Below are 229,275 nucleotides of genomic sequence, written 5' to 3' on the forward strand. Positions count from 1 at the left end.
AGGCACAGCGGAATTTCCCGCAGACCATGGAAGCGCTTTCGGCCTATGACGCGGTCGTGCTCTCCGATCTTGGAGCCAACACGCTGCTGCTTCACCCCGATACCTGGATCCACTCCAAACCGACGCCGAACCGGCTGCGCCTGTTGCGCGACTATGTCGGCAATGGCGGCGGCCTGCTGATGTTCGGCGGGTATTACAGCTTCCAGGGCATCAATGGTGGCGCGCGCTATCACAAGACGCCGGTTGAGGACGTTTTGCCGGTCATCTGCCTGCCGGTGGACGACCGTGTCGAGGTTCCAGAAGGCTATGCGCCGGTCGTCGTCGGCCCGCAGACCCATCCGATCCTCAAGGGCCTCGGCAAGGATTGGCCAATCCTGCTTGGCTTCAACGAGGTCACGGTCAAGGACGGCGCGGAAGTTCTCGCCACCGTCTCTTCCGACTACCGTTCGCTGCCGCTGCTGGCGACCGGCAAATATGGCCAAGGCCGCACCGTCGCCTGGACGTCGGATGTAGGGCCGCATTGGCTGCCGCCGGGCTTCATCGCCTGGAATGGCTACAAGACGTTGTTCGAACAGATGCTAGGCTGGGCAACGGCCAGGGATTAGCCATGCGCGTCCATGTCGTCGGCAATGTTTGCGTCGATACAACGTTTCGGTTGGACCGGTTTCCGGCGGCAGGCGAGACGCTGAACGCATCGGAACATGCTGACGGACTTGGCGGCAAGGGTGCGAACCAGGCGCTGGCCGCGGCGCGCACCGGAGCCGATGTTCGCTTCCGTGCCGCGATCGGCAACGATCCCGCCGGAGCCTGGATCGCAGAGCAGTTGAGCCGCGATCTCGATGCCAGCCATCTGGCGGTACTGGCACTGCCCAGCGATCGGTCGACGATCATGGTCGATGCGCGCGGCGAAAACCTCATCGTCACCGGAGCCAGTTGCGCCGCCGCGTACAATCCTATGGCCGACAGCGGTTTTACCCGATCGATCGCACGCGGCGATATCGTAGTATTTCAGGGCAATCTGGGTCCGGATATCACGGCCACTTGCCTGAAGGTGGCGCGGGGCGCGGGAGCGATGACGATCTTCAATCCGAGCCCGCTTGCGGCCGACCACACACCGGGCTTGAGCGACGTCAGCGTCGTCATCGCCAACGCGGGCGAAGCGGCGCAACTGACCGGGGCTGGCGACCCTGCCATGGCGGCCCGCGACTTGATCCGTCAGGGCGCCGGCGCTGCCATCGTGACGCTTGGCGCACTCGGCTGCCTGGTCGATAACCAAGGACGGATCGACCGGATCGCGGCGCCCAGGGTGGCCGTGCTAGACACCAGCGGCGCGGGCGACGTCTTTTGCGGTTGCCTCGCTGGTTGCCTTGCGGCCGGCATGGAGCTCCCCGCGGCAGCGCGGATTGCGGTCCGCGCGGCCGCTGTCTCGGTCGGACGCGCCGGCACGCTTGAGTCCTGCCCCGGCAGGCGGGAGATGAAACTGCTCATGGAAACAACAGAAGCGGAAACCGCATGACACAATCCCCCAAACCCGTCGGCCAGGTGACGAATGATGCGCTGCAGTCGATCTTCGGCAGAAGCAAGGTGGTGATCGGCGTGGTTCATCTCGCCCCCCTGCCGGGGGCGCCGCGCTACCATGGCGAGGCGATCGAGGCCATCTATCAACGCGGCCTCGACGACGCCAAAGCCTATTTGCAGGGAGGGTGTGACGGCGTGATCGCCGAAAACCATGGTGACGTGCCGTTTTCCAAGCCGGATGATATCGGGCCGGAAACCTCCGCCTACATGTCTGTCGTCTCAGACCGGATCCGCAGAGAACTCGGCCGGCCGATCGGCATCAATGTGCTTGCCAATGCCTCCATTCCCGCGCTTTCGATCGCCAGTGCCTCCGGTGCTTCCTTCGTGCGCGTCAATCAATGGGCCAACGCCTATGTCGCCAACGAGGGCTTTATCGAAGGCGAAGCGGCGCGCGCCATGCGTTTCCGCGCTAGGCTTCGAGCCAACGGTATCCGCATCTTCGCCGACGCGCATGTCAAGCATGGCGCCCACGCGATCGTCGGCGACCGGCCGATCGAGGAGCAGGTCAAGGACCTCGTGTTCTTCGATGCCGACGCGGTGATCGCCACCGGCCAGCGCACTGGCCACGCCGCCGACCTCAGCTACATCAGGATGATCAAGGACGCCGCCGGACTGCCGATGCTTGTCGGCAGCGGGGTGACACCCGACAACGCCAACGATATCTTGGACATCGTCGACGGCGTCATTGTCGCCAGCTCGCTGAAACATGATGGAGTGTGGTGGAATCAGGTCGATCCGCAACGGGTGAAGGCCTTCATCCGCGGCCTCAAGCGGTGACTTTAGTGCCGGAGATCGACGGCGAGCGGCTGCTGGGCCGGCTCGATGCCTTCGCCCGGATCGGCGCGACGCCAGCCGGTGGCGTAAACCGACAGGCGTTCAGCATCGAGGATCGCGGCGCCCGGCGCCTGTTGGCGGAATTGGCGCTCGCGCGCGGCTTCGCGGTTTTCCAGGACGCCATGGCAAACCTTTTCATCCGCCGCGAGGGCACGGATGCCACCCTGCCGCCGCTGCTTATCGGCAGCCACCTCGACAGCCAGCCGACCGGCGGGCGCTTCGATGGAGCGCTCGGTACGCTTTCCGCCTTCGAGGCGCTCGAAGCGCTGGAGGACGCGAGGGCCGAGACTCGGATGCCGATCGAGGTCGTCGCCTGGGCCAATGAAGAGGGCAGCCGGTTTACGCCGGGTGTCATGGGCTCCATGGCCTTCACCGGAGCCGACATTTGCGCATGGCGGTCCATAGTCGGCAGCGACGGTGCGTCCCTCGCAGAGGAGGTCGGGGCAACGATCTCCGCCTTGCCAGAGGCAACCCTTCGCCCCCTCGGCATGCCGATATCCGGCTACATCGAGCTGCATATCGAACAGGGACCATCGCTGGAAAAGGAGCGGTTGCCGATCGGTATCGTCACAGCCGTGCAAGGTACGCGCTGGCTGGAGGTCTGCATTGAGGGCGCCGCCGGTCACGCCGGCACAACCGGCCTCCCCTACCGTAGGGATCCGATGGTCGCGGCCGTTGCCGCGATTCACAGGCTCCAGACGACGATCATGCCGTTCGACAGCAGGGCAAGGCTGACGGTGGGCCGGGTGACCGCCCAGCCGGGATCGATCAACGCCATACCGCAGTCTGTGGTCTTCGCCGTCGATATCAGGCATCCGCGGGTAGAGCGGCTCGATGCCATCGAAGCAGAACTGCGCCAGGTGTGCGCGGCGGAGGCAGAAGCTCAGCATTGCACGGTAACGATCAGTCGGTCGTTCGACATGCCGGGGGCGGCATTCTCTCCCGATATGGTCAAAACCGTCGAGGAGGCCGCCAATAGCCTAAAGCTGCCGCACAAACAGATGATCTCGGGTGCATTCCATGACGCGCTGTTCCTCGCCCGGGTGGCGCCTGCCGTGATGATCTTTGTGCCGTGCCGTGACGGGCTGAGCCACAACGAGGCGGAATATGTGGAGCCTGCCCACGCGGTTACCGGCGCGCGGGTTCTGCTTCAAGCGGCCACCGTCGCCGCCTCTTAGGCAGCGACGGTGGCACAGGCGTGCTGGCGTGAAGAGGCAACCCGTGGGACTTCCTGGTGCCCGTCCGTCATTTCGTGACGTCGGCGAGCTGCAACGGGTGGTCAAGGCCGCCGAGCTGCGGCGGATTGATCGCGGACTTACGATCGGCCCACATTCAACACCTGACCCAGCAGAAAAGCCCACCAGATTCCTGGGCCGTCATTGACGCCGTGGGTGATATAGGCGGTGACGAATCTGCTAGGCTATCGCCTCGGCCACCGGCAGGAAATCCCCACGCCCGCCATAGAGCTTGCCCGTGTCGATCGCGAGCAACTGGCGCCGTCCAGCCGTCCAGCGCTGCTGGACGTTGTCGCACTCGAGGCGTCCACAAGGATGCGTGTGTCCCAACTGTCGCTGCGGCTAATCCTAAAGCCAATGTCGCGCACCATGGAAAGAGACAATCCCGATTGGGCACCCAGAAACTGGTGATGCCGCCGGCAAGGGAAGCCGCTTCGTAGTATTGCGCGACGGCGACGCCAGGCATCATGGCAACGAACCTTATTGCCCAAAGGCATCGGCGCTTTCAAAAATGTCGATAGATGACTGCGAGCCGTTTTGATCCTTCCCGGCCATCGCCAGATGGACGTTGCTACCGCACATTAGCAGAACCGGATTTTTCTCGCCAAAGGCGAAAAATCGAAACGTCGTTCCTTATCTCTATAGATTTTGTCGAATATCGTCTGCCCCGGTTTGGAAATGACCGATGCGCATGCAGGGTCTGGGAGATTGATGAGTTGGCAAGGCTATCGGTTCTTGGAATATCCGGCGGCGTAAGCACGCCATCGCGCACAACCGCGGTGGTGAACGCGCTGGTCAAGGACGTGGCGCTGCGCGTCCCGGCAGACACGGGCCTGATCGAAATCACCGAGGCGGCGCCTTCGCTTTTTGTCGGACTGTCCCGTGGCGCCCTCGGCGCGTCCGGCGAAGCGATTATCCAGCGTGTCGAGAAGGCCGATCTGCTCGTGGTCGGAACGCCTGTCTATCGGGCTTCCTACACCGGCGCCCTCAAGCACCTGTTCGACCTCGTCGACTATCGCGCGCTCGCCGGCAAGACCGTGCTTCTCGCGGCGACAGGCGGAAGTCCATACCATGGCCTGGTTCTCGAACATCAGTTGCGGCCATTATTCGGCTTTTTGAGCGCCGTCACCGTACCGACCGGCGTCTATGGGGCGCCCGACGATTTCATCGGCGCCGAAATCGTCGGCGAGGCGATACGCGAACGCATTTCACGGGCCGCATCCGAAGCGGTTTCACTGCTCAATTCCAACCATACAAATGCCGCCGCCGCAGCGCGCGTCGGCTGAGCCAACCAAAAGGGAACAACGACATGACGTCTCATTCCGACGGCCTGAAATTCGCCTACTGGGTTCCGAACGTCTCCGGCGGCCTGGTCATCTCCAACATCGAGCAGCGGACCGGTTGGGACATCGACTATAACCGCAAGCTCGCCCAGATCGCAGAGGCCAACGGCTTCGACTACGCACTGAGCCAGATCCGCTTCACCGCCGGCTACGGCGCCGACAACCAGCACGAATCCGTGTCGTTCAGCCACGCACTGCTGGCCGCCACCACGACGCTGAAAGTGATTGCCGCCGTCTTGCCCGGTCCATGGAACCCGGCGCTGGCGGCCAAGCAGATCGCCACCATCAACCACCTGACCAATGGCCGCGTGGCCGTCAATGTTGTCAGCGGCTGGTTCCGTGGCGAGTTCGCCGCCATCGGCGAGCTGTGGCTCGACCACGACGAGCGCTACCGCCGCTCGGAGGAGTTCATCCGCGCGTTGCGCGGCATCTGGACCGAGGACAATTTCACGCTGAAGGGCGACTTCTATCGCTTCACCAACTACTCGATGAAGCCGAAGCCGATCGATCCGCAGCCCGAGATCTTCCAGGGCGGCTCGTCGCGCGCCGCGCGTGACATGGCTTCGCGGGTGTCCGACTGGTATTTCACCAACGGCAACACGCCCGAAGAGATCAGGAAGCAGGTCGACGATATCAAGGCCAAGGCGAAGGCGAATGGCCACAAGGTGAAGATCGGCGTCAACGCCTTTGCCATTGCTCGCGAAACCGAGGCGGAAGCACGCGCCGTGCTGGACGAGATCGTCGCCAAGGCCAATCCCGAAGCGGTGCAGGGCTTTGCCGACCAGGTCAAGAATGCCGGCAAGGCCTCGCCGGAAGGCGAGGGCAACTGGGCGAAGTCGTCCCTCGAGGATCTCGTGCAGTACAATGACGGCTTCCGCAGCAATCTCATCGGCACGCCGGAACAGATCGCCGAACGCATCCTCAAGCTGAAGGATGCCGGCGCCGATCTGATCCTGCTCGGCTTCCTGCATTTCCAGGAAGAGGTCGAGTTCTTCGGCAAGCGCATCATCCCGCTGGTGCGCGAACTGGAAGCGGCGCGTGACAGGGAGCTTGTCGCCGCCGAATAGGCCAGGGCGCGGCCTGCGGGCCGCGCACTCCTTGAAAATCAGGAACGTGTCATGATTGGTGCTTCGCTGGGAGCCGCCGCATACGAGCGTGCGCCCGAAATCCCCGGCATTCTTGCTGGCGCTGGTCCACTCACGGACACGCGCCCGGCGCGCCTGTCGGCAAAGGTCGATGCGATCCTGACTCTGAGCGGGATTGGCATTTCGTTCGGCGGCGTCACGGCGCTGAGCGATGTCGATCTCGAGGTCAAGAGCGGCGAAATCCGCGCCGTGATCGGCCCCAACGGCGCAGGCAAATCCTCGCTGATCAACATCATCAGCGGCCTCTATCACGCCGACCACGGCAAGATCGCGATCGCCGGCCAGTCATTCTCCCGTGTGCCCGCGAACCGTCTGGCACGTCTGGGCGTCGCGCGCACCTTCCAGAACCTGGCGCTCTTTCCCGGGCTTTCCGTGCACGACAACATCGCGTCGGGCCGCGTCCACACCAGGCGCGCCAGTTTTGTCGAACATATTGCCGGCCTGCCACGCGCCAGGCGCGAAGACGCTGCGATTGCCGCAAAGGTCGACCAGACAATCGCCTTCCTGCATCTGGAAACGGTCGCCGATCAGCTGGTCGCGACGCTGCCCTACGGCTTGCAGAAGCGGGTCGAACTGGCGCGAGCGCTGGTTGCCGAGCCGAAGATCCTGCTGCTCGACGAACCGATGGCGGGCATGACGGCGACCGAGAAAGCCGAGATGGCCGGGTTCGTGCGCGCCGCGCGCGACCGGCATGGCGTCACCATCATCCTGATCGAGCACGACATCGGGGTCGTCATGGGCCTATCCGACCGCGTCGCCGTGCTCGATTACGGCCGCAAGATCGCCGACGGCACGCCGGCCGAAGTGCGCGCCGATCCGGACGTGATCCGGGCCTATCTCGGCACCGCCGAGGGCGAGGATGGCGAGGGCATCTGATGAGCTACTATGATTTTCTCTTCGTTGTCGAAGTGCTGGTCGGCGGCCTGTTGTCGGGAGTCATGTATTCGCTCGTCGCCATCGGCTTCGTGCTGATCTACAAGACGTCGGGTGTGCTGAACTTCGCGCAAGGGTCGATGGTGCTGTTTGCGGCACTCACCTTTGTCAGCCTGGTCGAACGCGGCATCCCGTTTGCGCTTGCGCTGCTGATCACCTTCGCAGTCATGGTCGCGCTGGGTTTCACCATCGAGCGTACCGTGCTCAGGCCGCTGGTCAACCGCTCGCCGATGACGCTGTTCATGGCCACGCTTGGCCTGTCCTACATCATCGAGGGTGCAGCCCAGCTGATCTGGGGAACGCAGGTGCACGGGCTTGATCTCGGCATCGACGACACGCCCTTCGAGGTCGGCGGCATCCTGATCTCGTCGTTCGACCTTCTGGCAGCTGGCATCGCCGCAGCGATGGTGGCGGGCTTGAGCGCCTTCTTCTATTGGACCCGGATCGGGCTGGCGTTTCGCGCCGTCGCCGACGACCAGTTCGCGGCCCTTGCCGTCGGACTGCGGCTGCCGCGGATCTGGGGAACGGTGTGGACGGCCGCGGGCTTCGTGGCGCTGGTCGCGGGACTGCTGTGGGGTGCCCGCCTCGGCGTCCAGTTCTCGCTGTCACTGATCGTGTTGAAGGCGCTGCCGGTGCTGGTGCTTGGCGGCTTCGATTCCATCCTTGGCGCCATCGTCGGCGGCCTGATCATCGGCGCCAGCGAAAAGCTCGCCGAGGTCTATCTCGGCCCCTTCGTCGGCGGCGGCATCGAAGGCTGGTTCGCCTATGCGCTGGCGCTGGTCGTGCTGCTGGTGCGTCCCTCCGGCCTGTTTGGCCAGAAAACCGTCGAAAGGGTCTGACCGATGGCCGTGCAAGCGCTCGACGCCGCCAGGCTTCCAATCGACTGGCAGAAGTTCGCCCGGAAATTCGCTTTGCCGGCCGTGCTGATCGTCGTCGCCTACGGCCTGATCCCGGCCTATGCCTCGAGCTATCTGGTTGAGGCGATCCTGCTGCCGTTCCTGGCGCTCAGCCTGGCGGCAGTCGGCCTCAACCTCTTGACCGGCTATTGCGGCCAGCTTTCGCTTGGCTCCTCCGCTTTCATGGCGGTAGGCGCCTTCGCCGCATACAATTTCAACCTGCGGGTGGAAGGACTGCCGCTGGCGGCGACCATGATCCTGGCGGGAATTTCGGCCGCCGGCATCGGCGTCATCTTCGGATTGCCGAGCCTGCGCCTGCGCGGCTTCTATCTCGCTGTCTCGACGCTGGCCGCCCAGTTTTTCGTGCAGTGGGCGCTGACCAAGTTCGGCTGGTTCTCCAACGACAATCCGTCCGGGGTGATTTCCGCGCCGCACCTTGCCGTCGCCGGGTTTTCGCTCGACGGTGCCGCCGGACGCTATTTACTTTCCGTCACCACCGTCGCCTTGCTGACGGCACTGGTCTGGCGGCTGGTCAACAGCGCCACCGGCCGCAATTTCATCGCCGTGCGCGACAATGAAACCGCCGCGCGCATCATTGGCGTGCCGGTGCTGCGGACCAAGCTGCTGGCGTTCGCCATTTCGTCCTTCATCATCGGCGTCGCCGGCGTGCTGTGGGCCTTCACCTATCTGCGCACGGTCGAGCCGGCCGGCTTCAATCTCGACCGCTCGTTCCAGATCCTGTTCATCATCATCATCGGCGGGCTGGCTTCGATACGCGGTGCGTTTCTGGGCGCCGCATTCATCGTCGTCTTCCCGCTCGTTCTGTCTCGGCTCGGCGCCTTCGTGTTCGGCGGCCTGTTCGATTCTGGTGTGCTCGACATGAGCCAGCGCATCGTGCTTGGCGCGCTCATCATCATTTTCCTCATCGCGGAACCGAACGGGCTGTCGGCCCTCTTCGACCGCCTGAAACGACGGATCGGCTCAAGGTCCAGCTGAGCGCCGCTCGACATTCTCTCACGGACCCACCTCAGGAGACGCAACTCATGACCTTCTTCAATCACCTCAAGAAAGCGGCGATCGCCACCGCTTTCGTGCTCGGCGCGACAGCCGTCCATGCCGACGAACAATATTTCCCGCTGCAGAGCTACCGCGTCGGCCCCTATGCCGCGGGCGGCACCGGCTTCTTCGGCGGCTTCATCGACTATCTCAACCTGATCAACATCCGCGACGGCGGCGTCAATGGCGTCAAGCTGACCTGGAGCGAGGGCGAAACCCAGTATGAGGTCGAGAGGGGCGTCGAGGTCTACGAACGGTTGAAGAGCAATCCCGGCATCGCCGCCTGGAACCCGCTCTCGGTCGGCATCGCCTACGCCATGATCGACCGCATCACCGACGACAAGGTGCCGCTTATCACCATCAATCACGGCCGCACCGACACCACCGACGGCCGGGTATTCCCTTACGTCTTCCCGCTGCTGCTCAACCCCTACAGCGAAACATCGGGCATCGTGAACTACATCGCCTCCAAGGAAGGCGGCCTCGACAAGCTCAAGGGCAAGAAGATCGTCGTGCTCTATCACGGCTCGCCCTACGGCAAGGAGACGATCCCGATCTATGAGCTGCTGTCGCAGAAATACGGCTTCGAGCTGTCGCAGATTGAAGTTCCGCACCCCGGCAACGAGCAGCAGGCGCAGTGGCTAACCATCCGTCGCGAGCACCCCGACTATGTCGTGCTGCGCGGCTGGGGCGTGATGAACCCGGTTGCGCTCAAGACCGCGCAGAAGACCGGCTTCCCGGCCGATCACATCGTCGGCAATGTCTGGTCCAACTCTGAAGAGGACGTCATCCCCGCCGGCGACTCCGCCAAGGGCTACACCGCCATCACCACCCAGGCGTCTGGCGCCGACTATCCGGTCGTCAAGGAGATCGTCAAGACGGTCTACGACGCCGGCAAGGGCAATCTCGAGGATAAGAGCCGCGTCGGCTCGGTCTACCACAATCTCGGCATCGTCAACGGCATCCTCAATGTCGAAGCCATCCGCATCGCGCAGGCCAAATTCGGCAATCGCACGCTGACCGGCGATGAGGTCCGTTGGGGCTTCGAACACCTCAAGCTCGACCCGGCGCGCGTCGAGGCGCTCGGTGCCAAGGACCTGTTCCACTCGATCAACGTCTCCTGGGACAATCACGAAGGTGACGGCTACGTGACCTTCCAGCAGTGGGACGGCAAGAAGTGGAACGTCGTGTCCGACTGGATCGCGCCCGACTGGAAGCTGCTGCGCCCGATCATCGAGAAGTCGTCCGAGGCCTATGCCAAGGAAAAGGGCCTCAAGATCCGCACGGCCGAAGACGCCGATGCGGTGATCAGCAACTGAGTTTGAAGAGCTCACGGCCGGCCCGCGGGCCGGCCGTGCCATCCATCTTCGCAGCGGAGTTATCGATGTCCAGCCCGGAAAATCCGATCCTGTCGGTCAGCCGCGTCGAGGCCGTCTACAATGGCGCCATCGCCGCTTTGCATGGCGTTGACCTCTCGGTCGGCAAGGGCGAGATCGTTGCGCTGCTCGGCTCAAATGGCGCCGGCAAGACGACGTTGTTGCGAGCCGCATCCAATCTTCTGCCGGCAGAGCGCGGCGCCGTTGCCGCCGGCCGGATCATTTTCGATGGCGAGGATGTTTCAAGGGCAAGCCCCTCGCACCTTGTCCGCAAGGGCCTGGTCCAGGTTCTCGAGGGCCGGCACTGTTTCCGCTCGCTGACTGTCGAGGAGAACCTTCTGACCGGTGCGCTCGGGCGCTCGTCCTCGCGCCTTGGCGTGAAGGCCGACCTTGAGCGTGTCTACGCGCTGTTTCCGAGGCTTCTCGAGAAACGGCGCACGCGGTCCGGCCTCACCTCCGGCGGCGAGCAGCAGATGACGGCGATCGGTCGCGGGCTGATGTCGCGGCCGAAACTCTTCGTGCTCGACGAGCCCTCGATGGGGCTCGCGCCGCTGATCGTCGACGAAATTTTCAGCGCTTTGAAGCGGCTCAATCGGGACGAGGGTCTTTCGATCCTTGTCGCCGAGCAGAATTCGGCGGTGGCGCTGAAATATGCCGACCGCGCCACCGTGCTCGAAAACGGTAAAAGCGTGCTGGAAGGGTCGGCTGCCGACCTGCGCCAGCGCGACGACATCAAGATCTACTATCTCGGCGGCGCGCCGCTTCCATCGCAACACTTTCCCCAGGAGACTGCAGCATGACCATCCAATCCAAGCAGCCGTCCGACGCGCGCGTCGCCGTGCCTCCGGTCGAGCGCCCGTCGGCCAAGGCGCATATCATCAAGACCGATGCTGAGGCGATCGCCATCGCCGAAAAACTTGCCATTGAATTCGCCAGGGAAGCGTCGAAGCGGGATCGCGAGCGCATCTGGCCGAAGGAAGAGCTGGATGCGTTTTCGCAGAGCGGCCTGTGGTCGATCAATGTGCCGAAGGCCTATGGCGGGCCGGAGGTTTCCTATGTGACGCTCTCGAAGGTGATCACCATCATCTCGGCGGCTGATCCCTCGCTTGGCCAGATTCCGCAGAACCATCTCGGCGTGGTCGCCGCCATCCGCACGGTTTCGGACGAGGCGCAGAAAAAGCTGCTCTTCGCCGAGGCACTGTCCGGCACGCGCTTCGGCAACGCGTTTTCCGAGTTCGGCTCCAAGCGTGCCGCAGACTTCGAGACCAAGTTTGTCGATGCCGGTGACCATGTCGTGGTCAACGGCCAGAAATTCTATTCAAGCGGCGCCCTGCTCGCCCATCTGGTGCCGATTGTGGCGCTCGATGACGAGGGGCGCGCCTGGTATGCCATCGCCGATCGCGGGGCGTCCGGACTGACCGTCATCGACGACTGGTCGAGCTTCGGCCAGAAGACGACGCTCTCCGGCACGGTCCTGCTCGACAATGTGAAGGTGCCGAAGACGCATCTCGTCCCCGGCTACAAGGGTTATGACAAGCCGACAGTCGACGGACCCATCTTCCAGATCATCCAGGCGGCGGTCGATCTCGGCATCGCCAAGGCGGCAATCGACGAGACGGTCAGTTTCGTGCGCACCAAGTCGCGCGCGTGGATCGACAGCGGCGTCGAGCATGCCTGGCAGGATCCCTATACCATCCAGGCAATCGGCGACCTTCGCCTGCGCGCTAACGCGGCCGAGGCTATTCTCGAAAAGGCCGGCCTTGCGGTCGATCGCGCCGTGGCCGATCCGAACGAGAAGGCCGTCGCGCAAGCGCAGATCGCAGTTGCCGAATCCAAGATCCTCACCACGGAGATCGCGATCAATGCCACCAACAAACTGTTCGAACTCGCCGGCACGCGATCCACGCTGGCCGAGCACAATCTCGACCGCCACTGGCGCAATGCCCGCACCCACACGCTGCACGATCCGGTGCGCTGGAAATACGCGATCCTCGGCAATTATTACCTGAACGAGGTCAACCCGCCGCTCCACGCCTGGAGCTGAGACTCTGGCGGCCATCTGATGGCGTTTTCTGCGCTTCCGGTGCTCACGGACCCAACGTCCGCTGCGCGCCGGTTCTCGAAACCACCACCATATGACTCGCCAGAGCGAGTTTCGAAACAGTCTCTGAGCGTCGGCTAAACATACAAAGGACTATTCATGAGCACTGCCGCCCCCGACAGGATCAAGGCCCTGTGGTTCTTGCCCACCCATGGCGACAGCCGCTATCTCGGCACCTCCGAGGGCGGCAGGGCGGTCGACCTGCCCTATCTCACCCAGGTCGCCAAGGCGGCCGACGCCATCGGCTATTATGGCGCGCTGCTGCCGACCGGGCGCAGTTGCGAAGACAGCTGGGTGGTGGCGTCGGCGTTGGCGCCGCTGACGCAACGACTTCGCTTTCTCGTTGCGGTCCGTCCAGGGCTGCAGTCGCCGACGCTCGCCGCGCGCATGACCTCGACGCTCGACCGCATTTCGGGCGGGCGCTTGCTGATCAACGTGGTCACGGGCGGCGATCCGGTCGAGAACAAGGGCGATGGCATATTCCTCAGCCATGACGAGCGTTATGAGGTGACGCGGGAATTTCTCGACATCTACAAGGCCGTGCTCAGCGGCGAAACCGTAGCCTTCGAAGGCAAGCATTTCCACATCGAAGATGGCAGGTTGCTGTTCCCGCCGGTGCAGACGCCGCACCCGCCGCTCTATTTCGGCGGCTCGTCGGACGCGGCCAATGCGGTCGCCGCCGAGCAGATCGACAAATACCTCACCTGGGGCGAGCCGCCGGCGGACGTCGCCGCCAAGGTCGAGCATGTGCGCAGCCTTGCCGAAAAGGCCGGCCGCGAAGTGAGCTTTGGCATCCGATTGCATGTCATCGTTCGCGAGACCAATGACGGGGCCTGGGCCGATGCCGATCGGCTGATCAGCCGCCTCGACGACAAGACGATCGCCGAGGCACAGAAGGTTTTCGCCCGCATGGATTCGGTTGGCCAGTCGCGCATGAGCCGGTTGCATGGCGGCAGCCGCGACAAGCTCGAAATCAGCCCGAACCTTTGGGCCGGCGTTGGCCTCGTGCGCGGCGGCGCCGGCACCGCCTTGGTCGGTGACGCGGCGACCGTGGCAGAACGGATCGACGAATACCGAAGGATTGGCATCGATACCTTCATCCTGTCCGGCTATCCGCATCTGGAGGAAGCCTATCGCTTCGGCGAACTGGTGCTGCCGCTGCTGCCGCTCGATCACGAAATCTCGACCCGGCCGACGACGGTGAACATGGGACCGTTCGGCGAAACGGTGGCCGGAGATCATCGACCATCGGCGCTGCGCGCGAGCCAGTCTTGAGCGCTTCCCGCAGGGCTGGGAAACTGACGGTCGCCATCATTGGCGGCGGCTTTTCCGGCGCCGCAACCGCGTTTCACCTGGCGCGGCTGCTGCCCGCCGATGCAGCCGATATCGTGGTCGTCGAACCGCGCGAGGCGCTCGGCTATGGTCTGGCCTATTCGACGGCCGATCCCTCGCACCGCATCAACGTGCGGGCGTCCAGGATGACGCTGATCTCAGGTGAGGAGGGCCATTTTTCCGACTGGCTGGAGCAGACCGGCGCTATTCTGGACGATACGCAGGCCATCGCCGCTGGCGGCGCGATTTACCCGCAGCGTCGGGTCTTCGGCCGCTATGTCGAATCCCACCTGCAGCCCTTCCTGCAAAGCAAGGCGATCCGCCATGTCAGGGCCGAAGTTGCTTGGGTCGAGCGCAGTGGCGAGGGCTACCGGCTTGTCCTGTCCGATGGCGCAACGCTTTCCGCCGATGCTGTGGTGATCGCCGCGACGCATCCATTGCCGGCCCTCCCGGCGCCGCTGCGCAGCGTGGCCTCAGTCGCCGGATTGGTGGCCAATCCCTACGATCTCGAACGGCTGCAGGCGATCGGCCGCGACGACCGTGTTCTCATTGTTGGCGCCGGTCTGACCTCGGCCGACGTCATTGCAGCCCTCGACCGTAGAGGTCATCGCGGCCGCATCACGGCACTGTCGCGCCATGGCTATCGCTCGCATGTGCAGGCCACCATGCAGGGCGACCCGATAGGCGACTTCACCAGCCTGCCTTTACGCAGCGCCACGGTGCTGCTCAGGCGCATCCGGGCCACGATCGCGGCAGCGACGCGACAGGGCGAAGACTGGTATCCGGTCCTCGACGCTGTCCGGCGTCAGGGGCAGTTGATCTGGCAGGCCTTGCCGCTCGCCGAGCAGCGCCGCGTGGTGCGCCATCTTCGCGCGCTCTGGGACGTGCATCGTTTCCGCATCGCGCCACAGGTAGCAGTCGTGCTGGATCGCCGCCTTGACGAGGGGACGCTCGCTTATCGCGCCGGATCGATTGTCGAGGCCGAAGAGGCCGACGGACGTATCCGCGTCACGCAGCGGTCAAGGCGCCGACACGACCTCATCGTTGAGACGTTCGACAGCGTGATCGTGACGACCGGGCCGGCGCATGCGGACATTCTTCGCACCAACACGGCGATTGCCGCCCTTGGACATCTGGGCCTGGTCCGTCTTGACCCAACCGGCCTTGGTCTCGGCACCGACAGCCACGGCCGCGCGGTCGGTAAGTCAGGTCACCCGGCCGACAATATTTTCATCAGCGGACCGCTGGCGCGCGGCAGCGTCGGCGAGCTGATGGGCATCCCTGAAGTCACCGCCCATGCCGAGAGCATCGCCACCGAAATTCACCAATGGTTGGGTTACCAGACGGCGTTGCGTCGCAGGGCGTCGTGAAGGTGCAAACACGATGAGGCTATCCAGATGACACTAACCGAACGCATTCTGCCGGATGAAACCCGGATCTCCCTAAAATTTGCGATGCGACACCTGGCCGGAGCCGTGTCCGTGGTCACCGCAGGCATCGGCGACGAGCGGACGGGCGCAACAATTACCACAGCCCATTCCTTGTCGGTCGAACCGGAGGTGATGGTCGTCAGCATCAACCTGAGCTCGTCGACATGGGCAGCCATCAGCCGGCATCGGCACTTCTGCGTGAATGTGCTACGCGCCGACCAGATCGCGATCGCCGACCGTTTTGCTGGTCGAGGCGGCCTCAAGGCGCAGGCTCGCTACGAGGGTGCACGCTGGTCCACCCTTGCAAGCGGCGCATTGGCACTCGAAGGTGCGCTTGCCGCGGTCGATTGCACCGTCGAGGATACCATAGTTCGCCACAGCCATGCGCTAATCCTCGGCAGCGTCCGGCATGTGGTGAGCGGGGAGCCCGGTCCGGCACTGATCTATCATCACGGCGCATATGGATCATCTTGAGCGGGTTGGTACGTGTCGTTTTCTGACAGCCATGAAACCCTCTGTCTCATTCAAGGCGGCGAAGGAACGAAAGACGAATTCTCCATAGCCCTTCGCCGAGACGCGCCGCACACACCCAAGATGCGAAAACGCGACCGAGATGGCGCAGGAGCACTATGTGCGATTGTTTGGATGTGAGCCAATACGGGCTTTGCGCGTTGTTGTTGAACTTGCGGAAGCCCTTTTCCAGCCAAGAGGCTTGAGAGGAACAATTCTTCCGTGGCGCGTAGCGGCCAGGCACTGCCGTTGGGCAGCCGATTGCGATTGCTAGGGCAACGAAGAAGTCATGCCCGCGCCCATGCCGTGCTTGCCGTTGAAGGCCACGACCGATCTGCCACTGGCGCCCGGCGCCGTCGGCCGCTGCGGTCCCAGAGTTGCCGACCAGTAAGGACAAGGCAAAATCCGGTGTTCTCGCGAAAAATGGCGACAAGGCGCGGGTCGCAGGACATCACGCCGAAGCCGAAGAAACGCTAGATCCGCGCCGGCAGCCCTAACTAGCGCTGGCGAGACTGGCATGTCCCGCAGCGGCTTCTTGCGCTTCGGCGGCACATAGGCATCGCTCCGATCTTCTGCTCGAGTGGCTTAAACTAGGATTTGCAGTCGCCGTGTTTCTACGTTGTGGTTTCGGCGACATCTGTCGTTCGCAACATCAGTAAGTAAACCAGCTAAACGAAATCAATGAGAAAGATCAGGAAATTGCCCGGTCATTCAATCAGGAATCGTTCGCGTTGTCCTTTGCAGAAGGCCAGCGGATACGCCTATGGCTAGCGAAGGTCGTGCGCCTGTAGGGCGCTGTGGGGCGGCATTGTAGGCATTCAAGCATGAGCGGAACCTAATTTGCAGCCGCAAATTAATGTCCAATGAATGAACTCCCAAACCGGAAAAAACTCGTGCCTGACCCTCAACCTCGGCGGGGCTCCAACAAAGGTGTGTTGCTAGCGGCTGCAGCGCTGCTGTTTGCCTTTCTCGCTCTTATTCTGTTTGGGTTTTTTCAGTAAGTGCGCGCGGCGCCGGCTTCCTAGAGAGGGCAGAGCACCTGCCGACGTGATCTTCGATCCGCTCGCGTCCTTGCGGCGGGGCGACTATCCAAGCCGGCTCGGTTCGTCGCTCCTGACGGGTTGAGCGGTCCCACCAGAGCAGGATGATCATTCGGCAATTTCTTGGCAGCGCCGGTATTCAACTCACGCCCAAAGCGATTAAACTGAAGCTGGCCGTCGATGTCGTGACTGACGCAGCATGAGCCGAACAGGCGAGGCAAGCGCAAGCCTTGGGGCCCAACCTCAGACAGACGAAGCACGCTCGTGCAGTCTGGAGACAGCGCAACGACTTATTCAGTCGGGCGCCTTCGCATCACCAGCGGAACGAAAGAGTTAATTGGCGGTTTACTAGGGAAGGATTGCAGGACGAAAAACATTGAGGATTTCTGCCATGACAATGTTGTTCGAACCACTCGACTCTGAAGGTTACAAGCGCAGCGTGGTCTACCATGCCGCACGCTTGTCCATGCTCCACAACCGAATGCTGAAGCGTTTCGACAAGGTCGATAAAGCGGCTGAAAAGGTTGAAGCCGAGGTGGAGCTGTTTGATGAAGCTGTTCGCACTCTCTACGAATGAGCGGCATGTTGACCGCCGACGTTCCTCCTAGCGCGTATACGGGCGCGAGTTTCACCGTTGCCCACCAGGCGATGTCGCGCCGCGGATTTGGGCTTGATAAGCACGATCTAATGTATACGATTCACCCAGCCGGCCTGGCTCCCCCGCCATCGGGCCGGTCAGGCCCGACGGTTCAACGCACCACCCCAAACGACTGTCGGGCCGCTAGGACTCTCACCGGGCAGCCGGGTTCATGCTTTGCCTTTTTTTCTCGAAAAGCGCGAGCTTGGTCATATAACCAATTCTGATTTTTGCATGGCATTGGGTGCAGTTGAAGTTGGATATCACCTTCAACCACGATCCCTTTTTTATGATGACATGAGAACAGTTTGGACATTCCAGTTCCAGGTACTCGTCCCCCATATCGTTTGAAATCGGCACTACGACACTCCCCAACAGTTGCCCGTGAAACTTGCGCTTCGAGACCGGCCGGCACCTCCGTGCTCAAACCCGAACGTGGGTCCTTGGCAGATGTTCCGCAATCCGACCTCTGGCGACCGGGATCGGACCTAAGTCCAAATCGCCGCCAACAGGCCGAGAAGTGGAACCCCGGCGGATGCTTTTTGAACGCTGAATTTCCGTCCTCGACGGTCGTAGTTCGCCGTCCTCCTGGCCAAAGCTCCAATGTTGCCTTGTGTGAACTGACCTCGCCCGGCCTATCAGGTCGCTAGGGCGCAACTCCGGTAATAATACGGTCGGAGCGAATGTCAGCGCGAAGCTGTGCGCAGGGACGCCAACTCGCTGACAGCAGCAAGGATGACAGCATCGGTTGCCGGCTTCGGCAGGAATCTGCAGTCGCGGAAAGCCGCGGGAACGTCGGCGGGGCCAAATCCCGACAAGAAAGCAAAGGGGATGCCTCGCGCCTGCAATATCCTCGCCACGGGCAGACCCGTTTCACCGTTCAGCTGGATGTCTAGCAACGCCACGTCAATCTTGTCCGATTCGATAAGACGCAGAGCGGCGGATACCGACGGCACAGGTCCGACCACCTGATAACCGGCGCGACGCAGCCGCGCGGCAGTGTCCTGCGCGACTAGCCATTGATCCTCAACAATCAGAACACTCACGCTTTCGCTCACGGCCCCTCTCTGCGATTGACCGGAAATGAGATGTCGATCCGAGACCTTCGGACAGTTGTTTCGACATGTCCGCAAACCTATAGGTAACCTCTCCATGCAGCAAGGTGAGGCTGATGCTGGAGCGCAGGCGCTTCCACCGACCACTTGCTGAATTACCGGAGCCGAAGATTAGCGCGTCAATGGAGCTGCGGTCCGCCTCCGCTCCATCGAGAGTTGGATAGGCGTTTACCCCTCTCCACGATCCGCAAAATCTAAAAGCCTCCGTACCACGCCATTGGCTCTTCAAGCATGAGTAGCACCTCTCTCTCTCTCCATCTTGGGCGACCTGAGATTGCGGTCGGTCAATGAGCGTCAGAAGTGCGATGCACCGAGTTTGGGCCGGCGGTTTCTCGGAGGAAAGGCTTGAGAATTCATGATTTCGGAGCAGGTTTGGCTGGCGCATGAGCGCCGCAGATCTATACTGGGGAAATCAAGCGATGGGGTCGGCCATGAGCAAAGAGTTCAGTGTAGCTGATGCCTATGGCGCCGGCCGCGCCATCTTCATGGGACTTGAACTGCTGGTTTCGCCCGGTGCGCTCGTCCCCAGACCTGAGACCGAGTTGCTCGGCAAGACCGCGCTTGGTGTGTTGCATCAGATGAACCTGCCGGCTCCGCGCATAGTTGATATGTGCTGCGGCACTGGGAATCTGGCGTGCGCGATCGCCTACTATGTGCCCAGCGCCCTTGTCTGGGCAAGCGATCTCACCGATGAATGCGTCGAAACGGCACGCCGTAACACCTCATATCACGGCATGGCTGAGCGTCTTTCGGTGCTTCAGGGCGACTTGTTCGACGCTCTCGTCGGCCTGGGGCTAGACGGAACTATTGACGTAATCGTCTGCAATCCGCCTTACATTTCTGAAAAGCGGCTCGAGGGCGACCGCGCCCATCTGATCGAGCTTGAGCCGCGCGAGGCGTTCGCAGCCGGCCCTTACGGCCTGAGCATTCATATGCGCGTACTGAAAGACGCACCGCGATACCTGCGGCGTGGCGGCATCCTGCTCTTCGAGGTCGGGCTTGGCCAAGACCGACAGGTAGCGGGTCTGCTGGAACGCAGCAAGGCATTCGAGAACATCCGTTCGGTCTCGAACGAAGCGGGCGAGGGCCGGGTGGTTCTGGGGCAAGTCAAGTCGCAGGCATGAATCCTGCGACAGTCAGACCAAATACGGGCTGCTCTGGGCGTAACGCTTACCCATCAGTTCATTTTGCGGATGATGTATTGCTCGATCCCTTGGATGGAATCAAGGTTTTCAGGCAGAAGTTCGCTATCCTCGACGGTAATGCCAAAGGTCTCCTCGATGAACCCGATAATCTCAAGCACACCCGTCGAGTCGACAATGCCTTGATCGAGCAAGGATGCGTCATCCAGCAATGCCTTGACGTCGCTGACGTAGAAATTTGAAACCAAGAAACTACGAATCTGCTCGCTGTAGATTCCGGTGCGTTCCTTGATGGTCAACATGAATTCGTCCTCCGTGGCGTCACCATTAATCAGCGACTTGGTTCTGGCCCCGCATCATGACAGCGCCGTTTTCTTGAGTTTTCCCGTGTCCGTCATCGGCAGGTTCGCCACAACGACGATGGATTTCGGGACCATGAAGTTTTCCAGACGCTTCTGGCACTCCTTCTGCAGTTCCCTTTCGCCAATGGCTCTTCCATGCTCCATCACCACAAAGGCTTTCACCGCTTGCCCGAGGAGCTCGTCCGGAACACCGATGACGGCCGCTTCTCTGACTCCTGGAATGTCCATGAGTACGTTTTCCACTTCCCTTGGCGCCACCTTCTCGCCTCGCGACTTTATGATCTCATCCCCACGGCCAACGAAGTAGAGGTAACCCTCCGTATCCATCCGGCAGTAGTCGCCGGTGTATAGGACTTGCTCGCCTGGCAGCGGGCCGGGTTTGAGTTTCCTGGCCGTTGCCTCGGGCTTGCCCCAATACCCCTTCATCACCGTTGCGCCGCGAATGACGAGTTGGCCGACAACGCCGGGGCCTATCCGCCTGTCATGCTCGTCAACGATCCACATCTCCGTATTCGGGATTGCGATCCCTACGCTCAATGGCTTTCGCTCGAGGTCCTCTGGCGGCAAATAGGTGCAACGTTTGCATTCGGTGAGACCGTACATCGAATAGATGCGTGCACCCGAAAACAGCTCGCGAAGCATGAAAATATGCTTGAGGGGTAGGGCTGCCGCAGTGTTTGTGACGTAGCGGATGCTCGAGAAATCCTGGTCTTTGAGGGACCTGAGTTCGGAGAGCGCGGCAAAGATTGTGGGCACGCCAGGAAAGCCCGTAACCCCCTCCTGCCTGATCAACCCGAGGATCTGTGCCGGGAAAGCGAACGAGCGTTCGAGCACCAGCCGGGCGCCGGTACGAAAAGCCATGATCATCTGGTACAGTCCATAATCGAAGGCGAGGGGTAGGACATTGAGGATCACCTCGTCCTCGGCAATCGCCAGGTAGGAAGCGACAGACGCGCACGCGGCCATCATGTTTCTGTGCGTCAGCATCACGCCCTTGGGTTCGCCCGTCGACCCGGACGTGTAGATGATGGCTGCCAGATCAACATCGATGCACTGCCGTGCCGGCGGCGTATCCGCGCCATTGGCGAGGGCGGCGTCCCAGCGCACGGCAAACGGCAGCTGGGCGAGTTCGACGTCGTCGATCGGTCCCGATACGATCACCCGCAGAAGTGACGGGCAGCCGCGCGCCGGCTCGCGGAAGATCGCGTGCAGATGGCCGTCCGTGATGAGCGCCGTCGGCCGGCAGTCGTTGAGCAGATAATCGAGCTTGTCGCTCTTGGTGAGCGGGTTGACGATGCACACCACCGCATTCGCCTTTAGCACCGCCCAGAAGCTAACCACCGTCTCGACGGTGTTGTCGGCGAAGATCATCACGCGATCACCGCGAACGACTCCGGATGCGGCCAGGTCCCGGGCGATCGCGTTGGCTCGCGTTTCGAGTTCGAGGTAGGTGACACGCTGCCTGTTGCACACCAGCGCCACCTTACTTCCGTGTCGGACGGCTGAATGGGCGAGGTAGTCATGCAGCAATGGTACGGCATCATGCAACATGCAGGCGCTCTTCCCGATGTTCGCAGTCGACGTCGACGCTGAGTGTGCATTCGAACGTTGCACTGGGACAACCCGCGACGAACTGCTGATGAAGAAGTTGGGTCGACAACACGCCGACCAGCGCCATGTTGTCGGCATTGGACAGGTCGCCATCGCCAGTTCTGGCCTGGCATTTGGCAAGCAGGTGCGTGACCGCCTTTGGATCGAAGACATTCGCCTCGCGCAGGGCCGCCTGCGAAACCGCCTCGCGTGCGTAATCCGGAGCGTCTGCGCCGACGAAGCAAAGCGCGTTGGGCGCACGGAAGGGCTGCTTCTTGCGGGCTATGATCTCGGAGGGCAGGATGGGTGCCGCCATGCGCTTCAGCACGTGCTTCTCGTCGAGGCCGCGGAGTTTGAAGGAGGGTGGCAGCGAATTCGCGAGCCTCACAAGTTCATCGTCCAGGAACGGGAAGCGCCCCTCGACGGAGTGAGCCATCAGCATCCTGTCGCCTTGCGAGGAGAGCAGATAGCCCGACATCAGTGTTTGCACCTCGAGATACTGGTCCTGCGCAAGAGGGCTCCAACGGGCAAACTGCGCGGGCAGACGGGCGAGCAACTCGGACACGGCGTCGCGGCCCTGCGTTCGAGCCCGCATATCGGCCGTAAACAAGCGCTTGATGGCACTGGTGGTTCGCCAGCGTGTTTCATGGGCAAAGCCCGGCGCGTCGTAAGCGTGAATATTTCGCCCGAAGAACTGACGCGCCATCGCCTGCTGTTGCACCGGCGAGCGGGTGAGATAGGGGTAAAGGCGTTCCAGGAGCCGAGAGCGTCGTGTCGAAGTCGGGTGGCGCCCCCAGAAGCGGCGGACCTTGCCTTCGCGGAACAGGTCGTAGCCGGCGAACATTTCGTCAGCGCCTTCGCCGGTCAGCACGACCTTGATGCCACGCTCGCGCACCAGGTGCGAGAGCAGGAAGAGTGGCGCCGGGGCAGTCCTCAGGATCGGGCGTTCGGTGTGTTGGATTACCTCCGGAAAGATTCCGGCTATATCTCTGCGCGAAACGACCACTTCATGGTGCTCACTGCCGATCGTCTCGGCAACCATTCGCTGGAAGCGGGTCTCGTCATATTCGGCGTCGGCAAAACGCAAGGAGAAGGTTTGGAAGCGATCGCCCGCGAAGCGCCTTGCGAGCGCGGCCACAAGCGAACTGTCCAGCCCTCCGGAGAGGTAGCACCCGACAGGCACGTCGGCGCGCACCATTCTGAGCGCCGTCGCGGACTCAAGAGCGCTAGACACGCGGTCCACCGCGTCGTTGGAGGACCCGGGGAACTCGCCCTGCCGCGATCCGAAATCGTCGGGATAGGAAGGCTGCCAAAAAATCCGCTCACGAACGGTGCCATCCTGATAGATGCGGACACGACCCGGCTCGAGTTCGTTGATTCCGTGGAAAACTCCTTGCGGCGGAACGACCGTCCAGAGCGTGAACGTCTGATCGATGCCGGCGGGATCAAAGGCGCGAGGGATGGTTCGATCGGCCGCGAAAATGGCTTTCACTTCGCTGGCGAAATAAAGCCGGTGCGCATGCTCGCTGAAATACAGCGGGCAAATGCCGAAGCGGTCGCGCGACAATACGAGACGATTGGCCACTGAATCCCAGATTGCAATTGCCCATTGGCCGTTCATCCGCTCGAAGGCCGTTTCTCCCCACTCACGATAGGCGTGCAGCGCGACCTCCGTGTCGCTGCGGGTTCGGAAGCGGTGGCCGAGCGCCGTGAGTTTTTCACGCAATTCGACGTAGTTGAAGATCTCGCCGTTGAACACGATCCACGTCGTATCGCCTGTATCCGCCATCGGCTGCTGGCCACTGGAGAGATCGACGATGGACAGGCGCACATGCGCCAGCCCCGCGCGTCTGTCCCGGTAGAGACCGCGCCCGTCGGGCCCGCGATGCGCCAGCGCGCCCATCATCTGCATCAGCGCCTGCCGCGAAGGAGAAGCCGCTGTGGCATTCAGCGCCACGATTCCAGCGATGCCGCACATGCTCGGTCAATCTCCGCCTTCGGCGGACAGCAAAGGCCGCGCGTGGAGATAGTGGGCCGCCCTTCGTTTCGCTTCGATGTCCTTGAACACTTTCTGAAGCTGGGGCTCGGTGAGGCCAGCAACCGCCGCGAGCTCATTGCTGGCGACCCCGTGGTTCAGGCCGTAGAGGCATAGATCCATCAGGTGATAGGGCAGCGCGAAATAGAATTCTTCCTGGCTTTGGGCCATGGAAAAAGTGTCGGTGGTCGGTGGCCGCCGCCGGATTTCATCATCCACCTCGAGATATTCCGCGAGTTGATAAACCTGGGTTTTGTAAAGGTGAACGATCGGCATCACGTCGGCGGCTCCGTCGCCCTGCTTGACAAAAAAGCCCTGGTCGTACTCGAGGCGATTTGGAGTGCCGACAACCGCGTATTTGAGGCGGTCGGCGTGATAGTATTCCGTCATTTTGCGCAGGCGCTGCTTGTAGTTTGTCGCAGCAACGATCTGCAGATAGGCAGCTGGCGGCAGACGCACGGTATCTACTTTACCCTGCGGATCCTGGACCGTGAGGCGGGTTATATTGAGCCCGCTGCTCTCCAGAACCGACGCGATCACCAGCTTGCATTTCCACCCTTCCCCATAGTCGGGAACGACGGTCTGGATCGCATCGATCTGCCGGCGGTAGGCGCCGATGGCCTCCAGTGCCGGTGCTATGTCCTCAAGGACGCTTTCAATGCCAAGCTGTGCCGCGACGCGGCGGCCAAGTCTCAGGGAGTCGCCGGAAGAATCCCGCTCCGGCATGAACAGTCCCAGGACCTTGTCTTTCCCGAACGCGCGCATGCACAAGGTCGCGACGACGGAGCTGTCGATACCGCCGGAAAGACCGACAACCACGCCGCGACGATGCAGGGTGCCGAGAACCTGAGTGCGCAAGGTGTCAACGATGCGATCGACCTCCGCGCCGGCATCGAGCGCCAGCATGTCCTTGCTGAATTCCGGAATTATGTCGATGACAAGTCCTCCCTTTTGCGAGATTCGGCGGGGGAATAGGTCTGCACGATGGCCGTCTCGATAAGCGGACGGTTGGTGGCAAGGTTTGGTTCGACGACAAGGTCGATGTGGCTGCCCTTGATCGAAATGACGTCCAGGTGTGCCAAGACGCTGTCCCAGCCCAAGGCCCGCGGCATTCCCTCCCTGCGACATCGGAACAAGGTACCGGAGAGGGGCAGAGCCGGTTTCGGTGCCTCAAGCCACTGGAAGAATGACTTCGCCCTTAAAACCTCCTGCAGTTCCAGTTTGGTCCTGAAGATCGTCGGGTTGAACTCTCCATTGGCAAATCTGTCTAGAATCCTGGCCAGACGCGCTTCGCCGCCCACGGCGACGGTGATCTTCGCAAGGGCTCTGCAAGCCATCCGGTGCGCGGATATGCGGTTGGTGCGAATACGATAGAACGTACGGGTAAGTGTCTCCCAGTGGTTGCTCGGCTCGTGCAGGAGGCTCGTGTCGAGGATGCCCAGGAACCGCACCGTTCGCCCGGCCTTCATGAGCCGTGCGGCAACCTCGAATGCAACCGCGCCACCCAGAGAATGGCCGAGAAGTCGCACGGGGCCCGCAGGTTGGATGCGGCTTATCTGCTCGAGTGCGGCGCCAGCCATGGCGCTTAGGCTGTTGTGTCCGTCCAGTATCGCCGCAAGGCTCGGATATCGGATCGGGTTTACACGGGCGACTTTCGCCATGGCGGCTGCGAACGCAGCCAGGCTCGGACCATAGCCAACGGACCCTGGAAACAGGAAAAGAACCGGGGGGTGGTGCTTCTTGTCGCGCCCTTCGCCCAACCGTGCAGAGACGACCGCCTCAACCATCTCGTCCAAGCTCATGCCCACGGTGAATGCCTCGAGGCCCAGCTCTTGCCCGATGGCGTTTTCGATCGCCATGACGCAGTGCAGCAGCTGCAGCGAATCTCCTCCAGCATCATCCCAGTTTCCCGTGGCAGTGCCTGTGTTGAGAACCTGCGTCCACGCGTGCTGCACTATTTGACGCGTGTCCTTTGCTCCTCCGGCGGGCCGAGCATCGAGAGTGGACGACCGGGCGGCTCGCGCCCTCCTTCCGTGCGAACGATCTATCTCGGCCAGTGTTGCCAAATCGACCTTACCTCCCGACAGGCGTGGGATTGCGTCAACGGTGTGCAATCGCAAGGGACGCAATGGTGCCGGCAAGGTCATTCTGAGGAGCTGGCGAAGGTCGTCTGCAAAAGCGCCGCCTGCGAAGCGCTGGGGAACCGCGAAGGCGATGAGTTCCTGCGCGGCCGTTACCATCACCACGGCATCCGCCACCGAAGGCGCGCAACGCAAGACCCGTTCGAGTTCGGCGGGCTCGATGCGTCGACCATTGATCTTGATCTGGCGCCCTTTGCGGCCGACGATCCTCAAGATGCCATCATCGTCGAGCCGAACGAGGTCCCCGGTGGAAAAAAGCCGAGCCTCGGGATCGTCGGGGTCCGGCTGCGCGGGAACGACCACACCGTTCTCCCAATGACCGAGCAGGACATAGCGGCTTTTGATCAGAAGCTCTCCACTTTCGCCTGGCCCTACATTGCGCTCCGCTTCGTCGACGATAGCGAATGCCATACCAGGGAGCAGCCTGCCGACGGGAACCGACGCGTCTTGCTCGGGCCAGTCAGGCGGCAAGAACCATTGCGAACCGATGGTTTCAGTCGATGAGTAGCCGATCTGGATCAGGCACTGGTCCGAAACGGCTTTGCGCAGCAAAGCGATGTCCGTCCATGACACTTTCTCCCCACCGATCCGGGCCACTCTGAGCGGCCAGGAAGCGTCGGCGGGCGCCTCAGCCAGGAGGGCTCGAAGCAGTGCCGGCACAAGATAGGCGATCGTCACACCTTCGGACTGCAATCGAGCGCGCGTAGCGCGCAGGCCGACAGCCTCCACCTCGAGAAGATGCAAAGTGGCGCCCGTCAGCAGCGCCGCAAAGATCTCCCGGCAACCGGCGATCGTGGCTGGCCCGGTCAGCGGCAGGAAAACGTCATCCGCGCTGATATGGCACGCATCGACATATTGCCGGACCCGCCATAGCAGGCTTCGTTGGCTGTTGACGATTCCCTTGGGGCGCCCGGTGCTACCTGAAGTGTAAAGCACCAATGCAGGCGCATCGACCGAAACGATAGGGTGCTTATGCTGCTGTTCCGGGTGTTGATCGTTGGGCGCCACGGCGGCGGCAATATCGATCCAGACGATCTCCTGGGCCAATTCGACCGGGCGAACATTTTCGGCGCCTATAATTGCGCCGAGCCGCGCGGCACTGACTATATCGAAAATGCGAGAGGCGGGATCTCTTGTGTTGAGCGGAACCGAAGGCCGTCCCGCCGTCATGGTCGCCAAGATCGCCACAGGATACCAAGCGGAGTTTGCTTGCAGGATGCCGATGGCCTGCCCTTCGGGGACGACGGCACCGATATGAGTTGCCAGCGTCTCGACCGCCCGGAAAAGCTCAGAAAAAGTCAGGCGGTTGGCGCCGTCGCTGATTGCGAGCTTGTCAGGATACCGCCTGGCGACATCTCCAAGGTGATCGAAGATTGGAATGTCCGCAAATTTGGCACCCATCTGTCGGTAACGGCGCCAGACTGGCCCCCCTTGGTCAAGCTCATATTCGGGAACGACTGACCACCTTCGGGTGGGTCGCAGATCCACCTGTAGGTTTTGATTTGCCACTTCCGAATGCAAACACACTGAGGACATTCAGGGCCCCGCCAAGCTGACGGTCGAACATCGCTCGCCGCGGAGATCTTTTCATCAATCATTCGGATGATGCCTCGATCTTGCCTAGCCAGCGCTTCCCGAGCGTCCTTCAGATGTTTTGCCATTTGTGTCCAGCACCGGTCGTTTTTCCTTGCAAGCTCCGTGGAGCGCAAGACGGCTTGCCCAGGCGAACGGATGCGATCGGCATCTCCGCTAGAATCCGGGCTCGGTGCCCAGATTCACTGATTGGAACAATCATTCAAATGAACGTTGGTGTGATCTGAAATCCGGCTAAGCTTGATCGGTAGGGGAATGACTGCTCGTTCGGAGACGAGAGCATATGATCATCGAGTTGTTTGGGCCGCCTGGCGCGGGTAAAACCACGCTGCTTCGCGGCCTCTGCCACGGGCTGGCGAGACACGGCATCAATGTGAAGACAGTAAATGGGTATCGCCTGATTGAACCTGGATCGGCTCAGGATGACGCTCCGGAAATCCGCCACGGCATAGGGCGAATTGGCAAGAAGATTGCCACATCCGGTCCTATCTTGCTGTCGACCTTGCCGAAGGACAGTGTCGCGGCCCGGCTTCTGGCATCGATCCCTCTTCGAAGCCGCGTGTGGTCATGGCGCATGAAGGTCGACATCGCCCAACTGTGCCAGTCCTGGCGCCAAGCGCGGGAGTCGCCCGGTTGCTTCATCTTCGAAGAGGGCATGATTCAGGCTTTGTGTGCGCTGGGTGTGCTGGCTAGAACTCCAAGCCTCGACGCGGTCCGCAAGTGCCTGGCGTTCCTGCCGCGGCCGGATCTCGTTGTGCAACTCGACGCGCCGCAGGAAACGCTACGCCGCCGTCTTGTGGATAGGCATGCGCAGCAACCGCTCCTCGAGGTTATGCTGTTCGAACTTGGCGTGGACAAAGGATTAAGGCAGGCCGAAATCTCAAGAGAGGTCGGCGAGTGCCTGCGCCAGGACCGATGGCCGTTGATACAAGTCAATGGTGCTGAACCTCACGACGTGGACGGGGTCGTCGCGCGCGTTCTGGGCGAGCATGTTGGTCATGCTGTCTAGGCTGGCCCATGACCTATGATCCATGACACATTTTATGCATTTGGCGCCAAGCCGGGCAGCATCTGCCGCCAAGCGCGCAATCATGTCGAATCGTGCTGATCGAGCACTTCGAGCATGGTCGTCAACATGCTTCCGACTTCCTCAGAAATTTCCTCGGGGCGGATTCCCGCTCTGATGGCATCCGCCGTTGCTTGGTCCGCAAGTTTCGCCGCAAGAGCCGGATCGGCCTTGGTGTAGAGCGGGATCTTATCCTCTATCCATTTCTGCAGGAATTCGATGCCGCGCGCGCTCATACCAACTACAAGCTCGGCGGGGCTTGTTGGTTCCGTCAGCCATATTCAAGAACGTCAGACCATCTTGCTCAGGCTGACGTTCCCGCGGTCACGTCACGATGAACGAGGACGCCGTCAGAGCCAAGTGTGGCGATAGAGTGGCAAATTGGATCTGATGTGCGCCGCCGGAGCCGTCGCTGTCAAAGGAAAGCGCGCCGGTCGTGCTGTTATAGACGATGTGATCGCCGCTGTCGTGCGCGGCCCTGCCGGCGTAGAACGCCGAAGAGGGGAGGGCGCCGGTATGCAGGCCGGCAAACACAGTGTGGTCGAGTTGGATCTTGTCGTGGCCCACTTTGAAATCGGTGACCTTGTCGATATTGCCGACCTTGAGAGCCGAATCGAAGACAAAGACGTCGTTGCCGCCATGTCCCGTCAGAACGTCTCTCCCGCCACCGCCGTTGATAGTGTTGCTCCCGGAATTGCCATCAATGGTTTGGGCGAATTCGTTTCCCGTGAGCTTGATGGCGGCAGTTCCCAATTTGCTGGTGGTCGCAAGATGCTCGACCTGCGAACCGGCCGACAGCGCGTAGCTGACCGATGCCAGCACGCTATCGTTGCCGCTGTGCCGCAGTTCCACCACCTTGTCGCCGGCGTTGTTGACATAGTAGGTGTCGTTGTAGCCGCGGCCCATCATCGTGTCCGCGCCAGCGGTGCCGCGAAGCACATCCGCGCTACCCGTGCCGTAGAAAATGTGATCGCCGGTGCTGGTCGGAGGGACACTTGTGGGCGGAGGCACTGTGCTGGTAGGCGGCGGCGTCGGTTCGCTGGCCGAAGGACCGCTTGCGGTGCTCTGGTTGTGTTGAAGGAACAGAGCCTGCAGCGTCGGCGAGCTCTCAAGCGCCGTGTCGCCCTGTTGAGAACCCCAAGCATAGGCATAGTCGAAGGCGGGCGAAGGCGCTACCTTGGCCCAGTGGTCCAACATAGTCTTTTCCTGAGCAACGCTGGGCAGGACATAGCGACCGCCCGTGTCGGTCGTCCAGTCGCCGCCGCCGAAGGTCTGATACACGGGAACGACCTGACTGAGCGGGATGCCCGAGGCGACGGCCGCCGCCACAGTCCTGTCGATCATGTTGTAGTCAATCGTGCTTGTTCCGGTCCGTACCGGGTAGGGATCCAAGCCGTAATAGTCGATATGCGTGTTGGCAGGATTGAATGTGTTTGAAAAGTCGGGGTTAGCGGAAGACCCCATGTTCATCATGGTTATGAAGGTCTTGGCGCCGGGCAGGTGGCTGTGGATCCAGTCTGACTCCGCCTTCAGATCAGCGGCGGTGGCATAAGTTCCCCATTTGCCGGTCGGGTCCGGCTCGTCGACGAGGAAGAAGCCAAACACTTTCGGATTGCCGATGAAGGGCGTGACCTTCTGGATAAAGGAGGAGGTTGCACCATCAGCTTCATTGAGCCACACTAGGCCTTTCTGGCCGGCCGGCAAGGCGTTGAGCTGGTCCAAGGAAGATACATCAACAAGATTGAATCCGGCTTTCGCGACCTCGGAGGCCGACCCGCCCGAGGCGTAATGGAGTGTTGTCATTGACATACCCTTCGTCCGATTCGGTAGGCGCCCCACACCTGCCTAGGGAAAGGATCCATTAGCGACAAATCAAATACCGGCGCCCCTTGATAGAATCTTTGATCAGCGTCCGAAAAACACAACAGCCTCGATGCTACGCTTGCCTCAGAGGTATGTAGATGATCCAAGTATGGGGTGCTCAAGCCTGCAACGAAAGCATTGCAGCGAAGTCTGCCGGAGCGCCTTGTGCGTTTGCAGTGGCGGCAATCGGCCAATGAACGTTCGGTTGAGCCACCGCCAAATGCGCGCTTCCGCAGGATTTCTTCGAGCTCAGACCGCAAAGGAATCGCGTCCTGACGAAGCCCTCCCATTGCAGCCGCTCAATGCTCCTCGTGAAAAGCCTCGGCGCCAAAATGAGCAAGGCAGTACTCCAACAAAAGGTCATGCGAGACGCGCGCCGCTGGCAATTGCGGAGAGGCACTGAACTGGATCCCACCGGGTTCAACGGAAAGCGGGCGTGCCGGTCCGAATGACGGCGAGCATGGCAACGCGGTCGCCCATCCGCGGGAAGAGGCGGCTGGTGGTCCGACCATATCCAGAGACCGGGTGAAAGCCTGTTCCAGACGAAGCGGTCGGGAGAACTGGCGGTGCGAGTCATCACACCGCCTGGTCGCGATGTTGATCCGGCGAGAGAAGGCGGGCGGAAGTTGCTTTGAACGCGGCGCGCGGACCTTTCGAACACAGCCCTTTTTTATATCCGGCCCGCCGTGTCGTACGCGAAGATGTCGTCCTTGCACCGTCAGACCGGATGAATCCAACTCACTGACCGAGGCGACAGCGGTTGTGGCTGGATTGCCGCATCGTTGATCAGCTTGCTTCATGCAAACAGACGAGGACAGCACGAAAGCGTGCTCCTAGCGTGGGACTGGCTGTTGTGTGTTCAGGGGCGATGAAACCGGCCATGGAAACCGCGGATAGGATCAGCTGTTTTACGCGATTGGTATCGCATCCAGGAGCGACAGGATGAGTCCGCATCTGGTTTGCGTTGGAGGCGAGGATCATAGACTAAGAATCCCGTTTCTTTTGGCGCTTCGCGAAAGGGGTTTTCAAGTCACTGCCGTTTCGAGTGATCTCGGAGCCGCCTTTTCACCCCATGGCATTGCCCATCGCCGATTCGGGTTCGACCGCTTTGGCAGCGGCAGTGCAGAATGGGGTGCTGTCAGCGCGATCCGTGACCTGATGTCCGAACTGCGTCCGGACATCATTCAAAGTTTCGACACCAAGCCCAATCTCCTAACTCCACTGGCGGTGCGCGGGCACGTTCCCGTCGTTCGCACCATCAACGGGCTTGGTTGGACATTCTCGTCGCGGGAGCCGCGGGCCCTGGCATTGCGTCCTTTCTTTTGCGGCCTTCAGGGGGTGGCGTCTCGTTGGACAGCCATGACCGTCTTCCAGAATAGTGATGATCAGGCCTTCTTCGAGCGCTACCGGCTGGTGGCTCGCGGCAAAGGGCGACTGATCCGGAGTTCTGGCATCGACCCCGATGCATTCTCGATGGCAAGGTATCGTGGTCCTTCGGCTGCCACGATGCGCGAGGAACTTGGCCTTCAATCGGCCCAGGTCATAATATTTGTCGGCCGGCTCACGCGGCAGAAGGGGATTCCAACCCTCATCCAGGCGGTTCCTCGCGTTATCCGCGAGAGGCCCAACGCGCGTTTCGTACTTGTCGGCCCGCAAGACTCCGAAGGTCCGTTTGCCGTCAGCAGAGCCGATATCGAGCGCCATGTTCCCCACGTTGTCGCATTGGGGCCAAGGCGCGACATTCCAGCCCTCCTTGGGATGGCGGATCTGTTTGCATTTCCGACGCAATATCGCGAGGGAATTCCGCGTGTCCTGCTGGAGGCGGGATTGTCCGGATTACCGATCGTCGCCTCCAACATGCCGGGCTGCAACGATGTGGTTGAGGATGGCTGGAACGGCTATCTCGTGGCGCCGCGCGATGCGGATGGCTTGGCCTCCCGGATAGTCGATCTTCTTTCCGACCCCGCCCGTGGCAAGACCATGGGCAGCCGTTCCGTCGGATTCGTGCGGGAGCGGTTCTCGCTGTCGTGGGTCATCGACCAGTATTGCGACCTGTACAAGACAATCCTGGGTGGCAGATATCGCAGCAGGCTTGTTCAAGCGGCGCAGGCGAATCCGAGGGAAGAGGCGATGCCGAGCCCCCATCGACTGGGTGAGGCGCGACAATGATGCGTGATGCGCTTCTGGCCTTCGGCGTCGCGATGTCCTACGCGGCGCAACTCAGCATCCCAGGGCTGCCCTTCGGCTACAGCGAACTATGCCTCACGCTCTGGATAATGCTGTCGATGACGCGAATCCTTGCTGGCGGCCAACTGGAGGTTACGCCGGCCCTGGCCAAGCTTGGGCTTTTCTGGCTGATCCTGGCGCTTGCCATGGGCGTGGGTTACATCATCGGTTTTCTGACAACCACGTTGTTCCTGGATCCGTTGTTGCACGACACGCTGGCCTATGTGCTGTTGGCGTGCGTCACCTGTCTGGCCGCTGCGGAGCCCAACGCGTCTTTCCGTTTGCGTCGTATCGCCTGGTGGATGGTTGCTATCGCGAATGCGGGCTTCATCATTCAGGTAGGGCTTGGCTTCGGCTGGCTCCATCAGGCTGGGGTCGAACCCTGGTACTGGGACCGCTTCTGCGGATGGTCCGACAATCCGAACCAGCTTGCGCTCTACTGCGCCCTGCTCGGTCCACTGGCCTTGCATCTTGCCACAACCACCAGCAATAAATGGGGAAGATGCCTTGCCCTATGCAGCCTCATATTCACCGTTTACGTCGGAAGGCTGACAAAAAGCGATACCTACCTTTATACCACGGTCCTGGCTTGTCTGATCCTTCTCGGGCTGCGGGTCCGGGCCTGGCTGACGAGCGACGGCAATAAGGCGAGCCTTTCAAGGCAGCTTGCCGTCCTGATGGCCGTTGGCTTCCTGCCGCTGGCCCTGTCTATAGCGCCCTATGCCCTCAGCGAGGCCTCCAGCGCCGAAGACTTCGCCAAGAGCCTGACCAAAGACAAGGGCGGGGAAGCGACTGCCCAAACCGCGGCGCTTCGCCTCTACCTCTGGAATGCAGCCTTGGAGAAGGGGGCACGATCGGGATCGCTTGGACTGGGTCCGGGCCCGCACCTAGATAGTCCGCCCGTGGTCAATCAACAATTTTTGCCGCGGCCCTTCGAGGCGCACAGCACCATCCTGGATCTCTACACTCAGGGCGGCCTGATTTCGGTTCTAGCCCTGATGTGGATCTTCGGCTCGGCTGCGTTGTCCGCCTGGCGGGCGAAGCTGGACGCTCTGGTGGCGCTCGTGGCATCGATCGCCGTTTTCAGTGCTCCGCATTTGGTCATCCGCCATCCGATCGTGTGGTTCTGTCTGACCCTCTGCCTTGCCGCTGGGACGCCGGAAGCGATCCCCGCGATTGTTCGCCAGAGGAGATGCTAGAATGTGCGGGATCGCCGGAATTTTGTTGGCGCCCGATGCACCCAACGCAAGTGCGCTCAGGGCCATCGGACCGATGGCGACGGCGCTTCGTCATCGCGGACCTGACGGTGAGGCCTTCTGGGTGAGCCGTGAAGGGGGGGTAGCCTTCGGCCACCGGCGACTGGCCATCGTCGACCTGTCCGAAGCGGGTCGCCAGCCAATGCTCTCCGCGAGCGGTCGGTATGTCATCACCTTCAATGGCGAGATATACAATTTTCGCGATCTGCGCCGTGAACTGGAAGGGGCGGGCCATCATTTCCGCGGCGCCAGCGACACGGAGGTCATGCTGTGCGCGATCGAAAGCTGGGGCCTTGATGCAGCCCTCGCGCGCTTCGCTGGCATGTTTGCTTTTGGGCTGTGGGACCTGAAGAACCGAACGCTTCAGCTTGCCCGCGATCGAATGGGGAAGAAGCCACTCTATGTCGCCTTGACACGTGATGCGCTCGTCTTCGCCTCGGAGTTGAAGGCGATCACTTGCTTCCCAGGCTTCACCCCGGAACTCGATGTCGATGCGGCGACGACAATGGTTTCCAAAGGCTGGGTGCCGGATGACCGTTGCATTTGGCAGGGCGTGTTCAAGCTGCCACCTGGATCAGTCCTGTCGGTCACTGCGGCGCAATTCGCCAACGCCCGAGGCACCGGTTCGCTTGCGCATCGCATTCACCCTTGGTGGTCGCTGGCCGATGTCGCCTGCAAGGGACAGCGCGATCCGATAGCTGCCAGCGACGAGGACCTTGCAACCGAGCTCGACAGCCTGCTCCGCCTGGCCGTCAAGGAACGAATGATTGCGGATGTGCCGCTGGGCGCCTTTCTGTCGGGCGGAATCGACAGCTCGACTGTCGTCGCGCTGATGCAGGCACAGTCCCGAAACCCCGTTCGGACGTTCACCATAGCGTTCGGCGAAGGTGGGTTTGATGAAGCTCCCCATGCGGCCGCGGTTGCTCGGCATCTGGGCACCGATCATACGGAACTTCATCTCTCGCCGGCCGCCGCGCTTGAGGTCGTTCCGGAGCTGCCCCGGATTTGGGACGAGCCGTTTGCCGATGAATCGCAGATACCGACGCTGCTGGTGTCGCGCCTCGCGCGGCAACACGTAACCGTGGCGCTTTCAGGCGATGGTGGCGACGAGTGCTTCGCAGGCTATTCTCGACACTTCCTGGCAACCCGCCTCACAAAGCAGCATGAGCTGCCATTGTCATTTCGCCGGCTGTTGGCATCGGGGGCTGGGTTGCTGGCCCAAGCCTCTCAGAAAGATATCTTCGGCAATCTGCCGCTTTCATCGAATATGCGGCATGGCTTGCGCGGTGACCGCCTGGCTCGCCTTGCCCGCCTGCTCGCGGCGCGAGATGAGGACGAACTCCTTCTGCAACTGACCAAATCTTCAGCCAACGACCTTGTTCATCGCAAGCCGTCGACGGCACCTACCGACACGACAAAGCTCGACGGCCTGCTCTCGCGTCTCCTATTCGCCGACATGACAGGCTACCTACCGGGCGACATTTTGGTGAAGCTCGATCGAGCCACTATGGCCAACAGCCTCGAGGGGCGATGCCCGATCCTGGACCATCGCGTCGTTGAATTCGCCTGGCGCTTGCCAGCCCGTGCCAAAGTCCGAAACGGGAAGGGCAAATGGTTGCTTCGCCGACTGCTTGATCGTTATGTACCACGCCGACTGGTCGACCGGCCCAAGCAAGGTTTCGACGTTCCGGTCGGGACTTGGTTGAAAGGGCCCTTGCGCGGCTGGGCAACCGATATCATTGCCACGATCGGCCGCTCCGGGGACGGGGTCATCGACCGTGAGAAGGTCGACGCATGCTGGCGCAATCATCTGCATGGAAGCCAAGATAATTTCCGCGACCTGTGGCCGGTGCTCATGTTTCAGGCGTGGCGCAACGAAGCCATGCGGCCATCGACGGTCGCCACGCACCCTTCTTACCATATCGAACTGACAGGGGATTGAGATGGAAGGTTCCATAGCCAACCGCGCCCGGCGTCCGCGCGCCAAGCAGATGGAAGCTGGGACACTTGAAACCAATCTGCGCTTGATGCGGCCGCCACGCGAGCCAACGCAATCGTCACCCTTCCACCAGCTCGTCATCATCCTGACGACGCGAAAATGGTTCTTGCTTGCCATGGCCCTTCTGGGCGGCATCCTGGCCGGACTGGCAGGCTTCACCCGCCCGGTGCTGTTCGAGGCAACGACGCAGGTCATTATCGACGCCCCGAGCAGCAGTGCTTCGGGTGGCGTGGCATCCGCCCAGGACTCGCTGGAATCGAACATCGATGATCATCTGACGATGCTCTCCTCGCAAGGCCACCTGCGTCGGGTCCTGGCAGCACTGCGCAAAGCCCAACCAGTCGACGGTAACGGAAAGAGCGTCGTCAATGCCGTCCCGCCCGCGGCTGGCTCGTTCCTCATCGACCTCCTGAACAGGGCCTGGAGACAGGATAAGACAGTGGCGGAAAATCCGGACGCAGCGGACGCGCCCGAGCTGAAGGCGCTACGCAAGGGAATGAGGGTCGGACAAGAGCTGCGATCGCGCGTCATCACCATCGGGTTCACCGATCCAAGTCCGGCGCGTGCGGCACTTGTCGCGAACACGTTCGCCCAAGTCTACATTCAAGATCTGGTACAAAAAAGCCGAGCATCGGATCAAGTTCATCTGGATTCGATAGTCGCCAGCCTTCCGCAAGTACAAAGGGATCTTGTCGAAGCGACAGATCGGCTCGAGACATACCGGCTCACGCATGGCGCCGTCGATCAGACTGCGGCCAACAACGCAGCCAGTGAGACAGCGGAACTCGGCCGGCAGATATTCCTATCGAAAGCCAGTCTTTCCGCGTCGGAAGCGCGCCTTCGCCGTATTGAGGACCTGCGCAAGGCGGGCGCCCCGGTCACGGCCATCGCTGAAGAAATCGGGTCGCCCGTGTTGACGGACCTGGTGACACGCCAGTCGGGTGCCGCCGCCGACGGCGATCTGCGCAACGCGATCGCCCGCGAAATGGAGCAAAGCGTTGCCCGAATCGCTGCCGAGGCAAATGTCTACCGGTCCCAGGCTACGGCTCTTGAAAGTCGCAAAGCGATGCTCGACGCGGCCGTGGCCGACACGGCGAGCCAACTTTCGGGGCTGCGTTCCCTTGAGCCTCGGGTAGCCATCGTGACGCAGCATTACAACGAACTCCTGAGCCGGCAGCAGGACTTGACACGTCGCATCGCCGCTCCTTCCCCAGGCGTAGCGGTCCTTTCGACTGCCTGGCCGCCGTCGACCCCCATGACATTGTCGCCAATTTTCCTGATTCCCCCCGGCATGGTCGTCTTTGGTCTCATGGGGGCGGTCATTGTCCTGGTCCGCAACGGTTTCAACCAAACCTTGCGCAGTGAAGCCGAAGCCGAAGCCGAGCTTGGGGTCCCGTGCGTAGGACTGCTTCCCAGGGTTGCGGGACTTAACGCCAGAAAGCTACGGCATCTGGTTCTGAGCCAGCAGAACTTGCCGTTCAGCCGCGCCGTGACTTCGCTGCTCGTCACTGCGGCGCCAACTCAGGGGAAGGGGCAGCCGCCGCATATCATTCTCGTGACGTCCAGCATCCAGGACGATGCCAAGACCGAGTTGGCATGGAGCCTGGCGCTGGCGGCAACGCGGCTGGGAGGAAGAGTGCTTTTCCTCGATCTCGATCGCAAGGATGTACGGCTCACGAACGGGTTTCGTGGTGAATTCAGCACCGACAAGGCCCGGAACTCCTTCGGCGACTATGTGAATGAACGTTGCGTGCTGAAGGATGCAATCACGAGGATGCCGGAAATCGGTATCGACCTCATGGCCGCTCCAGCACCTTCCGATGATCTCCTGACGCTTCTGTCCACCGTCGACAAATGCCAGTTCACCGAGGAGCTGCGTTCGGCCTACGACGTGGTCATCATGAACGGTCCCCTGGGCCTCGGGGGGCCTGAAACCAGGCTGCTTAAGCGCTGGGCCGATTCGGTGCTTTTTGCCGTTCGCTGGGCAAGGACGAGGCGCAGCATTGCCCGTGGTGCTCTGGATGCAATAGGGGCCGGCGGATCCGCCACCGTTCCAGTAGGGAGTGTGCTCACCCGGGTGAACCTGAAGAGGCTAGCCGGCTCCAGGCTCGGAGACAACGCCGATCTTCTGTTGGAGAGGGTTTGAAGATGCGTCTGCGATCTTCAACAGAATCTCCAGGGAGCGATCGCGCCCCTAAATCGAGCCAGCTACACGATGATCATTGAATTTTTCGGACCTCCAGGATCCGGCAAAACAACCTTCGCACATGCGCTTGCGCAGCAGCTGCGCGGGAAAGGCTATCACGCCAAGGTCGCCCTCAGCTACAAGCCAAGCACCAGGGCCGCCAAATATGATCTCGGAATCTTTCTGTTCATATCACGGATCGTATCGGCGATATTTTCAACAGCCAGAATATTGCTTTTTTCGGCAGGGCGAGCCGATGATATTTCCAATTCCTTTGCAATGGTGAGGATGATACCGCCAAAAAACCGAATATGGCGTGCGCGAATCTGGCGATACATCCTGCACCTTTCGCGTTGCTGGAAGTCTGCGGAGCAATCGCCCGAAATTACGATTTTCGATCAAGGATATGTTCAAGCGATTGGTTCGCTTGCGATGTTCAATGGGAGCACCAACCCCAGAACGCTGGAAAAGGCGCTCAGCCTCGCACCGGCGGCCGATCTCACCGTCAGGCTCTTGGTGCCAGCTGCGGTCGTGGAAAGTCGCCTTCGTAGGCGGATGGAGCTTGAGCCGCCGGCGGAACGGATTTTCGAGGCCGACTTGAACATGAACATGCGCTCGTTCGCCGTTTTTGAAGCGATGCATGACCTCCTGACAACATCTGGCCGGGAAATCATCTCCGTCGAATACACCGATGGTCCATCGACCTTTAAAAGTATTTGTCGGATTGAGAGACAAATACTTTCTGCATTGTCGCGCTTCGATAGGGCGGTCGGCGAAAAGCAAATTGAGTTGCCATCTCATCGCGCAGACGTAACAACTGGTTCAGCAACCACACCGCCGCGCAACAAGGACATGGGATCGCGGCTCGCTTGGGCAAGCATCTTCGCCTTGTTGATCTATATTGGTGGCGCTGGTTTGACCAGTCTTGCCCAGTTGGCAATTGCACGCCTTATCGGACCTCACAACTACGGCATCTATTCCTACGTTCAGGCTTGGACGTCAGTGCTCGCCTATCTGGCAACGCTTGGCTTTAATGTATCATTGTTGCGTTTCCTCCCGGCCTATAGGGCCAGTGGCAGGCTTGATCTGGCCCGCGGGGTGATAAGATTTGCGCTGCAGAGATCGCTGATAGCGGCAACCTTGTTCGGGATGATCGGCGCTGCGTCAGTCCTGTTCCTTTCAGATCCAACGGAAAGAGGGCTTGAGACAAGCATCGTGCTCGGCATGATGGCTGTGCCCTTGGTTACCGCCTATGCTCTCGGAGCCACGCTTGTGCGTGCTTTCGGCGGCGTTGTCTCGGCGTTGTTGCCGGAGCGCATCATGCGAGACGGGCTCCTGCTCGTGTTGGTAGCCCTCCTGGCATTGTCGGGATTTCGAACAGTGGATGCGCCCTCGGTGACGCTGGCGGTGCTTGTGAGTTCCGCTTTCACAGCGGCCCTGGTGTTCATCATCGCGAGGAGGTTTGAACCACCCGGCCTGGGACACGCCAAGCCAAGTTATGCATCGAGGGAATGGTGGCTTGCCGTCCCCCCGCTCATGCTCATCACCGGGCTCGATGTTTTCGTCAGTCGGGCAGGAGTCCTGGTTTTGGGCTGGACAAGCCATATTGCTGAAGCGGGTATTTTCGCGCTGGCCTTGAATGTCGCGATGCTCGTGGGCCTGTCCCGTATCGCCGTGGCAACCATGTTTTCGCCAACAGCAGCCGATCTCTACGTCAGAGGCGATCGCAGAGGCCTACAACAGCTGTTCGCGCGCGCAACCCTGCTTTCTGCTGGCGGTGCCATCCTGGTGGCCGTCCCGATGATGGTGATCGTCGAGCCGTTCTTGAGCTATTTCGGTGAGGGTTATAGCGCGGGAGCGCCGATCGCACGGGTTCTGATTTTGGGATATGTCTTTGTCGCGCTGTGCGGGCCCCAACAGAATCTCCTGACCATGACTGGAAATGAATGGGCTGCGGCAACGACGATGATAGCGGGTGCTGTGGCCAATATCATTGCCTGTGCAGCCGGAGTTGCGGTGTACGGCCTGCTTGGCGCTGCGGTGGGTGTCGCACTTGCACTGAGCATCTGGAGCATTGCCATGGCCGTCTATATCCGCAAGCGACTGAAAATCATGCCAGGCTTGGTTTTTGCCTTGCTGTCGATCAGGCCGAGCGCGGTCGATGCCCGTCAATGGCATTGGTTCTTGAGGGCGAGCAAATGAGAGCACTGTTTTGGCTACGGTGATTGCCGTCGTTCGGGCAGGAAGTCACGAAGCCCGGATCGCACAAAGGCCATAGGGCTGCACAGACGCTTCGGCGTATCTCTGTTCCGGACACCCGCGCGGGCAGCCGATACTTCGCGGGCTGTGTCCGTCATTTGAAGGATGCATCAGTTTCGGAGGCGCCCCAGGGTGTGCTCACAATCTGCGGAGCATCCATGGAACAAGCCCGAATGGCGAGCGCCTCGGCGCCTGCAGTGCGCCGTCGCTCGGAGAGATCGACGCCTGTCGAGCGCAGCCAACGCGAAACCCTCACCCAAGTTCAGGTCCTGCGCGCCCTCGCGGCTAGTTCGGTCGCGCTGCGACACGCCCAGCATGATGCGGCCACCCTGGAATTACAGGCCGGCCGCACCTTTCAGAGCTGGAATCCGATACCATGGAGCGCTGGAGTCGATATTTTCTTCGTGATTTCCGGCCTTATAATGGTGCATACGTCGCGACAGCTGTTCGCAAAGCCCGGGGGCGCGCGTCTCTTCATTTCCCGCCGGATCGCGCGAATTGTCCCGCTATATTGGGCGCTCACCTCGCTCTACATTGCGGTAGCGGTGGCCGCCCCAAATTTTCTCAACCAGAGCTACGTCGATTTCAGGTTTGTAGTCGAATCCTATTTATTCGTTCCGGCCAGTCGCCCTGACGGCGTCGTTCAGCCGGTCTACGAGTTGGGTTGGACGCTCAATTATGAGATGCTGTTTTACGTGTTGTTCACGGCGACGATCGTGCTGCCCATGCGGTGGGCAGTTACGGTCCTGCTCACGATCCTGGTTGGGATGGTGCTCTCGGGCGCTCTTGCGGCTCCTTTGCCAGAGCCCTGGGGTTTCTGGACCAATCCGATCATCCTCGAATTTGCTTTCGGCGCGATGATCGGGGTCATTTGCGCCTCGGGCCTGCGGCCTTCCGGCCCAATCAGGGCCTGTGTCGCCGCAACGGGACTGGGTGCCCTGATGCTTGCGGCGGCGTTTCCCGATATCTCGGCCGGCCTTGGTCGCCCTGTCGTGTATGGCATTCCGGCGTCTCTAATAGTTTGGAGTGCTGCCCTGGCACCGCCGGGTAAACTGAGGCATGACAGCCTGGCGGCGAGGTGGGCCGCTGGCGTTGGCGATGCGTCATACGCTCTTTACCTCATGCATCCATTCGTGATCCGCGCCATTCGCATAATTTTCTGGCGTACAGGCTTGATCTTTGTGCTCGGCCCGTGGGCTTTCATCGGTTCGGCCTTGGCGATAACCCTGGGCGTGGCATTTATCACCCACCGTCTGTTCGAGAAGCCGCTCACCCGCTATGCGCGGCGCCTTTTGGGGGTCGGGCACGGCACAGGACGGCAGCTTGGGTCCCTTCCAGTGCCGGCGTATCCCAAGACAGATTGAAGGCGAGCCGCGACCCTGCCACACCTGGGAAACGGCGGCGTTGTGCTCACTATGCCGTTGCCGGAAGGCCAGCTGGTCGCACCTGTCCGACAGGGCGTGCATGGAATTCCCTATACCATTCCACGAAACGTTGCACGCCGTCCTCCAGTGTTGTCGCCGGTGCGAAGCCAACGGCGCGGCGCAGGTCCCTGACATCGGCGCGGGTTTCCAGGACGTCACCTGGCGGTAAAGGTACGTTGACGCGAACGGCGCGGCGACCAAGGGCCGTCTCGATGAGCGCGATCAGATGGTTGATTTCTTCCGGCCGATCATTGCCGATATTGTAGAGCCTATATGGCGCCGAACTGGTGGCAGGATCGGCAGCGCGACCGTCCCAACCGGGATCCTGACACGGTGGTTTGGCGAGCACGCGAACAACCCCCTCTACGATGTCGTCGATATAGGTGAAATCCCGCCATACGCGCCCGGCATTGGCGATTTCGATCGTTCGGCCCTCGGCGATGGCATGGGTGAACGTGTATACTGCCATGTCGGGCCTGCCCCAGGGACCATAGACGGTGAAGAAGCGCAATCCGGTTACGGGCAAGCCGAACAGATGGCTGTAGGAATGCGCCATGCATTCGTTGGCGGCCTTGGTGGCGGCGTAGAAGCTCACCGGATGATTGGCACCATGATGTTCGGAGAAGGGTATGCGTCGATTGGCGCCGTATACGGAGCTCGACGAGGCATAAACGAGATGGCTGACGCCGGCGTGTCGGCAGCCCTCCAGAACGTTGAGAAATGCGACAATGTTTGACTCCACATAGGCATGCGGGTCGACGAGCGAATGACGCACCCCGGCCTGGGCGGCCAGATGCACAAAGTGCGATGGCTGGAATTCGCAGAACAGCGCTTTCACCAGCGACCGGTCCGCCAGGTCGAAGCGCATCGGCGTGAACCTCGGCTCGGCGCAGAGCCGTGTAAATCGCGCCTCCTTCAGCTTCAGGTCGTAGTAAGGCGTGAAGTTGTCGACGCCGATGACCTCGGCGCCGAGCCGCAAAAGGCGTGACGCAACATGAAATCCGATGAACCCAGCGGCGCCCGTGACGATGATCGGCCCCGTGTGCGTAAGGTTCGACGCAGCACCATCCTGCAGCGCGTGAACGATATCCGCCAGCTTGTTGACCTTCGAATCTGCTTCGGCCATGGCAAGTCACTCCCGTTTCCAGGTTCCGCGTTCTGCGCTATCTCGGCAGCGCCTTGAACGATCGGAAATGGCGCCGCCGGCCTTGTGATCTACGCGACAGCGCGCTCAATGCGGGCCGCCGCTGTCTGAATCAAAGCGGATGCAGACAGCAGTCGATTTCTCATGGCAAAACCGAAATGCGCCCCAAAAGAGCCACTAGTTCCGCCTGACGCCTCGTGTCGGTCTTGGCGAACAGTGAGGCAAGCTGAGAGCGGATAGTCGTGCGACTGAGATGCCAACTGCGGGCGATCTCCAGGGGCGCGTCGCCATGGGCGAGGCGTAGCGCCAACTGCGTTTCCGCGCTGGTCAAACCGAACATCCTTTGCAACGTGCGAGGGTTGGCCGCCGATTTGTTATCCCGGTCCAGCAATGCGACGACGGTTGTCCCGTCCGGTGTAACGACGCCCGTCTCGTTCATGGTCACCGGCCTGTCGCCTCTGCTGTGGATCACTACCCATGAGAGTGAGCCCGGCTGGAGGTGGACCGGAACATTCGCGACCAGCCGCCTCAACCCGGCGGCAAGCTCGACGGCTGTATCAGTTGCTTCGCCCTGGCGTGCGAGGGTGTCCCGAGCGGCAGCGTTCCATTCTATTACTTTCTTGTCTCGGTCCAGGACGAGATAGCCGCAACCCATACGATCAAGCATGCCGGTGATGGATTCCAGGCTGCGTCGTCGAGATCCGCCGACCCTTGCGTCCGGTCGGTCCACAAGGCTTATCGGCCGTTCGTGGCGGGTATCGTTCAACACAATGTATTGCCTGCCTGCGAGCGTATCGTTTCGCGTTTCAATCAGTGTCATCGCTTCCACCCAACCCATTGCTACTGACGCAAATCAAATCGGTTGAAGTTGCTGCTTCAACTTGAATTTCCACATACTGCGAGAAATCTGCGAATGGTTTTTCCGCAGCGTCTCTTGGATATACCTTTCTGAAGAGCGCTCCTGACACATGATTTTATTCGCCGGCAAAGTCATGGCAATCGGGCATTGGGATTAGGTGCCACCCCTTCGGCCTAGTCTCGACGGACTAGACCGAAAGTTGTAGTCTTTGCGTATGGGTTCGGACCTGCGCTGGCTCAAATCGAATGTGTCGAGCACTACGTTGGCTCATCTAGCTTCGCTGTTGGTGTTTGCAGCATCGATAGCATTCGAGGCGATAAGTACGGTATATGGCGGCCAGCCGTTGCCGCTTGTTGCGTTTATCCCCATAACCGTTGTCATCGTGTATCTTGAGGGCCGTTTTGTTGCCATCGCAGCAACGCTTCTGATGGCGGTCGCCGGCTTGTGGATGCGACACCTGCTGGACGGTCACCTCACTGGTGGAGACTGGACCGGGGCCGTCTTCCTCCTGGGTTCGGGTAGCCTGATCGCAGCTGTGTTCCACCGCCTGCGACAAGATCTGCACGGTGCGCTCAGGGTGGCAGAAGCGAGGCTCGCTGCCATCGACGCTGCCGCCTTGGGCTTTGCTAATACCAATCGCCATGGCGAACTGCTGCAGTCGAACAGACGGCTTTTGGAGATGACCGGCTACGCGCACAAGGAACTTGCCCAACTCGAGTTGCAGGAACTCATTGTCCCCGACGATCGAGGTACTGTGCGGAAACTTTTGGAAGATTTGGGCAATGGGACCGCGTCTGCGACGGATATCCGCGTTTTGCGCAAGGATGGCACGGCATTCTGGGCTCACCTGGCCCTGTCTTCGTCGCGGCCGGACGAGGCGCCAAATGAGAGCGTATTCGTGGTGGTTGACGATATTTCCGAGCGACAAGCGGCACGCGAGGCCCTTCGGGCTCAGAAGGAATGGCTTGATCTCGCCGTGTCTGCCGGGCGCCTGGGAACATGGCAAATAAACATTGACGATGGGACAGTCGCCGGCTCGAGCAAGTTCTGGGACATTCTTGGTCTGCCTCCGGCCCCAGTCCGCCGCTTGGAAGAACTCTCGGCTGTAATCCATCCCGTCGACTGGCCGAAGCTGTCCGCCTCGGCAAAGCCTTCATCGGCATTGAACTATGACGTCGAGATCCGTGTCCGGCAAGTGGATGGTCACACACGCTGGATTGCTTTGCGTGGACGGCAGGAAGAGCACGGCGACCGCAAAATGCGCATCGGGGTGGCGGCGGATCTGACCGAACGTCGACAAACAACTTTGCTTCGCGCCGCCGTAAAGAGACGCGAGCGCATAATGCGCGAAGAGCGCCATCGGTTCAGCAATGTGTTTCCAGTGATCAGAGCTCTGGTCAACATGATCGATATTCCCGACAATGACGTTGCCAAATACAAGGAGATGTTGATCGATTGGATTCGAACGCTGGAGGCGACCCATCGCATCCTTTCTCGTCACGCCAACCTGTCAGGGATGCTCCATGAGCTCGTGGACCGGGAATTGCAGCCCTTCAAGGAGACACGCGACATAACGATCAGTGGCCCTTCCCTCACTGTGCCAAGCGGCGCCGCCGAGGGCTTGGCGATGATCCTTCACGAGTTGACGACAAACTCGGTGAAACATGGTGCGCTGGGTGACCCGAATGGCAAGGTCGAAGTTAAGTGGCGATTTGCATCCGAGGACGAAGGTGACGACCTCGTGTTCGATTGGGTGGAATCGGGCCGACGGAAGAGTTCAAAAGTCGTACGCCGCGGGTTCGGGTCACTGATAATCGGTGTGGACAGCACGCCGCTTGTCGGTCATTCCCCGAATATGGAAATAACCGAAGATGGCCTTCGATATTCGCTGCGTGTATCGCGCAAAGAAATTGAGGAATTTGGATTGCAATAGAGCCCCTCCAAGTCGAAGCCGAATTGGCCAATTAACGGATGGTGTGGGCCCTTTGCTGCGATTTCCTGCAAGCAAACTCGGGCCGGTTCGAGGGGCATACGTCAACTCGCCTGTCTTGTAAGCCAGCTTTGGAGCAACACAGCTGCTTCGGTACGGTTTCTAACCCCAAGCTCACGCAGCACGGCTGCGGCATGGATTTTCGTTGTCGCCTCGGCAATGTCCAGATTGCGGGCAATCTCCTTATTCGAGTACCCCTCTGCCATCAGCTTGAGGACGTCCTTCTGTCTAGATGTCAGCCTAGCGACGTCGCCCGAGCCCTCGTGCCGTCGGCTGGCATTTTGTACCGGAGGTGGGGGGGCATGCGATCTCTGGTCGGCAGACGTTCGAGATAGGAGAGATGGCACATAGATCCGGCCAGCGAGGATTTCGTTTACAGCCAGCACGACTTCTTCGTCGCTCTGCGATTTGACGATATACCCGTGAAGTCCGATCGAAAGCGCGGTCAGTATCTCCGAGCGGGAATCATCCCCGGAAACGATCGCAAAGCGAGTGTCAGGATAGGCAGCCATAAAGTCGCTGAGCACTTCCTGATGGAACAGCCCAGGCATGTTCAGATCGAGGATCGCAAGATCGATGGACGCCTGCTCCTCTAGAAGATTGACCGCGGCATCGAAACACGAAGCTTCGAATATTTCGGCGCTTGGAATTCCAGCCATGAGTGCCAGCCGGAGACCACGCCGATATAAGCCGTGATCGTCGGCAATGACGATCCGAGCCATGCAACTACCCCAACGCGTTACTCGGTTCCCGACGAGAAAACCCGCTGGAACCTCCCATTCGCCTATGATCGACAATCCGTGGTGGTCCTAAAATGGCGGCCATCCACTGGTCAACGCATCACAGTGATGTCCGCAGCGTCCCATCCACGCACATCCAGAACGTCTAATATAATACTAAATTGCGAAGCTCATCCATAGATTTTTAACCCGGGCGTGCGGTGCCTGTCCGCAAAACGATGCCGGTTCCCCATTTGTGGGTCCAAAGCCAGCTGTTCAGGACCATTTCTGTTATGTCGCCACCCGCTGTCGCTGGACCTGTAGCCCGGCCCGGCCCGGGCGGATCGCAGCTTTTTTGAAAGCAACTGCTTTCGTTTTATCGCCGTCATGATCAGTGCCCAATCGCGCTTCTATCGGCTGTTGATCTCGTGGCCATCTAATACCTTGAACGTTTTGAATCCCTACCATTCGAATGCACGACGACAGCCGCCCCGGCTGTCACATACCTTTTCACATATGATGTTCGGATTGCCGCCGAGGTTTGGCCGGATTTGAGGGTATGCCCTGGCCGGACAATGGAACACCGATCCCGAACAAAGCCAACTGCAGATCAGGAGGATCGAATGAAAGCGGTGATTCAATGTGGTGGGATGGGTACGCGCCTTCGACCGTTTACATCGGTCCTGCCGAAACCATTAATGCCGATAGGGGCCCGGCCTGTTCTTGAGTTGCTTTTGAAGTGGCTGCGGCGCAACGGCATTGAAGACGTGTATATTACGACAGGGTATCTAGGGCATTTGATCCGTAGCGTCTGCGGCGACGGATCGCAATGGAACTTGAAGATCAAATATACCCAGGAAATGGAGCCACTCGGCACCGTCGGACCTCTCTCTCTGATTAGGGATGAACTGAACGAAACATTTGTCGTTCTGAACGGCGATGTCCTCACAGATCTAAGCCTGAGCCGGTTTGTAACCGCGCACCGCTTGCATAGGGATCCCGTTACGATTGCCACGGCGTGCCGTCATATCAAGATGGACTTCGGGGTCATCGACGAGATCGACAATACCGTCCAGCTCTTCCGGGAAAAGCCGACGCTTTCCCATCTCGTCAGCATGGGGATTTACTGCATGAACCCAGATGTCCTGCGGTTCATTCCGTCCGGGATCCCATTTGGGTTCGATGACCTGATGCTGCAGATGATGCAGGGCGGCACGACCGTGCATGTTTACAAGCATGACGGTCTTTGGCTCGACATCGGTCGTGTCGATGACTTCCAGAATGCACAGGCAATTGCCTGGGAAGATCAGTCGTCCTCAATCGAGGTCGCGGCTGCCGCCGCAGCCGCATGAAAGTCTGATGCAGAGGTCTAGCCACTAACAAGGCTTTCAGGAGGTCAAGATGCTCTTGGTGAGCGCCCCGATCCTAGGCGTGCCAGAGAAGGCAGCCCTGTCGCAGGTGATTGATAGCGGCTGGCTTACGATGGGGGACAGGGTACGAGAGTTCGAACAGGCCTTTGCCGGCATGCATGGCGCGCGAGATTGCGTTGCGGTTGGTTCCTGCACCGCAGCGCTCCATCTTCTCCTCCATGCTTTGGGCATCGGCCCTGGCGACGAAGTACTGGTTCCTTCGCTGACGTTCGTGGCGACGGCGAATGCGGTGCTGTATGTAGGGGCGACGCCGGTCTTCGTCGATATCGAGTCCGTCGACGTGCCGTTGATCTCGGTTGCGGAAGCCGAAGCGCGGTGCACGACGCGCACGAAAGCGGTCATTCTCGTTCACTTCGCCGGGTATCTCCCCGATCGGGAACAATGGCAGCGGTTCGCCCGGCTTCGCGGGCTGCATATCATCGAGGACGCTGCGCACGCGCCCGGGCTTAGGGAAGTCGGGACATTCGGCGCCGCGGCCGCGTTCAGCTTCTATGGCAACAAGAACATGACAACGGCCGAAGGGGGCGCCGTGATTGCACGTGACCCCGATCTGCTCGACAGGGTTCGCCTGGCCCGCGGGCACGGAATGACAACGGGGACGCATCAGCGGCTGAACAGTCGTACGCCGCAATATGATGTCACGATGCTCGGGTTCAACTACCGAATGGACGAGATGCGAGCGGCAATAGGGCTGGTTCAGTTGCAGAACCTGCAAGAGTGGAACGAAATCAGGCGAATCATAGCTGTCTTGTACCGACGCCTGATCGCGGACCGTTGCCCAGCCATTGTCATTCCATTTAGCGAACCCCGGACGTCGGCTTACCACATCATGCCGATCGTCCTGCCGCGCTACGCGAGCCGGCAGGATGTCATCGACGAGCTGCGGACACAGGGCATACAGACCACCATCCACTACCCGCCGGTGCACCAAATGACGTTCTACCGCGAGCGCTTTCCCGGCGTGAGTTTGCCCCGAACAGAGGATTTCGCTGAGCGAGAGCTCACAATTCCGCTGCACCCCCAGATCACTTCCGCCGCCGCCGAATCAGTCGTGGCTGCCCTGGCAGCCGCGCTCAAAACAGGCGCGCTCAAAGCAGGCGCCCAAAGAGGAACTGCTGCATGAATGCGTTAGACCCTGCCTTTCACCGGATGTTCGTTCCAAATCCTGATCACGGCTTTGCGAGACGCGCAATCGATCTTGCGGTGGCGGGCATCGCTACCGTCGCATTGGCGCCATTGATGCTGCTGATCGCCGGAGCGCTTCTGCTCGAGGGCGGTGGCTCGATCTTGTTCGCTCAGACCCGCATCGGGGCCGGCGGCCGAACCTTCCGCATGTACAAATTTCGCAAATTCGGTGTGAACTGCGGCTCTCAAGGCCTTGCGCTGACGGTCGTGGGCGATACACGCATGACCACCGTTGGCCGCTTTCTCGCAGCGACGAAGCTGGACGAACTACCGCAGCTGTGGAATGTCCTCAAAGGCGAAATGGCGATCGTCGGCCCACGGCCCGAGAGCCTGGCTTTCGCCGATTGTTTCCGGGGCGAGCTTAGGGCCGTGCTGCAATACAAGCCAGGCCTGCTGGGACCAGCCCAGGTCGTTTTTCGGCACGAAGCGCATTACTTCCCCCAATCCGTAGATCCGATCGTGTTCTACCGGGAGGTCATGTTCCCCGCCAAGGCAACACTGGACCTCTCATATTATCCGCGACGCACCATCGTCTCCGACCTCGCGTGGATGGTGCGGGGAGTGCTGGCAGTGGTCGGTTGGGTTCCGGTACCGCCGATCGACGTTTGAATATCCAAGGGAAGCGTTCCAAACAGCCAAGGGAATGCGCAGTGATGAGCTACAATGGAAAGAAAGTCCTGGTGACCGGCGCGGACGGATTCATCGGTTCGCATGTCACGGAGGCGCTTGTTCGCAACGGGGCAGATGTCACAGCCCTTGCCCTTTACAATTCCTTCGACAGCCATGGATGGCTAGACGATCTGCCGGACACCATCCGCAGCCAGTTGAGGCTCGTCCGTGGTGACGTCCGCGACAGTGCGTTCCTTAACCGGATCATGCGCGGCCAAGTCGCGGTTTTTCATCTGGCGGCGCTTATTGCGATTCCATATTCCTACGCCGCTGCCCAGTCCTATGTGGAAACCAACATCCTAGGCACGGTGAACGTCCTCGAAGCGGCGCGCCTATGGGAGACGGAGCGGGTGATCCATACCTCCACGAGCGAGGTCTACGGAACTGCCCAAACCATGCCGATCGGCGAAACACACCCCCTGCAGGGACAGTCACCATATTCGGCATCCAAAATCGGCGCCGACATGATGGCGGAGTCTTACGCCAGGTCGTTCGATGTCCCTGTGGTGATCATGCGACCCTTCAACACTTACGGCCCGCGCCAGAGTGAACGCGCCATCGTGCCGACCATTATCCGGCAGGTCCTCGACCCGAAATGTCCTGCAATCATGGTCGGGGATACCAGCCCGATCCGCGACCTGACCTATGTCGAAGACACCGCGACAGCGTTCCTGACCGCAGGTCTCGCCCAGCTCGAGTTCGGCCACGCCTACAACGCTGGCAGCCAACGCGCTGCGACCGTCTCGGACGTATTGGCCATTGTTCTTGAGCTGACCGATTGCAAAAAGCCGGTCCGTCGTGATGAAAGCCGCCTGAGGCCGCAAAATTCCGAAGTTCGCGCCTTGCTCGCCGACTCCTCGCGCTTTGAACGTGAGACTGGATGGCGGACACAGACCAGCCTGCGCGATGGGCTGGAGCGAACAATCACGTGGTGGCGCGAGCGCCTTAGTGAAGGCCGGGTACGGCGCGAAGTGGGTTACATGACATGACCCTGGGCGGCCGTCATGCGTTGGCGCTGTTGCTGGCTGCCGGTGCCATATCTCCCAACATCTACGTTGCCGGCGGCCGTCAAAGCAAGGCAGCGGAGGTGGCGGCCACAGCGGTCGTGAACAACCTGCCGGGCTATGTGCGCCAAACAAGGGATCCTTGGTCTGGCATGGTTTTCGCACGGATCACCAGACCGGGCGTTCTCGGCCGGGCGGGTGTATGCGGGAAGAAGTACTGCACCCACCGTTACTCAAGCGCACAGGCTTGGAATGCCGACCAGAGCCTGCTCCTGATCGCCAATGGCTGCGGTGGCCTGTGCTTTCTCGACGGACAAACCTACTTGCCTTTGTTCCACCGCAACCGCGCGACCGAATGCGAATGGCATCCCACTGATCCCGAGTTGATGATCTGCGTCGGGGGCCGGCAGATTGCGACATGGGCCCCACGTACCGATCATGAGGACGTCGTGTTCGCCTCCGGAGCGTACTCCAACCTCAAATTTGGACCCAACAAAGGCAATCCGAGCCGCGACGGCAGCCGGATTGCGGTGCGTGCAACGAACAATGACGGCCGAGCGGTGGTTTTTGGCTACGATCTCAAGCAACGGCGGAAATTCCCGGATATCGATCTTGCCGAATTCCCGGGAACGACCGGCTCCTGCTCGATCTCACCACTCGGAATCAACATAGTGTGTTCCCAGCAATTACCGGACGGAATCGAAGCGAGTTTCGTCTTCTCCATGGACGGCATATTGCGCCAGAAGTGGATGGAGCACCATCGACCGGGCCATGGCGACATGACGGTCGATTCCGACGGAAGCGAAATCTATGTCGGGATCAGCAAATCGGATCCTGACAAATATCAGGTGATCAAGCGCCGCTTGGCTGATGGCAAGGCTACCTCGCTGATGAAATATGGCGAGGCCATGCATGCGTCACTCAGGTCGCTCGGCAGGCCCGGCTGGGTGTTTCTGAGTTATGGCGGCACGCCAGCCGAACTATCGCAGCACCCGGATTGGGCGCCTTACGCTCAGCAAGTCATTGCGCTGCGTCTAGACGGCAGTGGAGAGGTCCGCCGTGTCGCAGACACGCACAACGCGCCCTTCGACTACTGGAGCGAGACGCATGCCTCTCCCTCTCCGGACGGCTCCCAGGTGGTCTGGTCCAGCAACTGGGGCGTGCCCGGTGGCCCGGTATACGATTTCGTTAGTCGTGTTGAATGGCCTTTGAAGCCGGTGTTTGACCGGAAGGAGATTGTCGCAAATGACCTTCAGTAGACGATACGTTCTTGGCGCAGTCGTGATGATGTCGCTAACCTCGATGGCTTGCGCAGGCGAGGTCGAGCCCTATCAACTCTCACCTGGCGATACGGTCGAGATAGGAATAGCGCCGATCCCTGATCGGACGCAGCGCGCCGTAGTCCAGATGGATGGCAATATCGCCCTTCCGGAGGCTGGAATGATCATGGTCGCAGGCCTGACGGCGTCCCAACTGCAAAGGCGCATGCAAGAGGTCTTGCCAAGCAAGATTTTTCACGTGCGTCTGACTGATGGGCGGGAGCAGACAGTTACTGTCGAGCCCGACGATGTCACAGCGATCATAGCGGACTATCGCCCGATCTATGTAACGGGCGATGTGCTCACCCCGGGACAACAGGCCTACCGTCCGCTCATGACTGTACGGCAGGCGCTGGCCGTTTCCGGCGGCTTCAGTTTTTTGCGATCACGGGCGGGCCAGGCCGGGCCTGATCCGGTCGATCTCAAGCGCGATTACGAAATGCTCTGGGGAGATTACACGAAAGAATACCTTCACGCTGCCCGCATTCGCGCCGAGCTTCAGGGCCAGGCGGATTTCGACAAGAAGACACCACAGGGATCACCTCTTTCGCCGAGCGTTGTAGCCGCGATGGCACAGGCTGAAGCAGAGGCGCTGAAGGTTGCGCTGAGTGATTTCCGGCAAGAGCAGGATTTTCTGGAGAAGGGCCGGACGGACGCTGCCGAGCAAATTGGCGTTTTGCAGAAACGCGAACGAGTCGAGGGCGAGAGCGTGAAGGCGGATGAGCAAGATTTGGCGCGAGTGACGAAGGCATTCGATGCAGGCAATCTGACCAACACCCGGCTCGCGGATGTCAGGCGCGCGTTGCTTTTATCTTCAAGCGGCGCGCTTCAAACCTCGGTCGAACTGATGAGGGCGCGGCGCCAGCAGGAGGACTTTGTCAGACAGCACGAACGCAACGACAATCAAAGGAGGATTGGCCTGCTGACGGATCTGAAGGACACCAACGCCCGGCTGGCGGATGTCACCGCCAGGCTCCATGCCGCCAGCGAGAAGCTGCAGCCGACCGGAGCATCCACACAGCCATTGCCGATTGCCGGCGAAACGGTACGGGCCCAGGTGACCATCGTACGCAAGATCGGCAATGAATGGCGCAAGCTGTTGGTTGACGAAGATGCGATTGTGCTGCCGGGGGATACTGTCGAAGCCAGATTCAGCAGTGAACTGCAAAGTGTGGCAGTCCAATAGGGCGTCAGCCGCAGTCCGTGCGGAGCTTACTGTTCTATCGGGGGGGCGAACCCAACTGAACGGAGATCCAAGGTGAGGCGCATTTTCAACCAGGGAGCGACCCTGACACCCTCAACGAACGCGGATCAGGTGACGCAGTCGTCAAGTTATGCTTTCCATATGCCGTCAGCGCGAATTGTGCGGTCCAGGTCGCGCGCCGGTGAGTCCGGAAATTGGCAGGAATTTACGTCTAGCAAGGAGAGCAATGCGCAGGGCGGCTTCGTGTCGGACGGCTACAGGACCAGCCATTGCGCGCCCGGCTACGGCCTACATTACAACAAAACGCACAGTTCCGGCTATTATGGGGCGCTTTGGGAGAACATCGAAAAGCCCCTGATCCTCGACGTTCTTCGCCCCTTGAGCGGAGCGAGCCGAAACTGCCTTGATTTCGCATGCGGAACAGGCCGCATCGCCGAGGTAGCCGCCGGCCTCTTCAGCGAGGTGGTTGGCGCCGACGTTTCCAGAACGATGCTCGACAGCGCGCAAGTACCGCCCAATGTGAGTTTGCGTCACGTCGACGTGACAAGGGAGCAGTTGGGTATGACGTTCGATGTGGTAACCGCATTTCGTTTTTTCCTGAACGCAGAGGATGAACTGAAATGGCATGCACTGAAAGCGATCAATGAGCACCTTAAAGATGGCGGGCGGCTTGTGTGCAACGTTCACATGAATGCGACGTCGCCCGTCGGCCTGGCGTGCCGGCTGCTCAATCGAGTGTCTCGACGCACCATTCGCAACACGCTGAGCGCAGCGAGGTTCAAGGCCCTCCTGACTGCCTCGGGATTCACCGTCGAGCAGACGATACCGTACGGTTACCTGCCTCGGCCGGGAAACCTGTTGCCAGGGTTCTGTGAAATGATGATGCAGCCTGTCGAGAAGGCCTGCAGAAGGCTTCGCGTTCCTGGCCAGCTGGCGCAACACTTCCTGGTTGTTGCGAGGAAGCGCTAAATCCCGAGAAAGCCCCGAAAACGGCAGGCAGCGGTTTTCTTGGGGTGGCTCGCCCGGCATGAAGCCTGTCTAAATACGGTGGAACGGCAGTTTTCCCCCGATTTAATATGTGGGTTCCGGGTTTCTCGGGTCAGCGCCACGATTTTGCTACATTTTGACTAAAGTCCAATCATGTTAGTGGGGCGTAATATTAGAAGGCTAAGGGGATACGCTCCTGAACAGCAAGAGATTGTCCGTGCCCAGTGGGGCCAGTGAGCTTGCGCAACGATCTCTCACGGGAGGTCGAAACCCATGAACCCTGGTGGAAGGAGTTCGTCGGATCTGCGAGGCGCAATGCTTGGGACCGTGCCTGGCCTGGTAGGCGTCGGCGTCTTCTCGGCAGTCATAAACCTTCTCGCCCTGACCGGCTCGGTCTATATGCTGCAAATTTACGATCGCGTTTTACCTTCGCAGAGCGTTCCGACGCTTGTCGGGTTCACGATCGGAATGCTGGGTCTTTACGCTGTCTACGGGCTGCTGGATTTCGTGCGGCTGCGCCTGCTGGTTCGAGTGGGCAATCGTGTCCATAGGAATTTGAAGCAGAGGGTGTTCGGCCTCTCACTGTCCTTGCCGCTCATTGGCGGGCAGGATGCGAACCGGATACAGCCCCTCCGTGATCTCGATCAGTTACGCGGCTTCCTTTCCGGAATGGGGCCGACTGTCATCTTCGACGCTCCGTGGATTCCATTTTACCTGCTGATCATCTATTTCCTGCATCCTGCGCTCGGTCTGTTGTCCACAAGCGGTGCGATCATTGTCGTGCTGCTCACGGTCATGGCGGAAGTTCTTGGCCGCACATCGGTGACACGCGCGTCCGAGACGCTGGTGTCGCAACGCAATCTCGCCGAATCCGGACGCCGCAACGCGGAAGTCGTACGCGCGATGGGCCTTTCCGCACGGCTTGCCCACCGCTGGGGCGAGATCAATAACGCATATCTGCGGCACCAAGAGAGGCTTTCCGACGTCGTCGGCGCCACCGGGGCACTCTCTAGGGCACTGCGTTTGGCCTTGCAGTCCTGCGTTCTTGGACTGGGTGCCTACCTGGTGATAGGAGGCGAAGCCTCGCCAGGCGTGATCATCGCATCCTCCATCTTGCTGGGCCGCTCATTGGCTCCTGTTGACGCCGCTATCGCGAACTGGCGAGGCTTCGCCGCGTTCCGGCAAAGCTATTCGCAACTGGCAACGGCCCTGGCCGCTTTTCCTGACCGGGACGAACATATGGAACTTCCGCGCCCCCAAGCGGAGCTTGCGGTCGAGGACCTGACTATAGCGCCACCGGGCCAGCAAAAACCGACGGTAGCCAATGTCAGCTTCCGCCTGGCTGCAGGGACGGGAATGGCCGTTGTCGGCCCGAGCGGTTCTGGCAAAAGCACGCTTGTGCGCGCGCTGGTGGGCGTCTGGCAGCCACTTCGCGGCACGGTGAGGCTGGACGACGCCTCGCTTGACCAATGGGACCAAGAACACCTTGGCGCACATATTGGCTACCTGCCCCAGGACGTCGAACTGTTTGATGGAACGGTTGCCGATAACATTTCGCGATTTGGCGGGAAGGGCGACGCCAAGGGCGTGCTTGCAGCTGCCAAGGCAGCGGGCGTCGACAAAATGATCCTGCGATTGCCGAACGGTTTTCAAACACGCATGGGCGAGGGAGGAACAGCCTTGTCGGCTGGACAGCGGCAACTCGTCGGGCTTGCCAGGGCACTTTACGGCGATCCGTTTCTCGTCGTTCTGGACGAGCCGAATTCAAATCTGGACGTCGATGGCGATACCGCCTTGGCCGGCGCGATCCTGGCAGTGCGCAGACGTGGAGGCATCGTCATCGTAGTTGCGCACCGTCCTTCTGCCCTTACCAACATCGACAGGGTACTCGTAATGTCCAATGGGATGCTTCACGCCTTCGGCTCACGCGAGGAGGTCCTGGCCAACGTCATCCGCCCCTTTGCTGCGCCTGTTGAACGCCCGGCAGCGGCCGTCGCGATGCACAAAGGGGTGAGCGGTCACGCATGAGGAATATTTTTTTGTCTGAGGCGACGATGGCTCCATCGGCCCCGATCGGCAATGGGAGCCGGCGCAACGCGATGATTTCGGGCACGCGCGATGGAATCGGGGCTAACCTGATCCTGGGTGCGGCGGTCACGGTTATGTTGCTTGCCGGCGGCGGGCTCTGGCTCGGACTGACCAAGATTGCTGGCGCGGTAATTGCGCCGGCGACCGTGGTGATCGAGAGCAACATAAAGAAGGTCCAGCATCTGACGGGCGGCACGATAGGGGGCATCTTCGCGCAAGATGGGGATCATGTACGGGCCGGCGATGTGATGGCACGATTGGACGACACGCTGACACGGGCCAATCTGCAGATAATTAGCAAGGATCTTGATCGGGCAACGGTTCGGCTTGTGCGGCTGGAGGCAGAGCGGCAAGGCCTGTCGGAGATGCAGCTTCCGTTCAGCCTTCAAGCGCGAATGGGCGAGCCGGAGCTGGCTGCGCTGGTGAACGGTGAGCGCACGCTGTTCGACAGCCGCGCTACGGCCCTCAAGGGGCAGAAGGCACAGTTGCAAAGCCGCTCAAAGCAACTCGAACGCCAAGTTGAGGGCCTCAAGGCGCAACAGACCGCGGAAGAACAATCCGTGGTCCTGCTGGATGGCGATCTTGTCGATGTACAGGCGCTTTTTACAAAGAAACTGGTGTCCAAAGAGCGACTTAGCAACATCAGACTGGATGCCACCCGGGCGCACGGAGAATCAGGGCGCCTCGCGGCGGCAGTTGCCGAGGCGCAGGCCCGGATCAGCGAGACCGAATTGCAGATTCTTCAGCTCGATGAACAAAGGCGTAGTGACGTGACGAGCGAACTTCGTGAAACGGAAGCCAAGCAAACCGAACTCAGCGAGCGCAAGGTTGTGGCACAGGACGAACTGGCCAAAACCACCATCCGCGCTCCGCAATCGGGAACGGTACAGGAATCTTCCATTCACACGATCGGCGGCGTGATTGCCGCGGGCGAGGTTCTCATGATGATTGTCCCTGACACCGGCAACCTTGTCGTCGACGCGCTGATTGCGCCGTCGCGCATAGATGACGTTCGTCCAGGTCAGCGGGTCTCGATCCGGTTTCCGGCTTTCGACGCCGGCACTACGCCTGCCTGCCAAGGGTCTGTCAAGCGCATCTCGGCGGACCTGATAAAAGATCAACAGCGCCAGCTTTCTTATTTCTCGGCGCGCATCAATGTCGAAGACAAGTCCACCTGTCTGACCGATGCCAAAGTGCTCAAACCCGGTATGCCAGCGGAGGTTCACATAAGTACGGACGAACACAGCGTCTGGTCTTATCTGCTGAAGCCGCTTACCGACCAGATGTCGAGGGCTTTCCGGGAATGACATGGCGGCTGTGAGCGGTCGACCGCGGGAACACGGCAGGCGTGCTTGCTGACATATTAGGGTAGGCGACGTGATGCCACAGGGGTGACGCCTGCGGCCGACGCGCGAGGCTCGTCTGGGACATTGTCCCGGCTACAAGGATGCCCCAACAGGATTTTCCTGGCCGCCTCACCAAGTCCTGCCCCGACAACAGCGTTAGTGTCCTGTCATCTTTTGCGCAACAAACAGCGCATACCGTTCCACGATCATCGACATGGGCAATTGCCTCACGAGGAGAGGTTCTTTGCTCCTACGACGCGGCGAGGGCCCTGCGGCGGACACGGCGTGCGGCATGCACCGTTCGGTCTGCAGTCACCGCTACATTTGCCACGTCAGATGTATGCGGCAAGGCGTTCGCGCTTCCATGCGACCTCTTGTAGGGCAGCAATTCCCTGACCCGAGCATTGACCGAGGCAATCTCGACCCGCAAGTCCTCGCATTCCTGCCGTCTCACATCGAGTTCAATCTGATCGGACGCCTGCTGCATGGACAGCTGTGCAAAATCTGCGGCGATCTTCGAAAGGTTCACCTTGTTGGTTTCGGCCTCCTCGGTGAGTGCGGCCAACCTTTCGTCGGTCACCTGTTTTTCGGCCAGGGCGTCGCTCCATTGTAGCTGGAGCCTGGCGATCTCGGCCGCGGCCTCGTTGTTTGCGTTTGAGGCGAGTTCGAAGCGCGATTGGAGACTTTGAATTTCTGAGCGCAATCCTCGGTTCTCAGCCTGGCAGCGTTTAAGCTCGCCATCCATGTCCGCCTGCATAATCCTGGCTGCTTCGGTCACCTCCCATAGCTTCGCCTGCGCAACCTCGAGTGAGGTGTGCAATTTGATTGCCTCTTTTTCGCTCTTGCCGAGCGCACTCAGCATTTCGGAATTTCGCGCAGCTTCGTTGGCATGGATCGTGGAGAAGGCATCCAGCCTATGCCGTGCCTCTTCCTCCCGCTTCATGGCCTTTTCCAGGTCAATAGACAGGCTCACATTCTTTTCACGCAGCTGTTTGTTCTCTCGGGAGCGCCTGTCGGCCTCGACATTTGCGGCGGCAAGCATGTTCGTGAGGTCGCCAAATTCCGCTTCGTTCTTTGTGGTGGTGTTCGCCGCTTCGACCAGCTCCAGCCTTGCCGCGGCCAACGCGCCACGGAGCACTTCACACTCCTGAACAAGGCTTGCCTGGCGCTGCTGCAATGTCTCGACGGTGCCTTGACGCTCACAGTACCGTCTGTTCAGGTCATTGAGTGTTTCCGACAAGTTCCTTTGATCTGCGATCAGATTTTGATTCGCCAACTCCAGTTCGTTGGCACGGAGAATGTCCGCGTGAAGGATGTGAAAAAACTCGAACGTCAGTTGACATGTGCTTGTAATTTCGGAGATTTTTGCGTTGATCTCCTCGAAATGGAGCTTGGCATCGTGGAACAAGCCGTTAAACGAGCTCACGGCAGCAATTCGGCTCTGCGTATGTGAGGTCATCCGATGCGCTGGTATCGGCGAGCTATCATCGTCGTCGCCGGCACCGTCCTCGCTTGGTACGCTGTCATCCTGTTCGTTGTTGTCGCCTGCCATGTTTGGCACGTCGGCGACATCCTCCAAATCGAGGCACTGGTCGACAGCGTTAGCCAAGTCAGCTTCGAGATCGTCGAACGACCTCTCCACATTGTCCTCGGCGCGTCTGATCAAATCCCTGAACTTCATGACTTCATCCCCTGCAGCCGCATGCCCGGAACCATTGAGGCACGAGGACTGAGATGCTTTTGTATCGAGAGCTCAACTCAGCGTCTTCGTTCAATCAAACGATGCCAGGGCGCCGGCGCCGCGAGGAGCCGAGAGCTGCGATTGGAAGGCCCTACATCGGTCTAGGTGCCTGCTGACTTATTCTTGAGGACTGCGCGACTCCCCTTCTTGCCATCGTCTTGGCGTCGATGGTGTGTTGCCTGGGCACATTAACGCTCAGGTGCAGAAGCCCCGACGAACGGCCCGGCACAGCCTCTTGTGGGGCGCATCAGGCGGCCGGGCCTAACCGGCGGTTGAGTGTTTTGGTTTGCCGGCTGACTCACCATGCGACCTTGGCGAGGCAAGCGCATCATTCGAACGAATTGGGGACCGGCCGCCTGGCCGCCCAATCACACTAAGCTTCCGTTGCCGGAGCTGGCGACGAGGTGCTTTGCCTTGAGCCTTGGTATCTACATACGAAGCGGCAATACGCGCCGGTGGAGCAGTGGTCCGACCCGTCAAACTATCGCTGCAAAATGCGCGGCGGAAGGCATCCGAGGATATTCTCAGTGCAGCGGTAGGAGATCGAACGCGGGCGATCTTGCTGAATTCCCCAAACAATCCCGGCGGATATGAGTTCGGCAGGGACGATCTGGAAACAATTGCCACATTTGCCGAGCGGCACAATCTATGGATCATCAGCGATGAGGTTTACCGCAGCACAGTGTTCGACGGCGAGTTCCCTCAATAGCATCCATTCCCGGAATGAGAGAGCGGACGATAATTGTGAACAGCCTGTCGAAGTCTCATGCAATGACCGGCTGGAGGCTAGGGTGGACGCTTGGGCCGGTCTCGGCATCAGGTCATTTAGAAAATCTTGCGCAATGCATGCTCTTCGGATCGCCGACCTTTATTCAAGATGCCGCAGCGGTGACTCTCGATGAGGCGGTGACGCAGAGATGCGTTTCTTTTCGGACGCCCTTCTGCCGTTGATGTTGACCATTGCTGTGCGGATGTTCGCCGGGATATGCGTGAACCTTATCGTCCGCTGCGGCGCTCAATTTGCTTGGGGTTCTTGGAACCGTTCCGAACTTTCTCCTTGCGCCTCCGATCGAGTTGCGCGTGCTCATGCGGGGCGCTGAGGTGTCTCGATCCGCAGTGGCGCGGCCATTATGGGACGAAGCCTATCAGCTTAGTTGAAATTTGTCCCCAGCGGACGGGAACGACGCTTGGCCATGTTAGTTGATGTGAATGGAGCAGCTAAGAAAAGATCTGGCATTGCTTACGCGACCCGGCTTCTGGATAGCTTTCGGCATTTTGTTGCTGCTTTACGGGATTCAGGTCTTTTTTCTAATTCGGGCATGCCAATGCCTTTAGCCTGGAACATCGATCCCCCTAGCTGGAACGCGGTCTGTCCATCTCCCGGCGGCTGCGGCGATAGCGTTGATCAACGATATATTCATTTATAAGCCTGCTATTCCCGGGGATGCCGAGGTTGGCAGCGCCTGCATCGTTGATTACGCACGTGGCGCTCCCCTCAAAATAGGTGGTTACCATTCTCGCGCTGCCGGTGAGCATTGGAGTCCGCACTGTGTTGGACGTGCGCTCATGCGTCGGGAAATTTCTTATAGACAGGGGAGGGTCTGTCAGGCTGGAAAATCACAAGCTGCCCCGCGAATGAGGAAGCAAAAAAGGTGCAAGACCAGATCGATTTCTTCCGGGCAACTCGGTCCTCGCATCATCGCCGATCAGCGGCCGTACCGTCGAGAACCAAAATGCGCACGATCTCAGCCGGTCGGCTTCGACCAAAACATGCGGACTACCGGACGGGGACAGTCGGTGCCGCGTCCCGTCCTGTGGCCGGCGCTATGCTGACGCTCCTACGGTATCCCGTTCACCGCCCGCGGCAGGAGGGCGAATTTCCTCCGTCCTGCGCGGGACAACCGTCCACTGTTGCGGCCGCACGCAGGACTGCGGCTTATACGCCGTTCTTCCTTTGAGCGGCGTCCAGTTCGCAGGGCTAAATCACCATTGGTATGCAGACGAGCCTCTCGGCGTCTGGACAGAGATCAATTGCGCTTTGCACCAGGGTTCCTGGATCGTAAGCTCCAAACACGCTGCAGTCGCCTGATATGGTCCACTACGTTGGCCGGCTCATACGGCTTCGCAAGGTGCGGGCCTTCCTGACAAAGGTCGCCCGCCGCGATCGCAGTTCGTTCTACTGCGGCAGAAAGCACTATTTTGACCTCGGGCTTGTTCTCGCGAACCCACTTCGACAATTGGAACCCGTTCATGTTGCCCGGCAGGTCAACGTCACACAAGACGGTGTCGACACCGAACTCCGCATAGTTCAACGCTTGTTGCGCCTCACGTGCGAAATGGGCCTCAATCACCCTGTAGCCACAGTGGCGGAGATAGTCCGCGATGACGCATCGGGCGATGACGTCGCCGTCAACCACGAGGATCGTTTGGCTCTGTTGGTTCGGGGCTTCCATTGACGGAGAACGGTCAGCAACCGGCAGGGTTCCACGCATCATGACCTGCGCGGGGATGCCGACCGAAGATCGCGGCGAGATCCTGCACGAAATGATCCCTGCCGGCGGGCGCATTCAATTCAGCGGAGCGATGCCGCACTGGTGACGCCGTTTGCCACCTGGTCGACGAGACGGGCTAGAAGGCATGGTCTCGAAGCTCAAGGGCAGTCATATCGCAGCGGCAAACGAGCGCTTGGCGCAAGATCAAGTGCTTTGAGGAAAAGGAAATGCAAATCATCGGTGCACAGCGCGAGCGCGGCAAAGCTACCCAGGTGATCATGGCTGAAAAGGGCCTCTACAAAGGCGGCGCACTCGTCAACTTCAATGCCGATGAGCGGCAAGCGCTTTGGGATCGCGTCCAGGGCAAGGTTGGCCGCCCGGTCCCGAAGGGGCATAAAAAGGACAAGGCCGAGTGGCTGAAGCCCGGACTGGTTGGCTGGGTCAAGACCCTCAAAGGCGAAGAGAAGCTGCGGCACGCAAGGCTGCTGGATTTCCGGGAGGATGATGCAAATGGCCATGCCTAAGAAAGATCAGGAGCGCGCCACCTACGCTTGGATGTACGGCGCCCAAGCGCGCAAGGATGGCAAGGAGCGTGAGGTGCCATTACTGGCAGGAACATGCCGACGGGTGGCTGCAGGGTTTTGACGGTGTGGCGATGGACGGTTTTGGCAAGACCAAAACCGTCAACGACGAGATGGAAGCCGAGGTCGACGAAGCCGCCGTCGAGCGCCCCGACGAATAGCCATTTGGCGTATGAATCTGTACGGTCGTTTTTGATTGGAGAAGGCTTTCGTTGGGCCTATAAAGATTGCGTTTACCATTGCCTTTTTAGGGAGAATGCGATGGTTGCAACGCCCATAGAAACCGCTCAAGCGGCCACTGCGACTACGGCCACCTTGCTGAAGTGGCAGAAGTCCATGGAGGAACGCGCCACGTTTCGCCAGAACATGGATCAATCGCGCAGGGCGATCCAAGCCTCACGCGATCTGCTGAAGCGCCTTCGCCAACGTCATCGCGACGAGATGTCGGAAAGTTCGGAAAATGCCGACCCGTCTACTGCGCCGATATCGCAACGCGCCGGCAGCTAGCGGAGGCGACCAGAGCCGATGTGATGGGTAAAGTTTCACTGGCCGTTCCTTGGGTGGGCAGGCAAGTTAAACTTTGTCAACGAGCGGCCTTTTTCGCGCTCGCGGAAGCGCCACGTGGCTTTCGACCAGGCGCACGTGCTCGGCGTCGACAGTCACCAATGGCCGGAGGCTGACGGTTACCTTGTCCCCCGTCGATGCGTGTGACAGGGCCGATCAATTCCATATGCTGGCCAATTACAGCCTTCGAAGTCGAATCGACAACAGAATGCGGGAAGTCGTAGGAGGGGATCGTCACGCTTATGCGATCGGGCGTCACCCGGCCGCGCACAATCGCCGTGACTGCGACCTCGTCGCCAACTTTGATACTTCCCCGAGCCATGCCCAAGACTTTGGAGCAGCCGGCACCGGCGTCAAGATGAGGGGGAGCTAATAAAACCCCTCCGCGCCGCGATTGTGACGCGGGGCGATCCGATCGCCGCCAGCGACTTAGCAGACCAATTGACGACGGCGGCCGAGAAGCCTGGCATCCCTGCCGACCAAATCAACGGCGAAATCGAAAGCGTCTTCGAACTGCTCTTAGAGGTGATGCGGCGCGAGAGTTGCGCGAGGAGAACCAGCCCGGAGGCTTCTCCGGGGCTGTGCCGGTCCTGTCCCGTTCCAGCGGATGAACTGCGCCTTCTGGCCGGTGACCGTCTCAATCGACTTCAACAGGGGTCCATGGGCCTCAGGTAGAGCTTGGCAGTGCTCCCTGTGGTACGCCAGGAGCGGCCCGACGATGCTCTTGTGCAGCGCTTCGGCTGCCGCCAGGAAGCGCTCGATTTCAGCCCGGGAAAGCTGTTCGGAAGGTTTGTTGAAGGTTTGTTTTGGCCATTGGCGCTCTCCATTGAGGGCGTCGCCGCAACGAGGCCCATAATCCTACATGCCAGGCCGTCTGACAAGCGCCTCGCCGGCCTAACCCGAAGGAAGACGCAGGGCCACGGCGCCAAGCGGAGCCATCAGGAGCAACCCGCAAAGATGAGCAACGGCAGGCCCGGCGACCTCCTTTGGCACATGGGACAAACAAGAAGGGCGCCGAGCCTTACCGGCGCTGCTTTGTGAGGGAGACGACGCCGGATGATGAGAGTATGCGATAATGCTAATGTCTGCGAACCATGCGAATGAAGGAAAGCCGCGTGGCAGTGCCAATCAACGACATTGAGACCAAGGTCGGCGGGTGCGATCAGGTTCGGACCATGATGACGGGCTGGTGGGCCTGCACATGGTGGTGGCTACCGCGCTACCGCCTTGCTTTGCGCCAGCCGGCGGCCCATGCCTCTGCCTCGCTGCACAGCCAGCGCTCGCTGTACTGAAACTGATCGTCGTCTGGCAGTAATGCTCCTGCCCTGGAACGTGATAAATCGCTCGTCGGTACTGGTGGAAATGTTGCCCTTGATATCGCAGCTCCCCGCGCCGGCCGTGCGGGTGCCACTCAGCCAGCCAGCTGGGATGAGCCCGACGAGCTTGTCGAGAGCTTGGGTTCACTTTGAAAACCGGTCAGGGAACCATCACCAGCGCCGGCAGATATTGCCGTCGCCACATCCACCGCCCCTTTGCGTTCTTGCGCCAGCGGTCGGCCTGATCCGCACCTTGATGACGCTGGACTTTGCCCACGCCCTCTCCCCCGAGTGCAGAATGCTTCCAAAGCGGTAGCGAGTCCAGACCGAAACATTAGCGCCGACTAACGGTTATTTCGGCAGTGTTCCGAACCGTGATTGGTAGAGCGTTGGTGGCGCCCTCCTAAAATATGTGGTCGGACGTGCTTTAGAAAGCTTCGCCCCAGCAGGGGCGTGCTTGACGATTTCGGCGAACAAAAAAAGTCGCCGGCTCCGCCCGACCAGGCCGGGAGGCGGTCTTCATGGCCAAGCCTAAGGCCATGCGCGAAATGATCTTGCGCGAATGCAATGACGCGGCAATGAGCAAGCCCTACGCCGAGTTCTGCGCCGACGTGAATTCCCTCCGCGGAATGCAGTAGGTCATTCACGGCGCCGCGCAGTTTGACGACGATGGTGGGCAAATTGCCCTCATCACAATGACTGTCAGCTTCCGCAGGCAACAGCGTAGCCAGCGGTGACCGACGCCGGCCCAGAGACTCCCCAGGCCGCTCCTCGCCAGCCTACAGGCGAGCAGGCCGGCATCGGTCAGTAAGGTCCCGTAGGTGTGCAATATATCGTTCACGCCACGAATTGCGGACGTTCGAAACCGGTGATTGGCCATTTCGTGTGACCAAATTCCGCGACTGTTTACTTGCGATCACAAGGCCCCGCAACCTGGAGGTTCCGAAGCGCCATACTGGAGTACCATTGGCGTGGTCACGCGATTTGAACCCGACAACGGTGCTTGAACCAGACCAGGTTAAACGTCCGTTATCGTTTTTGCGCCAGAAGCGGCCAGTCAGCTTCCGGCCAAATGCGGCAGCGCTCATATTACCATGGTCAAATACAGCTCGCATGAAACTAGTTGTCTTCTTGGTCCTTTGGTTCGCCAGACCATACGAGAGAATACGAGAGAAACGGCTTGGCGAACTATGAAATCCAACGGATCTACGCTCCCCGTCATTTCCTTCGCGAGCGTCAGACGCTCCTCCAGGCGCTGCTCACGCTCCTCGTTCGTGCACTTGAGGCGCTCATGCGCATCCGCGAAAAAGCACTCTACCGTCAAAGCCTTTCCCCACCTCTCGATAATTTCGCAAGCTGCTGCTGGCTATCGGCGGTTCGTTGATGCGCAAACTGTGACGGCGGTCGTTACCGTGGCTCGAGTGTCAGCAGATGTGGTAAGGTTGATTGTCGGCGAGTAGCAGAGGGGTCCAGCAACAATGACTTTGAGACGAACCAGAGCTTACGGCGGATCCGGCTTGGTTCTGGCGGTTTGCACTGTATTTGCTTGGCAAAACGCCACCGCCGCTCAGGATTGCTACGCAGCCGCGACGCCTGGCGTCAATTGGCAGGAGTGTGACAAAAAGCTTCTCATCCTGGAAGGACAGGACCTGAGCGGGGCAAACCTGTTCGGTGTTGATTTCACTTCGACCGACCTCAGGAACAGCAATCTCCTTGCGGCAAATTTTGAGAAGGCAACGCTTGTGCGCGCTTCCCTGGCCGGCTCGACCGCCAAAGGCGCCCGGTTCGACAAAATCGAGGCGTACAGGACCGACTTCAGCCAGATGGACGCGCAGGGCGCTGTGTTTACGGGCGCGGAAGTGCAGCGCTCGAATTTCCAGAACGCCAATCTGGTCAATGTTGATTTCACAAAGGCGGAATTGGGGCGTGCACAGTTCCATGACGCCGATATCAGCGGCAGCCACTTTTCGTTTGCCAATCTCGCGCGGGCGGATTTCCGAGGAGCGAAGTTCACCGCACCGATAGACTTTGACGGCGCTTTTTTCTTTCTGACCCGTATCGAGGGCCTCGATCTATCCAATTCGGCGGGTCTGTCCCAGTGGCAGCTCAACATGGCTTGTGGAGACGCCCGGACCGAGTTGCCTTCTGGCATGACGAGGCCAGAAGATTGGCCCTGTCAATTCCAGCAGGAATAGCCCGCCCGTCCGCTTCCCGCCCAAAGGCTGCCGGGCGGCAAAGCGCCTCAATTCAGTCCTCGGCCGCGGGTCAAAGCACGACACTGCGGGACATTTCCGGCAATCTCATTTACCGGCGAACGACAACGACCAAATGGAGGACGGATGCCCAAGGTCAAAGGTGATACCGCTCTGGACAAGGAGCGCGCCAAAACAGAGAAGCTCCTCAAAAAGGTTGGATACACAGCCTTGAAGGAGGCCGGTGTGGTATCCAAGCGACCCGACCTCCCAAATCTAAAGATTGAAAAGCGAGGGAAGTAGCGCGGACACTCCCATGCTGACCTGACCGAAGGCACGCCCAAAATGTAGACGTCTGCTTTGCCTTCTCAAGCTAGGAGTGTGCAGGCGGCGCTTGCGAGAACCACAAGGCGGACTGCTGGGGCCGGAAGAAGCTGTCGTATTTCCGCCCCGGTGCGATCCGATACTTCACAACTTTTTCACTTTCAATTGGGGGGCCATATCATATGAACGAAGAGACTGGCGTTCAGAAGTTGGTGCGCACGCTGCGTGCTCGAGCACCTGATGACGCAGCTGAATTGCTCGCTAGAGAGTCTCCCGAGTTCATCCGCGACACACTAAAGCTGTTGCCTGACGGGCACGCCCGTAAGGTGGCCGAGCATTTGCCAGTGCATATGCGGCCCATCAGCTCTCATGACGGTGAGATGGGTTTCGCGATCCCCGAGTCGCTCGTCGAGGTGATGGACCCGATCCCCGCCAGCGTTCCTGTCGGGACGACGGTTGCTGCCGCGGTGGAAGCCGTCAGAGGCGCCCAAGTGCCGACCGAGCTCACTTATCTCTACGTCACGGACGAGGGTAATAAACTGGTTGGCCTGGCGGTCCTGCGCGATCTGATGCTGAGCGAACCGGACGCGGTTGTCGATCACATCATGCTGCCCAGGCCGTTCGCTCTTGATGTCGGTCTCTCTTTGAGTAACGCATGCAAGGCGGCGGTACGGCGTCACTATCCTGTCTATCCGGTGGTGGATGCGGAGAACCGGCTGCTCGGGCAGGTTCGCGGCTGGCGCTTGTTCGAGCAGCAAATCATCGAGATTTCCGCCCAGTCTGGCCAGATGGTAGGCGTCCAGAAGGAGGAGCGCTCTTTTACGCCGCTGTTTTCAGCCTTCTTGAAGCGTCATCCTTGGCTGCAGTTGAATCTCCTGACGGCCTTCATGGCCGCATTCGTGGTCAGTTCGTTCACAGGCACGATCGAGAAGATCGTCGCCCTGGCGGCGTTCCTCCCGGTCTTGGCCGGGCAGAGCGGAAACACCGGCTGCCAGGCACTGGCTATGACGCTGCGTGGCCTTGCCCTGGGGGATGTGGACAAACGACCGAAGCTGCACTTGGTGATGAGAGAAGGCGCGCTCGCGGCCGCCAACGGCGCGCTCGTCGGCGTTGTTGCGGCTGCGGCGATGTGGTTCTATGCCTCGAGGCAACCGGCGTCGGCGGCGCAGGCGCCGATGCTGGCACTTGTGATCCTGCTTGCCATGTCCGGATCGTGCCTCATGTCCGGCATCTCCGGCGTGCTGATCCCGTTGGGCCTGCGCCGGGTAGGCGCCGATCCGGCGGTCGCCTCGGCGATCTTCCTCACCACCGTGACCGATATTGTAGGCATGGGCCTGATGCTGGGGCTGGCAACCATGCTCGTGCTCTAGACTAGCAAGCTGCGTGCGGTGACGCGTCCCTGGGCGTTGAGGCAATGAGCTGACCTCGCGTTCAAAGAAATTGCAAGACCCGGGCCGAATCGCACACGCCTCGTGAGAAGCACCTTCCGGCAGCTCTCCGGCCTCTTGCGAAACGCGACGGAAGGCCTTTGGAGAAGCCGTGGGTGACCTTGAAGCCTGGTGACCAGATACGCAGAATCGCCCACCCAATATTAATCTTGTCGGCTGTGCGATCCACTACTGATGAGATTTGAGTTTGTTAAGCCTTGGGCCAAATACTTCAATCACGTGCAGCAATGTCGAGAAGAGTTTTTGACAATCAGCGCATCCGAAATAGGAATAAACCCGATATCTTGTTGCGCAGCTGCAACAGCTGCTGAGGACTCGCATAAGTCCGGCGACCGTTCAGTCGCCTTTTTCTTGCAGTCGTGCTAAATCTCTCGCACTAGTCGGGTTTGGGGTGGGTTCTCGGCATGCAATCTTCGTTTCGAACGATCTTCGGCTTCGCCGCAGCGCTGCTTTGTGCCGGCGTGTTGCCGGCCGGCGCACAAGGTCTTTTTGGGGCCTATGACGATGCGTTTGCGGCCCGCATCGCCAGTCCGGCCGACAACGGAACGCTCGCCCAATTCGTCACGGTTGCGGTCAATGCTGGGCAATACGATCAGGCGATCTCCTCGATCGAGCAGTATTTGATCCAATACCCGCGCGATGCGCGCGCCCGGCTTGCGGCCAGCCGGTTGTATTATCATGTAGGGTCCTATGAATTGGCCCGGCGGCAGGTGCAGTACGGCATCGAAGTCGGAGGTCTGACCGCAAGTGAGCAACAGGAAGCTGTTCGCCTGCTCGCCCGCATCGAGCGCGCGTTGCGTGGCGTCACCTGGGAACTCGCCCTGACCGGCGGCGTATTCAGCGCATTCACCGATTTTGAGCCAGGCGGGGCGCAGGACGACGACAGCTTCGTCTCGCCTTACGGGCAGGCGGAAGGTTTTGTGCGGTGGGACCTCGGCACGCCAAGTGCCGACGCGCTCGTTCTTTCGGGGTCGTTGGCCGCGACTGAGCGTCTTTTCACGGAAGACCTGTCGGTTCCGGGTGGCGAGAAGACTTTTATCCACGGCAACGCAGCGATAACCTGGGACAAGGGACTGCCCAACAGCGGGATCGATTCGCTGCGCCTGCTGCTTTCCGCGTTCACCGTTACGGATCGTTTCGACAGCGACATTTACGAAACCGGTATCGGCCTCAGTGGACGTTTCGTCGTTCGCCCGACGGTCGAGACGACGCTCTTCGCCGGTGGCGGCTACATCGATCTAAGCGCCTCGCAAGGCATTTTCGCGGATAGCAGGGTCTTCTATGAGGCAGGCGGCAGCTACCGCTTCCGCAATGGCCAGGCGCTCGGCTTGCGCTTTGTCGGCTCGAATGACTTCGCTTCCGGATCGGGCGAAATCAGCCGCAGCTATACGGGCGAGGTCCGCTATGGCGGCCTGTTGATGAACGTACCGGATTTTTTCGCATGGTCGCACCAGATCGCCTTATCGGCCGGCCACAGCGACACTCCCGATCTGTCCGTCGGCATCGGCACAAATATCAAGAGCGACTTCTGGCGCATTGCCTCGGAAAGCGATTTTCAGCTGACGGAAGCGCAGAAGATCAGCGTCGATCTCGCCTACCGCAAAACCAACTTCGCCCTCGCCAACCGCGACCGAAAATCGTTCGAAATGCTCATGAGCTATACGTTGACGCTCAATTGAAAGAGGCCGCGATGAGGTATCATCAGATCGTCGTTTTTATCGCCTGCCTCGCCTTCGCGGCACCATCCGCTGCTGAGACGGTCGGGTCGATGACAGCCTATCAGACCATCATCGTCCGCAATAACGGCGGGACGATGAACGTTGGCGCCGGCGTCGAACTCGGCGACCGGTTGCGCAGCAATCCCACCGGTCTCGGAATGCTGGTGTTCCGGGATGAATCGAGCGCCAAGATTGGTCCAAACACCAGCCTGACGATCGATGAGTTCGTCTACAATCCGGGCTCCGGGTCGGGAAAGATCGACATCGGGATGAACAGCGGCCTGGCCCGTTTTTATGGCGGCCAGGTTTCGAAAGGGGGCGTCATGCAGGTTGCGACGCCGCACATGGTGCTCGGAGCGAGAGGCGGCATCATCGAAGTGCTGGTGGCAGCCGGCCAGACCGTCGGCATATTGCGCGCCGGCCGCATGACCTGCACGATCAATGGCAAACGGCTGGTCATCACGAACCCGGGCTACGCCTGCACGTCGGACGATGGCAAGCTTCTGGCCGGCTACGGCGGCATCGACGCCTTCCCGATCTTGGACAGTATCGACCGGATAGCGGGAACCGGCCTGCCGGGCGCACCGGGTCCTGGGTTGGACGTAAGCGCAATTTGTGCGTCGGCTCTAGGCTCCTCGCTCAAAGTCTGCGGGTCCAGGGACGGCGCACTGCCAGGAGTGGTCATGGAATTCCCTGACAGCCCAACGCCACCTGCGGGCAGCGGGGGGCGGCGGGGCGAGTGTGAGGGTGAGGGTTGCTGCTACTACTACAACTGCGATTAGGCCTGGCTGCACGAGATGAGCCACTCGGTCGGTAGGCGCTGGGCTGATTGGCGGCAAGCCGGCAGGCGCAAAATATCCGGCCTTGTGGTCGTGCTCCTGCTGCTCGCTTGCCATTTGGCTTTTGACGGGCCGTTGTCGCGCCTGCGTGAGCGGACGTACGACTTCTATCAGTTTCTCGCCCCACGCCAGGCGACGAGCAATCCTGTCGTGATCGTCTCGATAGACGACGCCAGCCTCAAGGCACATGGGCGATGGCCCTGGAACCGTGGCCTCTTGGCCGATCTGGTCGATGGCATCACGCAATCCGGCGCGGCGGTGGTCGGGCTTGCGCTGGTACTCCCCGAGGCTGACACCTCGCCTGAGGGCATCGCCGGAGACAAGCGCCTGGCAGCGGCGCTGTCCAAAAATCGAACGGCGCTTGCCGTCAGCCTGGGCAATGAAGTGACGGTTTCAGAAGCAGAACCCAAAGCCGGCTGGTCGATCGTCGGGCAAGTACCCGATACACTTCCCGGCTTCACCGGTCTTACCGGCTCGCTTGCCGAATTCTCGAACGCCGCCGCAGGCCTTGGCGTGATTCGCACCTTGCCCGATCCCGACGGCGTACTGCGCCATGTGCCGCTGCTCTGGCTTCGCAACACCCCTCAACGCGCGCAGCTGTGGCCGTCTTTCGCACTCGAGCTCCTGCGCCTTTACGCTGGACAGGACGGTTACACAGCCCGGATGAATGCAGCCGGGTTCGACGCACTCAGGATGGCAGGCGCCATTGTGCCGCTCGAGCCGGAGGGGAGCATCCGCCTCTGGGAAACCGCCACGGACACGCCTCGCCTGTCTGCCAGCACTATCCTTTCGGGCCATCGCGATCCGCGGCTGCGGGACGCCATCGCCATTGTCGACCTGTCGGCTGTGGGCCTGACGCAGTACCTGCCCACGCCGACGAGTCCAGCGCGACCAGGAGCGGAGATCCACGCCGATGCGATCGGCCAGATGCTTGCCGGGCGATTCCTGGCAGAGCCAGCGCACGCGCGTATGCTCGAGCGGCTCTGGTTTCTCCTCAGTGCCGTCGTTTTCATCGGGCTTTCTGGAGTGCTCGCCGGGCGTGTCGTGCTTGGCGCCGTCTCCCTGGCGCTGCTGGCCGTCACGCCGTTCGTGTTCGGCGCTCTTGAGTACAGCCTGCAGGGTGCACTCTATGACCCGCTGCAGCCGGCGCTTGCAACCATCATGGTTGCGGGCTTCGAAGGCTATGTCCTCTACAGGCGCAGCGAGCAGCGCCGGTCCACCCTGACGCGACAGTTCTCCCAATATCTGTCGCCCTCCGTGGTGCAGCGCCTCGCAAGCTCGGACACCGAGGCAATCCTGTCCGGCGAGAAGCGCGAGATCACAATTTTGATCAGCGACATACGTGGCTTCACGACCATGAGCGAACAGCTCGACACCCAAGAGATCGCCAAGGTGGTCAACCATTTCCTCGGCATTGCGACCGATGAGATCCTCAAGCGCGACGGCACCATCGACAAGTTCATGGGCGATGCGGTGCTGGCCTTCTGGAACGCACCGCTAGATCAACCCGATCATCGTGAGCGTGCGCTCGACGCGGGCCTTGCCCTTATCGAGCGGGTAAGGCGCGAAGACTCCGCCTTCACCGCGGATGGCCATCGCTCCATCGAAATCGGCGTCGCCATCGAGACCGGCATCTGCTCGGTAGGCAATTTCGGCTCCGAACGGCGCTTCGATTACACCGCGATCGGCTCCCCCGTGAACCGCGCGGCACGGCTCGAATCGACGACCAAGAAGCTGGGCATCCCCCTGGTGCTTGGACCCGGCTTTGCGGCAGCAGCATCGATGCCGGTCGTCCAGGCGGGCGCCTTTGAGCTCCAGGGTTTCAAGGGCGAGGTGCCGGTTTTCACCGTTCCGGAGATGCAAGCTGCTCAACAAGGTATGAGCCGCGAAGTAGAGAGCCAACGTGGTGAGCAATCTGGCGCCCCCGCCATGGTGGTTGGTTCGCTGCCATCCGTGCAAATGGCGCCGCTTGATGTTGCACCCCGAACCCGAAGCACGCGCTGATCGGCCAACGGGTCGCAGGATGCGATTGTCACGGGCACAGACGGACATCTTGTTTCGGCGACCATCGAGGGATGCGACGGCTTGCGTCACTCGTCCTTGAAAGTCACCTTCATATGTTTTTGGACCATCGAGGCGAGGTCCTCGGCATCCCAGTTCGTGAGCCTGATGCAGCCGTGAGAGAAGGTCTTCCCGATCTTGCCGGGTTCGGGCGTGCCGTGAATGCCGTAGCTTTCGATGGAGAGGTCGATCCAGATTGATCCCACGGGATTGTTAGGGCCGGCAGCAATGGTGAAGGGCCGCTTGGTTTTGACTCCCTTGAATGCAAAATCGGGATCGTAGTGATAGGTCGGGTTGTGCACCACCCTTTGGATCTCTGCCTGCCCACTTGGTGCCGGCTTCTCGTCGCTCCCGATCGACGCAGGGTAGACGGCAAGCGCTTTATTGGAGGGGTCGAGCACGCGCACCTGATGAGCGCCTTTGTCGACTTCGACGCCGGCAATGGTGGCGGGAGGTTCACCCCGGCCAACATCTGGTACCAGCAGCGTGGTTCCAGCTTTCCTGAATCCGGTGCCTGGGTTTAGCCTCCTGAGCAATGGTTCGCTCACATGGAAGCGCTCCGCCAGCTTCTCGATCGAGTCGTGATAGCCAAGCCTTCTCAGGCGAGCCATCCTCTCCATGCGCCCCGGAATGCGTTTGGTGAAGGGGCCGCGTACATCTTTGCGGGTCAGTTCATAGGTGATCAGAGCTGGGCTGGTGGAGGTTGCCATCAGCTTGTCCCAGGTCGCCTGGGTGAGCTTGCCATCTGGGGCCAGTCCGTTCGACGCCTGGAAGGCCTTGACCGCCTTGGCGAAGTTCTCTCCAAGGCGGCCGTCGATGAGCCCCGGTGAGAAGCGCGCACGATCCAAAAAAATTTGCGCCTTCAGCACGGCAGGATCGAGCCCTTTCGGATCGCCGGCGGAGAATTGCGCCTGATTTACCGCGGCTAGGTCCAGCTTGGCCGCCTCCGTCCCGCCGCATGCGAAGGCGAGTGCAATGGCGAGGAGGAGAAGGAGCCTGATCATCGATGTCACTCCTTGCGTTAAATCGCACCTGATCTGCTTCTATGACGCGCTGTGGCAGATCTGGTTCCATTCGCCGGTAGGAGGATCCTAGGCAACCTGCCTTACGCTGCCGACCGGTCCGAGACGTTCGATGCCCGTGACTTGCCCCTCACGAGAGGCGTTGCTGGCCGCGCAGATTGGCAGTGTAAAAATGGTCTGGCCATGTTGACGTGAGCTTCTACCTTCAAACTGCCCACTACCTGGACCGGCAGTCAAATGGTCTCAGGGCAGCAAGTGAGGAGATGCGCTGGGAACCGGCTCGTCGGGCGGGTATTCTATTGATCTTCGGTATCGATAGATCCATGTTCCGTCGTCACTGTGATCGCGTTGTCGCCCGCGATTGCTCTAGCGTATTCGAAGCGCTCCAACTTCTGTTCTGCCGATAGGCCTTTGAACATCGCGGTGGCCGAGTTCGTGATTTTGAAGTCGCCGCAACTCGGACAGCGAAACTCCCGGATGTCACCAACTGTCTCCGAATTAACGAGCGCCTGCTCATCTGTAATCGGGCAAATTGCGGCCATCCAAGCCATCGTGGTCCTCCGTCCTAAGGCCGTCCTCGATTACCCAAAAGGCATCGTCGAGTGCAAAATCCATTTCTGCCGACGCTCACCCCACCTGGAGTACTCCACCGAGTAGATTGCGCTCTCCACTCTCCAACCCGGAATGTGGATTAAAGCCAGTTCCTCGGCGAGCGATTTGCTGGTCAGCGGTAGGCGCTCTCGCTCTGGAGCCTCTCCCAAGCGATCGGAGATGTTCATGTAGCGTCGGGCAGGACCGAAGGGCCGGAACGTGGCGTTTTCATCTCTTCGGCAATCACCAGTAGCGCCTCCAGAGCGACGGCGATCCCCGACATCAGCGTACTTATGTCTGCGTTGCCGCCGAGCGTCGAAAGTTCGGCCGCTCGCGTTTGCATGCTTTGGCTCAGCTCTTGTAACTTCAGGCGCAGCTCGTCATCCATGTATGTTCTCCAAGCTTGACGCTGGAGGAACGCGCCTGCTTACAACCCGTTCCGCCGGTGGCCGCAGAGAACCAGAGACACCGCAGATGCTACAACTTGCGCTGTGGCGGCGCTTAGGATGGGCGGTGGATTGAGCCTCAGCGACTGACCGTCGGCAAATAGCGGATGCTTCAGTCTCGAAAAGGTGCTGGACGGCTCGATATGCACCGCCCCTTGGCCCTGGGTGCTGGTCCCATGCACAGTAAGGCCGTGCAAGTGCGCGCGGCCTCTGGGCTCAACATTCCAGTCGTCATGGTCCAAAGTTGTCCCAAGGTGGGTTCTCACCGAAGTGGGCGGCGAGAAGCGTCACGAAGCTTTGAACTTTGGCGGAAAGATGCCTTCTTGACGGGTACATCGCGTAGATCGACCGGCTTACCGGCTTGAACTGGGGCATCACTGTCTCCAGTTGGCCCGAACGAATGGCTTCTCCAACAAGGAAAGTGGGGCAAAGTACTATGCCTGCTCCACCCAGCGCCGCATCGCGCAGGAGCTGCCCGTTCGTTGCCGTCATCCGTGCAGTGATTTTTACCGCCACTTCCCCCTTTGGTCCGTCGAACCGCCATTTTCCGCGGCTGGCGCGCAACGCGTAGTCCAGACAATCATGGTCGTGGAGATCCGACGGCTTTGTGGGACGCCCGCGTCTGTCCAGATAGTCGCGCGAAGCGCAGACCACCTCGCGTGAGGGCGCGATTCGGCGAGCAACCAGATTGGAAACCGTGAGTGGAGCGATGCGTACCGCGACATCCAAGCCCTCTTCCACGATATCAACCACACGGTCGTCCAACACCAACTCAACCGACACCTCCGGATAGACCGCGAGATATTCTGCAACGACTCTCCCAAGGTGCATCGCGCCGAAGGAGATCGGCGCGCTGACACGCAGTGAGCCGGTCGGACGTGTCTTGCTCTCGGCCGCGCTCGTACGAACTTCCTCGACATCCTCGATTATGCGCAGACTGCGCTCGTAGACGGAGGCGCCGACCTCTGTCAGGCTGATGCGCCGGGTCGTCCGGTTGAGAAGGCGTGCGCCAAGCCACTCTTCCAGCATTTGGACATGCTTGCTCACGGCCGCTGGCGATAGTCGCATCCGCTTGGCCGCTCCAGCGAAGCTGCCTTCACCGACGACGTTGGCAAACACGGTCATGCTGGTCAGCCGGTCCAACTGCAATCACCTCTTTCATTCACGTTTCGTGAGTTCACCATCCATATTTCCCTCGATTATCAATCCACAGTGGACAGATTATCTGAAGCCAGGCCGGGATCAATTGCCCGATCCGTCTCTCTAACATTTGCCCGAAACGTCGGCGTCGAGTGCCTTCTCGCGGGCTGGAGGTGATCATGTCTCTGACCAAAGCAGCCCTTCAGGAGAAACAGGGAGCCACTGTTCGCATGTGGCTCTCCGTGCTCACCGTATCGCTGGGTATTTTTTCGATGATCACTGCGGAGCAACTCCCTGTGGGGCTGATTCCGGCAATTTCTTCCGAGTTGAATGTCTCTATTGGGAGTGGCGGTCTCACGGTGACGATACCCGGCGTAATTGCGGCGTTCGCTTCTATCGGTTTGCCGTTGGCAGTGGGGAGGCTCGACCGGCGTATTCTGATGGCGGGCCTGCTCGCGGTAATGGCTGCGGCGAGCGTGATTTCAGCGCTCGCAACGAACTTTCCCGTTCTGCTTGCGTCCAGGCTGCTCGTCGGGATCACCATCGGTGGCTTTTGGGCGATAGCCGGGAGCATCGCAGTACGCCTTGTTCCTGGACCCTCCGTGCCGCGCGCCATGACTATTGTCTTCGGCGGTGTAAGTGCCGCTGCGGTGCTGGGCGTGCCGGCCGGCACGATCATCGGTGATCTAGTCGGCTGGCGCGGCGCGTTCTGGTCTCTCGCCGGCCTGAGCTTTGCCATACTGCTCGCCGCCCTGCTTGTGCTTCCGAAGCTGGAGGCGGCGCAGCCTGTGGAGGTGAAAGCCCTGCGTGCGCAATTGCGCAATCCCGCCCTCCTGTCGGGCGTGGTTGCGACCGCACTGCTGGTGGCTGCCCACTACGGTGCCTACACTTTCGTGAGCCCGGTGTTGCTGGAGGTCTCGGGCGTCACTGCAGGGAGCATAGGTTGGTTACTGTTGGGGTATGGCATTCTCGGAATGATTGGCAACGCCGTCGCAGGCGTCTGGGCCGCCAAATCCGTCGGTCGCACATTGGCCTGCATCGTCATTGGGCTCGGCGCCACGCTGGCTCTCTTCCCGTTGCTCGGGGTCACGCCGCTCACAGGAACCATCCTGCTGCTGGTGTGGGGCTTCGCGTATGGCGCGGCGCCCATCACGCTGCAGACGTGGGTGCTGAGTGCAGCACCAGAAAGCGCGGAGACCGCGACGGCCATCTACTGCTTCACTTTCAATCTTGCCATCTCCGTGGGTACCCTAGCGACCAGTCAGATCGTCGACACGATGGGCGTGAACAGGGTCCTCTGGGTCGACTCCGCCATCATCCTGCTGGTGCTGCTGCCGGTGTGCCGCGCACCCATGCTTAACCGGAACATCGGAAACTCGTAGACAGCAAGCCATCCTGTGCCGCCCATCCGACAATGATGTGATAGGTTGAAGTAGATCTTCGTTTCCTCTGTCTTGAAAGTCACGCGCGTCACATCAAACGCGGGTTCCGCCGCACCGTGCGGGTGCCGATGCTTTGCGCCCCCGGAGGACAACTGGCTACTTGAAAAAGGACTTGATCCCCTCGTCGATATGTGTGCTGATATGAGATCGATCTCATGCCGCGCTCTCAATTGCTATTTCTCTACGGGAGCGCGCTCTGGGAAGCATGTCTGAATAACGATGAAGAGGGAGGTTCAAGTGAGGAAATTGATCGCGTGGCTGGCCTTGGCCACTACCACGCTCGCGTTCGCGTCTGCGGCGTCGGCGGGTGAAACCATCGACCGGGTTACCTCGAAGAAGGCAATGGTGGTCGCCACAAACAGCGGTTGGCCGCCGCAGAGTTTCCTCGACGACAGCAATCAGTTGGTCGGCTTCGACATCGACGTCTCGAAAGAGATCGCAAGGCGCCTCGGTGTCGAGGTCAGTTTCGACACGCCGGACTGGGCGACGATGACGGGCGGCCATTGGCAGGGACGCTACGATCTGGGTGTCGGCTCGGTGACGCCGACCAAAGCGCGGGCCAAGGTGATCGATTTCGAAGGTATCTATTATTATAGCCCCTACGTTTACGTGGTTCACAAGGACAGCCCGGCCAAATCGGTCGCCGACCTGAACGGTAAGATCATCGGCGTCGAGACCGCCACCACGTCGGAGGATTTCATCCGCAGACAACTCGAGATCGATGCTCCCGGCCTGCCGCCCATCGAATACAAGCTGGAGCCCGGTGAGATAAGGACTTTCGCCGACTCAATGCTGCCGTTCGACGATTTGAGGCTCGGCGACGGCGTGCGCCTCAACGCGGTCATCGCACCAGAACAGACGGCTCAGAACGCGATAAAGAACGGCTACCCGTTGCGTGTCCTGGAAGGCGGCTATGCCTTCCGTGAGCCGCTGGTGGTGATCGCGGAAAAAGGTGATGCCGAGTGGAATGCCAAGATCGGCGGCATTCTCGACGAGATGAAGAAGGACGGTACCCTCGCGAAACTGACCACCAAGTGGTACGGCAAGGATTACAGCGCCGACTGAGGAGCGTCGTGGATAAAGCGTGAGCGGGATGCATTCAATTGAACATCCCGCTCCATCTGTTTTTGTTTCAGCCGCATTTCCACGACACCGGGCGGCTCCGCCTGCCTGCAAAATGCTCTAGTGCCGCCACCTCATCGTATTGATCATGACATGTCCTGACACCTATTACCGACGCACGCTTGCTGACAACACCATCAGACCGCCGCTGAGCGGCGTTTCCGAGTGCGAGACAGTCGTTGTCGGCGGCGGACTGGCCGGCCTGACGACGGCGTTGCAGCTGGCTCGCGCCGGCCAGCAGGTCGTCGTGCTTGAGGCGCAGCGGATAGGCTTCGGCGCTTCCGGTCGCAATGGCGGCTTCGTCAATCCCGGTTTCGCCACCGGCACCGACCACATCGCCGCGATGGCCGGCGTCGACGCGGCACAAAAACTGCACCGCCTGTCCATCGAAGGCGTCGACTTCGTGCGGCAGACGATCCGCGATCTCGACATCAAGGCGGCAGAGCCGCGCTCCGGTATATTGAGCGTGCTTCGCCACGATGGCGGCGCCGCGCTCAAGGCATATGCAGAGCAACTGGCGCGGGATTTCGACTATCGGCTCGACTATCTCGATCGCGACCGGGTGCGAGCGGTGCTGCATTCCGATCGCTACCACCAAGGATTGCGCGATCCCAGCGCCTTCCACATGCATCCGCTTAACTATCTGCGCGCCGTTGCTGGCGAGATCGAGCGGCTGGGCGGCAGGATATACGAGAGAACGGCTGCCGTTGAAGCCAACCTTGACGGCGCCGAAAAGATCTTGCGTACCGACGGCGGCGAAGTGCGCGCCCGCCAGGCCGTGGTTGCCACCGGCGGATATACGGGGCCACTGGTCGGCCGGCTGCAGCGGGCATTCCTGCCTATCGCCACTTACGTTATGGTGAGCGAGGAGGCGCCTGACCTCATCGCCAAGGCGATTACGACGACCGACGCCGTCGGCGATAACCGTCGCGCAGGCGATTATTACCGCGTTGTCGAAGACGGCAGGCGGCTGCTCTGGGGAGGGCGCATCACCACCCGGGCAGCCTCATCGGGCGTGTTGGCGAGGCAATTGCGCCGTGAGATGGTCACCACTTATCCGCAGCTCGAACACCTCAAGACCGAACTCGCCTGGTCCGGGCTCATGTCTTATGCCCGACACATGATGCCCCAGATAGGCCCGTTGCAGCCGGGCGTCTGGTACCTCACGGCTTTTGGTGGCCATGGCATCAACACCACGGCGATCGCCGGCAAGTTGATCGCCGAAGCCATACTGGGACAATCGGACCACTACCGGCTGTTCGCACCATTCGGCCTTGCCTGGGCGGGCGGCCCGGCTGGACTTGCGGTTGCGCAACTCACCTACTGGAAGCTGCAGGCGCAGGATTGGTGGCGCGAGCGGGCCCGCTGACCGCAGGGAGATCGAAGACGTGATCGGCCGACTATTGCTCAACCACCCGGACGCGGCGCGCCGCGTTGGCGTGTTCTTCGTGCTCGCCGCCATCGCCGCCGGCCTGTATGGGCTCGGCATCAAAGCCAGTTGGCTCGGCAAGCTCGTTCCGTGGTCCGTCGAGTGGCTCGCCGCCAACCCGGACGTCGGGCGGGCGGTCTCGGCGGTGCTGATCGCATTGATCTTGGTGGCGAACTGGAACGCGCTGCGGTATCTCAGCCGCAAACAGCAGATTGTGGCAGTCTGGATAGAGCTGTTCGTGTTGCTAATGTTGTTTTTCTATTCCTTCGACTTGTCCTTCGCGTTCATCGCCAAGAAGATCGGCTTCCTCGTCTCGAAGGGTGTGGTGACGACCCTCTACATTTCGGCCGTTTCGATCGCCATTGCCACCCTCATCGCCTTCGTTGGCGCCATCGCCAAACTTTCCCGCAATGGCGTGGTCTATGGCTTGGCGACCTTCTATACCTCTCTGTTTCGTGGCTTGCCGTTGCTGATGCAGATCTACATCATCTATCTCGGCCTGCCGCAGATTGGCTACGTGATCGGCGCCGTGCCGGCCGGTATCATGGCGCTGTCGCTCTGCTACGGCGCGTACATGACCGAGATCTTCCGGGCCGGCATCGAAAGCATCTCGCGCGGCCAGACCGAGGGTGCTACGGCACTCGGCCTTAGCGCTAACCAGACGATGTTCCTGGTCATCCTGCCGCAGGCGATGCGGGTCATCGTGCCGCCGACCGGCAACCAGTTCATCGCGATGCTGAAGGATTCTTCGCTGGTCTCGGTGGTCGGGGTCTGGGAGATCATGTATCTCGCACGCACGCAGGGCCAGACCGAGTTCCGCCACATCGAGATGCTCATCACCGCCTCGATGATCTATTGGCTGCTCTCGATGGGGCTCGAGTTCCTGCAGTCGCGGATCGAAGACCGGTTCGGGCGCTCACTCAAGCGCTGATCGTCATCCGTGATTTTCGCCAAAGCGAGTTGCACAGCACCGCAACAGCCAGCTTCGGAGAGCAGCTGCAGATTGTACGCCACAGCACGCCGTTCGGCGACGCCGTCAAGGGTGAATCAACCCGGTATTTCATCGGCTTAGCCTGATCGGAGGGCAGAATAGAGCAAGTGCTGGACGAGCATGTTCGTTGGCCGACTGCCCGGCAACTTCGACCGATTGCTGGATTTCACCCGCGCCAACAAATCGATAAAATCAAGGACTTTAACATATCCTCCGGGCCAACCATTATCGCTATGTATCGATGGTAGCCGAGTTCGCCACGTGGTTCGCCAATACGTTTGCCAGGCAGTGGTTTGCGCGTTACCAGCCGCACGACTGGGTCCCTGCCCTGCACAGCCAAACGCACCGGCGTCGCTTCCCGGGAATAAAGCTCGGCATGGTGTTTCGTTCCCTTGAAGTGGGCGTGTTTGGGGGAAGACCGTAGTCGGCGCGTTCGCGCCCGATGGAATTTTCGAAGAGTTGTTTCCAACGGCGGGAACGAACCAAACTTCCATGCATTTAGCTCTGGCTTCGTTCATTCACTCTTTCTTCTGGGAGCTGGACCATTGTCATCCGGAGGCTATCTCTTGGCCGACCAACAAACCAATGACGTTTCCATCGTTGATCTGATACCTGCCCTGCGGGCTTTCGCGCGCACCTTCTGCCGCGTTCCAGACGATGCCGACGATCTGGTGCAGGAAACGTTGACCAAAGGGCTCGCCAACATCGACAAGTTCGAACCCGGTACACGCATGAAGTCGTGGCTCTTCACCATCATGCGCAACACCTACTACACCCGGATCAAGATCGCTGCACGGGAAGCGCCAGGCCTTCTCGACTGCGCGTCTTCAAGACCGATTTCGGAAGCTACCCAGGAATGGACCGTTCAGAGCAAGGAAGTTCACGGCGCCATCCAAAAGCTGCCCGAACATCAGCGCGAGGTGCTGATGCTGATTGGCGTCTTAGGAGTGGGCTACGAGGAAACGGCCGAAATCTGCGGCTGCGCGGTAGGGACGGTCAAGAGCCGGCTGAACCGTGCCCGCGCCAACATCCTTGAGCTACTCGGGGAGAGCTCGTTGCAGACATTGATAGAAAGGCGAAATCAGCTGTCGGATGGTCAGCTCGATATAGAGGTCGACAGCCGCAGATAATCAGCTCTTCACGTCTCGCCGACGCTTCTCGACGAGAGCATTTTGCAATTCGATCGCCAGCTTGGATAGGCGGTCTGGTATCTCTTCCTGCTCTATGGCGGCCAGCAGGGAAGCAATCTCCCGATCCACTGCCATCTCGACAAGCAGATCCGTGGTATCGTCGCTCGAAGAGACATCACGTTCTCTTGATAGCATCCCTAGATCCAAGTCTGGTGATGAGCGCTCGACACTACAAGGCGTTGTCGACCGCCGAGAGGCTCACCGGCGGCCCTTGCACAGTTTTTCCTCCGTGCCGCGGCAAGACGCGGCGCGGTGGCGTCAGTCCTTCAGCAACCGGTTTGCGGCGTGATCCTGAAATTGATCGGACTTGATTCGATTGCCGTCCAGCCCGCGCTCTCGGCCATGTTGCTTCGTGTCGCGGTTGGACAAAACCGCGTTTTCCTCGATCTTGTCCTTGTCCAAGGTGGTCATTGCGCCGGCGCCGGCACCTTTGCCTTGGCTGCCTTGGCCGAAATGCTTTTTGCCGCCGGATGCCATGATCTCCTCCTTCGAATCCAGGACACCGATCGGTGCCGACGCCCGAACCGGCATCGCGCTGTAATGTTCCGTCTCACCCAGCAAGCAAGAAGGCGTCGCCATCCCATGACCGAAACGGCTTCTCGCCGTCGATGACGACCCGCAATTGGTGAGCTTGCGCAAGACGGCCGATGTCGGCCCGGTCCAAAGAAAGCGATCCGCGATAAGAATAGTTCAGCAATGCGAGCCGGCCCGGCCGTTTGAGAACGCGCGCAATTTCATCGAAAAGCCGCTCAGCCATGCCGGCTAAAACCAGGTAGGGAAAGCTGTCGACCGCCAACACGCAATCGAAACTGTCGTCGTCGAAGTCGGCCAGATCGAGACCGGAGGTTTGGCGCAGTTCGACATTGCTGAGCGCTGCGCATTGCTCGGAGGCGATAGAGATCATCCGCGATGATATGTCGATGCCGACCATCCGCTTGAAGGAATTGGACAGCGCGCGCTCGAAACGTCCGATGCCGCAACCGATGTCGAGAATGTCCCGTTGAATTCCGGTGAATTCTCGCGCCTCGAGCCATTCAACGATTTCGTCGGTCATGGCTGTCAGCCGCTCGTCATCGCCAAGGGATCCTAACTGGACACTTGCCGCGGTCGAAATTGCTGCCGCGGCATCAAAACTCGAGGCCAGCCTCCTGACCACGGCGATATCCGTCTCGCCGTTACCGCGTTCATGCCGAACGGCGCCGCCTGTCGCTCGCAAAGTGGCAAGGACGCCCGGTTTGTGGCGCAGCAGTCCAGCGACCTTTCGCAGTCTTTCAGCATCGCCGGTATCCGCCGGACGGACTTTCAGCACGACCTCCGCCAATTCCGCCGCTTCAATTGTGGGCGGCAGGTGAAGCGCCAGCCTGACGAGAACAGCTTCGGCGCAGGCACCATCGGCCACACAACCTTCGATCGCCCGTCTGACCGATGTCCGGCGCTGCGCGTGCACACTCATGACATCAACTCCGCGTCCAGATCCTCCGCATCGTCCACCTGTCGACGGCGCCCCAGCCATATTTGTAGGCTTCCTGGCCGCGCAGGAAGTCGAACTCGCGCGCATCCTCGCGGATCGACTCCGCGATCGCGTGGCCGATCAGGATCGCACCTGGGCTCTCCTCGGCATAAGCAGGATCGAGGCCGCCGAGATAGGCATAGGCGCGGCCGCGGTGGTGAAATCCGTAATAGGCGGCGACAGTCGTGCCATCGATCGCGAGCAACCAGCAGCGGACCAGACCGTGAGCATCGAGCAAGGGAAGTGAAAGCCCATGGAACTGCTGCACGGCGGGGTCGGCCAAGACACCACCTCCATGTCCAACCCAGCGCGCATGGTGCAGACGGATCAATTGGTTCAGGAAGTTCTGATCACCCCGGGCTGACGCCAACACGAGCCGGCCGCGTCTGGACGCCGCTTGGCGCGCCCGGCGCAACTGGCGCCTGCGCCGAGCGGGAACGCAGCCGGCCAACGTTTCGTCGCCGGCAACAGCAAGCACGGGGCAGGCTGCATGAATTACCGGCCTCTCGACCGTTAAACCGGGATGCGCGATCGTAAGACCGGTACTGTTTTGCGGCAGATCAGACAAGATCCATTGTGACCACCCGACCGAGCAGATCGTTTCGGCAATGGTGGCGACAACCGCCGCCTCGATATCCCGGACAGCCAGGATGTCCAGATAATCGCTGAGCGAAATACCGACCGGAAGCAGCTTCGAACCGGCCGTTCCATGATCGAGATAGAGTGGCGCCAGCCCGACCAGATCGCCGCCACGCCAGACCGCGACTGTCGCCAGTTCACCGGGTGCGAATGCGCGCCACCATGGCACCAGCCAAGCGGGGGATTGGAACGGCGTCGCAGAGGAGCTCTGCTCCCATAGTTTCCACCAGTGCGGCGTCAAGGCATCGAATTTTACGGGGTCATCGATGATTTCGCTGCGCAACACTGCTTTTCTCACGGTGCCGCTGCGAAGCGCCGGCAATCTGTGCCAAGTTGTGCCAGCGCCTGATAGGCAGCCATATACGACGAGATCATCCGTTCCAGCGAAAACCGCCGTCGCGCTTCAACCCGGCACGCCTCGGCGTCCAGGCTGGGCGCCGCAAGAATGGCTTGGGCCATCTCGTCGACTGTGTTGACGAGAAAGCCCGTCCTGCCGTGCTCGATGACATCCGCAAGCGCACCATTCGGGAATGCGACCACCGGGGTACCGCAGGCGAGGGCCTCCATGGCGACAAGCGAGCTTGTCTCGGCGGCGAGGCTTGGAATGACCAGACAGCGGGCTGCGTTGAGAAAGCGCCTCTTGGCGTTAAAACCGAGCGGGCCCAGGAAGCGGCGGCGAGCATCAAGACGGGATTGGACCTCGTCGCGAAAGTAGCGCGTATGTGTTTCGTAGGGATAGACCTTGCCGCCGATGACCAGGGGCACGCCCGCCTGTTTGGCCGCGTCCAGGGCCAGGTGAATGCCCTTTTCCGGGCAGACCCGGCTGAGAACCAGGGCAAAGTCTCGCTTCGGCTGCACCAGGCTCAGTGCTTCGATGTCAACGCCGTTGGGAATCGGCGCCACCAGTCTGGCCCCTGGTGGCGCCGTTTGCTGCTGGGTGGGCGAGACCGCATGGAGCCACAGGTCGTCGCGCGTCGGTCGCAGAGCCTCGGCCGGATACCAGTCCAAGGGCAGGTGGAGGCTCACCAGGGTCGGACCATCGTCGGGCAAATAGGCATGAAAATCGATGCCGTGCAGATGAACCACATCGATCGGCCATCGGGCGCGGGCAGCGGCGATCGCTTTGCGATGAGCCTGCTGCGCGCGGCTCTTCGCCGCCTCGTCGAGCACGCCGTTTTCAGCCGGTATTTCCACAAGGGTACCGCTCGCGCTGGAGCCGCGGCAGCCAATGACGATAGAGCGGTGGCCGGCGCGAACCAGCTCCCGATCGAGCATCGACAGAACCTGTTCGGCACCGCCGACAGCATCGGGTCCGACGGGTGCGAGAGGGTAGGCGACATTGAGGACAGTGAGCGCCGCGGCTGGTTGCGCCTCGGTCCCGTATGCCGCACCACCTGTCGATGATGCCGCTAATTCGTCCAATGTGTCAGGCGTCTGATGCATTGGCAGCATGACACTTTCACGCTGCCGAGGCCCGCCGCGTCGGGAGCGAAGCGGACGTCATGCCGGGCGCATAGCGGCGGATCATGGTTGCGCAGAATTCCGCGAACTCCTCCGGCACCAGAGGTGGGCTGGTGTGGTGGGGCATCATTCCGCGATGCTGCGGTGTAAAGCAAAAGGTGACCGTCACGTCGAAATCGGCGAGTGCCTCCATCTGCCGGTCAAACCAGTCCAGCGCGTTCGGCCGGAAGCTGTCTGCCCAGGAAAGCCCCGTGCGCATATTGGTGACGCCCAGCCGCTTCATCCAGGCGACGGCATCGTCCAGCCGGGGGTCCTCGAAATGAAACCACTGCACCAGCCCCATTGCGGGCGTGTAGCGCAGGAACTCCTCCAGCGCAGGTTTTGGCGTACCGTCCTGGCGCAGCAGCCCCATGTGGAAATGTCGATAGTAAGAAGAGCCCTCCGCCTCGCGATGCCGCGTCGTTGCTTCCCATTCGCGCGGAAGGTCGTAGAGGCTGTACCACTGGATGCGTGGTGCGTTGCCAATCAGCAACTCAGCGGTGCGCTTGAGCCCCCAAACCTGGATTTCTTCCGCGCCGAAGGTTGATACGCCGACTTCGCTGACCCAGATGGGTAGGTTGGTGACGGTCGCGATCTCGCCGATCTTCTGTGGCCATTCGTGGATCTGCCACAGGTTCCAGTCGAGCGGAAAGCCGTGCACGGCGACGGCATCGACATGGTCCAGCACGCCGAATTCCTTCATGCGGGTGATAAAGCCCGGATCTATCGGCGAGATGCCACCGAGTACTTTCGTCAAAGACGGGTTCTCTGACGCGATTGCGTCAGCCGACAAGATCGCCATCCTGGCAAAGCGGCTCCAATCGGGATCGAGCTCTGGGTCCCAATGCGATTTGTTGTTGGGCTCGTTCCAGATCATGGCGGCTTCAATCATGGAGCTGTCCTTTCGAGGGGTAGATGGCGCCGCCGCCGGCCGGGTCCCTGGCTGCGCGGCAGAAATAGACCTCCTGCTCGGGGTGCAGAACGATCTCGAAACCGGCGCTGCGCAGCATCGCTTCGGTGCAGGCGCGGTTTGGAATCCACCAGTTGGTGGGATCGTCGGCATAGCGGTGCTCGATAAAATGCAGCTTGGGAAACTGCGGCTGGTCGAACAGGTCATGCGTCCAGAAATGATAGTTTTCTTCCAACTCGGGCAGATCCGCGCTGCCGCGCTGCATGGACTGGAAGATCATCAGGTCACGGGCGACATGTTCGCGGATCAGGTCGAGCGCGAGCAAGGGGTGGCGCAAATGGTAAAGCACCCCCATGAACAGCACGACATCGAACGTCTCGCGCAGCGAGCCGACGTCGTAGACCGAAAGCTTCTGGAATTCGATCTCGCAATCGGCAACCTCGGCGGCAAAGCGAGCCTGCGCCAGGTAGGCGTCGTCGAAATCGATGCCGAGGACACGGTCAGCACCTCGCCGTTTCATCTCGATGGAGTAAAATCCTGCATTGCAGCCGATATCGAGTACCGCCTTGCCCGTCAGATCAGTGGGAATGGCATTGGCAAATTTGCGCCATTTGATCAGCGGGTAGTTGCCCAGAAAATGGTTGGGAGCGGTTTCGACGCCGGCAAGTTCCATGTTGTGGAACCATGGGCCGAGCGCATCGATGCGGCGGCGGATTTCGGCATGGGAATGCAGCATGGCTCAGGCTCCTTCGCCAGGAACGACGGGTACATGCGACTGCGCGCCGGGCATGATCATGGTGGGCCGGCGGTGCGCGGATGGGGCGTCGTTTTCAAGCAACCGCAGAGCTGTGCGATAGCCGTTGAAAGTGCCTACATCGACATAGTCCGACCCAGCCCTGACACCAAAAGCTGTACCGCCGGCCGCGATATAGGCGTTGACCAAAGTGCCGATATATTCGTCACTGCGCTCGCGCTCACGCCAGAGTGCCGCAAGCTGATGCAGGATATGGCCCGGCATCTTGAACGCACCCCAAACCCAGTTCGTGGCGGCATCCTGTCGCTTGACCTGGATTTCGATCACGCGCTCGTGGACGTCGATGACGACGGCGTCGAAGAATTCCGGCTGATCCACCGGGAAAAGCAGAAATGAGAGCTGATCGTCGGGCAAATGGCGGAAACCGTCCTCGGGAAACCAGATCGTATCAGGAAGGCCGACCAGGACGACCTCGTCGGGCGCGACGAGGGGCGCCGCCCGGAAGATCGCATCGCACAGACCGACGGGGTTCGGCTGCACCACGAAGAGAGCCGCCGCGTCACCGTAGCCGGCGGCGTAGTATTCAAGGATGTCGGATTTGCCCGATCCGATGATGAAGCAAATCTTGTCGACGCCGGCCTGCACCATGCGCCGCACCAGATACTCGCTCACTGCGCAGGGACGCTCGGTCTGTCCATCGATCCGGCTACCGACCGGCAGCAGCTCTTTCGAGAAGCCGAGCGGCTGAATGCGGCTGCCGCGCCCGGCAGCGGGTACGATGCCCAACATCAGACCGCTTCCCTCATCGGTTCGCCGGGAGATCTTTGAAAGGCATCATTCAGGATGCGATCCAGTTCCGCCGCGCGCCGTGCGGAAGTGTGTTCGCCCAAGACCCGGTCGCGGGCACGCATTCGAATGCCGTCGAGCTCGCGCTCCGGCAATCGCAATGCGGCGACCACATCATCGGTGTCATGCGCCAACAAGATTTCGCGGCCGGGTTCGAAAAATTCGGCCAGGCCCGGCCATGCATCGGTGACGATGGCAGCCCCACACGCGGCCGCTTCGAAGAGCCGTCCCGACGGGCACCAGCCCTTTTGCGCCATCGCCTCCCGGGTGACGTTCAGTGTCAGGCGAGATGATGAGAAGAAAGCCGGATGGTCGGCTGGCGGAAGATGCCTGACAAAGAAGATGTTGTCGCTCCATGGGAATTCCTGCGGATATTGCGCGCCGCCAATGATGAAACGGTGGTCGGGCAGGCGCGCGGCCGGGCGGACCAGCAGCTTTTCGACGCCGGCCTGGCGATCCGCCGCGTAAGTTCCGAGATAGGACAGATCACCGGCGAATTCGGCCCGCTTCTCTGCCGGCCGGTGTTGGTCGGGATCGACATGCCCATAGAGAGGCACCACGTGACGCGCGCCCAAAACCGACTTAAGCGCCTCGATCGCAGAGCCGCCGGTGTAACTCAAAACGAGGTCGAAATCGGCAAGACCCTCAGGTCCGAAATAGGGCGGACGCTCGCCTTGCTCGATGCGGGCAAGCGTGACCGGAGTGTCGAGATCGTAGAAGACACGCAATCCGCGACCTGTCTGCTGCGCCAGCCGCGAGGCCTCCACGGCGTCGGCACAGTAGGAGGTAACGACGACGACATCCGCTTGCTTCATTGCCCGCTCCGCAACGCGACGGATGTCTTCCCAGTCCGGATAAATGACGACGTTGCCGCCATCGAGCCGATCGAGATCACGCGTCCCGGCATAGTAGGGGGTATCGCGTTCGAAGAAGGTGATGGACCATCCCAGCCGACCCAGGGCGCGGATCAGTCCCCGCCAGAGCGTGGCATGGCCGTTGCCCCATGATGATGTAACGGTGAGACCGAAAATGACCATCTGCATCCGGAAAGTCCTCGTCAGGCAGCTTCGTTCATTCGCAGGAGCTTGGAGCCCCAGTCACCCGACACGATGGTCGTGATCGAGGCTGGATCGATGTCGAAGCGGAAGCAGTCGCCGACCGGCAAGCCAAGCACCTTGCAGACGGCGGCCTTGATGACGTCGGCGTGGCTGACCAGGGCGACACACTGGTTCGGATGCCGCTCGCGCACTGCGTTCATCAGTGCGACGATCCGCTCCTGGACATCCAGCATGGTCTCGCCGCTCGGTGTCCTGGCCTCCTGCCGCTGGTCGTTCCACGCCCGCCAGCCGGCGTCGCCGTTCAACTCGTCGAAGGTCTTTCCCGACCAATCGCCGAAATCGATCTCGTCGAGTTCGGCGCAGATCGCGATTTCACCGACGCCGCAGGCAAGCGCGATCGGCACGGCCGTCTCTTGCGTACGCTCACGCGGGCTGCACAAGATGGCTTCAATCGGCTCCCGGGCCATGCGGCCACCAAGATGCGCGGCCTGCGCCTTCCCAGCCTCGCCAAGGCAAACGCCGTCCATTCGTCCTGCAAGATAGGAGCCGACATTGTCGTGCGCTGCATGACGGATCAAAAAGAACGTTGTCGTCATTCCGCGGCATCCAGCAAAGGCTCGTCCTTGCCGGCGATGAAAGCGAGCGTGCGCTGCCGCGCTTCGGCGTCGGTGAACTGTTCGGGAGGCGACTTCATGAAATAGCTGCAGGGGCCGGTCAGTGCTCCCGCTATGCCGCGATCGAGCGCAAGCTTGGCGCAGCGTATCGCATCGATCACCACGCCGGCTGAATTTGGAGAATCCCAGACTTCCAGCTTGAGCTCGGCGTTGAGCGGCACGCCGCCGAAGGTCGTCCCTTCCACTCGGATATAGGCCCATTTGCGATCAGTCAGCCACGGTACGTGGTCGCTGGGTCCGACATGAATATTGCCCGGCTCCAGGGGAACATCGAACTGGCTGGCCACGGACTGGGTCTTGGAAATTTTCTTTGATTCCAGCCGCTCGCGTTCCAGCATGTTGAGGAAGTCGGTGTTGCCGCCGAAATTCAGCTGATAAGTGCGATCGATGCGCACGCCGCGCTCGCGGAAGAGATTGGCCAGCAGGCGGTGAACGATGGTCGCCCCGACCTGGCTCTTGATATCATCGCCGACCAGCGGCAGCCCTCGCTGCTCGAAGCGCCGGCGCCATTCCGGACGTGAGGCGATGAAAACGGGTATGCAGTTGACGAAGGCGCAGCCGGCCTCAAGCGCGCATTCGGCGTAGAAGCGCGTCGCCTCCTCGGAGCCCACCGGCAGGTAAGAGACCAGCACGTCGGCGCCGCTGTTGCGCAGGATTTCGCTGACGTCGGCAACCGGCTCCGGCGCCTCCTCGATTTCGTCGCGCAAGTATTTTCCGATGCCGTCAAATGTCGGTCCGCGCTCGACGCGAACGCCGTTTGCCGCCGCATCGGCAAAGCGGAACGTGTTGTTCGGGGCGGCGTAGATTGCTTCAGCGACGTCGAGGCCAACCTTGCTCCTGGCGACGTCGAATGCGCAGACAATCTCGATGTCGTCGACATGGTAACCGCCGAGGTCGGCATGCATCAGCCCTGGGATTGGTTCGTTGCTTTTTGCGTGACGATAATAGGAGAGGCCCTGCACCAGGGAGGATGCGCAATTGCCGACCCCGACGATACCGACACGAACCTTTTTCGATCCCACGAAACTGCCGCCCTATGCTGTTCAAAGGTAAGTTCCTGCCGCCGAACCACCAGCGTGCCGGAATGTTCCTTGGCCTGCCGAAAAATTGCGCAAGACAGCATGGATCGAAGCAGCGCTCGCTGCGTTGCCGCAAGGCAAAGCATTGGAAAACCGATCGATGATCGTTTACGGCGACCAGAAGCGGAGGCAGAGCGCAGAACGGCTTCGCGATGCTGCGAGCGAAATTGCTCAAAGTCTGGACCGCATGGCTCATGGCGTCCGACGCCATGCCGCGTTGGTCGGCCTATTCATCAGCGTATCGGAACTGGTTCGCGCGCTTGCCGATGTCGATTTCGAGAACAGGGGCATCGACATCTTTTCGCCGCGGCAACAGCAAGGCGCCAGATTGCTGGTTGGTCTTGCGGCAGAGGTGGCGAAGTCGTGGCGAAGCGGTTTCGCCGTGGGCGGTGGCATCGAGCCGGGACTTCTCCAACTGCTGGACGGGTTCGATTGCGAGGCTGAGGTTCTGACCGGTTCTGCCGAGGGTTACGCGCATTACGCGCTTTATCCCGAAAGCTATTTGGGAGCGGCGCAGGAGTCAGGTCTCGATGCGAACACATGCGTGATCGGCATCCGCAGCATCGGCCTGGGGCTTGCCGCCATAGTGGCTGCCGCGATTGGCGCGCCGGCGCCGTTCAGCGTTCGTCCGGTCGGCCATCCTTTCCGCAGGCAGATCAATGCCGATCCGCGCTCGATCGCTTCCTGGAAGAACAATCCATCGGCACGCTTCGCCGTTGTAGACGAAGGTCCCGGTCTGTCCGGCAGTTCGATGCACGCCGTCGTCGCGTGGCTGCGGGAACTGGGTATTGGTATGGACCGCATTCACCTGTTTCCCAGCCATCCTGGCAACCCGGGCATCGAAGCGTCACGGGAGGCCAGGGAGACATGGTCGCGCTGTCCGAAACATGTGGCGACGGCGCTCGAATGCACCTTCCCCGAAAGCTCGAACATTCCCACGCTTAGCGAATGGGTGGCCGAGGCGGTCGGCAGCCCCGAATTACGCCTGACCGAACTGTCTGGTGGCGAATGGAGGAGCGTCCACTACGTCGACGAAAAGCATTGGCCGCCGAGCCCGCGCGGCATCGAGCGGCGTAAATTCCTGGCGTCCGCGGGGTGTGGTCGCTGGCTCGTCAAATTCGCCGGCCTCGGCGAAACCGGACGGCGTAAGAGACGAGCCGCGGAAATGTTGGGGAAAGCCGGGTTCGGATCGCAAGTGGTCGGGCTTTGCCACGGCTTTCTGGTCGAACGGTGGATTGACGGCACCACGATGGACCAGGCGCCGCTGCCAAGAGGAAGGCTGGTCGCGGAGTTGGCGCGCTATCTAACCTGGCGGGCGCTCAATCTCCGAACCTGCGAACCGGGTGCATCATTGCTCGCACTCGCGGAAATGGCTGTTTCCAACACATCTGAAGCCCTGGGCGAGAACCGAGCGGCGACGTTGCGCGGCTGGCTCTCGAAAAAAATCCCTGCGCATATTCTGCAGCCGGTGGAAATCGACGGAAAGCTTCACGCGTGGGAGTTTCTCGTTTGTGCCGACGGCTCGGTGGTCAAGACAGATGCCGTCGACCATTGCCGGGCACACGATTTGATTGGCTGCCAGCCGATAGAGTGGGACATTGCCGGCGCCCGTGTCGAATATGGACTGTCCGACAGCGATGTGACGACATTGGTCGAGGGGATGGGGCTCGATATTGACAATGGCCACATCGATTTTTTCGAACCCTGCTATTTGGCGTTCCAAATCGGGCTCTGGAGCACGGCTGCGCAATCCGAAAATGGCCAGGAAAAAGCAAGGCTGGCCGCGACCGCAGACCGATACAGGGCGGGGCTGATACGGTTCCTGGACGAATCTCAGGTGTAACGTTTCGATCAATCCAGCCTTCGCAGCATGTCTGCTTCCTGCTCGAGAATAGCGGCCACTTCCTCGCGCTGCAGATGCGTCATCATCAGGCTGACGCAGCACTCGAGATAGGTGATCGAGGAGCGCCGCAGATAGGCAGCCGCCTCGCGTTCGGCAATCTTGTCGACATCCTTCGCGGGTCGCTTGGGTTGCATGAGGATGATCCTCCGTATCGGGTCCCTCCCGCCAAACTACAAGGTTGGATGGATGTTCCGCACGATCTCCGGGCAGGTCCGGCCGCGGCCCGCGTCATGCAGGAAGGTTCTGCAGCCCGCCTGCGGGTCTCCTTTTGGCAAGGCCTGTCATCTGATCGCCGATGCCGGTGCCTTCGAGCGCCGCGAAATAATCGATCGTCAGCTTGAGCCCTTCGTTGAGCGGCACTCTCGGCGACCAGCCGAGCAGCGTTTTCGCACGCGAAATATCAGGCTGCCTGCGCCGAGGATCGTCTTGCGGCAGGGGCAGAAATTTCAGATCCGACTTGGTGCCGGTCATCGCCTTCACCAATGCCGCCAGTCGCACGATGGTGAATTCTCCGGGATTGCCCAGATTGACCGGCTTGCCCGGATTGGGGTCGATGTTCATCAGGCGCATCAATCCATCAATCAAGTCGGAGACATAGCAGAAGGATCGCGTCTGCTGGCCGTCGCCGAATATCGTCAGCGGACGCTTCTCGAGCGCCTGCATGATCAAATTCGAGACGATGCGACCGTCGGCCGGATCCATTCTCGGACCGTAGGTGTTGAAGATGCGCGCGACGCGGACGTCGGCCTTGCCGGCCCTTAGATAGTCGAAGCAAAGCGTTTCGGCGGTGCGCTTGCCCTCGTCGTAGCAGGCGCGTGGGCCGGTGCAGTTCACATGACCGACGTAATCCTCCCTTTGCGGGTGTTGTTCCGGATCGCCATATACTTCGCTCGTCGAGGCCTGCAGCAGTCGCGCGTCATTGCGGACAGCGAGTTCGAGCAGGTTGAGGGTTCCGATCACGCAGGTACGCGTGGTGTGTATCGGGTCGGCCTGATAACGCGGCGGTGAGGCGGCGCAGGCCAGGTTGAAGATGTGATCCACGGGCTCGCCGAGATCCAGTGGCCGGCAGATGTCCTGCTCGATCGACCGGAAACCCGGCCGGTCCATGATCGAGATGATGTTTTCCATGCGCCCGGTCAGAAAATTGTCGACGCAGATCACGCGCCAGCCATTGCGGAGCAATACTTCGCAAAGATGCGAACCGAGGAAACCCGCGCCGCCGGCAACAAGCACCGTCTTTGCCCTGTGCGCCTTTCTTGTCTGTCGCATCGCTGTTTTCTCCTGTCTGCCGTTCATGCTGCACTTCCAATGTCGAGATCGAGGGCCGTCGCCCTTGGTTGGGTCAGCGCCGCCACGAATTCGCGAGCCCTGGCCCCACCGGTGTGGGAAGCGAGGACGAGTTTGCGAGCCCGGCCGGCCATGGCCAGGCGTGCGCGCTCGGACTCGCCAACGAGGATATCGATGACTTCGTCCGTCTCCGCGGCGGTGTGGATCGCCGATGCGGGAAAGAAGCTGTCGAGCCCTGGCCAGTGGTCGCTGACGATGGGCGTGCCGCAAGCCGCCGCTTCGAACAGGCGCACGCTGGGCGACCATCCTGCGGTGATCATGGAACTGCGTGTGACATTCAGCGTGTAGCGCTGACGGCTATAGAACGCGGCGTGATCGGCTGGCGGCAAATGTTCGATGCGTTCGACATTGTCCGGCCAGATGATGTCGGATGGATATTGGGAGCCGGCCACGACGAAACGGAGGTTCGGCATATGCCGTGCGGGCTCGAGCAGCAGAGCGTTCAGCGTTGTCTGCCGGTCCATGCTGTAGGTGCCGAGATAGCCGAGATCCCAGCGGATCGGATCTCCTGTCGGGTGATGCCGTTCTGGATCGACCGAACAATAGAGAGGTTCGGCATGGCGTGCGCCGAAGTCTTGCGCCAGATGGTTGAGCGTTGGTCCGCCAGCGAAGGAGAAATAGACATCGAAGTACGGAATTTGCCGCGAACTCAGATAATCGCAATCGTCGGCTGAAAGCTTGGCCAGGGTCACCGGGGTGTCGATGTCGTAAAAGCAGAGCTGCCCCTTGCAAAGCGAGGCGACGATGTCGATGACCTGGCGTCCTTCTGGAACAAAGGATCCGATGACGATGATGTCGGCCTGCTCCAGGCACTGTGCGTAGTCGCGTTGCAGCTCCGCAGTGGTTTCGTAGTAGCGCAAGGCGCAGAACTCCGGATCGCGCAGATCGCGGTGATTGGCGTACCACGGCACGTTGCGCTCCAGAAAAGTCACCCGGTGACCGAGTCCGTGCAAGCCTTTCAGCAGGCCCCGGAAAGTCGTGGCGTGGCCGTTTCCCCAGGATGAGGACAGCGACAGGCCGAGAAAGACGATGTCCAGTTTCTTGGTCATTCCGCTGCCTCCACGGCCCCGTGCTCGAAATGTCGTTTGAAGACGGCATCCGCCACATCCGCCCGAAGCGCGTAGGTATGGTCCGCCAGCACGCGGTGAAGTGCGGCTTGGCCGATTGCCTTGGCCCGCCCGGGGGTCAGCGAGCGCATTATCTCCGCGACATCGCCGCCGTCACGCGCGACCAGGATCTCCTCGCCTGGTTTCAGGAACAGTTCCACGCCCAGCCATGCATCCGTGATGAGACAGGCGCCCGCGCCGGCCGCCTCGAACACTCGCGTGGCCGGTGAAAAACCGTTGGCGGCCATGCTGTCGCGGCTGATGTTCAACACGGCTTTTGGGGTGACATTGAAGGCGTTGTGATCGCGGGTGCCGACATGGCCGAGCCAGCCTACATTGGTGGGGAGCGGCTTGTCGCCCCAACCCGAGCCTCCGAGCAGGAAACGCTGTTTCGGCAGCTGGCTGGCGGGATCGAGGAAAAACGATTCGACACGCGCTTCACGGTCCGGCAGCCGGTTTCCGAGGAACGCCAGGTCGCAGGCAAAACGCGCTTTGCTGACGACCGGATGGTGCGTTTCGGGATCGAGCGCATTGTAGATGGGCACGCACTCCTTGGCGCCCATGGCACGATAGGCCCAGACAACGGGATCGCCGCCACCATAGGTCAGCACGAGGTCGATCTCCTGCAGTGCACGATGGAGCGGGTGGTCCGGCTCGTCGCGCAACTGGGCAAGCGTGGCTGGCGCATCCACGTCCCAGAATACGACAAGCGCGTCGCTGCGGGCGTGGTCGAGAACGGCGCGAAGCAGCGCCTCGTCTTCGAAACCGACGCCACTCGCCTTGACGACGATGTCGGCGCCGGCGGCACGTGCCGCGATCTGCATCAGCGCATGCTGGGTCGCTTCATAAACGACGACAGTGCACCAGTCGGGAGCTTCGATGTCGCGGTTCTTCTGCCGGTCGTAGACATCGGGTTCGTAGAACGTGATCTCGTAACCCAATTGCGAAAGTGCCTTGAGCAAACCGCGATAGTACGTCGCGGCACCGTTCCAGTAGGACGACAAAAGGCTCGATCCATAGAATGCGATTTTCATGCGACGGCTTCCTTTGCGGCTGTCGGGACGGCGGTGTGTCGGTTCGCGCATTGCGTGAGCACGCCGAGCAACTCGTCGACGCGGTGGCGGCAGGTGTGCCGCGAGCGGATGGTCTCGAGACCCGAGGTCACCAGGGAGGCCGCAAAGTCCTCGTCGGACAACACCGTCCGAAGCTGTTGCCGCATTTGCGAGCCATTCTCGGCAAACAGGAAGTCGACACCGGGCCTGAAAAGCTGCTCGACATCGGACCATGGCGCTGAAATCAGCGGAATGCCGCAGGCGAGTGCCTCGAACATGCGGATCGTCGGGATTCCGGGCAACCTCTCGCGATAGGGGCGCCGTGGAACGTGAACGGTGACACGATGCGCGGCGAAGGCCTTCGGCACGTCGGCATTGGCGATCCACCCCTCATAGCGCAGTCCTGCGGTGGCCAGATCCGCAAGTGCGGTCTTGGGGTAGCGTACGCCGTGAACAGCGGCATCAAGGCCGAGATCGTGCACCGGCTCGATCAGAAACTCCTTGAGTTCGGCGGTCCGCTCATCATCGCCCCAGTTGCCGATCCAGACCAGATCGGAGGTGGGGTGGATCTCCGGGTGCGGCTTGAACAGGCGATCGTCCGCCGCTTCATGCCAAGTGAAGACGCGCTTGCCCCAGCCGGCGCGCAGATAGCTCTCGCGCAAGGTTTCGCCAAAGGCGAGAACGCCGTCATAGTGCTCCAGCCGGAGCGCCGAGAGTGCCTCGGTCGCAGACACGGCCCGGTGGTGGGTGTCGTGAAAAAGAAGGATGAAGTTGCCGCCGGCGGCCCGGGCACGGCCAATACGTGCGACAAGCTCCGGATCCGTCCACTCATGAACGATCACAACGTCGGCCTCGGCAATCCAGGCTTCGTGATCAAATCCGGCGTCGTAGGTCACCGGCATCAGTTCGGGAAAATCCTTGCGGAAGCGTTCGATGGCGAACGACCCCTTCTCAGCCAGCAGATTCGACCGGCTCCAGCCATTCGCCGGCTCCAGCGCAATAGTCTGATGCCGGCGCTGGACCAGCTCTCGCATGACGCCGCGCAGGAAATGGGCATTGCCATGGTTCCAGTCGGAAACGACCGAGTGGGTGTAAAACACAAAGCGCATGATCAGCGCTCCGCCATCGCTAAGGCCGCTTTGTCGTAGACGCCGCGCATAGCCGCTGTCTGCTTTGTCAGCCTAAACCTGCGGCTGCGTCGGATGGCTGCCTGGCCAAGCTCTCGCCGGAGCTCGGCATCGCTGGAGAGACGGTTGAGGCAGGCAGCGAGATCGTGCGGATCGCGCGCGTCAAAGAATATCGCGGCCCCGTCCCATAGTTCGCGATAGGTGGCGATATCGGAAAGCACCAGAGGCGTAGCCGACATGGCGGCTTCCAGCGCGGCCAGGCCGAATGGCTCGTAGAGCGATGGCGATACGAAAATACCCGCGCGAGCCATCAACGAACGCACCTCATCGGACGGCACTGCTCCCAGAGGAACAGCATGGCTGAAGCTGACATGCTCGCCGTTTGGGCCGTTCGTCGAACCGGCGGCAAACAGAGGCCATCGCGTCAGGGACGCCGCCTGATCGACCACCGCCGCATTTTTGCCCTCGTCCCACCAGCGGGCAGCGGCGAAGACGAGCGGTTGATGCTTTTCGGCCTTCGGCAGAGGACGGGCACCATTTGTGACCACACTCAAGCGCGCGATCGGGCCGTAGCAGGTCTCTAGCATGTCGGCATGGCTGCGGCTCGGCGCGATGACCGCGTCGGCCCGATCCATGCCGCGTCTGTTGCGCTCCTTCTGCCAGGCCCATGCCCCATCCGCCGCCTGTCCTCTGACCGCATGGAACCAGGTCGTCACGCAGGAATGGGAGACCACCACGACCGGGCATGGCGCGTCGAATCCCGCCGCCTGCGAAGGCGCGTTGAAATGGACAAGGTCGATGGCGTGGTCGCGCATGGGCGCATGCAACTCCCGCGGCAGCGCGTCGAGATCACCGCCGTTGCGGGTCATCCAATCCGGCGGCGTGTTCAGCCAGATCAGCTTCGCGAAAGCCTCCGCCTCGTCGGCCTGCTGCCTGGACGGTGGCGGACCGAGGCCGGCAAGCACCACGCTATCGCCGCCGTTGACAAGTTCCCTGGCCAGGTCGAGCGCATAGCGCCACACGCCGCCCACGGCGTCGACCGTCATCAGGATGCGCCGCGAGCGCGGCGTCAGTGTCCGCAACATGTCGCCTCCAGTTCCGCCAGCGGACGCGGGCGCCTTTCCTGGATGTCGCTGAACTTCTGGAATGATGCGAGATAGTGATCATGGGCGCGCTCCCAGGCGAGGTCGTCGGGTTCGCCCCAAAGCTCGCGATAGCTTGGCGAACTCGGATATGGATAAAGCGGTACGGGTTCATTGGCCCACACGCCGTTGTCGATCAGGTGCGTTCGCCAGTAGTCCACAAGGGCAGGGTCATCCTCGACGACGCCGATCAGATTGGCCTGTACGAACGGAACGTGACGCCTGGCATTGACGAGCAGCGCGGCAAGTTCCTCGGTACCCAGCCGGCAGCGTTTCGCCAGCATCGCACGACCTTCCACGGTCAGGCTTTCGAGGCCGGCCTCGATGGAGACACAGCCAGCCGCACCGAGCAGTTCCAGCAGCTCGGGCTTCCAAAGGTCGATGCGGGTCTGCACACCGAACTTCACGTCGCGATGGATCAACGCTTCCAGCAGCGCTTTTTGCGGCAGGAAGATTTCATCGATGAAATAAATGTAGCCGACCCCCTGGGCAATCAGCCCATCGATTTCCGCTATGACAGCCTCGTGGTTTCGGCGGCGATAGGCATCGCGGAAATCGATCTTGGCGCAGAAGCTGCAATTGTAGGGGCAGCCGCGCGATGCTTCGACCTCCGCGCCGAACCCAACCTGCTTGTCATCGAACCTGTGATGGTGATGCGAATGGGCTGCGATCCAGTCTGATGGCCATTGGAGTGGCGGATGATCGACAAACGAGCTGGCGTGGACGCCGCCGTTCAAAACCACCTTGGCGTCGCGCAGGTAAGCGGTCGAGGGGACCGCGCTCCAGTCGTCGCGCCGGGCAAGTTCCGCGACGATTTCCTCGCATTCGCCGCGCACAACAATGTCGACGCCAAGCTTGCGCAAGGTTGGCGCGGGCGTAGCCGAGCCATGCGGCCCGACCGCGACTGTGCGTCCACCGCGCCCGGCGAGACGGTTGAGGAAATCGGCCGGCACGCGCAACTCGGGTGGTGCGCAGCGCCAGAACAGATAAGTCGGGGCGGTACTGACGACCGTCATTGCAGGCGCGAAATCAGCCACACGCTCGGAGAGGTCCGAGTTGTCGAGCTTCTGCAATTGCCCATCCAGCATCAACACCTCATGGCCGGCTGTTTCGAGGAGGGATTTCGAATAGCCGAGTTCCAGCGGGAGATGTGGTTGGCGGCAGCCGAAATAGATGCTGTCGTCATAGGTCCAGAACGGGTTTACCAGGGCGATTTTCATGCGACGTACCTCACGACTTCGGGGCGAGGCTGGAGCCGGTGTTGTTGCAGCCAGTCTGCGAGATCGCGAATGCCTTCGCGCCATGAAACACGAGCTTTCCAGCCAAGCATCGCTTTGATCTTGCGGGTGTCGGCGACGAAGAAGGGCTGATCGCCGGTGCGTTCGTCATCATGGCGGATCGAAAGCTCATGGCCGGTCAAGCTACGGATCTCGCTCAACAGCATGCGCAGGCTGATCGCATTATCGGGGCCGCCGCCAAGATTGAATGCCTGGCCTTTGGTCGTCTCGATACGATCGAGCGTGGCCCTGTAGGCGGCGACCGCATCGGAGACATGCAGTATATCGCGCACTTGTCTGCCGTCGCCGTAAATGGTGATTGGACGTCCCGTCAGCGCACTCAGCAGGAAGTGCGCGACCCAGCCTTGATCCTCGGTTCCGAACTGGCGCGGCCCGTAGATGCAGCTCATCCGCAGCACCGCCGTGGGCATGCCGTAGGATTTGGCATAGTCGAGCACATATTGGTCCGCCGCGCCTTTGGAGCAGCCATAGGGCGTGCAGAAATCCAGGCCGTGGGTCTCGTCGATGCCATTCGCTTGGATGATGCCGTCGCAAGGCAGGTAACGATCGCCGTCCTCGCGCACCGCGACGTCGGGCAGGCTGCCATAGACCTTGTTGGTGCTGGCGAAGACCACCGGAACAAACTCACTGCTCAGCCGCGCCGCCTCGAGGACATTGAACGTTCCTCGAAGGTTGATGTCGAAATCCTCGTCCGGTTGGACCAGGCTCGTTGTGACGGCGGTTTGCGCGGCCAGGTGGAAGATCGCCTTGGAACTCTTCAGAACGGGCGCAAGCGCGTTGGCGTCGCGCACGTCAATCGTTTCGACCATGAGGCGGCTTCCGTGTTTCTGCGCCAGCCATTCAAGGTTCTGTTCGACGCCGGGGCGGCTGAGATTGTCGATCACCAGCACCGGCTCGCCATCCGACAACAGGCTGTCGGCCAGGTTCGATCCGATGAAGCCGCTGCCGCCGACAATGGCGACGGGCGCGTCGCGTCGATTGCGCGTATTCATGACACCAGCCCACGTTCTTCAAGCTCGCGTTTCATGTCGGCGCCGCGGTCGATGGCGGACGAGTTGCGCACCCAGGAAACGAAATCGGCGAGCGAATTCTCCAGTTGTTGCCTCGGCTCGAAACCGAGCAGCTCACGGGCCTTGGAAATATCGGCGAAGCAGTTGCGGATATCCCCGGAGCGCGCCTTGCCGAGCAACTCTGGCGAGCGGTCCGGCGTTCCCATGGCCTCGGCAAGTACCCGCGCGACGTCGCTGATAGCATAGGCTCGGCCGCTGCCGATGTTGATGACGTGACCCCTTGCCTGGCGTTGCTGCAGCGCAAGACGAAAGGCGCGGGCGACGTCATCCACATGGACGAAATCGCGTTTCTGTTCGCCATCCTCGAAGATCATTGGACGTTGGCCGTTGGCGAGACGCGAAGCAAAATTGGCCAACACGCCGGTATAGGGGTTCGATAACGCCTGGCCGGCGCCGAAGACGTTGAACAGGCGCAGCGCGACCGCATCGATGCCATAGGCTTCGCCGAAGATCAGCACGGCGCGTTCCTGGGCGTATTTCGTCAGTGCATAAATAGAGGCGAGATCGACCGGCTTTTCCTCGTCCGTCGGCAGGGGGGAGAGGGGCTCGCCTTCCGGCGACAGCGGATTCCATTGCCCGTTTTTGATGTCGCTCGCCTTGCGCCGGGCATTGTCGATGCGCCGGCCGTCCGATGTAGCATAGAGGCCCTCGCCATAGACACTCATCGATGAGGCGACGACAATGCGCTCGACCGGGTGTTTGATCAGCGCCTCGAGCAGCGTCGCGGTGCCGAGATCGTTGGTGCCGACATAGCGCGCGATCTCGTACATCGACTGTCCGACGCCGACTTCCGCGGCCAGATGAATGACCGCGTCAACGCCTTCCAGCGCCTTGGCGACCGCCTCCCGGTCCCGAATGTCGCCCTTGATCAGCTCGGCCCCGGCGGGAAGGGCGACTGTTTCGCCTGCGTGCACCTGCTCCAGCAGCACATCCAAAATGCGAACCGAATAATCCTGCTCGATGAGTTCCTGGGCGACATGCCGGCCAATGAAGCCGCAGCCCCCTGTAACCAATATCCGTTTCACGACCACTCCTCAGACAGGTAATCTTGGCGACCCGAACTTTTCGGCAAAAGGTTTGTTCCCTTGGCTTCAACAAAGTTCCTTTGGCCGGCTTCGTTCGGAAGCAGCCACATCGCGCTCGCCGCGCCGTGCCGGAACATTGCCGCCCTTGTGCTGTTAGGACGCCGGCAGCCCCGACGATGCCCGATGTTGGCAACGCCGATGATCAAAGGAGATTTCAATGTCCCAGTCGCAAACGACCACCAATCACGACGAAATCCGCAAATGGGCCGAGGAGCGGGATGGACGGCCGGCAGTGGTTCGCACCAAAGGGGCGGGCGGCATCCTGCGGATCGACTTCGGCAAACCCGAGGAAGCATTCGAGCCGGTCGAATGGGACGAGTTCTTCCGCATATTCGACGAGAACGATCTGGCCTTTCTTTACCAGTCCAAGACTGGTGACGGACAAACCAGCCGTTTCAACAAGTTCGTCGAGCGCAACCAGAAAGGCGAATGACACATTTCGAGCCGGCCGATTTGCCCGACCTGGTTCTCGGGCCAATTTCTGGATGCGGTGGAACAATAGAGGCTCCGATCCTTCGGTCGCTGAACCACAGCCGCAGCAAGGATCGAAGGCCTGGGCCTGAGCGCAGGAGGCGGCGGGGCTGGATAGGCGTCAAAAGCTGGAAACCCGCTACTCGTCCTGCCGTGAAACCAAAACGCCGCTCATCAGTCGTCCTGCTGCCTGCGGTGGCGGTGTTTTTCGATTTCCTCGGGCTCTTCATCGTCGATCCGCGTGATGTTCGAGGCATTGTGGTCTGATCGCAGGATCTCATCCAGTTTGGCGTGAATGGCCTGAGTGTCGCGGTGCTCGGCACGCTGGATGAACAGCGTCATGGCCCACGTAAACAAGGTAGCCGCTCCATGCCAGTCCAGGGTCTGTCGCTCGAAGATCATCCAAAGGATTGCGTAGACCAACAGGATCAGGAATGCCGCGGGGCGGGAGGTTAATGTGCCGATTGAGGTAAGCACGCCGGTGACGGGATGATTGGCCATGCGAAAGAACTCGCGGCAGTGACCGTGGTTCCCGACCGCAGTGCATCGCGCCGGCACGAACCAGCTAGGCGCGACGGATGAATTCACGGCGCAGTGCTTGCCGATCGCAGCTACAACGATGACCACTCGATTGCCGGGCGCGCAATCATCAGCCAGAAAATGGCGAGCACGGCGCCGAAAGCTGGGAAGCCGAAGACAAACCAGCGTCTGAACAGCTGATGGTAGCGCTCGGGAGGAGGTTGGTTGGAGAGTGCGGCCTGTGTGGCTAGATTTCGCATCTCGATCTGCATCCACACGACAGGCAGCCAGAACAGGCCCGTTAAGATGTAGAGCAGGATCGAGAGAACGATCCATCCTTCGGACAGCGAATACCCCGCAACCCTAGCGAGGCCCAGTCCGGTCAGAGGTTGTGCGACAACGGCCGTAGCCGTGAACAGGAAATCAGCCAGCACGACAATGCGGGCGACGGCTGCGATCGTCGCGGCATTCCCGGTCCGGTGTGCCAAAAGCATGAAAAAAGCAATGCCGGCACCAGTTCCGAGCAGCACAGCAGCGCCGATCACGTGCAGGTATTTAAGCGCGAAGTACATCATCAGCGTTCCTCCAGAATGGCCAGCGCTGCAAAATGCAGAACGAGGATCGGGAGGATTTTGATCAGCGGCCCGAGTGGCTCAAGCCAAAGATCCGGCCGCAGAATGCTCCCAGCGGTCGCATAGAAAAGCGATACCGCGATTGCGCCGAAAAGACCAAGCTGGCTGGTTGGGCGCCAGGCGATAAGCGCCCCGACGGCGATGTCAGCCAACGCGCCGGCGACTACCGCCGGTTCGGCCAAGGGGCCGGCGGCAGTGCCAATCAGCAAGTCAACTCCGCTGCGCCAGCCGGCGGTCAGGGAAATGATGCCGGTCATGATCCAGAAGAGCGGCAAGACGACAAAGAGCGCCGGCTTGACGAAGTAAAGACCGGCGAACCATCGCTCCTGCACGGTCGCAGGATTTAGACGCAGTGCAGATGTAAGACTTGATGGTTGAATGCCGGTCGCCGTCATCCACGGCTGGGGATCGCCGACAGCGCCACGGGCAATCTCTTTTGCTGCATTGCTGCGCATGGGCGGGCGCCAGCCCAGCTGAGCCGCGGCATCCCCGAACCTGTACAAGATAGCTGCGGCCCAATTCGGCAAGATGAACTCCCGAGCACTGCTCCATCCGAACCAGCGGCGATAGCGACCCACGACCTCGCTCATCGAAAGTGCCTCGGGCCCAGCCAGGTCCAGCGTGAGGTGCGATGGGCTGCCGGGTTTGAGGAAAAACAGGACGGTGGAGATCACGTCATCGAGTTGGACGACTTGGAGACGGCCCGTGTCGGGCATCAACGGCAAGAGCGGCAACGCCGCGAGGCCGCGAAAAAGTGCACTTGCGCCGAAGGCCGGCCTTCCCAGTACTACGGAGGGGCGCAGGATGACCCAGTCAAGGCTACGTGCCATCAGTGCTTCATCGCCGGCGAGCTTGCTGGCGGAAAAGGCGGACGGCTGCTGGCGATCGACCCCGATGGCAGAAAAGTGGATCACCTTATTCACACCTGCTTGCTCACACGCGGTGAAGAGAGCCGAGGCGCCGGTAGAATGGACATGCCGGGTGTTTTCCCGGGCACTATCCTGCAGGACGCCGGCACAGTTTACGACGGCGTCCACACCGGCGAGATAGGGGATCCAGTCCTGAGGTCGCAAGGCCCGCGCCATATCCAGGGAAACGGTTGGGATCTCCGGGTGGACGCCAGTGTCTGCGTGGTGAAGCACGCGAACCACTTCATGTCTCTCGCCGGCCAGGCGCGCGCAAAGCGCGGCTCCAATCAGACCTGACGCGCCGGTGACGAGAATTTTCATTCCTTCCTCCAGCCGTTCGCCGGCGCGTGCCCTTCCATCAACCCAGCGGCTGCGCCTGAGAGAACTCTAGCAAAGCCGAAGTCAGCAGTCTCACGCCGGGTGGAACAAGTTCCGGGCATCAACGCAGCCAAAGATGAGCCGGTAGGGTGCGTTCGCATCTGCAGGTCAACTTCGCCGGAATTTCGTCGCCGGCTCGGCGCAATCGCGGAGGTCGTTATGAATGTGAGTTGCAGCCTTGGCGGCGTCTCCGAACGCAACAGCAATTTGATTGAGCCCCTCGGCCACGTCGCCAATGGCATAGAGTCCTGGCGTTGAAGTCTCAAGGTGTCTGTTGACCAGGACATAACCTTCTGCGTCACAGTTAGCCCCCAGAGCAACCGCGAGTTCGGAGCGTACGTCGCTGCCCATCGAAGGGTACACCACATCGATGTTGCGCATCGGGGCGCCCTCGGCCATGACGACATCGAACCCGGTTCGTCGAGGGATCAGGGCATCGACAGCGTCCCAGATTTCAACTCCGCCTGCCAAGGCGGCGCCCCGGGCAGCTTCGGAAACATCATCCTGGTTATTGGCGAGCAAGGCGACCTGACTGCCATATCCCTTCAGGAACAGAGCCTCCCTGACGGCGAGATGCTCCGGACCAACGACGCCGATGCGGCTACCCCGGGCCTCATATGCATCGCAAACCGGGCACAGTCTGACAATGCCGGTTGCGATCGCCTCCTCCAGTCTTTCGATGGGAGGTGCCTTGTCCACAATGCCCGTTGCCAGAATCACGCGCCTTGCTTGGACAATCCCGCAGGTGGTCGTCAGAACAAAAAACCCCTCGCGTTTTTCGGCGTGGCCTACGCAACCATGGACAAGGCTCGCGCCGTATAGCTGTGCCTGGGCTCGTAGGCGGCCGAGCAGTTCTTCCCCGTTGATGCCGTCGGGGAAGCCGGGACAGTTACGGGATTTTGGGATGAGCTTGGCACGCGCATTCCCCGCGTCGAATGAGATCACCGAACGCAGAAACCTGGCTAAATACATGGCTGCAGCGAGCCCCGCGGGGCCGCCGCCGACGATGGCAACGTCAAAAACTTGTTCGCCCGAAAAACTTGGTTCGCCCGAAAAGCTTGGCATCGGGCCTAACTTCAACTCAACGAGCTTGTTCCACAGGGTCGAAATGGACGCAATCAGGATGCACACTGCACAATAAGAGTGAACTCCAATCGAGTCGTGAAGAGAAAGGCCACTGCCTCATCAAGCCTGCAAAAACCTCGTGGCTCCCAACGCTGTGAGTACAGCACCACTGGGAAAGTGAACGCATCATGGAACTTCGGCTCACCGTCGCGCTTAGTTTGGCGAAAGGGTGGTCTGAGATGAGCGCGACCAGAGAGTTTTTTCAAAACTGGCTACAGGAGAATGTCGGCACACTTCCTGGTCGAGAGGAAGTCAGCGTCGCGGTGCTCGCTCAGCAATTCGAGCAGGATGCCGAGGTGGCTGGTTATGGGCGTGAAGTAAGGGAGGACGAACTCGGAAACATCGAAGATGCTATCGTGCAAGCGATCGAGAACGCCGGGTCCGGGGTGCAGAGCCCGAGCTCCGAAAAGAGCGATCCGGCACCTGTAATGGACGCGTTGGAGGTCGATGATGCCAAGAGCGGACCGTAGCCCCTGACACCTTCTTCTGTTCGCCTGAACAAGCCCCCGGACTGCCGTACGAGCCGAAAAACGGACCTTAGGTGCTTTCCCGTTAGTTCCATGCACCATCGAGGAACATTCCTGCCGCCACCGCGTTAGGAAAGTTCCTTCACACCCGGTGCGCCCGTGCTGACTGCTACCCTCCCAGGCGAATGGCTGACCCGGCATGATCAGGGTCACATCTCGCGGCGGGCCGCTCTTGCGGGTATTTGTTGCTGGCTATTGGGTGCTTCCGCTGAAGCCGCGCCACAGCCATCGCCGCTCGTGCGATTTGGCGTGCTGGGATTTGGCACCGCCGCCTGGGAAGTTGACGTCATGCGGCGGCATGCGTTGGACACTGTGCACGGCGTATCAATCGAGGCTCAGCGGCTTGCCGGGACCGAAGCCGGTAAGACCGCATTGCTGGCGGGCAGCGTCGACGTCATCGTTTCGGACTGGGTGTGGGTCATGCGCCAGCGCAGCGAAGGCGCTGATCTGGTCTTCTATCCCTATTCTCGTGCCGTCGGCGCGCTGGAACTGCCGCAAGGCTCGTCCATTCGAACTCTTGCGGACCTCAAGGGCAAAAGGCTGGGGATCGCAGGTGGTCCGCTGGACAAAAGCTGGATCCTGTTGCGCGCGCTCGGCCTCCGTCAGGTGAAGCGCGATCTTGCTGAAGAGGTGGAGCCAGTGTTCGGCGCGCCGCCTTTGTTGGAGCAGGAATTTCTGGCGGGGCGACTGGATGCACTGCTGACGTTCTGGAATTTCGCCGCCCGTCTCGAGTCAGAGGGGGCAAGGCCTCTGCTCAGTGTCGCGCAAATCCTGCAGGGGCTTGGCGTATCCGTGGACTTGCCGATGCTCGGCTACGTCTTCCATGAAAGCTGGGCGCGGGCCAACCCGATAGCCCTCGCGCGATTCACGAGCGCGACCGCGGCAGCGAAGTCGCTGCTCGAGTCTTCGGACGACGAATGGCGGGTGCTCGCGCCCCAATTGGGCACGGACGATCCTCACCTACAGGCGGCGCTACGCGCCGCCTATCGAGCCGGAATCCCTCGTCGGTTCGGCAAAGACGAACGTGATGGCGCGGCCCGGTTGTTTGCAATCCTGGCCGAATTGGGCGGCGAGGATCTGGTCGGCAAGGCGACGAGCCTCGATCCTGGTGTCTTCCGGGCCATACCGGCTTGAGCTCGCGCCAATGACTGATGTCCCAGCGTTCCCCATCACAATGCAGCGTTGTCAATCGACTGCGGCATTGCTGACCATGGTGCTCGTCTGGCAGATTGCATCATCAATCGCCGCCGATCGGCTGTTTCCTGGTCCGGTCCAGGTTGTTTCGGTTCTCCTGCACGAAGCGGTTCGGGGCGAGCTGCCATACCATTTGGGCATCTCGCTTGCGCGCGTCGTGGCAAGCCTCGGGTCGGCAATAGTCATCGGCGCGGCCCTTGGCTACGCGGCAGGCCGCTCGCACAGAGCCGACATATGGATGAGGCCTTGGATCGTGTTACTCCTCAACATGCCGGCGCTGATCACGGTCATTCTAATTTATATTTGGCTTGGTCTTGCCGAGACTGCGCTTGTCCTTGCGGTCGCGCTCAACAAGATCCCCAATGTCGTGGTGACTATTCGTGAAGGCGCCAGTCAGCTGGACAAGGACTTTGCCGAAATGGCTGAGCTCTATCGCTTCGGGCATGCTGCAAAGCTGCGGCATGTCGTGCTGCCGCAATTGGCGCCGTTCTTTCTCGTCACCCTGCGCAGCGGGCTGGCACTAACGTGGAAGATCGTGTTGCTCGCCGAACTGCTCGGCCGCTCCAACGGCGTCGGGTTCCAGCTACAGGTCTATTTTCAGAACTTCGACGTCACCCACATCCTTGCCTATGCGATCAGCTTCGGCGTTGTGATGCTTGCCATAGAGTATGGACTGCTTGTGCCGTTGGAACGTCGTTTGTTCGCCTGGCGACGCTGATGCTGAGGATCAGGATCGAGGACAAGACTTTCCCCGGTGACGACGGCCAGCGCCGGACGATCTTTCGCGCGCTGTCGCTTGATATAGCCGACGGACAGGTCTGCGTCCTGACCGGCCCTTCCGGTGTCGGCAAGTCGACGCTGCTGTCGATCGTTTCGGGCGTCGACCGCGAATTTCGCGGCAGCGTGAGCGGACGACCGCTTCCGATAGGCATGCTGTTCCAGACACCGAGGCTGCTGCCCTGGCTCACCGCCTTGCGCAATGTAGAGATGGCCATCCCGGATCGCGCGCCCGATGCGGCCCGGTGGCTTGCCGCTGTCGGCCTGAAAGGCAATGAGAAGAGCTATCCGCAGCGACTCTCGGGCGGCATGGCGCGGCGCGTAGCGCTTGCCCGGGCGCTCGCCGTGGAGCCTGCGCTCCTGCTCCTCGACGAGCCATTCGCTTCACTCGACGAGGCGACCGCGCAAGCCATGCGCCGCCTGCTGCAGGATTGTTTCGCCAGTCGGCGGACTACCACGCTGCTGGTTACGCATGATCTCGCCTATGCCTCGTCGCTGGGGGATCGGGTTATTGTTCTGGAGGGATCGCCTGCGCGCATCGTGCGCGATGTCGCAATCTCTGGTGGCGATGAAGCGGGATCGTCGCGGTTTGGGCTGGGGGCGACACAATGAGACTGTTGCTGGGCCTTCTCTTTCTTTTGCTGATCACCGGCCCTGGCGCCACCGAGCAACAGACGATGGTGATCGGGTATATCGGCCAGGAGCGCAAACCGGCTCTGCCCCTTGGACCCCTTGATGAAACCGTCACCGATGACGGCCTGCAAGGCGCACGGCTCGGCATTGCCGACGACGAAAGCACCGGCCGGTTTCTTGGGCAGAAATTTCGGCTGGAGAAAAGAATATTGAAACCAACCGAAACGCCGGACGACGCGGTAAGACAATTCGCCGATGCCGGCATCGCCTTTGTCGTCGCCGATCTCGACGCCAGTCAGCTTCTACAGGCCAGTGCCGCGCCCGGTGCCGAGCAGATGACGTTGCTCAACAGCCGGGCGCCGGACGACGTGCTTCGCCAACAGGACTGCCGTCGGAACGTGCTGCACACGATCCCGAGCCGCGCCATGCTCGCCGACGGGCTGGCGCAATATCTCGCCTGGAAGCGCTGGCAGCGTTGGTTCCTGCTTGTGGGGCCGCATTCGCAGGATCAGGCGATGGCGGCGGCCTTTCGACGGGCGGCGGCTCGCTTCGGAGCCGAGATCACGATCGACCAGCCGTGGACATTCAGGCCCGCCAACGGACGTGCCGATACAGGGCATGTCACGCTGCAGACCGAAATACCCGCGGTCACGCAGGTCAGCGACTATGATGTGCTCGTGGTCGCCGACGAGGCGGATGAATTCGGCGCCTATCTGGAGGGCCGCACTGCGCTGCCGAGAATCGTCGCCGGCACGCAAGGGCTGGTCACCACAGGCTGGAGCGCTGTCAGCGAGGAATGGGGCGCCACGCAACTGCAGGACCGTTTCCACAGGCAGGCAGGGCGCTGGATGTTGCCCAGCGACTACGCGGCCTGGCTCGCTGTGCGCAGTATCGGCGAAGCGGCGACGCGCCTGCACAGTCTCGATCCCGCGGCAATCGGCAGATACATACGCGGCGACGCGTTTCTTCTCGCTGGCTTCAAGGGGCAGGGGCTTAGTTTCCGTCCTTGGGACGGACAGATGCGCCAGCCCATTTTGATCACCGGGCCTCGCCTCTTGATTTCCAGCTCACCGCAACCGGGCTTCCTGCATCAGCGCACGCCGCTCGACACGCTGGGCATCGACCTGGAGGAGAGCACATGCAAGTTCTGATGACGCTGTTGTTGGCGGCGTTCGCTCTTGCTGCTCCCGCCGCCGCCGAGACCATCTACGTTTCCAATGAGCAGGACAATACCGTCGCGGTCGTCGACGGCGTGACAATGACTTTGCTGGCGACGATCGATGTCGGCCGCCGTCCGCGCGGGCTGGCGCTGTCGATCGACAACAAGATGCTGTTCGTCGCGGAAGGCGACGACAACCGCATCGACGTGGTCGACGTCGCGAAGCGGCGGGTCGTCGGGGAATTGCCTTCGGGAGCCGATCCGGAATTCTTCGCAGTCCATCCCGATGGCAAGCGGCTGTTCGTCGCCAACGAGAATGACAATCTGGTGTCGGTGGTGGACATCGCCGCGGCCAAGGTCATCGGCACCGTGGATGTCGGCGTCGAACCGGAAGGAATGGCGGCCAGCGCCGACGGCCGCTATGTCGCCTGCACTTCGGAGACCACCAGCATGGTGCATCTGATCGACGCAGGCACGCTTGAACTCGTCGACAATCTGCTGGTCGATACCAGGCCGCGCGCGGCTTTATTCTCGCCGGACGGGAAGCAATTCTGGGTGTCCTCGGAGATCCGGGGCACTGTCACCGTCTTCGACACGGCAACGCGCGCGCAGACCGGCAAAGTCGAGTTCGAGGTGCCGGGTATACGACGCGAGGGCGTGCAGGCGGTCGGCATGGCGACGTCCCGCGATGGCACGACCGTCTATGTGGCGCTCGGCCCCGCCAACAGGATTGCGGAAGTCGATGTGAAAACGCTGGCGGTCCGTCGGCTCTACCTTGTTGGTCAACGACCCTGGCACGTTGCGCTCTCCGGCGACCAGAAGCGCCTGGTCAGCGCAAACGGGAATTCCGGCGATATTTCGTTTATCGATCTGGAAAACCAGGAGGTGGTGAAATCGCTGCCGGTAGGGCGGGGGCCGTGGGGCGTCGTGATCGGGCCATGAACGCCTTGTCGGTCGAGAATCTGGGCCATAGTTTCGGAAACCGGCGGGTTCTCGACGGCGTCTCTTTCTCTGTGGCCCAAGGCAGGATGTGCATCTTGCTAGGCCGCAACGGCGCCGGCAAGACGACGTTGTTCTCGCTGATCACCGGTCTTTATCACGCCCGCTCCGGCTCGGTGCATGTCTTCGACCAGGCGATGGATGTCAACCCGTCCGCCGCGTTGGCGCAGATGGGCGTCGTCTTCCAGTTGCCGACCCTCGATCTCGATCTGACGGCCGGCGAGAACCTGCGTTACCACGCGGCCTTGCATGGGCTTAGCCAGGCCTTGAGCAAGGAGCGCTCCATCCACGAACTCGGCCGGCTGGACGTGCTGGACAGGATCGACGATCCTGCCCGAGCGCTTTCCGGGGGGCAGCGTCGCCGTGTCGAGATAGCACGCGCTCTGATGCATAGCCCACGCCTTTTGCTGCTGGATGAGCCGACCACCGGGCTCGACGTGCCGGGCCGCCGCGCGCTCGAGCGGCACGTGCGGGAGCTTTGCCGCGAGCGCGGCATTGCCGTCCTGTGGGCAACACATTTTCTGGAAGAACTGAAGGCGGATGACGATGTGGTGGTGCTGCATCGAGGCACAATCCGGTGGGCCGGCCGCGCCGATCGGCTGGCTGCCGATCTCGCTGTAGCGAGCACGGGCGAGGCCTTCGCGTCGCTGACGGAGTCCGAATGAAAACGTCTCACGCGGTGCGCGCGCTCAATGGCATCCTGCGCAGGGAGATGCTGCGCACGTTGCGGCAACGCGGCCGGCTGCTCTCGGCGATGGTACGGCCGCTGGTCTGGCTGGCAATCTTTGCCGCTGGCTTCCGCTCCGTTCTCGGTCTGTCGATCACGCCACCCTACCAGACCTATGTTCTCTATGACGTATATGTGGTGCCCGGGCTAGCGGCCATGATGCTGCTCTTCCATGCCATGGCGAGTTCGCTGGCCATGGTTTACGATCGCGAGATGGGCAGCATGCGCCTGTTGTTGACCGCACCATTGCCGCGCTGGTACCTGCTTGCGGCGCGCCTGCTGGCCAGCGTGATCGTCGGCGTGCCGCTGGTCTATTTGTTTCTGTTGATCGCGCGTTTCTGGGATGTGCGGCCGCCCGTTCTCGGCTACGTCGCGGTATTTCCGGCGCTCGTGCTGGCGGGCCTCATGCTTGGCGCGTTCGGACTGCTTGTCTCCTCGGTTTCGACACAGATGGAGAACTTTGCCGGTGTCATGAATTTCGTCATCTTTCCGGTGTTCTTTGCCTCGACGGCGCTCTATCCGCTGTGGCGGCTTGCCGAGGCGGGACCGGTGCTGGCAACAATCGCCGCCTGGAACCCGTTCAGCTCGGCGGTCGAGCTGATACGCTTCGCGCTCTATCTGCGGTTCGATCCTGTCGCGGCGATTGTGGTCCTTGGCTGCCTCATCGCCTTCTTCCTCGCGGCGGTCATCGGCTACGATCCCGGCCGCGGCTTGTGGTCCCGGCGCGGCGGCGAGGGCTGATTTACCTCAAAGCATAGAGATAAGCGGCGATGTCCCGCGCCTGTTGCTCGGTGATCCTCGTCGACGGCATGGCCGTGTGCGGATTGACTTCCCTCGCCGAGCGTATCCAGCGGATCATGTTCTCCGGATTGTTTGCCAGCAGGCCACCGATAAAGACCCTGTCGGCAAGGCCACCGTCCAGGCGGGGTCCGACCTGGCCTTGCGCACCCGGCACGCCGGGTATCGTATGGCAGCCGGAGCAGCCATTCGCCGTCATGATTGGAATGGCGCGGGCGCCTACGCCGCCGGTCGCCGCATCCGACTCGTGCCGGACGCGCTCGCGCCTGTCGGACCACAAAGTCGCCGCTGCGACAGCCGCAGCCAGCAGCAGGATTGCGGCAAGGGCGCCCCCGATCAGCCTACCCAGGTCTGAGCGCATGTGTTGCCTCCCTGGTTGCGCTGCTGCTTATCCAGAGGCCGGCGAGCAGCAGGGCGGCGCCGCCATAGATCAAGCCGGCCGGAACCCACATTACCAATCCGGCGAGCTGCTGGTCCTCGATCGCGGTCATTCCCCACAATGCCGCGCCGGCGCCATTCTCCGGATACCAGAGTTTGGGCGACATCAGCAGCAGGACACCGAGCAGGCCGGTATGAAGCGAGGTGAAGAAAAGATGCATGACGGCGTTGCCATAGGTTTGCTGTCGACCGGGGCGCGGTAGGAGCGCCCACCAGAACAGCAAGGCTGTGCCGAGGAAGCTCGCATGCTGGGCATAATGAAGAAAGCCCTGCTGGAGCGCTGCCTGGAACAATGCCGGAATGTGCCAGATCCAGATGGCGACGCCGTGAATGATCGTCGCGTTGAGGGGGCGGATCACCAGGGCCCAAACCGATTGCAGCGTCTTTGCGCGCGTGAGCTTGCCCGTTCCGCGGCGAAGTGAGGCCGGCAAGGACCAGAGCAGGACTGCGCCTGGGCACGCGGCGACAAGGAGAGGCGCCGCCACCGCCGTCAGCAGTTCATGCTCGATCATATGGGCGGCAAACACCCGCTCGCCGAGCGCATGGATGGGGCTGACCAGTGCTGCCGTCAGCACGCCCCAACCGGCGGCGAACAACAACGCCTGCCGCATCCGCTCGGGACGGCCTCGGCTGCTGCGGCGCCACAACCGAGTCGCTCCGATGGCATAAAGGAAGGCAATCGCGGCCAGCGGAAACGTGATGGGAAATGCGAGCGTCCATCCGGCCTCGGGCGCGCCGGCGCCGTAGCAGATCGAGGTCGAGAAGAACGCGTCGAAGCTCATCGCAGGCACTCGTCGAGAATGAGAGCCGCGCTGCCTTGCATGATGATGACGAGGGCAAACAGCAATGCCGCAAGCATGCCGAGATCGGCGACGAACTGCTCGGTGCTGCGCGTGCGCTCAGGCTTGAAGGCGGCGCCGCCCTGCCGCTTCGCCCGCCATGACAAGGCACCGCCGAGCAGCGAAAGCACGGCGAGCACCAGTGCCACGGGAAGCACCACCGGCACCTGGCGGTTGCACTGCCATGGTACGAGTGCGTAGTTCAGCTGCGTCGAGATTGCCCAAGCCATCGGCCCCGACAGAAGACCACCCCAGGACGTTCCCATTTTCAACGCACGCATCAGCCTAGCCTCGGCATCCAGTAGATGAGCAGATAGATCGGGATCCAGGTCAGCACCACGAAATCCCAATAGAAGACATTGTCGCCGACATCGCCGAAGCGCCGGCCGCTATAGCCATGGCGTGTGAACATCAGCACCGTCAAAACGATGGTGTCGCCGACATCGGTGATCAGGTGTGTGGTATGCAGCCCGAGCAGCACCCAGAGCATCGAACCATAGGCGTTCGTGTCCCAGTAGATGTTCAGCGCCGGGAATTCGAACCAGCGCACGACAAGCGGGGCCAGACCGAGCAGCGACATCACCACCAGCCCGATCCGCACCGGCACGATCGCGCATTGCTTGGCATGGCCGTGGAGGATGTGATTCGGCACCACGCTGATAATGAACAGGATGGTGACGATCGTTCCGGGCCAATGGTTGGGGTGCGGGGCGCTTAGACGCCAGTTGGGCCACAAAGTGGCGAGATAGAGATAAGCGCCGGCGGCCAACGCAAAGCCCATGCCTTCCAGCGCCATGAAGCCGAGCGTTCCCCACCAGGTCGGGCTGCGCGGACCATGTCCAAAGGTTGGGAGGTCCGAAAGATCCAAGCTGGGACGCTCACTCATCCCTCATCCTCCGGGTCGTCCTTGGGCCAGAACCAGCCGATCAAGGTGATGGCGATCGGCGCGGCGCCCCAGACGATCGCCCAGGGCGTGAAGATCGAATAGACAAACGTACCGCCGACAGCGATTGCCGCCAGCAGCGGCCAGATCGACGGTGTCGCCGATTTCTCGCGAATGTCGGGGTGGGCTTCCGCCACGGTTGAGATCAACAGCTCACGGACATCGACGCGGAGACCGGTCGCCACAGGCAGCGCCTCCCGTTCGGCCCAGAGCGGCTCGACATGCGTGACAATCGGTATCCGCGCGAAATTATAGCTTGGCGGCGGCGAAGACGTCGCCCATTCGAGCGTACCGGCATCCCAGGGATTGTTTCCGGCCAGCGCGCCCTTCAACGCGCCGTGTACAAGATTGAAAGTGAACAGTACGAAGCTGAGGAAAAAGAGCACCGCGCCAGCGCTGATGAACAGGTTGATGTTGCCCCAGCCAAGCTCGGCCGGATAGGTGTAGACCCTTCGTGGCATGCCCCAGAGCCCGACGAGATGCATTGGAAAAAAAGCTGCGTTGAAGCCGATGAAAGCCAGCCAGAAATGCCAGCGCCCGAGACGCTCGCTCATCATGCGGCCGCTGATCTTGGGGAACCAGAAATAGGCCGCGCCCAGCAGCGGGAAGACCGAACCGCCGATCAGCACGTAATGGAAATGGGCGACGACGAAATAGGTGTCGTGCACCTGGAGGTCCAGCGGCACCGAAGCGAGCATGACGCCGGTGAGGCCGCCGATGACGAAGATGAAAAAGAAGCCGAACACGAACAGCAGCGGCGTGCGGATCACCGGCCTGCCGTCCCACAAGGTCGCCAGCCAGCAGAAGATCTGAATGCCATTGGGGATGGCGATCAGCATGCTCGACGCGGTGAAGAAGCTGGCGCCGAGCTTGGGTAGTCCCGTCGCGAACATGTGATGGACCCAGAGGCCGAACGAAAGGAAGCCGACGGCGATCAGCGACAGGACCAGCCCAAGATGTCCGAACACGGGACGCCGGGCGAAGACCGGGATGATCGCGGAGACCATGCCCGTCGCCGGCAGGAAGATGATGTAGACCTCCGGATGGCCAAAGAACCAGAACAGATGCTGGAAGAGCAGTGCGTCGCCGCCCTCGGCCGGGTTGAAGATATGTGTGCCGACCAGCCGGTCGAGGATCAGGAAGGTCGAGGTGATCATCACCGCGGGCATGGCGAAGACGACGACGAAGGAGGTAACCAGCATTGCCCAGACGTAGAGCGGAATCCTGTCCAGCGACATGCCGGGGGCTCGCTGCTTGAACACGGTGACGATGGTTGCCACCGCGACGGCCAGGGAGGATACTTCTGTATAAGTGATCATCTGGGCCCAGACGTCGGCCCGCTTGCCCGGCGCGAATTCGGGGCCTGACAGCGGCACATAAGCAAACCAGCCGACGTCGGGCGCCATGTTGAGCGCGAAAGACACCCAGGCAAATATACCGCCCGAAACATAGATCCAGTAGCTGAACGCGTTCAGGCGGGGAAAGGCGATGTTGCGGCTGCCGACCATCAGCGGGACGAGATAGATGCCTGTCGCCTGCACGATGGGCACGGCGAACAGGAACATCATGGTCACACCATGCATCGTGAACAGCTGGTTGTAGAGGTCCGGGCCGATCAGACCGCGCTGCGGCCCTGAGAGCTGGATGCGCATGGCGACAGCGTTGAGCCCGCCCAGGCACAGAAACACGAAGGCGGTGATCAGATAGCGCCGTGCGACGACCTTGTGGTCGACGCTCGACAGCGCGCCGATGATGCCGGGGGGCGTGCGCCATGTCCGCGCCAGCCAGCGATCCAGGCTGGCATCGTCCATGCCGGTGTCGCGCGGTCCGTCATGCTCGGGTGCGACGTCGCCTGTGGCGGGCGTTTCGCGCGGCAGGTCGCGTTCGCTTGTGAGGTCCGCGCTGCTCATTTAAGCGCCTCGAGGTAGGCGACCATGGCGTTGAGTTCGTCGCCGCTGAGCTCCACCACCGGCATGTGGGATCCGGGCTTGATGCCCTGTGGGTCGGCTATCCAGGCGGCGAGATTGCCGCGGCTCATCGTCAATGTCCCGGCGGCAAGCGTCTGCCGGCTGGCTATATGGGTGAGGTCAGGGGCGACCGTTCCTCCGGCAGGCGTGCCGCCTATTCTGTGACACATCACGCAAGGGCGCTTCAGAAACAGATCCTGGCCGGCCTTGGCCTCGTCCCCCGTCGGAGTAGCTGCCGGCTGCAACTGGTCGTTCCACCAGGCGTCGAACTTCGCACGCGGCTCGGCGATGATGAAGGTGCCCATGTTTGCGTGCTGCGCCCCGCAGAACTCGGCGCATTGACCTCGGTAAACACCAGGCTTGTCTGCCTTGAGGTCGAGCACGTTCATGTGGCCGGGAATGAGGTCGAGCTTGCCCGAAAGGCTCGGAATCCAGAAGGAATGGATGACGTCGGTCGAGGTCAGAAGAAGCTTCACCGGCTCCCCGGCGGGGATATGGATCTCGTTCGCCGTGGTCAGGATCCGGCTTGGCGTGGCATCCTCATAGCGCACCTCCCACCACCATTGATGGCCGGTGACCCGAATGGTCAGTGCGGCATCCGAGCCGATCGCGGCGAGCGTCCTGTTGGCGAAGAAGCTCAGCAAGGTCAGTCCGATCAGGACAATGGCGGTCAACCCGACGGCGGTCATCACCGCGCGCAGCTTCCGGTCGTCGGCGCCGGCCTTGATCGCGAGCGGCTCCGCCTGCGCGCGCGACCGCATCATCAAGGGTACGACGAGGGCGATCATCACCAGCACCCACACCACGGCGCAGAGCGCGGTGAAGAACCAGATCAGCCATGCCAGTTCGCTCGCCGCGGGACCTTTCGGGTCGAGGGCGGATTGCCAGCCCGCGCATCCCTGGAGCAACAGAGCGCCGGCGGTGGCGAACGCCATCGAGACGAGACGTTTCACGGCGACTTCCCCAGCGTGGCCGCGTCGGGCATGCGGTTTTCCGACGGATGCGCCATCATGTCGTCATTGCGTTGCGGCGCGGCGGAAGACGGCGCGTTGCCGCTCAGCGAGCGCACGAAAGCCGCAAGCTCCCAGATCTGGTCGTCGGGAATCTTGTCGCGGAAGCTCGGCATGCCGTTTGGCCGACCGTCGCGGATCGTGGCATGGATGCTTTCGATCGAGCTGCCATAGAGCCACTTCTGGTCCATCAGGGCCGGCCCCATGCCGCCGCCGCCATTGGCGTGGCATCCCGAACAGTTGAACCAGCCGAAAAGCCGTTTCCCTTCGCTCATATGGAAGGCGTTGGCCTCGAAGCTCGCCGCCTTGTTATCGCTGGCGGGGGGGCGCTGTCCGCCGGGCTCCAGCGTGGTCACAGGCGTCGGCTGCTCGCCCGATCCGAGCGCCGATTGCGGGCGCGTGTCACGTTCCTCGCGCTGGCAGGCAGCGAGCGCCAGGACTGGAAACAGGAGCATGGCCACAACGGCTCTCATCGCACCGGGCTCCCCGAGGCATCGAGGCGCGGCACGCCGTACTGTGACAGCAAGGCATCTATCTCGACCTTGTGCCTGGAGAGGGCGCCATTGACATCGCCGCGCAGCGCATCGTCTTCGCGGCGGACGCCCATCGAGATGTCGTAGATCATCGGCAGTTGCGGTCCGTCGATGCGGGGCGCAACCGGCGTGATGCGGAGCGGCACCTTCTGCCTGGCGGCGAAGTAGCCGGCGAGGGGGCCCCAGACCACGGCAAGGTCGATCTCGCCACTCGCCACCGCTTCGACGATGCGCGCCGGCGGGTTGGGGGCAGAATAGTCGCCATAGACCGGATAGCCAACGAGGTGCCCGACGATACCGCGGCGGCCAAGCGCCTGGACCGGAGGCGAATTGGCGCCATCGTCGCCGATGAGCTGAACACCGATCCGCATGTCGCGCAGCCGCGGATCATTGAACGATGCTACGTCGGGGCCGTCCCTGCGGGTGACGAAGACATAGGACGATCGGTAGTAGGGCGTGGTGGTGCGCAGCATTTCGAGGTTGCTCGGCGTGCCCGGCACGAGATCGCACAGGCCCGCCTTCAGCGTGTTGCGGATGAAGCCGCGACGCTGCGCCCACCAGGTATAGGTCAGCTTGGCGCCGAGATCGGACGCAACGATTTCGGCGATCCTGTTCTCGAAGCCCTGACCTGCCGCGTTGGAGAACGGCAGGTTGTTCGGATCGGCGCAGACCCTCAGCTCACGTGCGTCGGCTGTGGCCGTCAAGAACACGAAGGCGATCGCGGCCATGCCGATCGCCAGCCGTTGACACCCCTTTCGCGCCGGACCTACGGTCAAGTACAATCCATCAAGGCAGCCGGAACACATAAAGCGTGCCTCCCGAGGTTGTCGCGTTCTTCAGATCCTTCATGGCATTGACGAAACCGAGCGCGGCGGTGGCGTCACGCGGGTCAAGATCGCCCGATACAATGGCGCCGGCCCAGCCGCCGACGCCTGAGAGGATGGCGACATATTGGTGCCCGTCGGGACCGCGATAGGTGATGGGCTGGCCGATGATCCCGGACGAGGTCTTGAACTGCCAAAGCAGGTCTCCGGTCTTGGCGCTGACCGCCTTGAACCAGCCTTCCATCGTGCCATAGAAGACAACGTCGCCGGCGGTCACCACCGCGCCGCTCCACACCGGGAAATTCTCCTTGAGGCTCCAGGCGGGTTTCTCCGCGGCGATGTCCCAGGCGGTGAAGGCGCCGCGATTACCGCCGGGCCCTGGTATCATGCGGACGTTCATGCCCACATAGGGCGTGCCGGCAATGTAGTTCACCTCGACGCCTTCTTCATCCATGCACAGATTGTTGTGCGGGATGTAGAGCAGGCCGGTCTTCGGCGAGAACGCGGAAGGCTGCCAGTCCTTGAGGCCCGACGCCGTCGGACAGATATCGCGAACGACCTTGCCGGTGCCGGTCTTCTTGTCCGGGTTTACGATCAGCCGACCGGTTTTCAGATCCACACCTTTGCTGGAGTTGACCGGACCAAACGGTTTTGCCGACAGCACCTCGCCGGTTGTCCGGTCGAGGATGTAGAGATAGCCGTTGCGCTCCGGCCGGATCAGCACCTTGCGCGGCTTGCCCTGCCAGGACATGTCGAGCAGGATCTGCTCGTTGATGCCGTCATAATCGTGGAGGTCATGCGGGCTCCATTGATAAAACCATTTCGCCGCGCCGGTGTCGGGATCGCGCGCGAAAATGCCAGACGTCCACTTGTTGTCGCCCGGCCGCAAATCCGGATTCCATGGTCCGGGATTGCCGGTGCCGTGGAAGATCAGGTTCAGATCGGGATCATAGGAAATCCAGCCCCACATGTTGCCGCCGCCGATCTTCCAGGCTTCCGGCGGCCATGTCGTGACGCCAAGATCCTTGCCTTTGTCCATGTCGTAGTGCGGCTTGAAGTCCGGTCCGATCAGCACGTCCTTGTCCGGCCCGGTGCTATAGGCGATCCAGACGACATGACCGTCGCCGGCGTCGAGCGCCTTTACCCAGCCGCGAACGCCCATCTCGCCGCCGGAATTGCCGACCAGCACTTTGCCCTTCACCACAAGCGGCGCCATGGTGATGGTCTCGCCGATGTTGATGTTGCCGACATGAGTGTTCCAGATCGGCTTGCCCGTGTTCGCATCAAGGGCAATCGTGTGGCCGTCCAGCGTATTGAAAAAAATGCGCCCGTCGGCGAATGCCACTCCTCGGTTGACGACGTCGCAGCAGGCCACCCCCTGTGCTGCCGGCTCCGGATTGGGTTCGTACTTCCACTTCATCGGGGCGCCGGGCTTGGAGAGATCGAGCGCATAGACGAAGTTGGGAAAGGGCGTCACGATATACATGGTGTTGCCGACGACCAGCGGCGCTGCTTCCTGGCCCTTGTTCACGCCTGTCGAGAACGTGAACGCGACCTGCAGGTTCTTGACGTTGCCTTCATTGATCTCGGAGAGTTCGCTGAAGCGCGTCGACGCGTAGTTCTTGGCCGGCATCGTCCATTGGCCGTCATCGGGTGGCGAAGCTGCGCCTGGCGGTACGATCGCTGGTGTTTTAGGAGGCTCGGACGCAGCGCCCAGAAGCAGCAGGCAGGCGAGCAGCGTCACCAGAAGGATAGCGCCAAAGGAATTCCCGGCTGCCAATTTGCGGGTACGTCGTTCTACGTCAACGCGCGTTAATGCCAACTGCGGCATAGCTTTCATTTATTGATCGAGCCTCCCACGCCGGCGCCGAGTTCGGCGGCGATGTCGGCCTCCGTTCCGGCACAAAGCGGATGGCCCCAGCCCGAAGCGCTTTTGCCGCCGGGGTCCAGATCGTAGACAATGGCATCCTTGCGATTTGGATTGACGCCTGCCGGGACCTTGTCGAAGCCGAGCGCCGCGCGGATACGCCAGGCAACATTGTGATCGGCGCATGAGGAATCGCCTGAAACGCCGAGGCCGCCGACAATGCTCTTGCCGTCGTAGAGGGCAAGCCCGCCGCCAAACACCACGACGCCTCCGATCGGCTTGCCGACGAGCGGGTCGCCGGCGCTTCCGAACGTTTTGGGATCGCCCGTATAGGCCGCGGCCTGGTTGACGGGATTGGTCTCCTGCAGGCCAAATAGCGGCCCGCCCGGCTGCACCCCCGCATAGAGATTGGCCGTAGAGAGGGCCATCTGAGCCAGGCTGAGACCGTTGGCCGTGTTGGCTTTCTCCGCTGCTATGAGCCGACTTCCCGGCCATTGCGAGTCGGGGGTGGGGCCGCTGAACGCAATCGCGCAGACAGTGCCGTCACGGGCAACGATGGCTGCCCATTCGTTGGTTTCAAAGCCGCCATTGGCTGGTCCGCCGCTTGCCTTCACGTTGGCTTTGAGGGCTGCAAGCAGCTTGTCGTGATCGGCCGGACAGGGCTCCTGCGCCATGGCATCATGCCCGTGGAACAGGCCACCCATCAGCAACAGCAGGCCAAAAAGAGGTACGAAAAGCTGCGAGCGATACATTGTCCTGGCATTCGTTTACAAAAAAAGGACCACCCAGGCAGACCGCAGAATGCGAGGATACGTCCAATGGGTCAGTGCCTAACTCGCGTAATGCTTCTATGTTCCTGCTTTGCATAAAATTCGTGCAGTTGGATTTGGGTGCAGGTGTTCAATCAAAGCATGGGACCTGGATACCCGTGGCCACAGGCCAAGCGGTGAGGCAACGCGGCTGATCCAGGAAAATGCGATCGGGATGGCGCAGACGCACCCGCCCTGACAAACGCTGTTGCCTTGTCACGGCGTTCGACGATGGATGATCTCTTCAATAAGTTTCGCGTCGGCTTCGTACTCCGCGGCCCGCGCAGCCATTTGGCTGGCCAGGCTGTGTCTTTCCCGCGCGGCTTCGCGTTTTGCCGTACGTTTCGCCAACTCAGCCCGCTGCTGGTGCGCTCTTAGAAGGCTCCAAAGAGCCTGTTCCGCATCGTCAGCCTGGGCCTGCATCAAAACGTCTGCCCCGAACGCATGTCCGGTGTGGCAGCGGTAACGGGTAATCGGCCCGTCTTCTATCTCCCATAGGGGGCCATGACATTCGGGGCAGACAAATGTCGAGGGGGCGCCAAGCTGGCCTTCGGTCAGTTCCATTGTGCTGTGCTCCTGAGCTGCAATCGCTGCCTCAAGGCGGATGCCGGACGGGATTTCTGGTGTCGGTCCTGCGATTTCGGAAGCAAGCCTGTGCAACAGGCCAGCCATTTCGGACAGAGGGACGCAATGGTCGATTTCCACATTCTGCAAGGCGCTCAGCGGCATGTCGGGTACCGCAGCGTCGCCGGGGTCCTGGACTACGCTGACGCCTCCGCACATCTTGATTGCGTGCAGGCCGGCGGTGCCGTCGGAGAGGCTGCCTGTGAGCACGACGCCGATCACGCTGCCGCCAAAGCTGCAGGCCGCCGATCGAAACAGGGGGTCGATGGCGGGGCGCGCCAGGTTCTCGCGCGGCCCGCGCCGCAGCAGCATATGATCGTCATGTAACAGAAGGTGAGCTCCGGGCGGTGCAACGAAGATGTGCCCGTTTTTAACCTTCATGCCGTTGGAGGCATTTGCAACGGGCATGTTGGCAGCGCGACCGAGAATGTCGCCGAGGTAACTCGTGGGACCAACGTGCTGTACGACGAGGAGAGCCGCCGGGATGTCCGGCGAAAGATCGCGGACAAGTCTCTTCAGCGCGTCGACGCCGCCGGCCGATGCTCCGATTGTCACGATGCACCGGTTCTCGCAACCGTCGGGACGGACCTTATCCGGCTGGCCCGCACGCTCCGAATCTGATCGTGGTGCGGCGGTGGCCATGGTTGCTTCACCCACATTCAGCACAGATGTCGATGCGAGCGCTCCGGCCAGTCCGTTGCTGGTCGGATGCCCTGCCTTCGTCGGTGTTAGCTTCCGGCCGCATCGCGGAACATAGATGCCCGCAATGATGTCGGCTCTGTGCTAACGCCTACGTGCGCGTTTGACGGCAGCCTCTGCCACGGCCGGGGCCTCCTGAATGCTTGCCGCGCCGCCGAAATCGGCGTTCTTGGTACGGCCAGCTCCTGGGCCCGCTCCTAGATCAGCGCCTGTCGTCGGATCGGAAGCCGGATCGGAAAGCGTACGGTCGGCCATCCTGGCCACCACCTTCATGTCTTTGGCCCCCAGCTTGACAGTTGCCAGGCCGTCTCCGCCGTCGACGGGCATCACCTCTTCAAGGTCATCGATCCGATCCCACTCTTCGCCGGAATTCCACGGGCCAGCGACATCGCCGTCGCCTTGAGAGGTGTTGACATACATGCTGGCGTACTTCTCTACGCCTGGGAGCTTGCCGGAAGGGAAATTGTTTTCTATCGCGTAAAGTGCTTTCTCAAACGACTTCTGGTGCGCGATCTCGCGCGTCATCAGGAAGCCGAGCGCGTCCTTGATTCCCGGGTCGTCGGTGATGTTGATAAGGCGTTCGTAAACGATCTTGGCGCGAGCTTCGGCCGCGATATTCGATCGCAAATCCACCGTAGGTTCACCGCGCGAATCGACATAGGCCGCGGTCCAGGGAACGCCGGCTGAGTCGCACAGCGCGGGAGCGCCGCCGAACAGAATTGATTCCTTGGCTGTTGTGCCGCTGGCGCCGATCATCAGGTAAAGGTCCGCTTCCTTCATTTGGCCCTCGGCCAGCTGTGCCTTAAGCCCCTTGTTGAGCATGGTGACGATTGATCCCACCACTTCGAGATGGCTGAGTTCTTCGGTCGCAATATCGAGCAACATGTCACGACGGCCAAGATCGTCCTCGCCAAGCCCTTGCGTGAAATAGCGCATGGCCGCTGCAAGCTCGCCATCGGCGCCGCCGAACTGTTCCATGATCATGCAGGCCAGGCGAGGATTCGGCTCCGAGACGCGAACGGTGTATTGCAGGCGCTTGTTGTGCATGAACATGGACATCTCTCCGGTTAGATCATCCGAACATCCCGGCAAGTTGATTGTTCCATCCGGCCATCGGCCAGCGAGCATTTTTACGGTAACTTCAGTGTTGAGCATCGCAGCAAGCCAGAGGCGGCATTTATTTCTCCGACCGGTGACCGGCGGCAACGAGATTTCGATCGTGCTGCGCCATCACAGCAATGAGCAAGGCCGCGGATGGGCAAGAGGTAGACAAAATCTGGAGGGATACTGGCTCGGAAAAGTGAAGCCGGGCCATATTAATACGATGTCGGTGTCGACACCTTCGGCCCGTTTCGCCGAACACCTTACGCGGCAAACGCCGGGTTCGGTCACACGGCGAGCGTCGCGGGCTGTTGCCCGTTCACTTTCGATCCAGCACCTTCCGGACTTTCTCTGCCAATTCGTCGATCGTGTAGGGCTTGGTCAAAAGTTCGGTTCCGAAATCGAGCGTGCCGTTGTGGACAATCGCATTTCGTGTGTAGCCGGTGGTGTAGAGCACTTTTAGCGACGGGTGCATTGTCTTGACCTGATCCACCAGCTCCCGGCCCGACATCTCCGGCATCACCACGTCGGTGAACAGAAGCGACGGCACTTGCCCGCTTTCGACGGCCACCAGCGCTTCGCGTGGACCTTGCATTTCCAGCACGGAGTAGCCCAGTTCCCGCAGCGCTTCCGCGGCCATCAGCCGGACGCGATCTTCATCCTCGACAACCATGATGATCTCGTCTGCACAGCCGGGGTGCTCGCCTGCCACGACGTCGATTTGGCTGTCGAGCACGCCATGGTGCGAGCGCGGCAAATATATTTTCAAGGTGGTTCCGATGCCCTGCTCGGAATAGATCTTCACACTGCCGCCGGACTGGCGAACAAACCCATAGACTTGGCTGAGTCCCAGCCCGGTGCCTTTGCCGACCCCCTTGGTGGTGAAGAACGGATCGAAGGCTCTTGCGACAACATCAGCAGTCATGCCCGTTCCTGTATCGGTGACCGCTATCATCACATACTGGCCGGAGGGGATCGCGTTCTCCCTGGCATAGCGATCGTCGACGTGGGCGTTTGATGTCTCGATCGTCAGCTTGCCGCCAGCAGGCATGGCATCCCTTGCGTTGACGCAAAGGTTGAGCAGCGCGCTTTCCAATTGCCCTGCGTCGGCCTCGACATGCCATAGGCCCGCAGCGAGCACGGTCTCGATCTGAATGGTCTCGCCAAGCGTCCGGTTCAGCAATTCGCTCATACCGGAGACGAGGCGATTTGGATTCAGCCGCTTCGGCGCCAGTGGTTGCTGGCGGGAAAAGGCGAGCAGTCGCCTGGTAAGTTCTGCGGCACGTTGTGCTCCATCGATCGCGCCGGTTACGAATTGGTGGACGTTGGTATCGCCGTTTCTGAGCTTGCGCTGCACAAGGTTCAGGCCGCCGATGATGACGGCCAGCATATTGTTGAAGTCGTGCGCGATGCCACCGGTGAGCTGTCCGACAGCTTCCATCTTCTGGGCTTGGCGCAGGTGCTCTTCTGCTCTGGCGCGTTCCGCTACTTCATCTTTGACACGCTGTTCGAGCGTGCCGTTGAGTGTCTGCAGCGCCTTGAACAGTCGGGAGTTGTCGATTGCCGTCGCGGCATGGCCCGCAAGCCCCAGCAAGGCCGCCTCTTGCTGTTCGGCGAAGACGCCGATTTCTGGATGGCCAAGGAAGAGGCCACCCAGCACCTCGCCCGAACGCGAGACGACCGGCACGGCGAGATAGGAACGCACCGGCAGATGGCCCTCCGGCATTCCCTTGCGGGGCCAGTTCTTTCCGTAACGGGGATCCGTGAGGATATCATCGGAACGCACCACGCTTGTTCCGCGGAAAGTGGGCTCGAACACCGCGGTGTTGCGCGGCATCGGAAAGTTTTCGAAAGCAGAACGAGGTGCCCCCGACAGGGCGTAGAGCACATAGCTGTCGCCCTTGTCGTCGATCACATTGTAGAAGAAAGCTCCGAATTGTGCGCCCGACAGCACCACGCCGGCATCGGTTACCGTCTGGACAATTCGCTCCACGTCAAGCTCGGCCGCCACGGCTGCCGCAGTGGCGTTCATCAACTGAAGCTGATGCTCCACCCGCTTTCGCGCGGTGACATCGACCACGGTGCCGATGAAGCGGATCGCACGGCCGGACTGGAAAAGCGCTTCCCCCGTTGCGGCAATCCAGCGCTCCTTGCCATCCCGAAGGCCGATCGTCCGGTATTCGATGTCGTAGCGGGAGGGGGGGCCCGGCGCAAGCGACTGGCGTACGGCCTCGTCGGCCCGTGCGCGATCTTCCGGGTGGAGGCCCGCCAGGAAGGCGCTTTCATATGTCACCTCCGCGTCCGGCGGCAAACCAAAAAGGGCTTTGCACCGGTCGTCCCAACGCAGCACTCCGCTGATGGGATCGTAATCCCAGGTGCCGATAGCGGCCGCGTCGGTGGCAAGCCTCAGCCGCTCCTCGCTCGCCCGTGCCGCCTGCTCCGAGCGAACGCGCTCGATGTGAGCCCAGGACCGCTCCGTCACCTCGGTCAGCAAGGACAGTTCGCGTTGCGACCAGACGCGGCGCTGCTTGTCGTGGATGGCCATCAGGGCAGTCAGTCGGCCTTGTTTGACCAAAGGCATACAGATGGTTGCCGTTATCCCGATATCCTGAAAGGTCTTCGCTTCCTCGGGAGCAATTTCCTCAAGGTTGTTGTTGATGATAAGCGGCTTGTTGGCGCTGAGATTGGTGACAGCCAGGCGACCGAAATCGGCAAGACTGTAATATCCCCTGATGCTGGGCGAGCCAGGTGCGCTCCAATCGCCGCGGATGGTGAAATGGTCTTGGTCCTGCTCCATGTCGGCATAGGCGCAAATCGAGACGCCAAGATGTTCGCCGAGGAGCCGAGTGGTGATCTGCATGACAGCATCGGCGTCGGCCGCGAGGGCTATCTCCCTGCCGAGGCGGTCGAGAAAAGCAAGGCGTTCGGCGTTCTCACGCAGGGCCAGTTCGGCGCGAAGGCGTTCTATCGCCGTACGCGTCCGGTCCGCGACTGCCGAAATGAGGGCTACTTCCTCCGTCGCCCAGCGTCTGGGCGCGGAGTGGTTCAGGTATAACAGCGCCACCAGCCCGCCATGCTCGGTGACGGGCATGTTGATGACGGATTGGGCGCTGATGGCTTTGAGTGCCTCCGCATGGCCGCTGGTTCGCGGATCTGTCTCGGCGTTTTCAAAGACAACGGTTTCGCCTCGCTTCAAATCCTCGATATACGAGCCGTAGTTCCTGAAATTCAGCGTCCCAGCCAGGCTTTTGATGCCTGGCGCGTTCCAGTCCCTGTCGATGGTGATCGTTTCTTTCTCTAGATCGATCGTGCCGTATCCGGCTCGGCTGATGCCAAAATGGTTCCCCAGCAGTTCCGCGGCTGCGTAGGCCAGTTCTGCGGGATCCGTAATCTCGCGAATACGGTCGCCCAGCGCTGCCAAAAGCTCGAAGCGCTGCAGTTCAGATCGCGGATTGCTTGAAGTGGCCCCCATTTCGCCCCCGTTTTGCCCGGACTTAAATGCAGTCTGCGGCCAAGAGTTCCCCGCAGGACGGCAGTTTCTTTGGCGGGCCGGTCAGCCGAACACGCCGCACCGGTCATAGGTTAATGACAGCTTGGCGCGCTGTGGCGGATAAAGGGGGAAACCAGCGGGCACTTGACGAGCTCCCGCTGGCTGGGTGCCCGAACCGCACTTCACTCGTTTGGAGACGTTTGATGCTTGACCGACCCATTCTTACGAATACGGACGCTCTCTATCCAGACGACCTGAAAACGCTTCGGTCGGTTTTCGACGCGCTGTGTGAGGAATTTGAGATTTCGTCGGACACTACCGCGGCAGAATCCATCGCGAGAGAGTTGGTCAGACTTTTCCAGACCGGGATGACGGAAGCGGCCATGCTGATGATTGCCGTGCGCGCACGTTGGCAGGGTGATTGGAAACTGGGAGGCAGCAGCGCTGCCCAGGCTTAACGGTCCCAACTCCATGGAGAAGGCCTACTTTAGCCGCTTGAGCCGGTTGTACAGCGTTGTCTTGTCTGGCGGAACAAGCTTTCGCCCCGAGAGTTGGGGTCGGCAGATAGTTTCCAACAGGCACGGGCATGGCGTTCGACAGAGATGGACCGAAACTCGCGACCGGGTTGCTCGCGGCCTCGTTGGCGGCGCTGGCGGCATACAACGCCATCCGCGCCAAACGTGCGATTGCCGGCCGGGCGTGCGGACGTGTGATGGAGATCGATGGTCTGCGCCTGCATTTTATCGAAGCCGGAACCGGCATGCCGCTGCTTCTCCTGCATGGCAATGGATCCATGGCGGAGGATTTCAAGTCGAGCGGCATCTTCGATGAGGCGGCAAAGACCTACCGGGTGATTGCATTTGATCGTCCCGGTTTTGGGCGAAGCTCACGGCCGCGCGGCCGGCGTTGGTCCGCTCGCGACCAAGCCGACCTTATACATGCCGCCGCCTGCGGGCTGGGTATAGAGAAATACCTCGTGCTTGGACATTCCTGGGGAGCTTGGATCGCCCTCGAGTTGGCGCGAAGGCATTCTCCATCGGTCGCCGGCATCGTGCTGGTCTCGGGTTACTACTATCCGTCACCGCGGCTGGATCTTGCACTGGCCGCACTCCCTGCATTGCCTGTGATCGGCACCGCGTTTCGTCACACCTTGCTGCCCCCGCTTGTAAGGCTTGCCTGGCATTGGGCAATGGAGAAGATCTTTAAACCCGCCGTCGTCGCCAGCGACTTCGCCGCACTGGCCAAAGATGTCGCCAGCCGCCCTTCCCAACTGCGGGCGGTTTCTCTGGAGACAGCATCGATGCTGGCCGCGTCCCTCTTGGGAAAAGCCAACTATAGGGACATTGCCGTGCCCACCGGCATCATGGCGGGATCCGGGGACCGGTTGTTCGACGCGCAACGCGATGCACGACGCTTGCACGCGGAAGTCGGTAGGTCTCTCCTTGAGGTGGTTCCGGGCGCCGGCCATATGGTTCATCAGAGCGCCCCGCGAGCCGTGGTTGGCATGGTGCACACCATTGCAGGGCGGCACGCCTTGTTCCAAGCGGGCCGTCGGCAGCGACCCAAGTCGCGTGCCGACGAGTTCAAGGCAGATCCGGCCTCGCGGGAGCCACCGGCGATAAGCGACGCCGCTTGCACGGAATGATCTCCAAACGGGGCTTTCAAATGAGCGACCAACGTCCAGCCGACATGCAGTCGGTGCTCCACCAGAACATACAGGCCCTGGTCGAGCACAGGCGACAGCAAGAGGAGCACCAAGGTGTTCAAGCGTGGGTCGCCGGCGTTGTTTCGCGCTTCGCGGGAAGCATGACTTTCGTCTATTTGCACCTTGCAATTCTTGTCGTCTGGGTCCTCGCGAACCTTGGCGCGATACCAGCCGTCCCAGCCTGGGACCCGACTTTCGTGATCCTGGCCATGGTCGCCTCGGTTGAGGCAATCTTCCTGTCTACTTTCGTGCTGATCAATCAGAACAGAATGGCCGCACACAGCGAGCGCCGAGCCGAACTGGATTTGCAGATCAGCCTTCTAAACGAACATGAAACCACGCGGCTGATCGAGATGGTGGCTGCCTTGACGGCGCGTCTGAATATCTCGACCCCGGCCGACAAAGAGCTGCCGGAACTCGCCGAGAATGTCGATCCCCAAAAGGTGATGACGCAAATCCAGCAAGCTTCTGAAGATCAGGAGAACGCTTGATCAAAGCGACCTCGTCGGCGACGGTTCAGCGTCGGCTACAACCTGTAATTCAGCCTCATTGCCAAGGCTGTCGAAGCAGCTAAGCCGGTGTCGGCCTTTTCCAGGGTGGCTTCCCGACGTCACAAGTCCGCCGCGCAATCGAGGCAGCGTAGAGCTTCGATAGCCAAAAGGCTGCTGCGGGTCAGATGGAACCAAGTTGACGCCGAAATCGTATTAGCGGTGGCGGCTTGGGGAGATTCCGGATGAGCGAAGGTGCTGTTCTGATCGTCGAAGATGAGACAATGATCCTGCTCGACCTCGAGTCAGCTTTGGAGGAGGCCGGCTTCCAGGTGGTCGGCACTCGGAGTGCCGCCGAGGCGCTGGCGGCTTTCGACCCCAATCCGACCAAGTTCAAGGCCGTACTCACGGACATCCGTTTGGGACCAGGACAGTCGGGGTGGGAGGTCGCTCGGCACTTGCGAAGGTCCAACTCGACCATCCCGGTTGTCTATATCAGTGGCGACAGCGCGGTACACTGGGGAGCGGAAGGTGTGCCCAACAGCATAATGATCACCAAGCCCTTTTTTCTGCCGCAGATCATAACTGCCGTTTCTCAACTTTTAAACGCGCAGCAAGGTGCAGAAACTCACCTCTAGGAATCGGACCGCGGCTCCACGAAAACCACGGAACATTCAATCGGCGCCGTCCGGCGTAAAGCGTTCGCGTCTGCTTGGGCCGGCGGCCTCAACCAGATGTCGACCTCAGCTCCTTCCCCTCGCCACCGGCTCGCATCCACTCGGGAGCCCTCCCGAAAGCAGGGGCGCTCATTGGTTGAGCTTTCGGTCGAGTTCGTCAAGCAATGACCGATGCTCGCTGGGCATGTCCGTATCTGTCGGCAGATCCAGCAACTGGCGAAGCTGGCGACGATTGGCGTCCGATGAAATCCACTGCCGTATGAGGCGGGCTATGACCTTTTGTTGTGCCTTGCCGATTTCTTCCATGTTAGAACCCGAGCTTGTCCGTTGGACGAACTCGGCGGCTCTTTGATGGTTCCCCGTCCTGTACACAAATCGAGGCGAATCGAGGCACAATCTATGGGTTAATGTATGTCGCTCAAAAGTGGCCCTGGTTTTGAGACAACGACATGCCAGTGGATGTTTGCAGTCTCAATCCGCGCGCCTAACGCTGAGCGCAGAGTGCAAATTTAAGCGATCGATTTTACCCGAAGCGAGAGGCTCAGCCGCAAAATCTTGGCGCCGTTTTCATCACGCACTTCGATAAACAATTGCTGCCCGTCGACGCTCTTCAGTGACTCTCTCGTGAGGTCGACAAGGCCCTCGAATCCCGCGCGGCGGACCTCTTCGAGGCCAGCGCATTCGACACCTATTTCGTCCTCGAAGATGAGATCGCCATCGCCGCTGTCGAAGAAAAATCGTGCCATCGGAGAGCTTCCGTCACTGCTAATCTGCGGGGTTCCTTTGGTGCAGGTAGGTCGTGTCGAAATCTCCTGCGTGAGTGAGGCCGGCCCAGTCCAGTGCGTGAACTTTTGATCCCGAGGTGGCAATGAGGCCTCTGCGTCGTAGTTCCTGGAGCATCCGGTTGACGTGGACCGTGGACAAACCCAGTGCATCGCCAAGGGCCGCCTGGGTAATGGGAATATCCGCCACGTGATCCTCAATGCGCCCCATGGAGCGCAAGCGAAAAATCAGTTCGCAAAGGATGTGAGCCATGCGGGTGTATGCCTCGCGTCTTCCCACATTGATGACCCACTCCCTATAAATCGCGGCATCTATCAACGTCGACCGCCAAAAAGCGGTGGCGATGCGAGGGTGCTGGTCGCAAACGGCACGCAGAGTGTCATGCCGCATGAAACCTACTCGGGCCGGCGTAAGGGTCGAGAAGTTACAATCCATGACCGACAGATGCAGCCCATGCAGATCAGGAATGTCGCCAGCGACGAAGAATGATGTGATTTGTCGCTTTCCTTCGCCCGTATGTTTGGTGGAACCGACCAAGCCATCAAGAACGATAAACGAGTAAACAGGACGGTCGCCCTCACGCACCAGATCGTGGTTGGCCGAATATTCCTTCTCCTGGATCGGAATGCCTTTCAGAACGCCGATGTCGGCCTCTCGAAGATCCGAGATGGTCTGAAGCTTGCGAATGAGTACATCCGAGGATGAGGTGGGGAACAAATTGACTACCTGGCTGATGTTGGTGATCGAACTATTATCCGCGCCAAAAGTTCCGATTGGCATGGGGACATATGCGCGGCGGCAGAAGGCGCCGCCGTGCGGCATGGTCCCGTGCCTGGGGCGTTTTGCCAGCGTCGAGGGTGGTTGAAGATCCCGGAATGATCCAAGCACCAGTTTTTTAGGACAGCCATAGGTGAGCCAGGCAGCAATGCATTAACCTATGACATAGGCTCGGTTAGAAATTGTCCCGCTGGGCAGCCAGCCCCAGGAGTTCGCCGATCACGGCGCAGCTTTGACCCAGTCGCTCCCCCCAATTTCAAGGGCTGCACCCGCAGCCAGTCCTGGAACTCTTTGATGCGCCACCAGGAACGGGGTGGCTCCGCTGACGTTGTCTCAGTGGCAAGGTGAGATTTCAGTGAACAGGCATATTTCGCGGACGGATGTCGAACAAATCGATCACACGGATGACAGCGGGTTTGCGATAGAGCACGGCGGACCGCCATCCTCAGCAATCGCGGTAGCGCTGGCCCGTGGGCTGGAGACCAGTCGGGATAAGCACATCGTCCATATAGCTCCCTCGGAACGCAGTGCCGAGGAGATCGCCAGCGCCTTGCGTCAGTTCCTGCCTGACGCGGATATCATCTTGCTGCCGTCCTGGGATTGCCTGCCCTACGACAGGGTGTGGCCCACACGTGCCAATATGGGGCGAAGGCTTCGTGCGTTGCGTGAGATCGCAACGAAGCCGGATCGCCCGCGCATCGCTGTAATGTCGCTCGAAGCCATTCTGCAGCGGGTGCCGCCTGCTCCCGTCATCGCTGGCGGTTTCACAATTCTGGAGGTAGGCCAAAAGCTCGACCGTGACGATTTCAGAACCAGGTCCGAAGCCATTGGCTATGTCGTCGACGAGAGGGTCGACGAACCGGGTGAGATAGCCTTTCGGGGCGATCTCATCGATATTTTCCCTGCTGGCGCGGATGGCCCCGTTCGCATCATCGTTGGTCCCGATGCCTGCATCGGCCAGCTCAAGACCTACGACCCGCTCAGTCAGCTCAGCGATCAGGTTCGAGACTCGGTTACGGTCGGACCGGCATCCGAGCTGATCTTTAAAGCTGGTGAGCATCCTGAGCTGACAGCGATGCGCGCGACGTCGATGGAAGAGCGCCTGGTCGCATCGTATGGCGCTATGCCATCCGTCTTCGATGCGGCTTCCAGCGCCTCGATCTCCTTCCTTGAAGGGACCGACGGGCAGCCGCTCGGCAGAATTCTGGATCTGGTCGAGGATGCACGTCGTGCCAGGCAGGAGGCAGCCGGAACGAAAAAACCTTTGCCGGGACGATTTTACCTATCCCGTGAAGAGTGGGACGCTGCTCTGCTTAACCGCTGCTGCGTGAGACTTGCCGTTTCTGCCGTGGGAGTTCCCAAATTCTTCCGCCAGGCCCGACCCGGGCATGATTTCGCGGAATTCGTCACAAGGCAGACGAGCGCCGGAGTCAGAGTAGTGTTCACCGGCGATGCCTCTGAATTGCAGCGAGCAGATCGCCTGCTCGATAGGAGACTAGGCCGGCGGGCAGAGGAAGCGGCCGACTTGCCGCAAATACTTTCGGCCGCAAGGGGCTCTCTTATCAAGGCTGAATTCGTCCTCGACGAAGGGTTTGTCGACGCGCAATCCAATATCGCCTTGGTCGCCGCATCCGACCTGTTTGGTCCCGCGTTGAAGGCGAACGGGAGCGCGACCACGGGCATACTCGAACCCGAGTTGCGCATTGGCGATGTCGTTGTCCATGAAGACCATGGCCTGGGCGTGCTCGCCGCGGTCGAACAGGTCGAGTTGGCTGGCCAGCAACAGGATGTCGTCAGGCTCGAATATCATGGCGGGGCTTCCTTGCTGGTTCCGGTCGACGACTTTGGACGAATATGGCGCTACGGCTCGGAACCGGAGGCAGTGTCCCTTGATCGCCTCAACGGCGAGGGCTGGCCGAAGCGACGCGAAGCTGCGTTGCGCGAGATCGACAGGCTGGCCAAGCGCCTCTTGGGTCTTGCCAAAATCAGGTCCAGCCAGCCTGCCGAGATCATGAAGCCCTCCCGCACGGACTTGGCTCGTTTTGCGGCGAAATTTCCCTATACGGAGACGCCCGACCAAGCGGCCGCCATCCTCGCTGTGCTCGATGACCTTTCCTCCGGAAGGACAATGAACCGGCTCGTCTGCGGCGATGTCGGCTTCGGCAAGACAGAGGTCGCCCTGCGTGCTTGCGCCGCCGCCGCTCTCTGCGGGAAACAGGTTGCTATCATAGCTCCGACAACGGTGTTGGCACGGCAGCACTATGAGACGTTCAGCCGCCGCTTCGCAGGAACCGGCCTGCAGGTCGCCCACCTTTCAAGAATGGTCGGGGCAGCGGACGCGAGAGCGGCAAAAGAGGGTCTGCGGAGCGGCCAGGTTGCGGTCGTTGTGGGTACCCAGGCCTTGGCGTCCAGGAGCGTCACCTTCGCCAATCTTGGACTGCTGGTGATCGACGAGGAGCACCGGTTCGGGGTCAAGTTGAAGCGGGCCCTGCGGACCATGGCGCCTCGCCTCCATACGCTGAGCATGAGCGCCACACCGATACCCCGGACGCTGCAATCGGCGTTGTCGGGTATCCAGGACGTCAGCGTTCTAAACTCTCCGCCCGCCAAAAGACGTCCCGTTCGCACGATCTTGGCAGCGTTCGATCCAGCATCGGTGCGCGCGGCCCTTCTGCGTGAATTTCACCGGGGTGGACAGAGCTTTTTCGTGATCCCGCGGATCGAGGATATTGCCCCGGCCTGTGACCAGCTGAACAGACTGGTGCCGGAACTCGAGGTCAAGACGGCGCATGGTGAAATGAAGGGGAGACAGCTGGACGAAGTCATGGTCGGATTCGCCGACGGTGATGGCGACATTTTGTTGAGCACCGACATCATCGAGAGCGGCCTCGATGTGCCGCGGGCCAACACCATCATCGTTTGGCGCCCCGACCGGTTCGGTCTGGCGCAGTTGCACCAGCTGCGGGGCCGGGTCGGAAGGGGGGCGGTGCAGGCTGTTGCGTTTCTTCTGACCCAGCCTGGCGTTGAACTGGCCGACAGCACCAGGGCCCGGCTTTCGACGATGCTTGCGCTCGATCGGCTCGGCTCCGGCCTGGCAATCAGTCAAAGGGACCTCGACCTGCGTGGCGCCGGAGATCTTTTCGGAGAAGACCAGGCCGGGCATATGAAGCTGATCGGAGTGGGCTTGTACGAGCACTTGCTGGAGCGGGCGATCTCGGCGGCTGGCGGAGGGGCCGACTTCGACAAGCAACTTGCCGAGATCAACGGTTCGGGAAAGGGCGCTTTTCCCAAGAGCTATGTCGAAGAGCCTACGGTGCGTGTTGGCCTCTATGCGCGGCTCTCCCGCATCCGTTCGGAGCCGGACCTCGATACATTCAGCGAAGAGCTCGAGGACCGCTTTGGAGACATGCCTGGCGAAGTAGCCCTTTTGCTGGAATTTACCAGGTTGCGAATAGCAGCGTCGGAACTGGGCATCGGCAAAGTCGATTTGGGTCCCGAGGCCATCGCGATCACCCTTCGGAACAAGCCGTCGGCGTCCCAATGGCGGAACAGCAAGGCGTTGGGCCTGGAGTACCGGAACGGCCGCCTGATTTTCAGGCCGATCCCGCCCGGCGTCTCTGGCGTCGACGCCGTTCGCTTAGCGCTTGATGCCATACGTGCAGCTCAGCCAAAGCACGAGATCTGACTAGCCTTTTCTCTCCATCCGGCGGCGGCACGACAATGGGAGTGCCGCAGCCACGAGTCTTCACCTCGGAATTGCAGTGCCAGTGGTGTTCAGCCACCAGTACCGCAAGTCCGGATGTTCCGCAGGGGTCGTTAGTTGCGGCCGTTCTCGTCCATGGTGAGGGAACTCGAGAGCTCGCGATAGGCACCGATCTGCTGCTGCAGAATGGCAATCTTCTGCTCTGCCGTCGCAATGGCGTCAGTACCGGCAAGGAAACGCTGGGGGAGCACGTCCCCAGACGTGAGCGTGATCAGGGCGCGCGCGAGCTTGGCCGGATCACCCCCCTGCTTGCCGTTCTGAGAACGCCAGAAGGCGATCTGCGCCGTCCGCCGCTCATGGTAGTCCTCGACGGAGGGGGCGGCATAGTTGGTCGACTCTTCCGTGAGAAGCTCGGTGCGGAAGAAGCCCGGGTTCACGATCATCGTCTCGATGCCGAACGGCACGACTTCGGTCTGCAGCGCCTCCATCCAGCCGTCGAGGCCGAACTTCGAGGCTGAATAGGCCGTGCAGAACTCGAAACCCATTAGCCCGGCCGTCGAGGAGATCGAAATGACCCTGCCGGACCGCTGCTTGCGCATCGCTGGCAGAAAGGCCCGCGTCACATTCATGGGTCCGACGAGGCTGGTGCTGAGCTGCAGTTGCATCTGTTCGGCGGTCAACTCTTCGAAGTACCCGGCAAAGAAACTCGCCGCATTGTTGACCAGCACGTCGATGCGGCCAAACCGGTCAAACGTGGCCTGGGCAGCGGCTTCGGCGTCGGCCGCGCTCGTCACGTCCAGCTTGACGATAAGGAGGTTCTCGGCGTTTCCCACGGCCCTTGCGACTTTTTCCGTGTTGCGGCCGGTTGCCACCACCTTGTGGCCCGCCGCCAATGCGGCCTTGGCGATATCCAGACCGAGGCCCCGGCCTGCGCCGGTGATGAACCAAACACTCATATTGGGCTCCTGTTCTCTAGGCCGCAGCTCGGCCCCGGATTTGGACGCGATGGCCAGCAGGGACTGATCCCCATGTTGATCCATCCGCCGGCGGACTGCGTCACTGCGGAAGGCCGGCGCCTTCGGTGATGATGCGAAATCCTTCGGTCGACCTGGTAAAAAACTGCCGGGCCGCTGTGTATTCCGGCGAGTTGTAGTAGCGCTTGGCGTCAGCAAGGCTCGGGAACTCGGCGATGGCGATCACCGATCTCGAGCTTCCTTCGATGGCAGTGACATTGGGATTGTAGACGATCACGCGGCCGCCATACTTGGTGACGAGCGGCGACGCCGCTTCGATGTACTGCTGAAACACCGCCTGATCCTTGATGTCATAGCTGCCGATCATGTAGGCGCGGGGAGCGACGCCCGTCGCTTGCTGAGCAAAGGCGGCCGGGCTCACGATCATGGTGAGGGCGGCGAGCGCGCCCACGATTACCTTCTTCATATTGTTCTCCTTCAGTGGGCCAGTGGGACGGTAGGCATTGCGCGGAGAGTTGCTCCGGTTGACCGTCTGGCCTTGAGTCAGGAAGTTAGCTCCTTTAGCGACATGCAATTAGGTGGTATAATCTGCATGGGCTTAGAAGTAGGATTGATGAATGCGTCGCGATAGTCTGGATGACTTCCTGACCTTCATCGCCGTCGCCCGCGAGCGCAGTTTCACCAAGGCGGCCGCCATGCTCGGCGTGTCGCAGTCTGCCCTGAGCTATTCGATCCGGACGATGGAAGAGCGCCTCGGCGTTCGGCTGCTGACCCGCACGACCCGCAGCGTCTCGCTAACCGAAGCGGGGGATCGCCTGTTTCGAAGCATCGCTCCCAAGTTAGATGAGATCGCAAGCGAGATTGCCGCCCTCAGCGCCCTGCGCGACAAGCCGGCCGGTACAGTCCGGATCACCACCGTGGAGCATGCCGGCGAGACCATCATCTGGCCCGCCATGGTCGGGCTCATGCGCGACTATCCCGACATCAGGGTCGAGATTATCCACGACTACGGCTTGGCTGACATTGCGGCCGATCGCTTCGATGCGGGTGTACGGCTCGGCGAACAGGTGGATAAGGACATGATCTCGGCGCGCATTGGGCCAGACTTCCGCATGGCGGTTGTGGTAGCGCCTTCATACTTTGTAAGCCGCTCCCGTCCGGTCACGCCTGAAGATCTTGCCGATCATGCATGCATACCCCTGCGACTGCCCACAGGCGGCTTTGCACCGTGGGAGTTTCGCAAGGAGGGGCGGGAATTGAAGGTGCGCGTTCACGGACACGCCGCCTTCAACACCCTCGCGATGATCTGCCAGGCCAGCCTTGAAGGGTTCGGGCTCGCCTATCTGCCCGAGGATCTAGTGACCTACCTACTCGAACAGGGTCGCCTAGTGCGCGTTCTTGAGGACTGGTGCCCCCTTCGGCCGGGATATCACCTGTATTATCCAAGCCGGCGCCAACACTCGCCGGCTTTCGCACTCGCGCTGGAAAGGCTGCGCTACCGCGACTGAGTGCGATTGAAATAAGGATCGCCAGACCTCGACGACCATGGCGCCTATCAAAGCCGCCCAGTACAGGAAGTCCGGAGCGCCCGTTTCCCACCGATCCCAGTCTCCCCAATTTATGAGTTCACTGCCTAGTATCATCTCAGCGTTGCCGCCGCAGCTTGGCTCGGGCCATCGGTGCGAATGGTGCACTGTGGGCGGCCGTGCGTTCGCAGGGCAGCGTTCAAGGCATCGTTCCGGCTTGATGGGGTGTCATGGCAGCCATGTTTTGATTCAGATGGGCCATGATCCAGATAGAGCCCAGAACCACCAGCGCGACGATCAGCACGCCGAAGGCCAGGGCCAGGATGTTGTTGGTGTTGTCCGGCCCGGTGGTCAGGTGCAGAAAGAAGACAAGATGCACGCCCATCTGCGCAACAGCGAGCACCACCAGGGCCGAGATGACCGCGGGCTGGTAAATCAGATCGGTTCGCGCCGCCAGGAATGATGCGATCGTGAGCAGGATGGCCAGCCCGAAGCCGAGCACATAGCCCGAGAGGCCCCCAGCCGTTTCGTGCTCGCTTATGTGTTCCTCGCCCGGCGCTGAATCGCGGCGGTCCTGCAACTCGCCGGTCTTGCTCTCGAACTCGGTCATGACGATGCTCCCAGAAGATAGACCAGGGTGAAGATGGCAACCCAGATGATGTCGAGGGCGTGCCAGAAGAGCCCGAAGCAGTGGAGCCGCCGCAAGATGTCGGGCCGAAAGCCCTTGACCCACAGCTGCGCCATCATCGTTCCCAGCCAGAGCAGGCCGAGACCGACGTGGGCGCCGTGGCAGCCAACGAGCGCAAAGAAGGCAGAAAGAAATGCGCTGCGCGAGGGGCCTGCCTGCTCGCCGATCATTGCCGCGAACTCCTGTAGTTCCAGGAACAGGAACGCTGCCCCGAGCAACCCCGTGACGAGAAGCCAGAACTGCGTGGCAGCCATTGATCTGCGACGGGTGGCGAGTGTTGCCACGCCGCCGGTGAAGCTCGAAGTGAGCAGAAGGCCCGTCTGGACCGCAACCCGTGTCGGTTCGAACAGATCCTTGCCTGTCGGTCCGCCGGCGGTTGCCTTGGCGAGCACGGCGTAGGCGGCGAAAAATGCCGAGAACATGATGATGTCGGACAGGAGAAAGATCCAGAAGCCGTAGGTCACCGTGACGAACTTTGAGGCCGGGCCGCCTTCTCCGTGGCCCGTCGCAGAGCGCACCGCATGCCGACCGGTGTGATTAAGCCGATACGGGTCCCGTGCCTGGGTGCCGGCGCTGATGTCGCCGGAGAATGCGTGATCGCTCATGCCGGGCGCTCCCACCCGCGCAGCCAGGCAAACTGGGCTGCCTTGTGGTCATGGTCGATGCGGGCGACCTCGTCGACAGGGATCTCGTAGTCTCCATGATCGCGCCAGGCGAATACGACGAAGGTTGCGTAGGCGCCGATGAAGCCGACGATCGCCAGCCACAATATATGCCAGATCAGCGCGAAGCCGATCAGTGTGCTGAAGAAGGCGGTGACGAAGCCAGTCGGGCTGTTGCGAGGCATCTCGATCGGCTCATATGCCTTTTCCTCGTCCGCGCTCTGTTCGATCCCTCGTTGCTTGATGCTCCAGTAGGGCTCTTCGTCTTCCACGTGAGGCAGCCGTGCATAATTGAAGACAGGAGGAGGGGAAGATGTCGACCACTCCAGCGAACGCCCGTCCCACGGGTCGCCGGTTTCGTCGCGAAACTTGTCGCGATGCCGGATCGAAACGAAAAGCTGTGTGATCTGCAGCGCCGCGCCGGCGATCATCACCACCACGCCGAAAGCGGCCACCACCAGCCACGGTGCCCAAAGGTCCATATCGATATGTTGCAGGCGCCGCGTCATGCCGAGCAGACCGACGATATAGAGCGGTACGAAGACCAGCATGTAGCCGGCCAAGGTGACCCAAAATGCCGCTTTTCCCCAGCCTTCGTGCAAACGGAAACCGAACGCCTTGGGGAACCAGTAGGCGAAGCCGGCGAATGCTCCAAACAACACGCCCGAGATGATGACGTTATGGAAATGCGCGACGAGGAAAAGGGAATTGTGTAGCACGAAGTCGGCCGGCGGGACGGCAAGCAGGACGCCAGTCATGCCGCCGACGGTGAAGGTGGTCACGAAAGCCAGTGCCCAAAGCATCGGCGTGTCGAAACGAACGCGCCCGCCATACATGGTGAAGAGCCAGTTGTAGATTTTCACACCGGTTCCCACGGCAATGACCGACGTGGCGATGCCGAAGACGGCATTAACGTCTGCTCCGGCACCCATGGTGAAGAAGTGATGTAGCCAGACCATGAACGAGACGATGCAGATGAACATCGTGGCCGCGACCATCGAACGGTATCCGAACAGCGGCTTCGATGAAAAAGTCGAGAAAATCTCGGAAAAGATTCCGAAGGCGGGAAGCACCAGGATGTATACTTCGGGATGGCCCCACGCCCAGATCAGGTTGACGAACATCATCTGATTTCCACCGGCTTCGTTGGTGAAGAAGTGGAAGCCGAGATACCGGTCCAGCGTCAGCATTGCGAGCGTGGCGGTAAGGATCGGGAAGGCTGCGACAATGAGCAGGTTGGACGCGAGCGAGGTCCAGCAGAACATCGGCATTCGCAGATAGCCCATTCCCGGCGCCCGCATCTTGAGGATGGTCGTCACCAGGTTGACACCGGTGAGCAGCGTGCCGACGCCGGAGATCTGGATCGCCCACAGATAATAATCGACACCGACGCCCGGCGAGTAGGTGGTTTCCGACAAAGGGGCATAGGGCAGCCAGCCGGTGCGCGCGAACTCGCCGACCACAAGCGAGATGTTGACCAGCAGGGCTCCGGAAGCCGTCAGCCAGAAGCTGACGGAATTGAGCGTCGGAAAAGCGACATCGCGTACGCCAAGCTGCAGCGGCACGACGAAATTCATCAGGCCGATCATGAACGGCATCGCGGCGAAGAAGATCATGATCGTGCCGTGCGCGGAAAAGATCTGGTCGTAATGCTCCGGCGGGAGGTAGCCCGGCCCGTGAATCGCCAGCACCTGTTGTGTGCGCATCATGATAGCATCGATAAAACCACGAAGAAGCATGAGCATCGCCAGCACAATGTACATCACGCCGATGCGCTTGTGGTCGACCGAGCTTATCCACTCGCTCCACAGATATGGCCAGTAGCCCTTCACCGTTATCCAGCCAAGCACGGCGGCTGCTGCCAGAAAGACGCCAAGGGCTGCGCCGAGGGGGATGGGTTGATCGAAAGGAACGGCCGACCAGTCGAGCTTGCCCAGCATCGTCATTCTGCGCCTTGTGGATGATGGGTCATCGTTGCCGCCGCCGCGGGTAATGCCCTTGGGCTCACCTGTGGCTCGCCGCTGGCTGCGCTCTCAGCAGGCCCCGGACCCGGTGGGAGCGTCTGCTGAACGACCGCTTCGAACAGCCCAGGCTGGACATGACCGAAGGAAGCCGGCGCCACATTTGTGCTTTGCCGGGCGAGTTCGCGATAGGCGTTGGCGTTGAGCACGCCGCCCCCGCCACGCAGCGATGACGCCCAGCGGGTGAAGGCATCGGCTGAAACCGCGCTCACACTGAAATTCATATCCGAGAAGCCGTCGCCGCTGAAGTGCGCCGACTGGCCGAAAAAGCTGCCCTCGCGGTCGGCCTGCAGATGCAATTCGGTCTGCATGCCGTTCATGACGTAGACCATGCTGCCAAGCTGGGGCACGAAGAACGTGTTCATCACGCTGGCCGAGGTCAACTTGAAACGCACTGGAACACCGGCGGGAATAACCAGTTGATTGACAGCGCCCACGCCCTGCTCGGGATAGAGGAACAGCCATTTCCAGTCGAGCGCCACCACCTGAATGTCGAGCGGCGGCTGGCTAGAAGGGATCGGTTTGCGCGGATCGAGCTGATACGATCCGTAGTAGATCAGACCGCCAATGAACAGGATGGTGAGCGTCGGGATCGACCAGACGATCAACTCCACGCGTCCCGAATAGGTGAACTCCGGGTTATAGCGGGCGTTGCTGTTCGAGGCGCGGAACTTCCAGGCGAATGCCAGAAGTGCAACAAGCGTGGGAACAACGATCACCAGCATCACCGCCAGCGAGTTCAAAAGGATCGTGCAATTACCGACACCAATTGGTCCTTGGGGATCGAGCACTCCCCCCGCGCAACCGGGCAAGAATGCGCCTCCGACGATCCAGAGCAGTTGGCGTGTCAACTTAGGGCTGGATGGCAAGAACACCGGCTCTGCAATCTCTCTTTGCGGGAACGCGGGCTAGAGGCATGCGTTCGTCGGGTTTCCATCTGAGCCTCCCCATGGCGCGGAACCTCGCGGCACTTCGCAGGGTGTCGCCACCTGAGCGAGTGCCCCAACTGTCGCCGGCTGGGTTTGTTCCGCTGGACGAGTTACTCTGTCCGATGTCCCGCGTTGGCCCAATCTGACCATAATTCAGAACGATGGCGGCTCGATTGGCCTAGCTATCGGCGACGCTGGCTCGCGCACGAATTTCAATTTCGGCGGGACGGCAAATACCCTGAACCGCTCAGCCAGGTTATCGAGAGCCTGACGCATGCCCACTCCCGCAGCAGCCGCGCCGTGCCCACTGATGACCATATGGGGGCTCAAGGCAGCCAGATGCTTCACGGACCTTTCCGCGGCATCCCAGTCTGGCGTGAAATAGCGCGGCGGACCGTGCATCTCGAGATCCTGAATGGCGACTTCATAGACCGACTCCTGGCCGGTGGTGATGAAAGCGTCTCCTACGATGAGCGAGCGGTCTTGCTCGCGCCAGAGCGAGATATGCCCAGGGGCATGTCCGGGTGTGTGCAGCCATTGCCATCCGGGCATTCCGGGGATCGATCCGTCGGCGGGCAAGGGTTCCAAACGGGTGCCAAGATCGATTGGCCCGCGTGGGAAGAGCGGTGACAGCAGCGCCATCAGTCCACCCCCAACCCAGGGATCCGGTGGCGGATAGGATGCGGTTCCGTCCAAATAGGGGTGCTCGAGTGGATGGGCGAAGACAGGCACGTCCCAGCCATTTGCGAGTTCTAGAACCGTTCCCACATGGTCGAAATGGCCATGGGTCAGGATGATTGCAGCCGGCCGTGCGTTAACGCCGAACCGCTTTTCCGCGACCGCTAGAATGCTGCTGCGAGACGTCGGCAACCCGGTATCGATCAGCACCCAGTTCCGATCTCCGCTGCCCGGTGCGCCGAAGAACACGACATTGACGATTGCTAGCCGCAAGTAACCCAGGTCCGGTGCGATGCTCCAAGCGCCGTCGCCACGATCCTCGCGCCTGGCGTGGTCGATCTCGGAAAGTCGAATCTGAACGGTCATGTGATCCCATGCCTCTGTTGTTGCCGAGCAGCCGCTCGAGTGGATGACGGCGGCTGTACATCGCCCCGAACTTGGGACGGGCCTCCTTGTTCCTCATTTGCACGCGGCTCCCGGACAGTTCACCACCGGAACAAAGGCTCTACCAATGGGTTCGGCACTACCCGGCCACGCAAGGACGAGCTGGACTGAGCAACGAACATGGGGCGCGCCCGACTGAATTCGGTATTTCGCCAACGCGGTTCCCGGTCCGGACAAGGCCGCCGAGTTCGAAGCCGATTGCCCAAAGGAGACTTCGACAAATGAGCGAAGTGGGACCCCAGACGGAGGCCTCGGTTCCGGAAGCTTCGCGCTTCGCCAGTTTTTTCATGGCAGGCTTTGAATGCTCCTCGCACCGACGGAAGGACGGCGTTCGCCTCGATCTTATTCGTGCGACCTCGCATAATTTGCATGCCCTGGGCGACTACCGCGGCTGCGCCGAACTCGGCCTTCGCACCATCCGCGACGGCCTGCGTTGGCATTTGATCGAAACCGCTCCCGGAACCTATGACTGGTCAAGTTGGGAGCCAATGGTCGAGGCAGCCCGATCGGCAGGTGTTCAGGTAATCTGGGACATCTTTCACTACGGATCTCCGGACCATGTCGATCAGGGCTCGCTGCATTTCATCGACGCCTATGCCTCGTTCGCGGCAGAAGCCGTCAAGGTACACCGTTCGATCACCGGAACATCGCCTCTGTTGTGCCCCATCAACGAAATCTCGTTTTTCGCATGGGCTGTTGAGGTCGGCTATTTCCCGCGTGTGGGGCCGAACAAACGTGGATGGTTCAAGCGGCACCTCGTCAAGGCCGCCATCGCGGGTGTTCGTGCAATGCGGGAGATCGATCCCGCCTGCAGATTTGTCTGGGCCGAGCCGCTTATCCATATCGCCCCTCGTGACCGGACCCGCAGCGAACGGCGCCGGGCCGAAAACGCCCGACAGGGACAGTTCGAAGCTTACGACATGTTGCTGGGCCGCGTCGAACCTGAGTTGGGCGGGAGCGAAGATGTTGTCGATGTCGTGGGCTTGAATTTTTACCCGCACAATCAATGGTACGTAAACGGGCCGACGATTCCGATGGGACACCACGAGTACCGCGCCCTGTCGGAAATGTTGCTAGAAGTTGCTCATCGCTACGGTAAGCCGATGTTCATTGCGGAGACCGGTTCCGAGGGATCCGGCGGGCCGGCTTGGCTCCACTATGTCTGCGACGAGGTGCGTTCCGCAATCAGTCTCGGAGCGCCGGTCGAGGGTATTTGCCTGTACCCGATAACGGCCTACCCGGGCTGGGACAATTCGCGACATGCCGAGGTTGGTTTGTTTTCCGTCATCCAGGCTGATGGCAGGCGACACCTGCGCAAACCCACAGCAGATGAACTGGCCCGTCAGCAAGCTCTTCTCGTGGCGGACACGACGCCTTGAAGAGGCCTCAAACGAGGGAGGGGCGGGCGAGCGTCTGTTTCGAAACGCCGCCCGCGCCGGTGCGGTGCATCAGCTTTTTGCAGTCGCCCCGGCCTCGCGCAACCTGGCATACCGCATGGTAACGTCGCTCAGATTTTCCTTGAGCCAGTTGGCCATGGCTTCCTCTTCGTTCAGGTTCTGCTTGAGGGCCCTTTCAGCATCCTGGAAGCCCCCGGCGTCGGCCAGTACCAGCAGCGAATTGTAGGCAGCAATCTCGTAGTTCTCGAATGCGAAATTCGCCAGGCTGTTCTTGATGATCTCGTCGCCGGCCATCGAATGTCCAATGGCGGCCACGCTGCCAACCATCGACAAGGCAGTGTCCTTGAGGGTGGAGTGCTCCTCACCAAGGCCCTCCAGGACGGACTCGAGTCTCGTGATCTGGCCTTCGGTTTCCTGAATGTGCCGGCGCAAGCGATCGGCCACCTCCGGATAGTTCTCTATACGCTCGACCTGAGGCTTCATGATCGACAGCGCTTGATTTTCCATGGCGTGCGCGTTGCGCAAGCCGACGATAAATATCTCACGGCTTTCCGAGTTGAAGTTTGTATCCATCGAGTTTCTCCTTCTGATACCCGCCCGATCTTCCGTCTTGGAAGAAACTATCTTCTCGGCTCGGCCAACAACGGCTCCTCCGTGCGCGCCCAGGCCGGGAGGCTTTTTTGGATGCGCGCGAAAGTGGCCAGAGCCTGTCCGACTACCTGGTCCATGTTGTAATAGCGGTAAGTTGCAAGCCGACCGACAAACCACACGTCTGGGCAGCTTGCCGCGAGCGCTTCATAGCGCTTGTAGAGCACTTCGTTTTCGGGCCGGGGCACGGGATAGTACGGGTCCCCGATGTCCGTGGGATATTCGTAGGTCAGGCTGGTCCGCGAACTCTGCTGGCCGGTCAGATGTTTGTACTCGGTAATGCGCGTGTAATCTTCCGTCTGGGGATAATTGACCACGGCAACCGGCTGAAATTGCTCGCAATCCAGTGTAACGTGCTCGAAACGAAGCGAACGGTACGGAAGGTGCCCGAGCTGCCAGCCGAAATATTCATCGATCGGGCCGGTATAAACCATGCGCCTGAACGGTATCTTCTCACGAATTTCACGGAAATCGGTCTGCAGCATGATCTTGATATTCGGATGGTCGAGCATGCGCTCGAACATCCGCGTGTACCCGCCGGCCGGCATTTTCTGGAAGCTGTCGCTGAAATAGCGGTCGTCACGGTTGGTCCTGGTCGGCACTCGTGCCGTCACGGATTTGCTCAGCTGACTGGGATCGACGCCCCACTGCTTTCTTGTGTAGCCGCGGAAGAATTTTTCATAGAGCTCGCGCCCCACGGTGCTGACGACGACGTCCTCAGCCGTTCGGACATCCTCCACCGTTTCGCGTCGCGACGCGAAGAAATCCTCCAGCTGTGCCGAGGTCAGGTCCAGCCCGTAAAGCCGGTTGATGGTGTCGAGATTGATCGGGATGGGAACCAGTTGCCCGTCCACGGCCGCCAACACCCTGTGCTCGTACGGCCGCCATTGCGTGAACTGCGAAAGGTGGTCCACGATCGTTTGGCTGTTGGTGTGGAAGATGTGCGGGCCGTAGCGATGGATGAGGATGCCGGCTTCATTGTAGCAGTCGTAGGCGTTGCCTCCGACATGGCTGCGGCGATCGATCAGCAAAACGCTTTCTTGACGCTGGGACGCTATCCGTTCGGCAAGCACACTGCCGGCGAAACCCGCGCCGACGATCAGCCAATCGAACATGGCTATGCACTCCTGCGAAGGGGCACGACCTTCTTGCGTTGGTAGGCGCGCTCAATGTGAGCTGCCATGGCATTCCATGTCCGTTCCCAGGACATGTCCGCAAGGTAGGCATCGACTTGCTGCAGGAGCATCTGACGCGGTCGCGAAAGAACGGAGCGCAGCTTGATTTCCAGATCGTCACAGTCGGCGATTTCCACCAGCCCGGCAGCACCGTAACTGCGCACCACGTCGACGATTGCCGTCGAGATCACCGGCAGACCTGCGGCGAGGAATTCCGGCGTCTTGGTCGGGCTGATGAAACGCGTGGCCTCGTTGAGGGCAAACGGCATCCATCCGGCGTCCCAATGGCGCAAATAGTCGGGCAGATCGCAGTAGGCTTTCGGGCCAAGCCAATGCAGGTTTTCGGCTTGCGGCAGGCTTGCAGGGTCGATCTTGACGACCGGACCGAGCATGACGAAATGCACGTCCGGCATTGTCTTTGCCGCTAGCGCCACGAGATCGACGTCCAGCCGCTCGTCGATGACGCCGAAATATCCAACCCTCGGGGAAGGAATGCCGGCCTGGTCGGCTGGGTCCCTTCCTGGCCGTCTTGCGGTGTGAAAGTGCCTCACATCGATGCTGCTCGGAAATGGAAAGATGGCAGGATGCAGGTGACGCTTGGTCTCGAACAAGCTTAGACCACCGGTGAAAACCAGATCCGCGCGGCGCAGAAGCGCCTTTTCCATCTGGCCCAGCTCGGGAGGCGCATTCTTGAACGCAGAGAGTTCGTCCATGCAGTCATAGACGCATATGTCTGGGTCGAGGAATTCCGTGAAGCGAAGAGCCATTGGGGTGTAGTACCAGGCGATCAGCCGGCTATGCGGCATAGAAGCGATGGTCTGCTGCACAAATCTCCGCTGGACGGCATCTGCTTTCGCGGCCGACGTGCCGAGCGGCAGCACTGGTGTGACAATTAGAATGTTTTCCGATGCCACGCTCGTCCGCATCAGCGGCTGCGGCAAATCTTGGAAAAGGGGTTCTTCAAAGTAGACCACTCGCTGCTGAGCGGATGCGAGAGTGAGGAGATGCTGCGGACGCTGGTGAACAAAATTCCATCGTAAGTGGGAGAAGCAGACCAGTATATTTTCGCGACGAACATATTGACTGCCGGTTACCCCGCCAAAGGCCGCATCCATTGACATACTCCCTCTGTGACACTATTTATGTTACGATTAACATTTGTTAATCGCGAATGGAGAGAACTACTTAGTTCCAGCTCCTAACTTTCGATCAGGTGAGTTGTTCCAACTGAAATGAAGAAGGCCCGGTCGCCCGCTTGTTCCACGCACGAAGCGGGATCTGGTTGCGGAGGCGAGGGCGGCTGTCGGAACCCGGCCGCCACTGAAAGCGTGGTTCAACGAGGAATGCTGGTGGACAGCGGCATTGCCGTATTTGCGTTGAACTCGTTGGCTATAGAATGTGCCTAACATCAATGATTCGCCTGTATCTCTGCGCGTCTCCGACTGCCGAGGCGAATTCCGGGGCTGACATGAACATCAACTTTGAAACCAACGTTTTTCCACTGTTTCATCCGCAAAGCGTGGATGATCTCAAGGACCCGTGTCCTGTCTTCGATGGCCGTGTCTGGCACGTCTTCGGGTCAAGCGGCACGGTCACCACCGAGACGTGGAGAATCTTGCATGCCACGGCGCCCGATCTGTATGGGCCGTGGGCCGAGCATGAGCCGATCGAACTTCCAATCAACGGCACTGGTGTTGCGGCTCCCGGTGTGACCCACGAGTGCGGCGTCTTCCACATGTTCATCCAGACGGAATTCATGAAGTCGGGTGGCCGTTGCGAGCATGCGGTTTCCAACGACGGGTTCCATTGGGTAGTCCTCAGTCCGGCCATTCTGGCCATCCCGGACACGGAAGAGGACGGCATTTACGATCCGCATCCGGCAGTCATTGGCGGTGGGCGCTACCTGGTTTATTCGGCTATGCCAAAATTCACCAGGGTGCCTCAGCCCGACATCTATCTGGCACGTAGCCAGTCCGACTCGTGGTTCGGTCCGTGGAAGCGGATCGGCAAAATCCTCGACCACAACGATGTTCCCCACCATAACACCAGAGATGATCCCGACTACGAATGGGGCATTGAGGGCGCGCAACTGATCGAATTGCCGGACGGCCGGGTGCTTCTCAATGCCACGTGCTTTCTTCCGGACGGCCTTCGGGGAAACCGGCAACGGGTGTTTTTTGCCATAGCCGACGAGGTCAGCGGACCTTACGTTTCGATCGGCCCGGTGCTGGAGCCAGGTCAACCGGGCGAGAACGGCCACTCGACAGTCATGATCGAAGGAAGTCAGCTTTCGCTGTTCTACCAGAGCCGGGTTGCCACAACCGATCACCGATGGCGCTACGGTTTGGCCAGATGCGACGTCGCTCTCTTTTCAAAGGTCGCGTGATTCCAGGCTGCCATTAGCGCCTTGAGGCTGCCATTAGCGCCTTGAGGCCGATGCGCGTCATGAAACTCCGGAGGGTTGAGGTGATCCGCGTCGGTGACGTTAGCAAAGTGTCATCGCGACACAGACGGATCGACGGATTGCCGCGATTGCACTTGGGGGCGGCAAGTCGGGAAGGCTGGCCTTGACTCTGTGGCTTTAGCGAAATGATTTCAGCCCGTTCGTCAATTTTCTCCGTAGCATTGATGACACCGCCAGATGCCCGACTAATGGGCTCATAGCTATTTCTTCGGTCCCTTGACAGGGAATGTCGCGTCGCCGTCTTTTTTGCCGGAGATCACCCGCGGATCGGCGCTGGCGACGCCATCGTTTCCGCCGCCCTTGTGGTCCTTTTCCGACTGACCCTTTGCGTCTTGCTCGGGTGTACGTTTTGATGTTCGAAGCGTCTTGTCCGCCATCATGGCCTCGCGGTCTGCCATCCGAACTCCCGGCAATTTCGAAAGTTCCACCGCTTTAGCAAGGCCGAAGGACCCAGTGAGTTGGAACGTCGTGGCGGGACGTGAGTTGTAAGCGAGGATATTCACCCGCAGGAGGACGCTTATGGCTAACCGCCGAGAGCAGCAGACGGACCTCACGCCCGCCGAGGCGACAGACCGCATCTGGGAACTCGCCGAGGACATCGACGTCTGCATGTTTGTGACCTGGGACGGCGAGTACAATCGAGCCCGTCCGCTGTCTGCGCGTGTGGTCCGTGAGGAAAACGCCATATACTTCCTCGTCAATGACGACAGCGCCAAGAGCAAGCAACTGTCGACCTATCCAAAGGTCACTTTGGCCTGGAGTGACAACAGCCACTACAAATACGTCACGATGTCAGGCCCGGCCACAGTGACAAATGATAGGGAAAAGATCACCGAACTCTGGGAGAAAACTGACGCAGCCTGGTGGGATAATGCCGATGATCCCGAGATTCGTCTGATAACGGTCAAACCCGACGAAGGCGAATTGTGGGACAGCCGGGGGCTAATGATGGCTACCGCAACGATGGTGTTTGCGGCCGTTACCGGCGCCAAGCCGAATGTGGGCGACAACGCAAAGGTCGAGCTCTGAGCGAGCGGCTAAACTAACCTCTGCTTTAGAGGCAGCGTCGATGAGCATTTTGGAAACCAGCAAGAAAGTGATCGAGAACGTCACCGGTTTCGCAAGACCGCGCAAGCAAGCTGTCGCCGGATTTGTGAGGCAGCGAAAGTCGAATGAGTTCTGGTTCAAGGATGATGGACTTGTACCCAATCATCCAGCATGGCCGCTCGTCGTTTATCGAGGCGCCGTCGAATTGCCCGAAGGACTTGATCCAGCAGCCGTCATGGAGGTGCTTTTCGATGCAAACGGATGGGGCGATAGCTGGCGAAACGGCATCTATGATTACGTTCACTATCATTCGCAAATACACGAGGTTCTGGGCATTGCCCGCGGAAATGCTGAAGCCCGGTTTGGGGCAAGAAAGGACGAACGCTGTCGCTGAAGGCTGGCGACGTCGCGGTCCTCCCGGCAGGCACCGGGCACCAATGTCTCTCGGCATCCGATGACTTTTTGGTTGTCGGCGCGTATCCTCCGTTTGGGACTTATGACGAATGTAGGAGCAAGGATCAGCATAGCGATGCGCTCGCAACGATCCCCAGGGTGGGGCGTCCGCGCAAGGATCCTGCATATGGTAGCCAAGGTCCGCTGCTGAAAAGTTGGAAGCGCTAATTTAGTCGTCGGGGTCGAAAGCCTTGGCAACCGCCTCTTTCTCAGCCTGCGGCAGGACTGTCATTGTGAGAATGAACGCTGACAGCAGGAGACAGACGCCATTCGTGATTATGATCGGCCACTCTGCCTTCATGATGCCGAAGGCCAGCCACAAGGCGAACCCCAACACAGTGATGGCATACATCGGTGCGGAAATGCCGCTTGTCTCTCGTGTCCTGATGATTTTCCAGGCTTGCGGCGTGAAACTGCTCATCGAGCAGACGGTCGCGAGATAGCCGATGAGCGTGACTGTCTGCATGGAAGCGGCCCTGACCTACGTCGCAGATACGCGCTTGAGATCAGATACGCGGACCACGCCGTGCTGGCTGACAAAGGTCAGGGTGGAGGCCGTGCTCTGGCTCTGCGAAACACCGGATATGCGATGGTCGCCCGTGTCATAAATCTCCATCTTTCCATGATCGTCGATGACCAGGCGGCTTCGCTCAGGAAACGCTGCGTAACGCATATTGTTTTGAGAACCAGCGGCAGACGGGCTCCCAAACTCCTCAGGCCACCATGAGCCGGCGTGGGCCATAGCTGCAGAACGATAGCTCGTGTCGTCGCGTTGTGGCTTGGCGGGATGTTCGCGCAGGTAGGCCGAGAGCTCCGCCGCGATAGTGTTGAGCTTCGCCTTGAGGCTGTCATCGAACATGTCGCCGACCATCGTCATGCCGGAGGACCATTGTGACATTCCTCCGAAGTCGACGTGGCTGAACTGGGCCATGGCTCCACCACCACGCCGCAACGCCTCAAGGACAGCCATGACAGCGCCATCAGTGACGCCATGCTGGCGTGCAAGGCGCGCAATCAGTTCAGCTTCCTTTTGAGTGTTTGTCATCATTGCGTCCTTTGAATCGCTTGGCGCCGGCAGTCCTCATTGTTGACGATAGACATGCGCGGCCAAATGTAATCACGAAGGAGCGCCACTAGGTCTTCAGGCTCCTTGCCGAGGAAGCTCAATCAAGTTCTATCCAGGCTGGCGCATGATCGCTCGGCTTGTCCCATGCACGCGTTTCGGCATCTACTCCGGCATTCTTCAGGCGATCCAATAGGGATGAACTCAGCAAGAGATGGTCCATCCGGAGCCCGGAACTCCGATCGTACCCGCCGCGGTAGGAGAAGTTCCAATAAGTGTAAATTCCTTTTTCTGGATGAATGCGACGAACCGCATCGAACCAGCCCTGAGCAAGCATTTCGGCGTACGCGCTCCGGCTCTCGGGGAAGTAAACGGCATCGCCAACCCAGCGCCCCGGCACCGCCGCGTCGATCGGGCCTGGAACGACGTTATAGTCGCCGCACAGGATGGTCGGTGAGCTATCGCCGAGCAGCACCTGGCCATAGGTGATCAAACGTCGGAACCAGCGAAGTTTGTAGTCGAACTTCGGCCCCGGCGCTGGATTGCCATTGGGCAAATACAGGCAGCCGACAACAAGCCCATTCACATCTGCCTCGATGTAGCGGCTGTGCGAATCGTCGGGATCGCCCGGCAGACCTCGACGACGTTCCAGCGGCTCAATCCCGCGAGCGAGGATTGCCACGCCATTGTAGGACTTCTGTCCGTGCCAGATTGCGCCATAGCCGGCGTTCCTAATCGCATCGACGGGAAATTTTTCGTCAGAGGTCTTCAGTTCTTGAAGGCAGACGATGTCATAGCCGGTTTCGCCAAGCCACCTGAGAAGCACTGGCAGTCGGCCGTTGACGCCATTGACGTTGAAGGTTGCTATGCGGGTCATCTCGACGATTTAACGTCTTTGCGCCGCTTCGATGCGACATTGAGTCGGTAGCCAAATCTTGCCTTTTGTCATCGTCCATCTGCATTTTTGCTCGAAGCATTGGTGCTTTGACCGGAAGCAGCGGATGTCTTTGCATCTTTGGAATGCGCAGCAATCGCCGGACCCGCGCCGGTAGCTTTACGCATATCGCCGCTCCCCTTGCCGTCAGTCGATTTCTTGCTCAACAGTCCTGAGAAATATTTTCCAAAGAAGCCCATCCGACTCTCCATGTTGGCGCTCATTCGGCGACTTTGCGGGTCCTGAACTCAATCTCGGCGCTCTTCTCGCAGCTGCCGAGGATCGCTGCGCGAACCGCCAAGGGCGCGGCGCCTGACCAGCGGGGCCGAACACTCAAGCAGGAAACTTTCCAGTCCTTTGTAGATATGCGTGATCATGTCCTTCATCTCCCGGGACCGCCTCGGCACATTGGTCGCCGAGGCGGTTGGGTAGGCGATCAATCAAGCCGCTTTCCGTTCTGCCGCTCGTTCGTTGACGCCGGCTTCACCGAGGGCAGTCAACGCCTCGTCGGTGGCCTTCTCCTCTTCAAGTGTCGCATTGAGGAGCGCAACCACGTCATCCTTGCCGAGCGTCGTAGCCCAGGCAATCAGGGTTCCATACCTGGCGATCTCGTAGTGCTCCACGGCTTGCGCGGCACCGACGAGCCCTGCATCGAGCGAAGTCGAACCCTTGTACTCCTGAAGGATTTCAGATCCTTCCTCCAGGATGCCGTCGATCGCCGGGCAGGTTTTGCCGCGCGCGGCCGCGCCGAGAATCTCGAAGACCTCCTCCAGACGTTCGACCTGCCCCTCGGTTTCAGCGAGGTGCTTCTCGAATGCTGCCGAAACTTGCTCTTCGGATGCGCCTTTGGCCATCTTCGGCAAGGCTTTCAGAATTTTCTTCTCGGCATAGTAGATGTCTTTGAGGCCATCGAGGAAAAGGTCCTCCAGGTCCTTGTTGTTGCCATTGGCTTTCTTGGCAGTGGGCATTGTGCCGTCTCCTCTGTTGAAAATTGCCCGTCGCGAGCATTTTCTTAACTCGGAAACCCGAACCCGGTTCCGGGATAATGGAGATATCTAAATTTAAAGGGTCCTGCGCTTCACTGAGAACAACGACCACGTCATTCTCGTCGAAGAGCCGCGGCGGGGCGCACGCCATCGGGCTCCCGCCAACGGTCGTGCGGTCTGAGGGCCTGGGACTGCAGGAGACGCAAGTTCCGCGGCGGCAGCAGAGCAGTCGGGGCAACGCCTCTCAAGCCTCCTGACCGCTCTGCAGCCGCTTGATTGCTGGCCCTGCTTGCATCCAGCAATTGGGTGATTGGACGCTGCGTATGCAACCAGAATACCTCAGAATGGTTCTAGCTATGATTTGAGCGGGATGGCAGCGAGCGCCGTCCAAAGGTGGCAATTTTTATGGACGTATCACTTTCGCGAACCGCAGACGACAACATCAAAACCGGCAAGAGCGGCTTGCTGCTTGTCTCGGACAATTATGACGCTTTCGCTGTGCGCGTGCTGGCGGCAAGGAGCGCTGAGCGCAGCCTCGACCTGATGTATTACCTTTGGCATGATGACCACACCGGCCGCTTGCTGCTTCGCGAGGTTTTTCGAGCTGCTGAGCGCGGTGTTCGGGTGCGCATGCTCCTTGACGACGTCAATCCGCGTAAAAATGATGCGGCATATCTGGTGCTGAACAACCATCCAAACATCGAATTGAAGTTGTTCAATCCGAGCGGTATCAGGCGCGGCCGGATCATGCGTGGTGTGGAAGTGCTGTTGCGGCTCTTTGCATTGACGCGACGGATGCACAACAAGGCTTGGATCGTTGACGACAAATTTGCCATTGTCGGCGGTCGGAATGTTGGCGATGCCTATTTCGATGCGGCAGAAACCAATTTCCGGGACCTCGATCTGCTGCTCCTGGGGCCTGCGGTACGGCAAACCGCGGCGATATTCGATGCCTTCTGGGCTTGCAATGAAGCCAAGCCAATCAAAACCTTGGGATCAGTGGCTGAGCATGAGCATCCCAAATGGCTTGAAGGAAGCGATACCGGCCCCGATCCCAAATTCCTGAACGGCATCGGCAACCGGGGCTCGATCACGGAGTTTATTGCGGCCAGCAACGACGTTCATTGGGTGGATGGCGTGCGGGTCATTTCCGATCCGCCGGAGAAAGTTCGTGGTTGGAGACGTCGCAGCTGGCTTATGAAAGAGCTGCGTCCGATCATCCAATCCACGCGCGGGTGTCTGGAGATTGTGTCGCCCTATTTCATCCCCGGCAAAAGGGGCACAGCGATCTTGCTGGACCTTGTCGGCGCCGGTGTTGACGTTTCGGTTCTGACCAATTCCCTGGCCGCCACGGACGTCGCCGCAGTCCATGGCGCTTACGCAAACTATCGCAAGCGGCTGCTGAGGAATGGCGTCAATATTTTCGAGCTTCAGCCGTTCAACCGGCGCTCCGCAATCTCGGTGTTTGGCTCGAAGGGCGCCAGTCTGCATACGAAAGCTTTCACCGTCGACGACAATATCGGCTTCGTCGGTTCCTTCAATTTCGATCCACGGTCAGTGTCCTTGAACTCGGAAATGGGCGTGCTGTTTGAGGATCCGAAATTGGTCGCCGAACTGCGGCATCGATTCCAATCGGAAATATCTCCGGAAACAAGCTATCGGCTCGAACTGAAGCACAATGTTCTGCATTGGCATGGATGCGGCGAAGGCAAGATTCAGGACTATACGCATGAACCAGAAGCCGGATTTTTTCGCCGTATCCTGGCGGTCTTCGTCCGTCACCTCCCGATCGAATCTCAGCTCTAGCATCCGACGATGGCCGAGGACCTCGCGATCTCAGCAAATTGCCCTGCCGGGGATCGCGTGAGCGAAACGTGAAACCCTGATCTACCACGGGTCAGCCAGACCGCATCACACCCGGTTCTTCGACAATCGCGTCGCCAATCCCATGCTGTCCGGCGTCCGGATCACTCGGCAACACGTCGGAAAAATTGACTGTGGCGACCAGGTATCCGGCTTCATCGTAGACCTTGATAGTCGATCCCGATTGCTTGGTTCCTGACCCAGGATCCGCCGCCACCGCTACGCGCGCCATCTCTATTGCTCTCGGACTGGCCATCTCCGCACTCGCTAGCTCTTCCTCGAGAGCGGTAGTCTGGCCGGATACTGTCGTCTCAAAGCGGAATTTTGGCATGGGCAACCTCCTGTTCCTATGCAATTCCGGTGTCCGGGTTGCGTTCCAAAGAAACAGAATTGGTGGGAAGCAGCTAAGATCGCCGCGATGGCCAGACCCGTGTCGCCACGAAGGTCAGCAAACCCGTGATCACAATCCAGGCCTGCACCTCGCGTTGGATGGTTGGTCTAAGGTTCGATGTCTGTCGCGACGGGCTCTCTGCCTCCACTATCGGTTGAAGGTCGGACCGACTGCCGAGACGGACGGAATAGGCCCGCGTGAACTCGGCGCCGAGCAGGAATATCTCAGACGAATAGTAAACCCAAAGCAGCACGACCAGCAGTGCACCCGCCGCGCCATAGGAGGATGCAATCGCGCTGGTTCCGATATACCAGCCAATCAGCGACTTGCCGATGGTGAAGAGCAAAGCGGTCACTGCCGCGCCAATTGCGACATCGCGCCAAGCGAGCGACCGGTCCGGCAGGATCTTGAAGATCGCGGCAAACAGAGCGGAAATCAGCACGAATGATACAATGCCGTTTATCGACGCGAGAATGATCGTGCCGAACGGCAGATGGGCGTTGATGGCAGCGCCAAGCGCGGAAATGGCGGCGCTCGCCGCCAACGAGACAAGCAGTAGAAATCCTAACGCTGCAACCAGACCCAGGCTGGCCGCCCGCGCCCGCACCAATCGCGACACAGACATGGGTGGTGGCTCAATCTTCCAGATTGTGTTGAGCGAAAGCTGCATTTCGCCAAACACCCCTGAGGCTGTCACGAAGAGGGTGACAATGCCCACCAAAGTGGCAACAGTGCCGGCGGTTCTGTGAGAAGCGCTTTCGATGGTGCTGCGCAGAAGGTCGCCGGTTTGCGATCCCATCACGCCTGCGATTTCGGCCGACAGAGCGAGTTGAGCTGCTTCATGCCCAAAGACAAGTCCAGCAATCGCAACAACGATCAACAAGATCGGGGCCAGGGACGTAACGGCATAGAATGCCATCGCCGCACCGTGGCTGAGGGCATTGTCGTTGATGAATCCGAGGATGCTCTCCTTGCCAAGAACCCAGGCTTCGCGTGCCACCCGCATGGGGAATTCCTTTTGCCTCAACGAGTAACCTAGTGCTGTGGGCAACGAAAGCGAGACCTGCCGCCAGTGCGCGAGGCGTGACTGCCGAGACACGCCCGCTTGTCTCTGCACCACGCCCAGAAATGTTCCATGCGGCGCCGGAACTCGCCGGGCTCGTAATGGTTATCGGTCATCCGATTGGAGTGATCAAAAATGCCTGATAATGAAAACCGTCGCGAGACCGGCGCAACGAAGTACCCGGCTAGAACAGGTCCTGATCCTTCGGATGCGTTCTCTCAGGATGCGGCCGGCAACAAGAAACCCAAGAGTGGGGTCGGTCTGACGCGGCCAGTCAACGAAGTGGATGACAAGACGCACCAATCCGATGGCCAGAACGCCCCGGCGAGGCCGGGCGGCGGAAACACGGTCAAGCCATGAACGTTGCCAATCTTCAGCTTGAAGGGTTGATGATGGCGGTCGCGTCAATCAACAATCTGCTCGTTCACAAAGGTCTGCTGTCAATTGACGAGATCGATACCGCCCTGCGAAAGGCAGAGGCGTCCATGACAAGTGACGAGCGGACCTACGAAGACATGTCACCGGCCAACCGTGACGCGATCTGCTTCCCGATCCGGCTTCTGCAGATCGCAAACAACGCGCAAGGCGAACTGGACATCCCACCATTTTCAGAGCTTGCAAAAATGGTTGGGCAAACCAAGGAACCTTAACGTCAGCGGTGACGACACCTGTAGTCTCCGTGAAGGCCTCATTTGACGCCGACGCCGCTCTGAAGCGGAAAAGCAGCGTCGGCGCTGTCTCGGCCATGAACCGAACCAAATCTCACCCACTGCGTTGAGTCCGGCGTTGCGTCATTAGTCGGGGCACTTCCATGAAAACGGGCGAGCTTTCAACCTACCGGGCGAAAAGGGATTTCGCGAAGACGAAAGAGCCCAGCGGCGAAAGCTCGATTGCGGGTTCGAATCGACTTCGGTTTGTCATCCAAAAACACGCGGCCACGCGGCTGCACTATGATCTTCGCCTCGAGCTTGGCGGGGTCTTCAAATCATGGGCTGTGACCAAAGGTCCATCACTGGATCCTCACGACAAACGACTTGCCGTGGAGGTTGAGGACCACCCGCTGGAGTACGGCGACTTCGAAGGCACAATTCCCAAAGGACAATATGGTGGCGGCACGGTGCAGTTGTGGGATCGCGGATATTGGGAACCGGAAGGCGCCATGTCTCCCGAAAAGGCGTTGGAAAAAGGCGACCTGAAATTCACGCTGCAGGGCAAGCGCCTGCATGGAAGCTTCGTCCTCGTGCGCATGAAGCATGACCGCAATGGCGGGAAGCGGACCAACTGGCTGCTGATCAAACACCGCGACAAATACGCGACAGAGGGCAATGGCGATGCGGTGCTGGCTCAGGACCGATCCGTCGCCTCCGGTCGGAGCATGGAAAGGATTGCAGCGGGAAAGGGGGCAGGTCCGAAGCCGTTCATGATGAAAGGTTCATCGTCGGCCGATGCGGATGCCGTTTGGGACAGCAAGCGCGGCCATGCCGACAAGCGCGCCGCCAAGTCGGCAAAGCCTGCTCCGCGGCCGAAGCGAGCCGCTGGTGCCTCAGCGGCGAAGATGCCCGACTTCATCCCACCACAGCTTTGCGCAACGCTTTCCCGGCCGCCGGCCGGGACGAACTGGGTTCACGAAATCAAGTTTGACGGTTATCGCGTCCAGTTGCGCGTGGAAGACAAGGACATCGCCCTTAAGACCCGCAAGGGTCTTGACTGGACGGAGAAATTTGGCGCCATCGCAAAGGAGGCCGCCAGCCTCCCCAACGTCATCATCGACGGCGAAATCGTAGCGCTTGACGAGAACGGCGCGCCCGATTTTGCCGCACTGCAGGCGGCGCTGTCGGAGCGCCGGACGAAAGACCTGATCTACTTTGCTTTTGACCTGCTCTTCGCAAATGGCGTCGATCTGCGAAAGATGCCTCTCTCACAACGGAAGGAACGTCTGAGCGAGATGCTCGGCGAAGTCGATCGCGGCGCGCAAAATCTCATCCGCTATGTCGAGCACTTCAGCAATGGCGGCGACGCGGTGCTGCGTTCTGCCTGTCGCCTTTCGCTTGAGGGGATTGTCTCCAAGAGGGCCGATGCAACCTATGTTTCGGGGAGGACCGACACCTGGGCCAAATCGAAATGCCGCGCCGGGCATGAGGTGGTCATCGGCGGCTGGTCGACGACCAACGGCAAATTCCGGTCATTGCTCGTCGGCGTCAATCGCGGTGAACATTTCGCCTATATCGGCCGTGTGGGGACCGGATTCAGCGAGGCAAAGGTCAAGCAGCTGATGCCCAGGCTGCAGGAGATGAAAGCCGCGACGTCGCCGTTTACCGGCGATGGCGCACCGAAAAGGAATTCAACCGTCTTCTGGACGAAGCCGGAATTGGTCGCGGAAATCGAGTTCGCCGGCTGGACCGGGGGTGGCAATATCCGGCAGGCCGCCTTCAAAGGCCTGCGTGAAGACAAGCCCGCAAAAGACGTCGATGCCGAGCGTCCAGCTGATCCTCAAGAGACGCCGATTGCCGACCCTGCCAAGGTGACTGGCAAGACAGGAAAAAGCCCGGTTGTCATGGGCGTCATCATTTCCAAGCCGGACAAGCCGCTTTGGCCGAATGCCGGCGACGGTCAGCCCGTCGACAAGCTCGATCTTGCAGAATATTTCGAGACCGTTGGCCCCTGGATGATCAGACATATCAAAGGTCGTCCCTGTTCACTCGTGCGCGCGCCGGATGGCTACGCCGGCGAGCAGTTTTTCCAGCGCCACGCAATGCCAGGCACATCCAATCTGCTGGAACTGGTAAAAGTCTTCGGCGATCACAAACCGTATCTGCAAATCGACCGCGTCGAGGGTCTGGCCGCGATCGCCCAGATAGGCGGCCTTGAGCTTCACCCCTGGAATTGCCAGCCGGGTCATCCCGAAATACCTGGCCGACTTGTCTTCGACCTTGACCCCGGTCCGGAAGTCCCTTTTGCGAAGGTGGTCGCGGCAGCCAAGGAAATGCGCGATCGTCTCGAAGATCTGGGCTTGGTGAGCTTCTGCAAAACCACGGGCGGCAAAGGCTTGCATGTCGTGACGCCATTGACGGCCCAACGCAGCAAGACGACATGGGCCGAGGCCAAGGCCTTCGCAAAGGCCGTCTGCATGCAGATGGCGGCAGACAGCCCCGATCTCTACCTCGTCAACATGGCCAAGAAGCTGCGGACATCCCGGATTTTTCTCGACTATCTCAGGAATGATCGCATGGCGACAGCCGTCGCCCCTTTCTCCCCTCGCGCCAGGGAAGGCGCGACTGTATCCATGCCGCTGACTTGGAGTCAGGTGAAGGCGGATCTCGATCCGAAAAAATACACCGTTCGCACGGTTCCGGGCCACCTCAAAAAGACCATCGCCTGGGCTGACTACGACGATGGCGAACGGTCGATCAGCAGTGCCATCAAACGGATTGGTTCAGCAAAGCTCGCCGCATGACGACGTCGGTTCGCGCAAGAACGCCATGACAGCTGCGGCTACCGCCTCGGCTGCTTCTTCGGCCATATGATGTCCGCTTTCGATCGGTTGGCCCTTCAGTTCGGTGGTCCAGGGTCGCCAAACATCGAGCACGTTGCCGTAGAGTGCCTCAAGGTCATCGCGGGCGGACCAGAGCGCCAAGGTCGGGCACGCGACCCGGCGACCAGCTTTCCTGTCGTCGGCATCGTGCAATTGGTCGATGGCCAGACCTGCCCGATAGTCTTCAAGCATGCCGTGAACAACATTCGGATCGTGGATTGCGTCCTTGTAGTCGACATAGGCCTCAGCCCCCATGGACTCGGCTGAGCCGCCATACCATGCGTCAGGATCGGCCATGATTGCGCGTTCGGGCTTGTCCGGCTGTGCGAAAAAGAACCAATGCCACCAGAGCTTCGCAAAGCGGGCGTCGCAGCGTTCGAGGGCTTCCAGGATAGGGACGCTGTCCATGACGATCAGATGGCTGATCGCCGGCGGGTGATCCATGGCTGTTCGGAACGCTGTGTAGCTGCCGCGGTCATGGCCTGCGATGGCAAACCGGCGAAAGCCGAGATGTCCCATGAGAGCAATGCAGTCCCTGGCCTTGGCACGCTTGGAGGATCCAGCATGGTCCACGGCGTCCGCCGGTACCGAGGACTGGCCAAAGCCCCTCAGATCGGGGCAGACAACTGTGTGGTCGGGGGCGAGAAGTGGGGCTACCCGGTGCCAGGTAACGTGCGTCCGAGGATGGCCATGCAGCAAAAGAAGCGGCGGGCCTGAACCTCCATACCTGACTCGCAGTGAGGACTCGGGCAGATCCACAGTCTCTAGCTTGAATCCTTCAAACATCCGCTTCTTTGTCGTCAGACTGTGAAAACAAGTCCCGCATGTCCATCTTCAACCCACCCCGGTGAAATTGGTTTCGGGCATTTGTCCGTTTGGAGATCTCTCTCATTCCAATGGTTCGGCCGCCGTTCCGCCAGCCCTGGCGCTGGCTTGCAGGTACGACGCCCGAGATCCAGCCTCCTGCCTCACCGGTCTCTGGGATTGCCCAGGGCGGGGTCGCGCGCCCGGGTGTAGCCCTCGACGCGAGGCAAACCGTCATCCATCCTGATAAACGGCAGCCGCATTTCCCAATAGGCTTGAGCTTGGGGATGGAACTTCTCGGGCGCGTCCATGAATCCGATCGAGATGTAGAACTCATTTGGCAAGCCTTCATCGGTGTACCCAATCGAGGTGCCACATTCCGAACAGAAGGAGCGCACGACGCCCCTGGTTTTCGAAAATGTTTTTGGTTTGGAGCCGAGCCAATCGACCTGATCTGGACGATAGCCAATCCAGATCGTCAGTGGGCTGCCGATCGCTCGTCGGCAGTCATCGTCGTGGTCGAAACAAATCCAAAAGGGATCGCCACTGAATTCAGCTGTGATGGCTCCGCAAAAGCAATGCCCTCGATCAATCCGGGCCGGTTTTCTGATCGTCGTTCGGGGTTTGTCGTCCATGGTAATCTTCCGGCCAGCGTGGTGGCGTAACGCCGCGGACGGCAAGCAGTTCCTTTGGACGTCACAGAGCCGCAGATGCGCGCAACCGGCGGGCTGCTGGTCAATATCATTTGAGGCAGGATCAGGCCTTAATTTGTTGGGAACATTTTTTCAGGTCCGCACTTTGTTCGCCGTCTGACCAAAGGAGGCGACCTTGAAAACACGACGCGTCGACAGGGAAAAGATCGAGAGGGCGGATCGAGAAGCCAAGTTGCTGTTGGAAGCGGAGCGGCATGCCAGGGAAGCCAAGACGGCGCGGCTTAGAGAACAGCGACAGTTGTTGGAGGCATCGATAGCGCAGACCCCGCCCGCGCCCGTAGCCGCAAAGCAGCCGCCCCGCCAACGAAAGCCGACGCGCAAGGTAATCGAGGTGGACTGACGGTTTGGTCAGTTGGGGCTTTTGCCAAGGTGGGGAGTTGATATGACAGGGCAGGGGATCCGGCAGCATGAATACCAAAGCGGTAAGTCCGGCCGTCGCCAAAGCGGCTGCTCGGCGTGCTGGATCGGGGTCTCATCACCGGTGTGTCCGACGACGATCCTGCGAGAGCCGCTGAAAAAGGCGCCCGAGCGGGCCGAGAACCAGCGAATCCGGCTGGACACTTACGTCGGGAACAATCGCACGCGCGGACCGTTCCCCAAGCGATCTTCACGCTCAGGATTTGCTCTTGTTGCAGCGACCGGATGAAATTCTCAACGAGGCTTCGCAAACGGTTGGTGACCCTCTTGAGCGCGACGCCGTAGGTGGGGAGCCAACTGGCGATCGCGCCATCCCGCGTCGTCTGGTTGTCGTCTCGAACAGGCTGGGGAACATTCGCGATCTGTCGCAAGCCGGCGGACTTGCTGTAGGCATCGGGGATGCGTTGGCCGAGCGTGGAGGCCTGTGGCTAGGAGCAAGCGCCGAGTATCAGGACTACGCCGCGAGCGACGAACCGCTGATCCGCTTGGAACGGGTGGGAAAGATCGAGACGGCTGCGCTTACCCTGCCCTATGAGGAGTATTCGCTCTATTACAATGGCTATGCCAACAGCACGCTGTGGCCGCTTTTTCATTACCGACTCGACCTGGTGAACCACCGGGCAGAGTTTCTACACGCCTACCGGCAGATCAATGCGCGGTTCGCGAAGGCGCTCGCAGGACTGCTGTCGGGCAACGACCACCTGGTGTGGGTTCACGACTACCACCTTATCCCCTTGGCCGCCCAGTTGCGGCGGCTGGGAGTCCGGAATCGGATCGGGTTTTTTCTTCACATACCGTTCCCGCCGCCCGACCTGTTTGTAGCCACGCCCGACCATGAAGAACTCATCGATGATCTGCTTCAATATGACGTCGTGGGGTTCCAGACCGAAACGGACGTGGGGAATTTCCGGCGCTCAGTGCAGGCGGCCAACTCCACTACTTTTGATATCAATGGTTCGGCTGAGATGAACCGCCGCACGGTGTTATCGAGGTGTTTTCCGATAGGCATCGACGTCGATTCAATCGCACGCATGGCCAATGAGGCGGCGGAGGATGTGCAGATCGATTCCATGCGCCGCCAGATTCTGGGCCTCAAGCAAATCATCGGCGTCGATCGGCTGGACTACTCCAAGGGTCTCCCCGGCCGCATGCAGGCTTTCGCGCGTCTTTTGGAAAGGCATCCGGAACACGAGCGGGCGGCAACCTATTTGCAGATTGCGTCGCCGACGCGCGAGGAGGTCAGCGCCTATGCCGACATCCGGGCCCAGCTTGAAGCAACCGCCGGCGCGGTCAACGGAAGATACGCGGATTTGGCTTGGACCCCGATCCGCTACATCCACCGTGCCGTATCACGCTCTCGGCTTGCTGGCCTGTTGCGCGCTAGCCAGGTCGGATTGGTCACACCCCTGCGTGACGGAATGAACCTCGTCGCCAAGGAATACATAGCCGCGCAGGACGAAGCCGACCCCGGAGTGCTGGTTTTGTCGCGTTTTGCAGGTGCGGCCGAAGAACTTGCCGAATCCTTGATCGTGAACCCGTATGCGGTCGACGAGGTTGCCGATGCGATCGCAAAAGCGCTCGCGATGCCGCTTGAGGAAAGAATTGCAAGGCATAGTGCACTGCTCAAGCGCATCAGGCGCAATGACGCAGCAGAATGGCGGCGGTCATTTCTCGCCACGCTCGCGGGCGAGAACTAGCGCCTGGCATCGATGCCTGAATCCGTCCGTGTGTCACGCGTCCCACACGGTCATAGCCCGGCCATAACCCGGCTTGCCTAGCAGTTCGAAAGGCCTTGAAGCTGATCATGTACCTTGTCAGCCCGCATCAGAAACTTTTCGCTCGTTGCCGGAAGCGCGATAGCCCGCCTCAATCGGTGGACTATCGAAGGTTCCACGGAACACACCGCCGGTCCGGTCGTTTGGGCTCTGATAGGAGATCTGCGATGACAAGGAACCCCACGCGAAAGGACAGTGATCTCTCTGAAAAAGAGGCAATCAAGTTGGCCGAAGTCACCGACGTGTCACCCGGGCAGGCCAAAGAGCTTGCAGCCGAGCACGGCAAAGACGGCGCCAAGAAGGAAGCAAGAAATTACAAGGCGGAGGGCTGACTATGGCGGCCAGTGGATCCGCAAACGACAGAGACGCACGAGCCACCCTCTACGCACAAGGAGTAATGGAAGCCGAGCGTAAAGCGCGGGAAGAGAAAACGGCGCGATTGCGCAAAGCCCGTTTGGCGCATGAGGCGGTCAATTCGCCTGCACCCGAGCAGAAACCGGCAGTGCCGGAAACGCCAAAGCGGGTCGCCAAACCAGGCAGCCGAAAAGCTGGAGAAGATTAGCTTCAGCTTTCTTCAGCTGTGCCGGTGGCCGGCGCCGGGAAAGAGCAGACCGTGCGGTCGATCTGCACGATAAATTTGTACTTCATCGAATGACACAAAGGAGTCCAGTGATGACGGAGCATGTGTCCCGGAAGGAAGAACAGCGTGGCACCCGAAATGTACTCGGCTGGGGCGTCGTCATTGCGGCTGTGATCTTCGTCGCACTGCTAGCCTTCTTTGTGTTCATACCCCTTTCAGGCGGATCGTGGCAGACATCGCGAGTAAAGCGCACCCCGGAACAGAACCAAGGCGGCAATGCCCCCGCCGAGACATCACCCGCGCCCGGCGTTAAAAAGAACCCGCAAGAAAATACCGAGATGCCAGGGCAGCAGTGATCGACCTTGGGCTGCGACCCAAGTTGGCCCTGATCTTCCTGGTCGTCTCATCGGCGTCATGATGGGATGAGGGCCTTTTTCTGGGCGCAGGAACCGCTGAGCTATTGAGACTGGGGTTTCGCCCACATCAAGCGCAGAAAGATTACCGCAGCAGCATGGGTCTGGCGAACGAGGCGATGACACCATCGTGGAACTCGAGGCAAATCAAGATGCCTAGCTGCAGGCCGTTCAGTTGGGATTTTTCAGCTGCTTTGACAACAGCAGTTGCTGCTGCAGCTCAAGGGCGAGCTTCAACAGCCGTTCAGGTGTTTCCTCTTCCGCGATTTCGTCGAGCAGCGCTGCGAGTGCGTCGCCCTCAACAGGATCGCGGAATGAGTCAGGTTTGGTTTGCGGAGGTTTGGCCACGAGGATTTCTAGCAGGAATGCGGCCGTATTTGCAAGACGAAGCGAAACGCTCTTGGGGGAGGGTGCCGCGGCGGGGGGCGGTCGACAGGGCGGCCTGCGGCAAACCATCGGACAATCTTAATTCATAATGCCAGACCTGTCGTTGCTGAGCACCTCCTCCATGAGTGTATTGAGCCATTCGCTCAAGGGAAGGTCATGCCGCGACAACCGCTCCTCCAGCGCCGCCTTCAATGTCCGTTCCACGAGGCGATCGGCCGCTTGTGGGTCGCCTAACAACAGCCGCGCGGACAGCCTCAGTTTTGGAAGAGCGCGGAAAACATTGTCTTCACCAAGCGCTGTTGATTGCGCGGCGAGAATCCCGGCAACCGTCCTGAACCCGGCCGGCTTGGAGAGGTTTTGGGTGTATCGGAACCGCTCCGGTAGGGTGATCTGATCGTTTCCGGAGAAGAATACGAACGGGATGCCTCTGTCCGTCAGCTCATCGGCGAGGGGAAAAACAGTCTCACCGTTGAGATCGATGTCCAGCACCGCCCCATCCGCTGAATCGATATATCGTCGAGCCCGGCTGACTGACGACACCGGCCCCAAAACGGTCGCCCCACAATCGCTGAAATAAGAGGCAAGTTCGCTTGCCAGCAAGAATTCGTCCTCGACGAGCAGAATTCGCATGCCTAATAACATAGCAGCCCTCCGGGCTTTAAACGGCGGTCGCGTCCATCGGTTCCGTGGCTATCGGCGGTGCGGGATGGGAATTCGACCAGGAACGGTTTACACATTGGATCGAAATCAGCGCTGCCGCGTTGCATTTCACTGAAGCAGGACAATTGATGCAAAAGCTGCCGAGGTTCCCCATAGTCGGTATTGGCGCCTCTGCGGGCGGCATTGCCGCCATGGAGGGATTTTTTCGCGGGATGCCGTCTTCGAGCGGGATGGCGTTCGTGATCGTCACGCATCTCAGCCCGGAACGGGAAAGTCTGCTGCACGAAGTGATTGCGCTTTACACCGGAATTCCGGTTCGTGTCGCTGAAGATGGAATGGGTATCCATCCTGACACCGTCTACGTGATGCCGCACAACGCGATCCTCACCATCGAAAATTCCAGCCTAAAGCTGCGCCAACCGAATTCCGTGTCCAGGGAGCGCAAGCCCATCGATATCTTCTTCAGCGCGCTGGCCGAGGATCAGGGCGAATACGCCGTCGGCGTCGTCCTGTCGGGCGGCGATTCAGACGGTACGTTGGGCATCAAGGCAATCAAGGAGAATGGCGGCCTGACGCTGGCGCAACTCTCCGATGAGTCGGGTCCGAGCAATCCCGACATGCCGCGCAGCGCGATCAGTTCCGGTCTGATCGATATCGCCATCCCAGCCGATGAGATGGGTGCGAAACTCATGGAATTTGCCCACAGCTTTGAACTGCTCGACGAGCTTGAAGCTGACGATGGCAAGGCCAGTGCTTTGAAACTCCGCAAGGGCCAGGAGGAAATCTACGCGATCCTGCGCAGCCATTCGGGACATGATTTCTCGGGCTACAAGGCCAAGACGTTCTTGCGTCGCGTCAGGCGACGCATGCAAATAACGCAGAACACCGCGATCGATGCCTATATAGAGTTGCTTCGTTCAAATGCGGAGGAAGTGCGGTCGCTGTTTCGCGACCTGCTGATCAACGTGACAAATTTCTTCCGCGACACGGACGCTTTCAAGACCCTGGAAGAAACCGTCATCCCCAAACTTTTCGAAGGCAAGGACGCCAACGATACGATCCGCGTCTGGGTGCCCGGCTGCGCAACCGGCGAGGAAGTCTTCTCGATCGGAATGCTGATGCGCGAGCATATGGATACACTTTCGGCTGTGCCGCGCATCCAGATTTTCGCCACGGACATCGATGACGCGGCGCTGGGCATCGCACGTTCGGCGCGCTATCCGGAGTCATTGCTTGCGGGCGTTTCGCCTGGACGTCGCGAACGCTTCTTCAGCAATGACGGCACAAGTTTCATCTTGAGCAAGAGCGTACGTGATCTCTGCATCTTCTCGGCGCACAGCGTCATCCGCGATCCACCCTTCTCGCGCATGGACATGGTGTCGTGCCGGAACCTGCTGATCTATTTCGGCCCCGATGTGCAAAAGCAGGTTATTCCGACCTTCCACTATTCGCTGAAGCCCGGTGGCTATCTGTTCCTTGGCACCTCCGAAAGCATAAGCCAGCATGCCGACCTGTTTGCACCGGTCGACAAGAAACAACGGATCTTCAAGGCACGAGAACATTCGGCGCCGCCGCGGCTGCCGATCTTGTTGAATGCTGCGCCTGCAACCAACTTTTCCAGCGCCAATGACACACATGCCCGCCGCGGCTTGTCTTATTCCCTAAGGCAAACCGTTGAAGCGCAGGTTCTCGAACGCTTCGCTCCGGCTCACGTCGTCGTCAATGGTGATGGAGATGTCGTCTATTACTCGGTCCGAACCGGCAAATATCTCGAGCCGCCGCAAGGGGTGCCGAGCAGACAATTGCTCACAATGGCACGCAGCGGCCTGCGTCTGGAATTGCGCGGCGCTTTGCGGGAAGCCGCCGAGGGCCGGCGCACGGTTGTGCGCGAAGCGATAGCCATTGAAGAAGATGAAGATCGTGTCCAATTCGTCACATTGACGATCGAGCCCTTGACTGATCGCGGCAGCGGCGAGCCGCTGTTTCTCGTCCTGTTCGAGCCGGTGGGCCAGCCGCAGCCGCGGCTGGAGGCTCTAAAGGTTCGACAGCCGGTGGCATCTGGGATTGCTGATTTCGAACGCGAGCTCCGCGATACGCGCGAGCGCCTGCAATCGACGATCGAAGAATATGAGACCGCGTTGGAGGAGTTGAAATCTTCCAATGAGGAACTCGTCTCGGTCAACGAAGAAGCCCAGTCCTCCAATGAGGAGCTCGAGGCCTCCAAGGAAGAAATGCAGTCCCTCAATGAGGAATTGAACACCATCAATGCCGAACTGGTTTCCAAGATCGAGGATCTCGATCGTGCCAACAGCGATCTGAAGAACCTGTTCGAGAGCACACAGATCGCGACTGTTTTTCTCGATACCAAGCTGGTTATCCGCAGCTTCACGCCGGCGGCGTCTTCGTTCTTCAACTTGCTGCCGACCGACATCGGAAGACCGCTGACCGATCTTGCCAGCCGGCTCGATTATCCGCATCTGCGCGACCATATTGCCCAGGTTTTCAGGGCCGGCGAGATGATCGAGCACCAGCTGCCGCGCGATAGCAACGGCATCCACTATCTCGTGCGGCTGATCCCCTACCGCGACAGCGCGCGGAAAATCCAGGGCGTGGTGGTGACCTTTGTCGATGTGACGACCATGGCTGAAGCCGAAGCCCACCAGCGGGTATTGATCTCGGAACTCAACCATCGGGTCAAGAACATGCTGGCTGTTACGGTCAGCATTGCCAGTCAGACCCTGAAAAATGCTCCCTCTTCGGAGGCTTTCGCCGAAGCGCTCATCGGTCGCCTGCGCGCCATGGCGCGGGCCTACGGAGTGCTCTCGCGCGAAAGCTGGAAAGAGGTCTCGGTAGAGGAAATCGTGCGGCAGGAAGTCGAGCCGTTCGGGCTGGAACGCATCAACACCACAGGCGAGGACATTCGGCTCAAGCCTCAGCAGGGCCTGTCGCTTGGCATGGTGATCCATGAACTTGCCACGAATGCTGGAAAATATGGCGCCTTGTCCGTGCCAAACGGCGTGGTGTCCGTGACTTGGTCGGCGTCGGATCACGGTTTTCAGCTTGAATGGTTAGAAAGCGGCGGTCCCGCTGTCAGTCCGCCTGAGAAGACGGGATTTGGTCTTTCGCTGGTGAAGGGCGAAATTGAGTATCGGCTTGGCGGAAATTTTGAAACATCTTTCGGTTCCGATGGTTTGAGCTTGCGGATTGAGTTTCCGTTTGATCATCGGGAGAGCGAAACGTGACTGCATCTCGTATCCTTATCGTCGAAGATGAATGGCTGGTCGCGGAGGAGCACCGCGCAATTCTGGAAGAGGCCGGCTTCGCCATCGCCGGGCCAGTGCCGTCCGTTGCTCGCGCGAAAAAGCTGATCGAGAGTGAAGTCATATCTGCCGCGGTCCTGGACATTGGTCTCGGCGGCGAGACCAGCGCTGCCCTTGTCCCTCTTCTAGCGCAACGCGGAATTCCGTTTGTTTTCGTCAGTGGGTACACGGCATCCGACATCCCGCAAGATTTGCGTCATCACAAGATGCTGTCAAAACCCGTGTGGGCTGCTGCGCTGGTCGAGGCCGTGCGAAATATGCTCGGTGTTCAACCGACAGCTTTGGCAAGACACCAGGACAGCGGAACGGTGCCAACCCAACGAGAAGCCCGGTAACTGCACAAAGACACTGGTTTTTCATCAGATATGCGACGACATTCGGGTCCAGGCCCGAGACGGCGTCGCCGGCAAGTGCCTGCGATCCGGCCGGCACGATTGGCATGCTCCCGGTCTGGCGTACTCCAGCGCTGGGCGAAACTTCGCCACGGCGCGACGATTGGTCAGGCGATGAGCCTATCAAACGACGGGCAGTTCGCCCTCGGTTTGCCTCGCGTCGAATAGGACGCCAAGGCCGTAAGTGACGGCGCCAGCGGCTATCATCTCTGCCAACGCTGCGCTTGACACCGGGCAATGCGGCATGACCGCCTTGATCGCGAGTTCGGCATTCGCGATCGACACGAAATCGTGCCGTCGCTTACGGGTCTCCAGATATTGTTCGATCAACATCTGCAGTCGCCTTCTTTCTATTTCATCGCCAGCCATTGGTTCCTCCTGTAGACAGTCTGAAAGCCCACCACGCCTAAGGAGCGGTGGGCCTGGCGGCCCTTTTTGAGGACCGTTGACTCGAGTGAGGCGGGCAGCGTTGCTGACCAGGATGTCGAACCGCCGAGGGGCGTTGCTGCTTCATCGACCAGCTTTCTGCAAAAGGCCTCATTGCGGATATCGCCGGCAAGCGTTTTGACCTGCCGCTTTTATTAGGTCCACCAGTTCGTCGGCGTCTTCCTGTTCTTCGGGGAGATAGCCGAAAGCGACGTCCGCACGCTCGCGCGCGAATGCAATCGCCGCCGCACGACCAATTCCGGAATCGCCGCCGGTTATCAGCGCTTTGCGACCGGCAAGCCTGCCTGATCCCTTGTAGGTCGTTTCGCCGTGATCCGGGCGTGGCACCATCTTGGTGGCCAAACCCGGCCACTTCTGTTCCTGTGGCTTGAACGGCGGCTGGGGATATTGCGTCACCGGATTCTGTTTGAGCATCGGGCTCGCAGGGCCTGCTTTAGCAGGCACTGTTCCCGTATCGGCTGACGCCGTGGAAGCATAAGCGACGAGAATTCCTCCCGCCATGCTTCCGACGACAAGTCTACGCGCTGCGTCTGGTACATTGTCATGCTGGTCGTGGTTCATCATGGGCTCGCTTTGACGGCAGGTGACCGTTACGGAAGTGGCACCTAACCGGCCGTCGACGCGAATGTTCCCTTGTGATTGCAGTGAGTGTCGGTCGCCTTGCCCGTCTTTGCTGTGAGGCCGCGTCACGACTTTGATGCAGCCATCCTGCTTGTCGCGGAACGTCTTGTAGAGATCCGGCCCTGCTTTCAGATCGGCCCGGTGGGTAATCACAAGGAGGGATCGATTGCGGCGCTCTGGACCATGGCCAAAAGAGGTTCGAGGCAGCGTTGCGTATGCGTCTGGCCCATCCGGAAAGCCGGTCTCTTATTCATCGCCGCGCCAGACGGGATGTGATCGACCAGGCCAACACAGACGCCGTGGGGACCGAGATGGTGCCGTCCTTGCGGCAGCGATTGACTGCGTCGCGCAGCACATGCGGTCTCTGCGAATGCCAGCCCGTTTGATGGCGCGAAATATTGGCTCAGTCGCTGGACGCCGACCCCGGCTCGGCCATCCTACGGTGCTGTTCGGCCAAAGTGCCTGCCGGCGTGACATGCGCGGCGGCAACCTGCAGCTTGTTTTTCCAACCGCTGACGACCTGTTCATCACCGGCCATCATCGCCTCGTAACCCGTTTTGGCGACATCGGCCGGATTGCCCTTTTCATCGGTGCCGATCTTGGTATCCATCATTTCAGCGCGCTCGAAGAATCGCGTCTGCGTAGGGCCAGGCATCAGCACGGTGACCGTCACCCCGCTATCTTTCAGCTCATGGCGGAGCGCGATCGAGAAGGAATCGATGAACGCCTTCGTGCCGTTGTAGACGGCCTGGAATGTGCCGGGCATGAAGCCGGCGATCGATCCGGTGAACAGGATGCGCCCGCGACCTCGCCGGGCCATCTTGGCGCAGAGCTCATGCGCCAGATAGACCGTTCCGGTGACATTGGTGTCGATGATCCGGCGGACTTTTCGCCAGTCCTGGTCGACGAAGCCGTTGCCGAGCCCGCGTCCCGCATTGAGAAACAACAGGTCGATATCGCGATCGCCGATCTGGGAGATCAACCGATCGGCGCCCTCGACGGTCGCCAGATCGGCCTCAATGGCTTCGACCGTTACATTGTGGGTCTCAAGTGCCTCTGCCGCCTGCCGGATAGCCGGCTCGTCGGCGGCGATGATCAGGTCGTAACCGTCTTTAGCGCACAGCTTTGCGAGTTCCCTTCCGATGCCACTCGAGGCGCCGGTCACCACAGCGAGTTTGGCGTCCGTCATCATATCCTCCATCTTCGTGCCATCGGAACCACGAGTGGGCACAATTGTTCCGCGGCGTTTGGGCTGGATTGGTCGTGCGCTGTCATGACGGTCAGGCGACGGTCGTCATCGCGGTCGTCGCGCGCATTCATGGATGGGCCGTTGCGACAAAAACCGTTCTACGCCATGAGAACTCGCCATGGCCTACCTTCAAAAAGGCCCCCCAAACGCATGGATTGAGTACTCAGAACGGATCAGTTGAAGTTGGAACAAGTGGCCCGGTTGGAAGTTCGAACCGTGCAGCGTTGTTGCCCTCCCATGTTGATGCTGCGCGATCGGGTCATCCCCTCAGCCCGATCTGCCCGCGCTTCTCCGCGCCAAAGAGAAGCGCGGGCCCCCCTCTTTTAACGGCTGTCCGGGATGGAGCGTTTTGTTACGTTGGACTAGCCGACCTCACAGGCTCGTCGTCGGTTTCGTTTGACGAGCTCTCCGAGCGCTCTAGATCATTGATGCCGGACGCAGTTGGTTCGGGCCGGGGAGGAAATCCGCGTGGCGCATCCAACGCGCGCTGTACCCCATAACGACCGTCATTTTCCGGTTGGCTGCCTGTGCTTGCTTCTGATTCTAGCCGGGTTGGCCGGATGCTCGTCTTCCAATCAGGTGGCGCAGCAATCACGAACAGCGGCCTCCGCGGCACAGACCGTATCGATGGTACTGGATGCCTGGGTGGAGGGAGCGGCACCGTCCGCCTATGCCACGGCCGCACTGCACTCGGTCGGAAAAACGCTGGCCGATGTCGAGGCGCAAATTCGATCGGCCGAGACCGCTGAACCAGCCGGGCGAGCAGGACTGACGGCAGCAGTCAACAGTTTGTCGGTGGCGGTGGCGCATGCCGAGGCGGGATTGCAGGTGAACAATCGCACTGAGGTGAAAAGCGCACAACAGGATCTTCGGGCGGCCATGCGCTCGCTCGCCGCCGCTTACACCAGCGCTTTCGGACCAAAGCCGTGAAGAAGCTTCTGGAAATATCGCTTGGCGTCGTCACCAGTGTCGGAGGTTTCCTCGAAGTCGGGTCGATGGCTACGGCGGCGCAGGCGGGTGCCGCCTTCCGATTCCAGCTGATCTGGGCCATAGTTCTCGGCACCATATGCATCATCTTTTTGGTTGAAATGGCCGGTCGGTTCGCCGCGATGAGCCATCACACGATCTCAGAGGGCATTCGTGAAAGATTTGGGTTCAACGTCTTCCTATGGCCGTTGCTCGTCGTCCTTCTCGTCAATTTCATGGTGCTGTCCGCTGAGATCGGCGGTGTGGCCATCGCACTCGAACTTGCCACCGGCATAGGCTTCCAGTGGTGGGCACTGCCGGTGGCGTTGCTGGCATGGCTGCTGCTGTGGAAAGGCACGTTTGGCTTTATCGAGAAAGGCATTTCGGTCCTCGGCCTCGTGACGCTGTGCTTCGTGGTTGGTGCGGTGATGTTAAAGCCCGACTGGACAGCGGTCGCTGGCAGCGCCGTGCCCTCGCTGCCGGCTCACGATGCCATCAATTACTGGTTCATGGCGGCCAGCATTCTCGGCGCCTCGATATCGCCTTATCTTTTCATGTTTTATTCCTCGGGAGCTATCGAGGACAAATGGGATGAAAGCCACCTTGGAGCCAATCGTGCCATCGCCGGGCTGGGCATGACCTTCGGTGGGACCATTTCGATCGCCGTGTTGATCGTCGCTGCTCTCGTTCTCGCGACGCACGGCATCGACCAGGTGGACGACTATCACCAACTGCCGTTGATGCTGATCCCTATATTCGGCTTCTGGGGGTTCGTTCTATTCGTTGCCTCGCTAGCCATTGCCTGTTTCGGCGCCGCACTCGAAGTCGGGTTGCAACAGGCATATCTGGTGGCACAGGGCTTTGGCTGGACGTGGGGTGAGGATCGAAAGCCGCGCGATGATCCGGGCTTCAGTGCCGTCTATACGGCATCATTGTTTTTGGCCGCCATTCCGATCGTGCTTGGCCTCGACCCACTGAGGCTGACCATCTTTTCCATGGCGGTAACGGCGGCGAGCCTTCCGCTGACGGTAGTTCCATTTCTCTTCCTGCTGAATGACGAACGCTATGTCGGCGAACATCGCAACGGCATCATTTCGAATGCCGCCGTTATCTTCATTATCGCGCTTGCCTTCGTGCTCGCCGTGGTGACGATTCCGCTGCAGATATTCGGAGGCACATGATGGAATTGATGCGTGATCTCCTGGACAAGCAGGTGTTCGACCGCCGGCGGGTCAAGATCGGCAAGGTCGACGGAGTGGTGGCCGAGTTGCGGCGGGGCAAACCACCAAGGATTGTCGCGATAGAACTCGGCTCCATCACTTTGGCGCGCCGCCTTGGCGCGCGGCCCGGGGAATGGATGGCGCAACTGGCGACGAGGGTGGGTGGCAAACGCCACGCCGAGCCACACAGGATTGCGTCGAAAAAGGTGCAGGACAACGGGCTCGACATCGAATGTGACATCGAGGTGGGCGAGACGTCGATTTTCGCCTGGCAGGACTGGTTGCGCGATCATGTCATCGGGCGCATCCCAGGAGCGTGATGATGAGGACAGTCAACCTCGAACATCTTGCCGGGCGACGCGTGCTCTCGCAGCGTGGAAAGAGCATCGGTCACATCGAAGAGATTCTCGCCGAACAGCGTGGCGACGAGCTCGTCGTTACTGAATTCCACGTTGGCATCTACGCCGCGTTCGAGCGTCTGTCGGCTTCGACCATCGGCGTCGCGATGCTCGACCTGTTTCGGCTGCGCCGTCGCGACGGCCTGTACCGCATTCCCTGGGATAAACTCGATATCTCCGATCCGGCGCGACCGCGGCTGCTATGCCCGATGACCGAGCTTCCCGGATGGAAAGGGCAAAAGGACCTTCGGGAGTAGATGGCTACGGCTGGGAGCCGGCGTTTTGCCGGCGAATTAGCCGTTCGTGCAGATGGCGCCTCCGCAAAGATTACTGCAGGTTCTTGCGAAGGAAGATGCGGGCGTGTCCTGGAATAACGAATTCGACTTTGCCGAATTCCTCAAACCCATGAAGCCGGTAAAATTGAGGCGCCTGGAAACTGCTCGTCTCGACGACGGCTCTCTTACATCCACGCCTAACGGCTTCCTCCTCAATCGCCATAAGAAGCTGTGATCCATAGGATCGGCCACGCAATTTTTCAGGCAAGAAGAACATGTCGAGAAACAGGAGCCCCAGTTCCGTTCTGCCCCAAATTCCACCCCAGATCTTTCCCGAGGGGTCGGTAAGCTCCGCGCCGATCACTGCCCGGTCATCGATTCCGGTTTGTTCGATGTTGTGTCGATAGAGCGCAGCGGCCGCCTGCGTTCGTGCATCCCCGTTGTGAGCCAGAGCGATTGTAAATCCTTCGGATCGAGCCGGCATGCGTTCTGCTCCTGCGTCGGAATGGTCTTGAGATTCAACCATCAGATTAACATCAAGGCGGCCGGTTCGCTCGCAGCTCTGATCGCCGCTTCTGTTGTAACCCGTCTTGCCCACATTCCGCATCGCGATCCGCGTCGGATGCATGCAGCCGCGCCCAACATATCGCTTTGGTGTTGAACAAAGCCCATCCTGCCTTGTCAGGTCTCATCACAATTCGTGCGCCGGCAAGAGTATCCACCTCGACGAAGGCTGCTGCGGATCACAATCCATTACGCCGGGAACAATGAGAAAAACCTGTCGTTGGGAAAGCGATCGCAATTCGGCGATTCAAACACGGAGACTCCAATGTTGAAGAAAATTCTAGCCGCGTCGGTGCTAACTATTGCCTTGGCCGGTTCCGCCCTGGCGCAGACAAATGGAACGGGTGCTGGCGGCACGGCTGGCACGGGTAATGGAACTGGTACTGGAACTGTTGGCAGCGGCGGCGCCGCTGGCAATGGCACTGGAAGCGGGAATGCGGCCGTGCCAACCGATCCGAATTCCACAAACTCGACTACAAAATCGAACGGCATGACCGACCGTTGCAAGGATGCCGCAGGCAATGACATCGATAACAACACTGCAAGTGGCGCAACGACCTCGACCGTGCAAAATTGCAACAAGTAGCCGATGGACCTAGCGGCTTCGGCCGCCCGAAGGCCCGCCATCAAGACAATGGCGGGCCTCCGAGTACGTGCCTCGCATGGCTGGATACATAGGAGCACATGTGTCCAAAGAGACCCGGCGGGCCAAACTCGATCGCTTAGCAGCCTCGATTCCGAAGCACGAATTCGAATTCCTAATGAAGATTGCAAAGCTAAGCCGTCATGACCTACTTGGCCTGGTCGCTAAACACGATGGCGGCAGGGACAAGGTCTATAGGGACCTTGCGGCCCACTTGGCAGCAACTGAGGCCGCCCCGGAGCCCGTACATGAGGCGGCAGCTGACGACGGCCAAACAGCTGGAGCATCCAGCCACGAACTCGCCCGCCGGCAAGTAGCGGCGAAGATCATTTCGGTGCCAGCCCTGACGCTCCACGGAAGCGACGACCGTGTCGTCCTTCCAAAGTCTTCGAATGGGTTGGACGAGCATTTCACCGCGCCTTACCAACGAGAACTGCTGGATACGGCAAGCGGTAGGCGCTTTAAGTCCGGCCCGCCATTCAGCTTCATCGGACATGCCGGAACCTGAAGCGCCGCCGCGCATTTCGTCTCCAGGCATCTTGCGGTCATCGCCAGGGAGAAATTCAGATGCAAACTTCAGGCGCAACTTCACAGCAAAACCTTGGCCGATTGGCCATAGAACCGTTTTCCGGCACGGTGACGGTGCGGTTTTCCGACGCCATCGTCGCAGCTACGGAGCGGGCGAAGGTCCTGCGTGAAGACGGGCACGAGCCCGTTTTCTATATCCCCTTCGAGGACATCTATTTCGATCTTTTCGAAAAGGCCGACACCACCACCCGGTGCCCGCTTAAAGGCACCGCAAGCTACTGGCGTGTCCACGCCGTCGGCAGTTCTTCCGACGATTTCATGTGGGCCTACGAAACGCCCGATGCGGCCGCTCTGGCTATTGCAGGTCACGGCGCTTTCGATCCGGAAAAAGCCCGTATCGATGTCGATCCTGCCGAGGACAAGCGACACACGCCACATATCGTCGAATAGGTTTCATCAGGCAGAGACGATCGCGGTAACGACAGGCGATGAGCATTTTCTACCAGGCGGCAAAGATTGCGGAGGAGGTTCACGCGTCGCAGCGCGATAAGACCGGGCGGCCCTACATCGAGCATTGCCGCCGTATCGTCGACGCCGTCGAGACAATCGATCAGAAGACTGTTGCCTACCTTCATGACGTTCTGGAGAAAGGCGAAGGCTGGACCCGCGCCAAGCTCGAAGAAGCAGGCTTCGGACCGACAATTGCCGCGGCGGTCGATGCCATGTCGCGCAGGCCGGATGAGGAGTATTTCGCCTTTGTCCGGCGGGCTGCGTCGAACCCAGTGGCGCTCCCCGTAAAACGCGCCGATCTGGAGGACAACATCTGGCAGTCGAGGCAGGTCGGAGCGTCGGCGGCCAAATATGAAGAGGGCCTTCGCGTACTTGACCAAGAGTTCTCCCGACAATAATGCGCGCCCGACGCCGGCATTGCATCTGCCGAAGCAGCCATCGCCTGCGAGAGCTTGCGGCGCACAGCACGTTTCGGCTCTCCTGGCCGTCAGTTTTTCCGCGCCGGCGTGCGCCTGAGAGTCGTCGTCTGGACCATGGAACGTGTGATCGGGTCAAAGCTCCTCCGGAGATGGATCGCAGCGTCTCGAAAAGGAGTAACGGCCCCGGCTCGGAATCAGGAACTCCTGCGGCACCGGTGCGTTGACCAGCAAGCCGGGACGAGTTCCCGGCCTCCGCGGGTGGCGGGCAAGCCGCCGCCGAACCCGAACTTCTGCACAATGAAAGGTAAGGCCATGGGCTTCTTTTCGAAGGACATCAAGACTCTCGACGATCTCTTCGTGCACACGCTGCGCGACATCTATTACGCCGAAAAGCAGATCGAGAAAGCGCTGCCGAAGATGATCGGCAAGGCAACCGATCCGCAATTGAAGGCCGGATTCGAAAAACACCTCGAGCAGACCAAAGGCCATATCGAGCGCGTCGAACAGGTGTTCGAATTGCATGGCGTCAAGGCCAAGGAGGTCAACTGCCCGGCGATAGACGGCATTCTGGAGGAAGCCGACGATGTGAGCGGCGACGTCGACGACAAGGAGGTTCTAGACGCGGCACTGATAGCGTCGGCGCAGGCGGTCGAACACTATGAGATGACCAGATATGGCACGCTCATCGCCTGGGCCAAGCAGCTTGGCCGCAGTGACTGCGCCAACGTATTGGCCAAGAACCTGAAAGAAGAGCAGGCGACCGATCGCAAGCTCACCGAAATGGCGGAAAGCAAGATCAACATGCAGGCTGCCGAGTAGACCGTCCCAGGTCATGATGAGATTGGTTGAAATCTCATCATGACCTAACCCTGTTGGAGCATGATTTTTTCCAAAGCCGGCACCAGTGCTGCGTTGAGTCGATCTCCATCGTTGTCCACGGAACTTTCATGACGGGCGAATCTGCCATCTCTCGCGATCTGCCGACGAGTGTAAAATCGTCTTTCGGCGTGGCGTTGAGCACGGCGCCGATGGAAGCAAAGGCTGCCGACACGTTGCCGGCCGATGCTGGCCGGTGGCAATACGAACCCAAATGGGACGGGTTCCGCTGCCTGGCCTTTAAAGCCGGCGCGGCTGTGGAGTTGCGAGCAAAATCCGGCAAGCCGTTAGGGCGGTATTTCCCGGAAGTCGTCGCGATGTTGCATGAACTGAAAACAAAAGAGTTCGTGGTCGATGGTGAGATCGTCATCGAAATTGCAGGCTCTCTTTCTTTCGACGCCTTGCAGATGCGGCTGCATCCGGCGGAAAGCAGGATCCGGAAACTGTCGGTCGCGACGCCGGCAAAGCTGATCCTCTTTGACATGTTGGCGACCTCCGAGGGCGCCTTGATGCAGCAGCCGCTCTCGGTTCGGCGCGCTGCACTCGAACTGTTCGTAAAGTCGGCCGGGCGAAAGGATCTAGAACTGTCTCGGGCAACGCTTGATTTGGCGGCGGCAGGCAGATGGCTTGGCCAATCCGGACAAGGTTCGACCGACGGGGTCGTTGCCAAGCTTCTCGATGACGAATATCGACCCGGCGAGCGCGCCATGGTCAAAGTCAAGCGCCTGCGCACGGCCGAATGTGTCGTCGGAGGGTTCCGCTACCTGGCGAAGTCGCGTGAAGTCGGCTCCCTGTTGCTCGGTCTGTACAATGACCAGGGGCAACTCGACCATGTCGGGTTCACTTCGACGATCGCCCGGGAGGACAGGGCCAGGCTTACGCGACAACTTGAAGCTTTGCGATCGGCTCCCGGCTTCACGGGAAAAGCGCCGGGCGGCCCCAGTCGGTGGAGCACGGAACGAAGCGGACAATGGGAGCCATTGCGGCCCGAACTGGTGGCGGAGGTGCGGTTCGATCATGTCACCGGCGATCGTTTCCGTCATGGCACCAAATTTCTGCGATGGCGTCCTGACAAAAGCCCGAAGCAATGCACGTTCGAACAGATACTTGGAAAATGAGGCTTGGCGAAGCGTCGGCAGGTCCACACTATCGAGACCAAATCCGTCAAACACTCGGCGCAGCCAAATCAAGTCGCATTTCACTGGCGATCTTAAAGCCGGCGGCGAGATAAACGCCTTTGCAGGAGGATGCCGGACCAAACCCGTTGTTCAGTCTGTCACCACGCCTCGCTTTGGCGGCTCACGGTTCTCGTCCGGATTAGGAACTGGCACTTCGTCGGGAAGAAGATCCGGCTCAGGCTCGCGTATGTCCGGGGTCCACGTCGGCGCATCCACTGGCGGCTCTTCGGTTGGCTCTGGTTTGGGGGGCACATCTATTCTCCGGGTTTCGCTTGGGCGTGGGGTTCTGCCCGCCACAGGTCGCGCGTCGCCGCGTCTGGAGGCGAAAGGTCTTTTCACAGCCCATGTATTTTAACCGATGGCCAGCGGTCCTGGGGCTTGTCGGCGCCCGATCAGAGTCCTGCGTTCCGGCTCCTTGAGCGCAATGTTGGCATCCGCTGCCTCTGGCTCTTTGAGGACTGCCCTGTCGACGCTCTTGATCTCGGCCATAAGGCATCGTCCTTGGTGGCCAACGGGCAACCGCGAGAATTGTTCCGAGCGATTTAGGGCGGCTGGGGCTGCTGTGCGGACCTTCTGGCTGGGCAGTTTCAACTATGCTGTCTTGCGTTTCGGTGAGGCTCTCTTTGTGGATCTCGCCAGCCCTTCCTGTTTGAGGCTCTTCTTCAGCACCTCAGCGAGGTTGATGACATTCTCCTGTGGCCTTGGTGCGGGCTTCGGCAGCTTCTTGCCTTTGCGCTTTGCATCGATCATGGCGATCAGCGCGTCTTCATAGGTGTCTTCAAATTTCGAGGGATCGAAGGTCGTCACTTTTTTGTCAATAAGCATGCCGGCGATTTCGAGCAGATCGGGGTCGTATTTCTGCTTGGCCAATCCATCGAACACAGTGCTTTCCGAAACCATTTCGTTGTGGTTGCGAAGCTCGGTCATCACCATGCCCTTGCCATAGGGCTGAATCAGCACTTCGCGGCCGCGCTGGTAGAGCACCACGCAGGATCGAGCGGCCACGCCCTTGTTCTTCATGGCATCGCGGATCACTCCGTATGCTTCGATTGCGGCGCCGTCGGCCGGGATCAGATAGTAGGGCTTCTCGAGATAGCGCGTATCGATATCGTCAATCGATACGAATTCGCCGACTTCGAGCGTGTGCTTCGACGTCAGCTTCAACTTTATGTCGTCAGGTTCGATCTGGAGAAATTCGTCCTTTTCGATCTCGAAACCCTTCACCTGATCCGCTGCATCCACCAGCTTTCCGGTCTCCTCGTCGGCGTAGACGCTCCTGACCGGCAGACCGTCCTTGCGGTTCAAAATCTTGAAATGGATCTTGGATGCTTCGCTGGTTGCGCCGACAATCTTCACGCCGCAAGTAACCGAACCAACCTTCAAGAAGCCCTTCCAGGCAGCACGTGGCGCGGCCATTTTGCGCTTATCCCGTTTCCAGCTAGGGCAACGCGTTTCCGTTCGAATTGTTCCTGCGGCGGGGGCTCGGTGCACGTCAATGTCCGGCGGGGAAGTCCTGTCGGTCTCGACAGCCGGGCCGACGCCCTGCATCCGCAGGAACCGAAACCGCACCATGAACATTGTCAGACACGGGCAGGAGAGTGTCATGCAAGTCGTTCGGACCGAAGTGGTGAATGCCAGGGCGCCAGACGGGCAGTCGGTTCGCCGGGTGATATTTTGCGGCGAGGGCGGCGACTGCGTTACGGTGGACATGGCAAACGTCGGGATACAAGCTGAAGATGACGTGCTTGCCCGCGCAAAGGCAATCCTGGTCCAGACAGCGACCTTTGATCTCGCAGCCAATGAATATGACGCGAGCAGCAACGGCAATTTCGACCAGGTCGAGATAACCTCTGCAAGCGACGGCGCCGGCGACGTATATGTCTTTGAGTATCGCGATGGCGAAACCAGCCGACGCATACCGCCGTCGAGGATGGCGAGCCTTGAGGCGGCCCGGTCCGAAGCTGTCCGCTGCGCAATCGATCTTCTCGCCGACCTGCAGCCTGGCACGGACGCTCTGTCCGGCTGGCTTGTGAGGGTATCCAACGAAAACGGTGAATTGCTTTACACTGTTGATGTGGCTGAGGCCGATGCAGCGCGGCAGGCAGGCCAGTAACCCAAACCCGACGGAATCCACCAGTGGCCGCCCAAGGATTGATTCACGGACCAATAGGCGACGATGGCCTGCATCTGTGCGTCGACATGCAGCGCCTGTTTGCGCCGGGTGGACCTTGGCCCGTGCCGTGGGCTGAAAAGGTGGTCCCGGCGATCGAAGAACTCGTCGCTAGACATGCCAGCCGTACCCTGTTCACGCGCTTCATTCCTGCCGCCCGCCCGGGCGAGGCGCCGGGAATGTGGGCAAACTACTATCGTCGGTGGGCGGAGGTAACCCTTTCCAACATCGATCCGCGCCTGATCGAGCTGATGCCTCAACTTGCACGATTTGTACCGCCGGCGACGGTGGTCGACAAACATGTCTATTCGCCCTGGACCGAGGGGCGGCTCGACGCGCTGCTGAGTGGCTCCGGCGTGCGTGCGCTCGTGATCACCGGTGGCGAAACCGACGTTTGCGTTCTCGCGACCGTGCTTGGCGCCATCGATCGTGGCTTTCGCGTCATTCTCGTCACCGATGCCATCTGCAGCTCTGCCGACCAGACCCATGACGCACTGATGGAAGTCTACCATTCCCGCTTCAGTGAGCAGATTGAGGCGGCCAGCATGACGGAGGTGTTGGAGTGTTGGCCACAACTCACTCGCTGATCTGGGGGGCTTCAAGTGAAAGGGCCGACAATCGTCATTCTGGTCGGGCGGACTGTTTCAGTTGGCGGACGGCACTACAGTGAACCGGAAAACGTATATGAACGGCACGATTGCCTGATCTGGTCGCTCGCGTGAATCAGTGTCTGGAAGCGTACAAAGCCTTGCAGAGCTATCGACAGCGCGGCCAACCGTCATAGAATGAACAGGATACAGCGCCGAAGACTCGATGCCGGCATCTAGCAATCTTTGCGAGACATCCGGCGCCTCTGCCGTCGGCCTTCCGCAGGGAGGATGATGCGAAGTCATTGACCTTGAAACCTATAGCGCAGTCTACGCGGTGATCTCTGGCTATCGCGCTGACGACATTATCTCGACGGCGTTTGCGGTCGATGAAATCCGCCCAAGGTTTCCTGAGTGTCGCTGCGACGACGAGGAATTGGTTGGGCTTATGGTCCATGCCATGTCCGGTAAGAAAATTGCCGTGAGCTTCGACCACCGGGTGGAACCGGTCAGGCGGCGTGCTGCGCTGCCGATCGCTTCGGAGAGCAAAGGACTGCGATAATTGGACCACCATAGGTCCGTTGCGATTTTGGAAGACGAGGCGTTTATCGCGCTCGAACTTGAAGACATGTTGCGCGACGCGGGGTTCGACATCGCTGGGGTCTTTTCGTCCTGCGTCGACGCGCTGGAATGGTTCAGGGGCAGTTCTCCCGACATTGTTGTCATGGATATCGGCCTGGCGGATGGGATTGCGTACGAATAGCTACGTTGCTTGACGCCCGAAACATCCCCTTTGTCGTCCATTCGGCAAGCTACGCCAATTCGGGTTTTCACGATCCGATTTTCCTTCAAGGGACATGGGTCGCAAAGCCTGCCTCGCCTTCCGAGTTGCGCAACGCAATTCATGCCTCTCTGGCAATGGCAAACGGCGATGACGTGTCGTGGTCGGCTAAAGCCCGATAAATCCACAACCGCATCATGAATCCGGCGTTCAAACCAAGGCGCAATCGTCGGCCTGGAATTCACGGCACGATGGAACAAAATGGAAAATGCCGCGTTTGGGGTCTTGCGGCGCGATCCACATCGGCCGCGGGGGCAATTTTATCCGTATAAATCCATAGGGCTGGGAGTGGCGCTGTGACCGTGCAGGCATCCAAGAAGCAATTGGACCGTCGAAGCATTCTGAATTCTCTGAAAGCCTTCCGGCGCGGCGATTTCTCCGTCCGCATCGACAATGTTTATGAAGGCCTCGATTCCGAGATAGCTGAGACTTTCAATGAGATCGCTGACCTCAACGACCAAGTGACGCGCGAGTTCGAGCGCTTGAGCCGGGTCGTCGGCAAGGAAGGGCGGATAGGCGAGCGCGGCCGGGTTCGCAATGCCACCGGCAGTTGGGAATCCAGTGTCCGTTCAGTCAATGATCTCATAGAAGACATGGTTCAGCCAACGGCTGAGGTTGCGCGCGTTATCGGCGCCGTCGCCAAGGGCGACCTGTCGCAGACCATGATGGTCGAAATTGACGGCCGACCGCTGCGTGGCGAATTCCTGCGCATCGGCAAGATCGTCAACACCATGGTCGGCCAGTTGGCCTCCTTCGCCTCTGAGGTGACGCGCGTGGCGCGCGAGGTCGGTACGGAAGGCAAGCTCGGCGGCCAGGCCCGGGTCAAGGGTGTCGCCGGCACGTGGAAAGATCTGACCGACAACGTCAACGCGATGGCCACGAACCTGACCGGGCAAGTGCGCAACATCGCGGAGGTTACGACCGCAGTCGCGTCGGGCGACCTGTCGAAGAAGATCACAGTCGATGTCAAGGGCGAAATCCTCGAACTGAAGAACACCATCAACACGATGGTGGACCAGCTTAATTCCTTCGCTTCGGAAGTGACGCGCGTGGCGCGCGAGGTCGGCACTGAAGGCAAGCTTGGCGGCCAGGCGCGCGTTGAGGGTGTTGGTGGCACGTGGAAGGATCTGACCGACAATGTGAATTCCATGGCCGAGAACCTGACTGGCCAGGTGCGCAACATCGCCGAAGTGACGACCGCGGTGGCTTTGGGCGACCTGTCGAAGAAGATTACGGTGGACGTGAAGGGCGAGATTCTCGAGCTGAAATCCACGATAAACACGATGGTGGACCAGCTGAATTCATTCGCGGGCGAGGTCACGCGCGTGGCACGCGAGGTTGGCACCGAAGGCAAGCTTGGCGGCCAGGCGCAGGTGCGCGGCGTCGCCGGCACCTGGAAGGACCTCACCGACAACGTCAACTCGATGGCCGAGAACCTCACCGGTCAGGTGCGCAATATCGCCGAGGTGACCACGGCGGTCGCGTCGGGCGATCTGTCCAAGAAGATCACGGTCGCCGTGCAAGGCGAAATCCTGGAACTCAAGGACACCATCAACACGATGGTCGACCAACTGAACTCCTTTGCCTCGGAAGTGACGCGCGTGGCACGCGAGGTCGGCACCGAAGGCAAGCTGGGCGGCCAGGCAGAGGTGAGGGGCGTCGGCGGCACATGGAAGGATTTGACCGACAACGTCAATCTCATGGCCGCCAACCTGACTGGCCAGGTTCGAAACATCGCAGAAGTCACCACCGCCGTGGCGCGCGGCGACCTGTCGAAGAAGATCACCGTCGACGTCAAAGGCGAGATCCTGGAGCTCAAGGACACCGTCAACACGATGGTCGACCAACTGAACTCCTTCGCCTCTGAGGTCACGCGTGTGGCCCGCGAAGTGGGATCGGAAGGCAAGCTTGGTGGCCAGGCGCATGTCGAAGGCGTCGGTGGCACCTGGAAGGATCTGACCGACAACGTCAACGCCATGGCCGGCAATTTGACGGTGCAATTGCGCGACGTGTCCAAGGTGGCAACGGCCATCGCGACCGGCGACTTGACCCAGAAGATCACCGTCGACGCGCTGGGCGAGATCTTGCAGATCAAGGACGTCATCAACACGATGGTCGACCAGCTCAATTCCTTCGCTTCGGAAGTGACACGTGTGGCGCGCGAGGTCGGCTCCGATGGCAAGCTCGGCGGCCAGGCCCAGGTGCGCGGCATCGGCGGCACGTGGAAGGATCTGACCGAAAACGTCAACGCCATGGCGGCCAACCTGACCGGCCAGGTGCGCAACATCGCCGAGGTGACCACCGCCGTGGCGCTCGGGGACCTTTCGAAGAAGATCACCGTCGATGTCCGCGGCGAGATCCTGGAGCTGAAGGACACCATCAACACAATGGTGGACCAGCTTAATTCCTTCGCTTCGGAAGTGACGCGCGTGGCGCGCGAGGTCGGCACTGAAGGCAAGCTTGGCGGCCAGGCGCAGGTGCGCGGCGTTGCCGGCACGTGGAAGGATCTGACCGACAATGTGAATTCCATGGCCGAGAATCTGACCGGCCAGGTGCGCAACATCGCCGAAGTCACGACCGCCGTGGCGCGCGGCGACCTGTCGAAGAAGATCACCGTCGATGTGAAGGGCGAAATCCTGGAGCTCAAGTCGACCATCAACACCATGGTGGACCAGTTGAACTCCTTCGCCGGCGAGGTCACCCGAGTCGCGCGTGAGGTTGGCACCGAGGGCAAGCTTGGTGGCCAGGCGCGCGTCGAAGGTGTTGCCGGTACCTGGAAGGACCTGACCGACAACGTCAACCTGATGGCGACGAACTTGACCAATCAGGTGCGCGGCATCGCCGATGTCGTGACGGCGGTCGCGCAAGGCAATCTCAGGCGCAAACTGACGGTCGACGCGAAGGGAGAGATCGCCCTGCTGGCCGACACCATCAACGGCATGATCGAGACGCTTGCCACCTTTGCCGACCAGGTGACCAACGTCGCCCGTGAGGTGGGCATCGAGGGTAAGCTCGGTGGTCAGGCGCGTGTGCCAGGTGCCGCCGGCCTCTGGCGCGACCTCACCGACAATGTCAATCAACTCGCTGCCAATCTGACCACCCAGGTGCGTGCCATCGCCGAGGTTTCGACGGCGGTGACCAAGGGCGATCTTACCCGTTCGATCAGCGTCGAAGCCTCCGGCGAGGTCGCCGCGCTGAAAGACAACATCAACGAAATGATCCGCAATCTGAAGGATCAGACGCTGAAGAATGCCGAGCAGGACTGGTTGAAGACCAATCTCGCCCGGTTTTCGCGCATGCTGCAAGGCGAGCGCGACCTTGCCACCGTCTCGCGGCTCATCATGTCCGAACTCGCTCCTCTGGTGAACGCCCAGTATGGGGTGTTCTACGTCACCAATCGCGACGAGGAGGAATCCTATCTTGAACTGGCGGCTTCCTATGGCGCCGAGAGCAAAGCTGCCATCAAGCAGCGGCTTGATCTGCGAGAGGGCCTGGTTGGGCAAAGTGCCGCCGACAAGCGCGCCATCATGCTGGACAATGTGCCGCCAGAATTCCTTCGGGTCACATCTGGTCTTGGCAGCGCCTCGCCAGCCAATGTCATCATCCTGCCTGCCCTGTTCGAGGATGAAGTCAAAGCCGTCATCGAGCTCGCCTCGTTCGGCGAGTTTCGTGACACACACCAGTCGTTCCTCAACCAGCTCATGGAATCTGTCGGCATCGTTCTCAACACCATCGCTGCGACGATGCGCACGGAGGGCCTGCTCAAGCAGTCGCAACTGCTGACGTCGGAATTGCAAGCGCGTCAAACCGAGCTGACAAAAAAGCAGGAAGAGCTGCATGCGACGAACGAGGAGCTGCAGGAAAAGGCGCAGCTGCTCGAGAACGAAAAGAAGCAGGTCGAAAACAAGAATCTCGAAATCGAGATGGCGCGACGCGCGCTGGAGGAGAAAGCCGAACAACTGGCGCTCACGTCGAAATACAAGTCCGAATTCCTGGCCAATATGAGCCACGAACTGCGCACGCCGCTGAATTCGCTGCTCATTTTGTCAAACCTGCTGGCGACCAACCAGCACGGCAACCTCAACGAAAAACAGGTAGAGTTCGCCCGGACCATCAATTCGGCAGGAACCGATCTTCTCAGCCTCATCAACGATATCCTCGATCTGTCGAAGATCGAGTCCGGCACTGTTTCCATCGACATCAACGATATGCCGGTGACGCATCTTCGCCAGCACATGGAACGAACCTTTCGTCAGCTGGCGGCCGACAAGGGACTTGGCTTCACCATCAAGGTCGATCCGGCGCTTCCCGACACGGTCCGCACAGATGAGAAACGCTTGCAGCAGATTGTCCTCAACCTGCTTTCCAACGCATTCAAATTCACCTCGGAAGGCGAGGTCAGCCTGAACTTCCGGGTTGAAAAGGCCGGCCGCCGCAATGGCGCGACGCAGCCGGTGAAGGCTCTCGCGATCGCCGTCACCGACACCGGCATTGGTATTCCAGAAGACAAACAGAAGCTGATTTTCGAGGCCTTCCAGCAGGCCGACGGCACCACCAGCCGCAAGTATGGCGGCACCGGCCTTGGGCTCTCGATCAGCCGCGAGATCGCTCGCTTGCTTGGCGGCGAATTGCGGGTCGAAAGCACGCCGGGCAAGGGGTCGACATTTACCCTCATCATCCCGTTCGACGGCCCCCGCGTGACGACAGTACAGTCGACCTTGGCTCCGGCGGCGGAGGCGGTTGCTGCGACAGCTCTGCTCAGCAGTCCGCCCTCGGCAGAGCTGATCGACGACCGCGATTCAATCCTACCCACCGATCGGATCGTGTTGATCGTCGAAGACGATCCGACCTTTGGCGGGTTGCTGCTTGGCCTCGCCCGGTCGGCCGGGCTGAAAGGCGTTCTGTCGACTGCAGGTTCCGGCACGCTGGCATTGGCCCGCAAGCTCGTTCCCGACGCAATCACACTTGATCTCGGACTTTCGGATATCGATGGCTGGGTGCTTTTCGATCTGCTGCGGCATGACCAGAAGACGAGGGGAATTCCCATCCATGTCATCTCGGGTGCCGAAGACATCGACAGTCTCGCACGCAAGGGGGCGTCCAGCATTTCCACCAAGCCCGTTTCCTCGGACGAGCTGATGAAGGTGTTTCAGGATATCCACTCGAAGAAGCTCCGCGTTCAGCGCCGCGTTCTGGTCGTGGACCCTGACCCGGAGCGGCGTCTGGCGCTGGTCGAGGCAATCCGCGACGGCGTAACGTCGGTCACCGCGATCGGTCGTGTTGCGGCCAATGCAGAAGACGTTGGCCTCGCCTCCTATGATGCCGTCGTGCTCGGCTTTGGACGCTCCGCCAAGGACAACGCAAAGGCGCTGGACGAGATCACCGGCCAATTCGGCGAAGCCTTGCCGCAGCTGCTGTTCTTTACGCCTCACCCGGACGCGCTTGAACAGGTGCTGGCATTGAACCCGGCCTTGGCGGAAGCACCGCGGGCGGAGAACTTCGCTCAATTGGCGCTGCACATTTCGGCAACGCTGCCGGGAGAAGGTCGCCAAGAGGCCTGGGCAGGAACTGAACACAACGGCAAGTCCGATCTCGCCGGGGCGAAAGTTCTCATCGTCGACGACGACATTCGCAACATCTATTCGCTCACCAGTGTTCTGGAGACCTATGACATACAGGTTCTGCATGCCGAGCGGGGCCGTGATGGCATCGCGCTGCTTGAACAGGCGCCCGATGTCGACGTGGCATTGATCGATATCATGATGCCGGAGATGGACGGCTACGAGACGATGCGGCGGATTCGCGGCACACCGGCGATTGCTCATATCCCGCTGATTTCCGTCACCGCAAAGGCGATGAAGGGGGATCGGCAAAAATGTCTGGATGCCGGGGCTTCCGACTATATCGCCAAACCCGTCGACCTGGATCTCCTGCTGGCGCTGCTTCGTGTCTGGATCGGGCGTGCCCGATCCCGTGTCGAGAGCCCGGAAAAAATTCTCCTGGCAGCGAACTGACGGCCGTTCGATGCAAAAGCTGGCAAGAAACAGGGTAAGGAAACTTGAGGTCGCAGCTCTTGCCGAAGGGCCGGCAAGAGCCCGTATCCTGGCGGTGGACGACGATGAGCGCAATCTGCTGGCGATCAGCGAAGTGCTCGCGGCTATCGGAGAGGTCATCTGCGCCCAATCGGGCGAAGAGGCTCTGCGTTTTCTGCTGAAAGAGGAGTTCGCCGTCATTCTCCTGGACGTCCTCATGCCAGGGTTGGACGGGTATGAGACGGCCGCACTTATCCGCCAGCGCGAGCAATCCAAGCGCACCCCAATCATCTTCTTGACCGCCATCAACAAGGAGGATGCGCATATGCTGCGCGGCTATGATGCCGGCGCGGTCGACTATGTGTTCAAGCCATTCGATCCGATCATGCTGCGTTCGAAAGTCGCGGTTTTCGTCGAACTCCACGAGAAGACGCTCGAGATCCAGCGCAAGGCGGAGGTCGAGCAGGGACTATTGGCGCAGGCGTTGCAGGCGCACAAGGACAAGCTTCAGGCCGAACGCGCGCTGCGCAGCGCCGAGCAACGGCAGGACGCCATCCTGAATTCGTTGCCGGTCTGCTTTCATGCTCGGGCAGCCGAGCCGCCCTTTGCGGCGCGCTTTGTTACGGAGGGCGTCGAGCGCTTGACCGGCTTTGCGCCTGAATACCTGACATCGGATCCAGAGTTCGGTCTCAGCCGCGTTCATCCGGACGACCTGCCGCGATTGAGGGAAGCGCTGCTGGCGGCAAAAACCACCGGCTCCTATACGTGCGAGTTCCGCTGGCAATGCGCCAATGGCGAGTATCGCATTTTTCTCGACCAGGGGGTGATGTCGGACGGCTCAGATGGCCGTGAACCGGAAATTATCGGCACATTGCTTGACATCACCGAGCGGCGCGGTCTTGAGGATCAGCTGCTTCAATCCCAGCGCATCGACGCTATCGGCAAGCTAACCGGCGGCCTGGCGCATGATTTCAACAACCTGCTCGCCGCAATTCTCAGTGGGTTAGGGCTGCTTGAACGCCGGGCTACGTTGGATGATCAGGCGCAACAGGTACTCGACCTGACGCGGCGTTCTGCAAAACAAGGCGCTGACCTTGTCGCGCGAATGCTGGCATTCTCGCGGCGCCAGACCCTGAAGCCGGAAGCGGTGCGCCTTGCTGCGCTGGGCGACACGATGAACGGATTGGTGGCGCCCGTGCTGGGGGGGTTGATCCGTTTCGACTGGCAGATCGATGACACGATCTGGCCGGTGCATGTCGATGCAGGCCAACTTGAATTGGCCTTGATGAATCTGGTTTTCAACGCGCGTGACGCCATGCCCTCTGGCGGGACAATAACCGTGCATGCGCGGAATCGAACGATCGGGACGCCAACAGAGGATATTCCGCCGGGCGACTATGTCATGATCGCCGTCAAGGACACCGGATCCGGCATACCCCCCGATCTTGTCGCCAAGGTCGTCGAACCGTTCTTCACCACCAAGCCGGTCGGTAAGGGAACGGGCCTCGGCCTCAGCACGGTCTACGGCTTCATGAAGCAGTCAGGTGGGACACTTCGCATAGAAAGCGTCGTCAACCGCGGAACTACCATGCAACTCTGGCTGCCACGATCGACCGAACAGCCGGTCGATCCTGTGGTGGAACCCGACATTGAACGAGCGTTCGCCGATGTCGGGATGGAGCACCCATCAATCCTCCTGATCGACGACAGCCATGTTTTGCGGCAATTGACCGCCGAGTCCCTTCGCCAACGTGGTTTCGAGGTGACCTGCGCGGGAGGAGGGGCGGAGGCGCTGGCCATGATGGAGCGCACTCCCAACCAGTTCGACGTCATTATCACCGACTTCGCCATGCCACTCGTATCCGGCGTCGACGTGATCCGCTTCGCGCGCAATTTGCGCTCGGACTGGCCAGCGGTCATGATCACGGGCTATGCCGATGCCCGGGAGATTGCCGATCGGCCGGCCGACGTGCCCTTGCTCGGCAAGCCCTTCCGCGACGAGGATCTGTTCGAAGCGATTTTCCTCGCGATAGAGAATGCGGCCCCCCAAAGGATCAAAACCGGCTAGCGCTTAGGGCTTGTCGACGGTCTGGCCACGTCGGCAGGCCGGGCAGATCGAGACCGCACTTTCGGGGCACGGCGACAAGGGCCGCATTCCTGATCGGCAATCTAGGTCATTCGCAACAGGCGGCGCTACCAGCGCTCCTCGGTGTCGCGGTCCGGTAGGTCTATTCCGCAGCACACCCAACCAAGGCGCTGCGCTGAACCGTAGTTGTACCGAGGCACCAGGTGAGCCGGATCATCGAAGGTACCGACGTGCAGCGCGATCTCGGTTGGCGACGCGTCGTAGCAAAGGCTGAGCGGCGACCCGCATTCTGGGCAGAAGCCTCTTTGCGCGATCGGCGAAGACCTTCGATATGTTGGCGTTCCGGAATTCCAGGTCAGGCTTTGGCAGGGCATCCAGGCAAGAACTGCAAACGCGCTGCCGGTCGCTCGTCTGCACATATCGCAGTGGCAGTAGTGAACCCTCGGTTCGATCCCGGCGCTGAATCGGATCCTGCCACAGAGACATCCGCCCTTGATGGCCAAGGAGCCGGGTAGGCGCTTGCCAACCTCACGCATTAACATCGATCAAGGCGGCGCCGAACGCTCCGATCGCAGTCAAAGAGGCACTGCCGATGTTCTTGTCGGCGATGTTCTTGTCGGTTGCGAAGGCGGTCAGCGCGGCGAAGCCTTCGTCGCCGAGGTCGAGCACCACGACGAAAATTCTTTGCCCGCTGACCTGATTGACGAGCTTGGGTTTCATGGCGTTCCGAACCTGTTGCGGGGCAGTTAATGGGCATGGTGCTCGGCATTCCGCTTGCGTGTTGCCGCTGCCTTCTTTGCCGATTCCGATCGGCTTGCGGCTGACCGTGAAGCCGATGCCTTGCCGCCGCTTTTCCCACCCTTGTGGGCCGCGGGGTGTCCGGTGTGTTTACCACGACCCGAGCCGCCTTCTTTCTTGCCGCCGCCATCGTCCGTGTTGACGGTCGCCCATGCCCGGCGCTCGGATTCCTTCTCGGAAACACCGCGCTTCTCATAGCCTGCGGCAATGTGGTCGGCTTTGCGTTCCTGTTTGTCGCTGTATTTCGATTTGTCGCCTCGTGGCATGGTCGTTCTCCAATGATGTTTGAACGGTATGCCGGCGGGAGAGTTCCAAGCGGAAATTCAGAAAATTGAAAACGCGAGCGAGGATTTCGGCCAACACGGAGCGCTATTGCTCCGGAGCCGTGGCGGGTGCCGTGTAGCGGCGGCGCACGGCACCGATCACGCGTTTCTTGAAGCGATCGAGCGCGGCAAGCGTCTCCCTGGAGACGACGTCGTCGCGTGCCGTCTACTCGGTAGCCCAATGCAATGAAATACGTTCCGCGACCTCAGTAGCCACCGACCACCGGCAGGATCTCTCCCGTGATGTAACTCGAGCAATGCGACGAGGCGAGGAACACGTAAGCCGGGGCAAGTTCTTCCGGTTGCGCTGGCCGTTTCATCGGCGTATCCGCGCCGAATTTCGAGACGTCGTCGGCTTCCTTGTCCGAAGGGTTGAGCGGCGTCCACACCGGACCTGGCGCGACCGCGTTTACCCGGATGCCCTTGCCGATCAGATTGCCCGAAAGCGCTCGCGTGAAGGCATGAATGCCGCCCTTGGTCATCGAATAGTCAACCAGTTGCTTGGAACCGTCGATGCCGGTCACCGAACCGGTATTGATGATCGCGGAGCCCGGCTCCATGTGCGGCACGCTCTCCTGCGCCATATGAAAATAGCCGTAAAGATTGGTCTTCAGCGTCGTGTCGAAATGTTCCTCGGTCAGGTCGTTGAAGTCACTGGAATGGATTTGGAAAGCGGCGTTGTTGACCAGCACGTCGATCCTGCCGAATTTTTCGACCGTCAGCGCCACGGCGTTGCGGCAATGCTCGCGTTCACTGACATCGGCTTTTATCAGTATGCAACGCCGGCCTTCCTTTTCGACGGCGTTTTTGGTCGCTTCGGCGTCCCTGTCTTCACTCAAGTATACGATCGCAATGTCGGCGCCCTCGCGGGCGAACAAGACTGCCACCGAACGGCCGATGCCGGAATCACCACCCGTGATAAGCGCTACCTTGTCGTCGAGTTTTTTCGATCCGAGGTAGTAAGGCGCATCGTAGAGCGGAGCGGGCTCGATCGCCCATTCATGCCCCGGTTTGGGTTGATGCTGCTCGGGAAAAGGTGGCTCGGGATATTTGCGGGCGCCAGCTTGCATCGCTTGTTGCATTTTGCCATTGCTCTTCGTCTCGTCTTTGGCGTCGATACCACGCTGGATATGGCGTTGCTTGGCTGCTTCGGCTGAAGTCTGCGACTTAGTCTGCATGGCTTTCTCCTGTGCTCGGAGAACGAACAACGCATGCCGGGCAAAAAAGTTTGCGCAAATATCTCGATCCCGAAAGGGCTCGCCATTGCGAACAGCCTGCGAGGGGCGTGGAGCATTGGTCGTCAATAAGATCGGAATTGCCATGCCGGTGGCGTTCAGACAAACACCACATTCATTACCCGCTCAAAGCACGCTCTTTTCAGAACCATAGGGTTTGGCAATGCGGACCATGCCTTTCGTACGAAGGCGCTGGTATAAATAGAAAATCGTCATTAAGCCGATTGCTGTTCCAGCACCAAGACACAGCGCGAGCAATAGTTCTGCACCGACACGAAACGCAAGCAGAGTAACGCCCGCCGCAGCGACGATGGCACTTATGAATGCGATCATAGTCGCTGCAGTGGTCAGGTACGCCAGGAGAGGCCCAGTACGAAGAGAAGGTTCGGCGTCATTTTCGGGCCAGCGACCGAATTCCTTGGAAAACTGGAAGGCAGCCTCGTCGCCCAAAGTTCGATAGTAGGCTCTGATCCGGGCAATGCCGATATGGGCCTGCATGTTCTCAGCGGCGATGTCGACCAACCTCAAGACGGTAAAGGCACCCAGTAAAAAGACCGATGGCAGCACAACCGCGACAAACGGCAGGAAGAACTCGGAGGACTGCGTAACAAAGCCCGTTGCCACCAGAGCGCTCGACAGAGCCATAATGTAGATGGTCGTCCGCGACGCCATTTCACTTATGGACGTGCTGATCGCTGTCTGCTGCACGAAATGCTCTGTCGTCAGGGCCGCGAGAAACGAAGCATCGGGTGTCGGCGTGTCAGCCATGGAGTATGCTCCTGTCGGGTCGACCTGAGTTTTTCTTCGATATAGCGCTTGCGAGGCTGGCCGCCACTGGATGCTCCCGACGTCTGACCCATGCCGGTTTTATTGTGCCATATCCAGCGAGCCCGCATCACCGATCAGAAAGGGCCGATCATGTGGTCAGCAGATGCTGGCCATATCGCAGGCGAAATGTCTGCCGTGGTCAATCTGTATGGCCTCCTGTTGGGGATCCGGGTCGAAGCGTATTCGCGGCGCGGTTGCAGTTGGGAGCGGTTCCGCGGCGGCGCTGATGCGAGTTCGCGCATTCGTGGCAGCGGCGTCGAAACAATTCGGTCCCTAGGCCGGCAACGCGAATTCACCGGCAAGTTCAATGGTGCGGGCTTGCGGGCCGACTTTTCGGTGGCGAAGCCCATGACCACGGTCCACCAGACTCATAAATCAGCAGCCCGGATCCTGCCTACTGCGGTATCTCCAGGCCCTGCCGCAATCCTGTCGCGACGACTGAGACCCTGAATTTTCCGGCGAGTGCCCGGTCGAATATGGCGCCGACGATGATGTCGGCGTCGGCGTCGACCTCCTCGCGGATGCGGGTGGCGGCCTCATCGACTTCGAACAGCGTCATGTCCATGCCGCCCGAGATCGAGACCAGGACGCCCTTGGCGCCGATCATCGAGGCTTCGTCGAGAAGCGGGTTTGCTATCGCCGCTTCGGCGGCCTTCCTGGCGCGGTCCTCGCCCGTGGCTTCCCCGGTACCCATCATTGCGCGGCCCATGTCGCGCATCACCGACTTCACGTCGGCGAAGTCGAGATTGATCAGCCCCTCCTTGACGATGAGATCGGTTATGCAGCCGACGCCGGAATAAAGGACGCGATCAGCCATGGCGAAGGCGTCCGCGAAAGTCGTCTTTGCGTCGGCGATCCTGAAGAGGTTCTGGTTCGGAATAACGATCACGGTATCGGCGCATTCGCGAAGCTGCTCGATGCCCTCTTCGGCGGCTTGCATGCGGCGCTTCCCTTCGAAGGTGAACGGCTTGGTGACGACCGCCACGGTCAGGATGCCGGCTGCCCGGGCAGCGTTCGCTATGACGGGCGCGGCACCGGTTCCAGTTCCGCCTCCCATGCCGGCGGTCACGAAGCACATATGGGTTCCCGCTAGGTGGTCCCTGATCTCGTCGATCGATTCCTCGGCTGCCGCGCGGCCGACCGCCGGCAGCGACCCGGCGCCCAGGCCTTCCGTGACATGGGCACCCAGCTGGATCAGCCGCGATGCTTTCGACATGGTCAGTGCCTGGGCATCGGTGTTGGCGACGATGAACTCCGCACCCTGCAGATTTTCGGCAATCATGTTGTTGACCGCGTTGCCGCCGCCACCGCCGACACCAATAACGGTTATCTTCGGCCGCATTTCCGAGATGACGGGCCTTGCCGCGGTGCTCATCGTCTTGTCTCCTTGGAATTGATCGACAAAAAAGTTCCCGGAACGCGCCGCTTGAACACGCCAGGTGCAAGAATCACGTTCTATCGCCTTGGCACAGGGAATCAGAGGGTGAACTTTGCGGCAAGACAAGATGTGGGACTTGTACCATATGCGCCTGAATGAGCCGACCTTTTGAACGGGTCTCCAGTTCAATCTTCCGGAATCGGCTCGGATTCTGGCCAGCGAAAATCCACAATCTCCGGGATCCAACCCCTCCAAGCTTCACGCGCCCGCCTCACGCGCGAGGACCTTGAGAATGTGGCGGCCGATCGACGCCTGAGGCTTACCGGATCGGCATCTTGCCGCGAAACAGCGGCTGATGGGCCCGGATCAGGGCGGCAATACGGTCGGCAACCTTTCGTACTGGCGGGGAGTGGCGTTCCTCATGATGGGTGACGATCCACTGGTCGGTTTCGAGTTCGGGGATAGGATGAGCGACGCGAACCAGCCGCGGATCGCTGTCACCGACGAAGCACGGAAAGATCGAAAGGCCGGCGCCTGCGGCCACCAATTCGCGCACTGAATGGGTGTTGTTGCCGCGCACGGCGATGCGGTCGCCGTGATGGGCTTGCAGCCAGCGCGCCGATGCAATGTTTGCCCCTTCGCCGGTGACGCCGACGAACAACCCGGCGGCGATGCCGTTGATCAGGTGGCGTCCGGAATAGAGGGCATACGCGACCTTGCCGCTCTGACGGCCGGCCAGCCATTGTTCGGTCGGGCGCTCGCTGCGGATGCCGATATCGGCGGCGCGGCGACCGATGTCGACCCGGTCGGTGGTGGTGACGAGTTCCACCCTGATGCCGTCATCGACCGTCCAGATTTCGCCGATATGGCCCGAAACGAAAGCGGAGGTCCATGGCCCGGCCGAGACGCGGACAATGCGGTCGGGCAGATTTCCCTCGCGCCAGCGGGTCAGCGACTGCATTGCTGCTTCGACGTCTTCGGCGCGCCGCAGCAGTTCTTCACCGACCGGGGTTAGCCGGTAGCCGGTCTGCTGCCGTACGAACAGCGCTTCGCCGATCTGCTTTTCGAGCGCGGTGACGCGTCGTCCGAGTGTGGCTGCGCTGAGGCGCGTGGTTGCCGTCGCCGCGCTCAGGCCACCCAGCCGCGCAACGTCGAGAAACAACCTCAGATCGTCCCAGCCAATATCCATTTTGCAGAAATGAAAAACTCCTTGCGACCGTGGCTGTAGCGCGAAGCGGCCATCACGCGCAAGTATGCAGCCGTTGGAGGCGCTGGAAATTCCTGCCCTGGTGGGACAATGACAGGCACCTCGGTTGGCCAGGAAGTCAGTCCAATCCTTTGATCGTGCATACGCTTTGCGCGATTGCTTTGCGTTTTCGACCAACTCAAGAGCGTGAGGTATTTCGCTCTCAAGGAGACGATCATGTTGCATGAACTTCGACACCGTTTCGCCCGCTGGCTTGCCTATCGCCAGACGCTTGCGAGCTTGAGGCGGCTTCCAGACAGCATATTGGCGGATGCGGGCCTTTCTCGCGAAGAGCTCCGCGAGCGTGCCCGCGACGCCAGCCTGCGTCGCTGAGAGTGGAGGCGGGCATGCAGAGAATGGAGCCGGCGGCGAGAAGCAATCAGGCGTCGTCTCCTCACTGCTGAGCTGCGGCTGAATGCGCCAATACGGTTGCCACGCTTGATGCCGCCGCAGTTTCGCTCCACATCGTGAGGGATGAAGACCGAGAAATCCGAGCGGCGTCGGACCATGCTGTGGGCCTTGCCCGCATCGCTGGTCCTGCATGCGCTCATCACCGCGTTCCTGGTCTATGGCCTGCCCGTTCCTGCCCAGCAGCCGCAGGAGGAGGAACCGGTCAATGTCGCACTCGTCCCGCCACCCGAACCGCCGAAGCCTGAGCCCCCGCCGCCTCCAAAGCCTGAAGCGCAAAAGCAACCGGAACCGAAAGTAGAAAAGCCTGTAGCGGAAAAGCCGCCGGCGCTCGAGGTGCTGAAACCTGTATTCCAGTTCGGCGACAAGGATACCGGCCCCAGGAAATCCCTGGATGGAGCCAGCGCGCAGGATAATTCGCCGACACCGGTCAAGGATAAGGATACGAAGCCGCCAGGTGAGCCGAAGGACGTCGAGAGCAAACCCGCCGCGTCGCCAGACTCCGGGGAGCCGGCGGGTACGACCAAGACCGAGGAGAAGCCGGCAACCGCAGCCTCCGAGCCGACCCAGGAGAAGCAGGCAACCGAGGACGCGAGCAAGCAGGGAGCAGACAAACAAGAGCCGCAAGATGCTGACAAGCAGGCAGCCGCGACGCCGTTGGCCACCCCCGGCGATGATGGTGAGATCGAGCTTCCTGCATCGGCCCAGGCGCCGAAGGCCAGGCCCGAAAACGCGCCGAAGCGCAGCCCTGCAAAGGTCTCGAAGCCTGGAGGCGGAGGCGCCAGGAAGCCTAGCTCCACGGAGGTGGCCTCAGCCGGGGCTTACTCGGGCCTTCCGGGCGTCCGCGAGCTCTTCTCGCACGGCGCTACCGGCAATGCATTCGGCACCACCGCGACCGACGGCATGTCTCGCGGTGAGCGCGTTGCCACACTTTGCGCCAACGTGTTGGCCGAGGAGCTGAAGGGCGCCGAGTTTTCTCCCGAGTGGCTACCAATGAGACCGCTGAAGTCGGGCAATATTGTTATAGATCCGGATGCGGCCTTTCGCGCAACGATCGGATGGTACCATGTGAGCTTCCGGTGTGAGGTCGACACCGACGCGACGCGAGTGTTGTCCTTCGACTCTCGTGTCGGGTCTGCCGCCTCGCCAGCCGAAAGCGCTCAGCTTGAACAGGAACTTCGCCGGCAGCATTCGGGGGGATAGCCTGCGCGTTATCATGCCCACGCGCTGGGCGACTGGTTTATGTAGCACCAAGGCGCTGTGATTGGGTGCCGCGTGGTTGCATCTCAATCCGCCGGACGATTGGCTTTGCGCCACTCCTCATATTCGCCGCGGGCATCGTCATGCAGCGGATAGTAGCGCTGCAGCGGTGCGCCCTTCATCAGCTTCTCTCGCGAGAACTCTTCCCAATCGTGATGCTTCTGGGATTCTTCGATCACCTTTGCGGCCATTGCGACGGGAAGCACAACCGCCCCGTCGTCGTCCGCCACTATGATGTCGCCGGGGATCACCGTGACACCGCCGCAGGCGATCGGAACGTTGACGGCGTTCGGATAGATGCTGGTTTGCACATGGTAGTTGGGCGTCCAGCCGCGCAGCCATAGCGGCAGATCGAGCTTTTCCACATTCGGCCGGTCGCGCATGCATCCATCAATGACGATGCCCGTGCCGCCTCTGCCCTTGAAATAGGTCGACATCATATCGCCGAAGACGCCCGAGCTCATGTCACCGCGCGCGTCGACGACGACCACATCGCCTTCCTGCGCGTGATAGAGCACGTGCCGGTGCAGTTGCGTTTCCGGGTCGGCGTATTCTCCCTCGCTGAAGAGGTCCGGCCGCTGCGGCAGGAACTGCAGCGTCAGCGCCGGCCCGACGATCGACTTCCCATGGTTCTGCGCCACCGGACCGACCATGTGCGGATTGCGGAAACCCATGTGGCCCAGCGTGCCGGCAACCGTCGCGGCGCCGATTTCCCTCAGGGCGTCAATGAGGTCTTTGGACGGTCGCGTGATGTCAGGGATATGCGTCATTGTGGACTCCGGTTGAGATGGAACTACCAGTTCGTAACAGACCCGTCCCGGCGCCTGAGGTGAGGCGCTTCCCAGAAACGAAAAGCCTCCGCCCGGACCGCCGCTTCGTTGACCTCGACGCCGAGCCCCGGCAGGTCGCTGACCGGATAGTCGGGACCGTCGAGCCGTGGCTGCACGGGGAAGAAGTCGGAATTGTCGAAGCCCAGCTTCGTCTCGGGTTCCCTGGTCTCGAGCCACGCGAAGTTGGGTACCGCGGCGGCGAGATGCAGGGTCGCGGCCGTGCACACCGGACCAAGCGGATTGTGCGGCATCAGGTCGACATAATGCGCCTCGCTCCAGCCGGCGACTTTCATCGCCTCGGTGAGCCCGCCGACATTGCAGACGTCGAGCCGGTTGAACTGATGGATGCCGCGCTCGATGTAGGGCAGGAACTGCCACTTGCTGGCAAATTCCTCGCCGATGGCAAACGGGATGTCGGTCATCCTGCGCAGGGATTCGTAGGCTTCAGGTGTCTCGTCTCGTATCGGCTCCTCGAGGAAATCCAGCACGCCGCGGCCGAGTTTGTTGCAGAAGCTCGCCGCCTCAGCCACCGACAGCCGATGATGATAGTCGATGCCGAGAACGACGTCGTCGCCAAGCGCCTCGCGCGCCTTGTTCAGCATGCTCGCGGTAGCGCCGATCGACTCGCGGGGTTCGAAGATGTCCCTGCTGCTTTGCCCTGCGGGGAAGAAGCGGATCGCCTGCCAACCCCGTGCGCGCAGCTCCCGGGCTCGTTCGATGGCGACGTCGCCCTCGGCCTCGTCTCCGGTCGAGGCGAAGGTGGGGATGCAGTCGCGCTGCTTGCCGCCCAGCAGTTCGTAGACAGGCACCCCCAGCGCCTTGCCCTTGATGTCGTGCAGGGCGATGTCGATGGCGGAAATCGCCGCCTGCAGAACGCGCCCGCCCTCGAAGTACTGGCTGCGATATGCCTCCTGCCAGATCCGCCCGATCTGCATCGGGTCGCGGCCGATGAGAAACTCGCGATAATGCTCGACCGCGCCGGCAACGGCCTTTTCGCGCCCGCTCAAGCCGCTCTCGCCCCAGCCGAAGACGCCTTGGTCGGTCTCGATCTTGACGAGCATCTGATTACGCGTTCCAACCCATACAGGATAGGGTTTGATCGCGGTGATCTTAAGCTTTTCAGTCATCCCCAACGTTCCCAATGAACCCCGTCTTGTCTCAGCCGGCCTTGAGGGCCAGTTCAGTTTCGCCATCGAACAGATGCAGCCGCTCCTGGTCGAACTCGAGCCAGATCTGCTCGTCAGGTGCGACGGAGATGTTGGGGGACACGCTGATGTTGACGATGGCGCCGGACAGCAACGCCTGCACGAAGGTGACGTCTCCGGTCGGCTCCACTGTATAGGCCTTGGCCGGGACGCTGCCTGGCACCGCGCTCTTGTGGAGCCTGATGGTCGAGTGACGTGCGCCGAGCACGACTTTCCTGGATGTTGCCCACGCAACCTTCCGGGCGTTGAGCGGCGAGAGCTCAAGGCTCCAGCCCTCCGCGCCGGTCAACGCAGTGTTGCCGTTTGCTGTCGATGCCTCCAGTGGAACAAGGCTCATCGCCGGGCTGCCGATGAAGCTGGCGACGAACATGTTCACCGGATGGGCAAAGACCTGCGCCGGAGAATCGTATTGCAGCAGGTAGCCGCCGTTCATCACCGCCATCTTGTCGGCCATGGTCACGGCTTCGAGCTGGTCGTGCGTGACATAGATGATGGTCGCCTTGAGGTCCTGGTGGAAGCGCTTGATCTCCGAGCGCATCTGCACGCGCAGTTTGGCATCAAGGTTGGAGAGCGGCTCGTCCATGAGGAATACGGCGGGGTCGCGGACGAGGGCACGCCCCAGGGCGACACGTTGCTGCTGCCCGCCTGAAAGTTCGCGCGGCTTGCGCTCGAGCAGATGCGTCATGTCGAGCACGCGCGCCGCTTCCTTGACCTTCCTGTCGATCTCGTCCCTGGGCAGCTTGCGCATCTGCAGCGGGAACGCCAGGTTCTTGTAGACCGATTTCTGCGGGTAGAGCGCGTAGTTCTGGAACACCATCGCGATGTCCCGGTCCTTGGGGTCGAGGTCGTTGACCACGCGGTCGCCGATGACGATGTCGCCCGATGTGACCGGGATCAATCCCGCGACAAGATTGAGCGTGGTTGTCTTGCCGCAGCCCGAAGGGCCGACGAGCGCAACGAACTCGCCGTCATTGACCGTCAGCGAAACGTCGTTGACAGCTTTGAAGCCGCCATAGGTCTTGACGAGATCTCTCAGGACCACGTGGGCCATCGGCAACTCCCTACGGCATGATGCCGAAAAGTGTGAAGCGGTTTTCGGACGACATCATGCTCTATCTCTTTGATTTAAAGGCGGATTCAGATTTCAGGTCGAACAGGCCTGAAATCATCCGGCTCTAGTGTTTGACCGCGCCTTCTGTAAGGGCGCGTACGAAGTATCGTTGCAGGAGGAGGAACAGCACCACGACGGGCACGCTCATCATGAAGCTGGCCGCCATCAGGCCCGGAAAGTCCGTCGTATTCTCCGAGAAGAAACGCTGTATGCCGACCGGCAGGGTCAACTGCTCGTTCTTGGAAAGGAAGGTGTAGGCATAGATGTACTCGTTCCAGGCGCCAATGAAGGAATAGATCGCGGTGGCGATGATACCGGGCGTCGACAGAGGCATCACGATCAGGATGAAGGCCTGGAACCGGGTCGCCCCATCGATCCGCGCCGCCTGCTCGAGCTGCACCGGAATGTTGTCGTAAAAGCCCTTGAGCAGCCAGATCGCCAGCGGCAGGCCGAAGGTGAGATAGGTGAGAATGAGCGAGCCATGCGTGTTCACCAGCCCGATCGCGCGCATCAGGATGAAGAGCGGCACGAGAAAGATCACCGCCGGGAACATGTTGCGCAAAAGCACGGTGAAGAACAGGAAGTTTCGACCGGGGAAACGAAAGCGCGAAAAGGCGTAGGCCGCAGGAACGGCCACGATCACCGAAAGGATTGTGGTGACCGTCGACACGTAGAGGCTGTTCCAGAAAAAACGCAGGAAGTCCTGGCCGACGCTGTTTTGCGGATCGAGCAGCTTCTGGTAGCTGGCCAGGGTAGGCTCTTCCGGCCACCATTGCGGCGGGAACTGCATCGCCGCGAAGCCGGACTTGATCGAGGTGATCAGCATCCAGATCATCGGCAACGCGGTGTAAAGCAGCATGAACACGAGGAAGATGCGCCCGGCCCAACGCCATCCGTCGATGCGCATGCGGCGCCGGGCCGGACGTTGAGGGACCGTCTCGACGATCGTGCTCATGCGCTCCCCTCTTTGCGCTCGTTGCCGGCCAGCGCACGGACGTAGAAGTAGCCCAGCACCATCAGCATGAGGAACAGGAGTACCGAATAGGCCGATGCGACACCCCATCGCTGCCGGCCGAAGGCGAGCTCATAAATGTGGGTGATCCAGATGTGCGAAGCGTTCGACGGCCCACCACCGGTCATGATCCACGGGATGATGAAGGAATTGAAATTGGCCACTGCGAGCAGCAGGATCGTCACCGTCGAGACGTTGCGCAGATGCGGGAAGGTGACGTGCCAGAAACGCTGCCATGCATTGGCCCCGTCGACTTCCGCGGCGCGCAACAACTGGTCGGGGACCGTCTGCAAACCGGCCATCATCATGATCATGGCAAACGGAAACTCGCGCCAGATATTGACGACGATCAAGGAGGGCAGCACCATGCTGACGTTGTCGATGAAGTTCGGCGGCCGGTCAGCCAATCCGAGGCCGACCAGCACCGCGCCGATGATGCCGAAGTCCGAATGGTAGATCCACTTCCAGATATAGGAGGCGGCAACCGCGCTGATGACCCAGGGAATGATCAGGATAGCGCGCAGGACACCCCGGCCGATAAACTCGCGGTGGAGGGCCAGCGCGGCGGCAAATCCCAAGGCAAAGGCAACGAAGGTAGATGCGATCGTCCAGATCAGGGTGTTCAAGGTGACTTTCCAGAACACCTGACTGGTGAGGATGGCCGTGTAGTTGTCCAATCCGATGAAGGTCTTGTCGCGGAGCTGCAGGCCAGGCGGCGTCTTAAAGAACGACAGCTCGACCGTGTAGTAGATCGGATAGGCGATGACGATGAGCATCACGGCGATCGCTGGAAGCACGTATGCGTAGTCGGCGCGATGCTCCCAGATATTCCGCAGCATGCCGGAGCTACCGGGTTGCAATCTTCGGCGAGCCTCGGCCTTGCCGGTCACGATCGTCACGATGGCGTGCCCTTGTTGTTAGGAGCAAACCGGCTGCACGCACTGTCGGCACAGCCGGTCGGATCGCAGGTCAGGCCCGGACTAGAGTCCGTCCATCAGGTTCTTCACCTTCTCGGCCGCGTCGTCCGCTGCCTGGTCGACGGTCATCGCTCCGGTCAGGGCGTTCTGCAGCATGTCCGGGACGATGATATTCATGATCTCGGGCGATTGCGGCAGCGCCGGGAACGGAATGCCGTATGGCAACATCGAGGTGGTGACATCGAGGAACTTGATGTTGTCCAGACGTTCCTTCATCCATTTGGTCTTGAAGCCGTTGAGGTTGCCCGGGTTTGAGCCGGCATACGCCATCTTCAACGACCATTCAGGGCTCGTCCACATGCAGATGATGGCCTTTGCGGCCGGCTCGTCCACCTTGCCGCCCTCGACATATTCGGGCTTCAGGATGTGAATGTTCGAGCCGCCAAACACGACGGCCCGCTTGCCGTCGGGGCCGGTCGGAATCAGGCCATAGCGCATGTTGTCGATGACAGTCTGCGCCTTGTCCTTGTCGGCGCCCGCTGCCTTCTTCTGCAGGTCGAGCATGACGTTATAGTCGGACGGGTGCGAGACCATCATGCCGAGTTGGCCGGCGACGAACAGGGGCTGGTTATCGGCCTGCTGGTTGGTGAGGGCCGAAACCGGAACCGACTTGTCGCGAACATACATGTCGTAGGAGGCTTGCAACGCCGCCTTGCTCTGCGGGCTATTGAGCTCGACCTCCTTATAGGTCGGGTTCGCGGAGGCTTCGTCGAAGACACCGCCGCCATAGGCCCATAGCTGCGGCATGAAGCGGTACGGCGTGTTGCCGGCGTTCTTGCGCGCCACGAGGCCGTAGCCGGCTATGCCGAGCTTGTCATGGATCTGCTTGGAATATTTGACGACGTCGTCCCAGGTCGCCGGAGCCTTGTCCGGATCGAGGCCCGCACGCTTGAAAATGTCGGCGTTCCAGATGAACGCCATCGTCTCATTGTTGGTGGGAATGCCGTAGGTCACGCCATTCCAGGTTACCGCCTTCATGGCGCCGGGCCAGAAATCCTCCGTGGGATAGCCCACATCTTCCGGCTTGAGCGGCTGCAGATAACCCTTCGAGGCGAACTCGGTTCCGCCCAGGATTTGCAGGCGGACCGCCATCGGCGCCGCATTGCCGAGCAGCGCCGTGCGGAATTTGTCGAGAAGGTCGTTGTAGGTGAGGGCCTGATCCTCGAGCTGGATGTTCGGATAGGTCTTGCGGAAGGTCTCGAAGAAATCCTTGTAGTACTGGCGCAGGAGATCGGGGTCGCCCTCGAACACACCCTGATACCAGAACGTCAGTCGCCCCTTGTAGTCGAGCGGGGTGACCTTGCCGCAATCGGCGGCCGTGTCGAAATCCTGTGTGCCGGCGATGGAGCGCACATACTCCGGCGACCACTTGCTCAAGTCGACCGGCGGCGCACCCAGCGCCGATCCCGACATGAGCGACGCCATCAAAGCAGTGGCGACAGTGCCGCGCAGGACGGCACCGCCGAGTGTAATCCTCGTCATAGTATCCTCCCAGATTCTCCCATGCCGCTGTGCGCCAAGGGGCTCGTTCGACCGTGCGGGATGCGTCCTTCTGCTCAATGTATCCCTTCGATCATCTGGTACGTTTTCAGATCGTGGATTACCTGTCAACGCACCCGATCGTACATTGTTTGCAAAACCCGTGTATGATATCGAGCATGTGGTGTACTAATCGGGGGAGCCGGCTTTGGCCGAAACAAGCGATTTCAAAGCAGAGCCACCCGTGGGGATTGATCCCATCGGGGCGTCCAGCGAGGGCGCCTCGCTTTATGAACTGATCCGGGAAGACATCATCGAGGGACGGCTCGCCGCCAACGAACGACTTGTGGTTACCGATCTCGCCCGGCGTCACGGCACCTCGACCAACCCCGTACGCGAGGCGCTGCAGCTGTTGCGAGGGGAGGGCTTCGTCACCTTTGTCGCCAACCGTGGCGCGCGCGTCCGGCCCATAGACCAGGATTTCGTCCGGGATATCTACGAGATCGGAGTCCTGATCGAGCCGGCCCTGACTCGATGGTTCGTGAACATGGCGACCGGCGAGGACATCGCCGAACTCGAACGCATCCAGGCTCTGATCGAAGAGAACAACTTCACCGACACATTGCGGCACAGTGAACTGGATACCGCCTTCCACACCGTGATGTACCAGCGCCACTACAACCGCCATGCCGCCGAGCTTTGGTGGAAGCATCGCGAAGTGCTGCGAGCCGTGAGCCGGCGTTTCAATTTCACGCTCGCGCGGCGGGCCGCCATTATGCGTGAACACCGCGAGCTCATCGCGCATATCAAAGCCGGAAATGCCGACGAGGCGGCCGAGCTCATTGCCCGCCATGTCGAGGGTTCCGGCCGGCACGTTCTCGAACAGATGCGTGCGCGCAACGCCGCTCGGGCCGGATAGAATTTCCAGCCCAGAAAATCATTGGTCCGGCCATCAGACAGAGGTAGTTGAGAGATGAAAATCACGAGCGTTCGGCCGTGGCTGATCAAGTCCGATGCTTCCTATTGGGGAGAGTTCCTGTTCGTCGAGGTGACGACCGACGAAGGGGTGAGTGGCTGGGGGGAAATCACCACCACCACAAGGCTCGCCAACCGCGCGCTGTGCACGATCCTGCGGCAGATCGGTGTCGCCGTGACAGGCGAGGATCCGGCGCGTATCGAGCATCTCTGGCACAAGATTTTCCGCAGCTTCACCTATATGGGCAGCCGCGGCGCCGCTGTCGAATGCGTGAGCGCTATCGACATAGCGCTCTGGGACATTCGCGGCAAAGTTCTCGGCAAGCCGATCTACGAGCTGCTGGGCGGTCCGGTACGCGATGAAATCGCGCTCTATACCCACCCCAACCAGGCCAAGTTTACCAGCAAGGAGGCTGTGGTCCGCGAAATTCGAGACATCGTCGAATCCGGACACACCGGGCTGAAGTTCGATCCTTTCCCCCACCAGGGTCGCACCGCCGATGGCGTGGCGCGCGAACAGCGGGACGGCTACCTGGATGGCAGCATGACCCGCAAGAACGAGCGCGAGGCCGCCGAACTCACGGCCCTGATCCGCGAAACGGCGGGGCCCGATGTCGACATTCTGATCGATGCGCATGGCCGCTTCGATGTGCCCACCGCCATTCGCCTCTGCCGGAGCCTCGAGGAAGCCGGCCAGATCGACTGGTTCGAGGAGCCTTGCCCGCCCGAGAGCCTCAATGCCCTCAAGCAGGTGCGTGAGAAGGTCAGCGCCGCCATCTCGTGGGGCGAGCGCGGCCACACCAAGTGGGATTTCGTGCCCGTGCTCGAGAACAGGCTTGCGGACTACATCATGCCGGACGTTACCTGGACCGGCGGCATTACCGAACTGAAGAAGATTTCCGCCCTGTGCGAAGCCTACTATATCCCGGTCTCGCCCCATGACGCCGCGGGACCGATCAACGTGGTTGCGGGAGCGCAGGTGATGATGACGGTTCCCAACTTCTACAAGCTCGAAACGTCGGAGTGGAACCTCGATAAATACAATCACCTGATCGACAGACCGCTCGAGGTTTCGAACGGCAGTCTCAAGCTCACGTCGAAGCCGGGCCTGGGCGTCGAGATGAACCGCGACTACCTGCAGGCCCACGAGATAGAGCTTGGCTAGCAACGCTTGTGCCGGCCGGGCGTGCGGGGCGCCACCAATCAGAACGAGGATCAGCCATGGCAAAGACGGGTAGCGCCGGCGAGGCGCTCAATCGGGTAAATACGAACTCCAGGCCGAGCGACCTGCGCATCACCGACCTGCGCGTCGCCGAGATCGTCGGCGCACCGTTCACCTCCGCGCTGATCAAGATCTACACCAACCAGGGCATTGTCGGCCTGGGCGAAGTGCGCGACGGCGCCAGCGCGACCTATGCGCTGATGCTGAAGAGCCGGTTGCTGGGCGAGAACCCTTGCGACGTCGACCGGCTGTTCCGGCGCATCAAGCAATTTGGTGGCCATGGACGGCAAGGTGGCGGCGTCTCGGCAGTCGAGATCGCGCTTTGGGACCTCGCCGGCAAGGCGTACGGCGTGCCGATCTACCAGATGCTGGGCGGGCGGTTTCGCGACAAGGTGCGTGTCTATTGCGACACCGACGCGGACAAGCCCAGCGGCACGGAGACCGGAAAGCGGCTCAAGGCGCGGATGGATCTCGGTTTCACCTTCCTCAAGATGGACCTCGGGCTGGCGCAGATCTCCCATATCCCGGGCGCAGTGGTGGCGCCGGCCGGCGTGCTCGACGGTTTCCGCAGCCATGCCGCTCGCGGCCCGGCACGCACGCTGGACGAGCGCCGGGCGCGCAACGCCGCCTATGATGCGCAGAACGTGCCGCATCCCTTCACCGGCCTCCATTTCACCGAAAAGGGCCTCGACCTGCTCGATCGATATATCCACGAGGTCCGCGAGGTGATCGGCTACGAGGTCCCGCTCGCCATCGACCATGTCGGCCACATCTCGCTGCAGGACGGCATCCGTCTGGCCCGGCGGATCGAGAAATACGCACCGGCCTGGCTCGAGGACGTGATCCCCTGGCAGTACACCGAGCAGTATCGGCAGTTGCAGCAGGCGACCTCGGTGCCGATCTGCACGGGTGAGGACATCTACCTCAAGGAAGGCTTCGAGCCGCTGCTCAACGCCGGCATCTCGGTCATCCATCCGGATCTGCTGACCACCGGCGGCATTCTCGAGACCAAGAAGATCGGCGACGCGGCGCAGGAGCATGGCGTCGCCATGGCCATTCACATGGCGGAAAGCCCGATCGCGGCAATGGCCGCCGCGCATGTCGCGGTGGCGACGGAAAACTTCATGGCGCTCGAATATCACAGCGTCGAAGTCGACTGGTGGGACGATATCGTCACCGGCCTGCCCAAGCCGCTGGTCAAGGACGGCTTCATCACCGTGCCCGACAAGCCTGGTCTGGGCATCGACGACATCGTCGACGAAGTGATCAGCCAGCACCTGCACCCCGGCGTCACCGGCATCTGGCAACCGACCGATCACTGGGACGACGAATATTCCTGGGACCGCACCTGGAGCTGACTCTACACTTCTCTCCTCGGAGGGAGAGGTGAACAGAAGGATGGACCATGATCTACGAAGTTCGCATTTACGACTGCGTGCCGGGCCAACTCCCGGCGCTGCTCAAGCGTTTCAACGACCATACCTTGGCGCTGTGGGATAGACATGGCATTCGCCAGGCCGGGTTCTTCACCACGGTGGTCGGCGAAAGCAGCAATCGACTGACCTATTTCATCGCCTGGGAATCCCTTGCCGAGCGCGAAGTGAAATGGAAGGCCTTCACCACCGATCCGGCATGGCTCGAGGCCCGCGACGAGTCCGAGCGCGATGGCCCGATCCTGGCCAATATTTCCAGCCAGTTTCTCGCGCCAACCGCCTTCTCGTCGGTGAAATAGAGGACATCATGAAGATCACCGATCTCAGGTGCGCCGTCATCGGCAAGCATCCCATCGTGCGCATCGTCACCGACGAAGGCCTCCATGGCCTCGGCGAGGTTGAGTACACCAAGTCTTATCTCAAGCCCTGGGTGCTGCATTTCCGCGACGCGCTGATCGGCGAGGACCCGACCGATGTCGAACGCGTGATGTTGAAAATCCGCCAGCGCGGCTCGTTCAAGCCCTACGGCGCCGCCGTCAGCGCTATCGAGCATGCTCTGTGGGACATCGCCGGCAAGGCGGCAGGCGTTCCGGTCTACAAGCTGCTCGGCGGCAAGGTGCGCGACAAGGTGCGGGTCTATAACGGTTCCATCCGCAAGAAGCGCACCGGCGACAGGCCGGAGGATTACGCGGCCGACGTCAAATGGATGATGGAGCGGCCGGAAAACTTCTTCATGGTCAAGCAAGGCATCAGCTTTCATTCCAACATGAAGACCAGCGTCCCCGACTTCCACTACGGCGTGCGTCAGCCGCCGACCTATCACGGCGCGATGGACCAGGGGCAGATCAGCGAGCGCGGCATGGCGCATATGATCGAATGCGTCATCGCCATGAAGGAGGTGCTCGGCGACAAGGTCTCGCTGGCGCTGGATTGCGGCCCCGGCTGGTTCCTGCCCGACGCCATCCGCTTCGCGCGGGCCGTCGAAAAATACAATCTGATGTGGCTGGAGGACATGTTGACCGGCGACTATGTGCCGTGGGTCAACCCGCAAGCCTACCGCGAACTCACCACATCGACGTCCACCCCCATCCACACGGGCGAGCAGATCTACCTGCGCCATAACTTCAAGGAACTGATCGAGACGCAGGCGGTTCGCGTCATCGGTCCGGATCCCGCCGACATCGGCGGCATCGCCGAGCTCAAATGGGTGGCCGAGCACGCCTACATGCACTCGATCATGATGGCGCCGCACGGCACGGCGAACGGGCTGCTCGGCCTCGGCGCGCTGATCAATGTCTGCGCCACGCTGCCGGCCAACTACATCGCCTTCGAATATCCCAGCGCCTCCGACCCCTGGTGGGAGGACATCGTCATCGGCCTGCCCAAGGGGCAGATCGTCAGGGACAGTATGGTGGACCTGCTCGAAGCTCCGGGACTCGGCCTCGACATCGATGCCAAAGCGGCGAAGAAATACCTGGCGGAAGAGGACGCCGGTTTCTTCGGCCGATAACGATCCGAGGCGACCTGAGCGTCAAGGGCTATCGAACGGCTCGCACACATGGGTGAGCGTCCTCGCCGTGCCGCCTATTTCGTTTCGGGCAGCATCTCGTCCATCAACTGCTTGACGGCCTCGGCGGATCTTTTCATCCCGGCTTCGTCCATGGCCCAACCGGCGAAGCGTTCCAGCAAGGTGGCGAACCTTACTAGGTCCTGCTCATCCCACTGTGCCAGCGATCCGGCGAAAATCCGCCATTTGGTCTGGCGCACCGCCGCCACGAGGCGCTCACCCTTGGCGGTGAGTTTGAGGCAGATGCGGCGGGCATCGCGTTGCGATGCGACACGGCAGGCATAGCCGCGTTCGACGAGGTCGGCCGCGATGCGGCTGGCGCGCGACGGATCGATCTCGAGGCGCTCGGCGATGACGCCAACCGTCACCTCATCCTGCTGGGTAGCGCTGAAAAACGGATTGTTCGCGATGGCGCTGATCGCATCGAGATGGCTCACTTCCAGCGAAGGGTCTACGCGCGCCAGGATCATGCGGCCGAAGTCGCGGCGCTGGATCGAGCGGCGCACCTTGCTCATTACCGCATCGATGGCGGCCACGGCCTCGGCCGCCGGTTCGGACAGGCCGCTGCCGCGCGCCAGATCGGCGAGATCCCGGTCGCCGCGCGTCTGGAACAGGGCTGGAAATCGGTCCGGACTGCCGGATGCGTTGCTGCTCATCCCATAGCGCGTTAGCAAGAATATATGCTGATGTCAATTATATGCTACGCGCACATATCTGATTGACACCTCCTGGTTGTGGGCACATAAATCGCGCCCCAAGTTACGGAGACACCGATGACTGTCGAGCAGACGCTGCCGGACGCGCGGCCCGTTGAGGCCCAAGTCAGGCCCGACCTTACGACCTTGATCGTCTATTTCGGCGCGCTGATCGCCATGTTCATGGCAACCATCGACATGCAGATCGTCGTCACCGCCTTGCCCACCATTGCCGGCGAACTCGGCAATCTGCATTTGTTCGGCTGGGTCGGTGCCGCCTACCTGCTCTCGACCGCCGCGGTCTCGCCATTCTACGGCAAGCTCGGCGACATGTATGGCCGCAAGAATGTCGTGCTGACGGCGATCGGCCTGTTCCTGCTGGGCTCGCTGGTCTGCGGCATGGCATGGTCGATGGAGAGCCTCATCGCCGCGCGCGTGCTGCAAGGCATCGGCGGCGGCGGCCTGATGGTCTCGGCCTTCGCCATGATCGGCGAACTGCTTTCGCCGCGCGACCGCGCGAAATATCAGGGCTACAGTTCGGCGGTGTTCGCGCTGTCATCAGTGCTCGGCCCGTTGGCCGGCGGCTACATCACCAGCCTGTTCGGCTGGCGCTGGGTGTTCCTGGTCAATCTGCCGATAGGCATCATCGTGCTGGCGGTGCTGGCCTTCGCCATGCGCAGCCGGTTCAACGAAAAACGGCACCGCATCGACTATCTCGGCGGCGCGCTGCTCGCCATCGGCACAACGGCGGTCGTTTATTGGGGCTATCACGTGCTCGACCCCAGCGGGCCGGACCTGCTCACCTTCGTATTGCCACTCCTCGCGCTGGTCGCCATCACCTTGTTCATCATGGTGGAGCGCCGGGCCGAAGAGCCGATCGTGCCGTTGCGGCTGTTCGGCAATTCGACGGTCAGCATCGTCTCGGGCGTGTCGCTGGTCGCCGGAACGGTGACGCTGGGCATGTTCTTCTATTTCGCCCTCTACATGCAGACGCTGACGGGTCTCAGCCCGGCCGAAGTCGGCTTCCTGTTCCTGCCGGCGTCGCTGACATCGATGGTCATCTCGATCGTCGCCGGGCGGGTAATTGCCGCAACCGGACGCTACAAATGGATGCCGGTGGTCGCCATGGGTATTGGCGGGTTTCTGATGCTGGGCTTTGTCCTCACCAACCAGCACACGCCGATCTGGGTGCTGGCAACGATGATGGCTGTGTTCGGCATCAGCATGGGCCTGCAGTTCCAGGTGCTGATCGTGGCGATCCAGGCGGCGGCACCGCTGCAGGATATCGGCGCGGTGACGTCGCTGATCACCCAGGCGCGGACGCTCGGAGCATCGCTGGGTCTGGCGCTGAACGGCGCGGTGATGATCTGGGCGCTGAACCGGCAGACAGCCGAGCTTCCTGCAGACGCCGCCGCCCTGCTGCCGGGTGGCCTGAACGGGTTGACGCCGCACCTCGCATCGAGCCTGCCGGGCGCGATCCGCGAAGTGGTGCTCGACCATTACTCCAGTGGCTTCAACGTGATGTTCATCTGGGTGGCGGCGCTCTATTTCGTCGCCATGGGGCTGACGCTGCTGCTCGAGGACAAAGAGATCCCGAAGCGGGCCTGAGCCAAAGCTTGTGTCATGCGCTGGGTTTAGGCATTTGGCGATGATCTGAAATCACCGAGGAGGACAGCCATGATCATCGACACTCATCTGCACCTGATCGACCTGTCGGCGCTGCGCTATCCCTGGCTCAGCCGCGAGCCGGCGCTCAACCGCGATTTCCCGCACGCAGAATATGCGATCCAGGCCCGCCGCGCCGGTATCGAGGCCGCGCTGCATATGGAGGTCGACGTCGATGAAGCCGACATCCAGGCCGAGACCAGCCATGTGAAGGCGCAGTCGCTGGAGAAGGGCAGTCTGTTGCGCGGGGCGATCGCCTCCTGCCGCCCGGAGGAGGCCGGCTTCGCCGCCTATCTCGGGCGCCAGCAGGCCGATCCCTTCGTCAAGGGGTTCCGCCGCGTGCTGCATGTCATGCCGGACGAGCTTTCGGACAGCGCGCTGTTTCGCGAAAACATCAAGCGGCTTGCCGGCACCGGCCTGACCTTCGACCTCGTCGTCCTGCCGCATCAGATTCCAAGGGCGGTTGCGCTCGCCGATCTGGCGCCGGATGTGCAGTTCGTGCTCGACCATTGCGGCGTGCCCGACATCAAGGCCAGTGCGGAACATCCGTGGCGCGAGCATATGACCGAGATCGCGCGGCGTCCCAATGTCATCGGCAAGATCTCCGGTGTCGTCGCCTATGCCGATGCCGGCTCATGGACCGTCGAGACCTTGCGCCCCTATGTCGAGCACACGATCGGCTGCTTCGGCTGGGACCGCGTCGTGTGGGGCAGCGACTGGCCGGTGTGCACGCTTGGCGGTGGCCTTGCGACCTGGGTGACAGCGACGCATGCGCTGATCGCGGGAGCCAGCCCTGAGGAGAGGACGAAATTGCTGTCGGGCAATGCCAAGCGGATGTGGAAGCTGTAGCGCGGTCGGACACCGATTGCCTGCAAGCGCGCAGAACGCCATCATAGCGCTACTTCACGCCAATACCTGCCGTCAGGCCGCCATCGATCCTGTAGTCCGCGCCGGTGCAGAAACCGGCCTTCGACGAGCACAGGAAGGCGATGAGTTCCGCCACTTCCTCCGGTTCGCCGATACGGCCGAGCGGATGCGCCGCGCCGAAGCGCTTGTAGGCCTCTTCGACATCGGCATCGCTGCCGCCGTCACCGCGCGCAGCCTTCTCCAGGATCGGCGTGCGGATCGAGCCCGGGCTGACCGAATTGACGCGGATGCCTGATGCCGCGTAGTCGAGCGCCAGCGAGCGCGTCAGCGTGTGGATGGCGCCCTTGGTCGTGGCATAGGCGGCGACGTTCTGCTGGCAGGCAAAGCCCTGCACCGAGGCGACGTTGACGATGGCGCCGCCTCCGCGCTTGATCATTTCCGGAATGCCGAAATGCGCGGTCAGGTAGATCGAGCCGACATTGACCGTCATCGTTCGGTTCCAGGTTTCCCAGTCGGTGGTCGTCGCCGTGCCATAGGGATGGACGGCGGCTGAATTGACGATGACATCCAGGCCGCCGAACTTCGCGACGCCAGCCGCGACCGCGTCGCGCACCTGATCGGAAACGGCGACGTCGGTGTCGATGACCAGCGCTGCTGCTCCAGTGCTTTCCAGTTGCGCTTTCAATGACGCGTTGGCGGCGCGGTCGATGCCGCAGGCGATGATTGCGGCGCCACCGGCCGCAAGGCGTGTGGCGGTTGCCAGGCCGATTCCGGTCGTCCCGGTCACCAGGGCGACCTTGCCGTCGAAATCCGTCATTTCTAAAAACTCCTCCATTTTCTATCGACTCCCATCGGGGTCCAACAATAAGTTGCCAACCTCTCGCAGAAGGAAAGCCGAAAATGGAACAATGCTGGCGCTGGTATGGGCCCGATGATCCGGTGACGCTCGATCATGTCAAGCAGGCGGGCGCCACCGGCGTGGTCTCGGCGCTCCACCATATCTATGACGGCCGGGCGTGGCCTGAGGCCGAAGTGCTGGAGCGCAAGCGCATTATCCAGGAAGCAGGACTGACCTGGTCGGTCGTCGAGAGCATTCCGGTCCACAATTCCTTCAAGATCGGCGCGCAGGAACGCGAGCGCTATGCCGGCTATTACCGCGATTCGATCCGCGCGCTGGCCAAGGCCGGCATCGCCACGATCTGCTACAATTTCATGCCGGTGGTGGACTGGACCCGCACCGATCTAGCCTACCGTCTGCCGACGACAGGCTACGCCCTGCGTTTTGATGCCGTTGATTTCGCCGCCTACGATCTGTTCGTGCTGAAGCGCAAGAACGGAGCTGTCAGCTACACGCCGGCGCGTATTGCGCAGGCGGAAGCGCGGCTGAAGGAATTGTCGCCTGAGAGGATGGACCAGATCGAGCGCAACCTGATCGCCGGCCTGCCGGCGACAGAGCGCAAATATGACCGCGATAGTTTTCGCGAGGCGCTGGCGGACTACGATGGGATCGGGCCGAAGGAGTTGCGCGACAACCTCGCCTGGTTCCTGCGGGAGATCATTCCGGTGGCCGAAGAGGAGGGGGTGCGCATGTGCATTCACCCCGACGATCCGCCGTTCTCGCTCTACGGCCTGCCGCGCGTCGTTTCGACCGCCGAGGATGCGCGTTTCATTCTCAATGCCGTCGACAGCCAGGCCAATGGGCTGACGTTCTGCACCGGGTCCTACGGCACGCGCGCCGACAACGACATCGTCGCCATGGTCAAGGAATTCGCCGACCGCATCCACTTCGCCCATCTGCGCAACATCACCATCGAGGATGACGGCTCGTTCTACGAGGCCGAGCATCTCGAAGGCGGCACCGACATGGCGCATGTCATCCTGGCGCTGATGCAGGAGGAGGCGCGCCGCCGCAAGGAGGGCCGCGCCGACTGGCAAATCCCGATGCGGCCGGACCATGGCCACCTGCTCGCCGACGATATCGGCAAGACAAGGATCAATCCCGGCTACTCGCTGATCGGCCGCCTGAAGGGCTTGGCCGAATTGCGCGGCATCATGCGGGCCGTGGAAACGTTTGGGCTGGCTTGAAGGGGCAACGAACTGCGTCCAATGCCGACGCCGGCTCAGCGTGCGTCGCTGTAGATAATGCGGCCGGCGCGGACGCAAGACACCTCCGATTGCCAGGTTGACAGAAAGCTGACAATGTATCATATCCGGAAAAGCTGACTATGTATCATATTATCTAGCGCTAGGAGAAAGACCGGCAAAGCCGGCGCCCCAGGGAGGCATCGTGGGAGAGGCTATCAGCCAGTGGAGCAATTGGTCGGGCTATGTCACGGCCACGCCGCACGCTTTTGCCGAACCGCAGAGTCTCGATGAGCTGAGTGGTGCCATTCGCAACTCGCCGGGACCAGTTCGATTTGTCGGCACGGGCCATTCCTTTACGCCGCTGGTCAAGAATGACGGCACCATCCTGTCGCTCGACCGCTTCGAGGGCCTGAGGTCGCACGATCCCGAAAAACTGACGGCGCGGGTCGGCGCCGGCACCAAGATCGGCGCGCTGGCAAAGCTGTTGCACGGCGTCGGCCAGGCGCTGCCGAACATGGGCGACATCGACAAGCAGGCGTTCGGCGGGGCGCTGGGCACCGCCACCCACGGCTCGGGCATCACGCTCGGCGCTTACCATACCCAGCTCGAGGCGATGCAGATCGTCGACGGGCGTGGCGCCGTGAAAGAGTTCGACCGTGCCAAGAGCCCCGACATGATCGAAGCCATGGGCGCTTCGCTCGGCGCTTTCGGCGCCGTCACCGAAGTGACGATCCGCAACGTGGCGAGTTACCGGATGCGGCACCGCCGCTGGACGGCGCCGATTGCCGATGTGCTTGCGCAATTCGAAAGCACCATGACGGCGCATCGTTCGGCCGAGTTCTACTATGTGCCGTTTTCCGGCCAGGCGCTGCTGATTGCCAGCGACATCACCGAGGCGCCGGCGACGGTGCGTCCGCCGACGGAAGACGACGATGCGGTGACGACGCTGAGAAAACTGCGCGACTATCTCAGCTGGCTCCCTTGGCTGCGCCGCCGTCTCATCGGCTCGGCCTTCGCCAAGGTGCCGGCCGAGGATTATGTCGAGGAGTGGCTGAAGGTCTTCACCTCCGAGCGCAACGTCAAGTTCAACGAGATGGAATACCACCTGCCGTTCGAGGAAGGGGCGCCCGCACTCAGCGAAATCATTGCGCTGCTCGAGACGCGGTTTCCAGAGGTCTATTTTCCGATGGAGGTGCGCGTCGTCGCGCCCGACAATGTCTGGCTCAGCCCCTTCTACAAGCGCCCAACCTGTTCCATCGCCATCCATCACGGCGTCGAGCGCGATCCGATGGCGTTCTTCAACGCCGCCGAGCCGATCTTCAGGAAGCGCGGCGGCCGCCCGCATTGGGGCAAGATGCACAGCCTGACATCAAGGGAATTGAGCGCGCTCTATCCGCGCTGGAACGATGCGATGGCGGTCCGCCGCGAGATGGACCCGGACAACCGCTTCGTGTCGCCCTATATTGCCAGGCTGCTCGGCGTCGCGGCATGAGCCTGACCGACACCTATTTCGCGGAAATGTCGGGCGCGCTCAGGGCAGCCGGGATCTTTCAGCCTTGCCTGGTGCTCGATCTCGACCGGCTCGATCACAACATCGCTGCGATCAAGGCGAAGTTCGCCACGGGCCTCGATCTGCGCCTCGTCGACAAGTCGCTGCCATGCCTGCCGCTGATCGACCATATCCGCGCGGCGTTTGCGACCGACAGGCTGATGACCTTTCATCTGCCGATCAGCGCCGAGATGCTGAAAGTGTTTCCCCAAGTCGATCTCCTGTTGGGCAAGCCGATGCCGGTTGCCGGCGCCAGGCACGCGCTGACGAAGGGCGTTCTCGCCGGGCTCGGCGAAGCTACGTCGCGCATCGTCTGGCTGATCGATACCGAGGAGCGGCTGGCCGCCTATGGCTCGCTTGCCGCCGAGCTCGACCGCGAGCTGCGCGTCTGCTTCGAGGTCGATGTCGGCCTTCATCGCGGCGGTATCAGCGACCCCGACTCACTGGCCCGGGCAGTTTCCGCGTTGGCGAATTACCCGCGGCTGAAATGCGAAGGCGTCATGGCCTACGAGGCGCATATCGGCCATATCCCCAAACTGCTGGGAGGACCGGCCAAGGCGCGCGTCAAGGCGATCAGCCTGTTTCGCCAGTATGTCGCTTGCCTTGCCGCCGACCAGCGCAAGATCCTCAATCTTGGCGGCAGCAGCACCGCATTGCTCTATGACAGCTGGGTCGGCGCCAATGAATTGTCCATCGGATCGGCTTTTATGCTGCCGACCGATTTCGATGTGCCGAGCCTCAGCCAATTGCGGCCTGCCGCCTTCATCGCGACGCCGATCCTGAAGGTGGTCGATGTCCAGGTGCCGGGCCTCGACCAGCGCTCCTGGCTGGTGCAGAAGCTCGGGCTGTTGCCGCGGCGCGGCTGTTTTCTCTATGGCGGAAAATGGATGGCGAAGCCCGTCCATCCCGTGAGGATGAAGACCGACAAGACGTTCGGCTTTTCGACCAATCAGCAATTCATGGCGCTGCCCGACAACGTCAATGTCGGGCCTGACGACTACGCCTTCCTGCGTCCGACGCAGAGCGAATTCGTGCTACAGCAGTTCGGTTCGATCCAGGTCTATTCCGGCGGGAAATTCGTCGAGCAATGGGCCGCACTGCCGTTTTCGTAGAGCAATTCCAGGAAAAGTGTGAAGCGGTTTTCCCACAGGAATTGCGTCAAACCAAGAGACCGAAGTGGAGGAGGATAGGATGGTCGCCAAGGCAGTCAAAACTCAGCCCGTGCAGCCTAAATGGGCAGCCGAACTCGACCTCGCGCTCACCGATCTCGACGCCAGGAAGGACGACTGGGCGCAGACCTCGAATGGCGAGCGGATCGCCTTGCTGCGGCAGGTCAAGGATCACATCCGCGAGGTCGCCGGGGCGTGGGTCAAAACCGCGACGCGCAAGAAGGGCATCCCGACCGGCTCGCCGCTGGAAGGTGAGGAATGGCTGGCTGGCCCGGCGGCGCTGATGGATGGCTGCAACCAGTTCATCCACACGCTGAGCCTTATGGAGGGCAAGAAGTTCCTTGACAGTCTGCCGGTTCGCACCTTGCCCAACGGACAGGTGGCTGTGACGGTGGTTCCGAATTCGCTCTGGGACAAGGTGTTGTTCACCGGGCTGAAGGCCGAGATCTGGATGCAGCCCGGCGTGACCAAGGCGAACCTCGCCGCAAACACCGCATCGGCCTATGACGCGCCGCGCACCAGCCGCAAGGGCAAGATCGGCCTCGTGCTCGGCGCCGGCAATGTCGCCTCGATCGCGCCGCTCGACTGCCTGCACAAGCTTTTGGTCGAGCACCAGGTGGTTCTGCTCAAGATGAACCCGGTCAACGACTATCTGATCGATTTCCTGCGGCCGGCGCTGCGGCCGCTGATCGAATTCGGAGCGCTGCGCATCGTGCGCGGTGGCGCCGATGTCGGCGCGTATCTGTGCAACCACGATCTCGTCGACGACATCCACATCACCGGTGCCGCCGCCTCGCATGATGCGATCGTCTGGGGGCCTGGCGAGGAGGGCCGCAAGAACAAGGCGGCGGGCACGCCGCGCAACAGCCGGCGTATCACCTCGGAGCTTGGCGGCGTGGCACCCACCATCGTGGTGCCCGGTCCGTGGTCGGATGCCGATATCGCCTACCACGCCGAACTGATCGCTACCCAAAAGCTCAACAATTCCGGTTTCAACTGCATCGCCTGCCAAATGCTCGTGTTGCCCGAAGGCTGGGGCAAATCCGATGCGCTTCTGGCGGCCCTCGAAAAGGTGATGCAGAAAGCCCCGTCGCGCCCGGCCTATTATCCCGGCGCGACCGAGCGCCTCGCCGCCTTCGAGGCGCATGCCGACAGCGTACAGAAATTCGAGCGGCCCGGCGGGCCGGCCTGCGTGGTGGTGCCGTTCCGGCCGGGCACGGATACCTATCTCGAAAATGCCGAGGTGTTCGCGCCGGCGCTCAGCGTCATGCGGCTGCCGGCGGGCAATGCGGAATCCTATCTGCGCGCCGCTGTCGCCTACGCCAATGAAAAGCTGCACGGCACGCTTGCCGCCAACATCCTCATCCATCCCAGGACGATCGCCGAGATCGGCCGGCAGCGCTTCGAGGAAATCATTGCCGAACTGCGCTATGGCGGCATCGGCATCAATTCCTGGAGCGGCGTTCTGTTCGCGCTGCTGCGCCCGACCTGGGGTGCTTTCCCTGGCCACACGCTCGACGATGTGCAGAGCGGCATCGGCGTCGTCCACAACACCTATTTGTTCGACAGACCGGAGCGCAGCGTGCTCGAAGCGCCGTTCCGCATCATGCCGAAGCCGGCCTGGTTCCTGACCCACAAAAGGGCACACATGGTCGGCCGCCTGATCACCGAGTTCAACTACCAGCCGAGCCTCCTGAAGCTGCCGCGCATCATCTGGAACGCGCTGCGCGGCTAGCAACGAGCATCCGATCTCGAAAACAAAAGCCGGCACAGGAGCTACGACAATGGCTGACGCGGACGCAATCATCGTTGGCGGCGGGCTGGCCGGCCTGGCCGCAGCCGCGGAACTCGGCGATGCCGGCAAGCGCGTGATCATCGTCGAGCAAGAGGGTGGCGGTTTTCTCGGCGGCCAGGCATTCTGGTCGCTCGGCGGCCTGTTTTTGGTCAACACGCCCGAGCAGCGCCGCCTGCGCATCAAGGACAGCCGCGACCTCGCCTGGCAGGATTGGCTGGGTTCTGCCCAGTTCGACCGGCCCGAGGACCATTGGCCAAGGAAAGTGGCGGAAGCCTATGTCGATTTCGCCGCCGGCGAGATGCGGCCGTGGCTCTACGCCATGGGCATGCGCTGGTGGCCGGTGGTCGGCTGGGCCGAGCGCGGCGGCGCGCTGGCCAATGGCCACGGCAATTCAGTGCCGCGCTTCCACCTGACATGGGGCACTGGGCCGGGCGTGGTCGCGCCGTTCGAAAGGCGCGTGCGCGAGCACGTCGCCAAAGGGCTGATCACTTTGAAATTCCGTCATCAGGTCAGCCGGCTGATCAAGACCAACGGCGCGGTCACCGGCGTCGCGGGCGAAATCCTGGAGGCATCCGATGTCGAGCGCGGCAAGCAGTCGAGCCGCACGGCCGTCGGCGATTTCGACCTTTCGGCCGGTGTCGTGATCGTCACCTCCGGCGGCATCGGCGGCAATCATGAGTTGGTTCGCAAGGTCTGGCCGGTCGGGCGGCTGGGGCCAGCGCCGAAGCGTATGGTTGCCGGCGTGCCGCACCATGTGGACGGCCGCATGGTGGCGATCACCCAGGACGCCGGCGGGGGCGTCATCAACGCCGACCGCATGTGGCACTATGTCGAGGGGATCAAGAACTGGAATCCGATCTGGCCGAACCACGGCATCCGCATCCTGTCGGCGCCGTCGCCGCTATGGTTCGATGCTCTGGGACAACGCATGGAGGCGCCGTTCTTCCCGAGCTTCGATTCGCTCGGCACCTTGAAGCGTATCCTGTCGACGGGACACGATTATTCCTGGTTCGTGCTGAGCAAGACGATCGCTTCGAAGGAGTTCGTGCTGTCGGGTTCGGAGCAAAACCTAGACTTTACGGCCAAGGATTGGCGGGCCGTGCTGAAGAACCGGCGCGGCGGCAAGGCGCCACCATCGGTGGCAGCGTTCCTGGAAAAGGGCGAGGACTTCGTCGTCCGCGACAACCTGGCCGACCTGGTCGCCGGCATGAACGCGCTGTCAGGCGACAATCTGCTCGACTACGACGGGCTCAAGGCCCAGATCGTGGCGCGCGATCGCGAGGTCGACCATGCCTATACCAAGGATGCGCAGGTCACAGCCATCCGCGGCGCCCGCAACTACATCGGCGACAAGATCTTCCGGGTGACCAAGCCGCACAAGACACTCGATCCCAGGCACGGGCCGCTGATCGCGGTGCGCCTCAACATCCTGACGCGCAAAACGCTTGGCGGCCTGCACACCAATCTCAATTCGCAGGTTCTCGACGGCAATGGCGAACCCATTGCCGGGCTCTATGCGGCAGGCGAGGTGGCCGGCGGCGGTGGCGGCGGCTATCACGGCTACAATGCGCTGGAAGGGACATTTCTCGGCAGCTGCATCTTCTCCGGCAGGAACGCAGGCCGGCACGCCGCGGGCAGGTGACGCGGCTGGCGGGCCAAGAAAAGGTCGATAAGAACAGGACATCCGCCATGTCCCATGGATAGCGACTGCTTTCGATCGGATGTCAAAGGCATCAAAACGGCGTGATGTTTGCAAGCAACCACTGCTAGTTAAAATATGTTCCGGTTGCATTTACTTGCCGATCCTTCTCTTGCCATGCGTCGAGAATTTTGACGCCGCTGCTTGCCGCAACCCAGGCGGTCAGCCAGTTGCGGCTTGCCGGCGCCGACGGTTCCCATGCGCTGGTGCTCGGCGCTGCGGCACATCAGAGGCCTGCGTTACGCTGGCGCCACCGCGAAATTGAGCTCGAGGTCCTGAAGGCCTGGCCGCAAGGTCGGCCGGGCTACCACTCGGCGAAGGAGCCGTCCTTGTGACGCCAGACCGGGTTGCGCCAACGGTGGCCTTCCTTGGCCCTTTCCTTGACGTAGTCCTCGTCGATCTCGACGCCGAGGCCGGGACCATCGGGGATTGCGACATAGCCATCCTCGTAGCGAAAGACGTCCTTGTTGGCGGCATAATCGAGCAAATCGTTTGCGGCGTTGTAGTGGATGCCGAGGCTCTGTTCCTGGATGAAGCAGTTGTAGCTGACGGCATCGAGCTGCAGGCAGGCGGCAAGCGCGATCGGCCCGAGCGGGCAGTGTGGCGCCACCGCAATGTCATAGGCCTCGGCCATCGCCGCGATCTTGCGGCATTCGGTGATGCCGCCGGCATGCGACAGGTCCGGCTGGATGATATCGACGGCGCCTTGCTCGAACACCGACTTGAAATCCCAGCGGCTGTAGAGCCTCTCGCCGAGTGCGATCGGCGTCGAGCCGAGGGCGGCGATCTCCTTCAGCGCCTCGCGATTTTCGCTCAGCACCGGCTCCTCGATGAACATCAGCCGGTAGGGTTCCAACTCCTTGACCAGCATGCGCGCCATCGGCCGGTGGACGCGACCGTGGAAATCGACGGCGATGCCAATGTTGGACCCAACGGCCTCGCGCACCATGGCGACTCGTTCGACAGCCGCATCTATTCTGTCATGGCTGTCGACGATCTGCAGTTCCTCGGTGCCATTCATCTTCAGCGCCTGAAAACCGCGCGCCACCACTTCCCTGGCGCCATCAGCCACTTCCGCCGGTCGGTCGCCGCCGATCCAGGAATAGACCTTGATGCTGTCGCGCAGCTTGCCGCCGAGCAGTTCGTGCACAGGCACGCCGAGCGCCTTGCCCTTGATGTCCCACAGCGCCTGGTCGATGCCGGCAATGGCGCTCATCAGGATCGGCCCGCCGCGGTAGAAGCCGCCGCGATGCATCACCGTCCAATGGTCCTCAATGAGGCGCGGGTCCTTGCCGATCAGATAATCGCCAAGTTCCTTGACCGCTGCCTCGACCGTCAGCGCACGGCCTTCGACGACAGGCTCGCCCCAGCCGGTGACGCCGGCATCGGTCTCGATCTTCAGGAACAGCCAGCGCGGCGGGACGATGTAGGTGGTGAGCGAGATGATTTTCATGCTGGTCTCAGTTGTTCTTGAGTTTCTTGGCGCTGACCAGGTCGCGCGCCGCAAGGTCGAGGATCCGGCCTGCCGCCGCACGCGCCGCCGCGGCATCGCGCATGCGCAGTGCCTCCACCACCTCACGGTGCGCCGCCACTGCTTCCATGCGCCGGGCGAGCGAAATGGTCGCCGTTGCTTCAAGCGAGAATTTCAGCCCGGTGTCGATCAGATTGCCGATCTGGCGGAAGATCGGGTTGTGGCTCGCGGCATAGACGATCTGGTGGAAGGTGATGTCCGAGCGCGAGAAGGCGGCGAGATCCTCGCCGGCATTGGCCATGCCGCGCCAGGCGGCTTCGAGATCGGCGATCTCCTGCAGCGTCGCACGAGTCGCCGCCAGTTCAGCTACCAGAGGTTCGATGGCGCGGCGCGTTTCGAGGATGGCGTCGAACAATTTGTCGTCCAGCGCATGCGGCGCATGCCAGGCCAGCACCTGCGGGTCGATGATGTTCCAGTTGTCCTGTTCACATACAACCGTGCCGATGCGCGGCCGCGACAGCACCAGCCCCTTGGCGGCCAGCACCTTCAGCGCCTCGCGGATGACGGTGCGGCTGACGCCATATTCGACGCCGAGTTCGTTTTCGGTCGGCAGAGACGAGCCGGCGGGATAGCGTCCGGAAAAGATGTCTGAGGCAAGCGCCTTGGTCACATCGGGCATGACGCGCGGGCGGCGGGTGTCGCCTGATGCCTTCTTCGAAGTGTCGGTCACCTCAGCCCTCCTCCAAGGCGGCGAAACCACTGATCTCGCGTCTCCGGCCTTACCGGATGCGGATGATTTGCGCCAGCGATCCCTGGTCAGAGCATGTAGCTCAATTATCATACCAGATCAATTGACGAGTATGATAAAAAGAATTAGAGACTCTGCATCCGGGCTGAGCGCCCGGCCATCGCTGGGAGGTAATCATGCGACTTCTGAAGACCGCGCTCGTCGCGGGCGCCCTTGCCGTGCTGTCCGTCACGACCATCGCTGCATATGCTCAGGACACCAAGATAGGTTTTATCGTCAAACAGCCCGAGGAGCCGTGGTTCCAGGACGAATGGAAGTTCGCCGACCAGGCCGCCAAGGAGAAGGGTTTTACCCTGGTCAAGATCGGCGCCGAGGACGGTGAGAAGCTGATGTCGGCGATCGACAATCTCGGCGCGCAGGGCGCGCAAGGCTTCATCGTCTGCACGCCTGATGTTAAGCTCGGCCCCGGCATCGTCGCCAAGGCCGCCGCCAACAATCTCAAGCTGATGACGGTTGATGACCGTCTGGTCGGCGCAGACGGGAAGGCGCTGGAAGACGTGCCGCATATGGGCATTTCGGCGACCAAGATCGGCGAGGCCGTCGGCCAGGCGATCGTCGACGAAATGAAGGCGCGCGGCTGGAAGGCCGACGAGGTCGGCGCCATCCGCGTCTCCTATGATCAGTTGCCGACCGCCGTCGACCGGGTCGAAGGCGCCATTTCGGTGCTGAAGGCCAACGGCTTCAAGGCCGAAAACATCTTTGACGCGCCGCAGGCCAAGACCGATACCGAGGCTGCGCTCAATGCGGCGACGGTGGTACTCAACGCCCATGCCGACATCAAGAAGTGGGTCTCCTTCGGCCTCAACGACGAAGCCGTTCTCGGCGCCGTGCGCGCTTCCGAAAGCGTCGGCATCCCGGCCGAAAACGTGATCGGCGTCGGCATTGGCGGCGCGGATTCGGCGATCAACGAGTTCAAGAAGCCGACCGCCACCGGCTTCGTCGGCACGGTGATCATCTCGCCGAAGCGTCACGGCTACGAGACTGCGCTCAACATGTATGACTGGGTCGCCAACAACAAGGAACCCGAGAAGCTCATCCTGACCGCCGGTGCGCTGGCCAAGCGCGACGACTACCAGACGGTCCGCAAGGGTCTCGGCATCGAATAATCCTCCCTGTACAAACAGGCGGCGGCTCACAGTCGCCGCCTGTTTGGCATGGCAAAAGGATAGGCGCCCCATGTCCTTTCTCGACTTCTCGGAAATCACCAAGACCTATCCGGGCGTCAAGGCGCTGTCGGACGTCTCGTTCGGCGTCGACAAGGGCGCCGTGCACGGCCTGATGGGCGAGAACGGCGCCGGCAAATCCACGCTGATCAAGATCCTGTCCGGCGACCAGCATGCCGATGACGGCGAGATCCTCATCGACGGCAAGATGCAAGCCTATGCAACGACGCGAGATGCCTTCGACAATGGCGTCATCGTCATCCACCAGGAACTGCAGCTGGTTCCCGAGCTCACTGTTGCCGAAAACCTCAGCCTCGGCCGCTTCCCCGCCAACGCCGGCATCATCGCCCGTGCCAGGATGCTGGACGATGTTGGCGCCAAGCTGAAATCAGCCGGCATCGACATCGATATCAGCCGCAAGGTCAAGACGCTGTCGATCGGCGAGCGCCAGATGGTCGAGATCGCCAAGGCGATCATGCTCGACGCGCGCGTCATCGCTCTGGACGAGCCGACCTCGTCATTGTCGTCGCGCGAAAGCGAAATCCTGTTTGCCCTGATCGACCGCCTGCGCGGCGAGGGCAAGGTCATCATCTATGTCTCGCACCGGCTGGACGAAGTGTTCCGCCTCTGCGACAGCCTGACCGTGCTGCGCGACGGCATGCTCGCGGCGCACCATGCGTCGCTGAAAAACGTCACACGCGACCAGGTCGTCGCCGAAATGGTCGGCCGCGAAATCTCCGATATCTGGGGGTTTCGCCCACGCCCGGCCGGCGATGTCCGGCTGAAGGTCGACGCTGTTTGCGGAGTAAAACTGACGACGCCCGCCAGCTTCGAGGCGAGGGCGGGCGAGATCGTCGGCTTCTTCGGCCTGATCGGCGCGGGGCGCTCGGAACTGATGCGGCTGGTGTTCGGCGCCGACCCGCGCTCAGGTGGCACCATTACCGTTGATGGCAAGGTCGTGCATGCCACCGATCCGCATGACGCGATCCGCGCCGGGATCGTTTTGTGCTCGGAAGACCGCAAGCATGACGGCATCATCCAGGGCCGCTCGATCGAGGAGAACATCAACATCTCGTCGCGGCGTCATCACACACGCTTCGGAATCCTGAACCGCGCCAGCGAGATCGCCACCGCCGAGACCTTCATTAAGAAGCTCAAGGTGCGCACGCCGTCGCGCAAGCAGGACATCATCAACCTCTCCGGCGGCAACCAGCAGAAGGTCATTCTCGGCCGCTGGCTGTCGGAGCAGGGCGTGCGCGTGCTTATCGTCGACGAGCCGACACGCGGTATCGATGTCGGCGCCAAAGCGGAAATCTACGAACTGCTCTACCAGCTTGCCGAAGACGGCATGGCGATCGTCGTCGTCTCGTCCGAACTGCCGGAAGTGATGGGCATTTGCGACCGCATCCTGGTGATGTGCGGCGGGCGCATCAGCGCCGAACTCGCGCGCGACCAGTTCGCCGAAAAAGCGGTCCTGGCCGCCGCTCTTCCCGATCAGAAAACCCCCGACGCGATCGCATCCTGAGGATCTTTGCCATGACCGATCAGTTGAAGAAGATCCTGCTCGGCGAACAGGGCCTCGTCGTGATCTTCATCGTCGCCTTCGCGCTGGTGTCGCTGCTGGTGCCGAATTTTCTGACCGACCGCAACATGCTCGGCCTGCTGCAATCGGTGGTCACCGTCGGCATCGTCGCCTGCACGATGATGTTCTGCCTCGCCGCGCGCGACTTCGACCTCTCGGTCGGTTCGATCGTTGCTTTCGCCGGCATGGTCGCGGTGATGGCGTCGAACTATACCGGATCGATCATCCTCGGGCTTCTTGCGGCAATCGCCTGCGGCGCCTTCGTCGGCTTCATCAACGGCGTCGTCATCGCCAAGTTCCGCATCAACGCGCTGATCACGACGCTTGCTACCATGCAGATCGTGCGCGGCCTTGCGCTGATCGCATCCGATGGCCGCGCCGTCGGCATCAACAGCCCGGATTTCTACCAACTGGCGCTGTCGAAGCTGTTCGGCATTCCGACGCCGGTCTGGGTCCTGGCCGTGCTGTTCTGCATCTTCGGTTTTGTCCTCAATCGTACCGTGTTCGGCAAGAACACGCTGGCCATCGGCGGTAACCCGGAGGCTTCGCGCCTGGCCGGCGTCAATGTCGACTGGACGCGCATCTGGATCTTTGCGCTGCAAGGCGTGGTTTGCGGCATCGCCGGCATCCTTTTGGCCTCGCGCATCACGTCGGGCCAGCCCAATGCGGCGGTCGGGCTTGAACTCTCGGTCATCTCGGCCTGCGTGCTCGGCGGCGTCTCGCTTGCCGGCGGCCGCGCCACCATGTCGGGCGTCATCGTCGGCGTGCTGATCATGGGCATCGCCGAAAACGCCATGAACCTGCTCAACATCCCGGCGTTCTACCAATACATTGTGCGCGGCGTGATCCTGCTGCTTGCCGTTTTGCTCGACAATCTGCGTTCGTCGGCACTGGGCCGGCGCTGATCCGTCT

At 60.8% G+C, this 229,275-nt stretch carries 214 protein-coding genes and 2 pseudogenes (1 of these 216 only partly in view); 114 read left to right on the forward strand and 102 right to left on the reverse strand.

The genetic code is table 11. The features are described from left to right. From NKI10_RS01390 to NKI10_RS01470, 17 genes are all read left to right on the forward strand, one after another. On the forward strand, positions 1-605 hold the 3' portion of the coding sequence (locus tag NKI10_RS01390; protein ID WP_352858116.1) for a glutamine amidotransferase. It extends 166 nt beyond the left edge of the window; 605 of the gene's 771 nt are visible here — the last part of the coding sequence; its start codon lies off the left edge, out of view; its stop codon occupies positions 603-605. 2 nt (positions 606-607) lie between these two features. Next, on the forward strand, positions 608-1,516 hold the full coding sequence (locus NKI10_RS01395; RefSeq protein ID WP_352545200.1) for a ribokinase: 909 nt from the start codon (positions 608-610) through the stop codon (positions 1,514-1,516). Further along, on the forward strand, positions 1,513-2,355 hold the full coding sequence (locus NKI10_RS01400) for a BtpA/SgcQ family protein (RefSeq protein WP_352545199.1): 843 nt from the start codon (positions 1,513-1,515) through the stop codon (positions 2,353-2,355). Before NKI10_RS01395 ends, NKI10_RS01400 begins: the two co-directional genes overlap by 4 nt. Next, on the forward strand, positions 2,352-3,590 hold the full coding sequence (locus NKI10_RS01405; RefSeq protein WP_352545316.1) for a Zn-dependent hydrolase: 1,239 nt from the start codon (positions 2,352-2,354) through the stop codon (positions 3,588-3,590). The genes NKI10_RS01400 and NKI10_RS01405 overlap by 4 nt, the downstream gene beginning before the upstream one ends. A gap of 225 nt (positions 3,591-3,815) precedes the next feature. Further along, positions 3,816-4,058 carry a hypothetical protein gene (locus NKI10_RS01410; RefSeq protein WP_156933493.1) on the forward strand — a complete coding sequence of 81 codons (243 nt, stop codon included), beginning with the start codon at positions 3,816-3,818 and terminating at the stop codon, positions 4,056-4,058. 305 nt (positions 4,059-4,363) lie between these two features. Next, on the forward strand, positions 4,364-4,933 hold the full coding sequence (gene msuE, locus NKI10_RS01415; protein WP_352858119.1) for an FMN reductase: 570 nt from the start codon (positions 4,364-4,366) through the stop codon (positions 4,931-4,933). A 23-nt stretch (positions 4,934-4,956) separates the two neighbouring features. After that, positions 4,957-6,057, forward strand: coding sequence for a dimethylsulfone monooxygenase SfnG (gene sfnG / locus NKI10_RS01420; protein ID WP_023701791.1), 1,101 nt, complete (start codon positions 4,957-4,959; stop codon positions 6,055-6,057). 51 nt (positions 6,058-6,108) lie between these two features. After that, positions 6,109-7,011: an ABC transporter ATP-binding protein gene (locus NKI10_RS01425; RefSeq protein WP_031251647.1), complete on the forward strand. Its 903-nt coding sequence runs from the start codon at positions 6,109-6,111 to the stop codon at positions 7,009-7,011. Next, positions 7,011-7,907: a branched-chain amino acid ABC transporter permease gene (locus tag NKI10_RS01430; protein WP_023706571.1), complete on the forward strand. Its 897-nt coding sequence runs from the start codon at positions 7,011-7,013 to the stop codon at positions 7,905-7,907. The genes NKI10_RS01425 and NKI10_RS01430 overlap by 1 nt, the downstream gene beginning before the upstream one ends. A 3-nt stretch (positions 7,908-7,910) precedes the next feature. Further along, entirely contained in the window at positions 7,911-8,960 is a 1,050-nt protein-coding gene (locus tag NKI10_RS01435; protein ID WP_352858122.1) for a branched-chain amino acid ABC transporter permease, read from the forward strand. A gap of 47 nt (positions 8,961-9,007) precedes the next feature. Continuing rightward, a complete protein-coding gene (locus NKI10_RS01440) occupies positions 9,008-10,339 on the forward strand; it encodes an ABC transporter substrate-binding protein (protein ID WP_352858124.1) in 1,332 nt (443 codons plus the stop codon). Positions 10,340-10,404: 65 nt separating this feature from the next. Next, entirely contained in the window at positions 10,405-11,196 is a 792-nt protein-coding gene (locus tag NKI10_RS01445) for an ABC transporter ATP-binding protein (RefSeq protein ID WP_352858127.1), read from the forward strand. Next, positions 11,193-12,440 (forward strand): SfnB family sulfur acquisition oxidoreductase, encoded by a 1,248-nt coding sequence (locus tag NKI10_RS01450; RefSeq protein WP_352858130.1) that lies wholly within the window; start codon positions 11,193-11,195, stop codon positions 12,438-12,440. The genes NKI10_RS01445 and NKI10_RS01450 overlap by 4 nt, the downstream gene beginning before the upstream one ends. A gap of 156 nt (positions 12,441-12,596) precedes the next feature. After that, the gene (ssuD, locus tag NKI10_RS01455; RefSeq protein ID WP_352858133.1) at positions 12,597-13,772 is read left to right on the forward strand and encodes an FMNH2-dependent alkanesulfonate monooxygenase; all 1,176 of its coding nucleotides are present in this window, start codon (positions 12,597-12,599) and stop codon (positions 13,770-13,772) included. Continuing rightward, a complete protein-coding gene (locus NKI10_RS01460) occupies positions 13,769-15,199 on the forward strand; it encodes an FAD/NAD(P)-binding protein (protein ID WP_352858136.1) in 1,431 nt (476 codons plus the stop codon). Before ssuD ends, NKI10_RS01460 begins: the two co-directional genes overlap by 4 nt. 27 nt (positions 15,200-15,226) lie before the next feature. Beyond that, entirely contained in the window at positions 15,227-15,733 is a 507-nt protein-coding gene (locus NKI10_RS01465) for a flavin reductase family protein (RefSeq protein WP_352858138.1), read from the forward strand. Between the two features lie 1,467 nt (positions 15,734-17,200). Continuing rightward, positions 17,201-17,386 (forward strand): hypothetical protein, encoded by a 186-nt coding sequence (locus NKI10_RS01470; RefSeq protein WP_023681021.1) that lies wholly within the window; start codon positions 17,201-17,203, stop codon positions 17,384-17,386. 746 nt (positions 17,387-18,132) lie between these two features. Here NKI10_RS01470 and NKI10_RS01475 read toward each other — a convergent pair. Next, positions 18,133-18,504 carry a response regulator gene (locus NKI10_RS01475; protein ID WP_023817741.1) on the reverse strand — a complete coding sequence of 124 codons (372 nt, stop codon included), beginning with the start codon at positions 18,502-18,504 and terminating at the stop codon, positions 18,133-18,135. Positions 18,505-18,992: 488 nt separating this feature from the next. Between NKI10_RS01475 and NKI10_RS01480 the strand changes: the two genes are divergently transcribed. Next, a complete protein-coding gene (locus NKI10_RS01480) occupies positions 18,993-19,685 on the forward strand; it encodes a N5-glutamine methyltransferase family protein (protein WP_352858141.1) in 693 nt (230 codons plus the stop codon). A gap of 53 nt (positions 19,686-19,738) precedes the next feature. Here NKI10_RS01480 and NKI10_RS01485 read toward each other — a convergent pair whose 3' ends face one another. The 5 genes from NKI10_RS01485 to NKI10_RS01505 are packed head-to-tail and all read right to left on the reverse strand — an operon-like array spanning position 19,739 to position 27,367. Next, positions 19,739-20,005 (reverse strand): acyl carrier protein, encoded by a 267-nt coding sequence (locus NKI10_RS01485; RefSeq protein WP_023670883.1) that lies wholly within the window; start codon positions 20,003-20,005, stop codon positions 19,739-19,741. Between the two features lie 54 nt (positions 20,006-20,059). After that, positions 20,060-21,616 (reverse strand): class I adenylate-forming enzyme family protein, encoded by a 1,557-nt coding sequence (locus NKI10_RS01490; protein ID WP_031245987.1) that lies wholly within the window; start codon positions 21,614-21,616, stop codon positions 20,060-20,062. Further along, positions 21,606-23,633 carry an asparagine synthase (glutamine-hydrolyzing) gene (gene asnB, locus NKI10_RS01495; RefSeq protein WP_352858145.1) on the reverse strand — a complete coding sequence of 676 codons (2,028 nt, stop codon included), beginning with the start codon at positions 23,631-23,633 and terminating at the stop codon, positions 21,606-21,608. The genes NKI10_RS01490 and asnB (NKI10_RS01495) overlap by 11 nt, the downstream gene beginning before the upstream one ends. Positions 23,634-23,639: 6 nt before the next feature. Then, complete coding sequence (gene nadE, locus NKI10_RS01500) at positions 23,640-24,620, reverse strand: NAD(+) synthase (protein ID WP_280805595.1); 981 nt, start codon at positions 24,618-24,620, stop codon at positions 23,640-23,642. Beyond that, on the reverse strand, positions 24,617-27,367 hold the full coding sequence (locus NKI10_RS01505) for an AMP-binding protein (RefSeq protein WP_502897522.1): 2,751 nt from the start codon (positions 27,365-27,367) through the stop codon (positions 24,617-24,619). The genes nadE and NKI10_RS01505 overlap by 4 nt, the downstream gene beginning before the upstream one ends. A gap of 340 nt (positions 27,368-27,707) precedes the next feature. Between NKI10_RS01505 and NKI10_RS01510 the strand changes: the two genes are divergently transcribed. Further along, complete coding sequence (locus NKI10_RS01510) at positions 27,708-28,433, forward strand: AAA family ATPase (RefSeq protein ID WP_352858151.1); 726 nt, start codon at positions 27,708-27,710, stop codon at positions 28,431-28,433. 80 nt (positions 28,434-28,513) lie between these two features. On the opposite strand, the gene NKI10_RS01515 is transcribed toward NKI10_RS01510, so the two are convergent. Beyond that, positions 28,514-28,726, reverse strand: a complete 213-nt coding sequence (locus NKI10_RS01515; RefSeq protein WP_023733260.1) for a DUF768 domain-containing protein — start codon at positions 28,724-28,726, stop codon at positions 28,514-28,516. Between the two features lie 88 nt (positions 28,727-28,814). Continuing rightward, a complete protein-coding gene (locus NKI10_RS01520) occupies positions 28,815-30,293 on the reverse strand; it encodes a M10 family metallopeptidase C-terminal domain-containing protein (RefSeq protein WP_023701115.1) in 1,479 nt (492 codons plus the stop codon). Positions 30,294-31,295: 1,002 nt separating this feature from the next. Here NKI10_RS01520 and NKI10_RS01525 point away from each other — a divergent pair. The 6 genes from NKI10_RS01525 to NKI10_RS01550 all read left to right on the forward strand — a co-directional run bounded on the left by NKI10_RS01525 (position 31,296) and on the right by NKI10_RS01550 (position 41,642). Then, the gene (locus tag NKI10_RS01525; protein WP_352858155.1) at positions 31,296-32,522 is read left to right on the forward strand and encodes a glycosyltransferase family 4 protein; all 1,227 of its coding nucleotides are present in this window, start codon (positions 31,296-31,298) and stop codon (positions 32,520-32,522) included. Next, the gene (locus tag NKI10_RS01530; RefSeq protein WP_023681031.1) at positions 32,519-33,778 is read left to right on the forward strand and encodes an O-antigen ligase family protein; all 1,260 of its coding nucleotides are present in this window, start codon (positions 32,519-32,521) and stop codon (positions 33,776-33,778) included. The genes NKI10_RS01525 and NKI10_RS01530 overlap by 4 nt, the downstream gene beginning before the upstream one ends. A gap of 1 nt (position 33,779) precedes the next feature. Continuing rightward, a complete protein-coding gene (gene asnB, locus NKI10_RS01535; RefSeq protein WP_352858158.1) occupies positions 33,780-35,777 on the forward strand; it encodes an asparagine synthase (glutamine-hydrolyzing) in 1,998 nt (665 codons plus the stop codon). Position 35,778: 1 nt separating this feature from the next. Beyond that, positions 35,779-37,980, forward strand: a complete 2,202-nt coding sequence (locus NKI10_RS01540) for a GumC family protein (protein WP_023733255.1) — start codon at positions 35,779-35,781, stop codon at positions 37,978-37,980. A gap of 69 nt (positions 37,981-38,049) precedes the next feature. Next, on the forward strand, positions 38,050-40,221 hold the full coding sequence (locus NKI10_RS01545) for a polysaccharide biosynthesis C-terminal domain-containing protein (RefSeq protein WP_352858160.1): 2,172 nt from the start codon (positions 38,050-38,052) through the stop codon (positions 40,219-40,221). A gap of 215 nt (positions 40,222-40,436) precedes the next feature. Continuing rightward, positions 40,437-41,642, forward strand: a complete 1,206-nt coding sequence (locus tag NKI10_RS01550) for an acyltransferase family protein (protein ID WP_352741505.1) — start codon at positions 40,437-40,439, stop codon at positions 41,640-41,642. Positions 41,643-41,691: 49 nt separating this feature from the next. Here the strand turns inward: NKI10_RS01550 and NKI10_RS01555 are convergent, their stop codons facing one another. Both NKI10_RS01555 and NKI10_RS01560 read right to left on the reverse strand, forming a co-directional pair. Continuing rightward, positions 41,692-42,828: an NAD-dependent epimerase/dehydratase family protein gene (locus tag NKI10_RS01555; protein WP_081725364.1), complete on the reverse strand. Its 1,137-nt coding sequence runs from the start codon at positions 42,826-42,828 to the stop codon at positions 41,692-41,694. A gap of 160 nt (positions 42,829-42,988) precedes the next feature. Continuing rightward, positions 42,989-43,666: a helix-turn-helix transcriptional regulator gene (locus tag NKI10_RS01560; protein WP_023706589.1), complete on the reverse strand. Its 678-nt coding sequence runs from the start codon at positions 43,664-43,666 to the stop codon at positions 42,989-42,991. A 253-nt stretch (positions 43,667-43,919) separates the two neighbouring features. Between NKI10_RS01560 and NKI10_RS01565 the strand changes: the two genes are divergently transcribed. Then, complete coding sequence (locus NKI10_RS01565) at positions 43,920-45,638, forward strand: sensor histidine kinase (RefSeq protein ID WP_352858164.1); 1,719 nt, start codon at positions 43,920-43,922, stop codon at positions 45,636-45,638. Between the two features lie 101 nt (positions 45,639-45,739). On the opposite strand, the gene NKI10_RS01570 is transcribed toward NKI10_RS01565, so the two are convergent. After that, on the reverse strand, positions 45,740-46,417 hold the full coding sequence (locus tag NKI10_RS01570; protein WP_023681040.1) for a LuxR C-terminal-related transcriptional regulator: 678 nt from the start codon (positions 46,415-46,417) through the stop codon (positions 45,740-45,742). 620 nt (positions 46,418-47,037) lie between these two features. Between NKI10_RS01570 and NKI10_RS01575 the strand changes: the two genes are divergently transcribed. The 9 genes from NKI10_RS01575 (at position 47,038) to NKI10_RS01615 (ending at position 57,607) form a co-directional block, all read left to right on the forward strand. Further along, positions 47,038-47,766: a nucleotidyltransferase family protein gene (locus NKI10_RS01575; RefSeq protein WP_352536730.1), complete on the forward strand. Its 729-nt coding sequence runs from the start codon at positions 47,038-47,040 to the stop codon at positions 47,764-47,766. Positions 47,767-47,815: 49 nt separating this feature from the next. Further along, entirely contained in the window at positions 47,816-48,967 is a 1,152-nt protein-coding gene (locus tag NKI10_RS01580) for a DegT/DnrJ/EryC1/StrS family aminotransferase (protein ID WP_023681042.1), read from the forward strand. Between the two features lie 26 nt (positions 48,968-48,993). After that, positions 48,994-49,638 (forward strand): sugar transferase, encoded by a 645-nt coding sequence (locus tag NKI10_RS01585; RefSeq protein ID WP_023670905.1) that lies wholly within the window; start codon positions 48,994-48,996, stop codon positions 49,636-49,638. 44 nt (positions 49,639-49,682) lie between these two features. Then, a complete protein-coding gene (locus tag NKI10_RS01590; RefSeq protein ID WP_023748029.1) occupies positions 49,683-50,687 on the forward strand; it encodes an SDR family NAD(P)-dependent oxidoreductase in 1,005 nt (334 codons plus the stop codon). Further along, a complete protein-coding gene (locus tag NKI10_RS01595; RefSeq protein WP_352858167.1) occupies positions 50,684-51,961 on the forward strand; it encodes a hypothetical protein in 1,278 nt (425 codons plus the stop codon). Before NKI10_RS01590 ends, NKI10_RS01595 begins: the two co-directional genes overlap by 4 nt. Further along, positions 51,948-53,207 (forward strand): polysaccharide biosynthesis/export family protein, encoded by a 1,260-nt coding sequence (locus tag NKI10_RS01600; RefSeq protein WP_023691487.1) that lies wholly within the window; start codon positions 51,948-51,950, stop codon positions 53,205-53,207. Before NKI10_RS01595 ends, NKI10_RS01600 begins: the two co-directional genes overlap by 14 nt. Before the next feature lie 72 nt (positions 53,208-53,279). Further along, positions 53,280-54,194: a class I SAM-dependent methyltransferase gene (locus NKI10_RS01605; protein ID WP_023706596.1), complete on the forward strand. Its 915-nt coding sequence runs from the start codon at positions 53,280-53,282 to the stop codon at positions 54,192-54,194. A 333-nt stretch (positions 54,195-54,527) separates the two neighbouring features. Then, complete coding sequence (locus NKI10_RS01610) at positions 54,528-56,240, forward strand: type I secretion system permease/ATPase (RefSeq protein ID WP_023681048.1); 1,713 nt, start codon at positions 54,528-54,530, stop codon at positions 56,238-56,240. A gap of 71 nt (positions 56,241-56,311) precedes the next feature. Continuing rightward, positions 56,312-57,607, forward strand: a complete 1,296-nt coding sequence (locus NKI10_RS01615; protein WP_348524481.1) for an HlyD family type I secretion periplasmic adaptor subunit — start codon at positions 56,312-56,314, stop codon at positions 57,605-57,607. A 289-nt stretch (positions 57,608-57,896) separates the two neighbouring features. Here the strand turns inward: NKI10_RS01615 and NKI10_RS01620 are convergent, their stop codons facing one another. Further along, positions 57,897-59,327: a coiled-coil domain-containing protein gene (locus tag NKI10_RS01620; RefSeq protein ID WP_352594914.1), complete on the reverse strand. Its 1,431-nt coding sequence runs from the start codon at positions 59,325-59,327 to the stop codon at positions 57,897-57,899. A 481-nt stretch (positions 59,328-59,808) separates the two neighbouring features. Here NKI10_RS01620 and NKI10_RS01625 point away from each other — a divergent pair, with 481 nt between their 5' ends. Both NKI10_RS01625 and NKI10_RS01630 read left to right on the forward strand, forming a co-directional pair. Continuing rightward, positions 59,809-60,096 carry an aminotransferase class I/II-fold pyridoxal phosphate-dependent enzyme gene (locus tag NKI10_RS01625; protein ID WP_081725365.1) on the forward strand — a complete coding sequence of 96 codons (288 nt, stop codon included), beginning with the start codon at positions 59,809-59,811 and terminating at the stop codon, positions 60,094-60,096. A gap of 14 nt (positions 60,097-60,110) precedes the next feature. Then, the gene (locus NKI10_RS01630; protein ID WP_084013534.1) at positions 60,111-60,338 is read left to right on the forward strand and encodes an aminotransferase class I/II-fold pyridoxal phosphate-dependent enzyme; all 228 of its coding nucleotides are present in this window, start codon (positions 60,111-60,113) and stop codon (positions 60,336-60,338) included. 1,076 nt (positions 60,339-61,414) lie between these two features. On the opposite strand, the gene NKI10_RS01635 is transcribed toward NKI10_RS01630, so the two are convergent. Then, positions 61,415-61,954 (reverse strand): response regulator, encoded by a 540-nt coding sequence (locus NKI10_RS01635; RefSeq protein ID WP_245270919.1) that lies wholly within the window; start codon positions 61,952-61,954, stop codon positions 61,415-61,417. Positions 61,955-62,106: 152 nt separating this feature from the next. Between NKI10_RS01635 and NKI10_RS01640 the strand changes: the two genes are divergently transcribed. The 4 genes from NKI10_RS01640 to NKI10_RS01655 all read left to right on the forward strand — a co-directional run bounded on the left by NKI10_RS01640 (position 62,107) and on the right by NKI10_RS01655 (position 64,316). Continuing rightward, positions 62,107-62,403, forward strand: a complete 297-nt coding sequence (locus NKI10_RS01640) for an ATP-dependent DNA ligase (RefSeq protein ID WP_023681052.1) — start codon at positions 62,107-62,109, stop codon at positions 62,401-62,403. 68 nt (positions 62,404-62,471) lie between these two features. Then, complete coding sequence (locus NKI10_RS01645) at positions 62,472-62,621, forward strand: hypothetical protein (RefSeq protein WP_245274378.1); 150 nt, start codon at positions 62,472-62,474, stop codon at positions 62,619-62,621. 100 nt (positions 62,622-62,721) lie between these two features. After that, a complete protein-coding gene (locus NKI10_RS01650; RefSeq protein ID WP_352658269.1) occupies positions 62,722-62,967 on the forward strand; it encodes a hypothetical protein in 246 nt (81 codons plus the stop codon). A gap of 1,172 nt (positions 62,968-64,139) precedes the next feature. After that, a complete protein-coding gene (locus NKI10_RS01655) occupies positions 64,140-64,316 on the forward strand; it encodes a hypothetical protein (protein ID WP_352858174.1) in 177 nt (58 codons plus the stop codon). On the opposite strand, the pseudogene NKI10_RS30890 reads toward NKI10_RS01655, so the two are convergent. After that, positions 64,244-64,617 (reverse strand): annotated as a pseudogene (locus tag NKI10_RS30890) (sunset domain-containing protein). The gene NKI10_RS01655 and the pseudogene NKI10_RS30890 overlap by 73 nt on opposite strands. A gap of 903 nt (positions 64,618-65,520) precedes the next feature. Here NKI10_RS30890 and NKI10_RS01660 point away from each other — a divergent pair. From NKI10_RS01660 to NKI10_RS01685, 6 genes are all read left to right on the forward strand, one after another. Further along, entirely contained in the window at positions 65,521-65,724 is a 204-nt protein-coding gene (locus NKI10_RS01660; RefSeq protein WP_352858176.1) for a hypothetical protein, read from the forward strand. A gap of 94 nt (positions 65,725-65,818) precedes the next feature. After that, a complete protein-coding gene (locus NKI10_RS01665; protein WP_352858179.1) occupies positions 65,819-66,535 on the forward strand; it encodes a pentapeptide repeat-containing protein in 717 nt (238 codons plus the stop codon). Positions 66,536-67,038: 503 nt separating this feature from the next. Continuing rightward, positions 67,039-68,226, forward strand: a complete 1,188-nt coding sequence (locus tag NKI10_RS01670) for a magnesium transporter (protein ID WP_352858182.1) — start codon at positions 67,039-67,041, stop codon at positions 68,224-68,226. A gap of 539 nt (positions 68,227-68,765) precedes the next feature. Next, positions 68,766-69,983, forward strand: a complete 1,218-nt coding sequence (locus NKI10_RS01675; RefSeq protein WP_352858185.1) for a tetratricopeptide repeat protein — start codon at positions 68,766-68,768, stop codon at positions 69,981-69,983. Beyond that, positions 69,980-70,804 carry a FecR family protein gene (locus NKI10_RS01680; protein WP_352858187.1) on the forward strand — a complete coding sequence of 275 codons (825 nt, stop codon included), beginning with the start codon at positions 69,980-69,982 and terminating at the stop codon, positions 70,802-70,804. The genes NKI10_RS01675 and NKI10_RS01680 overlap by 4 nt, the downstream gene beginning before the upstream one ends. Before the next feature lie 15 nt (positions 70,805-70,819). After that, positions 70,820-72,865: a CHASE2 domain-containing protein gene (locus NKI10_RS01685; protein WP_352858189.1), complete on the forward strand. Its 2,046-nt coding sequence runs from the start codon at positions 70,820-70,822 to the stop codon at positions 72,863-72,865. Positions 72,866-72,951: 86 nt separating this feature from the next. On the opposite strand, the gene NKI10_RS01690 is transcribed toward NKI10_RS01685, so the two are convergent. From NKI10_RS01690 to NKI10_RS01705, 4 genes are all read right to left on the reverse strand, one after another. Then, positions 72,952-73,926 (reverse strand): L,D-transpeptidase family protein, encoded by a 975-nt coding sequence (locus tag NKI10_RS01690; RefSeq protein WP_352858192.1) that lies wholly within the window; start codon positions 73,924-73,926, stop codon positions 72,952-72,954. Between the two features lie 314 nt (positions 73,927-74,240). After that, positions 74,241-74,495 (reverse strand): hypothetical protein, encoded by a 255-nt coding sequence (locus tag NKI10_RS01695; RefSeq protein WP_023699977.1) that lies wholly within the window; start codon positions 74,493-74,495, stop codon positions 74,241-74,243. Between the two features lie 224 nt (positions 74,496-74,719). Next, a complete protein-coding gene (locus tag NKI10_RS01700) occupies positions 74,720-74,923 on the reverse strand; it encodes a hypothetical protein (RefSeq protein ID WP_023741853.1) in 204 nt (67 codons plus the stop codon). A gap of 289 nt (positions 74,924-75,212) precedes the next feature. Next, on the reverse strand, positions 75,213-76,124 hold the full coding sequence (locus tag NKI10_RS01705) for a LysR family transcriptional regulator (protein ID WP_031199539.1): 912 nt from the start codon (positions 76,122-76,124) through the stop codon (positions 75,213-75,215). Between the two features lie 176 nt (positions 76,125-76,300). Here NKI10_RS01705 and NKI10_RS01710 point away from each other — a divergent pair, with 176 nt between their 5' ends. From NKI10_RS01710 to NKI10_RS01730, 5 genes are all read left to right on the forward strand, one after another. Then, positions 76,301-77,503 carry an MFS transporter gene (locus NKI10_RS01710; protein ID WP_023687782.1) on the forward strand — a complete coding sequence of 401 codons (1,203 nt, stop codon included), beginning with the start codon at positions 76,301-76,303 and terminating at the stop codon, positions 77,501-77,503. Between the two features lie 297 nt (positions 77,504-77,800). After that, entirely contained in the window at positions 77,801-78,628 is an 828-nt protein-coding gene (locus tag NKI10_RS01715) for a transporter substrate-binding domain-containing protein (protein WP_023736090.1), read from the forward strand. A 145-nt stretch (positions 78,629-78,773) separates the two neighbouring features. Continuing rightward, positions 78,774-80,054 carry an NAD(P)/FAD-dependent oxidoreductase gene (locus NKI10_RS01720; RefSeq protein WP_352858195.1) on the forward strand — a complete coding sequence of 427 codons (1,281 nt, stop codon included), beginning with the start codon at positions 78,774-78,776 and terminating at the stop codon, positions 80,052-80,054. Positions 80,055-80,073: 19 nt separating this feature from the next. Further along, the gene (locus tag NKI10_RS01725; protein ID WP_352858197.1) at positions 80,074-81,045 is read left to right on the forward strand and encodes an amino acid ABC transporter permease; all 972 of its coding nucleotides are present in this window, start codon (positions 80,074-80,076) and stop codon (positions 81,043-81,045) included. 626 nt (positions 81,046-81,671) lie between these two features. Continuing rightward, complete coding sequence (locus NKI10_RS01730; RefSeq protein WP_023667968.1) at positions 81,672-82,235, forward strand: sigma-70 family RNA polymerase sigma factor; 564 nt, start codon at positions 81,672-81,674, stop codon at positions 82,233-82,235. Here the strand turns inward: NKI10_RS01730 and NKI10_RS01735 are convergent, their stop codons facing one another. The 11 genes from NKI10_RS01735 to NKI10_RS01785 form a co-directional block, all read right to left on the reverse strand. Then, positions 82,236-82,430, reverse strand: a complete 195-nt coding sequence (locus NKI10_RS01735) for a hypothetical protein (protein ID WP_352858200.1) — start codon at positions 82,428-82,430, stop codon at positions 82,236-82,238. A 123-nt stretch (positions 82,431-82,553) separates the two neighbouring features. Next, complete coding sequence (locus tag NKI10_RS30895) at positions 82,554-82,934, reverse strand: hypothetical protein (protein WP_502897530.1); 381 nt, start codon at positions 82,932-82,934, stop codon at positions 82,554-82,556. Next, positions 82,846-83,694, reverse strand: a complete 849-nt coding sequence (locus NKI10_RS01745; RefSeq protein WP_352858206.1) for a class I SAM-dependent methyltransferase — start codon at positions 83,692-83,694, stop codon at positions 82,846-82,848. Before NKI10_RS01745 ends, NKI10_RS30895 begins: the two co-directional genes overlap by 89 nt. A gap of 58 nt (positions 83,695-83,752) precedes the next feature. Continuing rightward, the gene (locus NKI10_RS01750) at positions 83,753-84,730 is read right to left on the reverse strand and encodes a GNAT family N-acetyltransferase (RefSeq protein ID WP_352858209.1); all 978 of its coding nucleotides are present in this window, start codon (positions 84,728-84,730) and stop codon (positions 83,753-83,755) included. 8 nt (positions 84,731-84,738) lie between these two features. Then, positions 84,739-85,896: a glycosyltransferase gene (locus tag NKI10_RS01755; protein ID WP_023704590.1), complete on the reverse strand. Its 1,158-nt coding sequence runs from the start codon at positions 85,894-85,896 to the stop codon at positions 84,739-84,741. Positions 85,897-85,903: 7 nt separating this feature from the next. Next, on the reverse strand, positions 85,904-86,836 hold the full coding sequence (locus NKI10_RS01760; RefSeq protein ID WP_023739578.1) for a glycoside hydrolase 5 family protein: 933 nt from the start codon (positions 86,834-86,836) through the stop codon (positions 85,904-85,906). Continuing rightward, positions 86,829-87,590 (reverse strand): TIGR04290 family methyltransferase, encoded by a 762-nt coding sequence (locus tag NKI10_RS01765; RefSeq protein ID WP_352858212.1) that lies wholly within the window; start codon positions 87,588-87,590, stop codon positions 86,829-86,831. The genes NKI10_RS01760 and NKI10_RS01765 overlap by 8 nt, the downstream gene beginning before the upstream one ends. Before the next feature lie 3 nt (positions 87,591-87,593). Beyond that, entirely contained in the window at positions 87,594-88,397 is an 804-nt protein-coding gene (locus NKI10_RS01770) for a sugar phosphate nucleotidyltransferase (protein WP_023817803.1), read from the reverse strand. Beyond that, complete coding sequence (locus tag NKI10_RS01775) at positions 88,397-89,497, reverse strand: CgeB family protein (protein WP_352858215.1); 1,101 nt, start codon at positions 89,495-89,497, stop codon at positions 88,397-88,399. The genes NKI10_RS01770 and NKI10_RS01775 overlap by 1 nt, the downstream gene beginning before the upstream one ends. Before the next feature lie 14 nt (positions 89,498-89,511). Next, positions 89,512-90,108 (reverse strand): histidine phosphatase family protein, encoded by a 597-nt coding sequence (locus NKI10_RS01780; RefSeq protein ID WP_023667978.1) that lies wholly within the window; start codon positions 90,106-90,108, stop codon positions 89,512-89,514. Then, the gene (locus NKI10_RS01785; RefSeq protein WP_352858218.1) at positions 90,105-91,208 is read right to left on the reverse strand and encodes an inositol-3-phosphate synthase; all 1,104 of its coding nucleotides are present in this window, start codon (positions 91,206-91,208) and stop codon (positions 90,105-90,107) included. Before NKI10_RS01785 ends, NKI10_RS01780 begins: the two co-directional genes overlap by 4 nt. Before the next feature lie 85 nt (positions 91,209-91,293). Here NKI10_RS01785 and NKI10_RS01790 point away from each other — a divergent pair, with 85 nt between their 5' ends. Beyond that, the gene (locus NKI10_RS01790) at positions 91,294-93,108 is read left to right on the forward strand and encodes a hypothetical protein (RefSeq protein ID WP_352858221.1); all 1,815 of its coding nucleotides are present in this window, start codon (positions 91,294-91,296) and stop codon (positions 93,106-93,108) included. Positions 93,109-93,116: 8 nt separating this feature from the next. On the opposite strand, the gene NKI10_RS01795 is transcribed toward NKI10_RS01790, so the two are convergent. The 9 genes from NKI10_RS01795 to NKI10_RS01835 form a co-directional block, all read right to left on the reverse strand. Continuing rightward, positions 93,117-93,302, reverse strand: coding sequence for a hypothetical protein (locus NKI10_RS01795; RefSeq protein ID WP_023667982.1), 186 nt, complete (start codon positions 93,300-93,302; stop codon positions 93,117-93,119). Between the two features lie 94 nt (positions 93,303-93,396). Continuing rightward, positions 93,397-94,437, reverse strand: coding sequence for a UDP-glucuronic acid decarboxylase family protein (locus NKI10_RS01800; RefSeq protein WP_352858224.1), 1,041 nt, complete (start codon positions 94,435-94,437; stop codon positions 93,397-93,399). Positions 94,438-94,460: 23 nt separating this feature from the next. After that, entirely contained in the window at positions 94,461-95,564 is a 1,104-nt protein-coding gene (locus tag NKI10_RS01805; RefSeq protein ID WP_352858227.1) for a CgeB family protein, read from the reverse strand. Then, a complete protein-coding gene (locus NKI10_RS01810; RefSeq protein ID WP_352858229.1) occupies positions 95,561-96,655 on the reverse strand; it encodes a CgeB family protein in 1,095 nt (364 codons plus the stop codon). Before NKI10_RS01810 ends, NKI10_RS01805 begins: the two co-directional genes overlap by 4 nt. Continuing rightward, positions 96,652-97,782: a CgeB family protein gene (locus NKI10_RS01815; protein ID WP_023681098.1), complete on the reverse strand. Its 1,131-nt coding sequence runs from the start codon at positions 97,780-97,782 to the stop codon at positions 96,652-96,654. Before NKI10_RS01815 ends, NKI10_RS01810 begins: the two co-directional genes overlap by 4 nt. Positions 97,783-97,784: 2 nt before the next feature. After that, on the reverse strand, positions 97,785-98,885 hold the full coding sequence (locus NKI10_RS01820; RefSeq protein WP_023681099.1) for a glycosyltransferase family 4 protein: 1,101 nt from the start codon (positions 98,883-98,885) through the stop codon (positions 97,785-97,787). Continuing rightward, on the reverse strand, positions 98,870-100,162 hold the full coding sequence (locus tag NKI10_RS01825) for a TIGR04295 family B12-binding domain-containing radical SAM protein (RefSeq protein ID WP_023725527.1): 1,293 nt from the start codon (positions 100,160-100,162) through the stop codon (positions 98,870-98,872). Before NKI10_RS01825 ends, NKI10_RS01820 begins: the two co-directional genes overlap by 16 nt. Continuing rightward, on the reverse strand, positions 100,159-101,232 hold the full coding sequence (locus NKI10_RS01830; RefSeq protein WP_023696367.1) for a GDP-mannose 4,6-dehydratase: 1,074 nt from the start codon (positions 101,230-101,232) through the stop codon (positions 100,159-100,161). The genes NKI10_RS01825 and NKI10_RS01830 overlap by 4 nt, the downstream gene beginning before the upstream one ends. After that, positions 101,229-102,335 carry an NAD-dependent epimerase/dehydratase family protein gene (locus tag NKI10_RS01835; protein ID WP_023681102.1) on the reverse strand — a complete coding sequence of 369 codons (1,107 nt, stop codon included), beginning with the start codon at positions 102,333-102,335 and terminating at the stop codon, positions 101,229-101,231. The genes NKI10_RS01830 and NKI10_RS01835 overlap by 4 nt, the downstream gene beginning before the upstream one ends. Before the next feature lie 217 nt (positions 102,336-102,552). On the opposite strand from NKI10_RS01835, the gene NKI10_RS01840 reads away from it, so the two are divergent. After that, the gene (locus NKI10_RS01840; protein WP_023667991.1) at positions 102,553-102,828 is read left to right on the forward strand and encodes a hypothetical protein; all 276 of its coding nucleotides are present in this window, start codon (positions 102,553-102,555) and stop codon (positions 102,826-102,828) included. Between the two features lie 212 nt (positions 102,829-103,040). On the opposite strand, the gene NKI10_RS01845 is transcribed toward NKI10_RS01840, so the two are convergent. The 4 genes from NKI10_RS01845 to NKI10_RS01860 all read right to left on the reverse strand — a co-directional run bounded on the left by NKI10_RS01845 (position 103,041) and on the right by NKI10_RS01860 (position 106,368). Further along, the gene (locus tag NKI10_RS01845; protein ID WP_023681103.1) at positions 103,041-103,367 is read right to left on the reverse strand and encodes a low affinity iron permease family protein; all 327 of its coding nucleotides are present in this window, start codon (positions 103,365-103,367) and stop codon (positions 103,041-103,043) included. Between the two features lie 110 nt (positions 103,368-103,477). Next, on the reverse strand, positions 103,478-103,960 hold the full coding sequence (locus NKI10_RS01850) for a DUF2269 family protein (protein ID WP_352858233.1): 483 nt from the start codon (positions 103,958-103,960) through the stop codon (positions 103,478-103,480). Continuing rightward, positions 103,960-105,246 carry an SDR family oxidoreductase gene (locus tag NKI10_RS01855; protein WP_352629306.1) on the reverse strand — a complete coding sequence of 429 codons (1,287 nt, stop codon included), beginning with the start codon at positions 105,244-105,246 and terminating at the stop codon, positions 103,960-103,962. Before NKI10_RS01855 ends, NKI10_RS01850 begins: the two co-directional genes overlap by 1 nt. 165 nt (positions 105,247-105,411) lie before the next feature. Next, positions 105,412-106,368 carry an NAD(P)/FAD-dependent oxidoreductase gene (locus NKI10_RS01860; RefSeq protein ID WP_352858236.1) on the reverse strand — a complete coding sequence of 319 codons (957 nt, stop codon included), beginning with the start codon at positions 106,366-106,368 and terminating at the stop codon, positions 105,412-105,414. Between the two features lie 188 nt (positions 106,369-106,556). Between NKI10_RS01860 and NKI10_RS01865 the strand changes: the two genes are divergently transcribed. The 8 genes from NKI10_RS01865 (at position 106,557) to NKI10_RS01900 (ending at position 113,185) form a co-directional block, all read left to right on the forward strand. After that, on the forward strand, positions 106,557-106,898 hold the full coding sequence (locus tag NKI10_RS01865) for a DUF768 domain-containing protein (protein WP_023696361.1): 342 nt from the start codon (positions 106,557-106,559) through the stop codon (positions 106,896-106,898). 156 nt (positions 106,899-107,054) lie between these two features. Continuing rightward, entirely contained in the window at positions 107,055-108,089 is a 1,035-nt protein-coding gene (locus tag NKI10_RS01870) for an ABC transporter substrate-binding protein (RefSeq protein WP_352858239.1), read from the forward strand. 10 nt (positions 108,090-108,099) lie between these two features. Continuing rightward, the gene (locus NKI10_RS01875; protein ID WP_352858242.1) at positions 108,100-108,867 is read left to right on the forward strand and encodes an ABC transporter permease; all 768 of its coding nucleotides are present in this window, start codon (positions 108,100-108,102) and stop codon (positions 108,865-108,867) included. Then, positions 108,867-109,538 carry an ABC transporter ATP-binding protein gene (locus tag NKI10_RS01880; protein ID WP_023829136.1) on the forward strand — a complete coding sequence of 224 codons (672 nt, stop codon included), beginning with the start codon at positions 108,867-108,869 and terminating at the stop codon, positions 109,536-109,538. Before NKI10_RS01875 ends, NKI10_RS01880 begins: the two co-directional genes overlap by 1 nt. Further along, positions 109,535-110,710, forward strand: coding sequence for a lanthanide ABC transporter ABC transporter substrate-binding protein PedA1 (locus NKI10_RS01885; RefSeq protein WP_352858245.1), 1,176 nt, complete (start codon positions 109,535-109,537; stop codon positions 110,708-110,710). The genes NKI10_RS01880 and NKI10_RS01885 overlap by 4 nt, the downstream gene beginning before the upstream one ends. Next, on the forward strand, positions 110,698-111,660 hold the full coding sequence (locus NKI10_RS01890) for a PQQ-dependent catabolism-associated beta-propeller protein (RefSeq protein WP_023739565.1): 963 nt from the start codon (positions 110,698-110,700) through the stop codon (positions 111,658-111,660). Before NKI10_RS01885 ends, NKI10_RS01890 begins: the two co-directional genes overlap by 13 nt. After that, positions 111,657-112,382, forward strand: coding sequence for a lanthanide ABC transporter ATP-binding protein PedB/LutE (locus NKI10_RS01895; protein ID WP_023668003.1), 726 nt, complete (start codon positions 111,657-111,659; stop codon positions 112,380-112,382). The genes NKI10_RS01890 and NKI10_RS01895 overlap by 4 nt, the downstream gene beginning before the upstream one ends. Next, the gene (locus tag NKI10_RS01900; RefSeq protein WP_023681112.1) at positions 112,379-113,185 is read left to right on the forward strand and encodes a lanthanide ABC transporter permease protein PedC; all 807 of its coding nucleotides are present in this window, start codon (positions 112,379-112,381) and stop codon (positions 113,183-113,185) included. The genes NKI10_RS01895 and NKI10_RS01900 overlap by 4 nt, the downstream gene beginning before the upstream one ends. 1 nt (position 113,186) lies before the next feature. On the opposite strand, the gene NKI10_RS01905 is transcribed toward NKI10_RS01900, so the two are convergent. From NKI10_RS01905 to NKI10_RS01965, 13 genes are all read right to left on the reverse strand, one after another. Further along, complete coding sequence (locus NKI10_RS01905) at positions 113,187-113,603, reverse strand: c-type cytochrome (RefSeq protein WP_023681113.1); 417 nt, start codon at positions 113,601-113,603, stop codon at positions 113,187-113,189. Beyond that, positions 113,584-114,462 carry a cytochrome c oxidase assembly protein gene (locus NKI10_RS01910; RefSeq protein WP_352858249.1) on the reverse strand — a complete coding sequence of 293 codons (879 nt, stop codon included), beginning with the start codon at positions 114,460-114,462 and terminating at the stop codon, positions 113,584-113,586. Before NKI10_RS01910 ends, NKI10_RS01905 begins: the two co-directional genes overlap by 20 nt. Continuing rightward, a complete protein-coding gene (locus tag NKI10_RS01915; RefSeq protein WP_023681115.1) occupies positions 114,459-114,800 on the reverse strand; it encodes a hypothetical protein in 342 nt (113 codons plus the stop codon). The genes NKI10_RS01910 and NKI10_RS01915 overlap by 4 nt, the downstream gene beginning before the upstream one ends. Next, positions 114,800-115,405, reverse strand: a complete 606-nt coding sequence (locus tag NKI10_RS01920; protein WP_023681116.1) for a cytochrome c oxidase subunit 3 — start codon at positions 115,403-115,405, stop codon at positions 114,800-114,802. The genes NKI10_RS01915 and NKI10_RS01920 overlap by 1 nt, the downstream gene beginning before the upstream one ends. Continuing rightward, positions 115,402-117,372: a cytochrome c oxidase subunit I gene (gene ctaD / locus NKI10_RS01925; RefSeq protein ID WP_352858252.1), complete on the reverse strand. Its 1,971-nt coding sequence runs from the start codon at positions 117,370-117,372 to the stop codon at positions 115,402-115,404. Before ctaD ends, NKI10_RS01920 begins: the two co-directional genes overlap by 4 nt. Further along, positions 117,369-118,382: a cytochrome c oxidase subunit II gene (gene coxB / locus NKI10_RS01930; protein ID WP_352444620.1), complete on the reverse strand. Its 1,014-nt coding sequence runs from the start codon at positions 118,380-118,382 to the stop codon at positions 117,369-117,371. The genes ctaD and coxB overlap by 4 nt, the downstream gene beginning before the upstream one ends. Beyond that, on the reverse strand, positions 118,379-118,912 hold the full coding sequence (locus NKI10_RS01935) for a c-type cytochrome (protein ID WP_023668011.1): 534 nt from the start codon (positions 118,910-118,912) through the stop codon (positions 118,379-118,381). Before NKI10_RS01935 ends, coxB begins: the two co-directional genes overlap by 4 nt. After that, the gene (locus NKI10_RS01940; RefSeq protein WP_023754469.1) at positions 118,909-119,778 is read right to left on the reverse strand and encodes a substrate-binding domain-containing protein; all 870 of its coding nucleotides are present in this window, start codon (positions 119,776-119,778) and stop codon (positions 118,909-118,911) included. The genes NKI10_RS01935 and NKI10_RS01940 overlap by 4 nt, the downstream gene beginning before the upstream one ends. Beyond that, positions 119,759-121,636, reverse strand: coding sequence for a methanol/ethanol family PQQ-dependent dehydrogenase (locus tag NKI10_RS01945; RefSeq protein ID WP_352858256.1), 1,878 nt, complete (start codon positions 121,634-121,636; stop codon positions 119,759-119,761). Before NKI10_RS01945 ends, NKI10_RS01940 begins: the two co-directional genes overlap by 20 nt. Continuing rightward, positions 121,633-122,415 carry a heme-binding protein gene (locus NKI10_RS01950; protein ID WP_023826387.1) on the reverse strand — a complete coding sequence of 261 codons (783 nt, stop codon included), beginning with the start codon at positions 122,413-122,415 and terminating at the stop codon, positions 121,633-121,635. Before NKI10_RS01950 ends, NKI10_RS01945 begins: the two co-directional genes overlap by 4 nt. A gap of 273 nt (positions 122,416-122,688) precedes the next feature. Then, positions 122,689-123,738, reverse strand: a complete 1,050-nt coding sequence (locus NKI10_RS01955; RefSeq protein WP_023681123.1) for a chemotaxis protein CheB — start codon at positions 123,736-123,738, stop codon at positions 122,689-122,691. A gap of 141 nt (positions 123,739-123,879) precedes the next feature. Then, entirely contained in the window at positions 123,880-124,848 is a 969-nt protein-coding gene (locus NKI10_RS01960) for a manganese catalase family protein (RefSeq protein ID WP_023681124.1), read from the reverse strand. A 367-nt stretch (positions 124,849-125,215) separates the two neighbouring features. Further along, positions 125,216-128,368, reverse strand: coding sequence for a GAF domain-containing protein (locus NKI10_RS01965; protein ID WP_352858259.1), 3,153 nt, complete (start codon positions 128,366-128,368; stop codon positions 125,216-125,218). A 221-nt stretch (positions 128,369-128,589) separates the two neighbouring features. Between NKI10_RS01965 and NKI10_RS01970 the strand changes: the two genes are divergently transcribed. The 4 genes from NKI10_RS01970 (at position 128,590) to NKI10_RS01985 (ending at position 131,217) form a co-directional block, all read left to right on the forward strand. Further along, the gene (locus NKI10_RS01970) at positions 128,590-128,844 is read left to right on the forward strand and encodes a hypothetical protein (RefSeq protein ID WP_023696347.1); all 255 of its coding nucleotides are present in this window, start codon (positions 128,590-128,592) and stop codon (positions 128,842-128,844) included. Between the two features lie 128 nt (positions 128,845-128,972). Continuing rightward, positions 128,973-130,031 carry an alpha/beta fold hydrolase gene (locus NKI10_RS01975; RefSeq protein WP_352858261.1) on the forward strand — a complete coding sequence of 353 codons (1,059 nt, stop codon included), beginning with the start codon at positions 128,973-128,975 and terminating at the stop codon, positions 130,029-130,031. A 20-nt stretch (positions 130,032-130,051) separates the two neighbouring features. Then, entirely contained in the window at positions 130,052-130,582 is a 531-nt protein-coding gene (locus NKI10_RS01980; RefSeq protein WP_023739561.1) for a DUF1003 domain-containing protein, read from the forward strand. A 242-nt stretch (positions 130,583-130,824) separates the two neighbouring features. Then, positions 130,825-131,217 (forward strand): response regulator, encoded by a 393-nt coding sequence (locus tag NKI10_RS01985; protein WP_352858264.1) that lies wholly within the window; start codon positions 130,825-130,827, stop codon positions 131,215-131,217. Between the two features lie 168 nt (positions 131,218-131,385). Here NKI10_RS01985 and NKI10_RS01990 read toward each other — a convergent pair whose 3' ends face one another. From NKI10_RS01990 to NKI10_RS02000, 3 genes are all read right to left on the reverse strand, one after another. Beyond that, complete coding sequence (locus NKI10_RS01990; protein WP_023725512.1) at positions 131,386-131,562, reverse strand: hypothetical protein; 177 nt, start codon at positions 131,560-131,562, stop codon at positions 131,386-131,388. A gap of 203 nt (positions 131,563-131,765) precedes the next feature. Then, positions 131,766-132,002 carry a DUF6894 family protein gene (locus tag NKI10_RS01995; protein WP_023725511.1) on the reverse strand — a complete coding sequence of 79 codons (237 nt, stop codon included), beginning with the start codon at positions 132,000-132,002 and terminating at the stop codon, positions 131,766-131,768. Between the two features lie 19 nt (positions 132,003-132,021). Further along, positions 132,022-132,861 (reverse strand): Crp/Fnr family transcriptional regulator, encoded by an 840-nt coding sequence (locus NKI10_RS02000; protein ID WP_245259912.1) that lies wholly within the window; start codon positions 132,859-132,861, stop codon positions 132,022-132,024. A gap of 268 nt (positions 132,862-133,129) precedes the next feature. Here NKI10_RS02000 and NKI10_RS02005 point away from each other — a divergent pair, with 268 nt between their 5' ends. Next, on the forward strand, positions 133,130-136,501 hold the full coding sequence (locus tag NKI10_RS02005; protein WP_352858269.1) for a DEAD/DEAH box helicase: 3,372 nt from the start codon (positions 133,130-133,132) through the stop codon (positions 136,499-136,501). Positions 136,502-136,632: 131 nt separating this feature from the next. Here NKI10_RS02005 and NKI10_RS02010 read toward each other — a convergent pair whose 3' ends face one another. Then, on the reverse strand, positions 136,633-137,475 hold the full coding sequence (locus NKI10_RS02010; RefSeq protein ID WP_352858271.1) for an SDR family oxidoreductase: 843 nt from the start codon (positions 137,473-137,475) through the stop codon (positions 136,633-136,635). Between the two features lie 100 nt (positions 137,476-137,575). Then, complete coding sequence (locus NKI10_RS02015; RefSeq protein WP_023748057.1) at positions 137,576-137,959, reverse strand: DUF1330 domain-containing protein; 384 nt, start codon at positions 137,957-137,959, stop codon at positions 137,576-137,578. A gap of 151 nt (positions 137,960-138,110) precedes the next feature. Between NKI10_RS02015 and NKI10_RS02020 the strand changes: the two genes are divergently transcribed. Then, a complete protein-coding gene (locus tag NKI10_RS02020; protein WP_023752165.1) occupies positions 138,111-139,001 on the forward strand; it encodes a LysR family transcriptional regulator in 891 nt (296 codons plus the stop codon). Positions 139,002-139,218: 217 nt separating this feature from the next. On the opposite strand, the gene cyoD is transcribed toward NKI10_RS02020, so the two are convergent. The 5 genes from cyoD to NKI10_RS02045 all read right to left on the reverse strand — a co-directional run bounded on the left by cyoD (position 139,219) and on the right by NKI10_RS02045 (position 144,363). After that, on the reverse strand, positions 139,219-139,629 hold the full coding sequence (gene cyoD / locus NKI10_RS02025; protein WP_352858275.1) for a cytochrome o ubiquinol oxidase subunit IV: 411 nt from the start codon (positions 139,627-139,629) through the stop codon (positions 139,219-139,221). Continuing rightward, complete coding sequence (locus tag NKI10_RS02030; protein WP_023681134.1) at positions 139,626-140,312, reverse strand: cytochrome (ubi)quinol oxidase subunit III; 687 nt, start codon at positions 140,310-140,312, stop codon at positions 139,626-139,628. The genes cyoD and NKI10_RS02030 overlap by 4 nt, the downstream gene beginning before the upstream one ends. Then, a complete protein-coding gene (gene cyoB / locus NKI10_RS02035) occupies positions 140,309-142,309 on the reverse strand; it encodes a cytochrome o ubiquinol oxidase subunit I (RefSeq protein WP_352858640.1) in 2,001 nt (666 codons plus the stop codon). Before cyoB ends, NKI10_RS02030 begins: the two co-directional genes overlap by 4 nt. 2 nt (positions 142,310-142,311) lie before the next feature. After that, a complete protein-coding gene (gene cyoA, locus NKI10_RS02040; RefSeq protein WP_352858642.1) occupies positions 142,312-143,277 on the reverse strand; it encodes a ubiquinol oxidase subunit II in 966 nt (321 codons plus the stop codon). Between the two features lie 195 nt (positions 143,278-143,472). Next, positions 143,473-144,363: an MBL fold metallo-hydrolase gene (locus NKI10_RS02045; RefSeq protein ID WP_352858278.1), complete on the reverse strand. Its 891-nt coding sequence runs from the start codon at positions 144,361-144,363 to the stop codon at positions 143,473-143,475. Between the two features lie 299 nt (positions 144,364-144,662). On the opposite strand from NKI10_RS02045, the gene NKI10_RS02050 reads away from it, so the two are divergent. Then, complete coding sequence (locus tag NKI10_RS02050; RefSeq protein ID WP_352858279.1) at positions 144,663-145,820, forward strand: beta-glucosidase; 1,158 nt, start codon at positions 144,663-144,665, stop codon at positions 145,818-145,820. Positions 145,821-145,889: 69 nt separating this feature from the next. On the opposite strand, the gene NKI10_RS02055 is transcribed toward NKI10_RS02050, so the two are convergent. The 3 genes from NKI10_RS02055 to NKI10_RS02065 are packed head-to-tail and all read right to left on the reverse strand — an operon-like array spanning position 145,890 to position 148,776. Then, on the reverse strand, positions 145,890-146,411 hold the full coding sequence (locus tag NKI10_RS02055; RefSeq protein WP_023687824.1) for a ferritin-like domain-containing protein: 522 nt from the start codon (positions 146,409-146,411) through the stop codon (positions 145,890-145,892). A 47-nt stretch (positions 146,412-146,458) separates the two neighbouring features. After that, positions 146,459-147,601 (reverse strand): UDP-galactopyranose mutase, encoded by a 1,143-nt coding sequence (gene glf / locus NKI10_RS02060; RefSeq protein ID WP_023681140.1) that lies wholly within the window; start codon positions 147,599-147,601, stop codon positions 146,459-146,461. A gap of 2 nt (positions 147,602-147,603) precedes the next feature. Beyond that, complete coding sequence (locus NKI10_RS02065; protein WP_352858282.1) at positions 147,604-148,776, reverse strand: glycosyltransferase family protein; 1,173 nt, start codon at positions 148,774-148,776, stop codon at positions 147,604-147,606. A 353-nt stretch (positions 148,777-149,129) separates the two neighbouring features. On the opposite strand from NKI10_RS02065, the gene NKI10_RS02070 reads away from it, so the two are divergent. Then, positions 149,130-150,047, forward strand: a complete 918-nt coding sequence (locus NKI10_RS02070) for a glycoside hydrolase family protein (protein WP_023681142.1) — start codon at positions 149,130-149,132, stop codon at positions 150,045-150,047. Between the two features lie 278 nt (positions 150,048-150,325). On the opposite strand, the gene NKI10_RS02075 is transcribed toward NKI10_RS02070, so the two are convergent. Continuing rightward, the gene (locus NKI10_RS02075) at positions 150,326-150,523 is read right to left on the reverse strand and encodes a hypothetical protein (protein WP_023736062.1); all 198 of its coding nucleotides are present in this window, start codon (positions 150,521-150,523) and stop codon (positions 150,326-150,328) included. 121 nt (positions 150,524-150,644) lie between these two features. Between NKI10_RS02075 and NKI10_RS02080 the strand changes: the two genes are divergently transcribed. Both NKI10_RS02080 and NKI10_RS02085 read left to right on the forward strand, forming a co-directional pair. Continuing rightward, positions 150,645-151,154 (forward strand): pyridoxamine 5'-phosphate oxidase family protein, encoded by a 510-nt coding sequence (locus NKI10_RS02080; RefSeq protein WP_352858285.1) that lies wholly within the window; start codon positions 150,645-150,647, stop codon positions 151,152-151,154. 40 nt (positions 151,155-151,194) lie between these two features. Then, positions 151,195-151,566, forward strand: coding sequence for a hypothetical protein (locus NKI10_RS02085; RefSeq protein ID WP_352858287.1), 372 nt, complete (start codon positions 151,195-151,197; stop codon positions 151,564-151,566). Positions 151,567-151,794: 228 nt separating this feature from the next. Here NKI10_RS02085 and NKI10_RS02090 read toward each other — a convergent pair whose 3' ends face one another. The 5 genes from NKI10_RS02090 to NKI10_RS02110 form a co-directional block, all read right to left on the reverse strand. Further along, on the reverse strand, positions 151,795-152,091 hold the full coding sequence (locus NKI10_RS02090; protein WP_023696336.1) for a SemiSWEET family sugar transporter: 297 nt from the start codon (positions 152,089-152,091) through the stop codon (positions 151,795-151,797). A gap of 15 nt (positions 152,092-152,106) precedes the next feature. Then, positions 152,107-152,670, reverse strand: coding sequence for a hypothetical protein (locus NKI10_RS02095; RefSeq protein ID WP_031246168.1), 564 nt, complete (start codon positions 152,668-152,670; stop codon positions 152,107-152,109). 118 nt (positions 152,671-152,788) lie between these two features. Next, positions 152,789-153,565: an exodeoxyribonuclease III gene (gene xth, locus NKI10_RS02100; RefSeq protein WP_023741825.1), complete on the reverse strand. Its 777-nt coding sequence runs from the start codon at positions 153,563-153,565 to the stop codon at positions 152,789-152,791. A gap of 68 nt (positions 153,566-153,633) precedes the next feature. Continuing rightward, on the reverse strand, positions 153,634-153,846 hold the full coding sequence (locus tag NKI10_RS02105) for a hypothetical protein (RefSeq protein WP_352858290.1): 213 nt from the start codon (positions 153,844-153,846) through the stop codon (positions 153,634-153,636). 216 nt (positions 153,847-154,062) lie between these two features. Then, positions 154,063-154,590 carry a YciE/YciF ferroxidase family protein gene (locus NKI10_RS02110; RefSeq protein ID WP_023681150.1) on the reverse strand — a complete coding sequence of 176 codons (528 nt, stop codon included), beginning with the start codon at positions 154,588-154,590 and terminating at the stop codon, positions 154,063-154,065. A gap of 423 nt (positions 154,591-155,013) precedes the next feature. On the opposite strand from NKI10_RS02110, the gene NKI10_RS02115 reads away from it, so the two are divergent. After that, positions 155,014-156,414 carry a phospholipase D family protein gene (locus tag NKI10_RS02115; protein ID WP_352858293.1) on the forward strand — a complete coding sequence of 467 codons (1,401 nt, stop codon included), beginning with the start codon at positions 155,014-155,016 and terminating at the stop codon, positions 156,412-156,414. 91 nt (positions 156,415-156,505) lie between these two features. On the opposite strand, the gene NKI10_RS02120 is transcribed toward NKI10_RS02115, so the two are convergent. Together NKI10_RS02120 and NKI10_RS02125 are read right to left on the reverse strand one after the other, a co-directional pair. Further along, positions 156,506-156,802, reverse strand: coding sequence for a hypothetical protein (locus tag NKI10_RS02120; RefSeq protein ID WP_023830869.1), 297 nt, complete (start codon positions 156,800-156,802; stop codon positions 156,506-156,508). Between the two features lie 73 nt (positions 156,803-156,875). Continuing rightward, positions 156,876-157,868 carry a YihY/virulence factor BrkB family protein gene (locus NKI10_RS02125; protein ID WP_352512486.1) on the reverse strand — a complete coding sequence of 331 codons (993 nt, stop codon included), beginning with the start codon at positions 157,866-157,868 and terminating at the stop codon, positions 156,876-156,878. A gap of 192 nt (positions 157,869-158,060) precedes the next feature. Between NKI10_RS02125 and NKI10_RS02130 the strand changes: the two genes are divergently transcribed. The 3 genes from NKI10_RS02130 to ligD all read left to right on the forward strand — a co-directional run bounded on the left by NKI10_RS02130 (position 158,061) and on the right by ligD (position 161,379). After that, a complete protein-coding gene (locus NKI10_RS02130; protein ID WP_155921617.1) occupies positions 158,061-158,285 on the forward strand; it encodes a hypothetical protein in 225 nt (74 codons plus the stop codon). Continuing rightward, on the forward strand, positions 158,282-158,575 hold the full coding sequence (locus NKI10_RS02135) for a hypothetical protein (protein WP_023817832.1): 294 nt from the start codon (positions 158,282-158,284) through the stop codon (positions 158,573-158,575). The genes NKI10_RS02130 and NKI10_RS02135 overlap by 4 nt, the downstream gene beginning before the upstream one ends. Positions 158,576-158,736: 161 nt before the next feature. Beyond that, positions 158,737-161,379, forward strand: coding sequence for a DNA ligase D (gene ligD / locus NKI10_RS02140; RefSeq protein ID WP_352858298.1), 2,643 nt, complete (start codon positions 158,737-158,739; stop codon positions 161,377-161,379). Here ligD and NKI10_RS02145 read toward each other — a convergent pair. Both NKI10_RS02145 and NKI10_RS02150 read right to left on the reverse strand, forming a co-directional pair. Further along, a complete protein-coding gene (locus NKI10_RS02145) occupies positions 161,359-162,243 on the reverse strand; it encodes an alpha/beta fold hydrolase (RefSeq protein WP_352858301.1) in 885 nt (294 codons plus the stop codon). The two genes, ligD and NKI10_RS02145, sit on opposite strands and share 21 nt — an antisense overlap. 182 nt (positions 162,244-162,425) lie before the next feature. After that, complete coding sequence (locus NKI10_RS02150) at positions 162,426-162,896, reverse strand: GFA family protein (RefSeq protein WP_352521500.1); 471 nt, start codon at positions 162,894-162,896, stop codon at positions 162,426-162,428. Positions 162,897-163,089: 193 nt separating this feature from the next. Here NKI10_RS02150 and NKI10_RS02155 point away from each other — a divergent pair, with 193 nt between their 5' ends. From NKI10_RS02155 to NKI10_RS02170, 4 genes are all read left to right on the forward strand, one after another. Continuing rightward, on the forward strand, positions 163,090-163,314 hold the full coding sequence (locus NKI10_RS02155) for a hypothetical protein (RefSeq protein WP_023681156.1): 225 nt from the start codon (positions 163,090-163,092) through the stop codon (positions 163,312-163,314). Between the two features lie 286 nt (positions 163,315-163,600). Then, positions 163,601-165,088 carry an alpha,alpha-trehalose-phosphate synthase (UDP-forming) gene (locus NKI10_RS02160; protein WP_352858305.1) on the forward strand — a complete coding sequence of 496 codons (1,488 nt, stop codon included), beginning with the start codon at positions 163,601-163,603 and terminating at the stop codon, positions 165,086-165,088. 245 nt (positions 165,089-165,333) lie between these two features. Further along, positions 165,334-165,498 (forward strand): hypothetical protein, encoded by a 165-nt coding sequence (locus NKI10_RS02165; RefSeq protein ID WP_023668056.1) that lies wholly within the window; start codon positions 165,334-165,336, stop codon positions 165,496-165,498. A gap of 340 nt (positions 165,499-165,838) precedes the next feature. Next, positions 165,839-166,102 (forward strand): hypothetical protein, encoded by a 264-nt coding sequence (locus NKI10_RS02170; protein ID WP_352858308.1) that lies wholly within the window; start codon positions 165,839-165,841, stop codon positions 166,100-166,102. Positions 166,103-166,330: 228 nt separating this feature from the next. On the opposite strand, the gene NKI10_RS02175 is transcribed toward NKI10_RS02170, so the two are convergent. Both NKI10_RS02175 and NKI10_RS02180 read right to left on the reverse strand, forming a co-directional pair. Continuing rightward, positions 166,331-166,507: a hypothetical protein gene (locus tag NKI10_RS02175; protein WP_023681160.1), complete on the reverse strand. Its 177-nt coding sequence runs from the start codon at positions 166,505-166,507 to the stop codon at positions 166,331-166,333. 117 nt (positions 166,508-166,624) lie between these two features. Next, the gene (locus tag NKI10_RS02180) at positions 166,625-167,176 is read right to left on the reverse strand and encodes a response regulator (RefSeq protein ID WP_352787380.1); all 552 of its coding nucleotides are present in this window, start codon (positions 167,174-167,176) and stop codon (positions 166,625-166,627) included. Positions 167,177-167,334: 158 nt separating this feature from the next. Here NKI10_RS02180 and NKI10_RS02185 point away from each other — a divergent pair, with 158 nt between their 5' ends. Beyond that, complete coding sequence (locus NKI10_RS02185) at positions 167,335-170,448, forward strand: CheR family methyltransferase (protein WP_023729494.1); 3,114 nt, start codon at positions 167,335-167,337, stop codon at positions 170,446-170,448. Next, entirely contained in the window at positions 170,445-170,861 is a 417-nt protein-coding gene (locus tag NKI10_RS02190; protein WP_023804850.1) for a response regulator, read from the forward strand. The genes NKI10_RS02185 and NKI10_RS02190 overlap by 4 nt, the downstream gene beginning before the upstream one ends. A gap of 180 nt (positions 170,862-171,041) precedes the next feature. On the opposite strand, the gene NKI10_RS02195 is transcribed toward NKI10_RS02190, so the two are convergent. From NKI10_RS02195 to NKI10_RS02205, 3 genes and pseudogenes are all read right to left on the reverse strand, one after another. After that, positions 171,042-171,287 carry a hypothetical protein gene (locus tag NKI10_RS02195; RefSeq protein ID WP_023687844.1) on the reverse strand — a complete coding sequence of 82 codons (246 nt, stop codon included), beginning with the start codon at positions 171,285-171,287 and terminating at the stop codon, positions 171,042-171,044. A 90-nt stretch (positions 171,288-171,377) separates the two neighbouring features. Then, a pseudogene (locus NKI10_RS02200) lies at positions 171,378-171,779 on the reverse strand (SDR family NAD(P)-dependent oxidoreductase); the annotation flags it as partial. A gap of 610 nt (positions 171,780-172,389) precedes the next feature. Next, positions 172,390-173,175 (reverse strand): SDR family NAD(P)-dependent oxidoreductase, encoded by a 786-nt coding sequence (locus NKI10_RS02205; RefSeq protein WP_031194922.1) that lies wholly within the window; start codon positions 173,173-173,175, stop codon positions 172,390-172,392. Between the two features lie 528 nt (positions 173,176-173,703). On the opposite strand from NKI10_RS02205, the gene NKI10_RS02210 reads away from it, so the two are divergent. From NKI10_RS02210 to NKI10_RS02225, 4 genes are read left to right on the forward strand one after another with little or no spacing between them, the layout of a single operon-like run. Next, positions 173,704-174,165 (forward strand): hypothetical protein, encoded by a 462-nt coding sequence (locus NKI10_RS02210; protein WP_155923926.1) that lies wholly within the window; start codon positions 173,704-173,706, stop codon positions 174,163-174,165. After that, positions 174,162-175,382: an NRAMP family divalent metal transporter gene (locus tag NKI10_RS02215; protein WP_352812068.1), complete on the forward strand. Its 1,221-nt coding sequence runs from the start codon at positions 174,162-174,164 to the stop codon at positions 175,380-175,382. Before NKI10_RS02210 ends, NKI10_RS02215 begins: the two co-directional genes overlap by 4 nt. Continuing rightward, entirely contained in the window at positions 175,379-175,741 is a 363-nt protein-coding gene (locus tag NKI10_RS02220; RefSeq protein ID WP_352858314.1) for a hypothetical protein, read from the forward strand. Before NKI10_RS02215 ends, NKI10_RS02220 begins: the two co-directional genes overlap by 4 nt. Positions 175,742-175,743: 2 nt before the next feature. After that, entirely contained in the window at positions 175,744-176,076 is a 333-nt protein-coding gene (locus NKI10_RS02225) for a hypothetical protein (RefSeq protein WP_023830856.1), read from the forward strand. Positions 176,077-176,146: 70 nt separating this feature from the next. Here the strand turns inward: NKI10_RS02225 and NKI10_RS02230 are convergent, their stop codons facing one another. Continuing rightward, positions 176,147-176,722, reverse strand: a complete 576-nt coding sequence (locus NKI10_RS02230) for a GNAT family N-acetyltransferase (protein WP_352858317.1) — start codon at positions 176,720-176,722, stop codon at positions 176,147-176,149. 201 nt (positions 176,723-176,923) lie between these two features. On the opposite strand from NKI10_RS02230, the gene NKI10_RS02235 reads away from it, so the two are divergent. The 6 genes from NKI10_RS02235 (at position 176,924) to NKI10_RS02260 (ending at position 180,752) form a co-directional block, all read left to right on the forward strand. Further along, positions 176,924-177,244 carry a hypothetical protein gene (locus NKI10_RS02235; protein ID WP_031195797.1) on the forward strand — a complete coding sequence of 107 codons (321 nt, stop codon included), beginning with the start codon at positions 176,924-176,926 and terminating at the stop codon, positions 177,242-177,244. Positions 177,245-177,344: 100 nt separating this feature from the next. Next, the gene (locus tag NKI10_RS02240) at positions 177,345-177,809 is read left to right on the forward strand and encodes a hypothetical protein (protein ID WP_352858320.1); all 465 of its coding nucleotides are present in this window, start codon (positions 177,345-177,347) and stop codon (positions 177,807-177,809) included. Positions 177,810-177,868: 59 nt separating this feature from the next. Then, positions 177,869-178,279: a DUF427 domain-containing protein gene (locus tag NKI10_RS02245; protein WP_352858323.1), complete on the forward strand. Its 411-nt coding sequence runs from the start codon at positions 177,869-177,871 to the stop codon at positions 178,277-178,279. A 38-nt stretch (positions 178,280-178,317) separates the two neighbouring features. Then, a complete protein-coding gene (locus NKI10_RS02250) occupies positions 178,318-178,737 on the forward strand; it encodes an HD domain-containing protein (RefSeq protein ID WP_352858327.1) in 420 nt (139 codons plus the stop codon). 333 nt (positions 178,738-179,070) lie between these two features. After that, positions 179,071-179,577: a YciE/YciF ferroxidase family protein gene (locus NKI10_RS02255; protein ID WP_023668075.1), complete on the forward strand. Its 507-nt coding sequence runs from the start codon at positions 179,071-179,073 to the stop codon at positions 179,575-179,577. Positions 179,578-179,705: 128 nt separating this feature from the next. Beyond that, positions 179,706-180,752 carry an ATP-dependent DNA ligase gene (locus tag NKI10_RS02260; RefSeq protein WP_352858330.1) on the forward strand — a complete coding sequence of 349 codons (1,047 nt, stop codon included), beginning with the start codon at positions 179,706-179,708 and terminating at the stop codon, positions 180,750-180,752. 651 nt (positions 180,753-181,403) lie between these two features. On the opposite strand, the gene ku is transcribed toward NKI10_RS02260, so the two are convergent. Next, complete coding sequence (gene ku, locus NKI10_RS02265) at positions 181,404-182,228, reverse strand: non-homologous end joining protein Ku (protein WP_352858333.1); 825 nt, start codon at positions 182,226-182,228, stop codon at positions 181,404-181,406. Between the two features lie 154 nt (positions 182,229-182,382). Between ku and NKI10_RS02270 the strand changes: the two genes are divergently transcribed. From NKI10_RS02270 to NKI10_RS02290, 5 genes are all read left to right on the forward strand, one after another. Next, complete coding sequence (locus NKI10_RS02270; RefSeq protein ID WP_352858336.1) at positions 182,383-182,925, forward strand: DUF6894 family protein; 543 nt, start codon at positions 182,383-182,385, stop codon at positions 182,923-182,925. A 23-nt stretch (positions 182,926-182,948) separates the two neighbouring features. Continuing rightward, positions 182,949-183,569: a cysteine hydrolase family protein gene (locus tag NKI10_RS02275; RefSeq protein WP_352459537.1), complete on the forward strand. Its 621-nt coding sequence runs from the start codon at positions 182,949-182,951 to the stop codon at positions 183,567-183,569. Between the two features lie 562 nt (positions 183,570-184,131). Continuing rightward, the gene (locus tag NKI10_RS02280) at positions 184,132-184,332 is read left to right on the forward strand and encodes a response regulator (RefSeq protein WP_050593148.1); all 201 of its coding nucleotides are present in this window, start codon (positions 184,132-184,134) and stop codon (positions 184,330-184,332) included. Positions 184,333-184,712: 380 nt separating this feature from the next. Further along, positions 184,713-190,424 carry a HAMP domain-containing protein gene (locus NKI10_RS02285; protein WP_031198412.1) on the forward strand — a complete coding sequence of 1,904 codons (5,712 nt, stop codon included), beginning with the start codon at positions 184,713-184,715 and terminating at the stop codon, positions 190,422-190,424. A 10-nt stretch (positions 190,425-190,434) separates the two neighbouring features. Beyond that, positions 190,435-192,510, forward strand: coding sequence for a PAS domain-containing hybrid sensor histidine kinase/response regulator (locus NKI10_RS02290; protein ID WP_352858341.1), 2,076 nt, complete (start codon positions 190,435-190,437; stop codon positions 192,508-192,510). 125 nt (positions 192,511-192,635) lie between these two features. On the opposite strand, the gene NKI10_RS02295 is transcribed toward NKI10_RS02290, so the two are convergent. The 7 genes from NKI10_RS02295 to NKI10_RS02325 all read right to left on the reverse strand — a co-directional run bounded on the left by NKI10_RS02295 (position 192,636) and on the right by NKI10_RS02325 (position 198,279). After that, on the reverse strand, positions 192,636-193,070 hold the full coding sequence (locus NKI10_RS02295; RefSeq protein WP_352858344.1) for a GFA family protein: 435 nt from the start codon (positions 193,068-193,070) through the stop codon (positions 192,636-192,638). Then, complete coding sequence (locus NKI10_RS02300; RefSeq protein WP_023687853.1) at positions 193,057-193,248, reverse strand: PPC domain-containing DNA-binding protein; 192 nt, start codon at positions 193,246-193,248, stop codon at positions 193,057-193,059. The genes NKI10_RS02295 and NKI10_RS02300 overlap by 14 nt, the downstream gene beginning before the upstream one ends. A gap of 26 nt (positions 193,249-193,274) precedes the next feature. Then, positions 193,275-193,592 carry a plasmid stabilization protein gene (locus NKI10_RS02305; RefSeq protein ID WP_352858348.1) on the reverse strand — a complete coding sequence of 106 codons (318 nt, stop codon included), beginning with the start codon at positions 193,590-193,592 and terminating at the stop codon, positions 193,275-193,277. 263 nt (positions 193,593-193,855) lie between these two features. Continuing rightward, the gene (locus NKI10_RS02310; RefSeq protein WP_023687856.1) at positions 193,856-194,827 is read right to left on the reverse strand and encodes an SDR family oxidoreductase; all 972 of its coding nucleotides are present in this window, start codon (positions 194,825-194,827) and stop codon (positions 193,856-193,858) included. 183 nt (positions 194,828-195,010) lie between these two features. Next, positions 195,011-195,652 (reverse strand): hypothetical protein, encoded by a 642-nt coding sequence (locus NKI10_RS02315; protein WP_352858351.1) that lies wholly within the window; start codon positions 195,650-195,652, stop codon positions 195,011-195,013. Positions 195,653-196,106: 454 nt separating this feature from the next. Further along, on the reverse strand, positions 196,107-197,087 hold the full coding sequence (ftsZ, locus tag NKI10_RS02320; protein ID WP_023702103.1) for a cell division protein FtsZ: 981 nt from the start codon (positions 197,085-197,087) through the stop codon (positions 196,107-196,109). 322 nt (positions 197,088-197,409) lie between these two features. Next, on the reverse strand, positions 197,410-198,279 hold the full coding sequence (locus tag NKI10_RS02325) for a LysR family transcriptional regulator (protein WP_352858354.1): 870 nt from the start codon (positions 198,277-198,279) through the stop codon (positions 197,410-197,412). A 234-nt stretch (positions 198,280-198,513) separates the two neighbouring features. On the opposite strand from NKI10_RS02325, the gene NKI10_RS02330 reads away from it, so the two are divergent. Further along, complete coding sequence (locus NKI10_RS02330) at positions 198,514-198,669, forward strand: YjiS-like domain-containing protein (RefSeq protein ID WP_023681184.1); 156 nt, start codon at positions 198,514-198,516, stop codon at positions 198,667-198,669. A 141-nt stretch (positions 198,670-198,810) separates the two neighbouring features. Then, on the forward strand, positions 198,811-199,947 hold the full coding sequence (locus tag NKI10_RS02335) for a DUF930 domain-containing protein (RefSeq protein WP_352858357.1): 1,137 nt from the start codon (positions 198,811-198,813) through the stop codon (positions 199,945-199,947). Between the two features lie 83 nt (positions 199,948-200,030). Here the strand turns inward: NKI10_RS02335 and NKI10_RS02340 are convergent, their stop codons facing one another. The 6 genes from NKI10_RS02340 to NKI10_RS02365 form a co-directional block, all read right to left on the reverse strand. Then, entirely contained in the window at positions 200,031-200,774 is a 744-nt protein-coding gene (locus NKI10_RS02340; protein ID WP_352858359.1) for a ribonuclease activity regulator RraA, read from the reverse strand. Positions 200,775-200,797: 23 nt separating this feature from the next. Further along, a complete protein-coding gene (locus NKI10_RS02345) occupies positions 200,798-201,961 on the reverse strand; it encodes a mandelate racemase/muconate lactonizing enzyme family protein (RefSeq protein ID WP_023687861.1) in 1,164 nt (387 codons plus the stop codon). A gap of 31 nt (positions 201,962-201,992) precedes the next feature. Continuing rightward, on the reverse strand, positions 201,993-203,090 hold the full coding sequence (locus tag NKI10_RS02350) for an ABC transporter ATP-binding protein (RefSeq protein WP_352858362.1): 1,098 nt from the start codon (positions 203,088-203,090) through the stop codon (positions 201,993-201,995). 124 nt (positions 203,091-203,214) lie between these two features. After that, entirely contained in the window at positions 203,215-204,105 is an 891-nt protein-coding gene (locus NKI10_RS02355) for a carbohydrate ABC transporter permease (RefSeq protein WP_023729478.1), read from the reverse strand. Further along, positions 204,102-205,061, reverse strand: coding sequence for a carbohydrate ABC transporter permease (locus tag NKI10_RS02360; RefSeq protein ID WP_352858365.1), 960 nt, complete (start codon positions 205,059-205,061; stop codon positions 204,102-204,104). The genes NKI10_RS02355 and NKI10_RS02360 overlap by 4 nt, the downstream gene beginning before the upstream one ends. 81 nt (positions 205,062-205,142) lie before the next feature. Continuing rightward, a complete protein-coding gene (locus tag NKI10_RS02365; protein WP_352858368.1) occupies positions 205,143-206,621 on the reverse strand; it encodes an ABC transporter substrate-binding protein in 1,479 nt (492 codons plus the stop codon). 205 nt (positions 206,622-206,826) lie between these two features. Between NKI10_RS02365 and NKI10_RS02370 the strand changes: the two genes are divergently transcribed. Genes NKI10_RS02370 through NKI10_RS02390 form a run of 5 tightly spaced genes read left to right on the forward strand, consistent with a single transcriptional unit; the run spans position 206,827 to position 211,758 of the window. Beyond that, complete coding sequence (locus NKI10_RS02370) at positions 206,827-207,537, forward strand: GntR family transcriptional regulator (protein WP_023681193.1); 711 nt, start codon at positions 206,827-206,829, stop codon at positions 207,535-207,537. A 54-nt stretch (positions 207,538-207,591) separates the two neighbouring features. Continuing rightward, complete coding sequence (locus NKI10_RS02375) at positions 207,592-208,758, forward strand: mandelate racemase/muconate lactonizing enzyme family protein (protein ID WP_352858371.1); 1,167 nt, start codon at positions 207,592-207,594, stop codon at positions 208,756-208,758. A gap of 56 nt (positions 208,759-208,814) precedes the next feature. Continuing rightward, positions 208,815-210,173, forward strand: a complete 1,359-nt coding sequence (locus tag NKI10_RS02380; protein WP_352858373.1) for a mandelate racemase/muconate lactonizing enzyme family protein — start codon at positions 208,815-208,817, stop codon at positions 210,171-210,173. Between the two features lie 47 nt (positions 210,174-210,220). After that, a complete protein-coding gene (locus tag NKI10_RS02385) occupies positions 210,221-210,547 on the forward strand; it encodes an NIPSNAP family protein (RefSeq protein ID WP_352858376.1) in 327 nt (108 codons plus the stop codon). Positions 210,548-210,555: 8 nt separating this feature from the next. Further along, the gene (locus NKI10_RS02390) at positions 210,556-211,758 is read left to right on the forward strand and encodes a mandelate racemase/muconate lactonizing enzyme family protein (protein ID WP_352858378.1); all 1,203 of its coding nucleotides are present in this window, start codon (positions 210,556-210,558) and stop codon (positions 211,756-211,758) included. 74 nt (positions 211,759-211,832) lie between these two features. On the opposite strand, the gene NKI10_RS02395 is transcribed toward NKI10_RS02390, so the two are convergent. Then, positions 211,833-212,471 carry a MarR family winged helix-turn-helix transcriptional regulator gene (locus NKI10_RS02395; RefSeq protein WP_352858381.1) on the reverse strand — a complete coding sequence of 213 codons (639 nt, stop codon included), beginning with the start codon at positions 212,469-212,471 and terminating at the stop codon, positions 211,833-211,835. Between the two features lie 117 nt (positions 212,472-212,588). On the opposite strand from NKI10_RS02395, the gene NKI10_RS02400 reads away from it, so the two are divergent. Both NKI10_RS02400 and NKI10_RS02405 read left to right on the forward strand, forming a co-directional pair. Further along, the gene (locus tag NKI10_RS02400; protein WP_352858384.1) at positions 212,589-214,118 is read left to right on the forward strand and encodes an MDR family MFS transporter; all 1,530 of its coding nucleotides are present in this window, start codon (positions 212,589-212,591) and stop codon (positions 214,116-214,118) included. Between the two features lie 69 nt (positions 214,119-214,187). After that, on the forward strand, positions 214,188-215,024 hold the full coding sequence (locus tag NKI10_RS02405; RefSeq protein ID WP_352858386.1) for an amidohydrolase family protein: 837 nt from the start codon (positions 214,188-214,190) through the stop codon (positions 215,022-215,024). A gap of 49 nt (positions 215,025-215,073) precedes the next feature. On the opposite strand, the gene NKI10_RS02410 is transcribed toward NKI10_RS02405, so the two are convergent. Next, positions 215,074-215,859, reverse strand: coding sequence for an SDR family NAD(P)-dependent oxidoreductase (locus NKI10_RS02410; RefSeq protein ID WP_023752127.1), 786 nt, complete (start codon positions 215,857-215,859; stop codon positions 215,074-215,076). A gap of 83 nt (positions 215,860-215,942) precedes the next feature. Here NKI10_RS02410 and uxuA point away from each other — a divergent pair, with 83 nt between their 5' ends. The 5 genes from uxuA (at position 215,943) to NKI10_RS02435 (ending at position 223,282) form a co-directional block, all read left to right on the forward strand. Further along, positions 215,943-217,127 (forward strand): mannonate dehydratase, encoded by a 1,185-nt coding sequence (gene uxuA, locus NKI10_RS02415; RefSeq protein WP_023752126.1) that lies wholly within the window; start codon positions 215,943-215,945, stop codon positions 217,125-217,127. 202 nt (positions 217,128-217,329) lie between these two features. After that, on the forward strand, positions 217,330-218,619 hold the full coding sequence (locus tag NKI10_RS02420; RefSeq protein ID WP_352858389.1) for a D-arabinono-1,4-lactone oxidase: 1,290 nt from the start codon (positions 217,330-217,332) through the stop codon (positions 218,617-218,619). Then, entirely contained in the window at positions 218,616-219,788 is a 1,173-nt protein-coding gene (locus NKI10_RS02425) for an alanine racemase (RefSeq protein ID WP_352858392.1), read from the forward strand. The genes NKI10_RS02420 and NKI10_RS02425 overlap by 4 nt, the downstream gene beginning before the upstream one ends. A 79-nt stretch (positions 219,789-219,867) precedes the next feature. Beyond that, positions 219,868-221,580: an aldehyde dehydrogenase family protein gene (locus NKI10_RS02430; RefSeq protein ID WP_352858395.1), complete on the forward strand. Its 1,713-nt coding sequence runs from the start codon at positions 219,868-219,870 to the stop codon at positions 221,578-221,580. A gap of 49 nt (positions 221,581-221,629) precedes the next feature. Further along, positions 221,630-223,282: an FAD-binding dehydrogenase gene (locus NKI10_RS02435; protein ID WP_352858398.1), complete on the forward strand. Its 1,653-nt coding sequence runs from the start codon at positions 221,630-221,632 to the stop codon at positions 223,280-223,282. Positions 223,283-223,643: 361 nt separating this feature from the next. Here the strand turns inward: NKI10_RS02435 and dgoD are convergent, their stop codons facing one another. Then, positions 223,644-224,792, reverse strand: a complete 1,149-nt coding sequence (dgoD, locus tag NKI10_RS02440; protein WP_023714596.1) for a galactonate dehydratase — start codon at positions 224,790-224,792, stop codon at positions 223,644-223,646. A 7-nt stretch (positions 224,793-224,799) separates the two neighbouring features. After that, a complete protein-coding gene (locus NKI10_RS02445) occupies positions 224,800-225,540 on the reverse strand; it encodes a FadR/GntR family transcriptional regulator (protein ID WP_023687899.1) in 741 nt (246 codons plus the stop codon). A gap of 194 nt (positions 225,541-225,734) precedes the next feature. Between NKI10_RS02445 and NKI10_RS02450 the strand changes: the two genes are divergently transcribed. The 3 genes from NKI10_RS02450 to araH all read left to right on the forward strand — a co-directional run bounded on the left by NKI10_RS02450 (position 225,735) and on the right by araH (position 229,268). Beyond that, positions 225,735-226,724 carry an arabinose ABC transporter substrate-binding protein gene (locus NKI10_RS02450; protein ID WP_023668118.1) on the forward strand — a complete coding sequence of 330 codons (990 nt, stop codon included), beginning with the start codon at positions 225,735-225,737 and terminating at the stop codon, positions 226,722-226,724. Between the two features lie 70 nt (positions 226,725-226,794). Further along, entirely contained in the window at positions 226,795-228,306 is a 1,512-nt protein-coding gene (gene araG, locus NKI10_RS02455; RefSeq protein ID WP_352858401.1) for an L-arabinose ABC transporter ATP-binding protein AraG, read from the forward strand. 11 nt (positions 228,307-228,317) lie between these two features. Then, positions 228,318-229,268, forward strand: a complete 951-nt coding sequence (araH, locus tag NKI10_RS02460; protein WP_023815856.1) for an L-arabinose ABC transporter permease AraH — start codon at positions 228,318-228,320, stop codon at positions 229,266-229,268. The last annotated feature ends 7 nt before the right edge of the window (positions 229,269-229,275 follow it).

The organism is Mesorhizobium sp. M0802 (assembly GCF_040320115.1).
Lineage (GTDB): Bacteria > Pseudomonadota > Alphaproteobacteria > Rhizobiales > Rhizobiaceae > Mesorhizobium.

Excerpts from the sequence above, each read along its gene's own strand:
- NKI10_RS02020 (WP_023752165.1), top strand. The coding sequence starts at position 138,111 with ATGCGTCGCGATAGTCTGGATGACTTCCTGACCTTCATCGCCGTCGCC.
- NKI10_RS01980 (WP_023739561.1), top strand. The coding sequence starts at position 130,052 with ATGAGCGACCAACGTCCAGCCGACATGCAGTCGGTGCTCCACCAGAAC.
- NKI10_RS02015 (WP_023748057.1), bottom strand. The coding sequence starts at position 137,959 with ATGAAGAAGGTAATCGTGGGCGCGCTCGCCGCCCTCACCATGATCGTG.
- NKI10_RS01570 (WP_023681040.1), bottom strand. The coding sequence starts at position 46,417 with ATGGCTCGGATCGTCATTGCCGACGATCACGGCTTATATCGGCGTGGT.
- NKI10_RS01505 (WP_502897522.1), bottom strand. The coding sequence starts at position 27,367 with ATGTCCTCAGTGTGTTTGCATTCGGAAGTGGCAAATCAAAACCTACAG.
- NKI10_RS01855 (WP_352629306.1), bottom strand. The coding sequence starts at position 105,246 with ATGAAAATTCTCGTCACCGGCGCGTCAGGTCTGATTGGAGCCGCGCTT.
- NKI10_RS01780 (WP_023667978.1), bottom strand. The coding sequence starts at position 90,108 with ATGACGACAACGTTCTTTTTGATCCGTCATGCAGCGCACGACAATGTC.
- NKI10_RS01760 (WP_023739578.1), bottom strand. The coding sequence starts at position 86,836 with ATGATTGAAGCCGCCATGATCTGGAACGAGCCCAACAACAAATCGCAT.
- NKI10_RS02235 (WP_031195797.1), top strand. The coding sequence starts at position 176,924 with ATGTTGAAGAAAATTCTAGCCGCGTCGGTGCTAACTATTGCCTTGGCC.
- NKI10_RS02270 (WP_352858336.1), top strand. The coding sequence starts at position 182,383 with ATGAACATTGTCAGACACGGGCAGGAGAGTGTCATGCAAGTCGTTCGG.
- NKI10_RS01600 (WP_023691487.1), top strand. The coding sequence starts at position 51,948 with ATGACCTTCAGTAGACGATACGTTCTTGGCGCAGTCGTGATGATGTCG.
- NKI10_RS01400 (WP_352545199.1), top strand. The coding sequence starts at position 1,513 with ATGACACAATCCCCCAAACCCGTCGGCCAGGTGACGAATGATGCGCTG.
- NKI10_RS01940 (WP_023754469.1), bottom strand. The coding sequence starts at position 119,778 with ATGTGTTCCGGCTGCCTTGATGGATTGTACTTGACCGTAGGTCCGGCG.
- NKI10_RS01955 (WP_023681123.1), bottom strand. The coding sequence starts at position 123,738 with ATGGCCACCGCCGCACCACGATCAGATTCGGAGCGTGCGGGCCAGCCG.
- NKI10_RS02295 (WP_352858344.1), bottom strand. The coding sequence starts at position 193,070 with ATGTTAATGCGTGAGGTTGGCAAGCGCCTACCCGGCTCCTTGGCCATC.
- NKI10_RS02105 (WP_352858290.1), bottom strand. The coding sequence starts at position 153,846 with ATGAGCGCCAACATGGAGAGTCGGATGGGCTTCTTTGGAAAATATTTC.
- NKI10_RS01865 (WP_023696361.1), top strand. The coding sequence starts at position 106,557 with ATGGAACTTCGGCTCACCGTCGCGCTTAGTTTGGCGAAAGGGTGGTCT.
- araH (WP_023815856.1), top strand. The coding sequence starts at position 228,318 with ATGACCGATCAGTTGAAGAAGATCCTGCTCGGCGAACAGGGCCTCGTC.
- NKI10_RS01830 (WP_023696367.1), bottom strand. The coding sequence starts at position 101,232 with ATGAATACGCGCAATCGACGCGACGCGCCCGTCGCCATTGTCGGCGGC.
- NKI10_RS02405 (WP_352858386.1), top strand. The coding sequence starts at position 214,188 with ATGATCATCGACACTCATCTGCACCTGATCGACCTGTCGGCGCTGCGC.
- NKI10_RS02290 (WP_352858341.1), top strand. The coding sequence starts at position 190,435 with ATGCAAAAGCTGGCAAGAAACAGGGTAAGGAAACTTGAGGTCGCAGCT.
- cyoB (WP_352858640.1), bottom strand. The coding sequence starts at position 142,309 with ATGCTGGGCAAGCTCGACTGGTCGGCCGTTCCTTTCGATCAACCCATC.
- NKI10_RS02225 (WP_023830856.1), top strand. The coding sequence starts at position 175,744 with ATGAGGACAGTCAACCTCGAACATCTTGCCGGGCGACGCGTGCTCTCG.
- NKI10_RS02375 (WP_352858371.1), top strand. The coding sequence starts at position 207,592 with ATGAAAATCACGAGCGTTCGGCCGTGGCTGATCAAGTCCGATGCTTCC.
- NKI10_RS01875 (WP_352858242.1), top strand. The coding sequence starts at position 108,100 with ATGACTGATGTCCCAGCGTTCCCCATCACAATGCAGCGTTGTCAATCG.
- NKI10_RS01995 (WP_023725511.1), bottom strand. The coding sequence starts at position 132,002 with ATGGCACGATTTTTCTTCGACAGCGGCGATGGCGATCTCATCTTCGAG.
- ku (WP_352858333.1), bottom strand. The coding sequence starts at position 182,228 with ATGGCCGCGCCACGTGCTGCCTGGAAGGGCTTCTTGAAGGTTGGTTCG.
- NKI10_RS01565 (WP_352858164.1), top strand. The coding sequence starts at position 43,920 with ATGGGTTCGGACCTGCGCTGGCTCAAATCGAATGTGTCGAGCACTACG.
- NKI10_RS01840 (WP_023667991.1), top strand. The coding sequence starts at position 102,553 with ATGTCCCAGTCGCAAACGACCACCAATCACGACGAAATCCGCAAATGG.
- NKI10_RS01890 (WP_023739565.1), top strand. The coding sequence starts at position 110,698 with ATGCAAGTTCTGATGACGCTGTTGTTGGCGGCGTTCGCTCTTGCTGCT.
- NKI10_RS01465 (WP_352858138.1), top strand. The coding sequence starts at position 15,227 with ATGACACTAACCGAACGCATTCTGCCGGATGAAACCCGGATCTCCCTA.
- NKI10_RS02305 (WP_352858348.1), bottom strand. The coding sequence starts at position 193,592 with ATGCCACGAGGCGACAAATCGAAATACAGCGACAAACAGGAACGCAAA.
- NKI10_RS01610 (WP_023681048.1), top strand. The coding sequence starts at position 54,528 with ATGCTTGGGACCGTGCCTGGCCTGGTAGGCGTCGGCGTCTTCTCGGCA.
- NKI10_RS02065 (WP_352858282.1), bottom strand. The coding sequence starts at position 148,776 with ATGGATGCGGCCTTTGGCGGGGTAACCGGCAGTCAATATGTTCGTCGC.
- NKI10_RS01635 (WP_245270919.1), bottom strand. The coding sequence starts at position 61,954 with ATGCGCCCGCCGGCAGGGATCATTTCGTGCAGGATCTCGCCGCGATCT.
- NKI10_RS02195 (WP_023687844.1), bottom strand. The coding sequence starts at position 171,287 with ATGGCTGGCGATGAAATAGAAAGAAGGCGACTGCAGATGTTGATCGAA.
- NKI10_RS02135 (WP_023817832.1), top strand. The coding sequence starts at position 158,282 with ATGAACGTTGCCAATCTTCAGCTTGAAGGGTTGATGATGGCGGTCGCG.
- NKI10_RS01960 (WP_023681124.1), bottom strand. The coding sequence starts at position 124,848 with ATGTTCATGCACAACAAGCGCCTGCAATACACCGTTCGCGTCTCGGAG.
- NKI10_RS02345 (WP_023687861.1), bottom strand. The coding sequence starts at position 201,961 with ATGACTGAAAAGCTTAAGATCACCGCGATCAAACCCTATCCTGTATGG.
- NKI10_RS02185 (WP_023729494.1), top strand. The coding sequence starts at position 167,335 with ATGCAAAAGCTGCCGAGGTTCCCCATAGTCGGTATTGGCGCCTCTGCG.
- asnB (WP_352858158.1), top strand. The coding sequence starts at position 33,780 with ATGTGCGGGATCGCCGGAATTTTGTTGGCGCCCGATGCACCCAACGCA.
- asnB (WP_352858145.1), bottom strand. The coding sequence starts at position 23,633 with ATGTGCGGCATCGCTGGAATCGTGGCGCTGAATGCCACAGCGGCTTCT.
- NKI10_RS01435 (WP_352858122.1), top strand. The coding sequence starts at position 7,911 with ATGGCCGTGCAAGCGCTCGACGCCGCCAGGCTTCCAATCGACTGGCAG.
- NKI10_RS01665 (WP_352858179.1), top strand. The coding sequence starts at position 65,819 with ATGACTTTGAGACGAACCAGAGCTTACGGCGGATCCGGCTTGGTTCTG.
- NKI10_RS01795 (WP_023667982.1), bottom strand. The coding sequence starts at position 93,302 with ATGCAACCCAAGCGACCCGCGAAGGATGTCGACAAGATTGCCGAACGC.
- NKI10_RS02050 (WP_352858279.1), top strand. The coding sequence starts at position 144,663 with ATGAGCGAAGTGGGACCCCAGACGGAGGCCTCGGTTCCGGAAGCTTCG.
- NKI10_RS01950 (WP_023826387.1), bottom strand. The coding sequence starts at position 122,415 with ATGTATCGCTCGCAGCTTTTCGTACCTCTTTTTGGCCTGCTGTTGCTG.
- NKI10_RS02325 (WP_352858354.1), bottom strand. The coding sequence starts at position 198,279 with ATGGATATTGGCTGGGACGATCTGAGGTTGTTTCTCGACGTTGCGCGG.
- uxuA (WP_023752126.1), top strand. The coding sequence starts at position 215,943 with ATGGAACAATGCTGGCGCTGGTATGGGCCCGATGATCCGGTGACGCTC.
- NKI10_RS02070 (WP_023681142.1), top strand. The coding sequence starts at position 149,130 with ATGAACATCAACTTTGAAACCAACGTTTTTCCACTGTTTCATCCGCAA.
- NKI10_RS01545 (WP_352858160.1), top strand. The coding sequence starts at position 38,050 with ATGATCATTGAATTTTTCGGACCTCCAGGATCCGGCAAAACAACCTTC.
- NKI10_RS02390 (WP_352858378.1), top strand. The coding sequence starts at position 210,556 with ATGAAGATCACCGATCTCAGGTGCGCCGTCATCGGCAAGCATCCCATC.
- NKI10_RS02355 (WP_023729478.1), bottom strand. The coding sequence starts at position 204,105 with ATGAGCACGATCGTCGAGACGGTCCCTCAACGTCCGGCCCGGCGCCGC.
- NKI10_RS02300 (WP_023687853.1), bottom strand. The coding sequence starts at position 193,248 with ATGAAACCCAAGCTCGTCAATCAGGTCAGCGGGCAAAGAATTTTCGTC.
- NKI10_RS01670 (WP_352858182.1), top strand. The coding sequence starts at position 67,039 with ATGAACGAAGAGACTGGCGTTCAGAAGTTGGTGCGCACGCTGCGTGCT.
- NKI10_RS01640 (WP_023681052.1), top strand. The coding sequence starts at position 62,107 with ATGCAAATCATCGGTGCACAGCGCGAGCGCGGCAAAGCTACCCAGGTG.
- ctaD (WP_352858252.1), bottom strand. The coding sequence starts at position 117,372 with ATGAGCAGCGCGGACCTCACAAGCGAACGCGACCTGCCGCGCGAAACG.
- NKI10_RS01685 (WP_352858189.1), top strand. The coding sequence starts at position 70,820 with ATGAGCCACTCGGTCGGTAGGCGCTGGGCTGATTGGCGGCAAGCCGGC.
- NKI10_RS02245 (WP_352858323.1), top strand. The coding sequence starts at position 177,869 with ATGCAAACTTCAGGCGCAACTTCACAGCAAAACCTTGGCCGATTGGCC.
- NKI10_RS02395 (WP_352858381.1), bottom strand. The coding sequence starts at position 212,471 with ATGAGCAGCAACGCATCCGGCAGTCCGGACCGATTTCCAGCCCTGTTC.
- NKI10_RS02250 (WP_352858327.1), top strand. The coding sequence starts at position 178,318 with ATGAGCATTTTCTACCAGGCGGCAAAGATTGCGGAGGAGGTTCACGCG.
- NKI10_RS02110 (WP_023681150.1), bottom strand. The coding sequence starts at position 154,590 with ATGCCCACTGCCAAGAAAGCCAATGGCAACAACAAGGACCTGGAGGAC.
- NKI10_RS01485 (WP_023670883.1), bottom strand. The coding sequence starts at position 20,005 with ATGTTGACCATCAAGGAACGCACCGGAATCTACAGCGAGCAGATTCGT.
- NKI10_RS01470 (WP_023681021.1), top strand. The coding sequence starts at position 17,201 with ATGACAATGTTGTTCGAACCACTCGACTCTGAAGGTTACAAGCGCAGC.
- NKI10_RS01690 (WP_352858192.1), bottom strand. The coding sequence starts at position 73,926 with ATGATCAGGCTCCTTCTCCTCCTCGCCATTGCACTCGCCTTCGCATGC.
- NKI10_RS01700 (WP_023741853.1), bottom strand. The coding sequence starts at position 74,923 with ATGGATGACGAGCTGCGCCTGAAGTTACAAGAGCTGAGCCAAAGCATG.
- NKI10_RS02125 (WP_352512486.1), bottom strand. The coding sequence starts at position 157,868 with ATGCGGGTGGCACGCGAAGCCTGGGTTCTTGGCAAGGAGAGCATCCTC.
- NKI10_RS02385 (WP_352858376.1), top strand. The coding sequence starts at position 210,221 with ATGATCTACGAAGTTCGCATTTACGACTGCGTGCCGGGCCAACTCCCG.
- NKI10_RS01975 (WP_352858261.1), top strand. The coding sequence starts at position 128,973 with ATGGCGTTCGACAGAGATGGACCGAAACTCGCGACCGGGTTGCTCGCG.
- NKI10_RS02130 (WP_155921617.1), top strand. The coding sequence starts at position 158,061 with ATGCCTGATAATGAAAACCGTCGCGAGACCGGCGCAACGAAGTACCCG.
- NKI10_RS01805 (WP_352858227.1), bottom strand. The coding sequence starts at position 95,564 with ATGACCAAGAAACTGGACATCGTCTTTCTCGGCCTGTCGCTGTCCTCA.
- xth (WP_023741825.1), bottom strand. The coding sequence starts at position 153,565 with ATGACCCGCATAGCAACCTTCAACGTCAATGGCGTCAACGGCCGACTG.
- NKI10_RS01850 (WP_352858233.1), bottom strand. The coding sequence starts at position 103,960 with ATGATGTACTTCGCGCTTAAATACCTGCACGTGATCGGCGCTGCTGTG.
- NKI10_RS01585 (WP_023670905.1), top strand. The coding sequence starts at position 48,994 with ATGTTCGTTCCAAATCCTGATCACGGCTTTGCGAGACGCGCAATCGAT.
- NKI10_RS02000 (WP_245259912.1), bottom strand. The coding sequence starts at position 132,861 with ATGCCGCACGGCGGCGCCTTCTGCCGCCGCGCATATGTCCCCATGCCA.
- NKI10_RS01440 (WP_352858124.1), top strand. The coding sequence starts at position 9,008 with ATGACCTTCTTCAATCACCTCAAGAAAGCGGCGATCGCCACCGCTTTC.
- NKI10_RS01430 (WP_023706571.1), top strand. The coding sequence starts at position 7,011 with ATGAGCTACTATGATTTTCTCTTCGTTGTCGAAGTGCTGGTCGGCGGC.
- NKI10_RS01895 (WP_023668003.1), top strand. The coding sequence starts at position 111,657 with ATGAACGCCTTGTCGGTCGAGAATCTGGGCCATAGTTTCGGAAACCGG.
- NKI10_RS01615 (WP_348524481.1), top strand. The coding sequence starts at position 56,312 with ATGATTTCGGGCACGCGCGATGGAATCGGGGCTAACCTGATCCTGGGT.
- NKI10_RS01885 (WP_352858245.1), top strand. The coding sequence starts at position 109,535 with ATGAGACTGTTGCTGGGCCTTCTCTTTCTTTTGCTGATCACCGGCCCT.
- NKI10_RS01755 (WP_023704590.1), bottom strand. The coding sequence starts at position 85,896 with ATGCTGCCAATGCATCAGACGCCTGACACATTGGACGAATTAGCGGCA.
- NKI10_RS01735 (WP_352858200.1), bottom strand. The coding sequence starts at position 82,430 with ATGCTATCAAGAGAACGTGATGTCTCTTCGAGCGACGATACCACGGAT.
- araG (WP_352858401.1), top strand. The coding sequence starts at position 226,795 with ATGTCCTTTCTCGACTTCTCGGAAATCACCAAGACCTATCCGGGCGTC.
- NKI10_RS02085 (WP_352858287.1), top strand. The coding sequence starts at position 151,195 with ATGAGCATTTTGGAAACCAGCAAGAAAGTGATCGAGAACGTCACCGGT.
- NKI10_RS02310 (WP_023687856.1), bottom strand. The coding sequence starts at position 194,827 with ATGCAGACTAAGTCGCAGACTTCAGCCGAAGCAGCCAAGCAACGCCAT.
- NKI10_RS01945 (WP_352858256.1), bottom strand. The coding sequence starts at position 121,636 with ATGAAAGCTATGCCGCAGTTGGCATTAACGCGCGTTGACGTAGAACGA.
- NKI10_RS02095 (WP_031246168.1), bottom strand. The coding sequence starts at position 152,670 with ATGACAAACACTCAAAAGGAAGCTGAACTGATTGCGCGCCTTGCACGC.
- NKI10_RS02230 (WP_352858317.1), bottom strand. The coding sequence starts at position 176,722 with ATGCATCCGACGCGGATCGCGATGCGGAATGTGGGCAAGACGGGTTAC.
- NKI10_RS01900 (WP_023681112.1), top strand. The coding sequence starts at position 112,379 with ATGAAAACGTCTCACGCGGTGCGCGCGCTCAATGGCATCCTGCGCAGG.
- NKI10_RS01540 (WP_023733255.1), top strand. The coding sequence starts at position 35,779 with ATGGAAGGTTCCATAGCCAACCGCGCCCGGCGTCCGCGCGCCAAGCAG.
- NKI10_RS01710 (WP_023687782.1), top strand. The coding sequence starts at position 76,301 with ATGTCTCTGACCAAAGCAGCCCTTCAGGAGAAACAGGGAGCCACTGTT.
- NKI10_RS02335 (WP_352858357.1), top strand. The coding sequence starts at position 198,811 with ATGAAGACCGAGAAATCCGAGCGGCGTCGGACCATGCTGTGGGCCTTG.
- NKI10_RS01480 (WP_352858141.1), top strand. The coding sequence starts at position 18,993 with ATGAGCAAAGAGTTCAGTGTAGCTGATGCCTATGGCGCCGGCCGCGCC.
- ftsZ (WP_023702103.1), bottom strand. The coding sequence starts at position 197,087 with ATGAGCACCGCGGCAAGGCCCGTCATCTCGGAAATGCGGCCGAAGATA.
- NKI10_RS01860 (WP_352858236.1), bottom strand. The coding sequence starts at position 106,368 with ATGCCAAGCTTTTCGGGCGAACCAAGTTTTTCGGGCGAACAAGTTTTT.
- NKI10_RS02425 (WP_352858392.1), top strand. The coding sequence starts at position 218,616 with ATGAGCCTGACCGACACCTATTTCGCGGAAATGTCGGGCGCGCTCAGG.
- NKI10_RS01530 (WP_023681031.1), top strand. The coding sequence starts at position 32,519 with ATGATGCGTGATGCGCTTCTGGCCTTCGGCGTCGCGATGTCCTACGCG.
- NKI10_RS01770 (WP_023817803.1), bottom strand. The coding sequence starts at position 88,397 with ATGTTGGGCATCGTACCCGCTGCCGGGCGCGGCAGCCGCATTCAGCCG.
- NKI10_RS01810 (WP_352858229.1), bottom strand. The coding sequence starts at position 96,655 with ATGAAAATCGCATTCTATGGATCGAGCCTTTTGTCGTCCTACTGGAAC.
- ssuD (WP_352858133.1), top strand. The coding sequence starts at position 12,597 with ATGAGCACTGCCGCCCCCGACAGGATCAAGGCCCTGTGGTTCTTGCCC.
- NKI10_RS01815 (WP_023681098.1), bottom strand. The coding sequence starts at position 97,782 with ATGCGCTTTGTGTTTTACACCCACTCGGTCGTTTCCGACTGGAACCAT.
- NKI10_RS02260 (WP_352858330.1), top strand. The coding sequence starts at position 179,706 with ATGACGGGCGAATCTGCCATCTCTCGCGATCTGCCGACGAGTGTAAAA.
- cyoD (WP_352858275.1), bottom strand. The coding sequence starts at position 139,629 with ATGACCGAGTTCGAGAGCAAGACCGGCGAGTTGCAGGACCGCCGCGAT.
- NKI10_RS01520 (WP_023701115.1), bottom strand. The coding sequence starts at position 30,293 with ATGACAACACTCCATTACGCCTCGGGCGGGTCGGCCTCCGAGGTCGCG.
- NKI10_RS02430 (WP_352858395.1), top strand. The coding sequence starts at position 219,868 with ATGGTCGCCAAGGCAGTCAAAACTCAGCCCGTGCAGCCTAAATGGGCA.
- NKI10_RS02365 (WP_352858368.1), bottom strand. The coding sequence starts at position 206,621 with ATGACGAGGATTACACTCGGCGGTGCCGTCCTGCGCGGCACTGTCGCC.
- NKI10_RS01985 (WP_352858264.1), top strand. The coding sequence starts at position 130,825 with ATGAGCGAAGGTGCTGTTCTGATCGTCGAAGATGAGACAATGATCCTG.
- NKI10_RS01905 (WP_023681113.1), bottom strand. The coding sequence starts at position 113,603 with ATGCGCTCAGACCTGGGTAGGCTGATCGGGGGCGCCCTTGCCGCAATC.
- NKI10_RS02115 (WP_352858293.1), top strand. The coding sequence starts at position 155,014 with ATGGACGTATCACTTTCGCGAACCGCAGACGACAACATCAAAACCGGC.
- NKI10_RS02120 (WP_023830869.1), bottom strand. The coding sequence starts at position 156,802 with ATGCCAAAATTCCGCTTTGAGACGACAGTATCCGGCCAGACTACCGCT.
- NKI10_RS01720 (WP_352858195.1), top strand. The coding sequence starts at position 78,774 with ATGACATGTCCTGACACCTATTACCGACGCACGCTTGCTGACAACACC.
- NKI10_RS01445 (WP_352858127.1), top strand. The coding sequence starts at position 10,405 with ATGTCCAGCCCGGAAAATCCGATCCTGTCGGTCAGCCGCGTCGAGGCC.
- NKI10_RS02410 (WP_023752127.1), bottom strand. The coding sequence starts at position 215,859 with ATGACGGATTTCGACGGCAAGGTCGCCCTGGTGACCGGGACGACCGGA.
- NKI10_RS01910 (WP_352858249.1), bottom strand. The coding sequence starts at position 114,462 with ATGAGCTTCGACGCGTTCTTCTCGACCTCGATCTGCTACGGCGCCGGC.
- NKI10_RS02010 (WP_352858271.1), bottom strand. The coding sequence starts at position 137,475 with ATGAGTGTTTGGTTCATCACCGGCGCAGGCCGGGGCCTCGGTCTGGAT.
- NKI10_RS01425 (WP_031251647.1), top strand. The coding sequence starts at position 6,109 with ATGATTGGTGCTTCGCTGGGAGCCGCCGCATACGAGCGTGCGCCCGAA.
- NKI10_RS02170 (WP_352858308.1), top strand. The coding sequence starts at position 165,839 with ATGACGGAGCATGTGTCCCGGAAGGAAGAACAGCGTGGCACCCGAAAT.
- NKI10_RS02075 (WP_023736062.1), bottom strand. The coding sequence starts at position 150,523 with ATGGCAGACCGCGAGGCCATGATGGCGGACAAGACGCTTCGAACATCA.
- NKI10_RS02180 (WP_352787380.1), bottom strand. The coding sequence starts at position 167,176 with ATGCGAATTCTGCTCGTCGAGGACGAATTCTTGCTGGCAAGCGAACTT.
- NKI10_RS02145 (WP_352858301.1), bottom strand. The coding sequence starts at position 162,243 with ATGTTTGAAGGATTCAAGCTAGAGACTGTGGATCTGCCCGAGTCCTCA.
- NKI10_RS01775 (WP_352858215.1), bottom strand. The coding sequence starts at position 89,497 with ATGCAGATGGTCATTTTCGGTCTCACCGTTACATCATCATGGGGCAAC.
- NKI10_RS02080 (WP_352858285.1), top strand. The coding sequence starts at position 150,645 with ATGGCTAACCGCCGAGAGCAGCAGACGGACCTCACGCCCGCCGAGGCG.
- NKI10_RS01525 (WP_352858155.1), top strand. The coding sequence starts at position 31,296 with ATGAGTCCGCATCTGGTTTGCGTTGGAGGCGAGGATCATAGACTAAGA.
- NKI10_RS02350 (WP_352858362.1), bottom strand. The coding sequence starts at position 203,090 with ATGGCCCACGTGGTCCTGAGAGATCTCGTCAAGACCTATGGCGGCTTC.
- NKI10_RS02045 (WP_352858278.1), bottom strand. The coding sequence starts at position 144,363 with ATGACCGTTCAGATTCGACTTTCCGAGATCGACCACGCCAGGCGCGAG.
- ligD (WP_352858298.1), top strand. The coding sequence starts at position 158,737 with ATGAAAACGGGCGAGCTTTCAACCTACCGGGCGAAAAGGGATTTCGCG.
- NKI10_RS01395 (WP_352545200.1), top strand. The coding sequence starts at position 608 with ATGCGCGTCCATGTCGTCGGCAATGTTTGCGTCGATACAACGTTTCGG.
- NKI10_RS01550 (WP_352741505.1), top strand. The coding sequence starts at position 40,437 with ATGGAACAAGCCCGAATGGCGAGCGCCTCGGCGCCTGCAGTGCGCCGT.
- NKI10_RS02205 (WP_031194922.1), bottom strand. The coding sequence starts at position 173,175 with ATGACGGACGCCAAACTCGCTGTGGTGACCGGCGCCTCGAGTGGCATC.
- NKI10_RS01915 (WP_023681115.1), bottom strand. The coding sequence starts at position 114,800 with ATGCGTGCGTTGAAAATGGGAACGTCCTGGGGTGGTCTTCTGTCGGGG.
- NKI10_RS02150 (WP_352521500.1), bottom strand. The coding sequence starts at position 162,896 with ATGGACGACAAACCCCGAACGACGATCAGAAAACCGGCCCGGATTGAT.
- NKI10_RS01825 (WP_023725527.1), bottom strand. The coding sequence starts at position 100,162 with ATGAAAATCGCCCTGGTAAACCCGTTCTGGACCTATGACGACAGCATC.
- NKI10_RS02030 (WP_023681134.1), bottom strand. The coding sequence starts at position 140,312 with ATGAGCGATCACGCATTCTCCGGCGACATCAGCGCCGGCACCCAGGCA.
- NKI10_RS01560 (WP_023706589.1), bottom strand. The coding sequence starts at position 43,666 with ATGACACTGATTGAAACGCGAAACGATACGCTCGCAGGCAGGCAATAC.
- NKI10_RS01510 (WP_352858151.1), top strand. The coding sequence starts at position 27,708 with ATGATCATCGAGTTGTTTGGGCCGCCTGGCGCGGGTAAAACCACGCTG.
- NKI10_RS01965 (WP_352858259.1), bottom strand. The coding sequence starts at position 128,368 with ATGGGGGCCACTTCAAGCAATCCGCGATCTGAACTGCAGCGCTTCGAG.
- NKI10_RS02255 (WP_023668075.1), top strand. The coding sequence starts at position 179,071 with ATGGGCTTCTTTTCGAAGGACATCAAGACTCTCGACGATCTCTTCGTG.
- sfnG (WP_023701791.1), top strand. The coding sequence starts at position 4,957 with ATGACGTCTCATTCCGACGGCCTGAAATTCGCCTACTGGGTTCCGAAC.
- NKI10_RS02380 (WP_352858373.1), top strand. The coding sequence starts at position 208,815 with ATGGCAAAGACGGGTAGCGCCGGCGAGGCGCTCAATCGGGTAAATACG.
- NKI10_RS01595 (WP_352858167.1), top strand. The coding sequence starts at position 50,684 with ATGACCCTGGGCGGCCGTCATGCGTTGGCGCTGTTGCTGGCTGCCGGT.
- NKI10_RS01580 (WP_023681042.1), top strand. The coding sequence starts at position 47,816 with ATGCTCTTGGTGAGCGCCCCGATCCTAGGCGTGCCAGAGAAGGCAGCC.
- NKI10_RS01450 (WP_352858130.1), top strand. The coding sequence starts at position 11,193 with ATGACCATCCAATCCAAGCAGCCGTCCGACGCGCGCGTCGCCGTGCCT.
- NKI10_RS01575 (WP_352536730.1), top strand. The coding sequence starts at position 47,038 with ATGAAAGCGGTGATTCAATGTGGTGGGATGGGTACGCGCCTTCGACCG.
- NKI10_RS01990 (WP_023725512.1), bottom strand. The coding sequence starts at position 131,562 with ATGGAAGAAATCGGCAAGGCACAACAAAAGGTCATAGCCCGCCTCATA.
- NKI10_RS02340 (WP_352858359.1), bottom strand. The coding sequence starts at position 200,774 with ATGACGCATATCCCTGACATCACGCGACCGTCCAAAGACCTCATTGAC.
- NKI10_RS01920 (WP_023681116.1), bottom strand. The coding sequence starts at position 115,405 with ATGAGTGAGCGTCCCAGCTTGGATCTTTCGGACCTCCCAACCTTTGGA.
- NKI10_RS01845 (WP_023681103.1), bottom strand. The coding sequence starts at position 103,367 with ATGGCCAATCATCCCGTCACCGGCGTGCTTACCTCAATCGGCACATTA.
- NKI10_RS01820 (WP_023681099.1), bottom strand. The coding sequence starts at position 98,885 with ATGTTGCGGACACTGACGCCGCGCTCGCGGCGCATCCTGATGACGGTC.
- NKI10_RS01650 (WP_352658269.1), top strand. The coding sequence starts at position 62,722 with ATGGTTGCAACGCCCATAGAAACCGCTCAAGCGGCCACTGCGACTACG.
- NKI10_RS01695 (WP_023699977.1), bottom strand. The coding sequence starts at position 74,495 with ATGGCTTGGATGGCCGCAATTTGCCCGATTACAGATGAGCAGGCGCTC.
- NKI10_RS02435 (WP_352858398.1), top strand. The coding sequence starts at position 221,630 with ATGGCTGACGCGGACGCAATCATCGTTGGCGGCGGGCTGGCCGGCCTG.
- NKI10_RS01515 (WP_023733260.1), bottom strand. The coding sequence starts at position 28,726 with ATGAGCGCGCGCGGCATCGAATTCCTGCAGAAATGGATAGAGGATAAG.
- NKI10_RS01620 (WP_352594914.1), bottom strand. The coding sequence starts at position 59,327 with ATGAAGTTCAGGGATTTGATCAGACGCGCCGAGGACAATGTGGAGAGG.
- NKI10_RS01630 (WP_084013534.1), top strand. The coding sequence starts at position 60,111 with ATGAGAGAGCGGACGATAATTGTGAACAGCCTGTCGAAGTCTCATGCA.
- NKI10_RS02315 (WP_352858351.1), bottom strand. The coding sequence starts at position 195,652 with ATGGCTGACACGCCGACACCCGATGCTTCGTTTCTCGCGGCCCTGACG.
- NKI10_RS01765 (WP_352858212.1), bottom strand. The coding sequence starts at position 87,590 with ATGCTGCATTCCCATGCCGAAATCCGCCGCCGCATCGATGCGCTCGGC.
- NKI10_RS02165 (WP_023668056.1), top strand. The coding sequence starts at position 165,334 with ATGACAAGGAACCCCACGCGAAAGGACAGTGATCTCTCTGAAAAAGAG.
- NKI10_RS01555 (WP_081725364.1), bottom strand. The coding sequence starts at position 42,828 with ATGGCCGAAGCAGATTCGAAGGTCAACAAGCTGGCGGATATCGTTCAC.
- NKI10_RS02330 (WP_023681184.1), top strand. The coding sequence starts at position 198,514 with ATGTTGCATGAACTTCGACACCGTTTCGCCCGCTGGCTTGCCTATCGC.
- NKI10_RS01880 (WP_023829136.1), top strand. The coding sequence starts at position 108,867 with ATGCTGAGGATCAGGATCGAGGACAAGACTTTCCCCGGTGACGACGGC.
- NKI10_RS01800 (WP_352858224.1), bottom strand. The coding sequence starts at position 94,437 with ATGCGACAGACAAGAAAGGCGCACAGGGCAAAGACGGTGCTTGTTGCC.
- NKI10_RS02400 (WP_352858384.1), top strand. The coding sequence starts at position 212,589 with ATGACTGTCGAGCAGACGCTGCCGGACGCGCGGCCCGTTGAGGCCCAA.
- NKI10_RS02055 (WP_023687824.1), bottom strand. The coding sequence starts at position 146,411 with ATGGATACAAACTTCAACTCGGAAAGCCGTGAGATATTTATCGTCGGC.
- dgoD (WP_023714596.1), bottom strand. The coding sequence starts at position 224,792 with ATGAAAATCATCTCGCTCACCACCTACATCGTCCCGCCGCGCTGGCTG.
- NKI10_RS01935 (WP_023668011.1), bottom strand. The coding sequence starts at position 118,912 with ATGAGAGCCGTTGTGGCCATGCTCCTGTTTCCAGTCCTGGCGCTCGCT.
- NKI10_RS02090 (WP_023696336.1), bottom strand. The coding sequence starts at position 152,091 with ATGCAGACAGTCACGCTCATCGGCTATCTCGCGACCGTCTGCTCGATG.
- NKI10_RS01490 (WP_031245987.1), bottom strand. The coding sequence starts at position 21,616 with ATGTTGCATGATGCCGTACCATTGCTGCATGACTACCTCGCCCATTCA.
- NKI10_RS01590 (WP_023748029.1), top strand. The coding sequence starts at position 49,683 with ATGAGCTACAATGGAAAGAAAGTCCTGGTGACCGGCGCGGACGGATTC.
- NKI10_RS02220 (WP_352858314.1), top strand. The coding sequence starts at position 175,379 with ATGATGGAATTGATGCGTGATCTCCTGGACAAGCAGGTGTTCGACCGC.
- glf (WP_023681140.1), bottom strand. The coding sequence starts at position 147,601 with ATGTTCGATTGGCTGATCGTCGGCGCGGGTTTCGCCGGCAGTGTGCTT.
- NKI10_RS01970 (WP_023696347.1), top strand. The coding sequence starts at position 128,590 with ATGCTTGACCGACCCATTCTTACGAATACGGACGCTCTCTATCCAGAC.
- NKI10_RS02450 (WP_023668118.1), top strand. The coding sequence starts at position 225,735 with ATGCGACTTCTGAAGACCGCGCTCGTCGCGGGCGCCCTTGCCGTGCTG.